The 230,686-nt window shown below is 56.1% G+C and carries 207 protein-coding genes, 3 tRNA genes, 3 pseudogenes, 1 riboswitch and 1 other annotated feature (2 of these 215 cut by a window edge); of the genes and pseudogenes, 98 read left to right on the top strand and 115 right to left on the bottom strand.

Features of this window, described 5'->3' with window-relative positions:
- On the bottom strand, positions 1 to 690 hold the beginning of the coding sequence (cueO, locus tag BFV63_RS03815) for a multicopper oxidase CueO (RefSeq protein WP_057059299.1). Its footprint begins 870 nt before the window's first position; the window shows 690 of its 1,560 coding nt (coding positions 1–690); the start codon lies at positions 688 to 690; its stop codon lies beyond the left edge, outside the window.
- 145 nt (positions 691 to 835) lie between these two features.
- On the opposite strand from cueO, the gene BFV63_RS03810 reads away from it, so the two are divergent.
- The 3 genes from BFV63_RS03810 (at position 836) to speD (ending at position 2,949) form a co-directional block, all read left to right on the top strand.
- Positions 836 to 1,183 (top strand): YacC family pilotin-like protein, encoded by a 348-nt coding sequence (locus tag BFV63_RS03810; RefSeq protein WP_003856306.1) that lies wholly within the window; start codon positions 836 to 838, stop codon positions 1,181 to 1,183.
- A 101-nt stretch (positions 1,184 to 1,284) separates the two neighbouring features.
- The gene (speE, locus tag BFV63_RS03805) at positions 1,285 to 2,154 is read left to right on the top strand and encodes a polyamine aminopropyltransferase (protein ID WP_048241390.1); all 870 of its coding nucleotides are present in this window, start codon (positions 1,285 to 1,287) and stop codon (positions 2,152 to 2,154) included.
- Positions 2,155 to 2,949 (top strand): adenosylmethionine decarboxylase, encoded by a 795-nt coding sequence (gene speD, locus BFV63_RS03800; RefSeq protein ID WP_032608515.1) that lies wholly within the window; start codon positions 2,155 to 2,157, stop codon positions 2,947 to 2,949.
- 31 nt (positions 2,950 to 2,980) lie between these two features.
- Here the strand turns inward: speD and yacL are convergent, their stop codons facing one another.
- The gene (yacL, locus tag BFV63_RS03795) at positions 2,981 to 3,343 is read right to left on the bottom strand and encodes a protein YacL (protein ID WP_032608514.1); all 363 of its coding nucleotides are present in this window, start codon (positions 3,341 to 3,343) and stop codon (positions 2,981 to 2,983) included.
- A gap of 189 nt (positions 3,344 to 3,532) precedes the next feature.
- Entirely contained in the window at positions 3,533 to 6,130 is a 2,598-nt protein-coding gene (acnB, locus tag BFV63_RS03790; RefSeq protein WP_023315407.1) for a bifunctional aconitate hydratase 2/2-methylisocitrate dehydratase, read from the bottom strand.
- 449 nt (positions 6,131 to 6,579) lie between these two features.
- Here acnB and BFV63_RS03785 point away from each other — a divergent pair, with 449 nt between their 5' ends.
- Together BFV63_RS03785 and BFV63_RS03780 are read left to right on the top strand one after the other, a co-directional pair.
- A complete protein-coding gene (locus BFV63_RS03785) occupies positions 6,580 to 8,076 on the top strand; it encodes a DUF3300 domain-containing protein (RefSeq protein ID WP_045346599.1) in 1,497 nt (498 codons plus the stop codon).
- 10 nt (positions 8,077 to 8,086) lie between these two features.
- On the top strand, positions 8,087 to 8,878 hold the full coding sequence (locus BFV63_RS03780) for a DUF2950 family protein (RefSeq protein WP_003856312.1): 792 nt from the start codon (positions 8,087 to 8,089) through the stop codon (positions 8,876 to 8,878).
- A 52-nt stretch (positions 8,879 to 8,930) separates the two neighbouring features.
- Here BFV63_RS03780 and lpdA read toward each other — a convergent pair whose 3' ends face one another.
- From lpdA to pdhR, 4 genes are all read right to left on the bottom strand, one after another.
- A complete protein-coding gene (gene lpdA, locus BFV63_RS03775) occupies positions 8,931 to 10,355 on the bottom strand; it encodes a dihydrolipoyl dehydrogenase (RefSeq protein WP_003856313.1) in 1,425 nt (474 codons plus the stop codon).
- Between the two features lie 175 nt (positions 10,356 to 10,530).
- A complete protein-coding gene (gene aceF / locus BFV63_RS03770) occupies positions 10,531 to 12,429 on the bottom strand; it encodes a pyruvate dehydrogenase complex dihydrolipoyllysine-residue acetyltransferase (protein WP_048241392.1) in 1,899 nt (632 codons plus the stop codon).
- A gap of 14 nt (positions 12,430 to 12,443) precedes the next feature.
- Positions 12,444 to 15,107: a pyruvate dehydrogenase (acetyl-transferring), homodimeric type gene (aceE, locus tag BFV63_RS03765; RefSeq protein ID WP_003856315.1), complete on the bottom strand. Its 2,664-nt coding sequence runs from the start codon at positions 15,105 to 15,107 to the stop codon at positions 12,444 to 12,446.
- A gap of 123 nt (positions 15,108 to 15,230) precedes the next feature.
- Positions 15,231 to 15,995: a pyruvate dehydrogenase complex transcriptional repressor PdhR gene (gene pdhR, locus BFV63_RS03760; protein WP_006173806.1), complete on the bottom strand. Its 765-nt coding sequence runs from the start codon at positions 15,993 to 15,995 to the stop codon at positions 15,231 to 15,233.
- A 537-nt stretch (positions 15,996 to 16,532) separates the two neighbouring features.
- On the opposite strand from pdhR, the gene aroP reads away from it, so the two are divergent.
- From aroP to BFV63_RS03740, 3 genes are all read left to right on the top strand, one after another.
- On the top strand, positions 16,533 to 17,903 hold the full coding sequence (aroP, locus tag BFV63_RS03750) for an aromatic amino acid transporter AroP (RefSeq protein ID WP_003856317.1): 1,371 nt from the start codon (positions 16,533 to 16,535) through the stop codon (positions 17,901 to 17,903).
- Between the two features lie 164 nt (positions 17,904 to 18,067).
- Entirely contained in the window at positions 18,068 to 19,465 is a 1,398-nt protein-coding gene (locus BFV63_RS03745) for a glycoside-pentoside-hexuronide (GPH):cation symporter (RefSeq protein ID WP_003856318.1), read from the top strand.
- A 10-nt stretch (positions 19,466 to 19,475) separates the two neighbouring features.
- Entirely contained in the window at positions 19,476 to 20,426 is a 951-nt protein-coding gene (locus tag BFV63_RS03740; RefSeq protein WP_045330958.1) for a glycoside hydrolase family 43 protein, read from the top strand.
- Positions 20,427 to 20,444: 18 nt separating this feature from the next.
- Here BFV63_RS03740 and ampE read toward each other — a convergent pair whose 3' ends face one another.
- Complete coding sequence (gene ampE, locus BFV63_RS03735; RefSeq protein WP_022650402.1) at positions 20,445 to 21,299, bottom strand: beta-lactamase regulator AmpE; 855 nt, start codon at positions 21,297 to 21,299, stop codon at positions 20,445 to 20,447.
- Entirely contained in the window at positions 21,296 to 21,859 is a 564-nt protein-coding gene (ampD, locus tag BFV63_RS03730) for a 1,6-anhydro-N-acetylmuramyl-L-alanine amidase AmpD (RefSeq protein ID WP_003856321.1), read from the bottom strand. The genes ampE and ampD overlap by 4 nt, the downstream gene beginning before the upstream one ends.
- Positions 21,860 to 21,946: 87 nt before the next feature.
- On the opposite strand from ampD, the gene nadC reads away from it, so the two are divergent.
- The 4 genes from nadC (at position 21,947) to hofC (ending at position 26,017) form a co-directional block, all read left to right on the top strand.
- A complete protein-coding gene (nadC, locus tag BFV63_RS03725) occupies positions 21,947 to 22,840 on the top strand; it encodes a carboxylating nicotinate-nucleotide diphosphorylase (RefSeq protein ID WP_032608506.1) in 894 nt (297 codons plus the stop codon).
- A 173-nt stretch (positions 22,841 to 23,013) separates the two neighbouring features.
- The gene (gene ppdD / locus BFV63_RS03720) at positions 23,014 to 23,451 is read left to right on the top strand and encodes a prepilin peptidase-dependent pilin (protein WP_023315399.1); all 438 of its coding nucleotides are present in this window, start codon (positions 23,014 to 23,016) and stop codon (positions 23,449 to 23,451) included.
- 12 nt (positions 23,452 to 23,463) lie between these two features.
- Positions 23,464 to 24,843 carry a type II secretion system protein GspE gene (gene gspE, locus BFV63_RS03715; protein WP_048241395.1) on the top strand — a complete coding sequence of 460 codons (1,380 nt, stop codon included), beginning with the start codon at positions 23,464 to 23,466 and terminating at the stop codon, positions 24,841 to 24,843.
- On the top strand, positions 24,833 to 26,017 hold the full coding sequence (hofC, locus tag BFV63_RS03710) for a protein transport protein HofC (protein WP_069597454.1): 1,185 nt from the start codon (positions 24,833 to 24,835) through the stop codon (positions 26,015 to 26,017). The genes gspE and hofC overlap by 11 nt, the downstream gene beginning before the upstream one ends.
- Before the next feature lie 33 nt (positions 26,018 to 26,050).
- Here hofC and BFV63_RS03705 read toward each other — a convergent pair whose 3' ends face one another.
- Positions 26,051 to 27,094 carry a GMP reductase gene (locus BFV63_RS03705; RefSeq protein WP_003856327.1) on the bottom strand — a complete coding sequence of 348 codons (1,044 nt, stop codon included), beginning with the start codon at positions 27,092 to 27,094 and terminating at the stop codon, positions 26,051 to 26,053.
- 228 nt (positions 27,095 to 27,322) lie between these two features.
- Between BFV63_RS03705 and coaE the strand changes: the two genes are divergently transcribed.
- From coaE to yacG, 3 genes are read left to right on the top strand one after another with little or no spacing between them, the layout of a single operon-like run.
- Positions 27,323 to 27,943 carry a dephospho-CoA kinase gene (gene coaE, locus BFV63_RS03700; RefSeq protein ID WP_045350414.1) on the top strand — a complete coding sequence of 207 codons (621 nt, stop codon included), beginning with the start codon at positions 27,323 to 27,325 and terminating at the stop codon, positions 27,941 to 27,943.
- Positions 27,943 to 28,686, top strand: coding sequence for a cell division protein ZapD (zapD, locus tag BFV63_RS03695; protein WP_003856329.1), 744 nt, complete (start codon positions 27,943 to 27,945; stop codon positions 28,684 to 28,686). Before coaE ends, zapD begins: the two co-directional genes overlap by 1 nt.
- Positions 28,687 to 28,695: 9 nt before the next feature.
- Positions 28,696 to 28,890, top strand: coding sequence for a DNA gyrase inhibitor YacG (yacG, locus tag BFV63_RS03690; RefSeq protein WP_003856332.1), 195 nt, complete (start codon positions 28,696 to 28,698; stop codon positions 28,888 to 28,890).
- 34 nt (positions 28,891 to 28,924) lie between these two features.
- Here yacG and mutT read toward each other — a convergent pair whose 3' ends face one another.
- The 23 genes from mutT to leuO all read right to left on the bottom strand — a co-directional run bounded on the left by mutT (position 28,925) and on the right by leuO (position 56,091).
- The gene (gene mutT, locus BFV63_RS03685) at positions 28,925 to 29,317 is read right to left on the bottom strand and encodes an 8-oxo-dGTP diphosphatase MutT (RefSeq protein ID WP_032610174.1); all 393 of its coding nucleotides are present in this window, start codon (positions 29,315 to 29,317) and stop codon (positions 28,925 to 28,927) included.
- Positions 29,318 to 29,374: 57 nt separating this feature from the next.
- Entirely contained in the window at positions 29,375 to 32,080 is a 2,706-nt protein-coding gene (secA, locus tag BFV63_RS03680) for a preprotein translocase subunit SecA (RefSeq protein WP_003856335.1), read from the bottom strand.
- Between the two features lie 58 nt (positions 32,081 to 32,138).
- Positions 32,139 to 32,642, bottom strand: a complete 504-nt coding sequence (secM, locus tag BFV63_RS03675; protein WP_032628081.1) for a secA translation cis-regulator SecM — start codon at positions 32,640 to 32,642, stop codon at positions 32,139 to 32,141.
- Between the two features lie 280 nt (positions 32,643 to 32,922).
- Positions 32,923 to 33,840, bottom strand: coding sequence for a UDP-3-O-acyl-N-acetylglucosamine deacetylase (gene lpxC / locus BFV63_RS03670; protein WP_003856337.1), 918 nt, complete (start codon positions 33,838 to 33,840; stop codon positions 32,923 to 32,925).
- A gap of 101 nt (positions 33,841 to 33,941) precedes the next feature.
- Positions 33,942 to 35,093: a cell division protein FtsZ gene (gene ftsZ, locus BFV63_RS03665; RefSeq protein ID WP_003856338.1), complete on the bottom strand. Its 1,152-nt coding sequence runs from the start codon at positions 35,091 to 35,093 to the stop codon at positions 33,942 to 33,944.
- Positions 35,094 to 35,156: 63 nt separating this feature from the next.
- Positions 35,157 to 36,413 carry a cell division protein FtsA gene (gene ftsA, locus BFV63_RS03660; protein WP_003856340.1) on the bottom strand — a complete coding sequence of 419 codons (1,257 nt, stop codon included), beginning with the start codon at positions 36,411 to 36,413 and terminating at the stop codon, positions 35,157 to 35,159.
- Positions 36,410 to 37,252 carry a cell division protein FtsQ gene (gene ftsQ / locus BFV63_RS03655; RefSeq protein ID WP_003856342.1) on the bottom strand — a complete coding sequence of 281 codons (843 nt, stop codon included), beginning with the start codon at positions 37,250 to 37,252 and terminating at the stop codon, positions 36,410 to 36,412. The genes ftsA and ftsQ overlap by 4 nt, the downstream gene beginning before the upstream one ends.
- Position 37,253: 1 nt before the next feature.
- A complete protein-coding gene (locus BFV63_RS03650; RefSeq protein ID WP_003856344.1) occupies positions 37,254 to 38,174 on the bottom strand; it encodes a D-alanine--D-alanine ligase in 921 nt (306 codons plus the stop codon).
- Entirely contained in the window at positions 38,167 to 39,642 is a 1,476-nt protein-coding gene (murC, locus tag BFV63_RS03645) for a UDP-N-acetylmuramate--L-alanine ligase (protein ID WP_003856345.1), read from the bottom strand. The genes BFV63_RS03650 and murC overlap by 8 nt, the downstream gene beginning before the upstream one ends.
- A gap of 59 nt (positions 39,643 to 39,701) precedes the next feature.
- A complete protein-coding gene (gene murG, locus BFV63_RS03640) occupies positions 39,702 to 40,766 on the bottom strand; it encodes an undecaprenyldiphospho-muramoylpentapeptide beta-N-acetylglucosaminyltransferase (RefSeq protein ID WP_022650395.1) in 1,065 nt (354 codons plus the stop codon).
- A complete protein-coding gene (gene ftsW, locus BFV63_RS03635) occupies positions 40,763 to 42,007 on the bottom strand; it encodes a cell division protein FtsW (protein WP_006810115.1) in 1,245 nt (414 codons plus the stop codon). Before ftsW ends, murG begins: the two co-directional genes overlap by 4 nt.
- Positions 42,007 to 43,323, bottom strand: coding sequence for a UDP-N-acetylmuramoyl-L-alanine--D-glutamate ligase (murD, locus tag BFV63_RS03630; protein WP_048209789.1), 1,317 nt, complete (start codon positions 43,321 to 43,323; stop codon positions 42,007 to 42,009). The genes ftsW and murD overlap by 1 nt, the downstream gene beginning before the upstream one ends.
- Before the next feature lie 2 nt (positions 43,324 to 43,325).
- Positions 43,326 to 44,408, bottom strand: coding sequence for a phospho-N-acetylmuramoyl-pentapeptide-transferase (gene mraY, locus BFV63_RS03625; protein WP_003856353.1), 1,083 nt, complete (start codon positions 44,406 to 44,408; stop codon positions 43,326 to 43,328).
- A complete protein-coding gene (murF, locus tag BFV63_RS03620; RefSeq protein WP_045330949.1) occupies positions 44,402 to 45,760 on the bottom strand; it encodes a UDP-N-acetylmuramoyl-tripeptide--D-alanyl-D-alanine ligase in 1,359 nt (452 codons plus the stop codon). The genes mraY and murF overlap by 7 nt, the downstream gene beginning before the upstream one ends.
- Positions 45,757 to 47,244 (bottom strand): UDP-N-acetylmuramoyl-L-alanyl-D-glutamate--2,6-diaminopimelate ligase, encoded by a 1,488-nt coding sequence (murE, locus tag BFV63_RS03615; protein WP_003856358.1) that lies wholly within the window; start codon positions 47,242 to 47,244, stop codon positions 45,757 to 45,759. Before murE ends, murF begins: the two co-directional genes overlap by 4 nt.
- Complete coding sequence (gene ftsI, locus BFV63_RS03610) at positions 47,231 to 48,997, bottom strand: peptidoglycan glycosyltransferase FtsI (protein ID WP_069597453.1); 1,767 nt, start codon at positions 48,995 to 48,997, stop codon at positions 47,231 to 47,233. The genes murE and ftsI overlap by 14 nt, the downstream gene beginning before the upstream one ends.
- 15 nt (positions 48,998 to 49,012) lie before the next feature.
- Positions 49,013 to 49,378, bottom strand: coding sequence for a cell division protein FtsL (gene ftsL / locus BFV63_RS03605; protein WP_003856363.1), 366 nt, complete (start codon positions 49,376 to 49,378; stop codon positions 49,013 to 49,015).
- Positions 49,375 to 50,316 carry a 16S rRNA (cytosine(1402)-N(4))-methyltransferase RsmH gene (gene rsmH, locus BFV63_RS03600; RefSeq protein ID WP_003856366.1) on the bottom strand — a complete coding sequence of 314 codons (942 nt, stop codon included), beginning with the start codon at positions 50,314 to 50,316 and terminating at the stop codon, positions 49,375 to 49,377. The genes ftsL and rsmH overlap by 4 nt, the downstream gene beginning before the upstream one ends.
- 2 nt (positions 50,317 to 50,318) lie before the next feature.
- Positions 50,319 to 50,777, bottom strand: coding sequence for a division/cell wall cluster transcriptional repressor MraZ (mraZ, locus tag BFV63_RS03595; protein ID WP_003856368.1), 459 nt, complete (start codon positions 50,775 to 50,777; stop codon positions 50,319 to 50,321).
- Between the two features lie 591 nt (positions 50,778 to 51,368).
- Positions 51,369 to 52,373: a catabolite repressor/activator gene (gene cra / locus BFV63_RS03590; RefSeq protein ID WP_003856369.1), complete on the bottom strand. Its 1,005-nt coding sequence runs from the start codon at positions 52,371 to 52,373 to the stop codon at positions 51,369 to 51,371.
- 179 nt (positions 52,374 to 52,552) lie between these two features.
- On the bottom strand, positions 52,553 to 53,044 hold the full coding sequence (gene ilvN, locus BFV63_RS03585) for an acetolactate synthase small subunit (protein ID WP_003856371.1): 492 nt from the start codon (positions 53,042 to 53,044) through the stop codon (positions 52,553 to 52,555).
- Position 53,045: 1 nt separating this feature from the next.
- Positions 53,046 to 54,770: an acetolactate synthase 3 large subunit gene (ilvI, locus tag BFV63_RS03580; protein WP_003856373.1), complete on the bottom strand. Its 1,725-nt coding sequence runs from the start codon at positions 54,768 to 54,770 to the stop codon at positions 53,046 to 53,048.
- Positions 54,771 to 55,146: 376 nt separating this feature from the next.
- Positions 55,147 to 56,091, bottom strand: coding sequence for a transcriptional regulator LeuO (leuO, locus tag BFV63_RS03575; protein ID WP_023324151.1), 945 nt, complete (start codon positions 56,089 to 56,091; stop codon positions 55,147 to 55,149).
- A gap of 628 nt (positions 56,092 to 56,719) precedes the next feature.
- On the opposite strand from leuO, the gene leuL reads away from it, so the two are divergent.
- The 5 genes from leuL to leuD all read left to right on the top strand — a co-directional run bounded on the left by leuL (position 56,720) and on the right by leuD (position 61,579).
- On the top strand, positions 56,720 to 56,806 hold the full coding sequence (gene leuL, locus BFV63_RS23530; protein WP_057979999.1) for a leu operon leader peptide: 87 nt from the start codon (positions 56,720 to 56,722) through the stop codon (positions 56,804 to 56,806).
- 91 nt (positions 56,807 to 56,897) lie between these two features.
- Positions 56,898 to 58,469, top strand: a complete 1,572-nt coding sequence (gene leuA, locus BFV63_RS03570; protein ID WP_023315385.1) for a 2-isopropylmalate synthase — start codon at positions 56,898 to 56,900, stop codon at positions 58,467 to 58,469.
- Entirely contained in the window at positions 58,469 to 59,560 is a 1,092-nt protein-coding gene (gene leuB / locus BFV63_RS03565) for a 3-isopropylmalate dehydrogenase (RefSeq protein WP_048241403.1), read from the top strand. The genes leuA and leuB overlap by 1 nt, the downstream gene beginning before the upstream one ends.
- A gap of 2 nt (positions 59,561 to 59,562) precedes the next feature.
- Complete coding sequence (gene leuC / locus BFV63_RS03560) at positions 59,563 to 60,963, top strand: 3-isopropylmalate dehydratase large subunit (protein ID WP_003856382.1); 1,401 nt, start codon at positions 59,563 to 59,565, stop codon at positions 60,961 to 60,963.
- 10 nt (positions 60,964 to 60,973) lie between these two features.
- Complete coding sequence (gene leuD / locus BFV63_RS03555) at positions 60,974 to 61,579, top strand: 3-isopropylmalate dehydratase small subunit (RefSeq protein ID WP_048241404.1); 606 nt, start codon at positions 60,974 to 60,976, stop codon at positions 61,577 to 61,579.
- A 58-nt stretch (positions 61,580 to 61,637) separates the two neighbouring features.
- Here the strand turns inward: leuD and BFV63_RS03550 are convergent, their stop codons facing one another.
- Positions 61,638 to 62,816, bottom strand: a complete 1,179-nt coding sequence (locus BFV63_RS03550; protein ID WP_003856386.1) for a sugar efflux transporter — start codon at positions 62,814 to 62,816, stop codon at positions 61,638 to 61,640.
- A 121-nt stretch (positions 62,817 to 62,937) separates the two neighbouring features.
- Positions 62,938 to 63,090 carry a glucose uptake inhibitor SgrT gene (gene sgrT, locus BFV63_RS03545; protein WP_003856388.1) on the bottom strand — a complete coding sequence of 51 codons (153 nt, stop codon included), beginning with the start codon at positions 63,088 to 63,090 and terminating at the stop codon, positions 62,938 to 62,940.
- Positions 63,091 to 63,178: 88 nt separating this feature from the next.
- Here sgrT and sgrR point away from each other — a divergent pair, with 88 nt between their 5' ends.
- From sgrR to thiQ, 4 genes are all read left to right on the top strand, one after another.
- Positions 63,179 to 64,834, top strand: a complete 1,656-nt coding sequence (gene sgrR / locus BFV63_RS03540; RefSeq protein ID WP_048241405.1) for an HTH-type transcriptional regulator SgrR — start codon at positions 63,179 to 63,181, stop codon at positions 64,832 to 64,834.
- Positions 64,835 to 64,870: 36 nt separating this feature from the next.
- Positions 64,871 to 64,971: riboswitch (TPP riboswitch) on the top strand.
- Between the two features lie 31 nt (positions 64,972 to 65,002).
- Positions 65,003 to 65,986, top strand: coding sequence for a thiamine ABC transporter substrate binding subunit (gene thiB, locus BFV63_RS03535; RefSeq protein WP_045335535.1), 984 nt, complete (start codon positions 65,003 to 65,005; stop codon positions 65,984 to 65,986).
- Positions 65,962 to 67,572, top strand: a complete 1,611-nt coding sequence (gene thiP / locus BFV63_RS03530) for a thiamine/thiamine pyrophosphate ABC transporter permease ThiP (protein ID WP_003856395.1) — start codon at positions 65,962 to 65,964, stop codon at positions 67,570 to 67,572. The genes thiB and thiP overlap by 25 nt, the downstream gene beginning before the upstream one ends.
- Positions 67,556 to 68,257: a thiamine ABC transporter ATP-binding protein ThiQ gene (thiQ, locus tag BFV63_RS03525; RefSeq protein WP_032608486.1), complete on the top strand. Its 702-nt coding sequence runs from the start codon at positions 67,556 to 67,558 to the stop codon at positions 68,255 to 68,257. The genes thiP and thiQ overlap by 17 nt, the downstream gene beginning before the upstream one ends.
- Before the next feature lie 43 nt (positions 68,258 to 68,300).
- On the opposite strand, the gene BFV63_RS03520 is transcribed toward thiQ, so the two are convergent.
- Positions 68,301 to 69,068, bottom strand: a complete 768-nt coding sequence (locus BFV63_RS03520) for a DedA family protein (protein WP_023324146.1) — start codon at positions 69,066 to 69,068, stop codon at positions 68,301 to 68,303.
- A gap of 118 nt (positions 69,069 to 69,186) precedes the next feature.
- Positions 69,187 to 70,032, bottom strand: a complete 846-nt coding sequence (gene araC / locus BFV63_RS03515) for an arabinose operon transcriptional regulator AraC (RefSeq protein ID WP_003856402.1) — start codon at positions 70,030 to 70,032, stop codon at positions 69,187 to 69,189.
- A 337-nt stretch (positions 70,033 to 70,369) separates the two neighbouring features.
- Here araC and araB point away from each other — a divergent pair, with 337 nt between their 5' ends.
- The 6 genes from araB (at position 70,370) to rluA (ending at position 80,594) form a co-directional block, all read left to right on the top strand.
- Positions 70,370 to 72,079 (top strand): ribulokinase, encoded by a 1,710-nt coding sequence (gene araB, locus BFV63_RS03510; RefSeq protein WP_022650387.1) that lies wholly within the window; start codon positions 70,370 to 70,372, stop codon positions 72,077 to 72,079.
- A gap of 10 nt (positions 72,080 to 72,089) precedes the next feature.
- The gene (gene araA, locus BFV63_RS03505) at positions 72,090 to 73,592 is read left to right on the top strand and encodes an L-arabinose isomerase (protein WP_003856405.1); all 1,503 of its coding nucleotides are present in this window, start codon (positions 72,090 to 72,092) and stop codon (positions 73,590 to 73,592) included.
- An 86-nt stretch (positions 73,593 to 73,678) separates the two neighbouring features.
- The gene (gene araD / locus BFV63_RS03500; RefSeq protein ID WP_003856407.1) at positions 73,679 to 74,374 is read left to right on the top strand and encodes an L-ribulose-5-phosphate 4-epimerase; all 696 of its coding nucleotides are present in this window, start codon (positions 73,679 to 73,681) and stop codon (positions 74,372 to 74,374) included.
- A gap of 156 nt (positions 74,375 to 74,530) precedes the next feature.
- Positions 74,531 to 76,888, top strand: a complete 2,358-nt coding sequence (gene polB / locus BFV63_RS03495) for a DNA polymerase II (RefSeq protein ID WP_003856409.1) — start codon at positions 74,531 to 74,533, stop codon at positions 76,886 to 76,888.
- Positions 76,889 to 77,015: 127 nt separating this feature from the next.
- Entirely contained in the window at positions 77,016 to 79,922 is a 2,907-nt protein-coding gene (rapA, locus tag BFV63_RS03490) for an RNA polymerase-associated protein RapA (RefSeq protein WP_003856411.1), read from the top strand.
- Positions 79,923 to 79,934: 12 nt separating this feature from the next.
- Positions 79,935 to 80,594 carry a bifunctional tRNA pseudouridine(32) synthase/23S rRNA pseudouridine(746) synthase RluA gene (rluA, locus tag BFV63_RS03485; protein ID WP_003856412.1) on the top strand — a complete coding sequence of 220 codons (660 nt, stop codon included), beginning with the start codon at positions 79,935 to 79,937 and terminating at the stop codon, positions 80,592 to 80,594.
- A 30-nt stretch (positions 80,595 to 80,624) separates the two neighbouring features.
- Here the strand turns inward: rluA and djlA are convergent, their stop codons facing one another.
- Positions 80,625 to 81,440, bottom strand: coding sequence for a co-chaperone DjlA (djlA, locus tag BFV63_RS03480; RefSeq protein WP_003856414.1), 816 nt, complete (start codon positions 81,438 to 81,440; stop codon positions 80,625 to 80,627).
- A gap of 239 nt (positions 81,441 to 81,679) precedes the next feature.
- Between djlA and lptD the strand changes: the two genes are divergently transcribed.
- The 6 genes from lptD to apaH are packed head-to-tail and all read left to right on the top strand — an operon-like array spanning position 81,680 to position 88,415.
- On the top strand, positions 81,680 to 84,037 hold the full coding sequence (lptD, locus tag BFV63_RS03475; protein WP_048241407.1) for an LPS assembly protein LptD: 2,358 nt from the start codon (positions 81,680 to 81,682) through the stop codon (positions 84,035 to 84,037).
- A gap of 53 nt (positions 84,038 to 84,090) precedes the next feature.
- Entirely contained in the window at positions 84,091 to 85,377 is a 1,287-nt protein-coding gene (gene surA / locus BFV63_RS03470; RefSeq protein WP_003856417.1) for a peptidylprolyl isomerase SurA, read from the top strand.
- Positions 85,377 to 86,363, top strand: coding sequence for a 4-hydroxythreonine-4-phosphate dehydrogenase PdxA (gene pdxA, locus BFV63_RS03465; protein WP_003856419.1), 987 nt, complete (start codon positions 85,377 to 85,379; stop codon positions 86,361 to 86,363). Before surA ends, pdxA begins: the two co-directional genes overlap by 1 nt.
- The gene (gene rsmA / locus BFV63_RS03460) at positions 86,360 to 87,181 is read left to right on the top strand and encodes a 16S rRNA (adenine(1518)-N(6)/adenine(1519)-N(6))-dimethyltransferase RsmA (RefSeq protein ID WP_003856423.1); all 822 of its coding nucleotides are present in this window, start codon (positions 86,360 to 86,362) and stop codon (positions 87,179 to 87,181) included. The genes pdxA and rsmA overlap by 4 nt, the downstream gene beginning before the upstream one ends.
- Positions 87,182 to 87,184: 3 nt before the next feature.
- Complete coding sequence (apaG, locus tag BFV63_RS03455; protein ID WP_003856425.1) at positions 87,185 to 87,562, top strand: Co2+/Mg2+ efflux facilitator ApaG/CorD; 378 nt, start codon at positions 87,185 to 87,187, stop codon at positions 87,560 to 87,562.
- A 4-nt stretch (positions 87,563 to 87,566) separates the two neighbouring features.
- On the top strand, positions 87,567 to 88,415 hold the full coding sequence (gene apaH, locus BFV63_RS03450) for a bis(5'-nucleosyl)-tetraphosphatase (symmetrical) ApaH (RefSeq protein WP_023324139.1): 849 nt from the start codon (positions 87,567 to 87,569) through the stop codon (positions 88,413 to 88,415).
- Positions 88,416 to 88,454: 39 nt separating this feature from the next.
- On the opposite strand, the gene folA is transcribed toward apaH, so the two are convergent.
- From folA to kefF, 3 genes are all read right to left on the bottom strand, one after another.
- The gene (folA, locus tag BFV63_RS03445; protein WP_003856431.1) at positions 88,455 to 88,934 is read right to left on the bottom strand and encodes a type 3 dihydrofolate reductase; all 480 of its coding nucleotides are present in this window, start codon (positions 88,932 to 88,934) and stop codon (positions 88,455 to 88,457) included.
- 114 nt (positions 88,935 to 89,048) lie between these two features.
- Complete coding sequence (gene kefC, locus BFV63_RS03440) at positions 89,049 to 90,914, bottom strand: glutathione-regulated potassium-efflux system protein KefC (protein ID WP_003856433.1); 1,866 nt, start codon at positions 90,912 to 90,914, stop codon at positions 89,049 to 89,051.
- Positions 90,907 to 91,437: a glutathione-regulated potassium-efflux system oxidoreductase KefF gene (kefF, locus tag BFV63_RS03435; protein WP_003856435.1), complete on the bottom strand. Its 531-nt coding sequence runs from the start codon at positions 91,435 to 91,437 to the stop codon at positions 90,907 to 90,909. Before kefF ends, kefC begins: the two co-directional genes overlap by 8 nt.
- A 374-nt stretch (positions 91,438 to 91,811) precedes the next feature.
- On the opposite strand from kefF, the gene BFV63_RS03430 reads away from it, so the two are divergent.
- Positions 91,812 to 94,805: an autotransporter family protein gene (locus BFV63_RS03430; RefSeq protein WP_080395887.1), complete on the top strand. Its 2,994-nt coding sequence runs from the start codon at positions 91,812 to 91,814 to the stop codon at positions 94,803 to 94,805.
- A gap of 50 nt (positions 94,806 to 94,855) precedes the next feature.
- On the opposite strand, the gene BFV63_RS03425 is transcribed toward BFV63_RS03430, so the two are convergent.
- The 10 genes and pseudogenes from BFV63_RS03425 to BFV63_RS23330 form a co-directional block, all read right to left on the bottom strand.
- Positions 94,856 to 95,089 (bottom strand): YgdI/YgdR family lipoprotein, encoded by a 234-nt coding sequence (locus BFV63_RS03425; RefSeq protein ID WP_003856439.1) that lies wholly within the window; start codon positions 95,087 to 95,089, stop codon positions 94,856 to 94,858.
- Positions 95,090 to 95,229: 140 nt separating this feature from the next.
- The gene (gene carB, locus BFV63_RS03420) at positions 95,230 to 98,454 is read right to left on the bottom strand and encodes a carbamoyl-phosphate synthase large subunit (RefSeq protein ID WP_048241409.1); all 3,225 of its coding nucleotides are present in this window, start codon (positions 98,452 to 98,454) and stop codon (positions 95,230 to 95,232) included.
- An 18-nt stretch (positions 98,455 to 98,472) separates the two neighbouring features.
- Positions 98,473 to 99,621, bottom strand: coding sequence for a glutamine-hydrolyzing carbamoyl-phosphate synthase small subunit (gene carA / locus BFV63_RS03415; protein WP_032608475.1), 1,149 nt, complete (start codon positions 99,619 to 99,621; stop codon positions 98,473 to 98,475).
- A gap of 454 nt (positions 99,622 to 100,075) precedes the next feature.
- Positions 100,076 to 100,897, bottom strand: coding sequence for a 4-hydroxy-tetrahydrodipicolinate reductase (gene dapB / locus BFV63_RS03410; protein WP_048241410.1), 822 nt, complete (start codon positions 100,895 to 100,897; stop codon positions 100,076 to 100,078).
- A 205-nt stretch (positions 100,898 to 101,102) separates the two neighbouring features.
- Entirely contained in the window at positions 101,103 to 102,053 is a 951-nt protein-coding gene (gene ispH / locus BFV63_RS03405; protein ID WP_003856448.1) for a 4-hydroxy-3-methylbut-2-enyl diphosphate reductase, read from the bottom strand.
- A gap of 1 nt (position 102,054) precedes the next feature.
- Positions 102,055 to 102,504, bottom strand: a complete 450-nt coding sequence (gene fkpB, locus BFV63_RS03400; RefSeq protein WP_003856450.1) for an FKBP-type peptidyl-prolyl cis-trans isomerase — start codon at positions 102,502 to 102,504, stop codon at positions 102,055 to 102,057.
- A gap of 116 nt (positions 102,505 to 102,620) precedes the next feature.
- The gene (gene lspA, locus BFV63_RS03395; protein ID WP_003856452.1) at positions 102,621 to 103,121 is read right to left on the bottom strand and encodes a signal peptidase II; all 501 of its coding nucleotides are present in this window, start codon (positions 103,119 to 103,121) and stop codon (positions 102,621 to 102,623) included.
- Complete coding sequence (gene ileS / locus BFV63_RS03390; protein ID WP_057059293.1) at positions 103,121 to 105,937, bottom strand: isoleucine--tRNA ligase; 2,817 nt, start codon at positions 105,935 to 105,937, stop codon at positions 103,121 to 103,123. Before ileS ends, lspA begins: the two co-directional genes overlap by 1 nt.
- Before the next feature lie 45 nt (positions 105,938 to 105,982).
- Positions 105,983 to 106,909: a bifunctional riboflavin kinase/FAD synthetase gene (ribF, locus tag BFV63_RS03385; protein ID WP_003856456.1), complete on the bottom strand. Its 927-nt coding sequence runs from the start codon at positions 106,907 to 106,909 to the stop codon at positions 105,983 to 105,985.
- A 7-nt stretch (positions 106,910 to 106,916) separates the two neighbouring features.
- Positions 106,917 to 107,122: pseudogene (locus tag BFV63_RS23330) on the bottom strand (DUF2575 domain-containing protein); the annotation flags it as partial.
- A gap of 115 nt (positions 107,123 to 107,237) precedes the next feature.
- Here BFV63_RS23330 and rpsT point away from each other — a divergent pair.
- Positions 107,238 to 107,501 (top strand): 30S ribosomal protein S20, encoded by a 264-nt coding sequence (gene rpsT, locus BFV63_RS03380; RefSeq protein ID WP_003856458.1) that lies wholly within the window; start codon positions 107,238 to 107,240, stop codon positions 107,499 to 107,501.
- Between the two features lie 58 nt (positions 107,502 to 107,559).
- Here rpsT and nhaR read toward each other — a convergent pair whose 3' ends face one another.
- The 4 genes from nhaR to dnaK all read right to left on the bottom strand — a co-directional run bounded on the left by nhaR (position 107,560) and on the right by dnaK (position 113,013).
- On the bottom strand, positions 107,560 to 108,459 hold the full coding sequence (nhaR, locus tag BFV63_RS03375) for a transcriptional activator NhaR (RefSeq protein ID WP_003856462.1): 900 nt from the start codon (positions 108,457 to 108,459) through the stop codon (positions 107,560 to 107,562).
- 58 nt (positions 108,460 to 108,517) lie between these two features.
- Positions 108,518 to 109,693 carry a Na+/H+ antiporter NhaA gene (gene nhaA, locus BFV63_RS03370; protein WP_057059292.1) on the bottom strand — a complete coding sequence of 392 codons (1,176 nt, stop codon included), beginning with the start codon at positions 109,691 to 109,693 and terminating at the stop codon, positions 108,518 to 108,520.
- A gap of 173 nt (positions 109,694 to 109,866) precedes the next feature.
- Positions 109,867 to 111,012: a molecular chaperone DnaJ gene (gene dnaJ, locus BFV63_RS03365; protein ID WP_008502040.1), complete on the bottom strand. Its 1,146-nt coding sequence runs from the start codon at positions 111,010 to 111,012 to the stop codon at positions 109,867 to 109,869.
- Positions 111,013 to 111,099: 87 nt separating this feature from the next.
- Positions 111,100 to 113,013, bottom strand: a complete 1,914-nt coding sequence (gene dnaK / locus BFV63_RS03360) for a molecular chaperone DnaK (protein ID WP_003856470.1) — start codon at positions 113,011 to 113,013, stop codon at positions 111,100 to 111,102.
- 295 nt (positions 113,014 to 113,308) lie between these two features.
- Here dnaK and satP point away from each other — a divergent pair, with 295 nt between their 5' ends.
- Positions 113,309 to 113,875 carry an acetate uptake transporter gene (satP, locus tag BFV63_RS03350; RefSeq protein WP_003856474.1) on the top strand — a complete coding sequence of 189 codons (567 nt, stop codon included), beginning with the start codon at positions 113,309 to 113,311 and terminating at the stop codon, positions 113,873 to 113,875.
- Here satP and BFV63_RS03345 read toward each other — a convergent pair.
- The 3 genes from BFV63_RS03345 to tal all read right to left on the bottom strand — a co-directional run bounded on the left by BFV63_RS03345 (position 113,852) and on the right by tal (position 116,948).
- Entirely contained in the window at positions 113,852 to 115,174 is a 1,323-nt protein-coding gene (locus BFV63_RS03345) for an MFS transporter (RefSeq protein WP_045342589.1), read from the bottom strand. The two genes, satP and BFV63_RS03345, sit on opposite strands and share 24 nt — an antisense overlap.
- A gap of 122 nt (positions 115,175 to 115,296) precedes the next feature.
- A complete protein-coding gene (mog, locus tag BFV63_RS03340; protein ID WP_003856479.1) occupies positions 115,297 to 115,884 on the bottom strand; it encodes a molybdopterin adenylyltransferase in 588 nt (195 codons plus the stop codon).
- A gap of 110 nt (positions 115,885 to 115,994) precedes the next feature.
- Complete coding sequence (gene tal / locus BFV63_RS03335; protein WP_003856481.1) at positions 115,995 to 116,948, bottom strand: transaldolase; 954 nt, start codon at positions 116,946 to 116,948, stop codon at positions 115,995 to 115,997.
- Positions 116,949 to 117,210: 262 nt separating this feature from the next.
- Between tal and BFV63_RS03330 the strand changes: the two genes are divergently transcribed.
- Positions 117,211 to 118,644 carry an alanine/glycine:cation symporter family protein gene (locus tag BFV63_RS03330; protein WP_023315364.1) on the top strand — a complete coding sequence of 478 codons (1,434 nt, stop codon included), beginning with the start codon at positions 117,211 to 117,213 and terminating at the stop codon, positions 118,642 to 118,644.
- A 66-nt stretch (positions 118,645 to 118,710) separates the two neighbouring features.
- Positions 118,711 to 119,484: a peroxide stress protein YaaA gene (gene yaaA, locus BFV63_RS03325; protein WP_022650381.1), complete on the top strand. Its 774-nt coding sequence runs from the start codon at positions 118,711 to 118,713 to the stop codon at positions 119,482 to 119,484.
- Between the two features lie 31 nt (positions 119,485 to 119,515).
- Here yaaA and BFV63_RS03320 read toward each other — a convergent pair whose 3' ends face one another.
- From BFV63_RS03320 to yjjY, 7 genes are all read right to left on the bottom strand, one after another.
- The gene (locus BFV63_RS03320; RefSeq protein ID WP_048241417.1) at positions 119,516 to 119,797 is read right to left on the bottom strand and encodes a DUF2502 domain-containing protein; all 282 of its coding nucleotides are present in this window, start codon (positions 119,795 to 119,797) and stop codon (positions 119,516 to 119,518) included.
- A gap of 246 nt (positions 119,798 to 120,043) precedes the next feature.
- Positions 120,044 to 121,330 (bottom strand): threonine synthase, encoded by a 1,287-nt coding sequence (gene thrC, locus BFV63_RS03315; RefSeq protein ID WP_003856490.1) that lies wholly within the window; start codon positions 121,328 to 121,330, stop codon positions 120,044 to 120,046.
- Between the two features lie 3 nt (positions 121,331 to 121,333).
- Positions 121,334 to 122,263, bottom strand: a complete 930-nt coding sequence (thrB, locus tag BFV63_RS03310) for a homoserine kinase (protein WP_022650380.1) — start codon at positions 122,261 to 122,263, stop codon at positions 121,334 to 121,336.
- 1 nt (position 122,264) lies between these two features.
- Entirely contained in the window at positions 122,265 to 124,727 is a 2,463-nt protein-coding gene (thrA, locus tag BFV63_RS03305) for a bifunctional aspartate kinase/homoserine dehydrogenase I (protein WP_003856494.1), read from the bottom strand.
- Between the two features lie 24 nt (positions 124,728 to 124,751).
- Positions 124,752 to 124,869, bottom strand: a sequence feature (Thr leader region).
- Positions 124,808 to 124,876 (bottom strand): thr operon leader peptide, encoded by a 69-nt coding sequence (gene thrL / locus BFV63_RS22345; RefSeq protein ID WP_015572623.1) that lies wholly within the window; start codon positions 124,874 to 124,876, stop codon positions 124,808 to 124,810. (Overlaps the previous feature by 62 nt.)
- A 211-nt stretch (positions 124,877 to 125,087) precedes the next feature.
- Complete coding sequence (locus BFV63_RS03300) at positions 125,088 to 125,774, bottom strand: tRNA/rRNA methyltransferase (RefSeq protein WP_003856496.1); 687 nt, start codon at positions 125,772 to 125,774, stop codon at positions 125,088 to 125,090.
- A 399-nt stretch (positions 125,775 to 126,173) separates the two neighbouring features.
- Positions 126,174 to 126,314: a YjjY family protein gene (gene yjjY, locus BFV63_RS22950; RefSeq protein WP_001541509.1), complete on the bottom strand. Its 141-nt coding sequence runs from the start codon at positions 126,312 to 126,314 to the stop codon at positions 126,174 to 126,176.
- A 95-nt stretch (positions 126,315 to 126,409) separates the two neighbouring features.
- Between yjjY and arcA the strand changes: the two genes are divergently transcribed.
- The gene (arcA, locus tag BFV63_RS03295) at positions 126,410 to 127,126 is read left to right on the top strand and encodes a two-component system response regulator ArcA (protein WP_003856501.1); all 717 of its coding nucleotides are present in this window, start codon (positions 126,410 to 126,412) and stop codon (positions 127,124 to 127,126) included.
- A 49-nt stretch (positions 127,127 to 127,175) separates the two neighbouring features.
- Here the strand turns inward: arcA and creA are convergent, their stop codons facing one another.
- Complete coding sequence (gene creA / locus BFV63_RS03290) at positions 127,176 to 127,646, bottom strand: protein CreA (protein WP_003856503.1); 471 nt, start codon at positions 127,644 to 127,646, stop codon at positions 127,176 to 127,178.
- A gap of 215 nt (positions 127,647 to 127,861) precedes the next feature.
- Between creA and robA the strand changes: the two genes are divergently transcribed.
- Positions 127,862 to 128,731, top strand: a complete 870-nt coding sequence (gene robA, locus BFV63_RS03285; protein WP_003856504.1) for an MDR efflux pump AcrAB transcriptional activator RobA — start codon at positions 127,862 to 127,864, stop codon at positions 128,729 to 128,731.
- On the opposite strand, the gene gpmB is transcribed toward robA, so the two are convergent.
- Positions 128,728 to 129,375, bottom strand: a complete 648-nt coding sequence (gpmB, locus tag BFV63_RS03280; protein WP_006810187.1) for a 2,3-diphosphoglycerate-dependent phosphoglycerate mutase GpmB — start codon at positions 129,373 to 129,375, stop codon at positions 128,728 to 128,730. The genes robA and gpmB overlap by 4 nt on opposite strands.
- Before the next feature lie 48 nt (positions 129,376 to 129,423).
- Here gpmB and yjjX point away from each other — a divergent pair, with 48 nt between their 5' ends.
- The gene (yjjX, locus tag BFV63_RS03275; protein ID WP_022646994.1) at positions 129,424 to 129,939 is read left to right on the top strand and encodes an inosine/xanthosine triphosphatase; all 516 of its coding nucleotides are present in this window, start codon (positions 129,424 to 129,426) and stop codon (positions 129,937 to 129,939) included.
- Positions 129,940 to 129,966: 27 nt separating this feature from the next.
- Here yjjX and trpR read toward each other — a convergent pair whose 3' ends face one another.
- On the bottom strand, positions 129,967 to 130,296 hold the full coding sequence (gene trpR / locus BFV63_RS03270) for a trp operon repressor (RefSeq protein ID WP_003856511.1): 330 nt from the start codon (positions 130,294 to 130,296) through the stop codon (positions 129,967 to 129,969).
- Positions 130,297 to 130,351: 55 nt separating this feature from the next.
- Positions 130,352 to 132,289: a murein transglycosylase gene (gene sltY, locus BFV63_RS03265; RefSeq protein ID WP_003856513.1), complete on the bottom strand. Its 1,938-nt coding sequence runs from the start codon at positions 132,287 to 132,289 to the stop codon at positions 130,352 to 130,354.
- Positions 132,290 to 132,515: 226 nt separating this feature from the next.
- Here sltY and ettA point away from each other — a divergent pair, with 226 nt between their 5' ends.
- Positions 132,516 to 134,183: an energy-dependent translational throttle protein EttA gene (ettA, locus tag BFV63_RS03260; RefSeq protein ID WP_003856515.1), complete on the top strand. Its 1,668-nt coding sequence runs from the start codon at positions 132,516 to 132,518 to the stop codon at positions 134,181 to 134,183.
- A gap of 91 nt (positions 134,184 to 134,274) precedes the next feature.
- On the opposite strand, the gene BFV63_RS03255 is transcribed toward ettA, so the two are convergent.
- Positions 134,275 to 135,174, bottom strand: coding sequence for a LysR family transcriptional regulator (locus BFV63_RS03255; protein WP_022650376.1), 900 nt, complete (start codon positions 135,172 to 135,174; stop codon positions 134,275 to 134,277).
- Positions 135,175 to 135,282: 108 nt separating this feature from the next.
- Here BFV63_RS03255 and BFV63_RS03250 point away from each other — a divergent pair, with 108 nt between their 5' ends.
- Positions 135,283 to 136,284 carry a zinc-binding alcohol dehydrogenase family protein gene (locus BFV63_RS03250; RefSeq protein ID WP_022650375.1) on the top strand — a complete coding sequence of 334 codons (1,002 nt, stop codon included), beginning with the start codon at positions 135,283 to 135,285 and terminating at the stop codon, positions 136,282 to 136,284.
- A gap of 97 nt (positions 136,285 to 136,381) precedes the next feature.
- On the opposite strand, the gene nadR is transcribed toward BFV63_RS03250, so the two are convergent.
- The 3 genes from nadR to serB are packed head-to-tail and all read right to left on the bottom strand — an operon-like array spanning position 136,382 to position 140,015.
- On the bottom strand, positions 136,382 to 137,614 hold the full coding sequence (gene nadR, locus BFV63_RS03245) for a multifunctional transcriptional regulator/nicotinamide-nucleotide adenylyltransferase/ribosylnicotinamide kinase NadR (protein ID WP_003856522.1): 1,233 nt from the start codon (positions 137,612 to 137,614) through the stop codon (positions 136,382 to 136,384).
- 35 nt (positions 137,615 to 137,649) lie between these two features.
- Complete coding sequence (radA, locus tag BFV63_RS03240; protein WP_003856523.1) at positions 137,650 to 139,035, bottom strand: DNA repair protein RadA; 1,386 nt, start codon at positions 139,033 to 139,035, stop codon at positions 137,650 to 137,652.
- A gap of 11 nt (positions 139,036 to 139,046) precedes the next feature.
- A complete protein-coding gene (gene serB / locus BFV63_RS03235) occupies positions 139,047 to 140,015 on the bottom strand; it encodes a phosphoserine phosphatase (protein WP_003856524.1) in 969 nt (322 codons plus the stop codon).
- Between the two features lie 117 nt (positions 140,016 to 140,132).
- Here serB and BFV63_RS03230 point away from each other — a divergent pair, with 117 nt between their 5' ends.
- The 7 genes and pseudogenes from BFV63_RS03230 to BFV63_RS23325 all read left to right on the top strand — a co-directional run.
- Positions 140,133 to 140,777, top strand: coding sequence for a YtjB family periplasmic protein (locus BFV63_RS03230; protein WP_015572615.1), 645 nt, complete (start codon positions 140,133 to 140,135; stop codon positions 140,775 to 140,777).
- A 39-nt stretch (positions 140,778 to 140,816) separates the two neighbouring features.
- A complete protein-coding gene (gene lplA / locus BFV63_RS03225) occupies positions 140,817 to 141,833 on the top strand; it encodes a lipoate--protein ligase (protein ID WP_023324128.1) in 1,017 nt (338 codons plus the stop codon).
- A 238-nt stretch (positions 141,834 to 142,071) separates the two neighbouring features.
- A complete protein-coding gene (locus tag BFV63_RS03220) occupies positions 142,072 to 142,758 on the top strand; it encodes a DUF1120 domain-containing protein (RefSeq protein WP_022650372.1) in 687 nt (228 codons plus the stop codon).
- Between the two features lie 57 nt (positions 142,759 to 142,815).
- Positions 142,816 to 143,505 (top strand): DUF1120 domain-containing protein, encoded by a 690-nt coding sequence (locus tag BFV63_RS03215; RefSeq protein ID WP_003856531.1) that lies wholly within the window; start codon positions 142,816 to 142,818, stop codon positions 143,503 to 143,505.
- Between the two features lie 77 nt (positions 143,506 to 143,582).
- Positions 143,583 to 143,816, top strand: a complete 234-nt coding sequence (locus BFV63_RS03210; RefSeq protein WP_022650371.1) for a hypothetical protein — start codon at positions 143,583 to 143,585, stop codon at positions 143,814 to 143,816.
- Positions 143,817 to 143,875: 59 nt separating this feature from the next.
- Positions 143,876 to 144,214 (top strand): annotated as a pseudogene (locus BFV63_RS23170) (FimD/PapC C-terminal domain-containing protein); the annotation flags it as partial.
- 86 nt (positions 144,215 to 144,300) lie between these two features.
- Positions 144,301 to 144,399: pseudogene (locus BFV63_RS23325) on the top strand (hypothetical protein); the annotation flags it as partial.
- A 41-nt stretch (positions 144,400 to 144,440) separates the two neighbouring features.
- Here BFV63_RS23325 and deoD read toward each other — a convergent pair.
- From deoD to deoC, 4 genes are all read right to left on the bottom strand, one after another.
- Positions 144,441 to 145,160, bottom strand: coding sequence for a purine-nucleoside phosphorylase (gene deoD, locus BFV63_RS03195; protein ID WP_022650368.1), 720 nt, complete (start codon positions 145,158 to 145,160; stop codon positions 144,441 to 144,443).
- 125 nt (positions 145,161 to 145,285) lie between these two features.
- On the bottom strand, positions 145,286 to 146,509 hold the full coding sequence (gene deoB, locus BFV63_RS03190) for a phosphopentomutase (protein WP_003856540.1): 1,224 nt from the start codon (positions 146,507 to 146,509) through the stop codon (positions 145,286 to 145,288).
- A gap of 53 nt (positions 146,510 to 146,562) precedes the next feature.
- Entirely contained in the window at positions 146,563 to 147,885 is a 1,323-nt protein-coding gene (gene deoA, locus BFV63_RS03185) for a thymidine phosphorylase (protein ID WP_003856542.1), read from the bottom strand.
- Between the two features lie 99 nt (positions 147,886 to 147,984).
- Positions 147,985 to 148,764, bottom strand: coding sequence for a deoxyribose-phosphate aldolase (deoC, locus tag BFV63_RS03180; RefSeq protein ID WP_003856543.1), 780 nt, complete (start codon positions 148,762 to 148,764; stop codon positions 147,985 to 147,987).
- A gap of 262 nt (positions 148,765 to 149,026) precedes the next feature.
- On the opposite strand from deoC, the gene BFV63_RS03175 reads away from it, so the two are divergent.
- Positions 149,027 to 150,562, top strand: coding sequence for a YjjI family glycine radical enzyme (locus BFV63_RS03175; protein ID WP_003856545.1), 1,536 nt, complete (start codon positions 149,027 to 149,029; stop codon positions 150,560 to 150,562).
- Complete coding sequence (locus BFV63_RS03170) at positions 150,537 to 151,397, top strand: YjjW family glycine radical enzyme activase (RefSeq protein WP_003856546.1); 861 nt, start codon at positions 150,537 to 150,539, stop codon at positions 151,395 to 151,397. Before BFV63_RS03175 ends, BFV63_RS03170 begins: the two co-directional genes overlap by 26 nt.
- Here the strand turns inward: BFV63_RS03170 and BFV63_RS03165 are convergent.
- The 8 genes from BFV63_RS03165 to BFV63_RS03130 form a co-directional block, all read right to left on the bottom strand.
- Positions 151,392 to 152,174, bottom strand: a complete 783-nt coding sequence (locus tag BFV63_RS03165; RefSeq protein WP_003856548.1) for a metal-dependent hydrolase — start codon at positions 152,172 to 152,174, stop codon at positions 151,392 to 151,394. The genes BFV63_RS03170 and BFV63_RS03165 overlap by 6 nt on opposite strands.
- Complete coding sequence (locus BFV63_RS03160) at positions 152,171 to 153,223, bottom strand: patatin-like phospholipase family protein (RefSeq protein ID WP_003856550.1); 1,053 nt, start codon at positions 153,221 to 153,223, stop codon at positions 152,171 to 152,173. The genes BFV63_RS03165 and BFV63_RS03160 overlap by 4 nt, the downstream gene beginning before the upstream one ends.
- Positions 153,224 to 153,345: 122 nt before the next feature.
- Positions 153,346 to 153,507, bottom strand: a complete 162-nt coding sequence (locus BFV63_RS03155) for a DUF1328 domain-containing protein (RefSeq protein WP_003856556.1) — start codon at positions 153,505 to 153,507, stop codon at positions 153,346 to 153,348.
- Positions 153,508 to 153,632: 125 nt separating this feature from the next.
- On the bottom strand, positions 153,633 to 154,250 hold the full coding sequence (gene osmY, locus BFV63_RS03150; RefSeq protein ID WP_048241419.1) for a molecular chaperone OsmY: 618 nt from the start codon (positions 154,248 to 154,250) through the stop codon (positions 153,633 to 153,635).
- Positions 154,251 to 154,554: 304 nt separating this feature from the next.
- A complete protein-coding gene (gene prfC, locus BFV63_RS03145; RefSeq protein WP_003856562.1) occupies positions 154,555 to 156,144 on the bottom strand; it encodes a peptide chain release factor 3 in 1,590 nt (529 codons plus the stop codon).
- A gap of 92 nt (positions 156,145 to 156,236) precedes the next feature.
- Positions 156,237 to 156,914: a pyrimidine 5'-nucleotidase gene (yjjG, locus tag BFV63_RS03140; protein ID WP_032608460.1), complete on the bottom strand. Its 678-nt coding sequence runs from the start codon at positions 156,912 to 156,914 to the stop codon at positions 156,237 to 156,239.
- 19 nt (positions 156,915 to 156,933) lie between these two features.
- Positions 156,934 to 157,377, bottom strand: coding sequence for a ribosomal protein S18-alanine N-acetyltransferase (gene rimI, locus BFV63_RS03135; protein ID WP_003856565.1), 444 nt, complete (start codon positions 157,375 to 157,377; stop codon positions 156,934 to 156,936).
- Positions 157,346 to 157,759, bottom strand: coding sequence for a DNA polymerase III subunit psi (locus tag BFV63_RS03130; RefSeq protein WP_047052526.1), 414 nt, complete (start codon positions 157,757 to 157,759; stop codon positions 157,346 to 157,348). Before BFV63_RS03130 ends, rimI begins: the two co-directional genes overlap by 32 nt.
- Positions 157,760 to 157,861: 102 nt before the next feature.
- Here BFV63_RS03130 and rsmC point away from each other — a divergent pair, with 102 nt between their 5' ends.
- The 4 genes from rsmC to BFV63_RS03110 all read left to right on the top strand — a co-directional run bounded on the left by rsmC (position 157,862) and on the right by BFV63_RS03110 (position 159,354).
- Entirely contained in the window at positions 157,862 to 158,890 is a 1,029-nt protein-coding gene (gene rsmC, locus BFV63_RS03125; protein ID WP_003856567.1) for a 16S rRNA (guanine(1207)-N(2))-methyltransferase RsmC, read from the top strand.
- A 144-nt stretch (positions 158,891 to 159,034) separates the two neighbouring features.
- Positions 159,035 to 159,121, top strand: a tRNA-Leu gene (locus BFV63_RS03120).
- A gap of 28 nt (positions 159,122 to 159,149) precedes the next feature.
- Positions 159,150 to 159,235 (top strand) — tRNA-Leu (locus BFV63_RS03115).
- Positions 159,236 to 159,267: 32 nt separating this feature from the next.
- A tRNA-Leu gene (locus tag BFV63_RS03110) sits at positions 159,268 to 159,354 on the top strand.
- A gap of 42 nt (positions 159,355 to 159,396) precedes the next feature.
- On the opposite strand, the gene BFV63_RS03105 is transcribed toward BFV63_RS03110, so the two are convergent.
- Positions 159,397 to 159,666 carry a DUF1435 domain-containing protein gene (locus BFV63_RS03105; RefSeq protein WP_069597452.1) on the bottom strand — a complete coding sequence of 90 codons (270 nt, stop codon included), beginning with the start codon at positions 159,664 to 159,666 and terminating at the stop codon, positions 159,397 to 159,399.
- A 216-nt stretch (positions 159,667 to 159,882) separates the two neighbouring features.
- Here BFV63_RS03105 and BFV63_RS03100 point away from each other — a divergent pair, with 216 nt between their 5' ends.
- Positions 159,883 to 160,947 (top strand): GGDEF domain-containing protein, encoded by a 1,065-nt coding sequence (locus tag BFV63_RS03100; protein ID WP_003856569.1) that lies wholly within the window; start codon positions 159,883 to 159,885, stop codon positions 160,945 to 160,947.
- A 95-nt stretch (positions 160,948 to 161,042) separates the two neighbouring features.
- On the top strand, positions 161,043 to 161,831 hold the full coding sequence (gene fhuF / locus BFV63_RS03095; RefSeq protein ID WP_069597451.1) for a siderophore-iron reductase FhuF: 789 nt from the start codon (positions 161,043 to 161,045) through the stop codon (positions 161,829 to 161,831).
- Positions 161,832 to 161,908: 77 nt separating this feature from the next.
- Here fhuF and BFV63_RS03090 read toward each other — a convergent pair whose 3' ends face one another.
- Positions 161,909 to 163,255, bottom strand: a complete 1,347-nt coding sequence (locus BFV63_RS03090) for a PTS sugar transporter subunit IIC (protein ID WP_023324119.1) — start codon at positions 163,253 to 163,255, stop codon at positions 161,909 to 161,911.
- 328 nt (positions 163,256 to 163,583) lie between these two features.
- Here BFV63_RS03090 and BFV63_RS03085 point away from each other — a divergent pair, with 328 nt between their 5' ends.
- Positions 163,584 to 164,042 (top strand): YbaK/EbsC family protein, encoded by a 459-nt coding sequence (locus tag BFV63_RS03085; RefSeq protein WP_003856572.1) that lies wholly within the window; start codon positions 163,584 to 163,586, stop codon positions 164,040 to 164,042.
- Between the two features lie 37 nt (positions 164,043 to 164,079).
- Here BFV63_RS03085 and bglJ read toward each other — a convergent pair whose 3' ends face one another.
- Both bglJ and BFV63_RS03075 read right to left on the bottom strand, forming a co-directional pair.
- Positions 164,080 to 164,712, bottom strand: a complete 633-nt coding sequence (gene bglJ / locus BFV63_RS03080) for a DNA-binding transcriptional activator BglJ (RefSeq protein WP_003856573.1) — start codon at positions 164,710 to 164,712, stop codon at positions 164,080 to 164,082.
- Positions 164,709 to 165,446, bottom strand: a complete 738-nt coding sequence (locus BFV63_RS03075) for a helix-turn-helix transcriptional regulator (protein WP_003856574.1) — start codon at positions 165,444 to 165,446, stop codon at positions 164,709 to 164,711. Before BFV63_RS03075 ends, bglJ begins: the two co-directional genes overlap by 4 nt.
- Positions 165,447 to 165,836: 390 nt before the next feature.
- Here BFV63_RS03075 and BFV63_RS03070 point away from each other — a divergent pair, with 390 nt between their 5' ends.
- From BFV63_RS03070 to BFV63_RS03030, 9 genes are all read left to right on the top strand, one after another.
- On the top strand, positions 165,837 to 166,613 hold the full coding sequence (locus BFV63_RS03070) for a threonine/serine exporter family protein (protein WP_003856575.1): 777 nt from the start codon (positions 165,837 to 165,839) through the stop codon (positions 166,611 to 166,613).
- Positions 166,604 to 167,077, top strand: coding sequence for a threonine/serine exporter (locus BFV63_RS03065; RefSeq protein ID WP_003856576.1), 474 nt, complete (start codon positions 166,604 to 166,606; stop codon positions 167,075 to 167,077). The genes BFV63_RS03070 and BFV63_RS03065 overlap by 10 nt, the downstream gene beginning before the upstream one ends.
- Positions 167,078 to 167,121: 44 nt before the next feature.
- Positions 167,122 to 167,574 carry a MarR family winged helix-turn-helix transcriptional regulator gene (locus tag BFV63_RS03060; protein ID WP_032608457.1) on the top strand — a complete coding sequence of 151 codons (453 nt, stop codon included), beginning with the start codon at positions 167,122 to 167,124 and terminating at the stop codon, positions 167,572 to 167,574.
- 84 nt (positions 167,575 to 167,658) lie between these two features.
- Positions 167,659 to 168,087 carry an organic hydroperoxide resistance protein gene (locus BFV63_RS03055; protein WP_048241421.1) on the top strand — a complete coding sequence of 143 codons (429 nt, stop codon included), beginning with the start codon at positions 167,659 to 167,661 and terminating at the stop codon, positions 168,085 to 168,087.
- Between the two features lie 124 nt (positions 168,088 to 168,211).
- Entirely contained in the window at positions 168,212 to 168,757 is a 546-nt protein-coding gene (dnaT, locus tag BFV63_RS03050) for a primosomal protein DnaT (protein WP_003856579.1), read from the top strand.
- On the top strand, positions 168,754 to 169,491 hold the full coding sequence (dnaC, locus tag BFV63_RS03045) for a replicative helicase loader DnaC (RefSeq protein WP_003856580.1): 738 nt from the start codon (positions 168,754 to 168,756) through the stop codon (positions 169,489 to 169,491). The genes dnaT and dnaC overlap by 4 nt, the downstream gene beginning before the upstream one ends.
- A gap of 84 nt (positions 169,492 to 169,575) precedes the next feature.
- A complete protein-coding gene (locus BFV63_RS03040) occupies positions 169,576 to 170,058 on the top strand; it encodes a YjjA family protein (RefSeq protein ID WP_003856582.1) in 483 nt (160 codons plus the stop codon).
- 271 nt (positions 170,059 to 170,329) lie between these two features.
- Positions 170,330 to 172,621, top strand: coding sequence for a phosphatidylglycerol--membrane-oligosaccharide glycerophosphotransferase (gene opgB, locus BFV63_RS03035; protein ID WP_003856585.1), 2,292 nt, complete (start codon positions 170,330 to 170,332; stop codon positions 172,619 to 172,621).
- Positions 172,621 to 173,130, top strand: a complete 510-nt coding sequence (locus BFV63_RS03030) for a GNAT family N-acetyltransferase (protein ID WP_048241423.1) — start codon at positions 172,621 to 172,623, stop codon at positions 173,128 to 173,130. The genes opgB and BFV63_RS03030 overlap by 1 nt, the downstream gene beginning before the upstream one ends.
- A gap of 92 nt (positions 173,131 to 173,222) precedes the next feature.
- Here BFV63_RS03030 and tsr read toward each other — a convergent pair whose 3' ends face one another.
- Positions 173,223 to 174,887, bottom strand: a complete 1,665-nt coding sequence (tsr, locus tag BFV63_RS03025; RefSeq protein WP_003856589.1) for a methyl-accepting chemotaxis protein — start codon at positions 174,885 to 174,887, stop codon at positions 173,223 to 173,225.
- An 83-nt stretch (positions 174,888 to 174,970) separates the two neighbouring features.
- A complete protein-coding gene (gene hpaR / locus BFV63_RS03020) occupies positions 174,971 to 175,411 on the bottom strand; it encodes a homoprotocatechuate degradation operon regulator HpaR (RefSeq protein ID WP_003856591.1) in 441 nt (146 codons plus the stop codon).
- A gap of 268 nt (positions 175,412 to 175,679) precedes the next feature.
- On the opposite strand from hpaR, the gene hpaG reads away from it, so the two are divergent.
- The 14 genes from hpaG to yjiA all read left to right on the top strand — a co-directional run bounded on the left by hpaG (position 175,680) and on the right by yjiA (position 189,896).
- Positions 175,680 to 176,957, top strand: coding sequence for a 4-hydroxyphenylacetate degradation bifunctional isomerase/decarboxylase (hpaG, locus tag BFV63_RS03015; protein WP_048241425.1), 1,278 nt, complete (start codon positions 175,680 to 175,682; stop codon positions 176,955 to 176,957).
- Positions 176,954 to 178,420, top strand: a complete 1,467-nt coding sequence (gene hpaE, locus BFV63_RS03010) for a 5-carboxymethyl-2-hydroxymuconate semialdehyde dehydrogenase (RefSeq protein ID WP_048241428.1) — start codon at positions 176,954 to 176,956, stop codon at positions 178,418 to 178,420. Before hpaG ends, hpaE begins: the two co-directional genes overlap by 4 nt.
- A 2-nt stretch (positions 178,421 to 178,422) precedes the next feature.
- Complete coding sequence (gene hpaD / locus BFV63_RS03005; protein WP_003856598.1) at positions 178,423 to 179,274, top strand: 3,4-dihydroxyphenylacetate 2,3-dioxygenase; 852 nt, start codon at positions 178,423 to 178,425, stop codon at positions 179,272 to 179,274.
- 9 nt (positions 179,275 to 179,283) lie between these two features.
- A complete protein-coding gene (locus tag BFV63_RS03000; RefSeq protein ID WP_003856599.1) occupies positions 179,284 to 179,664 on the top strand; it encodes a 5-carboxymethyl-2-hydroxymuconate Delta-isomerase in 381 nt (126 codons plus the stop codon).
- Positions 179,665 to 179,729: 65 nt separating this feature from the next.
- Positions 179,730 to 180,533: a 2-oxo-hept-4-ene-1,7-dioate hydratase gene (gene hpaH / locus BFV63_RS02995; protein ID WP_003856601.1), complete on the top strand. Its 804-nt coding sequence runs from the start codon at positions 179,730 to 179,732 to the stop codon at positions 180,531 to 180,533.
- Positions 180,534 to 180,543: 10 nt separating this feature from the next.
- Positions 180,544 to 181,338 (top strand): 4-hydroxy-2-oxoheptanedioate aldolase, encoded by a 795-nt coding sequence (gene hpaI / locus BFV63_RS02990; protein ID WP_048241430.1) that lies wholly within the window; start codon positions 180,544 to 180,546, stop codon positions 181,336 to 181,338.
- Between the two features lie 21 nt (positions 181,339 to 181,359).
- Positions 181,360 to 182,703 (top strand): 4-hydroxyphenylacetate permease, encoded by a 1,344-nt coding sequence (hpaX, locus tag BFV63_RS02985; RefSeq protein WP_048241432.1) that lies wholly within the window; start codon positions 181,360 to 181,362, stop codon positions 182,701 to 182,703.
- Positions 182,704 to 182,712: 9 nt separating this feature from the next.
- Positions 182,713 to 183,645, top strand: a complete 933-nt coding sequence (hpaA, locus tag BFV63_RS02980; protein WP_032661480.1) for a 4-hydroxyphenylacetate catabolism regulatory protein HpaA — start codon at positions 182,713 to 182,715, stop codon at positions 183,643 to 183,645.
- Positions 183,646 to 183,822: 177 nt separating this feature from the next.
- The gene (gene hpaB, locus BFV63_RS02975; RefSeq protein ID WP_023315337.1) at positions 183,823 to 185,385 is read left to right on the top strand and encodes a 4-hydroxyphenylacetate 3-monooxygenase, oxygenase component; all 1,563 of its coding nucleotides are present in this window, start codon (positions 183,823 to 183,825) and stop codon (positions 185,383 to 185,385) included.
- Between the two features lie 17 nt (positions 185,386 to 185,402).
- Positions 185,403 to 185,912, top strand: coding sequence for a 4-hydroxyphenylacetate 3-monooxygenase reductase subunit (locus BFV63_RS02970; RefSeq protein ID WP_003856606.1), 510 nt, complete (start codon positions 185,403 to 185,405; stop codon positions 185,910 to 185,912).
- A 120-nt stretch (positions 185,913 to 186,032) separates the two neighbouring features.
- Complete coding sequence (locus BFV63_RS02965; protein WP_023315336.1) at positions 186,033 to 186,290, top strand: HTH domain-containing protein; 258 nt, start codon at positions 186,033 to 186,035, stop codon at positions 186,288 to 186,290.
- 219 nt (positions 186,291 to 186,509) lie between these two features.
- A complete protein-coding gene (locus BFV63_RS02960) occupies positions 186,510 to 188,663 on the top strand; it encodes a carbon starvation CstA family protein (protein ID WP_048241435.1) in 2,154 nt (717 codons plus the stop codon).
- Positions 188,664 to 188,728: 65 nt separating this feature from the next.
- The gene (locus BFV63_RS02955; RefSeq protein ID WP_003856610.1) at positions 188,729 to 188,932 is read left to right on the top strand and encodes a YbdD/YjiX family protein; all 204 of its coding nucleotides are present in this window, start codon (positions 188,729 to 188,731) and stop codon (positions 188,930 to 188,932) included.
- Between the two features lie 10 nt (positions 188,933 to 188,942).
- Complete coding sequence (gene yjiA, locus BFV63_RS02950) at positions 188,943 to 189,896, top strand: GTPase (RefSeq protein ID WP_022650345.1); 954 nt, start codon at positions 188,943 to 188,945, stop codon at positions 189,894 to 189,896.
- A gap of 56 nt (positions 189,897 to 189,952) precedes the next feature.
- Here yjiA and BFV63_RS02945 read toward each other — a convergent pair whose 3' ends face one another.
- Positions 189,953 to 191,311, bottom strand: coding sequence for an esterase-like activity of phytase family protein (locus BFV63_RS02945; RefSeq protein WP_048241437.1), 1,359 nt, complete (start codon positions 191,309 to 191,311; stop codon positions 189,953 to 189,955).
- A gap of 411 nt (positions 191,312 to 191,722) precedes the next feature.
- On the opposite strand from BFV63_RS02945, the gene BFV63_RS02940 reads away from it, so the two are divergent.
- Positions 191,723 to 192,268: a YfaZ family outer membrane protein gene (locus tag BFV63_RS02940; protein ID WP_003856615.1), complete on the top strand. Its 546-nt coding sequence runs from the start codon at positions 191,723 to 191,725 to the stop codon at positions 192,266 to 192,268.
- Positions 192,269 to 192,320: 52 nt separating this feature from the next.
- Here BFV63_RS02940 and BFV63_RS02935 read toward each other — a convergent pair whose 3' ends face one another.
- Both BFV63_RS02935 and BFV63_RS22330 read right to left on the bottom strand, forming a co-directional pair.
- On the bottom strand, positions 192,321 to 193,691 hold the full coding sequence (locus BFV63_RS02935; protein WP_023324109.1) for an NAD-dependent succinate-semialdehyde dehydrogenase: 1,371 nt from the start codon (positions 193,689 to 193,691) through the stop codon (positions 192,321 to 192,323).
- Between the two features lie 139 nt (positions 193,692 to 193,830).
- Positions 193,831 to 194,790 (bottom strand): hypothetical protein, encoded by a 960-nt coding sequence (locus BFV63_RS22330; protein WP_053071062.1) that lies wholly within the window; start codon positions 194,788 to 194,790, stop codon positions 193,831 to 193,833.
- A gap of 167 nt (positions 194,791 to 194,957) precedes the next feature.
- Here BFV63_RS22330 and BFV63_RS02925 point away from each other — a divergent pair, with 167 nt between their 5' ends.
- The gene (locus BFV63_RS02925) at positions 194,958 to 196,229 is read left to right on the top strand and encodes a DUF445 domain-containing protein (protein ID WP_032608445.1); all 1,272 of its coding nucleotides are present in this window, start codon (positions 194,958 to 194,960) and stop codon (positions 196,227 to 196,229) included.
- Here BFV63_RS02925 and BFV63_RS02920 read toward each other — a convergent pair.
- From BFV63_RS02920 to BFV63_RS02890, 7 genes are all read right to left on the bottom strand, one after another.
- A complete protein-coding gene (locus tag BFV63_RS02920) occupies positions 196,226 to 197,302 on the bottom strand; it encodes a DUF2955 domain-containing protein (RefSeq protein ID WP_045331719.1) in 1,077 nt (358 codons plus the stop codon). The two genes, BFV63_RS02925 and BFV63_RS02920, sit on opposite strands and share 4 nt — an antisense overlap.
- Positions 197,292 to 198,359 carry an HlyD family secretion protein gene (locus tag BFV63_RS02915; RefSeq protein WP_086527941.1) on the bottom strand — a complete coding sequence of 356 codons (1,068 nt, stop codon included), beginning with the start codon at positions 198,357 to 198,359 and terminating at the stop codon, positions 197,292 to 197,294. The genes BFV63_RS02920 and BFV63_RS02915 overlap by 11 nt, the downstream gene beginning before the upstream one ends.
- Positions 198,356 to 198,826 carry a MarR family winged helix-turn-helix transcriptional regulator gene (locus BFV63_RS02910; RefSeq protein ID WP_003863089.1) on the bottom strand — a complete coding sequence of 157 codons (471 nt, stop codon included), beginning with the start codon at positions 198,824 to 198,826 and terminating at the stop codon, positions 198,356 to 198,358. The genes BFV63_RS02915 and BFV63_RS02910 overlap by 4 nt, the downstream gene beginning before the upstream one ends.
- A 149-nt stretch (positions 198,827 to 198,975) precedes the next feature.
- A complete protein-coding gene (locus BFV63_RS02905) occupies positions 198,976 to 199,671 on the bottom strand; it encodes an ArsR/SmtB family transcription factor (protein WP_032608444.1) in 696 nt (231 codons plus the stop codon).
- Positions 199,646 to 200,041 (bottom strand): amino acid-binding ACT protein, encoded by a 396-nt coding sequence (locus BFV63_RS02900; protein WP_022650340.1) that lies wholly within the window; start codon positions 200,039 to 200,041, stop codon positions 199,646 to 199,648. Before BFV63_RS02900 ends, BFV63_RS02905 begins: the two co-directional genes overlap by 26 nt.
- Positions 200,034 to 200,357, bottom strand: coding sequence for an antibiotic biosynthesis monooxygenase family protein (locus BFV63_RS02895; RefSeq protein ID WP_023315328.1), 324 nt, complete (start codon positions 200,355 to 200,357; stop codon positions 200,034 to 200,036). Before BFV63_RS02895 ends, BFV63_RS02900 begins: the two co-directional genes overlap by 8 nt.
- Positions 200,358 to 200,432: 75 nt before the next feature.
- Complete coding sequence (locus BFV63_RS02890) at positions 200,433 to 201,848, bottom strand: aldehyde dehydrogenase family protein (protein ID WP_048241439.1); 1,416 nt, start codon at positions 201,846 to 201,848, stop codon at positions 200,433 to 200,435.
- 100 nt (positions 201,849 to 201,948) lie between these two features.
- On the opposite strand from BFV63_RS02890, the gene BFV63_RS02885 reads away from it, so the two are divergent.
- Complete coding sequence (locus BFV63_RS02885; RefSeq protein WP_023324104.1) at positions 201,949 to 202,851, top strand: LysR family transcriptional regulator; 903 nt, start codon at positions 201,949 to 201,951, stop codon at positions 202,849 to 202,851.
- Here the strand turns inward: BFV63_RS02885 and BFV63_RS02880 are convergent.
- Positions 202,838 to 203,317 (bottom strand): carboxymuconolactone decarboxylase family protein, encoded by a 480-nt coding sequence (locus BFV63_RS02880; protein ID WP_003863077.1) that lies wholly within the window; start codon positions 203,315 to 203,317, stop codon positions 202,838 to 202,840. The two genes, BFV63_RS02885 and BFV63_RS02880, sit on opposite strands and share 14 nt — an antisense overlap.
- Before the next feature lie 102 nt (positions 203,318 to 203,419).
- On the opposite strand from BFV63_RS02880, the gene pdxR reads away from it, so the two are divergent.
- Positions 203,420 to 204,808 (top strand): MocR-like pyridoxine biosynthesis transcription factor PdxR, encoded by a 1,389-nt coding sequence (pdxR, locus tag BFV63_RS02875; RefSeq protein ID WP_003863075.1) that lies wholly within the window; start codon positions 203,420 to 203,422, stop codon positions 204,806 to 204,808.
- Between the two features lie 85 nt (positions 204,809 to 204,893).
- Here pdxR and BFV63_RS02870 read toward each other — a convergent pair whose 3' ends face one another.
- Entirely contained in the window at positions 204,894 to 205,055 is a 162-nt protein-coding gene (locus BFV63_RS02870) for a DUF1127 domain-containing protein (RefSeq protein ID WP_003863073.1), read from the bottom strand.
- Between the two features lie 176 nt (positions 205,056 to 205,231).
- Here BFV63_RS02870 and BFV63_RS02865 point away from each other — a divergent pair, with 176 nt between their 5' ends.
- Positions 205,232 to 206,647, top strand: coding sequence for an aminotransferase-like domain-containing protein (locus BFV63_RS02865; RefSeq protein ID WP_048241441.1), 1,416 nt, complete (start codon positions 205,232 to 205,234; stop codon positions 206,645 to 206,647).
- Positions 206,648 to 206,728: 81 nt separating this feature from the next.
- Here the strand turns inward: BFV63_RS02865 and foxA are convergent, their stop codons facing one another.
- The 3 genes from foxA to BFV63_RS02850 form a co-directional block, all read right to left on the bottom strand.
- On the bottom strand, positions 206,729 to 208,837 hold the full coding sequence (gene foxA, locus BFV63_RS02860) for a ferrioxamine B receptor FoxA (protein WP_114079440.1): 2,109 nt from the start codon (positions 208,835 to 208,837) through the stop codon (positions 206,729 to 206,731).
- 121 nt (positions 208,838 to 208,958) lie between these two features.
- A complete protein-coding gene (locus BFV63_RS02855; RefSeq protein WP_230031834.1) occupies positions 208,959 to 209,879 on the bottom strand; it encodes a helix-turn-helix domain-containing protein in 921 nt (306 codons plus the stop codon).
- Positions 209,880 to 210,049: 170 nt separating this feature from the next.
- On the bottom strand, positions 210,050 to 210,283 hold the full coding sequence (locus BFV63_RS02850; protein ID WP_003863067.1) for a DUF2171 domain-containing protein: 234 nt from the start codon (positions 210,281 to 210,283) through the stop codon (positions 210,050 to 210,052).
- Positions 210,284 to 210,502: 219 nt separating this feature from the next.
- On the opposite strand from BFV63_RS02850, the gene BFV63_RS02845 reads away from it, so the two are divergent.
- Complete coding sequence (locus BFV63_RS02845) at positions 210,503 to 210,688, top strand: hypothetical protein (RefSeq protein ID WP_010427252.1); 186 nt, start codon at positions 210,503 to 210,505, stop codon at positions 210,686 to 210,688.
- A gap of 38 nt (positions 210,689 to 210,726) precedes the next feature.
- On the opposite strand, the gene BFV63_RS02840 is transcribed toward BFV63_RS02845, so the two are convergent.
- Both BFV63_RS02840 and BFV63_RS02835 read right to left on the bottom strand, forming a co-directional pair.
- Positions 210,727 to 211,848 (bottom strand): ribosomal protein uL16 3-hydroxylase, encoded by a 1,122-nt coding sequence (locus tag BFV63_RS02840; RefSeq protein WP_045342555.1) that lies wholly within the window; start codon positions 211,846 to 211,848, stop codon positions 210,727 to 210,729.
- A 134-nt stretch (positions 211,849 to 211,982) separates the two neighbouring features.
- Positions 211,983 to 212,588 (bottom strand): ATP-dependent Clp protease proteolytic subunit, encoded by a 606-nt coding sequence (locus BFV63_RS02835; RefSeq protein ID WP_003863062.1) that lies wholly within the window; start codon positions 212,586 to 212,588, stop codon positions 211,983 to 211,985.
- A 300-nt stretch (positions 212,589 to 212,888) separates the two neighbouring features.
- Between BFV63_RS02835 and BFV63_RS02830 the strand changes: the two genes are divergently transcribed.
- Positions 212,889 to 213,506 (top strand): response regulator transcription factor, encoded by a 618-nt coding sequence (locus BFV63_RS02830; protein WP_003863061.1) that lies wholly within the window; start codon positions 212,889 to 212,891, stop codon positions 213,504 to 213,506.
- 3 nt (positions 213,507 to 213,509) lie between these two features.
- Here BFV63_RS02830 and BFV63_RS02825 read toward each other — a convergent pair whose 3' ends face one another.
- The 5 genes from BFV63_RS02825 to BFV63_RS02805 all read right to left on the bottom strand — a co-directional run bounded on the left by BFV63_RS02825 (position 213,510) and on the right by BFV63_RS02805 (position 220,735).
- Positions 213,510 to 219,095, bottom strand: a complete 5,586-nt coding sequence (locus tag BFV63_RS02825; RefSeq protein ID WP_048241445.1) for a trifunctional serine/threonine-protein kinase/ATP-binding protein/sensor histidine kinase — start codon at positions 219,093 to 219,095, stop codon at positions 213,510 to 213,512.
- 9 nt (positions 219,096 to 219,104) lie between these two features.
- Complete coding sequence (locus BFV63_RS02820) at positions 219,105 to 219,485, bottom strand: response regulator transcription factor (RefSeq protein ID WP_003863058.1); 381 nt, start codon at positions 219,483 to 219,485, stop codon at positions 219,105 to 219,107.
- Positions 219,486 to 219,508: 23 nt separating this feature from the next.
- Positions 219,509 to 219,769: a XapX domain-containing protein gene (locus tag BFV63_RS02815; protein ID WP_003863056.1), complete on the bottom strand. Its 261-nt coding sequence runs from the start codon at positions 219,767 to 219,769 to the stop codon at positions 219,509 to 219,511.
- A complete protein-coding gene (locus tag BFV63_RS02810) occupies positions 219,766 to 219,987 on the bottom strand; it encodes a DUF1427 family protein (RefSeq protein WP_003863054.1) in 222 nt (73 codons plus the stop codon). Before BFV63_RS02810 ends, BFV63_RS02815 begins: the two co-directional genes overlap by 4 nt.
- A 61-nt stretch (positions 219,988 to 220,048) precedes the next feature.
- The gene (locus BFV63_RS02805; protein ID WP_003863053.1) at positions 220,049 to 220,735 is read right to left on the bottom strand and encodes a hydrolase; all 687 of its coding nucleotides are present in this window, start codon (positions 220,733 to 220,735) and stop codon (positions 220,049 to 220,051) included.
- 220 nt (positions 220,736 to 220,955) lie between these two features.
- Here BFV63_RS02805 and BFV63_RS02800 point away from each other — a divergent pair, with 220 nt between their 5' ends.
- The 6 genes from BFV63_RS02800 (at position 220,956) to BFV63_RS02775 (ending at position 229,198) form a co-directional block, all read left to right on the top strand.
- A complete protein-coding gene (locus BFV63_RS02800; protein ID WP_048241446.1) occupies positions 220,956 to 222,827 on the top strand; it encodes an amidohydrolase in 1,872 nt (623 codons plus the stop codon).
- Positions 222,827 to 223,234, top strand: coding sequence for a DoxX family protein (locus BFV63_RS02795; protein WP_022646920.1), 408 nt, complete (start codon positions 222,827 to 222,829; stop codon positions 223,232 to 223,234). Before BFV63_RS02800 ends, BFV63_RS02795 begins: the two co-directional genes overlap by 1 nt.
- On the top strand, positions 223,231 to 224,850 hold the full coding sequence (locus BFV63_RS02790) for an MFS transporter (RefSeq protein WP_048241448.1): 1,620 nt from the start codon (positions 223,231 to 223,233) through the stop codon (positions 224,848 to 224,850). Before BFV63_RS02795 ends, BFV63_RS02790 begins: the two co-directional genes overlap by 4 nt.
- A 30-nt stretch (positions 224,851 to 224,880) precedes the next feature.
- On the top strand, positions 224,881 to 225,702 hold the full coding sequence (locus BFV63_RS02785) for an alpha/beta fold hydrolase (protein WP_048241451.1): 822 nt from the start codon (positions 224,881 to 224,883) through the stop codon (positions 225,700 to 225,702).
- A gap of 131 nt (positions 225,703 to 225,833) precedes the next feature.
- Positions 225,834 to 227,897, top strand: a complete 2,064-nt coding sequence (locus BFV63_RS02780; RefSeq protein ID WP_032608431.1) for an McrB family protein — start codon at positions 225,834 to 225,836, stop codon at positions 227,895 to 227,897.
- Positions 227,894 to 229,198 carry an McrC family protein gene (locus tag BFV63_RS02775; RefSeq protein WP_032608430.1) on the top strand — a complete coding sequence of 435 codons (1,305 nt, stop codon included), beginning with the start codon at positions 227,894 to 227,896 and terminating at the stop codon, positions 229,196 to 229,198. Before BFV63_RS02780 ends, BFV63_RS02775 begins: the two co-directional genes overlap by 4 nt.
- Positions 229,199 to 229,232: 34 nt before the next feature.
- Here BFV63_RS02775 and BFV63_RS02770 read toward each other — a convergent pair whose 3' ends face one another.
- Positions 229,233 to 230,627, bottom strand: a complete 1,395-nt coding sequence (locus tag BFV63_RS02770) for an MFS transporter (protein ID WP_048241453.1) — start codon at positions 230,625 to 230,627, stop codon at positions 229,233 to 229,235.
- Between the two features lie 50 nt (positions 230,628 to 230,677).
- Positions 230,678 to 230,686, bottom strand: the 3' portion of a protein-coding gene (locus tag BFV63_RS02765; protein ID WP_048241454.1) for a cellulase family glycosylhydrolase. The gene runs 1,080 nt beyond the window's last position; only the last 9 of its 1,089 coding nucleotides appear in the window; its start codon lies beyond the right edge, outside the window; the stop codon is at positions 230,678 to 230,680.

Genomic DNA, 230,686 nt, shown 5'->3' with positions numbered 1-230,686 from the left:
CCAGCCTTTTGGCGCGGCATGCTGCGGGTAGATCGCGCCGTTGGTCAGCAGCGTATCGCCAAACCAGCCTACCGCCGCGCTCATTACGTCCAGCTGATAGTCAATTTGCCCGTCAGCGCTGAATTTTTTATCCTGCACAATCACCGGGACATCGTCGATACCCCACTGTTTCGGCAGGCGCAGCAGGCGGCTTTCATCGTCTTCAATCAGCACCAGCCCGGCCAGCCCCATCGCCACCTGATGGCCCGTTTTGCCATGCTGATGCGGGTGGAACCAGCAGGTCGCCGCGCGTTGTTCCGGGGTAAAGGTTACGCTGCGTTTACCACCAGGCCTGATGACGCCCTGAGGCCCCCCATCCACTTCGCCCGGGACTTCCAGCCCGTGCCAGTGCAGCGTGGTCTCTTCCGCAAGCGTGTTATGAATGTCTACCGTCACCGCCTTCCCTTTGCGTAACTGCAACGCCGGGCCGAGCAGATTGCCGTTATAGCCCCACGTCGTGGCGGCGTGCTGACCGAACGTGGTTTTACCGGCCTGCACCACAAGCTGAATGCGGCTGCGGGCATCTGGGGCGAGTAATTCAGGAATGGGTAAAGCCGGTCTGTCGGCGGCAAAAACGGCGCGGCTCCAGAGAGGTATCGCGCTGGCAACCCCCAGCGCGGCAGAAAATTTTAAAAAATCACGACGTTGCATGTGCATTTCCTTATTTCCAGCAGGCGATCTTTTGAGCATAAACCCTCCCCTTACCGGAAGGTCAAGCACGGCGGCAATAATAAAGATCGTCGGCCTGGCATCAAGTATGCTAACGTTAATTTTCCGTGATGCAGTGGTAAAGGCAATGAAGACGTTTTTCAGAACAATTTTGTTCGCCAGCCTGATGGCGATGTGTGCGAACAGTTACGCGCTAAGTGAAAACGAAGCGGAAGATATGGCCGATCTGACGGCAGTTTTTGTTTTTCTGAAAAACGATTGTGGTTACCAGAATTTACCCAATGGGCAAATTCGTCGCGCACTGGTCTTTTTTGCCCAGCAGAATCAATGGGACCTCAGCAACTACGACAGCTTCGACATGAAGGCGCTCGGTGAAGACAGCTACCGTGATTTAAGCGGTATTGGCATTCCCACTGCTAAAAAATGCAAAGCGCTGGCTCGCGATTCACTCAGCCTGCTCGCCTACGTGAAGTAACCTTCCCGACGCCCCTTGTTGACCCGCTAACCGCCTCTCGGCGGTGTTGTGTTGCGCCCATCTGCCGGATGTAATGGATGTTAACGAAGGAGGTGCTCCCCATGACCGAAAAAACGGTATGGCAAGAAACGCTGCACGACCAGTTTGGTCAGTATTTTACCGTGGATAACGTGCTCTATCATGAGAAAACCGATCATCAGGATTTGATAATATTCGAAAACGCCGCTTTTGGCCGCGTGATGGCGCTGGACGGCGTGGTGCAAACCACCGAGCGCGACGAGTTTATCTATCACGAAATGATGACCCACGTCCCGCTGCTGGCCCACGGCCACGCGAAGGACGTGCTGATTATCGGCGGCGGCGACGGCGCGATGCTGCGTGAAGTCTCTCGCCATCAGAATGTCGAAACCATCACCATGGTGGAAATCGACGCCGGGGTCGTGTCGTTCTGCCGCCAGTATCTGCCCAACCATAATGCCGGCAGCTATGACGATCCGCGGTTTAATCTGGTTATCGACGATGGCGTCAATTTTGTTAACCAGACCACGCAAACGTTTGATGTCATTATCTCTGACTGTACCGACCCTATCGGTCCGGGCGCGTCGCTGTTTACCTCGTCGTTTTACGAAGGCTGCAAGCGCTGCCTGAAGCCTGCCGGAATTTTTGTGGCGCAAAACGGCGTTTGCTTCCTGCAACAGGATGAAGCGCTTGATAGCCACCGTAAGCTGAGCACCTATTTTGCTGACGTCAGCTTCTATCAGGCGGCCATTCCGACGTACTACGGCGGTATCATGACCTTTGCCTGGGCGACGGATAACGACGTATTACGTCATCTCTCCACCGAAATTATTCAGGCCCGCTTCCATCAGGCAGGTCTACAGTGCCGATACTACAATCCGGCTATTCATACCGCAGCCTTTGCGTTGCCTCAATATCTGCAAGACGCGCTGTCCTCAAAGGAGGTGAACTAATTGAAAAAGCTTAAACTGCATGGCTTTAACAATCTGACCAAAAGCCTGAGTTTTTGTATTTACGATATCTGCTACGCCAAAACAGCAGAAGAGCGCGATGGTTACATCGCCTATATCGATGAACTCTACAACGCCAACCGTCTGACCGAGATCCTGACAGAGACCTGCTCGATTATCGGCGCGAACATCCTCAATATCGCGCGCCAGGATTATGAGCCTCAGGGTGCGAGCGTCACCATTCTGGTGAGTGAAGAGCCGGTTGACCCGAAGCTTATCGACAAAACCGAACACCCCGGCCCGCTGCCGGAAGTGGTGGTTGCTCACCTGGATAAAAGCCACATCTGCGTGCACACCTACCCGGAAAGCCACCCGGAAGGCGGGCTGTGTACCTTCCGCGCGGATATTGAAGTGTCCACCTGCGGCGTGATTTCACCGCTAAATGCGTTGAATTATTTAATCCACCAGCTGGAATCGGACATCGTCACCATTGATTATCGCGTACGCGGTTTTACCCGTGATATCAACGGCATGAAGCACTTCATTGATCATGAGATCAACTCCATTCAGAACTTCATGTCCGAGGACATGAAGTCGCTGTACGACATGATGGATGTGAACGTCTATCAGGAGAATATCTTCCACACCAAAATGTTACTTAAGGAATTCGACCTTAAGCACTACATGTTCCACACGAAGCCGGAAGATTTAAGTGAGGAAGAGCGAAAGGTCATTACCGACCTGCTCTGGAAAGAGATGCGCGAAATTTACTACGGCCGTAACATTCCGACCGTGTAAACGTGACCCGGAGCAGGGACGCTTCGGGAAGTTACTTCTGTTTCATAAAGTCGCGGTAGGCATTCACCACACTCAGGAAGTCTTCCACGCCGCACAGCGACAGGCTCTCTTCGTCGTAGTAGCTCATCCCCTCTTCAATTTCATCACCCGAGAACTCAAGCTGGTTGGCGCGCACCATCACCTCTTCGCCATCCATCCACAGGGTGTATTCGTGCCCGGCGCGTTGCCAGGAGCGTTCACTGCCTTTCACCGTTTCCGCCGCCTGCTCAACTTCATCCAGCAGCGCGAGGTTCTCTTTCACCTCTTCGTTAAACCAGTGTCCAACGGCTTCGTGCCCCATCGACATTCGCACTTTCACCACGCCGGTGATGTCGCGCAGAAATTCGTAATCCATAGTGTTTTCCTCTGCAAAGCCATTAAGGTAATTATCGCAGCAGCGAGGAAGAAAAAAAGCGTGGGAGGTGGGAGGAATGAAAATAAAAAGGTGAGAGCAAGACCTGCGGCCTGATGCCCTCACCCCGTCCCTCTCCCACGGGAGAGGGTGCAAACACTAAAAACCGTCTCGTAGAGACGGTTTTGCTGTTTATACCGCCGTCTGGAAGATCACCCCGTCTGCCTTCTCGGTGTACTGAGAGAGCTGGTCGAAGTTCAGGTAGCGATAGGTATCCACCGCCGTCTTATCCACCTGAGCCACAAAGGTCTGGTACTCTTCCGGCGTTGGCAGTTTGCCAATCAGCGCCGCAACCGCCGCCAGTTCCGCAGAGGCCAGGAAGACGTTCGCACCGGTACCTAAACGGTTCGGGAAGTTACGGGTCGAGGTGGAGACCACCGTCGCGCCGTCGGCTACGCGCGCCTGGTTGCCCATACACAGGGAACAGCCAGGAATTTCGATACGCGCACCGCTCTTACCAAACACGCTGTAGTAGCCCTCTTCGGTCAGTTGAGCCGCGTCCATACGGGTTGGCGGCGCCACCCACAGACGGGTTGGCAGCTGGCCTTTGTGGGTATCCAGCAGCTTGCCGGCTGCACGGAAGTGGCCGATGTTGGTCATGCACGAACCGATGAACACTTCGTCGATCTTCTCGCCCTGAACTTCGGACAGCGGACGCGCGTCGTCCGGATCGTTCGGTGCACACAGGATTGGCTCTTTGATATCCGCCAGATCGATGTCGATCACCGCCGCGTACTCTGCGTCAGCATCGGCTTCCAGCAGCTGCGGATCGGCCAGCCATTTTTCCATGCCCTGGATACGACGCTCCAGCGTACGACGGTCGCCGTAGCCTTCTGCAATCATCCACTTCAGCAGCACGATGTTAGAGTTCAGATACTCAATAATCGGCTCTTTGTTCAGCTTGATGGTACAGCCCGCAGCCGAACGCTCAGCGGAGGCATCGGTCAGCTCGAAAGCCTGCTCAACTTTCAGATCCGGCAGACCTTCAATTTCCAGAATGCGGCCAGAGAAGATGTTTTTCTTCCCTTTTTTCTCAACGGTCAGCAAACCCTGTTTGATGGCATACAGCGGGATCGCGTGAACCAGGTCGCGCAGGGTAATACCCGGCTGCATTTTACCTTTGAAGCGCACCAGCACCGATTCCGGCATATCCAGCGGCATCACGCCGGTCGCGGCAGCAAACGCCACCAGACCGGAACCCGCCGGGAAGGAGATACCGATTGGGAAACGGGTATGGGAGTCACCGCCGGTACCGACGGTATCCGGCAGCAGCATGCGGTTCAGCCAGGAGTGGATAACGCCGTCGCCCGGACGCAGAGACACGCCACCGCGGTTCATGATGAAATCTGGCAGCGTGTGGTGCGTGGTCACGTCAACCGGCTTCGGATACGCCGCAGTGTGGCAGAAGGACTGCATCACCAGATCGGAAGAGAAGCCCAGGCACGCCAGGTCTTTCAGCTCATCACGGGTCATTGGACCGGTGGTGTCCTGAGAGCCGACGGAGGTCATCTTCGGCTCGCAGTACGCGCCAGGACGGATACCAGCGACGCCGCAGGCGCGACCGACCATTTTTTGTGCCAGCGAGAAGCCACGGTTGCTTTCCGCCACGTCTTTCGCCTGACGGAACACGTCGCTGTGCGGCAGACCCAGCGCTTCACGCGCTTTGGTGGTCAGGCCACGGCCGATGATCAGCGGAATGCGGCCACCAGCACGTACTTCGTCGATCAGCACGTCGGTTTTCAGCTCAAAGCTTGCCAGCAGCTCATTAGTTTCGTGATTACGCACTTCGCCTTTATACGGGTAAACGTCAATCACGTCGCCCATGTTCAGGTTAGAGACATCCACTTCGATCGGCAGCGCGCCAGCATCTTCCATGGTGTTGAAGAAGATTGGCGCAATTTTGCCGCCGAGGCACAGGCCGCCGCCGCGCTTGTTTGGCACGTGCGGAATGTCGTCGCCCATGAACCACAACACGGAGTTGGTGGCGGACTTACGGGAAGAGCCGGTACCCACAACGTCACCCACGTAAGCCAGCGGGAAACCTTTTTGTTGCAGGGCTTCGATCTGTTTGATCGGGCCAACGCTGCCCGGCTGGTCCGGCTCAATGCCTTCACGGGCGTTTTTCAGCATCGCCAGGGCGTGCAGAGGGATATCAGGACGAGACCACGCGTCCGGTGCCGGGGAGAGGTCATCGGTGTTGGTTTCACCGGTCACTTTGAAGACGGTAACGGTAATTTTTTCAGCAAGCTGAGGGCGGTTCAGGAACCATTCGGCATCGGCCCAGGACTGCATCACCTGCTTCGCATAGACGTTGCCTGCTTTGGCTTTTTCTTCCACATCGTAGAAGTTATCGAACATCAGCAGCGTTGAAGAGAGCGCTTTAGCGGCAATCGGTGCCAGCTTGTCGTTATCCAGCGCGTCAATCAGCGGATGAATGTTATAGCCACCCTGCATGGTGCCGAGCAGTTCAATCGCTTTTTCAGGAGTAACCAGTGGGGAGGTGGCTTCGCCTTTGGCAACGGCGGCAAGGAATCCGGCTTTTACGTAGGCAGCTTCATCTACGCCAGGCGGTACACGGTTGATCAGCAGATCTAACAGGAATTCTTCTTCGCCCTCAGGCGGGTTCTTCAGCAGCTCGACGAGCGCGGCCATTTGGGTTGCATCTAACGGTTTGGGTACAATTCCCTCGGCGGCACGTTCTGCTACGTGCTTACGGTATTCTTCTAGCACGACGGTTCTCCTCGCTCTCATTGTCATATGCGGCGGGCGTTCTCTTCACGCTCCTGTGAGACAGCAGTTTGTAGGGTAAATGCCCGATACCGCGTCGGGCAGCATAGCAGGATTTCTGCACAGTGTTAATCTGTTTACAAAAAAGCAACATTAAAAAATTTGCTGAATCGTTAAGCATGATGTAGCACCCCGTCACCGGGCCCGGAAGCAGTTCCGTAAGTCTGTCGTCCCCCCGGCAACGCGCTGCTGGTCGCTCGCAAGAGCGGCCTTCTGAATTTCCGTCGCCTGCTCAGCCATCCGATATAATTGTGTAATAAATACTCACACTCTTTATCCGGATGCTTCAGAGTTTTTCCCAACAAAAGTCAAAACTGTAAAACACGGGTGAATGATACTCGCGGCAACAGCAACGCCTCACGGCACTGCACTCGTCTCGTTGGAGTCAATCTATGAAGTTGCCTTTTAAACCACATCTTCTTGTTCTGCTTTGCAGTGCGGGGCTGTTTGCCGCCTCGGGCGTCATGTTCGTTAAAAGCCGCGCAACGGAACCCGCTCCCGCACCTGCGCCGGTAGCCCCGCAGCTCCCCGACCCGGCAGCACAGCCTGCCCCGGTGGCCACCCCTGCCTATACCGCCGCGCAGATCGATCAGTGGACCGCGCCCATTGCGCTCTACCCCGACGCGCTGCTGTCGCAAATTCTGATGGCCTCAACCTATCCGGCGAGCGTGATTCAGGCCGCCCAGTGGTCAAAGGACAACCCTAAAATGCAGGGCGATGCCGCCATTCAGGCGGTCAGCGGGCAGCCATGGGATGCCAGCGTGAAATCGCTGGTCGCCTTTCCGCAGTTAATGTCGCTGATGGGGGAAAACCCGTCGTGGGTACAAAGCCTCGGCGACGCCTTTCTGGCCCAGCCAAAGGATGTGATGGATTCCGTGCAGCGTCTGCGCCTGCTGGCGAAGCAGACAGGCACATTGCAATCCACCCCGCAGCAGACCGTCACCACCGTGAAAAAATCTGCGCCAGCCTCCGCCAGTACAGCCGCGACGTCAACGTCGGCTAGTCCGACGGTGATTAAAATTGAGCCAGCCGATCCACAGGTGGTTTATGTCCCTACCTACAACCCTTCCACCGTTTACGGCACGTGGCCAAATGCCAGCTATCCGCCGGTGTATCTGCCTCCGTCTCCCGGCCAGCAGTTTACCAATAGTTTTGTCAGAGGCTTTGGCTATAGCCTCGGCGTAGCCACCACCTATGCGCTGTTCAGTAACATCGACTGGGACGATGACGACGATCATCATCACGATCATGATGACGATCACCACGGCGGTTATTCGCATAACGGCGATAACATTAATATTAATGTTAATAACTTCAATAAGATCACCGGCGAGCACCGTACCGATAATCACCAGGTCTGGCAGCATAATCCGGCCTACCGCAACGGCGTGCCCTACGCCAATAGCCAGCTTGCCAGCCGCTATCATCAGACTTCAGTGCCGGGCGGGTTGAGCGCTACCCGGCAGCAGCCGGTCAACCGCGATAGCCAGCGGCAGGCCGCGATGGCGCAGGTACAGCAGTCGACGGGCAAAACTCTCACACAGCTACAGCATGGCGACGCGCATTTCCCGCAACATTCAGCGTCCGCGCAGCAACTGAAGCAGCTCTCTCAGCGCAGCAACTATCGCGGCTACGACAGCGCGCGGCCCCACGCACAACAGATGAATAATACTCTTGCGCAAACCAGACGCCCGACGCAGGTTCAGCATCAGCCGCTGCGGGCAAACGCCCTGAGCGGCAACGACAGCCGTTCGGCCAGCTGGCAGGCCCAGCACCAGCGCGGGCTGCAAAGCCGCCAGCACGCGTCGCTGAACAGTGAGCAGCGTGCCAGCTTCCGCCAGCAGCTGTCCGAACACCATACCGAACACCATGAATTCCACCGTCGTTAAGGGAGCCGCTATGAACATGAAACCGATCGGTGGAATGCTGTTGTTGATGGTATCCACCTTCGCCTTCGCCCAGCAATCTTTCTCCACACCTGAGCAGGCGGCCAATGCCCTGACGAAGGCCATCAGCGAGCAGAATGAGAGCGCGATGGCCGACCTGCTGGGGGATAACTGGCGCGACTATCTGCCACCTGAAGGGGTTGATCCGGAGGCGGTGGCTCGATTCCTGCGTGACTGGAAGATAAACCATCGTACCGAAATCAGCGGCGATATTGCCCATCTGTCAGTTGGCGATAACGGCTGGCAACTCCCCATACCGGTAGTGAAGAAAAAAGAGGGCTGGCAATTTGATATGCAGAAAGCGGCTGATGAGATCCTGACCCGCGAAATCGGCCGCAACGAACTCGCGGCTATCGAAGCGCTGCACGCCTACGTCGACGCACAGCGGAGCTACTACGCCATGAACCACCGCTATGCGCAGAAGATTGTCAGCACGCCAGGGCTAAAAGACGGCCTGTACTGGCCCATCTCGCCGGGCGAAGCGCCAAGCCCGCTGGGTCCCGCCTTTAGCCCGCCGGAGCCTGGTATGGGCTATCACGGCTATCGGTTCCGCATTCTGTCGGATAAAAATGGCTTTGCGATGGTTGCCTGGCCCGTAAGCTATGGTCAGACGGGGGTAATGAGCTTTGTCGTTAACCAGGAAGACAAGGTTTATCAGGCAAATCTCGGCAACGATTCGGCGCAGAAAGCGCAGGCGCTCGCTGCATACCACCCGGATAAAACCTGGCAGCCTGTCACCCCCTGAACGCAGTGCATAAAAAAAGCGGCCTGAGGCCGCTTTTTTCATCTGAAGAAACTTATTTCTTCTTCGCTTTCGCGTTTGGCAGGTCGGTGATGCTACCTTCAAACACTTCTGCCGCCAGGCCCACGGACTCGTGCAGAGTCGGGTGAGCGTGGATGGTCAGCGCGATGTCTTCCGCGTCACAGCCCATTTCGATAGCCAGACCGATTTCACCCAGCAGCTCGCCGCCGTTGGTACCGACAATCGCACCACCGATTACACGGTGAGTTTCTTTGTCGAAGATCAGTTTGGTCATACCGTCTGCGCAGTCGGACGCGATAGCACGGCCAGAAGCAGCCCACGGGAAGGTGGCGGTTTCGTAGCTGATGCCTTTCTCTTTCGCTTCTTTCTCAGTCAGACCAACCCATGCAACTTCTGGCTCGGTGTAGGCGATAGATGGGATCACTTTCGGATCGAAGTAGTGCTTCATGCCGGCGATAACTTCAGCGGCAACGTGACCTTCGTGAACACCTTTGTGCGCCAGCATTGGCTGACCGACGATATCGCCGATAGCAAAGATGTGCGGCACGTTGGTACGCAGCTGTTTGTCAACGCGGATGAAGCCACGGTCGTCCACTTCCACGCCAGCTTTGCCCGCGTCGAGGTTTTTACCGTTCGGCACACGGCCGATAGCCACCAGCACGGCGTCGTAACGCTGTGGTTCGGATGGGGCTTTTTTGCCTTCCATGGAAACGTAAATACCGTCTTCTTTCGCTTCAACGGCAGTCACTTTGGTTTCCAGCATCAGGTTGAATTTCTTGCTGATGCGTTTGGTGAAGACTTTAACGATGTCTTTGTCGGCAGCCGGGATAACCTGGTCGAACATTTCAACCACGTCAATCTCTGAACCCAGCGCATGGTACACGGTACCCATTTCCAGACCGATGATACCGCCGCCCATAACCAGCAGACGCTTAGGAACGGTTTTCAGCTCCAGCGCATCGGTGGAATCCCACACGCGTGGATCTTCATGTGGAATGAATGGCAGTTCGATTGGGCGAGAGCCTGCCGCGATGATCGCGTTATCGAAGTTAATCACGGTTTTACCGTTTTCACCTTCCACTTCCAGGGTGTTCGCACCGGTGAATTTACCCAGACCGTTTACCACTTTCACTTTACGGCCTTTGGCCATACCCGCCAGACCGCCGGTCAGCTGAGTGATAACTTTCTCTTTCCAGGTACGAATTTTGTCGATGTCGGTCTTCGGCTCGCCGAAGACGATACCGTGTTCAGCCAGCGCTTTGGCTTCTTCGATAACTTTCGCTACGTGCAGCAGCGCTTTAGAAGGGATACAGCCGACGTTCAGACAAACACCGCCGAGGGTGCTGTAACGTTCTACGATGACGGTTTCCAGACCTAAATCCGCGGCGCGAAATGCTGCGGAATAACCTGCCGGGCCTGCCCCAAGTACTACGACCTGAGTTTTGATTTCTGTGCTCATCATGACCTCTTAATGTATACCCGTCGTCCACCGGGTCGTTCTATCCGCCCGTATTTTACAAAATTGTTAACAATTTTGAAACAACAAACGGCTCACGAATTATCGCTTTCACCAATAACCTCAAAAACCCCATGAGATTATCAGAAAAAAGCCGGCCGATTGGCCGGCTTTTCGATTACATCACCAGGCGGCGAATGTCGCTCAGCATGTTGTTAATGATGGTGATGAAACGCGCACCATCAGCCCCGTCGATCACGCGGTGGTCGAAGGACAGAGAGATTGGCATCATCAGACGCGGTACGAACTCTTTGCCATTCCACACCGGCTCCATCGCGGACTTGGACACACCGAGGATAGCCACTTCCGGCGCGTTCACAATCGGCGCGAAGTGGGTGGTACCCAGGCCGCCGATGCTGGAGATGGTGAAGCAGCCGCCCTGCATTTCGCCGGCAGTCAGCTTACCATCACGCGCTTTCTTGGAGATGGTGGTCAGTTCACGGGACAGCTCTGTGACGCTCTTCTTGTTCACGTCTTTGAAGACCGGAACAACCAGACCATTTGGCGTATCAACCGCAACACCGATGTTGATGTATTTCTTCAGCGTCAGCTTCTGGCCGTCTTCGGACAGGGAGCTGTTGAAGCGTGGCATCTGTTCCAGCGCCGCCGCAACCGCTTTCATGATGAAGACCACTGGGGTGAACTTCACGTCCAGCTTACGCTTCTCAGCTTCGGCGTTCTGCTGTTTACGGAACGCTTCCAGATCGGTGATATCGGTCTTATCGAAGTGGGTAACGTGCGGGATCATCACCCAGTTACGGCTCAGGTTAGCACCGGAGATTTTCTGGATACGGCCCAGTTCCACTTCTTCGATTTCGCCGAACTTGCTGAAGTCCACTTTCGGCCATGGCAGCATACCCGGGATACCGCCGCCAGCGGCTGCCGCAGGTGCAGCTTCGGCGCGTTTCACCGCGTCTTTCACGTAAGCCTGAACGTCTTCGCGCAGGATACGACCTTTACGGCCGGTGCCCTTCACTTTCGCCAGGTTCACGCCGAATTCGCGCGCCAGGCGACGGATCAGCGGAGTCGCGTGGACATAAGCGTCGTTTTCAGCGAACTCAGATTTTTCTGCTTTAGCAGCAGGGGCAGCAGCCGGTTTAGCAGCCTGAGCCGGTGCAGCAGCCGGTGCCGGAGCAGCCGCAGCAGCAGGAGCGGCGGCAGGTGCAGCGCCTTCCACTTCGAAGACCATGATCAGAGAGCCGGTAGAGACTTTGTCGCCGGTGCTGATTTTGATCTCTTTAACGGTACCCGCGAACGGCGCAGGCACTTCCATGGAAGCTTTGTCGCCTTCAACGGTGATCAGTGACTGTTCAGCGGCAACTTTGTCGCCCACTTTCACCATCACTTCGGTCACTTCAACTTCGTCACCGCCGATGTCTGGTACGTTAACGTCTTTCACGCCGCCAGCAGCCGCTGGTGCAGCAGCCGGAGCCGGAGCAGCTTCCGCTTTCGCTGGAGCCGCAGCGCCTTCAGAGCCCGCCACTTCGAAAATCATGATCAGGGAACCCGTAGACACTTTGTCACCGGTGTTGATCTTGATCTCTTTAACGGTACCGGCGAATGGCGCTGGTACTTCCATAGAGGCTTTATCGCCTTCTACGGTGATCAGTGACTGCTCAGCCGCAACGGTATCGCCCACTTTCACCAGGATTTCAGTGACTTCAACTTCGTCACCGCCGATGTCAGGCACGTTCACTTCTTTCGCTGCCGCGGCCGCCGCTGGAGCAGCAGCAGGAGCGGCTTCTTTCTTCTCTTCCTGCGCAGGTGCAGCAGATGCTGCACCGTCGGCGGAATCGAAAATCATGATCAGTTTTCCAGTCTCGGTTTTATCGCCAACAGAGACTTTGATCTCTTTAACGATGCCAGCCTGAGGAGACGGGACTTCCATAGAAGCTTTGTCGCCTTCTACGGTGATCAGCGACTGTTCAGCTTCAACTTTGTCGCCCACTTTGACCAGGATCTCGGTGATTTCAACTTCATCAGCCCCGATGTCCGGTACATTGATTTCGATAGCCATTATTCTTTTACCTCTTACGCCAGACGCGGGTTAACTTTATCTGCATCGATGTTGAATTTAGTAATTGCGTCTGCAACCACTTTCTTATCGATTTCGCCACGTTTAGCCAGTTCGCCCAGTGCTGCTACAACCACGTAGGAAGCATCAACTTCGAAGTGGTGACGCAGGTTTTCGCGGCTGTCAGAACGACCGAAGCCGTCAGTACCCAGTACGCGATAATCATCAGCTGGAACGTAAGTACGAACCTGCTCAGCGAACAGTTTCATATAGTCAGTAGACGCCACCGCTGGCGCGTCGTTCATCACCTGAGCGATGTACGGAACGCGTGGGGTTTCCATTGGGTGCAGCATGTTCCAGCGCTCACAATCCTGGCCATCACGCGCCAGTTCAGTGAAGGAGGTAACAGAGTACACATCGGAACCCACACCGTAGTCTTTCGCCAGGATCTGCGCTGCTTCACGAACGTGACGCAGGATAGAACCGGAGCCCAGCAGCTGAACTTTACCTTTGCTACCTTCGATGGTTTCGAGTTTGTAGATACCTTTACGGATACCTTCCTCGGCGCCTGCTGGCATTGCCGGCATGTGGTAGTTTTCGTTCAGGGTGGTGATGTAGTAGTAAATATTCTCTTGCGCTTCACCGTACATGCGCTGCAAGCCGTCATGCATGATGACTGCCACTTCGTACGCGTAAGACGGATCGTAAGAGATACAGTTAGGGATAGTCAGTGACTGAATGTGGCTGTGACCATCTTCGTGCTGTAGACCTTCACCGTTCAGGGTCGTACGACCAGAAGTACCCCCGATCAGGAAGCCACGAGCCTGCTGATCGCCTGCCTGCCAGCACAGGTCACCGATACGCTGGAACCCGAACATGGAGTAGTAGATGTAGAACGGGATCATCGGCAGGTTGTTGGTGCTGTAAGAGGTCGCAGCAGCCAGCCAGGATGCGCCTGCACCCAGTTCGTTGATACCTTCCTGAAGGATCTGGCCTTTCTCGTCTTCTTTGTAGTATGCAACCTGCTCACGGTCCTGCGGGGTGTACTGCTGGCCGTTCGGACTGTAGATACCGATCTGACGGAACAGACCTTCCATACCGAAAGTACGCGCTTCGTCGGCGATGATTGGAACCAGACGATCTTTGATCGACTTGTTCTTCAGCATCACGTTCAGGGCACGAACGAAAGCGATAGTGGTAGAGATCTCTTTGTTCTGCTCTTCCAGCAGCTGAGAGAAATCTTCCAGCGCTGGCAGTTCCAGCTTCTCGGTGAAGTTAGGCTGACGAGCAGGCAGGTAGCCTTTCAGCGCCTGACGACGTTCGTGCAGGTACTTGTGTTCTTCAGACCCTTCCGGGAAGGTGATGTAAGACAGTTTTTCTACCTGCTCATCGGTCACTGGAACGTTGAAACGGTCGCGGATATAACGCACGCCGTCCATGTTCATTTTCTTAACCTGGTGAGCGATGTTCTTACCTTCTGCGGTATCACCCATGCCGTAACCTTTGATGGTGTGGGCCAGGATCACAGTCGCTTTACCTTTGGTTTCACGCGCTTTTTTCAGTGCAGCGTAAACTTTCTTCGGATCGTGACCACCGCGGTTCAGCGCCCAGATCTGCTCGTCAGTCCAGTCTGCAACCAGGGCTGCGGTTTCAGGATATTTGCCGAAGAAGTGCTCACGAACGTAGGCACCGTCTTTAGATTTGAAGGTCTGGTAGTCGCCGTCAACGGTTTCGTTCATCAGCTGGATCAGTTTACCGCTGGTGTCTTTACGCAGCAGTTCATCCCAACGACCGCCCCACATCACTTTGATCACGTTCCAGCCAGCACCTGCGAAGATGCCTTCCAGTTCGTTGATGATCTTGCCGTTACCGGTTACCGGACCATCCAGACGTTGCAGGTTACAGTTGATGATGAAGCACAGGTTGTCCAGCTTCTCACGGGTCGCGATGGTGATCGCGCCTTTAGATTCTGGCTCATCCATTTCACCGTCGCCCAGGAAGGCGTAAACGGTCTGCTCAGAGGTGTCTTTCAGACCACGGTGTTCCAGGTACTTCAGGAATTTAGCCTGATAGATCGCACCGATTGGACCCAGACCCATAGATACGGTCGGGAACTGCCAGAACTCAGGCATCAGTTTAGGGTGCGGGTAAGAAGACAGACCCTTACCGTGAACTTCCTGACGGAAGTTGTTCATCTGCTCTTCAGTCAGACGACCTTCCAGGAAGGCACGTGCATAGATGCCCGGAGAGATGTGGCCCTGGAAGTACACCAGATCGCCACCGTCTTTCTCGTTAGCTGCACGGAAGAAGTGGTTGAAGCACACTTCGTAAATGGTCGCAGAAGACTGGAAGGACGCCATGTGGCCACCCAGTTCCAGGTCTTTCTTGGATGCGCGCAGAACGGTCATGATGGCGTTCCAGCGGATAGCAGAACGGATACGGCGTTCCAGATCCAGATTGCCCGGGTATTCCGGTTCGTCTTCGACGGCAATCGTGTTTACGTAGTTGCTAGCCCCTGCACCTGAAGCCACTTTCACGCCGCCTTTGCGTGCTTCAGAAAGCAGCTGATCAATCAGATACTGAGCGCGCTCAACACCTTCTTCACGGATGACCGATTCGATCGCCTGTAGCCAGTCGCGAGTTTCGATCGGATCCACGTCATTTTGGAGACGTTCTGACATGGGGGTATTCCTTATCTATCTAATACGTTGATTTGTCTGGAACCTGTCCCATTGTATTTTCGCCAGAAAACACAATAAGACAGGTTCTGCGTTTAGTTGCCGCGCTCTAAAAGTTCCTGGCGCTTAATCCTTTCGTTGCTGTATGCGGCGTAATGAACGTTCGCGACGCGATTGTTCACGGCTGCGGTCCAGCAAGATTTCCTCAATGAAAGCCAGATGGCGGTGCGACGCTTCGCGCGCCTGCTCCGGTTCCCCGGCCATTATCGCCTCGAATACTCGGGTGCGATGGTTGCTTACCAGCGGGAGCATCTCCCGACGGGCATACAACAATTCAAAATTCTGACGAACGTTCTGGGCCAGCATCGGCTCCATGCAGCGTAGCAGATGGAGGAGCACCACGTTGTGCGCCGCTTCGGTGACGGCAATTTGATACTGGACGACGGCGCTGGACTCGGCGTCTAAATCGCCGGACTGCTGTGCCCGTTCAATGGCCTGATGCAGCTCGCGAATACGTACGCGGTCTTCATCAGTGCTGCGAAGGGCGGCGTAATAGGCCGCGATACCTTCCAGCGCGTGACGGGTCTCAAGCAGATCAAACTGGGATTCTGGGTGGTCAGAGAGAAGTTCTACCAGCGGGTCGCTGAAGCTCTGCCACAGGCTGTTTTGCACAAAGGTTCCGCCACCCTGGCGACGGAGCAACAGGCCCTTTGCTTCGAGACGTTGAATCGCCTCACGCAGAGAGGGACGTGAAACGTCGAACTGTTTTGCCAGCTCGCGTTCTGGCGGGAGCTTCTCGCCCGGGCGCAGTGTCCCTTCGAGAATTAAAAACTCCAGCTGCTGCTCAATCACATCGGAAAGTTTTGGTTGGCGAATTTTGCTGTAGGCCATATTCCCTGTCTTACGCCTTTTTGCCCGGAGTCAATTGGTCTTACCAATTTCATGTTCGTATCGCTAAAGTAACAAAGTATTCACCTTCTGTCCATATTGGTTTTGATTGAAATCAGTAAACCCGGCACATTTTAACAACCTTACAGAACTAACGTTTCAGGAATGTAACTTTGCACAAATGAAATGGTTACTACCAAAGAGGCAGTTTTAACCATAATGAAACGAGGGTTTTTGCAATCTGAAGCGATTCAACAAGGCAAAAAATGAAAATTCGCCCTCTTCTGACGCATTTCTATTCTATAGGTTGGGGTATGAGGGGTTAACGTACCGATTTACAATTGGTTTCTTTTTATTCAAGTCGTCATCGCCCCTTCATAAAGCAGGTGCATTCGCTGGCGCTTACCACTATTCTGGCGCTAACGGAAGCCATCTCCGCTTTTTTCGGTATCGTTAACCGTAAAGAAATAAATACAGAATATGGACTTTCATAATTACACACGCACAGCGTGAACATAACAACCACACACGAGGTTTCAAATGGAAGCTCAACAGCATGGCGATCAGCTAAAGCGCGGCCTTAAAAACCGCCATATACAGCTCATCGCCCTGGGCGGTGCTATTGGTACTGGCCTGTTTCTGGGCAGTGCATCGGTTATCCAGTCGGCCGGTCCGGGCATTATTTTGGGGTACGCGATAGCGGGTTTCATTGCATTTCTGATTATGCGTCAGTTAGGGGAAATGGTTGTTGAGGAGCCGGTCGCAGGCTCATTCAGCCACTTCGCCTATAAATACTGGGGCAGCTTCGCAGGTTTCGCCTCGGGCTGGAACTATTGGGTTCTGTACGTTCTGGTTGCCATGGCCGAGCTGACCGCCGTCGGGAAATATATTCAGTTCTGGTACCCGGAGATCCCTACCTGGGCGTCTGCGGCGGCCTTCTTCGTCCTGATTAACGCCATTAACCTCACCAACGTAAAAGTGTTCGGTGAGATGGAGTTCTGGTTTGCCATCATCAAAGTGATTGCCGTTGTAGCGATGATCATCTTCGGCGGCTGGCTGCTGTTCAGCGGCAACGGCGGCCCGCAGGCCACCGTGCGCAACCTTTGGGAGCAAGGCGGGTTCTTGCCTCACGGCATGACCGGCCTGGTGATGATGATGGCGATCATTATGTTCTCCTTCGGCGGTCTGGAGCTGGTGGGCATCACCGCCGCGGAAGCCGACAACCCGGAACAGAGCATCCCGAAAGCCACAAATCAGGTTATCTACCGCATCCTGATCTTCTATGTGGGCTCCCTGGCGGTGCTGCTCTCGCTGCTGCCATGGACGCGCGTCACGGCGGATACCAGCCCGTTTGTGCTCATCTTCCACGAGCTGGGCGATACCTTCGTGGCGAACGCGCTCAACGTCGTGGTGCTGACCGCTGCGCTCTCCGTTTATAACAGCTGCGTTTACTGCAACAGCCGTATGCTGTTCGGCCTGGCGCAACAGGGTAACGCACCGAAAGCGCTGCTCACCGTTGATAAGCGTGGCGTACCGGTTAATACCATCATCGTGTCGGCGGTCGTGACGGCGCTGTGCGTGCTGATTAACTACCTGGCCCCGGAATCAGCCTTCGGTCTGCTGATGGCGCTGGTGGTTTCCGCCCTGGTGATTAACTGGGCAATGATTAGCCTCGCGCACATCAAGTTCCGCCGCGCCAAGCAGCAGCAGGGCGTAACCACGCGCTTCCCTGCCCTGCTCTATCCGCTGGGGAACTGGGTTTGCCTGCTGTTCATGGCAGCTGTACTGGTCATCATGCTCATCACCCCAGGCATGGCGATTTCCGTCTACCTGATCCCGGTCTGGATTGCGATCCTCGGCGTGGGTTATATGGTGAAACAGAAAAATGCCAAAACGGTGAAAGCGCACTAAATGTTTTCTCGCTGTACTCGCGGTTGCGGGTACAGCGTCTTGTTACCTTCCTCACAAATTCGCGCCAACAGCAAAATCCTCCATATCACCGCCTTTATATTGCAACGCATATATTCGTTTGCCAGCGAATAATTCTCTCCATACCGAAACCCGGAGAGCTGTCGATGAATAACAACAAACTGTCAGTAAAAGAAAAGATCGGCTATGGCATGGGTGACGCCGGATGCAACATTATCTTTGGCGCCATCATGTTATTTGTTAACTATTTTTATACTGATATTTTTGGTCTGGCTCCTGCACTGGTTGGCGTTTTACTCCTGTCCGTGCGCGTCATTGATGCCGTAACGGACCCGATCATGGGCGCGATTGCTGACCGTACCCGCAGCAAATATGGCCGGTTTCGTCCATGGCTGCTGTGGATTGCCTTCCCCTATGCGCTGTTCAGCATTCTGATGTTCACCACGCCAGAGTGGAGCTATAACAGCAAAGTTATCTATGCCTTTGTCACCTACTTCCTGCTGTCGCTGACCTATACCGCCATCAATATTCCGTACTGCTCGCTCGGCGGCGTGATCACCAACGACCCGAAAGAGCGCGTTGCCTGCCAGTCCTACCGTTTTGTTATGGTTGGTATCGCCACGCTGCTGCTGTCGCTAACGCTCCTGCCAATGGCCGACTGGTTCGGTGGGGATAACAAAGCCAAAGGCTACCAGATGGCGATGACCGTGCTGGCGCTGATTGGTACCTGCATGTTCCTGTTCTGCTTCGCCACGGTGCGCGAGCGTGTGCGTCCGGCGGTGCAAACCCATGACGAACTGAAAAACGACCTGAAAGACGTGTGGAAGAACGACCAGTGGGTGCGGATCCTGCTGTTAACCCTGTGCAACGTCTGCCCTGGCTTTATCCGCATGGCGGCCACCATGTATTACGTCACCTGGGTCATGGGGCAAAGCACCCATTTCGCCACGCTGTTTATCAGCCTGGGCGTTGTCGGCATGATGTTCGGCAGTATGCTGGCGAAAGTGCTGACCGACCGCTGGTGCAAGCTGAAGGTCTTCTTCTGGACCAACATCGCGCTGGCGATTTTCTCCTGCGCCTTCTACTTCTTCGACCCGAAAGCGACGACAACCATTGTTGTGCTTTACGTCCTGCTGAACATCCTGCACCAGATCCCATCCCCGCTGCACTGGTCCCTGATGGCCGACGTGGACGACTACGGTGAATGGAAAACCGGGAAACGTATCACCGGGATCAGCTTCTCCGGCAACATCTTCTTCCTGAAACTGGGTCTGGCGATTGCCGGGGCAATGGTCGGTTTCCTGCTCTCCTGGTACGGCTACGATGCGGGCGCAAAAGCGCAGAGCGCGGATGCCATCAACGGGATCGTGCTGCTCTTTACCGTCATTCCTGGCATTGGATACTTAATTACCGCGGGCGTAGTACGTCTGCTGAAAGTGGACCGTGAGACCATGAAGCAGATCCAGTCCGATCTGGAAAAGCGTCGCACCAACTATCGCGAGCTGAACGATTATCAGGAACTCAAAGCCGCTGAGACTAAATAAGGAAAGCCGAATGCAAACCTGGCCAAACCCGTTTATTGAACAACGCGCCGACCCGTATATCCTGCGTCACGATGGGCAATATTACTTTATCGCCTCCGTACCGGAGTACGATCGGCTGGCGATCCGCCGCGCGGACTCGCTGGAAGGTTTACGCGATGCCGAAGAGGTGGTTGTCTGGCGCAAGCCCGACACCGGCCCGATGAGCCAGCTGATCTGGGCACCGGAACTGCATCATATCGACGGCAGTTGGTACATCTATTTTGCCGCCACGCATACCCAGGCGCTCGATCAGCTCGGGATGTTCCAGCATCGCATGTTTGCCATTGAATGCGCAGATCGCGATCCGCTCACCGGTACGTGGGTGGAAAAAGGGCAAATCAAAACCCCGTTTGACACCTTCGCGCTGGATGCCACCACCTTTGTTCATCAGGGTAAACGCTGGTATTTGTGGGCGCAAAAAGCCCCGGATATTTCCGGTAACTCGAATCTTTACCTGTGTGAAATGGAAAATCCGTGGACGCTGAAAGGCGAGCCGGTGATGCTCAGTAAACCGGAATATGACTGGGAGTGCCGCGGGTTCTGGGTCAATGAAGGCCCGGCGGTGCTGTTCCATGGCGATAAGCTGTTTATCAGCTATTCCGCCAGCGCCACCGACGAGAACTACTGCATGGGATTACTGTGGGCAGACCTGAATGCCGATCCGCAAAACCCGGCTAACTGGCATAAATCCCCGCGCCCGGTGTTCGTCACCAGCTACGAAAACCGTCAGTATGGGCCAGGCCATAACAGCTTTACGCAGACGCCGGAAGGCGAAGATGTGCTGGTCTACCACGCGCGAAACTACACTGAAATTGAAGGCGATCCGCTTTACGATCCCAATCGCCATACTCGCCTGAAACTCATCCGCTGGAACGAAAACGGGATGCCTGAATTCGGCATCCCGCCCGCAGATACACCGTAACGGCTTCGGCGCGCTGGCTTAAACCAGCGTGCCGTAAATCGTCAGCAGCGCCACAATCACCACCACCACAAACGACGTTTTCTTCGCCATCGAGACGGCAGCCTTTGGCGTTGCGACTTTGTCCGTGTGCGGCTCACGCGCCAGCGAGAACTGTGCCAGTCGGGTTAAAACCTGATACTGCGAGGTATGACGGTCAGCAAGGGAGACAAACCACGCGGGCAGCGCCTTTTCACCGTGACCGATGAGGGCATAGACCACGCCTACCAGACGTACCGGAAGCCAGTCGAGCACGTGCAGGATGGCATCAATGCCGGACTGTAGACGTTCATGCGGCGTAAGATAGCGGGCAAGCCAGGTCTGCCAGGCGCGCAGGAACGCGTAACCCATCAGCAGTACCGGCCCCCAGGGTCCGCCCACCACGAACCAGAACAGCGGCGCCAGGTAGTAACGGAAGTTAATCCACAGCAGCGCGTTTTGCAGCTCCCGCAGAAACTCGCGTTCATCGCAGTCCGGCGGTACGCCGTGGATCATCGTCAGCTCGCTCGCCATCGCGCCGCGCGCGTGGGCATCATCCCGGGAAGCGGCTTTCAGATACGCGTGATAGTGCAAACGCACCTTGCCCGCGCCAATACACAACACGCCGAGCAGGATCCACATCACCAGCAGCGGCACGTTGAAAAAGAGGCCGTAAAGCGAGCGCAGCAACAGGAACGTAATCACCATCACGCCTGCCGCCATCAGCAGCGTGCGCAGCATGGAAAAATGCCTGATGCGGCGGAATAACACCTCCAGCCGATGATCCAGATGCCAGTGCTCGCCGAGCTTAAACAGGCGTTCAGCGATCATAACCAGCAGCATGGTAAACAACGTCATGTTATCTCCTTATCTGACGACGTGGTAAGCATGGCGTGAAACCGGGACCAGTCAAACGCCGGGCCGGGGTCGGTTTTTCTTTCGGGGGCGATGTCGCTGTGCCCTGTAATATTGTCTGCAATGGCGGGATAGCGCCCGATTAACGTTTGCGTTACAGCAACCAGTTTCTCATATTGCGCATCGGTGTAAGGCGTGGTGTCCGTTCCTTCCAGTTCAATTCCAATGGAGAAATCATTGCACCGCTCGCGCCCCTGATACTTCGACACGCCGGCATGCCAGGCACGCTTATCAAAAGGAACATACTGAACCACTTCGCCATCACGTCGGATCAGACAGTGCGCCGATACGCGCAGATGCGCAATCTCAGCAAAGAAGGGGTGGGCATCGGGATCTATCGTTCCAGTGAATAACGCATCGATCCACGGACCGCCAAACTCACCCGGCGGGAGACTAATATTGTGAACCACCAGCAGTGTGGGCTTTTCATCCTCCGGGCGGCAGTCGTGGTGCGGCGACGGTACATGCCGCGCGTCCACCAGCCATCCGTTTTCTAACAACATGCTGGAACTCCTTATCTATGGTGCTGTTACTCGGTTCAGAGTAGCATGTTTCAATATTATGATTCGTTACCAATTTGGAGTTTTATCATGCCGCCTCGCCGCTATAACCCCGACCACCGACGTGACGCGCTTCTGGAACGTATTAATAGTGATATCCCGGCAAGCGTTGCCCATGCCCTGAGAGAAGACCTCGGCGGTGACGTCAGCGCCGATAACGATATTACCGCCCAATTGTTGCCAAAAGAGACACGCTCGCATGCGGTGGTTATCACCCGTGAAGCAGGGGTTTTCTGCGGCAAACGCTGGGTTGAGGAGGTCTTTACCCAGCTGGCGGGCGACGAGGTGCAGGTAACATGGCACGTTGAGGACGGCGATGCGGTCACGGCGAATCAGCCACTGTTCGAACTGGACGGCCCGTCCCGCGTCTTGCTGACTGGTGAACGCACCGCGCTCAATTTTGTGCAAACGCTCTCTGGCGTTGCCAGTGAAGTACGCCGCTACGTTGACCTGCTGGCAGGCACCCGCACGCAGCTGCTGGATACCCGTAAAACCCTGCCGGGCCTGCGCACCGCGCTGAAATACGCGGTACTCTGCGGTGGCGGCGCCAACCATCGTCTGGGGCTATCCGATGCCTTCCTGATCAAAGAGAACCACATTATTGCCTCTGGCTCGGTGCGTCAGGCCGTGGAAAAAGCCTTCTGGCTGCATCCGGATGTGCCCGTCGAAGTGGAAGTGGAAACGCTGGAGGAGCTGGACGAGGCCATTAAAGCGGGGGCTGACATCATCATGCTCGATAACTTCGACACGGAGCAGATGCGTGAAGCGGTCAAACGCACAAACGGCCAGGCGCAGCTTGAGGTGTCCGGCAACGTGACGTTCGACACCATCCGCGAATTTGCTGAAACCGGCGTCGATTACATCTCCGTAGGCGCCCTGACCAAGCACGTCCGCGCCCTCGACCTCTCGATGCGCTTCAAATAAATTATCCCCCCTCTCCGCCCGGAGAGGGGAAATACGAAACCGCTCGCAATTACGCTGTCCTTCTCTGCAATACTGAATCATTTCCCTGAAAGCCCCTTCACGTTCACGCTTTTGCCCCTCGTTTCTGCGCGCAGTCACTGCCACAGTAGCGCCACTTAACATAAGGAGCAGACATGAACAGACAACAAGGATTTACCCTGATTGAGCTAATGGTAGTCATTGGCATTATTGCCATCCTGAGCGCGATTGGCGTCCCGGCCTATCAGAACTACCTGCGAAAAGCGGCGCTCACCGATATGCTGCAAACGTTCATCCCCTACCGCACCGCCATTGAGCTTTGCGCCCTGGATCGTGGTGGTGTGGATCGCTGCGACGCAGGCACCAATGGCATCCCCTCCCCGACAACCACACGTTACGTTTCAGCGATGAGCGTGGCGAAGGGGATCGTATCGTTAACAGGGCAGGAAAGCCTTAACGGACTTGAAGTGCTCATGACACCGATCTGGAGCGACGGTAACGGTATGACGGGCTGGACGCGTGACTGCAAAATTGCGTCCGACACGGCGCTCAGACAAGCCTGTGAAGATGTTTTCCGCTTCGACAACAACTGACAGGAGTGGACAATGAATACCGAACAGCTTATGACGCTCTGTCAGCGCCATCACGCACTGCTACTCGCAAGCGACACCGAGATGATCAGCATTGCGGTGGTGGGTAATCCTGCCTCTGAGCTGATGGAAGCGTTACGCTTCGCCACGCAGAAACGTATTGATATTGAGTGCTGGACGGCTGAACGGATGGAAAAACGGCTTCAGTCCCTCTCATCATCACACCTGCCGGGCATCGTGCCAAACTCAGCCGCTGACGTGCTCAGTACAACCTTGCAGCAGGCAGTAAACCAGCGGGCTTCTGACATCCATATTGAACCGACGGAGCACGGTTACCAGATCCGTTTGCGAATCGACGGTGTTCTCTACCCGCAACCGCCGATCTCTGCCGCCCTCGGGACGACGCTTGCCGCACGCCTGAAGGTGCTGGGTCAACTGGATATTGCGGAGCGCCGCCTGCCGCAGGACGGTCAGATTACGGTGGAGCTGGCAAGCGTCCCCGTCTCTTTTCGTATCGCAACCCTTCCCTGTAGCGGTGGAGAAAAAATCGTGCTTCGTCTGCTTCACCAGGTACAGCAGGCTCTGGAGCTTGAACAGCTGGGGATGAGCGCAGACCAGCAGGCCCGTTTTGCCGAGGCGCTTAACAGCCCTCAGGGGTTGATTCTGGTCACCGGCCCGACCGGTAGCGGGAAAACGGTGACGCTGTATAGCGCGTTACAGGCGCGAAATACACCTGACGTTAATATTTGCAGCGTGGAAGATCCCGTTGAAATCCCGCTTGCAGGCTTAAACCAGACGCAGATTAATCCGCGTGCGGGGCTGACCTTCCAGAGCGTGCTGCGCGCCCTGCTCAGGCAGGATCCTGACATCATTATGGTAGGTGAAATTCGTGACGGCGAAACGGCAGAAATTGCCATTAAGGCGGCACAAACCGGGCATCTGGTGCTGTCCACCCTCCATACTAATTCGACGACTGAAACGCTGGTACGGCTGCAACAGATGGGTGTCGCGCGCTGGATGATCTCTTCGGCGCTCTCGATGGTGATTGCCCAACGGCTGGTGCGCCGTTTATGCCCGTACTGCCGACAGGAAGCCAGCCGCCACACCGAATTACCCCGCACGCTGTGGCCCCGGCCGCTTCCTCGCTGGCAACCCACCGGCTGCGATCGCTGCTACCACGGTTTTTATGGTCGCGTAGCCATTTTTGAAGTGCTCGTCATCGACGACACGCTGCGGCAGGCCATCGCCAGCGGAGCAAGCACGGAGGTGATTGGGTCCAGCGCTCGTCAGGCGGGAATGACCTCATTGTTTGAGCATGGCTGCATGGCCGTAGAGCAAGGGCTGACTACGCTCGAAGAGTTGTTGCGCGTCCTGGGAATGCCAGATGGCTGCTAATTCGCTCTGGCGCTGGCGTGCCCTGACCACCGAGGGGGAGGTGCAAACCGGCACCCTCTGGGCCATCGACCGTAACGCAGCTTACACGGCTCTGGTGCTTAAACAGCTGCACCCGCTGGCGCTAAAACGCTGCCAGCAGCACCACCGATGGCAAGTGCAGCACTGCTACGATATTTTTCGCCAGCTCGCCACGCTGCTACAGGCCGGACTCATGCTGTCCCAAAGCCTGCACATGCTGGCGGAACAGCATCCTTTGCAGCACTGGCAGGCGCTGCTGCACAGTCTTGCTGATGACCTGAGCGAAGGTTTCGCTCTGTCAGAGGCCATGAAGAAATGGCCAGAGGTGTTTAGCCCCCTTTATGTCTCGATGGTGAAGACGGGTGAACTGACGGGTAAGCTCGAAGCCTGCTGCCGTCAGCTTGCGCAGCAACAAAAATCCCAGCAGCAGCTCAGTGCAAAGGTGAAGAAAGCGCTGCGCTATCCGCTGATCATCCTGACGCTGGCCGTTTTCGTGGTGCTGGCGATGGTCACGCTGGTTTTGCCTGAGTTTGCTGCAATCTACAAAACGTTCAACACCCCGCTCCCTTTGCTCACGCAGGCAGTCATGGGGCTGGCGGCCTTGGTTCAGGCGCATATCCTCACCCTTTTGGCCCTGCTCGTGGCAATGGTTGTCATCGCCTGTAAGCTGCGGCGGCATCCGCGCTGGCAGTATGTCTTGTTACATGTACCGGTGATGGGCACGCTGACGCGCGGGCAAAAACTGGGGCAAATTTTTACCGTGCTGTCATTAACCCAGCAGGCCGGAATTGCCTTTTTACAAGGACTGGAGAGTGTGGAGGAGACCGTTGAGTGTGGCTACTGGCAGGAGAAACTCCGTGAGATACGCAGCGATATCGAACAGGGGATGCCCGTGTGGTCCTCCTTCCAGAAGGCCTCTGTTTTTACGCCACTGTGTATTCAGCTCATTCGCACCGGAGAAGTGTCGGGTTCACTGGATGTCATGCTGATAAATCTGGCCCGCCATCATACGGAACAGACATTTCAGCAGGCAGACAATCTGGCGGCGCTTCTTGAGCCTTTGCTACTGGTCGTGACAGGTCTGATTATTGGCACGCTGGTGGTGGCAATGTATCTGCTGATTTTCCATCTGGGGGATGCAATGAGCGCGGGGTAACGCTGGCGCACGGACGCGCGCCAGCCGTAGCCGTCAGAGGCTATTGAAAACGCGGTTTTCCTGCTCCTGAACGCGGATAAACGTCGTGCGTTTAGTCAGCTCTTTCAGGCGGGAAGCCCCAACGTAGGTGCAGGCAGAACGCAGTCCGCCGAGGATATCGCGCGCCGTGTTTTCGACCGGACCACGCAGTGGTAGCTTAACGGTTTTGCCTTCCGCCGCACGGTATTTCGCGACACCACCCACGTGACGGGTCATCGCGGATTCAGAGCTCATTCCGTAGAACAGCATGAATTTCTCGCCGTTCTCTTCCACCACGGTACCGCCGCTCTCTTCGTGGCCTGCCAGCATGCCGCCGAGCATCACGAAATCCGCGCCGCCGCCGAAGGCTTTCGCGACATCGCCTGGCATGGTGCAGCCACCGTCGCTGATGATCTGGCCGCCCAGACCGTGCGCAGCGTCAGCGCATTCAATTACCGCAGACAGCTGCGGATAACCCACACCGGTTTTCACGCGCGTGGTGCAAACGGAGCCCGGGCCAATGCCCACTTTCACAATGTCGGCTCCGGAGAGGATCAGCTCTTCACACATTTCACCGGTCACCACGTTGCCCGCGATGATGGTTTTGGTTGGCCAGGCTTCACGCGCCTTGCTGACGAACTGGACGAAATGTTCGGAATAACCATTTGCCACGTCAATGCAGACAAAATTCAGCGCCGGATTGGCGTTCAGGATCTGTTTGGTTTTCTCGAAATCTGCATCAGACGTACCGGTCGAGACCATCACATGCTTCACCACTTCAGCCGAGGCGGAGGCGACAAACGCATCCCACTCTTCAGCGCTGTAGTGTTTGTGTACCGCAGTAAGGATGTCGAATTGCGCCAGTGCGGTCGCCATCTCGAAGGTCCCGACGGTGTCCATGTTGGCCGCGATAATCGGCACGCCAGACCACGTCTGACCGGAATGCTTAAAGGTGAATTGACGTTCGAGTTCAACGTCTGAGCGACTTTTCAGTGTAGAGCGTTTAGGGCGGATAAGAACGTCTTTGAAACCTAACTTCAGATCTTCTTCGATACGCATGTGCGGATTCCTGGGGTTAGAGGCAAATATATTAAAAGCACAACTCCAGTGACGCTATCATACGCACTAATACCTGCTCCGCAAGACTGCGAAATTCTCTTTTTTTACGCTACAATCCTATAAATTTACCTGGTAAAAAGCGGGTAAAGAGAGCTAAACATTGGCTGTTGTAAGTTTGAATTTTAAGCAACTGATTTTAAAACTGAATAATTCCCAGGATCTGATTTAATGGGGTATATCGTCGCATTAACCGGCGGCATCGGTAGTGGTAAAAGCACCGTTGCGCACGCGTTTGCTCGTCTCGGCATCACGATTATCGACGCCGATATCATTGCCCGTCATGTGGTAGAACCCAATACACCCGCCTTAAACGCCATCGAAGCGCATTTTGGTCGCCGTGTGATACAGGCTGACGGCACCCTGAATCGTCGGCAGCTGCGTGAGTACATATTTTCCGATCCAGCGGAAAAAGCCTGGCTTAATGCCCTGCTCCACCCCATTATCCACCAGGAAACTCAGCGTCAAATTGCCGCAGCCCGTTCGCCCTATGTGTTGTGGGTCGTCCCGTTACTGGTGGAAAATCAGCTTCAGAATAAAGCAGACAGAACGCTGGTGATTGACGTTTCCCGCGAAACGCAAATCCAGAGAACCATGGCGCGTGACCATGTTTCACGCGAACATGCTGAACAAATTCTTGCCGCACAGGCCACGCGCGAAGCGCGCCTCGCCGTTGCGGATGATGTTATTGATAATAACGGCGCACCAGATGCCATTGCATCGGATGTTGCTCGTCTGCACGCGCAGTATCTGACCTTCGCCGCGCAGGCCGTTGCACAGGAAAAACCATAATGTCGACTCATATCCTTTTTGAGCACCCGCTTAACGAAAAAATGCGTACCTGGCTACGCATAGAATTTCTTATTCAACAGCTTTCACAACATCTGCCTGTCAACGATCACGCCACCGCGCTGCATTTTTTCCGCAACGTGGGCGATCTGCTGGATGTGATTGAACGCGGTGACGTCCGCACTGAGCTGTTGAAAGAGCTGGAGCGCCAGCAGCGTAAATTACAGGCCTGGGCCGAAGTACCGGGCGTGGATCAAAGTCGAATTGACGCTTTACGCCAGCAGCTGAAAAACAGCAGCACGACGCTGATGGCCGCGCCGCGCGTTGGCCAGTTTTTACGAGAGGATCGTCTGATTGCGCTGGTGCGCCAGCGCCTGAGCATACCGGGCGGTTGCTGTAGCTTTGACCTGCCAACGCTGCATATGTGGTTGCACATGCCGCAGGAACAGCGCGATCGCCAGGTGAACAGCTGGCTGGGCAGCCTGGAGCCGATGAATCAGACGTTATCCTTGATCCTCGATCTTGTGCGTAACTCTGCCCCGTTCCGCAAACAAACCAGTCTCAACGGTTTCTATCAGGATAACGGCGACGACGCCGATCTTCTGCGCCTGAATCTGTCTCTTAGCGAGCAGCTTTACCCGCAAATTTCCGGACATAAAAGCCGTTTCGCGATCCGCTTTATGCCGCTGGACAGTGAACATGGCACCGTGCCGGAACGCCTCGATTTTGAACTGGCCTGTTGTTAAGGAGTGCCGATGTCTGACGTAACCACCGTAAACTGCCCAACCTGTGGGAAAACTGTCGTCTGGGGAGAAGTGAGTCCATTTCGCCCATTCTGCTGCAAGCGCTGTCAGCTTATAGACCTGGGCGAATGGGCGGCGGAAGAGAAACGCATTCCGAGCGAAGGCGATCTCTCGGATAGCGATGACTGGAGCGAAAACCAGCAGTAACGTTCAAAGCCTGCTGGCGCTTCGCGTAGCAGGCCTACGGTTGTGCAACCAGCCGAAGGATCACAGGCTCATTGGCGGGCGGAAATTTTTCCGCATCGCTGGCCTGAAGCTCAATCCAGTTACCCGGCTGCCCCTCTTTACCCCACGGTTCACCTTCCCAGCTTTCCACCAGCCAGAACCACAGCGTGATGTGACGATCCGGAAACTGGTACTCCAGCTTATCGAACAGCGTTGCGCCATGCGGGGTGATCCCCACCTCTTCCTGAAGCTCACGCACCAGCGCCTGCTCCGGCGTTTCACCTGATTCGATTTTCCCGCCGGGGAATTCCCATTTGTTGGCCATGTGCGCATCGGCGGCACGTTGGGTAATGAAGATCTGGTTTTGCGGGTTGCGAATGATCCCGACAGCAATTTGCAGTGTTTTCATCATGTCACTTCCATAAAAAAGGCGCAGATATCTGCGCCTTTTCAGTTTGTTATGTTCTTAGCTCAGACGGCCGTGGCACGCCTTGTATTTTTTGCCGGAACCGCATGGGCACGGATCGTTACGACCAACTTTACGATCGCCCGTCTGCGCTGCGATTGCTGCTGCGGCTTCGCTCTCATCGGTCTGATGGCTCAACTGCTGCATCTGTGCCAGACGCTCAGCTTCTTCACGACGCTGCTGCTCCATCGCTTCCACTTCTTCCGGCATACGCACCTGAACTTTGCTCAGAGTGCTGATAACTTCATACTTCAGCGACTCCAGCATGGCAGCAAACATGGAGAAGGATTCACGCTTGTACTCCTGCTTCGGATCTTTCTGCGCATAACCTCGCAGGTGGATACCCTGACGCAGGTAGTCCATTGCCGCCAGGTGCTCTTTCCACAGGGAGTCCAGGGTCTGCAACATTACGCCTTTCTCGAAATGACGCATCATCTCTGCGCCAACCACTTCTTCCTTACGCTTGTAGACGTCCAGCGCGGTTTCGTAGATACGCTCGCGCAGGGTCTCTTCGTGCAGCTCAGGCTCTTTGTCCAGCCACTCTTTGATTGGCAGTTCGAGATCGAAGTCGTTTTTCAGACGTTCCTGCAAGCCTTCGATATCCCACATTTCTTCCAGAGACTGCGGTGGAATATGGGCGTCGATAGTGGCTTTAAACACATCTTCGCGAATGCTGTTGATGGTTTCGCTCACGTCGGACACGTCCAGCAGTTCGTTACGCTGGGTGTAGATCGCACGACGCTGGTCGTTGGCAACGTCATCATATTCCAGCAGCTGCTTACGAATATCGAAGTTGCGGCTTTCCACTTTACGCTGGGCGTTGGCAATCGCTTTGGTAACCCACGGGTGCTCGATCGCTTCGCCAGGTTTCATGCCCAGTTTACGCATCATGCCGGACACACGGTCAGAGGCGAAAATACGCATCAGCGCATCTTCCATAGACAGATAGAAGCGGGAAGAACCGGCATCACCCTGACGACCCGCACGACCGCGCAGCTGGTTATCGATACGACGAGATTCGTGACGCTCGGTACCAATGATGTGCAGACCACCGGATGCCAGCACCGCGTCGTGACGCACTTGCCAGTCGGCTTTGATCTGCGCGATTTGCTCTGGGGTTGGGTTTTCCAGCTCCGCCACTTCGGCCTGCCAGCTACCGCCGAGCATAATATCGGTACCACGACCCGCCATGTTGGTGGCGATGGTTACGGCTGCCGGGTAACCCGCCTGCGCAACGATATCTGCTTCTTTAGCGTGGAACTTGGCGTTCAGAACGTTGTGTTTGATGCCTGCTTTAGTCAGCTCGTTAGACACCACTTCGGACTTCTCGATGGAGATGGTCCCCACCAGTACCGGCTGGCCCTTCGCGGTACGTTCGCGAATATCTTCGATGATCGCCTGAATTTTTTCCGCTTCAGTCATGTATACCAGGTCCGGCATATCCTTACGGATCATCGGACGGTTGGTAGGTACTACCACGGTATCCAGCTTATAGATGGAGCTAAACTCAAACGCTTCGGTATCTGCGGTACCGGTCATCCCCGCCAGCTTCTCGTACAGACGGAAGTAGTTCTGGAAGGTGATGGATGCCAGCGTCTGGTTTTCGTTCTGAATATCCACGCCTTCTTTGGCTTCCACGGCCTGGTGCAGGCCATCGGACCAGCGACGTCCCTGCATAGTACGGCCGGTGTGTTCATCGACGATGATGACTTCCCCGTCTTTAACGATGTAGTCAACGTCGCGGGTGAACAGCGCGTGCGCGCGCAGTGCAGCCGTTACGTGGTGCATCAGCATGATGTTGCTCGGGGAGTACAGAGACTCGCCCTCTTCCATAATGCCTTCAGCAACCAGCAGCTCTTCGATTTTCACCAGGCCGCGTTCGGTCAGGTTGACCTGACGCGCTTTTTCATCAACGGAGAAGTGACCTTCACCCTGGAAGGTATCGGAGTCTTCTTTCTCCTGACGCAGCAGGTGAGGAATGATTTTGTCGACTTTACGGTACATCTCGGAGCTGTCTTCGGCAGGGCCGGAGATGATCAGCGGGGTACGCGCTTCATCGATCAGAATGGAGTCAACCTCATCCACCAGCGCATAGTGCAGTTTACGCTGGACGCGCTCTTCCGGGCTGAACGCCATGTTGTCACGCAGGTAGTCGAAGCCGTATTCGTTGTTGGTGCCGTAAGTGATGTCCGCGTTGTAGGCTTCACGCTTGGCAGGTGCCGGCAGGCCGGACATGTTAATGCCCACGGTCATGCCGAGGAATTCGAACAGTGGACGGTTGTTTTCGGCGTCGCGCTGCGCCAGATAGTCGTTGACGGTAACAACGTGAACACCCTTACCCGTCAGCGCATTCAGGTAAGCCGGCAGCGTTGCAGTCAGGGTTTTACCTTCACCGGTACGCATTTCCGCGATGCAGCGCTCGTTGAGCACCATCCCGCCCAGCAGCTGCACGTCGAAGTGACGCATGCCGAACACGCGTTTACTGGCCTCACGTACTACGGCAAAGGCTTCCGGGATCAGGCTTTCTAAGGTTTCGCCTTTCTCCAGACGCGCACGGAACTCCGCGGTTTTTGCTTTCAGTTCATCATCAGAGAGCTTCTCCATCGCCGGTTCCATACCGTTGATGACGTTCACAGCTTTGCGCATGCGGCGCAGGGTACGATCGTTACGACTACCAAAAACTTTGGTTAACAATTTGATTAGCATAATAAATTCTCAAACGCCCCAGTCGGGCAGATAAATTAAGGTATTGAAAAAGGTTAATTTAGCTGAGGCGTTGAGGCCCGGCACGGATGCCGTGAACCTGGCTAATCCATGTCGAAACAGAGAAGGATGCAGGGGAAACAAAATCCGTTTTCGCCGTCTGATTCACGGTCACTGGCGGCTGGTTGTCCTGCGTCAGAAGCGCATTAAGCGTATCGAGCAGGGCAAGATGCTGAGCCTGGACCGGCAGCGTTTCTTCCGCAACAGGCATCGTCTGCGGCGCCATCGCGAACGACAGATGGCGGATAACCGTGCGAATCGCGTGCTGCTGCCAGTAATCAACGGAGAAATTGGGACGACGGCTGGCTTCAAGCCATGCGAGATTAGTGAAGTTAACCCGTGTGGTGAGATCGTGTTTAGTCGTCGTGGAACGTGCTGGCGTCGCCGCGTCTGCGCTGTTGCTGAGCACAGGCAAGCCGAGACTCGCCGCGACCATCCCCAATAAGAGATGCGGCCAGAAGTAACGTCTGCCAAATTGTCGCCAGCGCGTCAGTATTCCGCTCACTTGCTCCACCACGTTCGCCCGCCAGTGCAGGCTGAGTTTAGTTATTCTTTTTTAGCGCCCAGATATTACCACTAAAGCCAATACACGGCAGCAGGAATGACACCTTGCAGCAGGTAAAAACGGTCAATAATGCAGCGAACACACCGTTATTCGGCACCCGACACAGGCCAGGGGTGAAAGGGACAAATTAAAGAAGGGCAGAAATAAAAACGACTGGCTTCCCTGGTCGGAGAGAGTACCAGGTGAACCAGTCGCTTTTCTTACGAAACGGGTTTAACCGTTACGCCAGGACCATAGTCGGTGCTTTGAACGCCAGCGGCAGTTCAGCTTCGTCTTCGAAGGTCACATATTCCCAGGCTTCCTGTTTTGCCAGGACTGCCTGCAACAGTTTGTTGTTCAGTGCATGACCGGATTTAAACGCGGTAAATGCACCAATGATATTGTGACCACACATGAAGAGGTCGCCGATCGCGTCCAGCATTTTGTGACGAACAAATTCATCTTCAAAACGCAGGCCGTCTTCGTTCAGTACGCGATAATCGTCAACAACGATGGCACAATCGAAGCTGCCGCCCAGGCACAGGCCGCGGGATTGCAGATATTCGATATCACGCATAAAGCCGAAGGTACGTGCTCGGCTGATCTGGCGCATGAACGCATCCGCAGAGAAGTTCATCGCATAGCGCTGGGTGCTGGAGTCAATCGCCGGATGGTTAAAATCGATGGTGAAGTCCAACGAAAAACCATTGTACGGTTTGAATTCAGCCCATTTGTCGCCATCTTCGACGCGAACGGTCTCTTTAATGCGAACAAATTTCTTCGCGCAGTTCAGTTCTTCGATGCCGGCATCCAGCAACAAATAAACGAACGGAGCAGCACTCCCGTCCATGATCGGGATTTCTGGCGCATCGACTTCAACCATAATGTTGTCGATACCCAGACCCGCCAGGGCGGCGTTCAGGTGCTCTACGGTAGAAATCCGCACGTCATGCTCGTTCACCAGACAAGTACAGAGCATAGTATCACGCACAGATTTGGCATCGGCCGGAAAATCTACCGGTGGATTCAAGTCGGTGCGACGATAGATGACCCCGGTATTGGCCGGCGCAGGGCGTAACGTCAGTGTGACTTTCTTGCCGGTATGTAAACCGACACCCGTCGCCTGAACGATACGTTTAAGTGTCCTTTGTTTGATCATCGTATAATCTCGCCAAATTAACTATCCAACCGAGAGTGTATATCACTAACGGTGGGCCAGTTTAGCACAAAGAGCGCAAATCCCCAAATTCCAGCCAATTCTTAGTCAGCTTGCTTACGCAGGAACGCCGGGATATCCAGATAATCTGGCTCTTTTGCCGTTTGTGGAGTCGGGTCGTTCACCACTTTCGCAGCGGGTTTTTGCTCCTGAGTCAGAGGCGCCATACCGTGCTGCTGGTAACGATCCATAACCGGCTGCTGAGTCTGTTTGTTAGTCACCAGGGTGATCTCAGGACGCTTGTCCATACCGATACCGGTGGCCACAACGGTCACACGCAGTTCGTCGTTCATTTCCGGATCAAGGGAGGTACCGATAACGACGGTCGCGTTGTCAGAGGCGAATGCACGGATGGTGTTACCCACAGTTTCGAACTCATCCAGACGCAGGTCAAAGCCAGCGGTAATGTTGACCAGCACGCCGCGCGCGCCAGACAGATCGATATCTTCCAGCAGTGGAGAGGAGATCGCCATTTCAGCAGCTTCTTCCGCACGGTCTTCGCCGCTCGCCACGCCAGAGCCCATCATCGCGTAGCCCATCTCGGACATCACGGTACGAACGTCTGCAAAGTCGACGTTCATCAGGCCAGGACGGGTAATCAGTTCAGCAATACCCTGAACCGCGCCTTTCAGCACGTCGTTTGCCGCGCCAAAGGCGTCCAGCAGAGAGATACCGCGACCCAGCACTTTCAGCAGCTTGTCGTTCGGAATGGTAATCAGAGAGTCCACGTGCTTGGACAGCTCGGTGATACCCTGCTCCGCGAAAGCCATACGCTTCTTACCTTCAAAGTTGAAAGGCTTGGTCACGACAGCAACGGTCAGAATACCTAAATCTTTAGCGACTTCCGCCACAACGGGTGCTGCACCGGTACCTGTACCGCCGCCCATACCCGCTGCGATGAAGACCATGTCTGCACCGTCCAGTGCAGCGCGCAGCGCTTCACGATCTTCTTCAGCCGCGTTGCGGCCCACTTCCGGGTTAGCCCCTGCTCCCAGACCTTTGGTGATGCCACCACCGATCTGAATCGTCTGGCCAACAGCCGTTTTACGCAGCGCCTGCGCATCGGTGTTCACCGCGAAGAATTCAACACCTTCGATGCGCTCGCGCACCATGTGCTCTACGGCGTTACCGCCGCCGCCACCGACGCCGATGACTTTAATCACCGCGTCGTTGGTTAATTCCATAGGTTCAAACATAATCTCTCTCTCCGTTGTGCCTGTCGCCCGAGACCGCTAATTCTCTCCGGTCTCTTAAAAAAATTAAAATTCTTTTCGCAGCCAGGTGTTAAGTCGTTTGACCCACGACCCCACCGAGACGCGTTTTTCCACCTCTGCCTCACCACTTAAATGGGACTCTTTCCCGTAGTGCAGCAGGCCCACCGCCGTTGAATAGTACGGCTCCTGGGCATAATCCGTTAAACCGGTGATATTCAGCGGCGCACCAATACGCACCTGCGTATGGAACACGCGCTGAGCGCAGGCCGCAAGACCTTCAATTTGCGCTGCCCCGCCGGTTAATACAATCCCCGCCGCGAGATGATGTTTCACACCCTGCTGGCGAAGCTGTTCCTGTAACTGCAAAATCTCTTCGTTGACCAGGTTGAGCAGCTCGGTATAACGCGGCTCAATTACCTCTGCCAGCGTCTGGCGTTGCAGGCTGCGCGGCGGTCGACCGCCTACGCTCGGCACTTCAACGCTCTCGTCTTTGCCGACGATAGAGCCCAGCGCGCAACCATGGCGCACTTTAATCGCCTCTGCATCGCTCGGTGGCGTACCAAAGGCGTAAGCGATATCGCTGGTAACCACATTCCCGGCGTACGGGATCACTTTAGTGTGGCGTAACGCACCGCCGGTATAGACAGCCATGTCCATTGTACCACCACCAATATCGACCACACAGACGCCCAGTTCACGTTCGTCTTCGGTCAGCACGGAATAGCTCGCGGCAAGTCCGGCGAAAATGAGTTGGTCAACTTTCAGGCCACAACGTTCAACGGCTTTTACAATGTTCTTCGCCATATCGTTGTGACATGTGATCAGGTGCACTTTTGCCTGCATACGCACGCCCGACAGACCGACCGGATTCTTGATGCCTTCCTGGTAGTCGATCGCGTATTCCTGCGGGATCACATGCAGCACACGGTGCTCGTCGCGAACACGCACGGATTTCGCCGTGTGGACAACGTTCTCAACGTCTTCCTGCGTCACTTCTTCTTCGGAAATCGGCACCATACCGATTTCATTCTGGCAGCTGATATGCTTACCAGAAAGGGCCAGATAGACAGAGGAAATTTGGCAATCTGCCATCAATTCAGCCTGGTCGATGGCGCGCTGAACGCATTTCACCACCGACTCAAGGTCGTTTACCCCACCTTTATCCATACCACGGGAGGGGCAGCTGCCCACGCCAATGATATTGACCATACCGTCGGGCAGAACTTCCCCTACCAAAGCGGCAACCTTCGCGGTGCCAATCTCCAGTCCTACTACCAATTTTCTGTCCGTCGACTTGATCATTGTTGTTCTGCCTGTACCTGTGCCTGATTTTGTTGCTGATTAGGTTCCTCGACCGGAGCCGGCTCCCAACCGACTGCTGCGCCTGAGTCATAGCGCAAATCAACGTAGCTTATCCGTTTGCCATCCGTCTGCGCCTGCTGCTGTAAAACCGGGTAAAGTTCTACAAAACGCGCCAGACGTTTCATTGTATCGCCGCGGCCAAGGTTGAGCTTGATGCCATTCGTTAAGGTCAACTGCCAGGAACGGCGCGCCGTCATCGCAGCATCTTTTAACGTAAAGCGATCCTTAGCCAGCACCTGCCCCATCTCACGAAAACCCTGCAATACTTCGTTTTCGCTGCCTTCCGGCCCATACAACATCGGTAAATTCTGCTTGTTGACACGATCGCTCGGGACGCTGAACGAATTTCCGTCTACATCAACCATATGCTGATCATTCCAACGCGCAATCGGCACATATTCAACCAGATGAATCTTCAATTCATCAGGCCATTGCTTTCTGACACTTGCCTGTTTTATCCACGGCAGACGTTCAATCTGACTCTGAATAATGTTGACGTCCTGCGTCATAAAGGTGCCAGGCGACCCAAGCGCCAGAATCGACTGGCGAATATCATCGTTACGCGTGTAGTGTCGCTCCCCGGTCACCACCAGCTTTGAAAGCGGCAACCGCTGCGCATCTTCCATCCAGCCCAGCACCATCCAGCCGCTGATAAACACGGTGCACAGCACCCCGAGCAGGAAGATGATCCCTGCAAGACGCGTTCCATTACTCCGGCGCGAAGAGGAATATTCTTCTTCGTCATCGCGGTTGCGCGTGTTCAATGCAGCCTGAGACATATCAGCCCGCCTGGTCCAAAATACGTACAACTAATTGCGAGAAGCTCATTCCCGCCTGACGCGCCGCCATCGGCACAAGGCTATGGCTGGTCATACCCGGAGACGTGTTTGCTTCCAGCAGATAAAATTGCCCGTCACCGTCAAGCATTACGTCAATGCGTCCCCAGCCACGACATCCCAGAACATTCCACGCTTTAAGCACCAGAGACTGTAATTCGGCTTCACGCTCTGCTTCAAGACCCGCTGGGCAGAAATATTGCGTCTCATCAGAGAGATACTTCGCCTCATAATCATAGAAGACTCCGGCGGGTTGGATGCGAATTGACGGTAAAATTTCTTCGCCAAGCATCGCGACGGTAAATTCCGGCCCGCTAAGCCATTTTTCAATCAGAACTTCTTCATCATGTTGAAATGCCAGTGCTAAAGCGTCAGCCAAATCTACAGCTTTATCAACTTTGGACATTCCCACGCTCGACCCTTCACGGCTCGGCTTAACAATAACCGGTAAGCCCAGTGCCGCAATGCGTGTATTAACGCTGTCCGACAGACCCAATTCATATTCACGACGCGTCAGTGCAACCCATGGCGCAACGGGCAGGCCCGCGCCCTGCCACAGCAGTTTGCTGCGCAGTTTATCCATGGAGATGGCGGATGCCATCACGCCGCTGCCGGTGTACGGTATACCGATCAGCTCCAGCAGCCCCTGCAACGTGCCGTCTTCACCGCCGCGACCGTGCAACGCGATGAAGGCTTTATCGAAGCCCATCGCTTTCAGCTGCGTAACGTCCACCTCTTTCGGATCAACCGGATGCGCGTCCACGCCACCTTCACGCAGGCCCGCCAGCACGGCAGCGCCCGAATTCAGAGAAACCTCGCGTTCGGCGGAAGTGCCGCCAAACAGGACAGCAATCTTATCAGCCATGACGCTCGTCCTCCTGAGTTTGCGGCTTCAGTTTGATTTCAGCTAAGGTACGGGCGATTTTGCCGATATTTCCCGCGCCCTGAATCAGGATCAGATCGTTACCCGTCAGGACCGGGGCAAGCATTTCAGCCACCTGCGCCGGGTCGGGAACCAGAATAGGATCCACTTTACCGCGTCCACGGATGGTACGACATAAAGAACGACTGTCCGCGCCCGGAATCGGCGTTTCACCCGCAGCATAAACATCCAGCATCAGCAGGGTATCAACCTGCGAAAGGACGTTGGCAAAATCGTCATACAGATCGCGGGTACGCGTGTAACGGTGCGGCTGGAAGATCATGACCAGATTCTTTTCCGGCCAACCCGCGCGTGCCGCTTTGATGGTTGCGTCCACTTCCGTCGGATGGTGACCGTAGTCGTCTACCAGCATCGCAGAACCTGGCTTACCGTTTACCGGCTCCAGCGGGAATTCACCGAGGAAGTCGAAACGACGGCCCGTCCCCTGGAAGCTCTCCAGTGCGCGCAGGATCGCCTCATCGTCAATGCCTTCTTCTGTCGCAACAGCCACCGCCGCTGCCGCATTCAGGGCGTTGTGACGTCCCGGAGCGTTCAGGGTGACATGCAGCAGGTCTTTATCCTGACGCGCGAGGGTGAAATGCCCCTGCGCACCGATCTGCTTGTAATCTTCTACGCGTACATCCGCGTCTTCGCTGAAGCCGTAGGTCGTAATTTGACGCCCGACGCGCGGCAGCAGTTCGCGAATAACCGGATCGTCCACGCACATCACCGCACGGCCATAGAACGGCAGGTTGTGCAGGAAGTTAATAAAGGTCTGCTTTAAGTTCTCGAAGTCACCCTGGTAAGTGTCCATATGGTCAGCTTCGATGTTGGTGACGATCGCCACCATCGGCTGTAGATGCAGGAACGACGCGTCGCTCTCATCCGCTTCCGCAATCAGATAACGGCTATGGCCCAGACGCGCATGCACGCCAGCGGCTTTCACCAGACCACCGTTAACGAACGTCGGGTCGAGACCCGCTTCCGCATAAATGCTGGAGACCATCGCTGTTGTGGTGGTTTTACCGTGCGTGCCGGCCACCGCAATGCCGTGACGGAAACGCATCAGTTCCGCCAGCATTTCCGCGCGACGGATCACCGGAATGCGCGCCTCATGCGCCGCAACGATTTCCGGGTTATCCGCGGAGATAGCGCTGGACACCACAACCACGCTCGCATCGCTCACGTTTTCCGGGCGATGATTGAAATAGATAGTCGCCCCCAGCGACGCCAGCTGCTGCGTAACAGGGTTTGGCGCCAGGTCAGACCCGCTGATCTGATAGCCTTCGTTAGCTAACACTTCGGCAATACCGCCCATGCCAGCACCACCGATGCCGACAAAGTGAATGTGCCGGACGCGACGCATCTCGGGCACGATAGAACGCAGTTTTGCCAGTTGTTGTGTATTCATTCTCTAAACGCCATCGACTACTTCAAAAAAATCGTGCAGCGCAACACGCGCTGCGAGAATTATGCCTGGGCTGCCAGGCTCACTTCTTTTGCCACCCGTTCCGTTGCATCCGGGATAGCGGTCGCGCGTGCGCGTTGCGCCATCTCCAGTAATACATCCCGGTTCCAGCCCGCCAGGGTAGTGGCGACCGCATCAGCGGTAAATTGTGGCTGCTCAAAAATCTTCGCGGCACCCGCTTTTTCAAGCGGCAGTGCATTCCAGTACTGCTGTCGGTCTTTGTGCTGGAACGGCACAAACAGCGCCGGTAAACCGGCGGCGGCGATTTCGCTCACCGTCAGCGCGCCCGAGCGACAGACCACGACATCGGCCCATGCATAGGCTGCGGCCATATCATCAATAAATTCAGTTACTTTATGCTGCGGCTGACCTTCCTGCGCGTAGGCCTGCTCAACGGTCTGCTGAGCGCCCTTCCCGCTCTGGTGCCAGATGGTCACTGCATCACCCAGTTTTGCCGCAACCTGCGGCATCGTCTGGTTTAAAATACGCGCGCCCTGGGAACCGCCGACGACCAGCACCCGCACCGGCCCTTCACGACCCGCCAGACGCGTATCTGGCAGCGGCAGCGCCAGCACGTCCACACGTACCGGATTCCCTACGACATCCGCTTTCGGGAATGCCCCGGGGAAGGCCTGCATAACTTTGGTGGCGATTTTTGCCAGCCATTTGTTGGTCAAACCGGCAATACCGTTCTGCTCATGCAGAACAACGGGGATCCCTAATGACCACGCCGCCAGTCCGCCAGGGCCGGAAACGTAACCGCCCATGCCCAGAACGACGTCAGGCTTAAAGCGCTTCATGATGGCGCGCGCCTGACGCCAGGCATTGAAAATGCGCACCGGCGCCAGCAGCAGCGCCTTGATCCCTTTGCCACGAAGGCCGGAAATACGAATAAAGTCGATCTCGATACCGTGCTTAGGTACCAGGTCGGCTTCCATGCGGTCTGCGGTTCCCAGCCAGCGTACCTGCCAGCCCTGTTCCATTAAATGGTGCGCAACCGCCAGCCCCGGGAACACGTGTCCACCGGTACCGCCTGCCATCACCATTAACCGCTTAGGTTGATTCATCGTGAACCTCGTGTAAACGCCTGAGCTTTCTCCAGACGCGTTTCATAATCTATGCGTAACAAAAACATGATGGCCGTCGACATGATCAACAGACTCGAACCACCATAACTGATCAACGGTAACGTCAGACCTTTAGTCGGCAACATACCCGCTGCCGCCCCAACGTTTACCAGTGCCTGGAAGCTAAACCAGATACCAATTGAGCAGGCCAGGAAACCGGAGAAGCGGTGATCGATCTCCAGCGCTTTCCGGCCAATCGACATGGCGCGGAAAGCGACGAAGAATACCATTAATAGCGCCAATACCACACCGATATAACCCAGTTCTTCCCCAATAATGGAGAAGATGAAGTCGGTGTGCGCCTCCGGTAAATACTCCAGTTTTTGCACCGAGTTGCCCAGGCCTTGGCCCCAGACTTCGCCGCGGCCAAACGCCATCAGCGACTGCGTCAGCTGGTAACCGCTGCCGAACGGATCTTCCCATGGGTTCCAGAACGAGGTCACACGGCGGATACGGTAGGGTTCGGCGAGGATCAGCAGCACCACCGCCGAAATCCCCATCCCGATGATGGCAATGAACTGCCACAGTTTTGCGCCCGCCAGGAACAGCATCGCCAGCGTAGTGACAAACAGTACGACTACCGTACCGAGGTCGGGCTGCGCCAGCAGCAGGATCGCGAGGACCAGAATCACGCCCATCGGTTTTAAGAAGCCGCGAAGGTTGTTACGAACTTCGTCAACTTTACGCACCAGGTAGTTAGCCAGGTAGCAGAACAACGACAGTTTGGTGAACTCCGCCGGCTGAATACGCAGTGGGCCAAAGGCAATCCAGCGTGATGCCCCGTTAACGGAGCTCCCGACAACCAGCACGATCAACAGCATAATGATTGAGGCGATGAGCATGGCCGTACTGTGCCGCTGCCAGAACGACATCGGCAGGCGTAAGGTGATCATTGCCAGGCAGAACGCGAGAATGATGTACAGCCCGTCACGCTTGGCAAACAGGAAGGGGTCGTTTGCCAGACGCTGTCCGACAGGCATTGACGCCGAGGTGACCATAATAAAGCCGATCGCCGCCAGCCCCAGCGTGAGCCAGAACAGCGTGCGGTCGTACATGATCAGGCTGTCGGAATCTTTATCCCGTGAAGCCATCACCCAGCCTTTCAGCGCCGTAAACAGCCATACCAGGATACCAAATCCTGGCAGGCGCGGCATTTTCAGGCGAGGGAGAGATAAACGCATCAGCCTAACTCCTTCGCCAGGCGGGTAAAGACATCACCCCGCTGTTCGAAATTCTTGAATTGATCGAGGCTGGCACAGGCTGGTGAGAGCAGCACCATATCGCCGGGCTTCACGCGTGGGGCGATAAGACGCATCGCCTGCTCCATGGTCTCGGTTTGCTCGGCGACCTCAGGACGCAACGCCGCCAGCTCGCTACCATCGCGGCCAAAGCAATACAGGCGCACGTTATCACCGTTGAGGTACTGCTTCAGCGAGGAGAAGTCAGCCGATTTACCGTCGCCGCCCAGCAGCAGGTGCAGCGTGCCATCAACGTGCAGACCGTTCAGTGCCGCCTCGGTGCTACCCACGTTGGTCGCTTTGGAATCGTTAATCCAGCGTACGCCGTTGTGCTCCAGCGCAAGCTGGAACCGGTGCGCCAGGCCGGTAAAGGTGGTCAGCGCCTTCAGGCTTGAAGATCGCGGCAGGCCAACGGCATCCGCCAGCGCCAGCGCCGCCAGGGCATTGGTGTAGTTATGCTGGCCGGAGAGCATCATCTCTTTCACGTTCAGCACTTTCTCACCTTTCACCCGCAGCCAGGTTTCGCCCTGCTGACGGTTAAGGTGATAGTCACCCATATTAATACCAAAGCTAATGCAGCGATCGTCTGCGCCGCGCACCGGCATGGTGAGTGCATCATCGGCATTCACCACGCAAACTTTGGCATTTTCATAAACGCGCAGTTTGGCCGCACGGTATTGCTGCAAGCCGAACGGGTATCTGTCCATATGATCTTCGGTGACGTTTAAGATCGTCGCCGCCGCCGCATGCAGGCTTGAAGTAGTTTCCAGCTGGAAGCTGGAAAGCTCAAGGACGAACAGCTCGCACCCTTTATCAAGCAGCATCAGAGCGGGCAGACCAATGTTACCGCCCACGCCGACATTTTTGCCCGCCGCCTTCGCCATTTCCCCCACCAGCGTGGTGACGGTGCTTTTACCGTTTGAACCGGTAATGGCGACGATCGGCGTCTGCGCCTCCCGGCAGAACAGTTCGATATCGCCGACAATCTCAACGCCTGCATCCGCGGCGGCGCTCAGGGAAGGATGCGCCAGCGCCATACCGGGGCTGGCAACAATCAGATCGGCGGCCAGCAGCCACTCATCATTCAGACCACCCAGGTGGCGTTCAACCTGCTCCGGCAGCTTGTCCAGACCCGGCGGAGAGACGCGCGTATCCATCACGCGCGGCGTCACGCCACGCGCAAGGAAAAAGTCCACGCAGGAGAGGCCGGTGAGGCCCAACCCGATGATAACGACTTTTTTGCCCTGGTAATCTGCCATGATTAACGTACCTTCAGCGTTGCCAGGCCAATCAGCACCAGCATCAGCGAAATAATCCAGAAGCGCACAATGACGCGCGGCTCCGGCCAGCCTTTCAGTTCATAGTGGTGGTGAATCGGTGCCATACGGAAGATGCGCTGACCGCGCAGCTTGAAGGAACCGACCTGCAAAATCACCGACAGCGTCTCAACCACAAACACACCGCCCATGATTACCAGCAGGAACTCCTGACGCAGCAGCACGGCGATAATACCCAGTGCGCCGCCCAGCGCCAGTGAACCGACGTCGCCCATAAAGACCTGCGCCGGATAGGTGTTGAACCACAGGAAGCCCAGCCCCGCCCCGACAATCGCCGTACAGACGATAACCAGTTCCCCCGCGTGTCGCAGGTACGGAATGTGCAGGTAATTTGCAAAGTTCATGTTACCGGTCGCCCAGGCTACCAGCGCGAAACCGCCCGCGACAAACACGGTTGGCATGATGGCCAGGCCATCCAGACCATCGGTCAGGTTGACGGCGTTGCCGGTACCGACGATCACAAAGTAAGCCAGCAAAATGTAGAACAGCCCCAGCTGCGGCATCACGTCTTTGAAGAACGGCACCACCAGCTCGGTAGCCGGGGTGTCTTTTCCTGCCAGGTAAAGGGCAAAGGCCACGCCCAGCGCAATCACCGACATCCAGAAATACTTCCAGCGGGCGATCAAACCTTTGGTGTCTTTGCGTACGACTTTGCGGTAGTCATCAACAAAACCGATGATCCCGTAGCCAACCAGAACGGTCAGCACGCACCAGACGTAGGGGTTAGACGGATACGCCCACAGCAGCACGGACACCACAATCGCGGTCAGGATCATGATCCCGCCCATGGTCGGCGTACCCCGCTTGCTGAAGTGCGATTCCGGACCGTCGTTGCGCACAACCTGGCCGAAAGAGAGTTTTTGCAGACGGGCAATCATGCGCGGGCCCATCCACAGCGAGATGAACAGCGCAGTCAGCAGGCTGACGATGGCACGAAACGTCAGATAGGAAAAGACGTTAAAGCCTGAGTAATATTTGACCAAATGTTCGGCCAGCCAAACTAACATGTCCCGTTCTCCTGTAATGCGTGCACAACCTCTTCCATGGCGGCACTACGTGAACCTTTAACTAAAACAGTCACAATCTGTTTTTCTGTAATCAATGCCTTCAGGCGTTCGATCAGTGCAGATTTATCGGCAAAATGTTCGCCAACTTCACTGGCATCGGAAATGGCCTTGCTCAGCGGGCCTGCGCTCAATACGCGGTCAAGCCCGGCGGCTTTCGCCGCTTCACCCACCTGAATATGGCAGGCTTCGCTTTCATCACCCAGCTCGGCCATATCGCCCACAACCATCACGCGATAGCCCGGCATTTCAGACAAGACCTGCACGGCCGCCGTCATTGAGCCAACGTTAGCGTTGTAGGAGTCATCCAGCAGGAGCTTGTTTTCAGCCAGCTGGATCGGGAACAGACGCCCCGGCACGGCTTTTAAATTTGCCAGACCTGCTTTAATCGCCGCGTGTGAGGCACCTACCGCCATTGAGAGCGCTGCCGCAGCAAGCGCATTGGCGATGTTATGACGACCCGGCAGGGGCAGCAGCACGTCGATGTCGCCCGTTGGGGTTGTGAGGGTGAACTCGGTACCGTGTGACGTCACATGAATGTTGGTCGCCGAAAAATCACTGTTTGCCGCATTCGGTGAGAAGCGCCAGGTTTTACGTGAACCAATGATGCTCTGCCAGTTCAGCCAGTCGTTGTTATCGGCATTCATAATGGCGATGCCGTCATCCGGCAGGCCGGTATAAATTTCACCTTTCGCTTTCGCCACACCGGCCAGAGAACCAAAACCTTCAAGATGTGCCGCCGCCAGGTTATTCACCAGCGCCGCTTCCGGACGGGTCAGGCTCACGGTCCAGGCGATTTCGCCCTGATGGTTAGCCCCTAACTCAATCACCGCATATTCATGCTCGTGGGTCAGGCGCAGCAGCGTCATCGGCACACCGATGTCATTATTAAGGTTGCCCGCCGTATAAAGCGTGTTACCGCACTGGCTAAGGATCGCCGCCGTCATCTCTTTAACGGAGGTTTTGCCCGACGAGCCCGTCAGTGCCACGACGCGTGTTGGCACCTGCTGGCGAACCCATGCCGCCAGCTCGCCAAACGCCAGGCGCGTATCTTTCACCACAATCTGCGGCAAATCGATATCGAGCTTACGACTGACCAGCAGCGCGCCCGCGCCGTTATCTTTAGCCTGTTGCGCAAAATCGTGGGCGTCAAAACGTTCACCCTTCAGCGCCACAAACAGGCAGCCCGCCGTCACCTTACGGGTGTCGGTGGTTACAGCCTCGATGGTCAGATCCTGACCATGCAGCATCCCCTGCAATACCGCAGCGGCCTGGCTTAACGTAATGCTAATCATGCCACCACTCCCAGCAGACGCGCTGCCGTCACGCGGTCGGAGTAATCCAGACGACGATTGCCGACAATCTGATAATCTTCATGACCTTTACCGGCCAGCAGAACCACATCGTTCTCCTGCGCCTGCATAATGGCGTTAGTCACGGCCTCCGCACGGCCTTCGACCACGCGCGCACGTCCCGCATCCAGCATGCCCGCCAGAATGTCGTTGATAATGGCCCGCGGCTCTTCGGTACGCGGGTTGTCATCGGTTACCACGGGAATATCCGCGAACTGCTCAGCGATGGCGCCCATCAGCGGACGTTTGCCCTTGTCGCGATCGCCACCGCAGCCAAACACGCACCAGAGCTTGCCAGCGCAGTGCAGACGCGCCGCTTCCAGCGCTTTTTCCAGCGCATCCGGCGTGTGGGCGTAATCCACAACCACCGTCGGCTTGCCCGGCGCGCTAAACACTTCCATGCGGCCACAGACCGGTTGCAAACGCTCAGCCGTTTTCAGCAGATCCGCCATCGGGTAACCCAGCGCCAGCAGCGTCGCCAGCGCCAGCAGCAGGTTACTGACGTTAAAAGCCCCCATCAGGCGGCTTTCAATTTCACCTTCGCCCCAGATGGAAGCGAAGCGGATCGTCGCCCCACTATCGTGGTAGTTCACCTCGACCGCCTTCAGCCAGCGGCCGCGGCAGTTCGGATTAATGCGATCTTCCATCGACACCGCCACCGCATCTGGCAGTTTTTCCAGCCAGCGGCGACCGACTTCGTCGTCGGCGTTAATGATCGCCTGCCCGTGGTGGTGAGTGGAATAAAGCAGCCATTTCGCCGCTTCGTAGTGCTCCATATCACCATGATAATCAAGGTGATCGCGGCTCAGGTTAGTAAAGACAGAGGCAGCAAATTTCAGGGCCGCCACGCGATGTTGTACCAGACCATGGGAAGAGACTTCCATCGCAGCGAAGGTCGCCCCCTGCTCAGCGAGGCCCGCCAGCACACGCTGCACGTCAACCGCCGAGCCTGTAGTGTTTTCCGTCGGGCTTACTTTGCCCAGAAGACCGTTCCCCACCGTGCCCATGACGGCACCGGTTTCGCCCAGCAGCTGCGCCCACTGCGCCATCAGCTGAGTGGTGGTGGTTTTTCCGTTGGTTCCTGTCACGCCAACCAGCTGTAACTGGTCGGAAGGTTCGTTGTAAAAACGTCCTGCCAGCGCGGAGAGACGCTCATTCAGCTGGCTGAGATAGATGACCGGCACGCCGTGCATTTCACGGATCTCACCGTCTGTTGCCTCATCTTTGGCCTCAGCAATAATGGCAGCAACACCTTGCGCAATCGCCTGCGGGATATAACGACGCCCGTCCGCCTGATGACCCACCACTGCCACAAAAAGATCGCCAGAAGCCGCTACGCGGCTGTCCAGTACCATCTCTCGCAGTGCTCGCGCAGGTAGCATAGGCACCCACGGAGCAAGAAGGTCGCGCAAATTACGATCTGCCACCTGTTCCCTCGCCTTGATTAATTACAAATTCACTTTTTTCGCCCGTCGCCAGCGCATCCGGTTCAATGTTCATGGTGCGCAACACGCCGCCCATAATAGCCCCGAACACAGGCGCGGAGACGGCGCCGCCGTAGTATTTACCCGCCTGCGGATCGTTGATGACGACCACCAGTGCAAAACGCGGATTGCTTGCAGGCGCTACGCCTGCGGTATAGGCAATGTATTTGTTGATATAGCGGCCGTCCGGCCCCACTTTTTTCGCTGTACCGGTTTTAATGGCGATACGATAGCCCTTAATTGCGGCCTTCACGCCGCCACCGCCAGGTAACGCGACGCTTTCCATCATATGCACGACGGTACGAACGATAGATTCCGGGAAAACACGTTCCCCCGGAACCGGTGGATCAACTTTGGTGATCGACAGCGGACGATAAATGCCATAGCTGCCAATCGTTGCGTAGACTCGCGCTAACTGTAAGGGAGTTACCATTAGCCCGTAGCCGAAAGAGAAGGTGGCCCTCTCTATGTCAGACCACCGTTGTTTTTGAGGATATAAGCCACTGCGTTCTCCGACCAACCCCAAATTGGTCGCCTTTCCCAGCCCAAAACGTGAGTAAGTATCTACTAACGCTGAGGACGGCATCGCTAACGCCAGTTTTGACACACCGACGTTACTCGACTTCTGTAAGACCCCGGTCAGGGTCAGTTCGCTGTAACGTGCCACGTCTTTGATTTCGTGACCGTTAATTCGATAAGGGATCGTATTCAGAACGGTATTTTCGTTGACGATGCCTCGCTGTAGAGCCGTCATCACCACCATGGGTTTTACGGTCGAACCGGGTTCAAACACATCGGTGATGGAGCGGTTACGCATTGCATCTTTTGCTGTACCGGAAAAACTATTCGGGTTGTATGAGGGGCTACTGGCCATCGCCAGCACTTCACCTGTCGCCACATCCACCAGCACGGCGCTGCCCGATTCCGCCTTGTTAAACGCGACGGCGTTGTTCAGCTCACGATAGACCAGCGCCTGCAAGCGTTCATCAATACTCAGGGCCAGGTTGTGCGCGGCCTGGCTGTCTGTCGAGGAAATGTCTTCAATGACGCGACCATAGCGGTCTTTACGCACGATTCGCTCGCCAGGCTGGCCGGTAAGCCACTTGTCGAAGCTTTTTTCAACGCCCTCAATCCCCTGGCTATCCACGTTGGTAAAGCCAATCAGGTGCGCGGTGACTTCGCCGGAAGGATAGTAACGGCGGGATTCTTCCCGCAGATGAATGCCCGGCAGCTTCAGTTTCTTAATGTAGTCAGCCATGTCAGGGTTCACCTGACGAGCAAGATAGATGAAGCGCCCTTTCGGGTTGGCGTTAACGCGTGACGCCAGCTGATCCAGCGGCATTTTCAACGCGTCTGAGAGCGCCTTCCAGCGGTTATCAAGGGTGATCCCGCCTGCGTCGTGCAGCTCTTTCGGATCGGCCCAGATCGCCTTCACCGGCACGCTCACCGCCAGCGGGCGGCCGGAGCGGTCGGTGATCATCCCACGAGAGGTAGAAACTTCCTGCACGCGCAGAGAACGCATATCACCCTGGCGCACCAGCATGTCAGGCGCGATGATTTGTAGCCACGCCACGCGTCCCAGCAGGAAACCCAGCGCCAGTAAAATGCAGCCGCAAAGCAACGCAAAACGCCAACTGACAAAGTTGGCCTGTTCTTCCTGGCGTTTTGGTTTTAGCGTTTTTGCCGCTGCTTTCATGCGTCGCGTTTTCCCTTATTTTTGTACTACGATATTTTCCTGCGAAGGATCAACATGCTGTAATTGCAGTTTTTCCGTTGCGATCCGTTCAACCCGGCTGTGATCGCCGAGCGCGTTTTCTTCAAGGATCAGATTTCGCCATTCAATATCCAGCGCATCGCGTTCCAGTACCATCTGTTCGCGCTGCGCAGTTAATAAACGGGTATGGTGAGCGGTGGTGACCACCATGACTGCCGTCACAATGATGCAAATGAACAAGCAGAGTGGCAGCTTCCCAAACCGCAAAAGATCGTCGCCGATCACGCCAGGCAAGGCATGGCGCTCGTTGCTTCCTAACGATCCCTTAACTTTGCTTAGGGTCTCTGTCACTCTGCTGATCATGCGTTCGTCCTCTCTGCAATACGCAGCACTGAACTACGGGCACGTGGATTCTCTGCCACCTCTTCTTCGCCCGGCATCAACTTGCCTAATGCTCGCAACTGACGGCCGCCCAGCTTTCTGAGTTGTTCTTCCGTCATCGGCAGCCCCGCCGGAACCTGAGGACCGCGGCTCTGTTCACGCATGAAGCGTTTTACGATGCGATCTTCCAGCGAATGGAAACTGATGATGGATAACCGCCCACCCGGGGCCAGCACGTCGAGCGAGCTTTTTAGCGCCAGCTCTATTTCCTCCAGTTCACTGTTTACCCAGATACGAACCGCCTGGAAGGTACGGGTCGCAGGATGTTTGTGCTTGTCCTTCACCGGCGTTGCCGCCGCGATGACTTCTGCCAGTTCTTTGGTACGGGTCATTGGCTCAACGCGGTTGCGCTCCACGATGGCGCGGGCAATACGTTTGCCAAAGCGTTCTTCGCCGAAGGTTTTGATTACCCAGGCAATATCCGCTTCGTCAGCAGTTTGTAACCATTCAGCGGCAGATTGGCCGCGAGTAGGGTCCATACGCATATCCAGCGGTCCATCACGCATAAAGGAAAAACCGCGTTCTGCATCATCAAGCTGTGGTGAAGAGACGCCAAGATCGAGGAGAATCCCGTCGATCTTGCCGGTCAGGCCGCGCTCAGCGACATAATCCGCAAGCGCAGAGAAAGGTCCATGCACGATGGAAAAGCGAGGATCATCGATGGTTTGCGCAACGGCAATCGCCTGCGGATCGCGGTCAATTGCCAGCAGGCGTCCTTCCGCTCCAAGCTGAGAGAGGATCAAACGCGAGTGACCACCGCGACCAAAAGTGCCATCAATATAGATGCCGTCTGGACGAATATTCAGGCCGTTAACGGCCTCATCCAGCAGCACCGTTGTATGTTTATAATTTTCCATCATATTTATAGAGACAAGTCCCGCAGCCGTTCCGATAATGTTTCGGAATCAGACTGCTCAGCGTCGATATCTTCCTTGACCTGTTGATACCAGGTCGTTTCGTCCCACAGTTCAAACTTGTTGAACTGTCCGACCAGCATCACTTCTTTAGTCAGACCGGCATGTTGCCGCAACACAGGCGCAATCAATAATCGCCCGGCGCTATCCATCTGACATTCACTGGCATGTCCCAATAACAGCCGCTGTACGCGGCGTTCCTGCGGGTTCATGCTCGACAGTCGCGACAGCTTTTGCTCAATGATTTCCCATTCAGGCAAAGGGTAAAGCAGCAGGCATGGGGAGTTGATGTCAATGGTGCAAACCAGTTGACCCGAAGCGTTCTCAATCAGCTGGTCGCGGTATCGGGTTGGTACCGATAAACGCCCTTTGCTGTCGAGATTGACTAACGTTGCTCCACGGAACATGCCAGTCTCACCCCTCCTCACCACTTTAACCCACAAATTCCCACCTGAAGGAGTTTACGGAGCGAGGGAAAAGCTTGTCAAGCCAGGACTCTCTCTATACCGGCGCGAAAGCACCGTATTTACAGAGCAAGCGTGACCTGGCTAATTACTACACAACTGGCGAGGCAAAATTAACGTTATGAATATTTGTAAGAAAAAAACAGAATATGCACACGAGCGTTAAGACTCACTCAATATCATCGCAGGGAAATATAAAGTGTCAGTTTGCGACGCGGGCAGCATTTTAAGGCATATCGCCGGGGGATAACAGCGCCAGATTAACCTCAAAGCCAGATGGATTCGTTCGTGTGCGTTGAGGTCTGAAGGGGGGAGTAAAAAATGGCTGAATATTCATCGGCTGGCACCTGTTTGTAACAAAACAATACAAAGAAATGCCCGTTAGAAATTATAATTGCACTTTTTAACGTCAAAATGGATTCAGAATAATAGCAGGCTATGAATCTTAGAGATAAATCCTAATTTTTATCCGGGAATTATTTCCCGCAATAAATGCGCTTCAAAAGGGGCAGTTTTACCGCCCCTGTGGAAATATTAATGGCGGCTCAAAATTCCGCGCCGATAGAGATTACGTTTGATACGCGTAAGCCCGGGTTTCGGTTTGCGGGGTTCATCCAGGCTTGCCAGAACAATCTCAAGCACGCGCTCGGCGACGTCGCGGTGACGCTGGGCCACGGCCAGCACCGGACATTGCAGGAAGTCGAGCAGTTCGTTATCGCCGAAGGTCGCAATCGCCAGATCGGATGGCAGTTTGCCATCGCGACGTAACGTCACATCCATCACCCCCTGCAACAGGGCAAACGAGGTGGTAAACAACGCCTGCGGCATCGGGTGCGTTTCCAGCCATTTCTCGAACAGCTGGGCAGCCGCTTCACGCTCATAGCTGTTGGCATACAGATAATGAACGTCACGCGGATCGTCTTTCCATGCCGTACGGAACCCTTGTTCACGCAGGAAGCTTACGGAAAGTTCAGGCAAAGCGCCAAGATACAGCACCGTTTCAGCCGGGAAGGTACGCAGTTCGGCAGCCAGCATTTCTGCATCGTCCTGATCGGCACCTACGACACTGGTGAAATGTTCACGATCCAGCGCACGATCCAGCGCCACAATCGGGAACGGATCGTTTGCCCAGCGCTGATAGAAAGGATGCTCTGGTGGTAAAGAGGTCGACACGATGATGGCGTCAACCTGACGTTGCAGCAGATGCTCAATGCAGCGCATCTCGTTGTCAGGCTGATCCTCGGAGCAGGCAATCAACAGCTGATAGCCCCGCTGACGAGCCTGACGTTCCAGATAGTTGGCGATGCGGGTATAGCTGGTATTTTCCAGGTCCGGGATAACCAGGCCAATCGAGCGGGTGCGCCCGGCACGTAAACCTGCGGCGACAGCATTCGGATGGTAATTATGCTCACGAACGACTGCCATCACTTTCTCAACGGTCTTATCGCTGACACGATACTGCTTTGCTTTACCGTTAATCACATAGCTGGCCGTGGTTCTCGACACGCCGGCGAGCCGGGCGATTTCATCCAGTTTCACAATTGCCCCTCAAAAAAAGAAAAAAGTCCATGGCCCTGTCAAGGTTATGGTTAAATATTTTAACATCTAAACGCAGAATAGCTTTCACGGCAACCGCTTTTGTCCGCGTTGTCGGTGGATTACGCAAAAAAAAGCCCGGCTTTGGCTACCGGGCTGAAAGAGGCGAACCTTTTGCGCAACTAACGCATGATTTTATCGCCGCGCGAGAGGCCAACAACGCCAGAGCGCGCAACTTCAACAATTTTTGCTACATCCCTGACGGAGGCCAGGAACGCATCCAGCTTATCGCTCGTTCCGGCAAGCTGCACAGTATATATAGAAGGCGTGACGTCGATGATCTGCCCACGGAAGATATCCGTGTTGCGCTTGACCTCTTCACGACCGTAACCGCTGGCCTGAATTTTCACCAGCATCACTTCACGTTCGACGTAAGCCCCCTGCCCCAGCTCGCTGACGCGCAACACGTCCACCAGTTTGTGCAACTGTTTTTCGATCTGCTCAAGCACTTTCGCATCGCCGACAGTCTGGATCGTCATGCGGGAGAGCGTCGGGTCATCGGTCGGCGCAACGGTCAGGCTTTCAATGTTATAGCCGCGCTGCGCAAAAAGCCCAATGACGCGTGACAGTGCGCCCGACTCATTTTCCAGTAATACAGATAATATCCGGCGCATATCAGGTTCTCTCCGTTTTGCTTAACCACATTTCATCCATACCGCCGCCACGGATATGCATCGGATAAACATGCTCTGTGCCGTCGACGATGACGTCCATGAAGACGAGGCGATTGTTTTTAACGTGCTCAAGCGCTTCGCCGAGCTTCGCTTCCAGCTCTGACGGATCGGTTACCCGCATGCCAATATGACCATAGGCTTCAGCCAGGCGGACAAAGTCCGGAAGTGACTTCATATAAGACTGAGAGTGACGGCCAGAATAAATCATATCCTGCCACTGCTTTACCATACCGAGGTAACCGTTATTCAGGTTCAGCACCAGCACTGGCAACTCATATTGCAGCGCAGTAGAAAGCTCCTGAATATTCATCTGTATGCTGCCATCACCCGTCACGCAGATCACCGTTTCGTTTGGCAACGCCAGCTTCACCCCCAGCGCGGCGGGCAGACCAAAGCCCATCGTGCCGAGCCCGCCAGAGTTGATCCAGCGACGCGGTTTATCAAACGGGTAATACAGCGCAGCGAACATCTGATGTTGGCCCACGTCAGATGTGACATACGCATCGCCATTGGTCAGACGCCAGATCGTCTCGATCACCGCCTGCGGCTTGATGTTCTCACTTTGTGTGTCGTACTTAAGGCACTGACGGCCACGCCACTGTTCGATTTGCTGCCACCAGTCGCGGATCTCGTCCAGCGGTTGAGACGCGGTCTCCTGCGCCAGCAGATCCAACATTTGATCCAGCACCTGTCGTGCGTCCCCCACGATCGGCACATCCGCCGGCACCGTTTTAGAGATTGAAGTCGGATCGATATCAATGTGCAGCACCGTCGCATGCGGACAGTATTTCGCCAGATTATTGGTGGTGCGATCGTCAAAACGCACGCCGACGGCAAAAATCACATCAGAATGGTGCATCGTCATATTGGCTTCATAGGTGCCGTGCATACCCAGCATGCCCAGCGCCTGACGGTGGGTAGCCGGGAATGCCCCCAGCCCCATCAGCGATGACGCGACAGGAAGATTCAGCTTCTCAATCAGTTCGCGTAGTTGCGTTTCACAGGCTGCATTGACGGCGCCGCCCCCCACATAGACTACGGGCTTTTTCGCAGCCAGCAGCGTTTGCAGCGCACGCTTAATCTGGCCTTTGTGCCCCTGCGTCGTCGGATTATATGAACGCATGCTCACCGACTCAGGCCACAGGTAAGGCAGTTTATTCGCGGGATTGAGAATATCTTTTGGCAGATCGACAACCACTGGCCCAGGACGACCGCTGGCGGCCAGCCAGAAGGCTTTTTTCAGTACGCCCGGGATGTCTTCCGTTTGCTTAACCAGAAAGCTGTGCTTCACCACGGGGCGTGAGATCCCCACCATGTCGCATTCCTGAAACGCATCATAGCCAATCAGTGACGTCGCCACCTGTCCGGAGAGAATGACCAGGGGAATGGAGTCCATATACGCAGTCGCAATGCCGGTAATGGCATTGGTCGCCCCCGGTCCGGAAGTGACGAGCACAACACCCACCTCGCCCGTGGCGCGGGCCAGGCCGTCTGCCATATGCACAGCAGCCTGTTCATGACGAACCAGAACATGATCAATACCGCCTACCGTGTGCAGCGCGTCATAAATATCAAGAACCGCACCTCCAGGATAGCCGAACACTTGCTTCACGCCCTGATCGATAAGCGATCGGACGACCATTTCCGCGCCAGACAACATCTCCATGCTTTGCCTCCAGGCTTTTGTTATAGACGGTCAACAGAATTCATTTCCGCGCCGTCTTCTGACAGGGTAAACCCATCTTATAATGTGCAGAGTGATGGATACCTTAACCGCTCGTTATGAGCCAGGCAATTAGCAAACGGAATGCGGGAATGGGCAATAAAAGCAGAAAAAACAGCTGTCAGACACGAATATGGTGAATTCATCTGCTATGAGGGGAGACGCTAATAATTCATCTCTTAAAAAGAGGATGGATCAGGAAATCATCTATTTTTAAGCCTCCCTGAGTGTCTGAAAAAATGCGCACAGAACAAAATATTGCTTGCATAAAAAACCACAGAATAAACCGCATGGCACCATGCGGTTTATTCATCCTGTCTTATCGACGACAAATATTGACCAGCAGCTCTTCCATCCATTGATGCCCTTTATCCCGCCCCGCCGCTTCATGCCAGGAAAGATAACAGGTACGGCTATTCAGCTTGAGCGGCAGAGGTAAAATTTGCAGGCTCAGCGAATCGGAGAACTCTTCAGCAAGCCAGCGCGGTGCAATAGCGACTAGCTGCGTCTGAGAAACGACATTCAATACGCTGACCATCGCCATTCCCTGATAGGCCACGCTGGCTTGTTTATCGGCAGTGTCATACCACGGCAGACTAAATGAGGCATATCTGTCCAGAGCAACCACGGCATGCTGCTCGCTGTAAACATCGCTTTCACGCAGCGGAGAATTCATACGGGGATGTTTTTTGCTGGCGACTAACACCATTTCATCTTTAAACAACGGAACACAGGCAAACTCTGGACGGCGAAACTCTTCATAGCCCAGAACGAACTCCGTTTCCTGATAACGAAGCTGGTGCTCAGTATTTTGATTTAATGATGATTTAAAAACGAGATGAATATTAGGAGCAATCTGTTCAACTTTATTATATATAACAGACGTCAAATAATTGTCTAACGGACTGCAAACACAGAGATGGAAAACCCGTTCACTGCTTAAGGGTTCAAAACCCGAGCCGGGAAGCTCATTTTGTACCAGCTGTAGCGCCTGACGAATCGAACCGAATAGCTGGAATGCACGCGCCGTGGGCTGGATACCTCTTCCATAGCGGACGAATAACTCGTCGTTAAACATCACCTTAAGTCTGGCTACGGCATTACTCACGGCAGGTTGAGACATTCCCAGAGATTGCGCTGCTCGCGTAATATTCTGCTCCTGCATAACTGCATCAAATACAGTTAACAGATTGAGATCCACTGTGCGCAACTGAGGCTTAACCCCATCATAAGTCTGTGGTTGGTTAATATTATTTTCTGGCATTTCTGACTCCACCGTCACGCTAAATTCCCTTTGCCAAGGTACAGTAATAACTTCGAAAAATATGATTTACCATGCATATACAACAAGCGAAAGGAAATTATTTAAAATTCGGAATATATAAAGAGACCCCATTCCACGAGCGACTTTACGCATCCCATAAATGAAGAGCTAAAGATCGTTCAAAAGATATCTCAAACTTTAATGTGGGCATGAAACCATAAATCAGACAAATGCACAATCAACGCACTCATTAATAATGACTTAAGTGTTATTAAACTATTAATGGCATACATCGCATTTTCATTAACAAAATGATATCAATTTTGATAACTTACTCACCCGCAAATCATTCATGTAATTTATAAATCAATGATATGAAACAGATTCCATTTCACAGCACATTGGTAAAAATAGTATGTTCAATTGCTACCAATTATATTCAAATTATTCCAGAGATGAATCGCCAGTCCAATAATAGACAATAAAATCGGTTAGACATGCAAAAACCAGCACAATTAGCTAATGTGTTTATCCTGTACTGAGTGGCCGTTTTGCCTGAGAGGGGTTGACATGAGTTGGCGTATCCAGTACCACTAAAAGCATATCGCATTCACCTGGAGCACGATTCATGATTCGCACCCTTCGTTTCACCGGTCTACTACTACTAAACGCATCCACTGTGCGCGGTAGACTGGCGGGCGAAATTCAGCGTTGAATCGTCTTCAGTAAAACTAAAAACCCGCGCCACTGCGCGGGTTTTTTTATGCTCGTAGCAAGGCGCCCTAAGACTGACAAGGACCTAACCCATGAGCCAGCAAGTCGTTATTTTCGATACTACTTTACGTGACGGTGAACAGGCATTACAGGCGAGCCTGAGTGTTAAAGAAAAACTGCAAATTGCTCTGGCCCTCGAACGCATGGGTGTAGACGTAATGGAAGTCGGCTTTCCCGTCTCCTCGCCAGGTGATTTCGAGTCAGTGCAGACCATCGCCCGCACCATCAAAAACAGCCGCGTGTGCGGTCTGGCTCGCTGCGTAGAGAAAGATATTGATGTGGCCGCGGAATCCCTGAAAGTTGCAGAAGCCTTCCGTATCCATACATTCATTGCCACCTCCCCCATGCACATTGCGACCAAGCTGCGCAGTACGCTGGATGAAGTGATTGAACGTGCGGTGTATATGGTCAAACGCGCGCGTAACTACACTGATGACGTCGAATTCTCCTGTGAAGATGCAGGCCGCACGCCGATTGACGATTTGGCCCGGGTAGTGGAAGCCGCGATTAATGCCGGAGCCAGAACTATCAACATCCCGGATACCGTCGGCTACACCATGCCGTTTGAGTTCTCCAACATCATCACCGGCCTGTACGATCGCGTGCCAAATATTGATAAAGCCATCATCTCCGTGCATACCCATGACGATTTGGGCCTGGCTGTGGGCAATGCCATCGCCGCCGTTCACGCCGGCGCGCGTCAGGTAGAAGGGGCAATGAACGGCATTGGTGAACGTGCCGGCAACTGCTCGCTGGAAGAAGTGATCATGGCGATCAAGGTGCGCAAAGACATTATGAACGTGCACACTCGCATCAATCACAACGAAATCTGGCGCACCAGCCAGACCGTGAGCCAGATTTGCAACATGCCGATCCCGGCGAACAAGGCGATTGTTGGGGCTGGCGCGTTCGCCCACTCCTCCGGTATTCACCAGGATGGCGTGCTAAAGAACCGTGAAAACTACGAAATCATGACTCCGGAATCCATCGGTCTGAACCAGGTTCAGTTGAACCTGACCTCGCGCTCTGGCCGCGCGGCGGTAAAACACCGTATGGAAGAGATGGGTTATAAGGACAGCGATTACAACATGGATCAGCTGTACGACGCATTCCTGAAGCTGGCTGACAAGAAAGGCCAGGTCTTCGATTACGACCTGGAAGCACTGGCATTCATCAATAAACAGCAGGAAGAGCCAGAACACTTCCGTCTGGACTACTTCACCGTTCAGTCAGGCTCAAGCGATATCGCTACCGCCTCCGTCAAGCTGGCCTGCGGCGATGAAATTAAAGCGGAAGCCGCCAACGGTAACGGCCCTGTGGATGCCATTTACCAGGCGATTAACCGCGTCACTGAGTACGACGTAGAGCTGGTGAAATACGACCTGACGGCAAAAGGGCACGGTAAAGACGCCCTGGGCCAGGTTGATATCGTCGTCAACTACAACGGTCGCCGCTTCCACGGTGTGGGTCTGGCGACAGATATCGTCGAATCCTCCGCGAAAGCGATGGTGCATGTCCTGAACAACATCTGGCGCGCCGCCGAAGTCGAAAAAGAGTTGCAACGCAAAGCTCAGAATAAAGAGAACAACAAGGAAACCGTGTGATGTCGAAGAATTACCATATTGCTGTGTTGCCGGGTGACGGTATTGGCCCGGAAGTGATGGCACAGGCGCTGAAAGTACTGGAAGCTGTTCGTTCGCGTTTTGCGATGAAAATTACCACCAGCCACTACGACGTGGGCGGTATTGCGATTGATAATCACGGTACTCCCCTGCCGAAAGGGACTGTAGAAGGCTGCGAAAATGCCGATGCCGTTCTTTTTGGCTCCGTGGGCGGCCCAAAATGGGAACACCTGCCGCCAGCAGAGCAGCCAGAGCGCGGTGCGCTGCTGCCGTTGCGTAAGCACTTCAAACTGTTCAGCAACCTGCGTCCGGCGAAACTGTACCCGGGGCTGGAAGAGTTTTGCCCGCTGCGCGCGGATATCGCGGCCAACGGTTTCGACATCCTGTGCGTGCGTGAGTTGACCGGCGGCATCTACTTCGGTCAGCCAAAAGGTCGCGAAGGCAGCGGTCAGCATGAGAAAGCGTTTGATACCGAGGTCTATCACCGTTTTGAAATCGAACGTATCGCCCATATCGCGTTTGAGTCAGCGCGCAAACGCCGCCGTAAAGTGACCTCTATTGATAAAGCAAACGTGCTCCAGTCGTCTATTTTGTGGCGCGAAATCGTCACTGAAGTCGCTAAGCAGTACCCGGACGTTGCGCTGTCGCATATGTATATCGACAACGCAACGATGCAGCTGATCAAAGATCCGTCTCAGTTTGACGTGCTGCTGTGCTCCAACCTGTTCGGCGATATTCTCTCGGATGAATGCGCCATGATCACCGGCTCCATGGGTATGCTGCCCTCGGCCAGCCTGAACGAAGAAGGCTTTGGCCTGTACGAACCGGCGGGCGGCTCCGCGCCGGATATCGCAGGCAAAAACATCGCCAACCCGATTGCGCAGATCCTCTCCCTGGCTCTGCTGCTGCGCTATAGCCTGGATGCAGGCGATGCAGCAACCGCAATTGAAAACGCCATTAACCGGGCGTTAGAAGAAGGCGTCCGTACCGGCGATTTAGCACGCGGCACGGCGGCAGTCAGTACCGATGAAATGGGCGACATCATTGCCCACTATGTCGCTGAAGGGGTGTAATCATGGCTAAGACGTTATATGAGAAGTTGTTTGATGCGCACGTGGTCTACGAAGCACCAAACGAAACCCCACTGTTGTACATCGACCGTCATCTGGTACATGAAGTGACCTCTCCTCAGGCATTTGACGGCCTGCGCGCGCACAAGCGCCCGGTGCGTCAGCCGGGTAAAACCTTTGCCACGATGGATCACAACGTTTCCACCCAGACCAAAGACATCAATGCATCTGGCGAGATGGCGCGTATTCAGATGCAGGAGCTGATCAAGAACTGTAACGAGTTTGGCGTGGAGCTGTACGATCTGAACCACCCCTATCAGGGTATCGTCCACGTAATGGGGCCTGAGCAGGGGATTACCCTGCCAGGCATGACCATCGTCTGCGGCGACTCCCATACCGCAACCCACGGCGCATTTGGCGCGCTGGCGTTCGGGATTGGGACCTCTGAAGTTGAACACGTTCTGGCGACGCAGACCCTGAAGCAGGGCCGCGCCAAAACCATGAAGATTGAAGTGAAGGGGAAAGCCGCGCCGGGTATCACCGCGAAAGATATCGTGCTGGCGATTATCGGCAAAACCGGCAGTGCAGGCGGCACCGGTCACGTCGTTGAGTTCTGCGGAGATGCTATCCAGGCGCTGAGCATGGAAGGTCGTATGACCCTCTGCAACATGGCCATTGAGATGGGCGCCAAAGCAGGACTGGTGGCCCCAGACGAAACCACCTTCAACTATGTGAAGGGGCGTCTGCATGCGCCGAAAGGTCAGAATTTTGACGACGCGGTAGCGTACTGGAAAACCCTGAAAACGGACGAGGGGGCAATTTTTGATACCGTTGTGACGTTACAGGCGGAAGAGATCGCCCCGCAGGTCACCTGGGGCACCAACCCGGGCCAGGTGATTTCTGTCAACGACAGCATTCCTGACCCGGCTTCCTTCGCCGATCCGGTCGAGCGCGCCAGTGCGGAAAAGGCGCTGGCCTATATGGGGCTGAAACCCGGCGTACCGCTGACCGACGTGAGCATTGATAAAGTGTTCATCGGCTCCTGTACCAACTCCCGTATTGAAGATTTACGCGCTGCGGCAGAAATTGCTAAAGGCCGCAAAGTGGCGCCGGGCGTGCAGGCGCTGGTTGTGCCGGGCTCCGGTCCGGTGAAAGCCCAGGCGGAAGCGGAGGGTCTGGATAAGATCTTTATCGAAGCAGGCTTCGAATGGCGCCTGCCCGGCTGCTCCATGTGTCTGGCGATGAACAACGACCGCCTGAATCCGGGCGAGCGATGTGCCTCCACCAGCAACCGTAACTTTGAAGGCCGTCAGGGCCGCGGTGGGCGCACCCACCTGGTCAGCCCGGCAATGGCCGCCGCTGCGGCAGTCACCGGTCATTTCGCCGATATTCGCAGCCTGAAATAAGGAGACAATCATGGCAGAGAAATTTACCCAACATACGGGCCGTGTTGTCCCGCTGGATGCCGCTAACGTCGATACTGACGCTATCATTCCTAAGCAGTTTTTGCAGAAAGTGACGCGCACGGGTTTTGGTGCGCATCTGTTCAACGACTGGCGCTTCCTCGACGATAAAGGCGAAGTGCCAAACCCGGAATTCGTCCTGAACTTTCCGGAATACAAAGGCGCCTCCATTTTGCTGGCGCGGGAAAACTTTGGCTGTGGATCGTCGCGTGAACATGCGCCATGGGCATTGACCGACTACGGCTTTAAGGTGGTTATCGCCCCAAGCTTCGCGGATATCTTCTACGGCAACAGCTTTAACAACCAGCTGCTGCCGGTGACGCTGAGTGACGAACAGGTCGATGAACTGTTTGCGCTGGTGCAGGCAAACCCGGGGATTTCGTTTGAAGTGGATCTGGAAGGGGAAGTGGTGAAAGCCGGGGATAAAACCTACAGCTTCAGCATTGATGCGTTCCGTCGCCACTGCATGCTGAACGGTCTGGACAGCATTGGTTTAACTCTCCAGCACGAAGACGCCATCTCCGCGTACGAGAAAAAACAGCCTGCGTTTATGGGCTAAAGACAATGGCCCGCAAAAAGCGGGCCATTGATTTGTTTCGTAAAGCCGCCTTCCAAAATCAGACATCCTTAACCCGGCAAGTCAGCCCAAGCGTAACCACCGAAATCGCGGCAATCACCCAGTAAACTGAGCCATGCCCGTAACTTTGCGCCAGCGCCCCCTGAATCACCCCCGCCAGGATCACTCCGGTCGAAATGCTGTTGGTAAAAAGCGTGGTCGCAGAGCCTGCGCGTCCGGGCATAAGATCCTGGAACCAGAGCATGCCGATCCCGGCAACGATGCCGATAAATACCGCGTTAAACAGCTGTAACGTCAGCAAAGCTTCACGCGAATGGAACAGGATCAGCCCCGCGTAGAACACCACCCCAGCCGCCACGGCGACGACCATCATCCGACGCTTTCCGAAACGTTTGACGTAGTAACCCGCCAGAATCATCGCCGGGATCTCCAGCCCGGCAGCGGTGCCCATCAGGATCCCCGCGAGCTTGTCGGGCAGTCCCAGATCGCTGCTGATCCACAGCGGCATATCGATAATGTACATGGTGTTGCAGGTCCACATCAGCGTGGAGGCGATAAACAACATGCGGACGTTTTTATCCTGCCAGCCGCTCACCTGCGTGATGGGCTTGTCCGTCACCTGCTCTACGCGCGCCACCGATGGCAGCGCAAAGGCTATCAGCGCCAGGCTGATGACAAAAATCCCCGCCGCGATGGAAAACATGGTGGTGAAGCCGTAGTTCAGCGCCAGCATGAACGCCAGCGGGGGACCAATGACCCACGCCAGCGAGAGCTGCGCACGCATCACCGAGCTGAACATCACCACTTCCCTCGCCGAGTTGTCGGCGTACTCCCGTGCCAGGGCGAAGAGCTGCGGCATGGCGGTGTTCGCCAGAGAGGCCAGCAGCACGCCGCAGGTAATGAGCGTCAGGTAATGGCGGTTGAAGGCAAACAGCAGCGCGTTGCCCACGGCCATTGCGCAACAAAAGAGGATCAGCTTGCGGCGATCGCCCTGGCTGTCGGATCGTTTCGCCAGCCACAGGCTGACGAGGATCCCGGCAATGGCGTTGACGGTGTAGAACAGGCCCACCCAAAACGGCTGCGCCCCCACCTCGCGGCTGAGAAACAGGCTCAGCGTCGGCGCCTGTAGCGCGCCGGCTACGCCCATCATGAAGGCCACCAGCATAAAAGCGGCGTACACGCCATTCAGGCGTCGCCCCATCGTCATCAACCAGAGCATGCGCAAGTCCTTATGAAAGCGAATCGAAATTGGGTGAAATAGTAAACGAAAAAAGCCAGCAAAAAACATTTTGCTGGCGGGTGATTAGCACCAATACTCAGTCACACATGATCGAGGCGAGTTAGCGAGAAGAGGTCGGTTTCGTAACGTCCCACTGCATCAGATCTTCCAGTATTCTCAGCCGCTGCTCTGCGCACTGGCGGGCCAGCCAGGACACTCCCTTTGTCGCTGAAAAATAGTGCTGATAAAACTGACGTGCGGTAGACCTCTTCATAATTTACCTCCTCGCTTCATCGATAAGGATTATTGGCTTAATATAGGGATTAATAAATTGCTGATTTTTTGTCAGGAGTTCCCCTTTTATGCCTTCTGGTCGTCTGCAACAACAATTTATCCGCCTCTGGCAGTGCTGTGAGGGGCAATCGCAGGAAACCACGCTCAACGAGTTGGCTGACCTGCTTAGCTGTTCCCGCCGCCATATGCGCACGCTGCTCAATACCATGCAGCAGCAGGGGTGGTTAAGCTGGGAAGCGGAGGCGGGACGCGGGAAACGCTCGCGGCTGACCTTTCTCTACACCGGGCTGGCATTGCAGCAGCAGCGTGCAGAAGACCTGCTCGAGCAGGACCGTATCGATCAGCTGGTCCAGCTGGTGGGCGACAAGGCCGCCGTGCGCCAAATGCTGGTCTCCCATCTCGGACGCAGTTTTCGTCAGGGCCGACACATTCTGCGGGTGCTCTACTACCGTCCGATGAAAAATCTGTTGCCCGGCACGGCGTTACGGCGTTCTGAAACCCACATGGCCCGACAAATCTTCAGCGGCCTGACGCGAATAAATGAGGAAAACGGGGAACTGGAGGCGGATATCGCGCACCACTGGCAACAGCTTTCCCCGCGCCACTGGCGCTTTTTCTTACGCCCCGGCATTCATTTCCACCATGGACGCGAGCTGGAGATGCGCGACGTTATCGATTCCTTAGAGCGAGCCCGCACGCTGCCGCTCTATTCGCATATCTCGCGGATCCACTCCCCAACGGCCTGGACGCTGGATATTGAGCTATCGCAGCCGGACAAATGGCTTCCGTGGCTTCTGGGCTACGTCCCCTCAATGATCCTGCCTGCCGAGTGGCGCTCCCTGAACAATTTTTCCAGCCAGCCGATTGGTACGGGCCCCTACTCCGTTACACGAAACAACAGTAATCAGCTGAAGATCCGCGCCTTTGATGATTACTTTGGCTACAGGGCGTTGATCGACGAAGTGAACGTCTGGGTGTTACCGGATCTCAACGAAGAGCTGAGCGCAGGCCTGACCCTGGAAGGGCCAACAGCCGGTGAAAAGGCGTTCGAAAGCCGCCTGGAGGAGGGCTGCTACTACCTGCTCTTTGATAGCCGCAGCCATCGCGGGGCAAACCACGACGTACGCAGGTGGATAAGCCATATTCTTGCCCCTGCTAACCTGATTTATCACGCAGAGGAGCAATACCAGACCTGGTGGTTCCCGGCCTATGGCCTGCTTCCGCGCTGGCACCATGCGCAGCCAGTGCGCAGTGAAAAACCTGCCGGACTGGAGACCATCACCCTCAGCTACTATCGCGATCACATTGAGCACAGGTTTATCGCAAGGATCATGAGCACGCTGCTGGCAGCCGAAGGCGTGACGCTGGCGATACAGGAAGTCGATTATGATGAATGGCATCGCGGAGACGTCATCAGCGATATCTGGCTCAACAGCGCAAACTTTACGCTGCCGCTTGATTTCTCGCTCTTTTCTCACCTGTACGAAGTGCCCCTGATTCAGCACTGTATCAACCGGGACTGGCAGCAGGACGCCGCACGGTGGCGGGCAGGAGAAATGGATCTGGCCGCCTGGTGTCAGGAATTACTGGCCGGGCAGACGATCGTACCGTTGATTCACCACTGGCTGCTGATCCAGGGCCAGCGCAGCATGCGCGGCCTGCGGATGAACACCCTGGGCTGGTTTGATTTTAAATCCGCCTGGTTTGCGCCGCCGGAGCCATAACGCTTTCGTAATATTCACCAAATCATTACAATAGCGCCGTTCTCAACGGGGTGCTGCATCACAGATGTGCGCTGAGATAATACCCGTCGAACCTGATCCGGATAACGCCGGCGAAGGGATTTGAGGCTGTCTCTCAAAATCCTTTGCCACTCAACCCTGAGGTGCAAAGTGTTAAAAAACGTTCTTCCTCTGCTGGCGCTGTTTGCGCTGCCTGTTTTTGCTAAGCCTGTTCTGACGGTCTACACCTACGACTCCTTCTCCGCCGACTGGGGCCCTGGCCCGGTGGTAAAAAAAGCCTTTGAAGCGGACTGCAACTGCGAGCTGAAATTCGTGGCGCTGGAAGATGGCGTCTCGCTGCTTAACCGGCTGCGCATGGAAGGCAAAAACAGCAAAGCCGACGTGGTGCTCGGGCTGGATAACAACCTGCTGGAAGCCGCCACCCAAACCAGACTGTTCGCCAAAAGCGGCGTGGCGGCAGATGCCGTTAACGTACCGGGCGGCTGGAAAAACGACACCTTCGTTCCCTTTGATTACGGTTACTTTGCGTTTGTCTACGATAAAAACAAGCTGAAGAATCCGCCCAAAAGCCTGAAAGAGCTGGTCGAAAGTGACCAGAAATGGCGCGTGATTTACGAAGATCCGCGTACCAGCACGCCGGGTCTGGGGCTGCTGCTGTGGATGCAAAAAGTTTACGGGGATAAAACGCCGGAAGCGTGGCAGAAGCTGGCCGCGAAAACCGTTACCGTCACCAAAGGCTGGAGCGAAGCCTATGGCCTGTTCCTGAAAGGCGAAAGCGACCTGGTGCTGAGCTACACTACCTCTCCGGCCTACCACATTATCGCCGAGAAGAAAGACAACTACGCCGCCGCGAACTTTGCTGAAGGGCATTATTTGCAGGTGGAAGTGGCCGCCCGCACCGCCGCGAGCAAACAGCCGGAGCTTGCCGAAAAATTCCTGGAATTTATGATCTCCCCGGCATTTCAGAACGCTATTCCGACCGGCAACTGGATGTACCCGGTCACTGACGTTGCGCTGCCGGCAGGCTTTGAGCAGCTAAACAAGCCGCAAACCTCACTGGAATTTACGCCGCAGCAGGTTGCCGCCCAGCGCGCCGCATGGATTAGTGAATGGCAACGCGCCGTCAGCCGCTGATCCCCGGCTGGTTAGTTCCCGGGCTGCTCGCCGCCGTACTGATGGTCGTCGTCAGCCTGGGTGCATTCCTTGCGCTGTGGTTTAACGCGCCAGAGAGCGATCTGCTCGCCCTCTGGCACGACAGCTATCTCTGGCACGTCATCCGCTTCTCCTTCTGGCAGGCGTTTCTCTCCGCGCTGCTGTCGGCGATCCCGGCCATTTTCCTTGCACGCGCCCTCTATCGCAGACGTTTCCCCGGCAGGCTTGCCCTGCTGCGGCTGTGCGCGATGACGCTGATCCTGCCCGTGCTGGTGGCGGTGTTCGGCATTCTGAGCGTCTACGGTCGGCAGGGCTGGCTGGCATCCCTCTTCAACCTGCTTGGTCTGGAATGGACCTTCTCCCCTTACGGCCTGAAAGGCATTCTGCTGGCGCATATTTTTTTCAATATGCCGATGGCGACGCGCCTCTTTTTACAGGCGCTGGAAAACATTCCCGGTGAGCAGCGTCAGATTGCCGCCCAGCTTGGCATGCGCGGCTGGTCGTTCTTCCGCTTTGTCGAATGGCCGTGGCTGCGACGCCAGATTGCTCCGGTTGCCGCGCTAATCTTTATGCTCTGCTTCGCCAGCTTCGCGACCGTACTTTCTCTCGGCGGCGGGCCGCAGGCCACCACCATTGAGCTGGCGATCTATCAGGCCTTAAGTTACGACTACGATCCGGGCCGCGCCGCGCTGCTGGCGATCGTGCAGATGGTCTGCTGCCTGGCGCTGGTGTTACTCAGCCAGCGGCTAAGTAAAGCGATCCCCACAGGTAGCAATAACCTGACAGGCTGGCGCGATCCGCAGGACAGCCTGCACAGCCGCGTCGCGGATTTTATGCTAATCGCATTGGCACTCCTGCTTCTGCTGCCCCCGCTGCTGGCCGTTATTGTTGATGGCCTGAATCGCAATGTGTTGTCGGTACTGCAACAGCCTGTCCTGTGGCAAGCAACGTGGACCTCATTGCGCATCGCGCTGGCTGCCGGGCTACTGTGCGTGATCCTGACCATGATGCTGCTCTGGAGCAGCCGCGAACTGCACGCGCGTCATGCCCGTAAAGCCGGACACGCGCTGGAACTGACGGGTATGCTGATCCTGGCGATGCCGGGCATTGTGCTGGCGACCGGATTCTTTTTACTGTTCAACAGCACCATCGGCCTGCCGGAAAGCGCCGACGGCATCGTCATTTTTACCAACGCACTGATGGCCATCCCTTACGCGCTCAAGGTGCTGGAAAACCCGATGCGCGACGTCAATAGCCGCTACAGTTTGCTGTGTCAGTCGCTGGGCATGCAGGGCTGGCAGCGTCTGAAGGTGGTCGAACTGCGCGCGCTAAAGCGTCCGCTGGCCCAGGCGCTGGCGTTTGCCTGCGTGCTGTCGATTGGCGATTTTGGCGTTGTGGCCCTCTTCGGCAACGAGGATTTCCGCACGCTGCCGTTCTGGCTTTATCAGCAAATTGGCTCCTATCGTAGCCAGGACGGCGCCGTCACGGCGCTACTCCTGTTGCTGCTGTGCTTTGCGTTATTTACCGTTATCGAAAAACTTCCGGGGCGTGATGTTAAAACTGACTGATGTAACCTGGCTTTATGAGCACCTGCCAATGCGTTTTACCCTCTCCGTTCGTCAGGGAGAGCGAATCGCAGTGCTTGGCCCCAGCGGGGCCGGAAAAAGTACCCTGCTCAATCTGATTGCCGGTTTTTTACAGCCTGCCAGCGGGTCGATCGTCATTGATAATGGCGAGTATACCTACGCTCCGCCGGCTAAGCGCCCGGTGTCGATGCTGTTCCAGGAAAACAATCTGTTCAATCATCTTACGGTGTGGCAGAACATCGCGCTGGGTATGGATCCGGGGTTGAAGCTCAATGTTGCGCAGCGTCAGACGCTGGAGGCGATCGCCGAACAAATGGGCCTGGCTGCGTTTATCAACAGACTACCGGGTGAGCTTTCCGGCGGCCAGCGCCAGCGCGTGGCGCTGGCGCGCTGCCTGGTGCGCAAGCAGCCGCTACTGCTGCTCGATGAACCCTTTTCGGCGCTCGACCCCGCTCTGCGTCAGGAAATGCTCTCGCTGGTTGAGGAGGTTTGCGAGCGCGAACAACTGACGATGCTGATGGTTTCGCATAGCATCGAAGATGCCGCACGCATCGCGCCGCGATCGGTGGTGATCGCGGAGGGACGTATTTTGTGGGATGGGGAAACAGAAGAACTTCTGAGTGGTAAGGCGGGGGCATCTTCACTTTTAGGTATTCGTGAGGTCTGATGCCCTCACCCTTGCCCTCTCCCACAGGGAGAGGGAAAACACCTTAACGGCTCACCACCTTCAACAGGATCTCGCCGTACACCGGCATCAGCGGGTGGCGGATCAGCGCGATCAGCGCCACCACGGCCACCCCCAACGTCAGCGGGGCCAGCCAGAGCAGGCGAGTGCGCGGAAGATAGCGCGTCAGACGATCAACACTGGCTTTCGCGCTGCGCCACAGGCGCCAGCAGAGCCAGACCGCCAGCCACAGCAGCACCGCCGTGCCCAGCAGCAGCCATTTAAACTCACCGCTTTGCATACCGTCAGGAATATCAATCGCCGCGCCCGCCAGGATACCCGGCAGGAAGTAGAACGGCGGCCAGAAGACGCAGCCGATGATATTCGGCACCACAAACTTCGCGACGGGCAGATCCAGCATCCCGGCCACCATCGGCACCAGCGGACGCGTTGGGCCAACGAAGCGCCCCACGAGGATGGTGAACATGCTGTGCTGGTGCAGCGCATGCTCGGTTTTATCCAGCAGCGCTTTGTTTTTTTTCATGAACGACCAGCGGTGCAGCGGCTTCTTAAAGCGCCAGCCCAGCCAGAAGGAGATCCAGTCCCCCAGCAAACAGCCGATAATACCGGCCATCCACGCCTGCCAGAAATTGACCTCGCCGCTGCCGATAAGCGCCCCAAGCCCCGCCATCATCACGGTGCCGGGCAGGATCAGCCCGACCAGCGCCAGCGACTCCAGAAACGCCACCAGCGCCACGGCGATGAGCGAATACATAACGGACTGGGTAATAAAATGTTCCAGCAATGCCTGCATAACTATTCCGGTCAGAAAACGAATCAGCGATTCTGCTTAGCGCCCTGCACCGCGTCAAGGCATCAATTGTCTGAATAGTTTACAAGATGCGCCTGAAGTTCACCTGAATGTTTACCGATTATTCACATCCCGCACGGAATTCGCTCGGGCTGGCACCGGTGCACTTCTTAAACACGCGAGAGAAATAGAGCTGATCTTCAAAGCCGACGTTACGCCCGACGGTGGCGATAGGCATTCGGGTGGTGCTGAGCAGCAGTTTCGCCTGGCTGATGCGCTGATCCTCGCGCCAGCTGAGTACGCTCACGCCAAGCTGCTGGCGGAACAGATGCGACAGCCGTGACGGCGACAGGCACACATGCTGGGCGACGCTGGCAATATCAAACTGGCTGTCGGCAAGGTGGTCGCTGATGTACTGGCAGGCGTCGCGGACGCGGTTGTCCAGCGGCGGATTAAGCGACTCGTTGATGGCCTCCATGCGGCGCAGCAGCACCTGTTCAAGCAGGTTGATGGCCAGCAGTTCGGCGTAGCGCCCGCCCGCCTGCCCTGCCTCAATAATCTGTGCGAACAGCTCACGGAACTGCGCCAGATGCGCCTCATCCGGGCGATATAAACCGGTATGGGCGAAAATGGCCGGCCACGAGAGCCACTCCTGCCAGTAGGCGCGCGGACGGAAATAGACCCACTGGTGATACCACTCTTTGGCATCCGGGTGGCGCCCGTAGTGATGGATCTCCCCCGGCGGGAACAGCAGCATATCACCGGGGCGGCAGATAAACTGTTGATCCCCATTTTTGACGACCCCTTCTCCGCGTACGGTCAGGTTCAGGATATATCCCTTCATGCCAAGAGGGCGATCGACGTAAAAATCGAGATATCCCTCGGCCTCAATTGGCGTCAGTCCCGCCACCAGATGGGCGTTAAATGAGTAGCCCGGCAGTAAGGGATCGTTTTGCGGTTCGGCCATAGATTCAGTTCTCCCAAGGGTCCTGAAGGAAACCAATTGTCCATATCGATAAAAGCAGTATAAAAATGGCCCGCGAAAAGATCCAAAAAGCATCACGCCTCTTTTACGTCCGCCATGTTTCAGCCTTTCCCCCTGATTTCTCCGCCAGCACGGGCGGATAAGCAGTAACAAAAGTGTCTATAAGTGCGGCAGAAATGTCCACATAGAATATTTGCACGGCGTCACACTTTGCGTGGCTACAGCAATTTAGTCCATAAGATTAGCGGATCCTGCCTGACGATTTTTGTCCCTAGTCTCTAATGTTCTTCCATACCTGTTTTTTGGATGGAGCAACACCATGGCAATTGCAATTGGCCTCGATTTTGGCAGCGACTCAGTTCGCGCGCTGGCAGTGGACTGTACGACTGGCCAGGAGATAGCAACCAGCGTTGAGTGGTATCCGCGCTGGCAAGAGGGGCGCTACTGCGATGCGCCAAACAACCAGTTCCGTCACCACCCGCGGGACTACATCGAGTCGATGGAAGCGGCGATCAAAACCGTTCTGGCGGAGTTGACCGACGCCCAGCGGGCCGATGTCGTGGGGATTGGCGTCGACAGCACCGGCTCAACGCCTGCCCCTGTCGATGCCGAAGGCCGCGTACTGGCGCTGCGACCGGAGTTTGCCGACAATCCGAACGCCATGTTTGTGCTGTGGAAAGACCATACCGCCGTGGAAGAGGCGGAAGCCATCACCCGCTTATGCCATCAGCCGGGCAAAACTGACTACTCCCGCTACATCGGCGGGATTTACTCCAGCGAGTGGTTCTGGGCCAAGATCCTGCACGTTACCCGCGCGGACGCGTCGGTCGCACAGGCAGCGGCGTCATGGATTGAGCTGTGCGACTGGGTTCCCGCCCTGCTCTCCGGCACCACGCGTCCGCAGGATATTCGCCGCGGCCGTTGCAGCGCCGGGCATAAATCGCTGTGGCATGAAAGCTGGGGTGGTCTGCCTCCGGCAGCGTTCTTCGATGAACTCGACCCGATCATCAACAAAAACCTGACATACCCGCTGTTCACCGACACCTTCACCGCCGATATCCCGGTCGGCACGCTCTGCGAAGAGTGGGCGAAACGCCTCGGTCTGCCGCAAAACGTGACCATTTCCGGCGGCGCGTTCGACTGCCATATGGGGGCCGTGGGCGCGGGTGCGCAGCCCAACACGCTGGTGAAAGTTATCGGCACCTCCACCTGTGACATTCTGACGGCAGATAAAGCCAGCGTCGGCGACCGCGCGGTGAAAGGCATCTGCGGCCAGGTTGACGGCAGCGTGGTGCCTGATTTTATCGGCCTTGAAGCGGGCCAGTCCGCCTTCGGTGATATCTATGCCTGGTTTGGCCGCGTGCTCGGCTGGCCGCTGGATCAGCTGGCTGCCGCGCATCCTGAACTGAAAACGCAGATTACGGCGAGCAAAAAACAGCTCCTGCCGCAGCTCACGGACGCCTGGGCAAAAAATCCGTCTCTCGACCACCTGCCGGTGGTGCTGGACTGGTTCAACGGCCGTCGTACGCCGTTTGCCAACCAGCGTCTGAAAGGAGTGATTACCGATCTCAACCTCGCGACCGACGCGCCCGCGCTGTTTGGCGGCCTGATCGCCGCCACCGCGTTCGGCGCGCGCGCCATCATGGAGTGCTTCATCGACCAGGGCATTGACGTGAACAACGTGATGGCGCTGGGCGGGATCGCCCGTAAAAATCCGGTGATTATGCAGGCCTGCTGCGACGTGCTGAACCGGCCGCTGCAAATTGTGGCCTCCGATCAGTGCTGTGCGCTGGGTGCCGCGATTTTCGCTGCCGTGGCCGCAGGCGTCCATGCGGATATCCCGACCGCGCAACAGCATATGGCGAGCGCCGTCGAAAATACGCTCCATCCGCAGACTCAGCAGGCACAACGCTTTGAACAGCTTTATCAGCGCTACCAGCAATGGGCAAAAAGCGCCGAACTTCACTATCTCCCTGTCGCCGCCCCGGCCAAAAGCACCGCGGACACTACGGCAACCCTGACACATTAAGGACACGATAATGACCATTTTTAATAATTATGAAGTGTGGTTTGTGATTGGCAGCCAGCATTTGTACGGACCGGAAGCGTTGCAGCAGGTGACGAAACACGCGGAGCACGTTGTGAATGCGCTGAACGCGGAAGCCAAACTGCCGTGCAAACTGGTGCTGAAGCCGCTGGGGACTACCCCGGACGAAATCACCAACATTTGCCGCGATGCCAATTACGATGACAAATGCGCTGGCCTGGTGGTGTGGCTGCACACCTTCTCACCAGCCAAAATGTGGATCAACGGCCTGGCTATCCTCAACAAACCGCTGTTGCAATTCCACACGCAGTTCAACGCCTCCCTGCCGTGGGACAGCATCGACATGGACTTCATGAACCTGAACCAGACCGCGCACGGCGGCCGCGAGTTCGGCTTCATCGGCGCGCGCATGCGTCAACAGCATGCCGTGGTGACCGGCCACTGGCAGGATGGCCAGGCACAAAAACGCATTGGCTCCTGGATGCGTCAGGCGGTATCTAAGCAGGATACCCGTCACCTGAAAGTGGTGCGTTTCGGCGACAACATGCGCGAAGTGGCGGTCACCGACGGTGATAAAGTGGCCGCGCAGATTAAATTTGGCTTTTCCGTCAACACCTGGGCGGTGGGCGACCTGGTGCAGGTGGTGAATGACATCAGCGATGGCGACGTTAACGCGCTGGTGGACGAGTACGAAAGCAGCTACCGTCTGACGCCTGCGGCACAAATCAACGGCGACAAGCGCCAGAATGTGCTGGACGCGGCGCGCATTGAGCTGGGCATGAAGCGCTTCCTGGAACAGGGCGGCTTCCACGCTTTTACCACCACCTTTGAAGATCTCCACGGCCTGAAACAGCTCCCGGGTCTGGCGGTACAACGTCTGATGCAGCAGGGCTACGGCTTTGCGGGCGAAGGCGACTGGAAAACTGCCGCTCTGCTTCGCATCATGAAGGTGATGTCAACCGGTCTACAGGGCGGCACCTCTTTTATGGAGGACTACACCTACCACTTCGAGAACGGCAACGATCTGGTGCTCGGCTCGCACATGCTGGAAGTGTGTCCATCCATCGCGGTTGAAGAGAAACCGATCCTCGACGTGCAGTACCTCGGCATTGGCGGCAAAGCGGATCCGGCCCGTCTGATCTTCAACACCCGTACCGGCCCGGCCATTAACGCCAGCCTGATCGACCTCGGCGACCGTTTCCGCCTGCTGGTGAACTGCGTCGATGCGGTGGAAACTCCGCATTCTCTGCCGAAACTGCCGGTCGCCAACGCCTTGTGGAAAGCGCAGCCTGACCTGCCAACCGCGTCGGAAGCCTGGATCCTGGCCGGCGGCGCGCACCACACCGTATTCAGCCACGCGCTTGACCTGAACGATATGCGTCAGTTTGCCGAGCTGCACGACATCGAACTGACCGTGATTGATAACGATACCCGTCTGCCAGCCTTTAAAGACGCGCTGCGCTGGAACGAAGTCTATTACGGTTCAAAACGCTAAGCCCTGAATGCCCGGTGGCACTTCGTTTACCGGGCCTACGGTTCTGTAGGCCGGATAAGCGAAGCGCCATCTGGCAGGAGACGACAATGTTAGAAGATCTCAAACGTCAGGTACTCGAAGCCAACCTGGCGCTGCCAAAACATAACCTGGTGACCCTGACCTGGGGCAACGTCAGCGCCGTTGACCGGGAAAAAGGGGTGTTCGTGATCAAGCCTTCCGGCGTGGATTACACGGTAATGACCGCAGAAGACATGGTGGTGGTCAGCATCGAAACGGGTGAAGTGGTTGAAGGCAATAAAAAGCCCTCCTCCGATACGCCCACTCACCGCCTGCTGTATCAGGCCTTCCCGACCATCGGTGGGATTGTGCATACCCATTCGCGTCACGCGACCATCTGGGCGCAGGCGGGCCAGCCTATTCCGGCGACCGGCACCACCCACGCGGACTACTTTTACGGCACCATTCCCTGCACGCGTCTGATGACCGATGCGGAGATCAACGGTGAGTACGAATGGGAAACCGGGAACGTGATCGTCGAAACCTTCGAAAAACAGGGAATCGACGCGGCGCAAATGCCCGGCGTGCTGGTGCACTCCCACGGCCCGTTTGCCTGGGGTAAAAACGCGGAGGACGCTGTGCACAACGCGATCGTGATGGAGGAAGTCGCCTATATGGGGATCTTCTGCCGCCAGATGGCACCGCAGCTGCCGGACATGCAGCAAACCCTGCTGGATAAGCATTACCTGCGTAAGCACGGTGCGAAAGCCTACTACGGGCAGTAAACCTTTGCCCGGTGGCGCTGCGCTTACCGTGACTGCGGAACCTCTAGGCCGGATAAGCGCAGCGCCATCCGACTGAACAGGCACTGTATAAAACCCCAGCAAACACCCCTCAACCAGGCTATAATCAGGCCTGGTTTTGTTTTATGGGATAACGCCGTGACGCAGGCGCAAGAAGGCTTTTTACTGACCAGACACTGGCGGGATACCCCTCAGGGTACTGAGGTTGAATTCTGGCTGGCAACGGACAACGGCCCGCTAAACGTTACGCTCCCGCCGCAGGAGTCCGTGGCCTTTATTCCTGAAGCTCACGTCGAGAAAGTGAAACAAATGCTGCGCGGCGAAAACGGCTGGCGCATAACCCCGCTTGAACTGAAAGATTTCCACCGCCAGCCGGTTTACGGCCTCTATTGCCGCGCCCATCGCCAGTTAATGCGCTATGAAAAACTGCTCCGTGAAGCGGGCGTGACGCTTTACGAGGCCGACATTCGCCCGCCTGAACGCTTTCTGATGGAGCGGTTTATCACCGCCCCCGTCTGGGTAGATGGCACCGCGCAAAATGGCAGGATCGTTAACGCGCGCCTCAAGCCTAGCCCGAATTATCGCCCCCCGCTCAAGTGGGTCTCGCTGGATATCGAAACCACCCGCCACGGCGAACTGTACTGCATTGGTCTGGAAGGCTGTGGGCAGCGGGTTGTCTATATGCTCGGGCCGCCAAACGGCGATGCGTCCGCGCTGGATTTTAATCTGGAGTACGTCAACAGCCGCCCGCAACTGCTGGAGAAGCTTAACCAGTGGTTTGCCGAGCACGATCCGGATGTTCTGATCGGCTGGAACGTAGTGCAGTTTGACCTGCGCGTGCTGCAAAAACATGCCGAGCGTTACCGTATCCCGCTGATGCTGGGGCGCGGAAACAGCGAGCTGGAGTGGCGTGAGCATGGTTTTAAGAACGGTGTTTTCTTCGCGCAGGCTAACGGTCGCCTGATTATCGACGGCATCGAGGCGCTGAAATCCGCCTTCTGGAACTTCTCTTCCTTCTCGCTGGAAGCGGTCGCCCAGGAACTGCTCGGCGAAGGTAAATCCATCGACAATCCCTGGGACCGAATGGACGAGATCGACCGGCGCTTTAATGAAGACAAACCCGCGCTCGCCACCTATAACCTGAAAGATTGCGAGCTGGTGACGCAGATCTTCCACAAAACCGAGATCATGCCCTTCCTGCTGGAGCGGGCGACGGTGAACGGCCTTGCGGTCGACAGGCACGGCGGCTCGGTAGCGGCCTTCAGCCACCTCTATTTCCCGCGGATGCACCGGGCGGGCTATGTCGCCCCTAACCTCGGCGACGTGCCGCCGCAGGCCAGCCCCGGCGGTTACGTGATGGATTCACGGCCCGGGCTGTATGACTCGGTGCTGGTGCTGGATTATAAAAGCCTGTATCCGTCCATTATCCGCACGTTTCTGATTGATCCGGTGGGGCTGGTGGAGGGGATGGCGCAGCCAGACGATGCGCACAGCACCGAAGGTTTTCTTGGAGCACGCTTCTCGCGGGAAAAACACTGCCTGCCCGAAATTGTGGGAAACATCTGGCACGGCCGCGATGAGGCCAAGCGCCACGGCAACAAGCCGCTCTCACAGGCGCTGAAAATCATTATGAACGCCTTTTACGGCGTGCTGGGTACCAGTGCCTGCCGCTTCTTTGATCCCCGTCTGGCGTCGTCCATCACCATGCGCGGGCACGAGATTATGCGCCAGACCAAAGCGCTGATTGAATCCCGGGGCTATGATGTGATTTATGGCGATACAGACTCCACCTTTGTCTGGCTGAAAGCCGCCCATTCGGAAGACGACGCCGCACAAATCGGCAAAGATCTGGTCGCCTTTGTGAACGACTGGTGGCGCGAAAGTTTGCAAAAAGAGCGGTTAACCAGCGCGTTAGAGCTGGAGTTTGAAACCCATTTTGCCCGCTTTTTAATGCCGACCATTCGCGGAACCGACCAGGGCAGCAAGAAGCGCTACGCCGGGCTGATTCAGGAAGGTGACACGCAGCGGATGGTGTTTAAAGGGCTGGAGACAGTGCGCACCGACTGGACGCCGCTGGCACAGCAGTTCCAGCAGACGCTCTACCTGCGGGTGTTCCGCAATGAGCCTTATCAGGATTATGTGCGCGACACCATCGCCAGCCTGATGGCGGGTGAACTGGATGACCAACTGGTGTATCGCAAGCGCCTGCGCCGCCCCCTGGCCGAATATCAACGTAACGTTCCTCCCCACGTACGCGCCGCGCGGCTGGCGGATGAAGAGAACGTTCGCCGGGGCCGTGCGCCGCAGTATCAGAACCGGGGAACGATCAAATACGTCTGGACCACTAACGGCCCGGAACCCGTTGATTACCAGCAGTCTCCGCTTGATTACGATCACTACCTGACCCGCCAGCTTCAGCCGGTTGCGGAGGGAATTTTACCGTTCATCAATGACGACTTTGCTACACTAGTGACAGGACAACTTGGGCTATTTTGACGCGTGACGAAACCGTTGCCATCCAGTACCATAGCGCCCTTTCCATTCCCGGACCCATTTTTCGATGACCGTCTTTTTTGACGGGGTCGAACTATTGCCTGCAATTAAAGATTAGAGCCGAACAACTATGCCTTTTACACTTGGTCAACGCTGGATCAGCGATACAGAAAGCGAACTTGGATTAGGAACCGTCGTTGCCGTCGATGCGCGCATGGTTACCCTCCTTTTCCCTGCTACCGGTGAAAACCGCCTGTACGCTCGCAATGACTCCCCTGTTACCCGCGTAATGTTCAATCCGGGCGACACCGTGACCAGCCACGAAGGCTGGCAGCTGAAGGTTGAAGACGTAAAAGAAGAGAATGGACTGCTCGCCTACATCGGTACGCGTCTTGATACCGACGAGACGAATGTTATCCTGCGTGAAGTGCTGCTCGACAGCAAACTGGTTTTCAGCAAGCCGCAGGACCGTCTGTTTGCCGGGCAAATCGACCGAATGGATCGCTTCTCTCTGCGCTACCGCGCGCGTAAGTTCCAGAGTGAACAGTACCGCATGCCGTGGAGCGGCCTGCGCGGTCAGCGTACCAGCCTTATTCCCCATCAGCTGAATATCGCCCATGACGTGGGCCGTCGCCATGCGCCTCGCGTGCTGCTGGCTGACGAAGTGGGCCTGGGTAAAACCATCGAAGCAGGCATGATCCTGCACCAGCAGCTGCTCTCTGGCGCTGCCGAGCGCGTGCTGATTGTGGTGCCGGAAACGCTGCAACACCAGTGGCTGGTCGAGATGCTGCGCCGCTTTAACCTGCGCTTCTCTCTGTTCGATGACGAACGCTACGCCGAAGCCCAGCACGACGCGGACAACCCGTTTGAAACCGAACAGCTGGTGATCTGCTCCCTGGACTTCGTGCGCCGCAGCAAGCAACGCCTGGAGCATCTGTGCGACGCTGAATGGGATCTGATGGTCGTCGACGAAGCACACCACCTCGTCTGGAGCGAGGACGCGCCAAGCCGCGAATACATGGCGATTGAGCAGCTTGCCGAGCGCGTACCGGGTGTTCTGCTTCTGACCGCCACCCCGGAGCAGCTGGGTCTTGAGAGCCACTTCGCCCGTCTGCGCCTGCTCGATCCGAACCGTTTCCACGATTTTGAGCAGTTTGTGGAAGAGCAGAAAAACTATCGTCCGGTGGCGGACGCCGTCGCGCTGCTGCTGGCCGGTAATCGTCTCTCTAATGATGAACTTAACACCCTCAGCGATCTTATCGGCGAGCAGGATATTGAGCCGCTGCTTCAGGCCGCGAACAGCGACAGCGATAATGCGGGATCTGCGCGTAAAGAGCTGATCGACATGCTGATGGACCGCCACGGCACCAGCCGCGTGCTGTTCCGTAACACCCGTAACGGTGTAAAAGGCTTCCCGAAACGCGAACTGCACACCATCAAACTGCCGCTGCCGACCCAGTACCAGACGGCGATCAAAGTCTCCGGCATTATGGGCACCCGTAAATCTGCGGAAGATCGCGCGCGCGACATGCTCTATCCGGAGCAGATTTATCAGGAATTTGAAGGCGACACTGGCACCTGGTGGAACTTCGATCCGCGCGTGGAGTGGTTGATGGGTTATCTGACCGCGCACCGTTCCCGGAAGGTGCTGGTGATCTGCGCCAAGGCAGCCACCGCCCTGCAACTTGAACAAGTGCTGCGCGAGCGCGAAGGTATTCGCGCCGCCGTGTTCCATGAAGGCATGTCTATTATCGAGCGCGACCGCGCTGCGGCGTGGTTTAGTGAAGAGGACAGCGGCGCGCAGGTTCTGCTGTGCTCCGAAATCGGTTCTGAAGGCCGTAACTTCCAGTTCGCCAGCAATCTGGTGATGTTCGATCTGCCGTTTAATCCGGATCTGCTTGAGCAGCGTATCGGCCGTCTGGATCGTATCGGTCAGGCGCACGATATTCAGATCCACGTTCCGTATCTGGAGAAAACCGCCCAGTCCGTTCTGGTTCGCTGGTACCACGAAGGCCTGGATGCGTTTGAACATACCTGCCCGACCGGCCGCACCATTTACGATCAGGTGCATGCAGACCTGATCGGTTACCTTGCGGCGCCGGAAAACACCGAGGGCTTTGATGAGCTGATCAAATCCTGTCGAGAGAAGCACGACGCGCTGAAAGCCCAGCTGGAGCAGGGGCGCGATCGCCTGCTGGAGATCCACTCCAACGGCGGTGAAAAAGCGCAGCAGCTGGCCGAAAGTATTGAAGAACAGGACGATGACACCAGCCTGATTAGCTTCTCCATGAACCTGTTCGACATCGTCGGCATTAACCAGGACGATCGCGGCGAGAACATGATCGTGCTGACCCCGTCCGATCATATGCTGGTGCCGGATTTCCCGGGCCTGCCGGAAGACGGCTGCACCATCACCTTTGAGCGTGATGTGGCGCTGTCCCGCGAAGACGCACAGTTCATCACCTGGGAGCACCCGCTGATCCGCAATGGCCTGGATCTGATCCTCTCAGGCGATACCGGCAGCAGCACCATCTCCCTGTTGAAGAACAAAGCCTTACCTGTGGGCACGCTGCTGGTGGAGCTGATCTACGTTGTGGAAGCGCAGGCGCCGAAACAGCTTCAGCTTAACCGCTTCCTGCCGCCAACCCCGGTGCGTCTGCTGCTGGATAAAAACGGTACGAATCTGGCCGGTCAGGTAGAGTTTGAAAGCTTCAACCGTCAGCTGAGCGCGGTGAACCGCCATACCGGCAGCAAGCTGGTGAATGCGGTGCAGCAGGACGTGCATGCCATTCTGCAACTGGGTGAAGCCCAGGCCGAAAAAGCGGCCAGAGAACTGATCGATGCGGCGCGTAGCGAAGCCGATGAGAAGCTTTCTGCCGAGCTGTCGCGCCTGGAAGCGTTGAAAGCGGTGAACCCGAACATTCGTGACGATGAGCTGGCCGCCATTGAGAGCAACCGCCAGCAGGTGCTGGAAAGCCTGAATCAGGCGGGGTGGCGTCTCGACGCCCTGCGTCTTATCGTTGTGACGCATCAGTAAGCGGAGCGCAAGATGGTAATGGAGCCCTACAATCCCCCGATGGATCCGTGGCTGGTCATTCTGTATCAGGATGAGCACATTATGGTGGTTAACAAGCCGAGCGGCTTGTTATCCGTGCCGGGGCGTCTGGAAGAGCATAAAGACAGCGTGATGACGCGTATCCAGCGTGATTATCCCCAGGCCGAGTCTGTCCATCGTCTGGATATGGCGACCAGCGGCGTGATTGTGGTGGCTCTGAATAAAGCGGCAGAACGCGAGCTGAAGCGTCAGTTCCGCGAGCGCGAGCCGAAGAAGCAGTATGTCGCGCGCGTCTGGGGTCATCCGGCGCAGGCGGAAGGGCTGGTGGATTTACCGCTGATTTGCGACTGGCCGAACCGGCCAAAGCAGAAGGTGTGTTATGAAACCGGCAAGGCCGCGCAAACCGAGTATGAAGTGCTGGAGTACGCGCCGGATAACACCGCGCGCGTCCTGCTAAAGCCGATTACCGGGCGCTCCCACCAGCTGCGTGTGCATATGCTTGCGATGGGTCACCCGATTCTGGGGGACAGATTCTATGCGCCGCCGGAAGCGCTGGCCTTAGCGCCGCGCCTGCAACTGCATGCGCAGACGCTCACCATTACCCACCCTGCTTTCGGCAACGCCATGACGTTCAAAGCCCCGGTGGACTTCTGAAAAAATGGCCCGACACTGTCGGGCCATTTTTTATTTAAAACCTTTCTGCTCTTTAATCAGCTCGTAGGCTTTCTGAATTTCCTGCGCTTTTTGCTTCGCCATCTCCATCATCTCTGGCGGCAGGCCTTTCGCCACCAGCTTATCCGGATGGTGCTCGCTCATCAGCTTACGATAGGCGCGTTTGATGGTCGTGACATCGTCAGACGACTTCACGCCGAGGACGTTGCAGGCATCTTCAAGCGTAGGGCCACGCTGCGCCTGCTGCCAGCCGCCGGAGGAGTGCTGTTGCTGATAACCACCGCCAAACTGCGCGCCGCCCTGCATCATACGCAGGAACTGGTCGAACTGCATGCGGGAAATGCCCAGCTCTTCGGCAATCACATATAAAACGTCCCGTTCATTCGGATGCAGAGAACCATCCGCGAAGGCGGCCTGGATTTGAATTTCCAGAAACATCCGAATTAAATCAAAACGCCCGAAACAGATGCTACGGAACTGCCGCATTTTTTCACGCAGCGGGTAGTTATCTGATTTACCAATCCGGAACGCATTCTGCGCCGCGATGCGGGATTCGCCGTGCAGATTCATGCGATCCATAAAGACGCTGGCCACCTGAATATCGGCTTCCGTTACGCGCCCTTTTGATTTGGTTAAGTGCCCCATCACCTCGAAGGTGGTGGAGAAAAAGAGTGACTGGCGCTCGCGCTGGTTGGCAAACCAGGCCATTTTGCGGCTGCGTGCTTTATCAAACATATGGCCGATAATGAGGCCAAGAACGACACCCCAGAATCCGGCACCCATAATAATTGCGAACGCAACGCCGATTATTTTACCCCAATACTGCATATACTCCCCGAATGGTCATGTTCCTGGCCGACGCAACGCCATCATTACAGTGGTCGCGCCACGGTCAATTGAGGGACATCGCCTATAATTTGCATTATCATACTCGTCATTCGATAGCGAGCCTAACACTCTGGCGCGCAAACGGGCAGGATTAACGCTGGTACTGCGCTGATGAGTAAGATAGTCTCTGAGCGTTTGTAAGCCGTAGCCACTGATGACGGAACAATAAAATACAACGTATGAAAAAACGTATCCCCACCCTTCTGGCCACAATGATTGGCACCGCCCTGTATAGCCAACAGGGGCTCGCAGCCGATCTCGCCTCGCAGTGTATGCTTGGCGTCCCAAGTTACAATCGCCCACTGGTGAAAGGCGATACGAATGACTTACCCGTCACCATTAATGCCGACAGCGCAAAAGGTAATTATCCTGACAATGCAACCTTTACGGGCAATGTCGATATTAACCAGGGCAATAGTCGCCTGCTTGCTGACGAAGTGCAATTGCACCAGAAGCAACCGGAAGGTGCTCAGGCGCCTGTCCGTACGGTGGATGCGCTGGGTAATGTGCACTATGACGACAATCAGGTCATCCTGAAAGGTCCGAAAGCCTGGTCGAATCTGAATACCAAAGACACCAACGTCTGGGAAGGTGATTACCAGATGGTCGGTCGTCAGGGGCGCGGTACCGCGGACCTGATGAAGCAGCGCGGCGAAAACCGCTACACCATTCTCGAAAACGGCACGTTTACCTCCTGTTTGCCAGGGTCAAATACCTGGAGCGTTGTGGGCAGTGAAGTGATCCACGACCGTGAAGAACAGGTTGCAGAGATCTGGAACGCTCGTTTTAAACTCGGCCCGGTGCCCATTTTCTATAGTCCTTACCTGCAACTGCCCGTGGGTGACAAACGTCGTTCAGGTTTCCTGATCCCGAACGCCAAGTACAGCACATCGAACTACTTTGAGTTCTACCTGCCGTACTACTGGAACATTGCGCCCAACATGGACGCCACGATCACGCCGCACTATATCCATAAGCGCGGCAACATCATGTGGGAGAACGAATTCCGCTATCTGACCAAGGCGGGCGCGGGTCTGATGGAATTTGATTATCTGCCATCAGATAAGGTCTTCCAGGACGAACATCCAAGCGAAGGTGATAAGCACCGCTGGATGTACTACTGGAAGCACGCCGGGGTATTGGATCAGGTGTGGCGCTTCAACATCGACTACACCAAAGTCAGCGATCCGTATTACTTCAACGACTTTGATTCTAAATACGGCTCCAGTACCGACGGTTACGCCACGCAGAAATTCAGCGTGGGCTACGCCATTGAGAACTTTGACGCGACGGTGTCGACCAAACAGTTCCAGGTATTTGATACGCAAACAAACAGCACCTACGGTGCAGAGCCGCAGCTGGACGTGAACTGGTACCAGAACGATGTGGGTCCTTTCGACACGCGCGTTTACGCTCAGGCGGTCCATTTCGTCAACACCAACTCAGATATGCCGGAAGCTACGCGTCTGCATATCGAGCCGACGATCAACCTGCCGTGGTCAAACGACTGGGCTAGCCTGAATACCGAAGCCAAAGTGATGGCTACCCACTACCAGCAGAAAAATATTGATAAATACAATGCGAATCCGAACAACGCGAACGATCTTGCAGATTCAGTAAACCGTGTCCTCCCTCAGTTTAAAATGGACGGCAAGCTCATTTTCGAACGCGATATGGGCATGCTCGCGGATGGATATACCCAGACGCTTGAGCCACGTATGCAGTATCTGTACGTGCCTTATCGCGATCAGAGCAAGATTCAAAACTACGACTCGTCTTTACTGCAATCTGACTATAGCGGCCTGTTCCGCGACCGTACCTACGGCGGCCTTGACCGTATTGCGTCTGCTAACCAGTTAACGACCGGCGTCACAACGCGCATATATGATGATGCTGCCGTTGAACGTTTTAACGTTTCTGTTGGTCAAATCTACTATTTCACAGAATCACGCACTGGCGATGATAAAATTCAGTGGGAGAAAGACAACAAAACGGGCTCACTGGTATGGGCGGGCGACACTTACTGGCGCATGACGAATCGTTGGGGTCTGCGCGGTGGTGTTCAGTACGATACTCGACTGGACAATATCGCGACGGGCAGCGCTGCCATCGAGTATCGTCGTGATGAAGACCGTATGTTGCAGTTGACATACCGATACGCCAGCCCGGAATACATTCAGGCGACACTGCCTAATTATTCCACTTCCGACCCATACAAAGACGGTATTTCACAGGTGGGTACCGCCGCGAGCTGGCCGATTGCCGATCGTTGGTCAGTCGTCGGGGCCTACTACTATGACACGAATGCCCAAAAACCTGCTGACCAGATGCTGGGTCTGCAATATAACTCCTGCTGTTACGCAATACGTGTCGGTTACGAACGCAAACTTAACGGTTGGGATACGCAAAACAGTCAGGGTAAATACGATAACGTGATTGGCTTTAATATCGAGTTGCGCGGCCTGAGTTCTAACTACGGTCTGGGCACGCAGCAGATGCTGCGCTCGAACATTCTGCCGTATCGTAGTTCATTGTAATATGCTTGATTTACAACGTAATCCGCTTTGCGGTTAATTGAAATGGAAAAAGTATGAAGAACTGGAAAACGCTGCTACTCGGTGTCGCTATGGTTGCGAATACCAGCTTCGCGGCCCCACAGGTTGTCGATAAAGTCGCGGCTGTGGTTAACAACGGCGTCGTGCTTGAAAGTGACGTTGACGGTTTGATGAAATCTGTAAAGCTCAACTCGGGCCAGGCAGGTCAACAACTTCCGGATGACGCTACGCTGCGCCACCAGATCCTGGAACGTCTGATCATGGATCAGATTGTCCTGCAAATGGGCCAGAAAATGGGTGTGAAGATCTCTGACGAGCAGCTCGATCAGGCGATCGCCAACATTGCAAAGCAGAACAACATTACCCCGGACCAGATGCGTAGCCGCCTCGCCTATGACGGCATCAGCTACGCCACCTACCGCAATCAGATCCGTAAAGAGATGCTGATTTCAGAAGTGCGTAATAATGAAGTCCGTCGCCGCGTCACCATCCTGCCGCAGGAAGTGGATGCCCTGGCAAAACAGGTGGGGAATCAGAATGATGCCAGCACAGAGCTTAACCTGAGCCACATCCTGATCCCACTGCCGGAAAACCCAACCTCCGATCAGGCGGCAGAGGCGGAAAGCCAGGCGCGCGCTATCGTTGAGCAGGCGCGTAATGGCGATGACTTCGGCAAGCTGGCGATCACGTATTCCGCTGACCAGCAGGCGCTGAAAGGCGGCCAGATGGGCTGGGGGCGTATTCAGGAGCTGCCATCCCTGTTTGCCCAGGCGCTGAGCACCGCGAAGAAAGGCGATATCGTCGGTCCAATCCGTTCCGGTGTGGGCTTCCACATTCTGAAAGTGAACGACCTGCGCGGCCAGAGCCAGAACATTTCGGTTACTGAAGTGCATGCGCGTCATATCCTGCTTAAGCCGTCTCCGATCATGACTGACGATCAGGCCCGTGCGAAGCTGGAACAGATCGCCGCAGACATCAAGAGCGGTAAAACCACCTTCGATAAAGCAGCAAAAGAGTTCTCTCAGGATCCTGGCTCTGCAAACCAGGGCGGTGACCTGGGTTGGGCGGCCGCTGATATTTACGATCCGGCTTTCCGCGATGCGTTAATGAAGCTGAATAAAGGCCAGATGAGCGCGCCGGTACACTCCTCCTTCGGCTGGCATCTGATCCAGCTGATGGACACGCGCAACGTGGATAAAACCGACGCGGCGCAGAAAGACCGCGCGTATCGCATGCTGTTTAACCGTAAGTTCTCTGAAGAAGCCGCAACCTGGATGCAGGAACAACGCGCCAGCGCTTACGTGAAAGTGTTGAGCAACTGATGAAACCGCATCGTGTTGTGATCACCCCCGGCGAACCCGCCGGGATTGGGCCTGACCTGGTGGTTCAGCTCGCCCAGCGCAGCTGGCCGGTAGAGTTGGTTGTCTGTGCAGATGCAACACTGTTACAAGACCGGGCAGCTTTGCTCGGTCTGCCTTTAACGCTCCTCCCTTACGTTGAAGGCCAACAGCCCGCACCGCAGCAGTCTGGTACTCTCACCCTGCTTTCTGTTCCGCTCCGTGCGCCTGTTGTCCCCGGCGAGTTACACACCGAAAACGGCCACTACGTTGTCGAGACGCTGGCGCGCGCCTGTGACGGTTGCCTTCAGGGCGAATTTGCCGCCCTGATCACCGGTCCGGTGCATAAAGGCGTGATCAATGACGCGGGCATTCCGTTTACCGGGCATACCGAATTTTTCGAAGAGCGTTCGCACAGCCCGAAAGTGGTGATGATGCTGGCAACCGAAGCAATGCGCGTTGCGCTGGTAACAACGCACCTGCCGATCAAAGCCATTCCGGATGCCATTACGCCTGAACTCCTGCGTGAGATCATTGGCATTTTGCATCACGATCTGCAAACCAAATTCGGCATTCCGCAGCCGCATGTGCTGGTTTGCGGCCTGAATCCGCACGCGGGTGAGGGCGGACATATGGGCACCGAAGAGATCGACACCATCATTCCGGTGCTTGAGGAGATGCGGGCGAAGGGGATGAACCTCAGCGGGCCTCTGCCTGCCGACACCCTTTTCCAGCCCAAATACCTGGATAATGCCGACGCCGTACTCGCGATGTACCACGATCAGGGTCTGCCCGTGCTAAAATACCAGGGCTTTGGCCGCGGGGTGAATATCACCCTCGGTTTACCCTTTATTCGAACGTCCGTTGACCACGGTACTGCGCTGGATCTGGCAGGCCAGGGAAAAGCGGATGTCGGCAGTTTTATTACGGCGCTTAATCTCGCCATCAAAATGATTGTTAATACTCAATGACTAATCGAGTCCATCAGGGCCACTTAGCCCGTAAACGCTTCGGGCAAAACTTCCTCAACGATCAGTTTGTGATCGACAGTATCGTTTCTGCCATTAATCCGCAGAAAGGTCAGGCCATGGTCGAAATCGGCCCGGGACTTGCCGCGCTGACCGAGCCGGTAGGCGAACGCCTCGACGAACTGACCGTTATCGAACTCGACCGCGATCTGGCCGCGCGTCTGCAAACGCACCCGTTCCTCGGGCCGAAGCTGACGATTTATCAGCAGGATGCGATGACCATGAACTTTGGCGAACTGTCAGAAAAAATGGGACAGCCGCTGCGCGTGTTCGGTAACCTGCCGTACAACATCTCCACCCCGCTGATGTTCCATCTGTTTAGCTATACTGATGCCATTGCCGACATGCACTTCATGTTGCAAAAAGAGGTCGTTAACCGTCTGGTTGCAGGGCCGAACAGTAAAGCGTATGGTCGTTTAAGCGTGATGGCGCAATATTACTGCAACGTGATCCCGGTATTAGAAGTACCGCCTTCCGCGTTCACGCCACCGCCAAAAGTAGATTCTGCGGTTGTGCGCCTGGTGCCGCACAAAACGATGCCGTACCCGGTCAAAGACCTGCGCGTGCTGAGCCGTATCACGACAGAAGCCTTTAACCAGCGCCGTAAAACGATTCGTAACAGCCTTGGCAATCTGTTTACCGTTGACGTATTAGCTGAGTTGGGCATCGACCCGGCAATGCGTGCGGAAAATATTTCCGTAGAGCAGTACTGCAAGCTGGCTAATTACATCAGCGACAATGCGCCGCCGAAGGAGAGCTAAGCCATGATTGATTCGCCCCGCGTCTGTGTTCAGGTTCAAAGCGTCTACATTGAGTCCCAATCCACACCGGATGAAGAACGTTTTGTCTTTGCTTATACCGTAACCATTCGCAATCTGGGGCGGATGCCTGTGCAACTGCTCGGGCGCTACTGGCTTATCACCAACGGCAATGGCCGTGAAATTGAAGTCCAGGGCGAAGGTGTGGTCGGTGAACAACCCCATATCGCCCCTGGCGAAGAGTATCAGTACACCAGCGGCGCGGTCATTGAAACGCCGCTGGGTACCATGCAGGGCCATTACGAAATGGTCGATGCCGACGGTAATGCTTTCCGCATTGCTATTCCCGTATTCCGTCTCGCCGTACCTACACTTATTCATTAATCTAATGTCTACATATCTGATTGGCGACGTTCACGGTTGCTACGATGAACTGATCGCATTATTAAAACAGGTCGACTTCACCCCCGGGCAGGATACGCTCTGGCTGACGGGCGACTTAGTGGCGCGCGGTCCCGGTTCCCTGGACGTCCTCCGCTATGTCAAATCGCTGGGCGACAGCGTGCGCATGGTGCTGGGCAACCACGATCTGCATCTGCTGGCCGTATACGCCGGGATCAGCCGTAATAAGCCGAAAGATCGCATTACCCCCCTGCTGGAAGCGCCGGATGCCGATGAGTTGCTCAACTGGCTGCGTCGCCAGCCGCTGCTACAGATTGACGAAGAGAAAAAACTGGTGATGGCGCATGCCGGCATCACGCCTCAGTGGGATCTTGAGACGGCAAAAACCTGCGCGCGCGACACCGAAGCGGTGCTGGCGAGCGACTCCTACCCGTTCTTCCTCGATGCGATGTACGGCGACATGCCAAATAACTGGAGTGATGATCTCAGCGGCCTGGCGCGACTGCGTTTTATCACCAATGCCTTTACGCGCATGCGCTACTGCTTCCCGAACGGACAGCTGGATATGTATTGCAAAGATACGCCGGAAAATGCGCCTGCGCCGCTTAAGCCGTGGTTTGCCATTCCGGGCCCCGTGACAAACGAATATAGCGTGGTATTTGGGCACTGGGCATCGCTGGAAGGAAAAGGCACCCCGGAAAATATCTACGCGCTGGATACCGGATGCTGCTGGGGCGGGGATTTAACCTGCTTACGCTGGGAAGATAAGACCTACTTTGTGCAGCCATCCAACCGACAGCTGGACTTAGGCGAAGGTGAGGCGGTCGCCTCCTGAAGATGTTTATCCTCTCCCTTCGAGGAGAGGATAAAACCGTTAACGACGTTCCAGAATTTCGAAGCAGTAGCTGTGCGAGTTTTGCGCATCCGCATCGTGAAACTCACTGAATACAGACTCCCACTCGTCCGGATCGTAATCCGGGAAATGGGTATCCCCTTCCACTTCCGCATCAATGTGCGTCAGATACAGTTTCTGCGCTTTTGGCAGGAACTGCTCATACACACGCCCGCCGCCGATCACCATGATCTCTTCGGCATCGCCGCAGGCGGCAATGGCTTCATCAACGGACTTAACCCACTGCACGCGATCGTCAGTGCCCGGCTGGCTACTGATCACAATATTCTTACGACCCGGCAATGGACGACCAATCGACTCCCAGGTCAGGCGGCCCATCACTACCGGCTTGTTTAACGTAGTACGTTTAAACCATGCGAGATCGGCAGGCAGGTTCCACGGCATGGCGTTTTCCATGCCGATAACGCGGTCTACCGCCAGCGCTGCAATCAGACTGATCATTGAAAATTTCCCGGATGCAAAAAATTGCCGCCACTATACGGAAAGCTTAATCTTTCGTCGACTGGCGGCAGGGTAAAGAATTAGAAATTTTTTAATATTGCTGGCAACTCCACTTCACGCAGAGGGTTTACTCTCCGGTTCATCCTCAGGATCACCGGTATGCTTGCCCTCTTCCGTTCCTTGCCAGCCGTGGCGCTGAACCAGCGACAGGTGATTACGATCCTCGTTGATGATCTCCGTCAGCATGGTGCTGGTGCGTTTAAACACCGCAGCGCGTTCGGTTGCCGTACTGCTCGCCATCGCCACCATCTCTTCCACCATCTCATGGTTAAAACGGCGGAATAAATCGGCACGCTCACGCGCTTCATACGCGCCAAGTCCCAGGCTTTCAAGCGCCATGCGGCCAGATTTGAGCGCCCCTTCGAAGGTTTCACGTTCAGGGGCTGCCACACCCGCCTGACGGAGCTGGATGTAATGATCCACATCGCGCGCACGAGAGATAATGGTCAGATGCGGAAAATGCTCTTTGACCAGCTCAACCATCTGCATACTGGTCTCTGGATCGTCGATGGCGTTAATCAGCACCTCGGCCTTCGCCGCGCCGGCGGATTCCAGCAGATCAACCCGGGTCGCATCACCGTAAAATACTTTCATATCGAATTTACGCAGCGTATCCACATGGTCAGGATCGTGATCGAGGATAACCATTTTGACTCCGCTGGAGAGCAGTAAACGGCCGGTAATCTGCCCGAAGCGGCCAAATCCGGCGATGATCACCCGCGGCTGCTCCTCGTCGATCTCATCGGCTTCTCGCTCCTGTTCGCTTCCCGTTTTTTCCAGACGCGTCAGCAACACCAGCAGGATCGGCGTTGCGGCCATCGACAGCGCAACCGCCAGCGTCAGCGCTTTTGCCCATTCCGGATCGAGTACATTTGCCATCTGCGCTGCGCCAAAGACCACGAAAGCAAACTCACTCCCCTGCCCCAGCAGCACGGCAAACCAGCGGCGCTGCGGTTTTGGCACGTTTAACGGGCGGGCGATCAGCCACAGCATCGCCATTTTAATGACCAGGAAACCTACCAGCAGAATGATGATGCGCAGCGGATGGGTCACCAGCGTCCCGAAGTCGATAGACATCCCGACGCCGATGAAAAACAGCCCCAGCAGCAATCCTTTAAACGGCTCGATATCGCTTTCCAGCGCGTGACGGTATTCGGAGCTAGCCAGTAAGACCCCCGCGAGGAAGGCGCCCATTGCCATCGACAGCCCGGCCTCTTCAAGCAGCAATCCAAAACCAAACACCAGGAATAACGCAACGGCGCTGAATACTTCGCGCAGGCCAGAGCGAGCAACAAAGCGCAGCAGCGGACGCGTTACGTAGCGACCAAGCAGAACAACCAGCGCCAGCGCACCAACAACCTTCAGCGCTGATAAGGCAAATGCCCCCAGCGTCGTTGATGCGCCGCTGGTTGCCAGCAGCGGGATCATCGCCACCAGCGGGATGGCAGCAATATCCTGGAACAACAGTACGGAGAAGGTACTGCGCCCCATTTGCGACACCGTCAGGTTACGCTCGTTCATAGCCTGCATGGCAATAGCCGTCGAGGAGAGCGCCAGCGTCATGCCGATCAACTCCGCGACTTTCCACTCCATCCCGAGCAGAATGCAGAACCCGCCCAACAGCAGACCGCAGGCCAGCATTTGCAGAGCGCCTCCGCCAAACACCGAGGCGCGCAGTTTCCACAGCCGCTGCGGATCCAGCTCCAGGCCAATCACGAACAGCATAAGCACCACGCCGATCTCCGCAAAATGCAGGATCGACTCGGCATCCGTCACCAGCCGAAAACCCCAGGGGCCAATTACACACCCGGCAATCAGATAGCCGAGCACCGAGCCCAGCCCCAGACGAACCGCCACGGGCACAATTAATGCCGCCGCGCCAAGATAAATCAGCGCCTGTATCAGCGTATGGCTATCCATTGTGCGTCTCCTGCCACTCAAGTAAGCGTTGTTTGTAGTGACGAGCCTGCGCCTGCAAGGTTTCATCGTCGCAGACAAAGGTACAGTGCATCGCAAAAGGCGGAAGCCAGTTCAGACCGCAGTAAAGGGCAGTAGCCTGGAGCGGCTGCGCCAGCACGTCAAATCCGGGGAAGGCGCCAATCTCAAAATGGCTTTCCCCCCCGCCGGTGGTAACAGCCCACATCAGGCTTTTGCCATGAAGCGCGTTGCCGTTGTGTCCGTATGCCCAACCGTGGGAGAAAACTTTGTCGATCCACAATTTCAGCAGCGGAGGGGTGCTGTACCACTGCATCGGATGCTGCCAGACGATCAAATCGGCACGAGAGAGCGCCTCCTGTTCGGCGGCGACATCGATATTAAAATCAGGATAGAGTTGATAGAGGGAACGTATCTCTACGTTTTCGAGCGTCCTTGCCTGCTCAAGCATCCGCTTATTCGCATGCGAATGCTGCGGATAGGGGTGCGCATAAATTATCAGAACCATGAATATGCCTGTCTTCTGCTTTTCTTGTAGCAATGAGTGTAGACAGTTCCCCCCCCAACTGAAAGAGGCTAACGACCGCTTCAAAGCAAATCGCAAGGATTGGCAACCTTTGTCGCCATACAAACGCGACTGACGCGAAAGAAGGAGCACCACGCTAGCGACGAATTAACCCTGCAAAATGATTATGCAGACTCATATTTTTAACGAATATTTTTAGATTATCTTAAGTCATATTTTAATAAATCAACCTGTACATAACTCATTGAAAAAATAATAATTTTATGCTTTTTTGTTTTGAGCTCAACCTTAAAGATAGTCAATATACGTTTTACACACGTTATCTGATGTTCCTTCTCACTCAAATGGATGTGTACATGAGCAAAAAATTCTTCAAATTAAATAATACAACCAAAACTCTAGGGAAGATATTTCCTGCTTTGTTGATATGCACCCCCGCGGTTGCATTTTCTGCAATCATTGATCAATCAACCTCAGTCCCTCAAGATTTTTCAGCCGATGCTGAATATGTTATTAATAAAGACGTGACGATATCCTCCGCGGGTAGTGAAGCGGCGGTGTCTGTCACTGGGTTTACTACCACTACTACCACTAATTATGGCAATATTTCTGGCACGGGAAATGGCCTGGATATTAATACTGGTGAACAGCGCATTTTAATTAATAACGACATCGGTGCAACCATTTCCTCCACCACCGCGAATGCTGTTAATATTCAGTCAATGCTCGGTGATTTTAATAACAGTGGAAATATTATCGGTGCGGAAAATGGCATGTTTGTCGGCGAAAACTCTTCCGCAGTAAACATTATCAATACCAGCACCGGAATGATAAAAGGAAAAACGGGTCTAAGTACTCGGTATGGTATTGGCATTAATAACAGTGGCGCAATTATCGGTACAAATGGTGATGCTATTACGGCAACTAATGGCAACACCAAGCTTACTAACAGTGCCCTTGTGCAGGGAACCGAGAACGGTATCAATGTAAAAGATACTGCAAAATTGGATATCAAGAATAGCGGAACGATTAGTGGTAATACAGCCGCTATTATTTTTGCCAGCAATAAAAATAACACGCTGGTGCTTGATACGGGTTCCGTCCTTGTCGGTGACGTTATTTCCACCAATTCCACGGGAAACACCCTCACTCTGATCGGCACCGGTACAGAAGACAGCAATTTTGTGGGTCTGAATGAAGGGGACGGTTTTGCCAGCGTCACAATGAACGGCGAAAACTGGGCGCTGTCGGGCGATATTGACATTATTGGCTCTGGCGACTCCTTGATGATAGACAAGGGCGCGTTAACCCTGGCGGGCGAAGTATCCAACACCGGTAATACGCGGGTGGCCAAACACGCCTCGCTGCAACTGGGCGATGGCGAAAAAACTGCGACGCTCAGCGGTGGGATCACCAACAACGGTACCGTCATTTTCAATCAGGGTAGCGATTTCACTTTCGCCACCGACATGACCGGTAGCGGTAACGTCGAAAAAGTAGACTCCAACACCCTGACCCTGACGGGCAAAAATAGCTACACAGGGGATACGGTTCTGCACGGCGGCACCACGCTGGTCTCCACCGGCGCAACGCTCGGCGTCAAGGGCAGTAACGCCACTGTTACCGTTGAAAATGGCGCGACCTTTGCCACCGCAGGCGAAGTGAACAACAACATCGCGGTTCTTAGCAGCGGTACGCTGGCGGCATGGAATGCCGTCCAGGGTAACTCCACGCTCAGCGCTTCCGGCGTCGATACCATCAACGGCAACGTGACTAATGGTGGTACGCTGTTACTCAGTGCGGCTGATAATAGCGTTGGCAATAATTTTACGATTAATGGCGACTACACCGGCTCTGACGGTAGCCAGATTGTGATGAACAGCACCCTGGGTGAAGATAATTCACCAACTGACCACCTCACTATTACGGGCAGCAGCTTCGGTCAGTCCGGCGTCAGCATTACCAACATTGGCGGCGCAGGCGCGCAAACCATTAACGGTATGGAAATTGTCAGCATCGGCGGCAGTTCCGAAGCCCAACTGACGCTGGCAAAACCGGTCGTCGCAGGCGCCTGGGAATATAACCTCTACCAGCACAGTGACGGCAACTGGTATCTGGAATCAAAGGCGACGCCTTCTGATGATCCTTCTGACGACACCGATGACGATGGAAATACCGATGATGGCGGCAACACCGATAACGGCGGCAACACCGATAACGGCGGTAACACCGATAACGGCGGTAACACCGACAACGGCGGTAACACTGACAACGGCGGCAACACCGATAACGGCGGTAACACTGACAACGGCGGCAACACCGACAACGGCGGTAACACCGACAACGGCGGTAACACTGACAACGGCGGCAACACCGACAACGGCGGTAGCACTGACAACGGCGGTAACAATGCGCCGGAAGTCATGGCGCCTGAAGTGGGTGCTTACTTAGGCAACTACCTTGCCGCACAGGGCATGTTCCTGCATAAACGTGACGATCGCGACCAGATCACCTTCCGCAATGAAGACGACCTGAACACCTGGATGTACGTTAAGGGTCGCTATCACGAGAACGATGCGGGTGGCGATAAAGTCAGCTATGACACCACCACGACCGTACTGCAAGTCGGCAGCGATTTCATGAGCAAGCCAATGGATAACGGTATCCTGCGTGCTGGCGGGATGTTCGGTGCAGGCCAGGCGAAGACCCACTCTGATGCGAAGCACAACGTGCGTGACGCTCAGGGTAAGGTTGATGGTTTCAATGTTGGGCTTTACGCCACCTGGCAGGAAGATCAGAAATTACGTCTGGGCAGCTACGTTGATACCTGGGCCGCATACAGCTGGTATAACAACAAAGTCACCAGCAACCGCAACGACGAAGACTACGATAGCGAAGGTTTCGCCGCGTCTGTTGAAGTCGGCCACGCGTGGGTTATCCAGTCTGAAAATGAACGTACCTGGAAGATCGAGCCGCAGGCGCAGGTGATCTACAGCTATCTCGATCAGGAAAATCATACCGATCGCGACGGCGTACGCGTCACTACCCTGGACAACGACAGCGTCTTTGGTCGTCTCGGCGTTAAAGCAAGCTACTTCCAGCAGAAGGACGTCAAGGCCTGGCAGCCGTACGTCGCGGTTAACTGGTTGAAAGGTGCTGGTCAAAACGATCTGGCATTCAACGACGAGACCGTCAGCAACGATACGCCGGAAGATCGTGGTCAGTTAGAGCTGGGCGTAACCGGCAACCTGAACGAAACCACGACAATCTCCCTGCGAGCCAGCGGCGAATGGGGTGAAAACAGCTATGCCGCATACGGCGGTCATATTTTGTTAAACCATCGGTGGTAATCGATCATTCTGAAGCAAAAAAGCAGTGGCATGTGCCACTGCTTTTTTTTTTAGTTATCCAGCTCACCCATTGATTTAACCTGGTCACGGTTAATCTGTTCAGTTTGACCGGTTTCGGCGTTTTTGTACGATACCAGACCGGTATCGTCATCCACCTGCGGTTTCCCGTCAGTAACAATCGTTTTGCCATCGGTGGTTTTTACGGCCTGATTGGACGAACAGCCCGCCACGGTGAACATTGCGGTGGCAGCCAGAACGGAAGCGATCAGTAGTTTATTTTGCATGGTGTTTTCCCCTGCTCTCAGTTGAATTTTCGTTATCGACCTAACTATTTTAGGCTAACTGACTGAAAGCGGATGAAAAACCAGAAGGTTCTTAAGATGGGAAAATTGCCCGGTAACCGAACGGTACCGGGCAATGGGGGTTAATTGCTAATCTGCGCGTGCATTTCCTGCACCGAAATCACCTTCTCGGTGGCATCCGCATTCAGCGCCATCGCTGTTGCGAAACCGCCGTTCAGGGTAGTGTCGTAGTGCACTTTGTATTGCAGCGCGCTGCGGCGAATCAGCTTGGAGTCTTCAATCGCCTGGCGTCCTGCGGTGGTGTTGATGATGTAGGTATATTCGCCATTCTTGATACGATCCTGAATGTGCGGACGACCTTCATGCACTTTGTTCACCAGACGCGGGTTGATACCCGCTTCACCCAACACAATCGCCGTACCGTGAGTGGCGTCCAGCTCGAAGCCCTGTTTCAGCAGCTTGGCGGCCAGGTCAACCACGCGCTCTTTATCGCCTTCGCGAACGGAGAGCAGCGCACGGCCAGATTTTCTCATGGTGGAGCTACTGCCCAGCTGCGCTTTCGCAAACGCTTCTGCGAAGGTGCGGCCCACGCCCATTACTTCCCCGGTAGAGCGCATCTCTGGCCCTAACAGCGGGTCAACGCCCGGGAATTTGTTGAACGGCAGCACCACCTCTTTCACCGAGTAGTACGGCGGGATGATTTCTTTCGTGACGCCCTGCTGAGCCAGCGTCTGGCCTGCCATCACGCGCGCCGCCACTTTCGCCAGCGGAATACCGGTCGCTTTAGAGACAAACGGTACGGTACGCGCCGCACGCGGGTTGACTTCAATCAGATAGACTTCGTTGTCTTTTACCGCGAACTGAACGTTCATCAGGCCGCGAACCTGAAGCTCGAAGGCCAGCTTCTGCACCTGCTGGCGCATCACGTCCTGAATCTCCTGGCTCAGGGTGTACGCTGGCAGAGAACAGGCGGAGTCACCCGAGTGCACGCCCGCCTGCTCGATGTGCTCCATGATGCCGCCAATCAGCACCATTTCGCCGTCGCAGATGGCATCCACGTCGACTTCAACCGCGTCGTCGAGGAAGCGGTCGAGCAGCACTGGCGCATCGTTGGAAACGCTCACCGCCGTCTGGAAGTAGCGACGCAGGTCCGCTTCGTCGTAGACGATTTCCATCGCGCGGCCGCCCAGTACGTAGGATGGACGCACCACCAGCGGGTAGCCGATCTCTTTCGCTTTCTCAACGGCCATTTCAATCGCGGTCACGGTGGCGTTCGCCGGCTGTTTCAGCTTGAGACGGTCAACCGCCTGCTGGAAACGCTCGCGGTCTTCCGCACGGTCAATCGCATCCGGGCTGGTGCCGATAACCGGTACACCTGCTGCTTCCAGCGCGCGCGCCAGCTTCAGCGGAGTCTGGCCGCCGTACTGCACGATCACGCCTTTTGGCTTCTCGATGCGCACGATTTCCAGCACGTCTTCCAGGGTAACCGGCTCGAAGTAGAGGCGGTCGGAGGTATCGTAGTCGGTCGAGACGGTTTCCGGGTTACAGTTGACCATGATGGTCTCGTAACCGTCTTCGCGCAGCGCCAGAGAGGCGTGTACGCAGCAGTAGTCAAACTCGATGCCCTGGCCGATACGGTTTGGGCCGCCGCCCAGCACCATAATCTTGTCGCGGTCGACGGACGGGTTCGCTTCGCACTCGTCTTCATAGGTGGAGTACATGTACGCGGTATCGGTCGAGAACTCTGCCGCACAGGTGTCCACGCGCTTGTAAACCGGATGCAGGTCATACTGGTCGCGCAGCTTGCGGATCTCCGCTTCGCGCACGCCCGCCAGTTTAGCCAGACGCGCATCGGCGAAGCCTTTACGCTTCAGCATACGCAGGAAGTCAGCGTCCAGGCCGTTGATGCCCAGCTCCGCCACTTTCTCTTCCAGACGCACCAGCTCTTCAATCTGCACCAGGAACCAGCGGTCAATGTTAGTCAGGTTAAATACACCGTCGACGGACAGGCCCGCGCGGAAGGCATCGGCGATGTACCAGATACGCTCTGCGCCCGCGTCTTTCAGCTCACGGCGGATTTTGGTCAGCGCTTCCGGGTCGTCCAGGCTGACTTTCGGGTCAAAGCCGGTCGCGCCCACTTCCAGGCCACGCAGCGCTTTTTGCAGGGATTCCTGCTGCGTGCGGCCAATCGCCATGACTTCACCAACAGATTTCATCTGGGTGGTCAGACGGTCGTTGGCGCCGGCGAATTTCTCGAAGTTAAAGCGAGGAATTTTAGTCACAACGTAGTCGATGGACGGTTCGAAGGACGCAGGGGTGCGGCCACCGGTGATGTCGTTCATCAGCTCGTCAAGGGTGTAACCCACCGCCAGTTTCGCCGCCACCTTCGCAATCGGGAAGCCGGTGGCTTTGGAGGCCAGCGCGGAGGAACGGGACACGCGCGGGTTCATTTCGATAACAATCAGACGGCCGGTTTTCGGGTTCACCGAGAACTGCACGTTAGAGCCGCCGGTTTCCACGCCGATTTCACGCAGTACCGCCATCGAGGCGTTACGCATGATTTGGTACTCTTTGTCGGTCAGCGTCTGAGCTGGCGCAACGGTGATAGAGTCGCCGGTGTGGATCCCCATCGCGTCAAAGTTTTCGATGGAGCAGACGATGATGCAGTTGTCGTTTTTATCACGCACCACTTCCATCTCGTACTCTTTCCAGCCAATCAGCGATTCATCAATCAGCAGCTCTTTGGTTGGGGAGAGATCCAGGCCGCGCTCACAAATCTCTTCAAACTCTTCGCGGTTGTAGGCAATGCCGCCGCCGGTGCCGCCCATGGTGAACGATGGACGGATGATGCACGGATAGCCCACTTCAGCCGCAACGGCCAGCGCTTCTTCCATATTGTGCGCGATACCGGAACGCGCGGTATCAAGGCCAATTTTTTTCATTGCCACGTCGAAGCGGCGACGGTCTTCTGCTTTATCAATCGCGTCGGCGGTCGCACCGATCATGGTCACGCCGAACTCTTCCAGCACGCCCTGACGCTCCAGCTCCAGCGCACAGTTCAGCGCCGTCTGGCCGCCCATGGTCGGCAGCACCGCGTCCGGACGCTCTTTCTCGATAATTTTGCGTACCACTTCCCAGTGAATTGGCTCGATGTAGGTCGCATCCGCCATTTCCGGGTCGGTCATGATGGTGGCCGGGTTAGAGTTCACCAGAATGACGCGGTAACCCTCTTCACGCAGGGCTTTACACGCCTGCGCGCCAGAGTAGTCAAATTCACAGGCCTGGCCGATGACAATCGGGCCAGCGCCAAGGATCAGGATGCTTTTTATGTCTGTACGTTTTGGCATGGTCTTCTCAGCTCCTGATTATTTAGCGATCTTACGGTATTGCTCAATAAGTTCGATGAAGTGATCGAACAGCGGTGCGGCATCGTGTGGGCCCGGGCTGGCTTCAGGGTGGCCCTGGAAGCTGAACGCAGGCTTATCGGTACGATGGATACCCTGCAAGGTACCATCGAACAGTGATTTGTGCGTCACGCGCAGGTTAGCCGGCATCGTCGCTTCATCCACAGCGAAGCCGTGGTTCTGCGCGGTGATCATCACCGTGTTGTTGTCGATATCTTTCACCGGGTGGTTACCACCGTGGTGGCCGAACTTCATCTTGACGGTGTTCGCTCCGCTCGCCAGCGCCAGCAGCTGATGGCCGAGACAGATGCCGAATACCGGGATATCGGTTTCAAGGAAGGACTTGATGGCGTCGATAGCGTAGTCGCACGGCGCCGGGTCGCCAGGACCGTTAGAGAGGAAGATGCCGTCCGGGTTCATCTTCAGAACATCTTCCGCAGACGTTTGTGCCGGGACGACCGTCAGGCGGCAGCCACGGTCAACCAGCATACGCAGGATGTTGCGCTTGGCGCCAAAATCGTAGGCCACCACGTGGAACGGCAGCTCGCTTTCCGGTTTCGCTTCCGGCAGGTCGCCTTCCAGCGTCCAGCTACCCTGCGTCCAGCTGTAGGCTTCCGCCGTGGTCACTTCTTTCGCCAGGTCCATACCGTTCAGACCCGGGAAGGCTTTCGCTTTTTCCAGCGCCAGCGTCGCATCGAGGTTATCCCCTGCGATGATACAACCGTTTTGTGCGCCCTTCTCGCGCAGCAGACGCGTCAGCTTACGGGTATCGATATCGGCAATCGCCACAATGTTATGGCGCTTCAGGTAAGAAGAGAGGTCTTCGGTGTTGCGGAAGTTGCTGGCAATCAGCGGCAGGTCGCGAATGACCAGGCCTTGCGCATGTACCTGAGAGGATTCTTCGTCAGCCGCATTGGTGCCGACATTGCCGATATGAGGATAAGTAAGAGTAACGATTTGGCGAGAATAGGAAGGATCAGTGAGGATTTCTTGATAACCGGTCATTGAAGTATTGAAAACGACTTCCCCAACCGCCGAACCCGTTGCCCCTATGGCCCGACCGATAAACTGGGTTCCGTCTTCCAGAACCAATAGCGCTGACTTAATCAAAACACCCTCCAGAGAATATTCACTCACTTTATTTGCATATTAATTCATAAACATGTCATGGATCAATGCAAATGTGTTGCCAGCGGATTTTTGGCAAACGGCGGCATTCTGGGGATTTGCCATGTAAAAGTCAACTTAAAACGGGAGTTTTGTTTATTCTTTTGCAAGCCTGGCATCTGGAATGGGATTTAATGGGCAAAAAGATCAGGTAAATCATCCCGGAAAACGCTTGCGCGGCAGGTTTGTTAGAATTTTAGGGAGGCGGGTGACAAAAAGTGGACCAGATGGTCAAAATTTACATATATTTCACAGAAAAATGGCACATCAATAAGCTTTATACCGCCTAAGCATTATTTTTTATCTAAAACTGATAAAATAAGAGGGCAATAAATTATTGCCCCATGCAATCAAGTAATTACGACTGCAATAACCACATCACGATGGGTAATATCGCTTACAAATTATTGAGATCAAGCACATCTCGCATATCAAAAAGACCCTTTTCCTTCGCGTTAAGCCACAAAGCGGCGCGAACTGCACCATTCGCAAACGTCATGCGGCTTGACGCTTTGTGGGTAATCTCAACACGTTCGCCAATATCGGCGAACATCGCCGTATGTTCACCGACGATATCGCCTGCACGAACGGTTGCGAAACCAATTGTCCCGGGCACGCGTTCGCCGGTATGTCCTTCACGGGTATAGACCGCGCACTCTTTTAAATCCCTATCAAGTGCATGAGCAATCGCTTCGCCCATCGCCAGCGCCGTGCCTGATGGAGCATCAACTTTATAGCGGTGGTGTGCTTCAACAATCTCAATGTCGGTATAATTGCCCATCACCTTCGCTGCCTTTTCCAGCAGTTTCAGCATGACGTTAACGCCGACGCTAAAGTTCGCAGCGAAGACAATCGCAATGTCGGTGGCTGCGTCCTGAATGGCCTGTTTACCGGCATCATCGAAACCAGTGGTACCAATCACCATCCCTTTACCGTGCTGACGGCAAAACGCCAGATGAGCCAGCGTGCCTTCCGGACGGGTAAAGTCGATGAACACATCAAAGTCTTCTTTCACTGCCTCAAGGCTGCTCTGTACGGTTACGCCTGTCTTGCCCGCGCCCGCCAGTTCGCCTGCATCGGCTCCCAGCAGGGATGAACCCTCACGCTCCAGCGCCGCGCCGAGTGCCACGCCATCCATCTGTAGTGCCGCCTGAATCAGCTGGCGACCCATACGTCCACCCGCGCCCGCAATAGCAACGCGGATCTGTGCATTATGCATAGTTATTCTCTTACGTTAAAATGATGTAAACCGTTTTCAGATTAACCAGCCTTGGCAAAGCCTGCCAACTGAAAACACCGATAATTAGAATTTAACGTGAAACCGACTTAAATATCAGTAAAAGACATGATTTTGTCGTCACGATAAAGTTTGGGGCAAAAAAAAAGCCAGCACAGGAGGTGCTGGCCTTTCATCAGATAAAGAACTATTCCACTTCTCGCGCGTCAATACGCAACTCTTTCGGCACTTCAAAGACAATGTTCTCTTCGCGGCCTTCCAGCGGCACCGCTTCGCCACCGCCCAGCTCTTGCAAGCGGGCAATGACGTTCTGCACCAGAATATCCGGCGCTGAAGCGCCTGCGGTAACACCGACGCAGACCGCGTTTTTCACCCACGCTTCCTGAATGTCCGTTGCGTCGTCGATTAAAAACGCCGCTTTCCCCATACGCTGCGCCAGTTCGGCCAGACGGTTAGAGTTAGAGGAGTTTTTCGAGCCGACCACCAGCACCACGTCCGCCTGTTCAGCCAGCGCGCGCACGGCTTCCTGACGGTTGGTGGTTGCGTAGCAGATATCATCTTTGCGCGGCCCGACGATTTTCGGGAAGCGCTGGCGCAGGGCGTCAATCACGTCTGAGGTGTCGTCCACGGAAAGCGTCGTCTGGGTCATAAACGACAGTCGGGCTTCGTTTTTCACATTCAGCGTAAAGACGTCTTCCGGTGACTCAACCAGATACATGCCCCCTTCCGGGTTGCTGTACTGGCCCATGGTGCCTTCCACTTCCGGGTGACCGGCGTGACCAATCAGAATTGACTCTTCACCGCGACGGCTGGCGCGCGCCACTTCCATATGCACTTTGGTCACCAGCGGACAGGTGGCATCGAAAACGGTCAGATCGCGGTTTTTCGCCTCGTTGCGTACCGCCTGCGAGACGCCGTGCGCGGAGAAGATGAGAATTGCGCCGTCCGGCACTTCGCTAATCTGCTCGATAAAAATCGCACCGCGCTCGCGCAGGCTGTCGACCACGTAGCGGTTGTGCACCACTTCGTGACGCACGTAAATCGGCGCGCCGTAAATCTCCAGCGCGTTTTCAACAATGCTGATAGCGCGGTCTACACCGGCGCAAAAACCGCGCGGGTTAGCCAACAGGATCTGCATTTCAGGCCTCCAGTGCCGGATCGATCTCCAGCACTTCTACATCAAAATGGACAGTGCGCCCGGCAAGCGGATGGTTAAAGTCAACGGTAATCGAGTCGCCGTTGATTTCGCGGATCACGCCAGGCATTTCGCTGCCGTCCATAGCGGTAAAGAGCATAATTGCCCCGATCTCCGGTTCACCCGCGTCCATAAACTCACGACGGGAGAAGTACTGGATCAGATCCGGGCTTGGCACGCCAAACGCGGCATCCGGCTCCAGCGAAAAGGCTTTTTTCTCACCCTCTTTCAGACCGAGAAGCTGCTGCTCAAGACCTTCAGACAGGGAGGTATCGCCAAGACGAAACAGGGCTGGTTTGCCGTTGTTGCGGGTGGATTCGGCCGTAGAGCCGTCATCCAGCTTCAGCGTAAAGTGAACGAGAACCGCGCTGTTGCTCTGTACGGATTTAGACATGCAAATTGCTCGCTTGTTTTGGGTCACCTGTTGCCCGGTGGCGCTACGCTTACCGGGCCTACGGGGGCCACAAATTCTGTAGGCCGGGATCGCTACGCGTCACCCGGCTGGTTTTGTTACGCCTGCTCTTTCGCAGCCGGTTTAGGCAAGAAGCCTTCCAGCACGATTAACGCCGCACCAACGCATATTGCGCTATCGGCGAGGTTAAAGGTCGCGAAGTGCCAGTCGCCGACGTAGAAGTCGATCATATCGACCACAAAGCCGTGCCACAGGCGGTCAAACAGGTTACCCAGCGCGCCGCCAATGATCAGCGCGTAGGCGATGTTATTCAGCTTTTGCGTGGCCTTCGAGCGGTACATCAGCACCGCCAGCACGACGCAGATACCGATAGCGATACCCGCGAAGAACCAGCGCTGCCAGCCACCGCTGTCGGCAAGGAAACTAAACGCCGCACCGTAGTTGCGGGCGTAGTGCAGGTTAAGCGACGGGAACAGCGGGACCGTATCCCCCAGAGCGAAATTCTGGAGGATCAGGAACTTGCTGCCCAAATCAATAATCAGCACCACCACCACCAGCCACAGCCAGCGCAGTCCTGTTGAACAGAGAGTTTTACTCATCAGGCAAACTTACGTTTTTCGCCGTCACCGGCGACGTTGCTTACACAGCGTCCGCAGATGTCTGCGTGTTCCGCCACCTGACCGACATCAGTGGTGTAATGCCAGCAACGCGGGCATTTTTCACCGTCGGCTTTGCTCAGCGCGACCTTCAGTCCTTTGAGCAGTTCGCTCTGCTGAGCATCAGCAGACGCCTCGGCATAATCCGCAACTTTCGCACCAGAGGTCAACAGGACAAATCGTAATTCATCGCCCAGCGCGGTCAGCTTCGCGGCCAGCTCAGGCTCTGCGTACAGGGTCACCGTCGCTTCCAGAGAGCCACCGACTTTCTTGTCAGCGCGCGCCTGCTCGATAACCTTGTTCACTTCGCCACGCACTTTCAGCAGCTCGTCCCAATAGGCATCGTTCATCGCTTCGGTGCTGGAGAGATCGAACAGACCTTCATACCACTCGCCGGTGAAGACATACTTCTCACGGTCGCCCGGCAGGTAACCCCAGATTTCATCCGCGGTGAAGGACATGATCGGCGCCATCCAGCGCACCAGCGCTTCTGCGATGTGGTACAGCGCAGACTGACAGCTGCGGCGCGCCACGCTGTCCGCTTTCGCGGTGTACTGACGGTCTTTAATGATGTCGAGGTAGAACGAGCCCATCTCGATGGAGCAGAAGCGCATCAGGCGCTGCACCACTTCGTGGAAATCGTAAGACTCATACGCTTTCAGGATATCTTCCTGCGCCGCTTTCGCGCAGCCTACCGCCCAGCGATCGAGCACGACCATCTCTTCCGGCTTCACCATATCTTTTACCGGATCGAACCCGTTCAGGTTCGCCAGCAGGAAGCGCGCGGTGTTACGGATACGACGATAGCTGTCGGCAGCACGCTTCAGGATCTCGTCAGACACCGCCATTTCGCCGGTGTAGTCGGTAGAGGCTACCCACAGACGCAGGATGTCCGCGCCCAGCTTGTTCATTACGTCCTGCGGCGAAACGGTGTTACCGATGGACTTGGACATCTTACGGCCCTGACCATCCACGGTGAAGCCGTGAGTCAGTACCTGACGGTAAGGTGCTTTGCCCTTCATGGCGGTGGAGATCATCAGGGATGACATGAACCAGCCGCGGTGTTGGTCGGAGCCTTCGAGATACATGTCGGCAGCGTGACCGGCGAACTCAGGGCGCACGTCAACCACAGAGGCATGGGTTGAACCGGAGTCGAACCACACGTCCAGGGTATCCGGCACTTTCTCGTAGTTGTCCGCGTCCGCGCCCAGGATGTCGCGGGCGTCGAGATCCCACCACGCCTGAATGCCGTCAACTTCAACGCGTTTCGCCACTTCTTCCATCAGTTCCAGGGTGTTCGGATGCAGTTCCTGCGTCTCTTTGTGCACGAACAGCGACATCGGCACGCCCCAGGTGCGCTGACGGGAGATACACCAGTCAGGACGGTTAGCCACCATGGATTCGATACGCGCCTGGCCCCAGTCCGGGATCCACTGCACGCCTTTGATCTCTTTCAGAGACTGCTCGCGCAGGCCCTTCTGATCCATGCTGACGAACCACTGCGGGGTCGCACGGAAGATGATTGGCGACTTGTGGCGCCAGCAGCACGGATAGCTGTGCTGCATTTTTTCAACGTGCAGCAGCGCGCCGCTGGTGCGCAGCATGTCGACAATAATGTCGTTCGCTTTGAAGACGTTGACGCCGTCCAGCACCGGGTAGGTGCCAGGCAGGTAGGAGCCGTCCGGCCCAACCGGGTTGGCGATTTCCAGACCGTACTTCAGGCTGATGTTGTAGTCGTCAGGGCCGTGACCACCGGCGGTATGTACCGCACCGGTACCCGCGTCCAGCGTTACGTGGTCGCCCAGAATCGCCGGAACGTCGAAGTCCAGGAATGGGTGTTTGAAGCGCATCAGTTCCAGCGCGTCGCCTTTTACGGTGCCCAGCACGGTGTAATCGGTGATGTTCGCGCGTTTCAGTACGCTTTCGACCAGGTCTTTCGCCAGGATAACCGCACGGCCATCAATCTGCACCAGCGCATACTCAAACTCGCCAGAGAGGGAGATCGCGCGGTTAGCAGGCAGCGTCCACGGGGTGGTTGTCCAGATAACCAGCGAGACTGGACCGCTTACCCCAGGCAGACCAAATTTAGCTTTGATCGCATCCTGATCGACCGCTTCGAACGCCACGTCGATAGAAGGCGAGGTTTTGTCGTAATACTCTACTTCCGCTTCTGCCAGCGCAGAACGGCAGTCCACACACCAGTGCACCGGCTTCGCGCCTTTGTGCAGGTGACCGTTGCCGATGATTTTACCCAGCGCACGGATGATGTTGGCTTCGGTTTTGAAATCCATGGTCAGGTACGGATGCGACCAGTCGCCCAGCACGCCCAGACGGATAAAGTCAGCGCGCTGACCGTCAACCTGGGTGGCAGCGTATTCGCGGCATTTCGCGCGGAATTCTGCGGCGGTGAACTTCTCACCCGGCTTACCGTACTCTTGCTCCACTTTCAGCTCAATTGGCAGACCATGGCAGTCCCAGCCCGGAACGTAAGGCGAGTCATATCCCGCGAGTCCTTTGGACTTCACGATAATGTCTTTCAGAATCTTGTTTACAGAGTGACCAATATGAATGCTGCCATTCGCATATGGAGGGCCATCATGCAGAATGAAGGTTTTTTTGCCTTTTTTGGCTGCACGAATGATGCCGTACAGGTCATCATCGGTCCAACGCGCCAGCATTCCCGGTTCACGCTTGGCGAGATCGCCGCGCATCGGGAACCCTGTTTCCGGCAAATTCAGGGTTGATTTATAGTCACTCATCAGATTCTCGGTTCCGTATTTATCACGTAGGCAGTTAAGCCGGTTCTAAAGCCCAAAAAACTCGCGGGCCGTTAATTCATCTCGCGCGATTTGCGCCTTAAGTTCATCCAGCGAAGCGAATCGCTGTTCATTGCGTATTTTTTTACGCAGTATCACATCTATATGGCGACCATACAGGTCCATTACAACGTCCAGCAGGTGTACTTCTAACTGTTGACGCACACCGGCAACCGTTGGACGTGTGCCAATGTTGGCGACGCCGTAGAAAGGCTTCTCGCCCAGTCCTGCCACTTCCACCGCATAGACCCCTTTAACCGGGGAGACCTGACGACGCAGCGGTATATTCGCCGTCGGGAAACCTATCGTGCGGCCCAGCGCATCGCCATGGACCACGCGACCTGAAATCGTGAACGGGTGACCCAGCAGCGTTTCTGCCGTGTCCAGTTCATCGTTCGCCAGCGCCTGACGTACCGCCGTGCTGCTGACGCGCACGCCGCCCTCGCAGAAGGTCATTGTACTGGTGACGTCAAACCCGTACTCCAGGCCAGCCTTCTGTAATAACAAGAAATCGCCCTGACGACCAGCGCCAAAGCGGAAATCATCGCCCACGGCGAGAAACTGCACGCCAAGCTGCCTGACCAACAGGTCGCTGACAAAATTTTGTGCGGTCAGCGCGGCAAAACGACGGTCGAACCGTACACACAGGACGTAGTCCACCCCTGACTCCGCCAGGTAGCGTAACTTCTCACGCAGACGCGTCAGCCGCGCGGGGGATTTCTCGCCTGCAAACAGCTCCAGCGGCTGAGGCTCGAAAATCATCACCACGACGGGCAGGCCTCGCGCCTCGCCTTCTTTACGCAATCCCTGCAACAGCGCCTGATGCCCACGATGCACGCCGTCGAAATTACCAATGGTCAGCACGCACCCGTGCGGGGCTTGACTGAGATTATGTATGCCGCGTATCAGCTTCATGACTGGCTCAAAACAGTGAAAATCGCCAAAGTATACCTTGTACAGCGGTTAAGGTTAACCGGCGATTGTTCACGCTAAACAGAAAGCCGTATGATTTCATCACGCTGACCTTTCACAGCAAAAAAATCTGCCCGCGAACTGCGATTTTTACGCCGAAAAGCTGTATTCACGAACGACAAGCTGGTAGAATCCTGCGCCATCACTACGTAACGTAGCGTCGCCACATTAACGGCGCTTATTTGCACAAATCCATTGACAAAAGAAGGTATAGAGGGCATATTCCTCGGCCTTTGAATTGTCCACATAGATCATATTTGGGAGTTGGACCTTGGCTAATATCAAATCAGCTAAGAAACGTGCCGTTCAGTCTGAAAAGGCTCGTAAGCACAATGCAAGCCGTCGCTCTATGATGCGTACTTTCATCAAGAAAGTATACGCAGCAATCGAAGCTGGCGACAAAGCTGCAGCGCAGAACGCATTTAACGAAATGCAACCAATCGTGGATCGTCAGGCTGCTAAAGGTCTGATCCACAAAAACAAAGCAGCGCGTCATAAAGCAAACCTGACCGCGCAGATCAACAAACTGGCTTAATCGCCACTTGTTGTTGCTTGTTTGAAAGAACCCGCTTAACGCGGGTTTTTTTATGCCTTCAGATTGCCGGCGGCGTAAACAGCGCCGAGTAGTCCCGGTTGCAGATTCGCTGCACCGCCGGATGCTGAATCATCCTTTCGGCGAATATGGCGTGATACTCTTCCATCACGTTATCCACCCTGCCAATCTCGGTAATCTTGTCGTCTGAATAGAGATCGTGCGCATACAGCGTCGGGGCAACGAAGATAGCGTTGTGCGCCTCGCCAAAGGCTTTCATCAGCGCCGCATCGTCGAACTCACCGAGAATTTCTACGTTTAGCCCCTGCGAGTTAAACCAGTTCAGCAGCTTACGTCCGAGCATGGACCGCCTCCCCGGAACCAGCAAGCGGCGCTCTTCCAGGCAAGCCGGAAACGGTTTTTCCGGCGGTGGATTGATGCACCAGAAACTGACACCGCATTCGCCAATTTTCACCGAGAACAAGCCTTCCTGCTGCGTGGAATCGATAGGACAATCCGAAATAATCATATCCAGCTTATGCTGGCTCAGCTGTTCCAGCAGCATCTCGTGAGTGGACTCAAAGCAGCGTAAATGTATCTGTTCATCTTCCACCACCGCCGCATCCAGCACACCGCTTACCAGCCGTTTGGACAACGCATCCGCCACGCCCACGTCAAAGAGCAGGTTCGACTCTTTGCGATAGTTAACGATATCCAGCATCTCCTGGCTCAGGGTGAACATCTTGTCCGCATAGCGGAATACCAGTTCACCCAGCTCGCTCGGCTCAATGCCACGCCCTTTCCGCTTAAAAAGCTTTCCCTGCAAGCGCTCTTCCAGGGCTTTGATTTGCCCGGTGATAGTCTGTGGCGTCAGGTAGAGCGCCTCTGCGGCACCCACGACCGAGCCCTGCTTGTAGACATGCCAGAAGTAATAGAGATGGTTATAGTTCAAATGAGACATCACGTTTTCACTCCCTGATAGTTTATCGGGAGAAGGCTTCCCTTCTCCCGGTTTCCTGTTATGCCTGGACAGCCTGTCCGGACAACTTCACCTTCAACAAGGTGTAACCCATAACCGCGGCCAGGAACGACCCGATAAGAATGCCGAGTTTCGCCCAGACGATAAGCTCAGGCGCGCTTGCGCCAAACGCCAGCGTCGAGATAAAGATCGACATGGTGAATCCAATACCGCACAGCACGCCAACGGCCATAATCTGGCTAAAGGTGGTTCCGTTTGGCAATGACGCCAGCTTCAGCTTCAGCGCCAGCCAGCAGAACAGGCTGATGCCCAGCGGCTTACCAATAAACAGACCGGCGATGATACCCAGCGGCAGCACAGAGGTGAGTCCGTCCAGGGTAACCCCGGCCAGGGAAACACCCGCGTTGGCAAACGCAAACAGCGGCAGGATCATAAAACCCACCCACGGATGAAGCACATGCTCCAGCTGTCTGGCAGGCGATTTGCCGTCCTGTTCCTTCAGCGGAATAAAGAAGCCAACGATGACGCCCGCCAGCGTGGCATGCACGCCAGACTTCAGCACCGCCGTCCACAGCACCATCCCCACCAGAATATAAATCCCCGTGCGTCGGACGTTGAAGACGTTCAGCAACGCCAGCACCGCAATAGCCACGGCCGCCACGCTCAGCGACAGAACGGACAGATCGCTGGTGTAGAACAGCGCGATAATCACGATAGCGCCCAGATCATCGATAATCGCCAGCGCCATCAGGAAAATTTTCAGTGCTACCGGGACGCGGCTACCGAGCAAGGCTAAGACCCCGAGCGCAAACGCGATATCCGTTGCGGCCGGGATCGCCCAGCCGTCACGAACAACCGGATCCTGCCACGCAAATGCGAGAAAGAGCAACGCCGGAACGATCATCCCGCCAATCGCCGCGATCACCGGAAACGCCGCACGCTGACGGCTGGCAAGCGAACCGCTCACCAGCTCACGTTTAACCTCCAGGCCCACCAGCAGGAAGAACACCGCCATCAGCGCATCGTTGATCCACAGCAGCATGTTCTTGTTAATTTCCAGCGCCCCGACCTTCAGCTCGACGGGCGTTTCCAGAAATGCGTGATAGAGATCGCGTGTCATGCCCATATTGGCGAGCAGCATGGCGGCCGCAGCAGCAATAATCAGGATGACGCCGCCGGATGCCTCACTGCTAAAGAAACGGTGTAGTAATTTCACGTTTAAACTCTCTTTTACAACAATACCTCGGTAAAACCATAATATCAGCGCAAACAGATCGGTAAAAACAGATTAATATTGGTTATAGATTCAGTTTAACCGAGGTATAACGCTATAAAGCAAAAAGCCCGGAATCGCTTCCGGGCTTTAAATGATAGTAACCAGCTGGCGGGTTAGCGGGTTAAATCGTCGAAGAATTTTTTGACGCCATCGAAGAAGCTTTTGGAGCGCGGGCTGTTTTTCTCACCTGTCGGGCCACCAAAGCTTTCCTGAAGCTCTTTCAGCAGCTGTTTCTGCTTATCGTTCAGGCCGACCGGCGTTTCCACGACCACGCGGCATAACAGGTCACCCTGCGCGCCACCGCGAACGGATTTAACGCCTTTGCCGCGCATGCGGAACAGTTTCCCGGTCTGGGTTTCGCCAGGGATTTTCAGGTTAACGCGACCGTCCAGCGTCGGCACTTCGATTTCGCCGCCCAGCGCCGCCATCGCAAAGTTGATCGGCACTTCACAGTACAGGTTGTTACCTTCACGCTCGAAGATGGCGTGCTGCTTCACCTGAACCTGAACGTACAGATCGCCTGCCGGTGCGCCGTGCTCGCCGGCTTCACCCTCACCTGCCAGACGGATGCGGTCGCCCGTATCGACGCCTGCCGGGATCTTAACGGACAGCGTTTTGGTTTTCTCCACGCGACCGTGACCATGACATTTGGTGCACGGATCTTTAATCAGCGTACCGCGACCATGACAGTGCGGACAGGCCTGCTGCACCGCGAAGAAGCCCTGGCGCATCTGCACCTGACCGGAACCGTGACAGGTTGGGCAGGTCTGTGGCTGAGTCCCCGCTTTCGCACCGCTGCCGTGGCAAACGTCACACTCTTCCAGCGTCGGAATACGGATCTCTTTGGTGACGCCGCGAACCGCTTCTTCCAGCGTCAGGTCCATGTTGTAGCGCAGGTCTGCGCCGCGCGCCGCGCGCTGACGGCCACGCCCGCCACCGAAGATATCGCCAAATACATCACCAAAGATATCGCTGAAATCAGCGCCGCCGCCGAAGCCGCCGCCACCAAATCCACCGCCGCCCATGCCGCCCTGTTCAAAGGCCGCGTGACCATATTGATCATAGGCCGCACGTTTTTGTGCATCGGTCAGGACTTCGTAGGCTTCTTTAATCTCTTTAAATTTGGCTTCAGCCTCTTTGTCACCCTGATTACGGTCAGGGTGGAATTTCATGGCCAGGCGCTTATACGCCTTTTTGATTTCACGCTCTTCCGCAGTTTTCGGAACGCCTAAAATCTCGTAATAGTCTTGCTTTGCCATTGGTTTTTTTAAGCCCCTTAACATGCGAGCACGGGCGTGGAGAATTCTCCTACGCCCGTGCCGATTACTTACCCTGCATCAGGGCGATTATTTTTTGTCTTTCACTTCTTCGAACTCAGCGTCGACAACATCGTCGTCTTTCGCGTTGTTCGCCGAAGCATCAGCGCCCGCCTGCTGCTGTGCGTGCTGCTGCTGAGCGATTTCCATCAGCTTCTGAGAAACCTGTGCCAGCTCCTGCATCTTCGCTTCGATGTCCGCTTTGTCTTCGCCTTTCAGAGACGTTTCCAGCGCGCTCAGTGCAGTTTCGATTGCAGTTTTGTCTTCCGCTGGCAGTTTATCGCCCGCTTCTTCAACCTGCTTACGGGTGCTGTGCAGCAGATGGTCACCCTGGTTACGGGTCTGAACCAGCTCTTCAAACTTACGGTCGGATTCCGCGTTAGCTTCGGCATCACGAACCATTTTTTCGATTTCCGCTTCGTTCAGGCCAGAAGATGCCTTGATGGTAATCTTCTGCTCTTTACCGCTGTTTTTGTCTTTCGCAGACACGTGCAGGATACCGTCAGCATCGATGTCGAAGGTGACTTCGATCTGTGGCATGCCGCGTGGTGCCGGGTTAATACCGTCCAGGTTGAACTGACCCAGAGATTTGTTATCCGCCGCGCGCTTACGCTCACCCTGAATCACATGGATGGTTACCGCAGACTGGTTGTCTTCAGCGGTAGAGAACACCTGGCTGTGTTTCGTCGGGATAGTGGTGTTTTTGTTGATGAGCGGGGTCATCACGCCACCCATGGTTTCGATACCCAGAGACAGCGGGGTAACGTCCAGCAGCAGTACATCTTTCACTTCACCGGTCAGTACACCACCCTGAACCGCAGCACCGATAGCAACCGCTTCGTCCGGGTTCACGTCTTTACGTGGCTCTTTACCAAAGAATTCAGCAACTTTCTTCTGAACCATTGGCATACGAGTCTGACCACCTACCAGGATAACGTCCTGAATGTCAGACACGGACAGGCCAGCGTCCTGCAATGCAACTTTCAGTGGCTCGATAGAACGGTTCACCAGGTCTTCTACCAGGCTTTCCAGTTTCGCACGGGTCACTTTGATGTTCATGTGTTTTGGACCGGTCGCGTCTGCGGTGATGTACGGCAGGTTCACGTCGGTCTGCTGAGCGGAAGACAGCTCGATCTTCGCTTTCTCAGCGGCTTCTTTCAGGCGCTGCATAGCCAGCGGGTCGTTACGCAGGTCAATGCCCTGATCTTTCTTGAACTCGTCAACGAGGTAGTTGATCAGACGGGTATCGAAGTCTTCACCACCCAGGTGGGTATCACCGTTGGTTGCCAGAACTTCGAAGGTTTTTTCGCCGTCAACATCGTCGATTTCGATAATAGAAATATCGAAGGTACCACCACCCAGGTCGTAAACCGCGATAGTACGGTTGCCAACTTCTTTATCCAGACCGTAAGCCAGTGCTGCTGCGGTTGGTTCGTTGATGATACGTTTTACTTCCAGGCCTGCGATACGGCCAGCATCTTTGGTTGCCTGACGCTGAGCATCGTTGAAGTAAGCAGGTACGGTGATAACAGCTTCAGTTACCGGTTCACCCAGGTAATCTTCCGCAGTTTTCTTCATTTTCTTCAGCACTTCAGCAGAGATCTGCGGAGGTGCAGTTTTGGTGCCTTTCACATCAAGCCATGCATCGCCGTTATCGGCTGCGATGATTTTGTAAGGCATGATGGAAACGTCACGCTGAACTTCTTCGTCCTGGAAGCGGCGGCCAATCAGGCGTTTGATCGCAAACAGGGTGTTTTGCGGGTTTGTCACTGCCTGACGTTTAGCCGGCTGACCAACCAGAGTTTCACCATCCTGGGTATAAGCAATGATAGAAGGCGTGGTGCGATCGCCCTCGGCGTTCTCCAGCACACGTGCAGTAGTGCCATCCATAATCGCTACACAAGAGTTGGTAGTACCCAGGTCGATACCAATAATTTTACCCATCTAAACGTCTCCACTAAAAATTCAGTCAACATGTGGTTGTGTACCTGTAATAAGGGCAGAACGTGCTTTTTCAACTGCCCAGATTTGATTTTTTTCAGGTCCACACACTGCGGTTGCTTACAAGATGGGGTCACAACGGCATCCATCAAGGGGGAAGGATAAAAAATTTTTTAATTTCACCCCGATGAGATCATAGACGGCGTCGATGCCGCCCATTATGATGCCGCGCCCCGTCAGGGAGAACTGGCGCGGGTTTAACCATTTCACCATATTAATGATGATTTTTTGAGGACTTATGGGCAACACTAAGTTGGCTAATCCGGCTCCGCTGGGCCTGATGGGTTTTGGCATGACCACCATTCTGCTGAACCTGCACAATATCGGGATGTTCCCGATGGACGGCATTATCCTGGCGATGGGCATTTTTTACGGCGGTATCGCACAAATCTTTGCGGGCCTGCTGGAATATAAGAAAGGCAACACCTTCGGCTTAACCGCCTTTACCTCTTACGGTTCTTTCTGGCTGACTCTGGTCGCGATTCTGCTGATGCCTAAAATGGGCCTGGCGGAGGCGGCAAACGCCCATTTCCTGGGCGTGTACCTGGGACTGTGGGGCGTGTTCACCCTGTTCATGTTCTTTGGCACCCTCAAGGCGAACCGCGCGCTGCAATTCGTCTTCCTGAGCCTGACCGTCCTGTTCGCCCTGCTGGCCATCGGTCACCTGGCGGATAACGAAGGCATCGTTCACGTTGCCGGCTGGGTCGGTCTGGTTTGCGGCGCAAGCGCAATCTACCTGGCCATGGGTGAAGTGCTGAACGAGCAGTTCGACCGCACCATTCTACCGATTGGTGAAAAACACTGATCCCTCTGTCGTGCCCGCGTCGCGGGCACGACGTCCCTCTGACTGGCGAAGCCACATCCCCAATACCAGCCCCATCAGCGATAACGCCAGCACGTACCACGCAGGTGCAAGGGGCGACAGCCCCATCAACACCGTCACCACAATCGGGGTCAGCCCGCCGAAAATGGCATACGAGACGTTATAAGAGAAAGAGATTCCGGTGAAGCGAACCTCCGGCGGAAAGGCGCGGACCATCACGTACGGTACGGCGCCAACGACGCCCACACACAGCCCGACGACACCGTACAGCAGGAACAGCTGTTCAGGATGGGTGCCCGCAAGATGATAGAATGCCCAGCTCGACGCGGCCAGCAGCAGGCTGCCGACAATAAAGGTCACGCTGGCGCCGAAACGATCCGCCGCCAGCCCGGCGGCCAGACAGCCAAAGCAGAGCATAATTGTCGCGATACTGTTCGCCTGTAACGTCACGGCAGGCGCAAAACCGTACTGTTTTTGCAGCCAGACCGGCGACATCAAAATGACCACCACGATACCCGCAGACAGCAGCCAGGTCAGAAGCATCGACACGACTACCGCTTTTTTATGCCGCACTACTACGGTTTTCACCGGCAGTTCTTGCGCCAGCGCCTTCCGCTGCTGCATTTCCAGAAATATTGGCGTCTCCTGCAACCAGCGTCGCAGGCACATTGCCACCAGCCCAAACGCCCCGCCCAGCAGGAACGGTATACGCCAGCCCCAGTCGTGAACGGCCTGTTGCGTCATGCTGGTATTGATGATGGTTGCAACTACGGAGCCAAGCAGGATCCCGATCGTCAGCCCTGCGGTCAACGTTCCGCACGCAATGCCGATGCGGCGCACCGGGACGTGCTCAGCGACAAACACCCACGCGCCAGGCACTTCCCCGCCGATGGCCGCGCCCTGGAGAATACGCATCAGCAGCAGCAATAACGGGGCGATAATGCCCATCGACTCATAGGTAGGCAAAAGGCCAATCGCCAGCGTCGGCACGGCCATAAGCAGGATGCTGAGGGTAAACATCTTCTTGCGCCCAACCAGATCGCCAAAGTGCGCCATGACAATGCCGCCCAGCGGACGCGCCAGATAGCCGGCAGCGAAAATGCCGAAAGTTTGTACCTGACGCAGCCATTCAGGAATATCCGCCGGGAAAAACAGCGCCCCCACAACGGCGGCGAAGAAGACAAAGATGATGAAATCGTAAAACTCCAGCGCGCCGCCCAGGGCAGCGAGCGTGAGGGTTTTGTAGTCCTGTCGATTCAGAGGTCGGGTATTATGTGACATAGCGAACCATTGTGCATGTGTTGTGGATTATTTTTTACAGCAATCGTAAAGAAAAAATTACTATATCGTAAATCCATTTACACGCTACTGCGGCTGGCGCTTATGTCACATTTTAATCATTTTCAGGAGATTGTTTCGCGGCGAGCGCTTTTAGGGCGAAATGCTGCTACCACGTTGCCGTCAGTTTCCACGTACGGACCGTCAAGCAGTTGTATACAATACGGTACACTTGCAAAGATACCGTGAACGATAACGCTTCCGTCCTCGGCTTTTACCCCTTCCAGCGTCTCTTTTATCGACTTCGGCTGCCCCGGCAGGTTCAGGATCAGCGCCTGTTTGCGGATCACCCCGACCTGACGGGAAAGAATGGCCGTCGGGACAAAGTGTAGACTGATCTGGCGCATCTGTTCACCGAAGCCCGGCATTTCACGATCGGCGATAGCCAGCGTCGCGTCCGGCGTTACATCGCGGCGCGCGGGGCCGGTGCCGCCCGTCGTCAGCACAAGGTGGCAGCTCATTTCATCCACCAGCTCACACAGGGTTTGCTCGATGATCGGCTGCTCGTCCGGGATCAGGCGAGTCTGGATCTCAAACGGGGTAGTGAGCGCGCTGCCCAGCCACGCTTCCAGAGCAGGGATGCCTTTATCCTGATAAACACCGCTGGAGGCGCGGTCAGAAATCGACACTAAGCCGATGCGTAAGGTATTCATATCCATTCCATTCAAAAAGTACTGATTAAAGGGAATGATACACGCAGAGAGAAAATTCAGACAGAGGCGGGGGAAAGACGCGTGACCGGGAACCCGGTCACGCAGAATGATTACAGCAGGTCGCCGATCATTTTTTCCAGTTTTTCCTGGTCGATAGCAAACTTACGGATACCGTCCGCCAGTTTATCTACGGCCATTGGATCCTGGTTGTGCTGCCACAGGAACTCGGACTCGGTGATGCGCTCAGGACGCGCTTTCACTTCGCCAGTGTAAGACAGTTTACGCTCGATAGCACCTTCGCTTTCTGCCAGCTCTTTCAGCAGCGCAGGGGCGATGGTCAGGCGGTCACAGCCAGCCAGCTCGATGATTTCGCCGACGTTACGGAAGCTTGCGCCCATAACAACGGTCTCATAGCCGTGCTGTTTGTAGTATTCGTAGATTTCAGTCACAGAAATCACGCCTGGATCTTCAGACGCCGCGTACTCTTTCTTGTCGGTGTTGGCTTTGTACCAGTCCAGAATACGGCCCACGAACGGAGAAATCAGGTATACGCCAGCTTCGGCACATGCACGCGCCTGCGCGAAGGAGAACAGCAGAGTCAGGTTACAGTTGATCCCTTCTTTTTCCAGCTGCTCAGCAGCGCGGATGCCCTGCCAGGTAGAGGCCAGTTTGATCAGGATACGGTCGTTGCTGATGCCCGCATCGTTGTACAGTTTGATCAGGCGTTTTGCTTTGGCGATAGAGGCTTCGGTGTCGTAGGACAGGCGAGCATCAACTTCGGTAGAGATACGGCCAGGAACGAGCTTCAGGATTTCCAGACCGATGTTCACTGCCAGTTTGTCAGTGGCATCCACAACCTGCTGCGCGCGGTCATTGCTCTGTGCTTTTGCCCAGGTCACCGCCTCGTCGATCAGTTTGCGATACTCAGGGATCTGCGCGGCGTTAAGGATCAGAGAAGGGTTGGTTGTGGCATCCTGCGGCTGGTACAGCTTCATTGCCGCAATATCTCCGGTGTCAGCGACGACAGTGGTGAACTGACGAAGGGAGGTCAATTTATCCGTCATGATAGTGTTTCTCTTTTAACGTGCCCTGGATAATTCACACTACCGACAGCTTGCCAGCAGCGGAAAAATGACAGGTTTACTTGTTAGGGGGATGTAACCGGTCTGCCCTGATGATAACACGAGTGAGAGGCAGCGCAACCGCAGACAGTGCGCTTAGGCAGAGTATGATAAACTCAGAATATTAACAGGCTGCTAAGTAACAGCATGCACACTCAGTGGTAGCGCTTACATATTCACTTTGGCATCAACAAGAGGGACGTTAGTGCCTGATTTCTTTTTCTTTATTAACGAAGTCCTCTGGGGTTCGATCATGATATACCTGCTTTCTGGAGCAGGTATCTGGTTTACGTGGCGCAGCGGGCTGATTCAGTTTCGCTATATCCGCAAATTTGGCAGAAGTCTGAAAAACAGCGTCACCCCACAGCCGGGCGGCCTGACATCGTTTCAGGCGCTCTGTACTAGCCTTGCCGCGCGCGTCGGCAGCGGTAACCTGGCCGGTGTCGCGCTGGCGATCGGCGCGGGCGGTCCGGGCGCGGTATTCTGGATGTGGGTGACGGCGATTATCGGTATGGCCACCTCCTTTGCTGAATGCTCGCTTGCGCAACTCTACAAAGAAAAAGACGGCAAAGGTCAGTTTCGCGGCGGTCCCGCCTGGTATATGGCTCGCGGGTTGGGAATGCGCTGGATGGGCGTTCTGTTCTCGATCTTTTTGCTGATTGCCTATGGCCTTATTTTCAATACCGTTCAGGCAAATTCCGTCGCCCACGCGCTGCGCTTTGCCTTTAATTGTCCGGAGTGGCTGACGGGCGGCGCGCTTGCCCTTCTCACCCTGCTGACCATTGTGACCGGGCTAAAAGGGGTTGCCCGCCTGATGCAGTGGCTGGTTCCGCTGATGGCGCTGCTGTGGGTGTCAACCAGCCTGATGGTATGCGCGATACATATTGACGAGGTGCCGAACGTCATCGTCACCATTTTCCAAAGCGCGTTCGGCTGGCGCGAAGCGGCTTCAGGCGCGTTGGGTTACACCCTTAGCCAGGCTCTCACTGCGGGTTTTCAGCGGGGTATGTTCTCCAACGAAGCGGGAATGGGCTCCACGCCGAATGCCGCCGCAGCGGCCGCATCCTGGCCCCCGCATCCCGCCGCGCAGGGCATTGTACAGATGATTGGCGTCTTCACAGACACCATTGTTATCTGCTCCGCCAGCGCGATGATCATGCTGCTGGCCGGTGCCGCTGAGCAACCGTCCGGTAGTACGGCAGGCATTCATTGGGTACAACAGGCGCTGGTCTCCCTCGTCGGCGGCTGGGGCGCGGGCCTTGTCGCACTTGTCGTGGGACTTTTTGCCTTTAGTTCCATTGCGGTGAACTATATCTATGCCGAAAACAACCTTATCTTCCTGAAAGTCAATTCGCGTCTGACCCGCAACGTCCTTCGCGCGGGTGTGCTGGGAATGGTTTTCGTCGGCTCCCTGCTCAGTATGCCGTTGGTCTGGCAAATAGCGGACGTCATCATGGCGCTGATGGCCATCACGAACCTGACGGCCATTTTGCTGCTTTCACCGGTTGTGGCGCTGATCGCGCGCGATTATCTGCGTCAGCGCAAGCTCGGCGTACAGCCCGTCTTTGACGCCTCACGCTATCCCGAAATCGAGTCACAAATTGCCCCTGGCACCTGGGATGATTTGCCGCGGCAATAACAGCTATCGATCAATTCAGGGCGATTTTTTGTTAAAGTCGCTCTAAATTTCCTGCAAGGACTGGATATGCTGATTCTGATTTCACCTGCCAAAACGCTCGACTACCAGAGCCCGCTCGCCACTGAGCGTTATACCCAGCCGGAATTGCTGGACTACTCGCAACAGTTGATCCACGAAGCGCGTAAGCTTTCGGCTCCGCAAATCGCTTCGCTGATGAGCATCAGCGATAAACTTGCCGACCTGAACGCCACCCGTTTTCATGAGTGGCAGCCTGACTTCACGCCCGCCAACGCCCGCCAGGCGCTGTTGGCCTTCAAAGGTGACGTCTACACTGGCCTGCAAGCAGAAACGTTTAGCGAAGCCGATTTCGATTTTGCCCAGCAGCATCTGCGCATGTTATCCGGCCTGTACGGGGTGCTGCGCCCGCTGGATCTGATGCAGCCGTATCGTCTGGAGATGGGTATCCGCCTGGAAAACGCTAAAGGTAAAGATCTGTACCAGTTCTGGGGCGATGTCATTACCGACAAGCTTAACGCGGCGCTGCAAGCCCAGGGGGACAACGTGGTGATCAACCTGGCCTCCGATGAGTACTTCAAATCGGTGAAACCGAAAAAGCTGGATGCGGACATTATCAAGCCGGTATTCCTCGACGAGAAAAACGGCAAATTTAAAGTAATCAGCTTCTACGCCAAAAAAGCGCGCGGTCTGATGAGCCGCTTCATCATTCAAAACCGCCTGACGAAGCCAGAGCAGCTCACCGGCTTTAACAGTGAAGGGTATTTCTTCGACGAGGCATCGTCAGGAAAAAACGAGCTGGTGTTTAAGCGTCACGAGCAATAAAAGACAACCCCGCCAGCTGGCGGGGTTTATGTTAATGGTGCTTCCGGTCCGGGCGACGATCGTCATGACGGTGTTGATCGTCACGATCGCGATGTTCATCGTGCGGACGCCAGTGGTTATCGCGCCAGTCATAGTGCGCTTTCCACCAGTCATGGTCGCGCCAGCGGCCGCCATCCCAGTAGTGCCCGTTATTATCCCGATCGCCAATTTGCAGTTTTACCGCGGGCACGAGGGTGATTTCAGCTGCCTGCACCGCCATCGGAGCGACCAGCATCAGTGAAAGCGCGATAAGTGCAGGTTTCAGTGTAGACATAGGTGACTCCTTATTCTTCTTGCCCAACGTGGGCCGATGTAAGGAGAGTACATGATGGGAACGGGGGATGTTATTCTCTGCAATCCTAAACGCTAAGTGACCGCATTTATTGGGAAATTCTGCTTTTTTCCTGCTGTTTTTCTCCTTAATTTCTCCATAAAAAAGCCGGGTGGCGGCTTCGCCTTACCCGGCCTACGTTCTGAGCCGTTGTAGGTCGGGTAAGGCGTAGCCGCCACCCGACAAAAATCACGCTCGGGTCATCATCAGCTTACGCAGCGCGGCAAAGTCTGCGGGCAGCTCATGAGACAGCAGCGGCAGGTCGGCACGCTCGGCCAGCTCTTTTGGCAGCGGCAGCGTTTCCCCCAGGATCGCTTCCACACTCTCTTTGAACTTGGCCGGATGGGCGGTGCCGAGGAACAGGCCATACTCACCCGGTTGAAGCTGATCGCGCAGGGCACGATAGGCAATCGCCGCATGCGGCTCAGAGGTATAGCCCACCGCTTTCAGCTCGCGCATGGTGGCTTTCGTGGTTTCGTCCGTCACCGCTGCGTAACCCAGATCGCCCAGACGCCAGACCTTACGGCGGAACAGCTCTTCCACACGCGGCCAGTTGTTAGGCTGTGACACATCCATCGCATTGGAGAGCGTGGCCTGAGTCGCGTTCGGCGCCCATTTTCCGTCCTTCAGGAAACGCGGCACGGTGTCGTTGGCGTTGGTGGCGGCGATAAAGCGCTTCACCGGCAGGCCGAGTGATTTCGCCAGCAGGCCTGCCGTCAGGTCGCCGAAGTTCCCGCTTGGCACGGAAACCACCAGCTGATTGCGCGCGTCCTGCGGCAACTGCGCCACCGCTTCGAAGTAGTAGCAGATCTGCGCCAGCAGACGGCTGATGTTGATGGAGTTGGCAGAGTTCAGCCCCAGCGCCGCCTTCAGCTCTTCGTCATCGAAGGCTTGCTTCACCAGCGCCTGACAGGCATCGAAATCGCCGTCGATCGCCACGGTTTCAATGTTGCCCCCAAGGGTGCAGAACAGTTTTTCCTGAAGCGGGCTGATTTTGCCTTTCGGATAGAGGATCACCACGCGGACGTTTTTCAGGCCGTAGAACGCATGGGCCACCGCCGCACCGGTATCGCCTGAAGTCGCGGTCAGAATGGTCACCGGTTTGTCGCCGCTGATGTGGGTCAGCATCTGCGCCATAAAACGACCGCCGAAATCTTTGAACGCCAGCGTCGGGCCGTGGAACAGCTCCAGACAGCCAACGTCAGGCTCCACCTGCTTCACCGGCGCCGGGAAAGCAAACGCCGCACGCACGCGCTCTTCCAGCAGCTCCTGTGGGATTTCGTCGCCGATAAACGCAGACAGAATTTTGGTGCTGCGGGTGACAAAGTCCTGCTTCAGCAGTTCATCGATTTCGGTCAGCTGAAATTCCGGCAGGTCGTGGGGGAAGAACAGCCCCTGATTTTTGCCCAGCCCCTGCGTTACCGCCTGCGCAAAGCTGACCTGCTCGTTATGATCTTTAAGGTTGTAGAGTTTCATTCGTTATCCCAGTACTCGTGCGCCAGCCGTGTCCAGACGGCAAATATGAACAAAGCCTTCCTGATTTTGCAGGTAGTGTTTAGAGAGCCAGTCCGCCACGCGCTGCGCGGTGTCTGGCTTGTCGCATAAGGCGAACAGCGTCGGGCCGGAGCCGGAGATGCCGCACGCCTGTGCGCCGATATCCATGGATGCCTGTCGCGCTTCGTTAAAGCCCGGCAGCAGCTTCGTGCGATACGGCTCGGCAATAACGTCTTTCATCAGTTTCGCCGCCAGCTGCGGCTGTCGGGTGTAGCAGGCATGAATAAAGCCCGCCAGATGACGCCCGTGGGCGATACAGTCCTGACGACGATACTGCGCCGGCAGGATCGCACGCGCTTCGGCGGTAGACACTTTAATGCCCGGATAGGCCAGCACCCACAGCCACTCATCAAACCCTGGCACCTGCTGGCTGATGATGCCATTTTCTTCAATCATCAGCTGCATGCCGCCAAGGAAGCACGGCGCCACGTTATCATAATGAATGCTGCCGGAGATGCGCCCTTCCAGCTCGCCCATCAGCGCCAGCAGACGGCTGTTGTTCAGCGGCTTGCCGCAGTGCTCATTCATCGCCACCAGCGCGGCGACCACCGAGCAGGCGCTCGAGCCCAGCCCCGAACCAATCGGCATGCTCTTTTCCAGCGTCATGGCGACCGGCACGTTTTTGCCAATCTCCTGACAGAAGCGTTCCCAGCACTGATAAACAATATTCTCGCGCGGTTCAGACGGCAGCTTACTGGCGAAACGGCCGATGTTATTCAGGCTGAAGCGCTCTGCCGCCTCAACCGTAACCGTATCGCCCAGCAGCGAACCGTCCACCGGCGTTACCGCCGCGCCCAGCACGTCAAATCCGACACTCATATTAGCGCTGGAAGCCGGGGCATATACTTTAACCATCTTAAACTCCTAACTTCCATGACAGGGTACGCAGCAGATCGGCAAACACGCCTGCCGCCGTCACATCATTCCCTGCGCCATAGCCGCGAAGCACCAGCGGCAGTGGCTGATAATAATGGCTGTAGAACGCCAGAGCGTTCTCGCCGTTTTTCACCTTGTACAGCGGATCGTTGCCATCCACTTCGGCAATCTTCACCCGGCAGACGCCGTCTTCTTCAATGTTGCCAACATAGCGCAATACCTTACCTTCATCACGGGCTTTCGCAACGCGTGCGGCAAAGGCATCGTCAAGCTGAGGTAAATTCGCCATAAAGGCGCTGACGTCACCGCTGTCATCAAATTCTGCTGGCAGCACTGGCTCAATCACGATATCAGAAAGCTCCAGCTCGCGGCCGGTCTCGCGCACCAGGATCAGCAGCTTACGCGCCACGTCCATACCGGAGAGGTCGTCCCGCGGATCCGGCTCGGTGTAACCCAGCTCGCGCGCGGCGCGGGTGGCTTCCGACAGGCTCATCCCTTCGTCCAGCTTGCCGAAGATAAACGACAGGGAGCCGGAGAGGATGCCGGAGAAACGCTGTAGTTCGTCGCCCGCGTTCAGCAGGTTTTGCAGGTTCTCGATGACCGGCAGGCCCGCGCCCACGTTGGTGTCATACAGAAACTTGCGGCGCGACTTACTCGCCGCCAGACGCAGCTGGTGATAGTAATCCATTGACGAGGTGTTGGCCTTTTTGTTCGGCGTCACCACGTGGAAACCTTCGCGCAGGAAATCCGCGTACTGATCGGCCACCGCCTGGCTGGAGGTACAGTCAACGATCACCGGGTTAAGCAGGTGATATTCTTTCACCAGGCGGATCAGGCGGCCCAGGTTAAACGGCTCTTTCGCCTCTTCCAGCTCCGCCTGCCAGTTTTCCAGGTTCAGACCGTGGACGTTAGTCAGCAACGCTTTCGAGTTCGCAATGCCGCAGACGCGCAGATCGATATGTTTCTTCTTAAGCCACTCCTGCTGACGCTTTACCTGCTCCAGCAGCGCGCCGCCGACGCCGCCGACGCCCACCAGGAACAGCTCAATCACCTGGTCGGTGTTGAACAGCATCTGATGCACCACGCGCACGCCGGTAGTGGCGTCATCGTTATCCACGACAACGGAAATGGAACGCTCGGATGAGCCCTGGGCAATCGCCACGATATTGATATTGGCCCGCGCCAGCGCGGCAAAGAATTTGGCGGAGATACCGCGCAGGGTGCGCATACCGTCGCCGACCACCGAGATAATCGCCAGACGCTCCTGAATCGAGAGCGGCTCCAGCAGCTCTTCTTTCAGCTCCAGATAGAACTCTTCTTCCAGCGCGCGACGGGCGCGCAGGCAATCGCCCTGCGGAACGCAGAAGCTGATGCTGTATTCGGAAGAAGACTGTGTGATCAGCACCACGGAGATCCCGTTGCGGGACATAGCGGCAAAGACGCGTGCCGCCATGCCGACCATGCCCTTCATCCCCGGGCCGGAGACGCTGAACATCGCCATGTTATTGAGGTTAGAAATGCCTTTCACCGGCAGGTCATCTTCATCCGCGCTGGCGCCAATCAGCGTACCCGGCGCCTGCGGATTACCGGTATTCTTAATCAGGCAAGGGATCTGGAACTGGGCAATCGGGGAGATGGTACGCGGGTGAAGAACTTTAGCGCCGAAGTAGGAAAGCTCCATCGCTTCCTGGTACGACATCGACTTCAGCAGCCTGGCGTCCGGCACCTGGCGCGGATCGCAGGTATAAACGCCGTCGACATCAGTCCAGATCTCACAGCAGTCTGCGCGTAAACAGGCGGCCAGCACGGCGGCAGAGTAATCGGATCCGTTACGCCCCAGCACCACCAGTTCGCCCTTCTCGTTACCGGCGGTAAAGCCTGCCATCAGGATCATATGGTCAGACGGGATTTTGCTCGCCGCAATACGGCGTGTCGACTCGGCAATGTCGACGGTGGATTCGAGGTAGTGGCCCACAGCCAGCAGTTTTTCAACCGGATCGATGACCGTCACGTGGTGACCGCGCGCTTCCAGCACGCCTGCCATGATGGCGATGGAGAGTTTTTCACCCCGGCAAATCAGCGCCGCGTTGATGCTGTCCGGGCACTGGCCAAGCAGGCTGATACCGTGAAGAACGTGTTTAATCTGGGCAAATTCAAGTTCAACGGTGCTTTTCAGCTGCGCCAGCGGGAAACCAGGCTGGGCGTCGGCCAGCCCCTGAAGCAGATCGGCGAAGATACGCTCGGCGTCGCTGATGTTCGGTAGTGCATCCTGACCACCGATGGTTTTTTCAATCATCGCCACCAGGTGGTTCGTGATTTTGGCCGGGGCAGAGAGCACGGTGGCAACCTGCCCCTGCCTGGCGTTGCTTTCCAGGATATCGGCAACACGCAGAAAACGTTCTGCATTTGCCACTGACGTACCGCCGAACTTCAACACTCGCATGGTTCTACCTCATTTCCTTTAGCCGAAAAAAAAGCCCGCACTGTTCAGGTGCGGGCTTTTTTCTGTTTTTCCTGTACGCGTCAGCCCGCATCGTTACCTGTGGTAATGATGATGGTTGTAGTAATGGTGGTGATGCTGATGCGTTTCATGGATGTTGTGTACTCTGTCATTATTATCTGTCTGTGCTCTATTCTTTTAGGGTTAAAGGATCGAGCCCCTTAAGTCAATGAATTTTTAATTCGATCACAATTCGGGACATTCTCACGTCCCGCTGCGCGCAGATTTATTTTCATCGGAATACCCCAGTTGCAACCCCAGACATCAGCAGGATCGGCCATAATAAAAACCTATGGCACTATTTTACTCCGCTAATTTTTTTTCAATATCATGAAGCAATCGGTGCAGCATTGCCGTGTCGCGCTGTTCAAGACGCCCCAGGCGCTGCTGTAACCAGTCCACCATTTTTTGGTCGTCAGCGACGCCCAACTGCGCAAGAAGCTTATCTGCACGAACACGCAGTGCCGCCAGCTGGTTTTCATCCGAAACTGTCACCGGTGGCTGAGAAATTTGTATTAAGGATGCTAATTGATAGCAATAGACCATCACCGCCTGCCCCAGATTGAGTGACGGATAATCCGCCACCATCGGCGCGCCCGTCAGCACGTCAGCCAGCGCCAGCTCTTCGTTAGTCAGCCCGGAATCTTCTCGCCCAAACACCAGCGCGGCTTTCTCCAGCCACTGGCTTTTCTCTTCCAGCATCGGCACCAGTTCAGCAGGCGTGGCGTAATAGTGAAACTTCGCCCGGCTGCGCGCGGTCGTCGCGACGGTAAATGAAATATCGTGGAGTGCGTCGGCGAGCGTAGCGTAAGTGGTTATATTATCGAGAATATCACCCGAACCGTGCGCCACCCAGCGCGCAGCAGGCTCCAGATGCGCCGTGCTGTCCACAATACGCAAATCGGTAAAACCCATAGTCTTCATGGCACGCGCCGCAGCGCCAATATTTTCAGCTCTTGCTGGTGCCACCAGCACAATCGACAGATGCATTTACGCTCTCTTTTTAATCAGTTAGCAGGTAAAAATGTGATTCAGTTCAACATATTACGCAGCACGAATTTACATTTTTGCAACACAAATCACCGAAATAGCGTTTCATAACAATTAAAAAAAGCTAAACTATTTTGTGGCTGAACAATCAGTTAGAATGTTAACAGAAGACCATTATCCTTATGTTTTGTAATGATAATGACCATATGAATACTCTTTTCTGATTGGATTCGTACCGTTTATCAATCAATGTCCGCAACTAGTTGGTTTATTGAAAAATTGTGACAAAGGCTAGCATTCAGCTACGATGATTTCATCAAACTGTTAACGTGCTACAATTGAACTTGATATATGTCAACGAAGCGTAGTTTTATTGGGTGTCCGGTGTCACTTAGCCTGTTATGTTGCTGTTAAAATGGTTAGGATGACAGCCGTTTTTGACACTGTCGGGTCCAAAGGGAAAGTACCCACGACCAAGCTAATGATGTTGTTGACGTTGATGGAAAGTGCATCAAGAACGCAATTACGTACTTTAGTCACGTTAAGCCGATCATGTTAATTTGCGACATGCATCAGGCAGGTCAGGGACTTTTGTACTTCCTGTTTCGATTTAGTTGGCAATTTAGGTAGCAAACATGCAGACCCCGCACATTCTTATCGTTGAAGACGAGTTGGTAACACGCAACACGTTAAAGAGCATTTTCGAAGCAGAAGGCTACGATGTCTTTGAAGCGACCGATGGCGCAGAGATGCATCAGATCCTTTCTGAAAATGATATCAACCTGGTGATTATGGATATCAACCTGCCGGGCAAAAACGGGCTTCTTCTGGCGCGCGAACTGCGTGAACAGGCGAACGTCGCGTTGATGTTCCTGACAGGCCGTGACAACGAGGTTGATAAAATTCTTGGTCTGGAAATCGGCGCGGATGACTACATCACCAAGCCGTTCAACCCTCGCGAGTTAACCATTCGTGCACGCAACCTGCTGTCCCGCACCATGAATCTGGGTACGGTCAGTGAAGAGCGTCGTAGCGTCGACAGCTACAAATTCAACGGCTGGGAACTTGATATCAACAGCCGTTCGCTGATTAGCCCGAACGGTGAGCAGTACAAACTGCCGCGCAGTGAATTCCGCGCGATGCTGCACTTCTGCGAGAACCCGGGCAAGATTCAGTCTCGTGCAGAACTGCTGAAGAAAATGACCGGTCGTGAGTTGAAGCCACACGATCGTACCGTTGACGTAACCATCCGTCGTATTCGTAAACATTTCGAATCTACGCCTGATACGCCGGAAATCATCGCCACGATCCATGGTGAAGGCTATCGTTTCTGCGGTGACCTCCAGGAGTAATCCTCACATCACGCAGTAAAGAACGGCGCATTTGCGCCGTTTTTTTTTATTAATGCCACGGCATAATCGGCACCGCGCTAATCGCGTTTTTCGGTGAGCCTTCCACGACTTTGTCCGAGTAGGCCAGATAAGCCAGGGTGTTACGCTTCGCATCATAAAAACGGACCACCTGTAGCTTTTTGAACACCAGCGAGGTCCGTTTCTGGAATACAACGTCGCCCTGCGCTTTGCCGTTTTTAATTTTGTCACTCAATTCCACCGGTCCAACCTGCTGGCAGGAGATGGCCGCGTCAGACGTGTCTTCAGCCAGCCCCAGGCCGCCTTTAATCCCGCCGGTCTTCGCCCGGCTGACATAGCAGGTGACGTTTTTAACGTCCGGATCGTCAAACGCCTCCACCACAATTTTGTGGTCCGGCCCAAACATTTTAAACACGGTATCCACGGAGCCAATTTGCTCCGCCTGCGCCACGCGCCCTGCCATCAGCGCCAGTGCTGCAAAGACTAAAACCTTGTATTTCATATTGTTACCATTCATAAAAAATTACGCTGAGCGATTATTCAACAGGTTAGATAAAAATGTAGCAAGATCACAGGATTAGAATATATCCGCACATAAATCACCATAAAAAGCATTTATGCGCAAAAAAAACACTGAATGCTAAAACGTCAAAAAATGCTATTATCCGCTAACCTGTAAACAGGCACCTGCGGCAGTTTTAAGGATGAGGATAGTATATGGATCAGGCTGGAATTATTCGCGACCTGCTCACCTGGCTGGAAGGTCATCTCGACCAGCCATTGTCACTGGATAATGTGGCGGCAAAAGCAGGCTATTCCAAGTGGCATCTGCAAAGGATGTTCAAGGATGTCACCGGTCATGCTATCGGTGCCTATATTCGCGCACGTCGTTTATCAAAGTCTGCTGTTGCGTTGCGCCTGACCGCGCGACCAATCCTTGATATTGCCCTGCAATATCGTTTCGATTCACAGCAAACTTTCACCCGCGCCTTTAAAAAGCAGTTCTCGTTAACGCCAGCGCTTTATCGCCGCTCGCCGGACTGGAGCTCCTTTGGTATGCGTCCGCCGCTGCGTCTGGGCGAGTTTGCGATGCCAAAATATGAAATCATCACCCTGCCAGAAACGCACCTGGTCGGCACCACGCAGAGCTACTCCTGTTCCCTTGAGCAGATCTCCGAGTTCCGCCATCAGATGCGCGTTCAGTTCTGGCGCGAATTTTTAAGCCATGCTCCGGCGATCCCGCCGATTCTGTATGGTTTGAACGAAACGCATCCAAGCCAGGAAAAAGATGACGAGCAGGAGGTGTTCTATACCACGGCGCTGACGCCTGATATGGCGAACGGTTACATTCATGGCTCGAAGCCTGTCGTGCTGGAAGGCGGCGAGTATGTGATGTTCTCATACGAAGGTTTAGGAACGGGCGTTCAGGAGTTCATCCTGACCGTTTACGGGACCTGCATGCCGATGCTGAATCTGAATCGCCGTAAAGGTCAGGACATTGAGCGCTACTATCCGGCGCAAGATGCTAAACCGGAAGAAGGCCCTATCAATCTGCGTATGGAATTCCTGATTCCGGTACGTCGTTAACGCTGCAATTCGTCCAGTGCAGGGGCATCAAGATGCGAAATGTCCCCTGCCATCTCAACCACCCACCCCGATGCCAGCCAGGCACTTTCCTGATAGTCGATACGGGAAATGGAACAGTTGCGCAGACGCAAACGGCGTTCGGCGTAAGCCGGCAGTCCCAGAATGGTGCTCACCAGACAACCCAGCGCGATACCGTGGCTCACCAGCAGCGGTCGGCTACCTGCCGGGAGTTTCAGGCACTCGGCCAGCGCGGCATGCATGCGCACGCTCAGCTCCTGCATGGATTCACCCTCAGGGATGCGACCATCTTCAGTGCCGTTCACCAGCGTGCGGCGCCAGCCTTCTTCGGTTTCCGTCAGCGTATCGATAGGACGTTTTTCCAGCACGCCCATATCCAGCTCGCGCAGACGCGGTTCGAGGGTCACGTCGCAGCCACAGGCATCGGCGATGATGCGTGCTGTCTGCTGTGTGCGGCCTAAATCACTGGAGATGACGTGAGTGATGCCCAGCGTTCTGGCGCGCTCCGCCACCTGCCACGCTTGCTGCACACCTTTGTCGGTGAGAGGACTGTCTGACTGGCCTTGAATACGTCGCTCGGCGTTCCACTGCGTTTCACCGTGGCGAACAAGGTATACCTGTAACATGCTTTTTTTCCGTTATACTGCGATGAATTTTTTAAATCGAGCTTAATTATGCACCATGTTGTCTCTGCTACCACCAATCCTGCCAAAATTCAGGCAATTCTAAGGGCATTTGAAGAGATCTTTGGCGAAGGATCCTGCCATATTGACGCCGTCGGCGTCGAGAGCGGTGTGCCGGAACAGCCGTTTGGCAGCGAGGAAACACGCGCTGGCGCACGAAATCGCGTGGCGAATGCAAAAGCCGCCGCGCCAGACGCTGACTTCTGGGTCGCGATTGAAGCTGGTATCGACGAAGGAGCGACCTTCAGCTGGGTTGTCATCGAAAGCCGCGAGCAGCGCGGCGAAGCGCGTTCTGCCACGCTGCCGCTGCCGGAGGTCATACTGGAGAAAGTCCGCGCGGGTGAGGCGCTGGGGCCGGTAATGTCGCACTATACCGGCATTGATGAGATTGGTCGTAAAGAGGGGGCGATTGGCGTCTTTACCGCGGGCAAGCTCACCCGTTCGAGCGTTTACCACCAGGCCGTTATTCTGGCGTTAAGTCCGTTCCATAACGCGATTTATCGTTAAGTCTGTAGGCCGGATAAGGCGAAGCCGTCATCCGGCGTTTTTCAGCAATACCGCTTCCAGCCACTGACGCAGTTCAACCGGCGCCGACTTCAGGCTGTTTGAACCACGGGTAATGGTCGCGATGCCCGCGCCCAGCTCGTTTTTCAGCTCGCGCTGGCTCATTTCGCCGCGCAGCAGTTCCTCAATAATGCGTACCCGCGTGCCCAGCGCTTCACGTTCATCGGGCGTCAGCATCAGCTGTAGCAACGGTAAATGCAGATCTTTGTCGTAAGACTGGCGGAGCAACTCCACAAAACGAAGCCACTCCTGATGACGCTGTTCGGCCATGGCCGAGGAATACGGGGAATGCTGGGTCATGTTATGCTGCCTCTTGTACTCATTAGCGAGTACAGCATAACACAACCCGCGCCGATCAGTAACGTCTCTGCCACTCGGCATCGCTCATCAGGGTATCTTTCTGCCCCATGAAGTAGCGATAGTAGGCGTCATAGGCCAGCACGTTCTTCACATAGCCGCGCGTTTCCGAGAACGGAATGCTCTCGACAAACGCCACGGCGTCGATACGCCCTGCGCTGTTACCAAGCCATGTCCGCACGCGGCCTGGCCCGGCGTTGTACGCCGCTGACGCGAAGATACGGTTATTACCGAACTGCTGATAGACGTACTGCAAGTAGCTGGTACCGATGTTGATGTTGGTCTCCGGATCCAGCAGCTGGGACGGGCTGCTGTAGCCTGGAATATTAAACATCTTCACCGTGTGCGTCGCGGTGCCCGGCATAATCTGCATCAGGCCGCTGGCACCCACTGGTGAACGCACTTTCGGGTTCCAGGCGCTCTCCTGACGGGCAATGGCCATCGCGTAGCTTTGCGGAATATCTTTGCCGCTGGTGTAGCGATCGAACAGATCCTTATAAGCCAGCGGGAAACGCTCTTCGAGATGATCCCACAGTTTGCCGGCGATCGTCGCCTGCACGCTCAGATCCCACCAGCGATTATCAAACGCATAGCGGGCAAGCTGCGCTTTCTCTTCAGTGGTACGGCTGGTGACCAGATTCGCCCATTCGCTGCGCGCGGTATTATCCAGATTCCAGTACATCAGCTCGCGCACGCGCGCCATTTCCGGCCCCTGCGTCAGCGCCGGGTTCGCGTTGGCTGGCGCTTTGTCGATCTTCAGGGTGTACTCCTCGCCCAGACGCTGCGCCGCCGCCATCGGGTAGAATCCGCGCTGCTGCATCAGGGAGTGGAGGATCTCTTTGGCTTCATCGTCACGACCACGTTCCAGCAGCAGGTCTGCCTGCCAGTAACGCCATTCATCTTTCTCTTTGGCATCCATCGGCAGACGCGCCAGCCAGGTATTGAGGCCACGACGATCGCCCGTTCCCAGCGCCATGCGCACGCGACGCTCCACCAGCGAGACAGAGTTTGAACGCATCACCGCATCATCACGCCAGCGCGCCTGTTCGTCGGTGACATCTGTTCCCATCAGTCGCCATGCCACGATATCGCGCAGCTCCTGAGTTTGATCGTCATTAAGCTGCTGGGCCTGCACCAGCTGCGGGATCATCAGCCTGGCGTTTTCCACATCATCACGCGCCACGCTGGCAAAGGCCACCGCCGCCATCTGGCGGGTAAAATCGGTCGCGCCGGTGGTACGCGCAAACGTCAGGACGGTGTTCGGATCGTTTGCCAGGCCGATAACGGCAGAAGCAATTGTCTGATAATCCGCCGGCATTTGCCCCGCCAGCACGGTGACCAGCCGCGTGTTCCCGGCCTTCATAGCCAGGCGGATGCGTTCGAGGTAGGAGAGCGGATCCTGCTGCCCCGACGCGCGCCAGGCGCTGAAAAGCGGATCGCAGGCGTTGGGCTGACTTTTGCCCGTCAGCCACAGCTCTTTTGCGCCGGCCCACGCTTCTTCCTGCTGGCCGGTAGCCCATTTCGCGTAATAGTAATTACACTGCGCTTCCGTCGCGCCCGGCTTGTCCGGGCTGAAGGCCAGCAGGCCGCGCCAGTCTTCGCGACGGGCAAGCTCGTTCACGAACCGGGACTTCAGGGTGCGCGCAGGCGGCAGGGTCGGGTTCGCCTGAATGAAGTTGTTCACGGTGACGGTTGGTTGATTCATCAGATCGTCAGTAATCTGGCGATACTCCAGATACGGATACAGCGGATAATCCTTCAGCGTCGGCATCAGCGCCTGCACGGTATCCATCTGCCTGTTGTCCCATGCCTGCTTAATCTGGGCATAGCGGCTACGTTGTTCGTCCAGTGAATCGGCATGCACCGCCTGGCTTACCGCCATTACGCATACGCTGGCAGCCAGCAGACGCCAGACCACCCGTTTGGCTTTTTCCACAAGCTCTTCCTCATTGTTTTTCGTCAGTTGCAGCGTCTTGCCACGTCAAAGTTACATCAACTTATGCTAACCAGGCATCCCACAACGCGCCACGTCATGGACACTTTTTTACCTTTCTTGCGCGTTTTAACACTCCCGACGTTCCTGGCTGGGATTAGGGCGTGAAAAAGGCTACACTTCGAGGCTGAAATTCATTCTCATCACGATAAAAGAGGCGAAGTCCAACGTGGCTCAATTCGTTTATACCATGCATCGTGTCGGCAAAGTTGTCCCGCCGAAACGTCATATTCTTAAAAATATCTCGCTGAGCTTCTTCCCGGGCGCAAAAATCGGTGTTCTGGGTCTCAACGGTGCCGGTAAGTCCACCCTGCTGCGCATCATGGCCGGCATCGATACAGACATCGAAGGTGAAGCCCGTCCGCAGCCTGGCATTAAGATCGGCTACCTGCCGCAGGAACCTCAGCTGAACCCGGAGCACACCGTGCGTGAATCCGTTGAAGAAGCGGTATCCGAGGTGGTTAACGCCCTGAAAGGTCTGGATGAAGTGTATGCCAAATACGCCGAGCCGGATGCGGACTTCGACAAACTGGCCGCTCAGCAGGGCAAATATGAGGAAATTATCCAGGCGCACGATGGTCACAACCTGAACGTGCAGCTGGAGCGCGCGGCTGATGCCCTGCGTCTGCCAGACTGGGATGCGAAAATCGCAAACCTGTCCGGTGGTGAACGCCGCCGCGTGGCGCTGTGCCGCCTGCTGCTGGAAAAACCAGACATGCTGCTGCTCGACGAACCGACCAACCACCTGGATGCCGAATCCGTGGCGTGGCTGGAGCGCTTCCTGCATGACTTCGAAGGCACCGTGGTAGCGATTACCCACGACCGTTACTTCCTCGACAACGTTGCGGGCTGGATCCTGGAGCTGGACCGCGGCGAAGGTATTCCGTGGGAAGGCAACTACTCCTCCTGGCTGGAGCAGAAAGACCAGCGTCTGGCGCAGGAAGCGTCTCAGGAAGCCGCCCGCCGTAAGTCTATTGAGAAAGAGCTGGAGTGGGTGCGTCAGGGCGCGAAAGGCCGTCAGTCTAAGGGCAAAGCCCGTCTGGCACGCTTCGAAGAGCTGAACAACACCGAATACCAGAAACGTAACGAAACCAACGAACTGTTTATTCCACCTGGAGCTCGTCTGGGGGATAAAGTGGTTGAAGTGACTAACCTGCGTAAGTCCTACGGCGACCGCGTGCTGATCGACGATCTGACCTTCTCCGTTCCGAAAGGCGCTATCGTTGGCATCATCGGTCCGAACGGCGCGGGTAAATCCACCCTGTTCCGCATGATGTCTGGTCAGGAACAGCCTGACAGCGGCTCTATCACCCTGGGTGAGACCGTGAAGCTGGCCTCCGTTGACCAGTTCCGCGACGCGATGGACAACAGCAAAACCGTGTGGGAAGAAGTCTCCGGCGGTCTGGATATCATGCGTATCGGCAATACCGAGATGCCAAGCCGCGCCTATGTTGGCCGCTTTAACTTCAAGGGCACCGACCAGGGCAAACGCGTGGGCGAGCTGTCCGGCGGTGAGCGCGGTCGTCTGCACCTGGCAAAACTGCTCCAGGTTGGCGGCAACGTTCTGCTGCTCGATGAACCCACCAACGACCTGGACATCGAAACCCTGCGCGCGCTGGAAAACGCCCTGCTGGAGTTCCCGGGCTGCGCGATGGTTATCTCGCACGACCGCTGGTTCCTGGACCGTATCGCGACCCACATCCTGGACTACCAGGACGAAGGTAAGGTGGAGTTCTTCGAAGGTAACTTCACCGAATACGAAGAGTACAAGAAACGCACGCTGGGCGCAGACGCGCTGGAGCCGAAGCGTATTAAGTACAAGCGTATTGCGAAATAAAAGCAAAACGGCAACTTCGGTTGCCGTTTTTTATGTTTGTTCCCTCTCCCCGTGGGAGAGGGCCAGGGTGAGGGCATCAGGCCGCACAAAATCACCCGCCCACGTAATACCGCTTCACCTCATCAAACTGCATCGCAAAGTCGATATAGCTCATCAGCGCAGGCGAATTGAGCTTACGACTCGGGTAGGCCAGCCAGAGATCGTTTCCCTCAACGCTCCACGCCGACAACACCTTCACCAGCGCGCCCTTTTCGATCTTATCTTCCAGCAGGAATGCGGGTAACAGCGTGATCCCCGCCCCGGCAATGGCGCATTCCCTGGCGTACACCAGATTATCCGTCATATGAGCGTTATCCGGCAGGTAGCGGTAATCCTCATTCTCGCTTCGCAGAAGCCACTCCGACCATGCCCGGTGCGTAATGCAGCGATGCTCCACCAGCTGTCGGGGATGAATTAACGGCTCCCGGCGTGCCAGGTAGTCGGGCGAGGCCAGCATGTAGCGCGGACAGTGCCCAATCATGCGGCCAATCAGGGAAGAATCCTGCGGTTTGCCGGTGCGCAGCGCCACGTCAAAGCCAGACTCGACCAGATCCACCACGTCGTCTGAGATCGACACATCCAGTGACACGTCCGGATAGCGAAGCTGGAACTCGGCATTCATATGCGCCAGCAGCGTCGCGCCAATTCCTGCCGGACAGGTGATCCGCAGCCGCCCGCTGGGGTTTTCTCGCAGCCGCTGAATGGCATACTCCGCGCGCTCGCTGGCCGCCAGCATCTCGCGACAGTGCACCAGATAGTGCTCGCCCGCAAACGTCAGGCTTATTCTGCGCGTCGTGCGATTCAACAGACGGATCCCCACCTGCTGCTCCAGCTGGCTAATACGCTGGCTGACGCTGGATTTTGGCAGTTCCGCCTTCTGCGCCGCCGCGGTAAAGCTGCCCATCTCGGCCACCAGCGCAAACAGTGCCATATCCTGAAGCTGTTTAAACATGATTGTTCACTCTGTACGAACGCTGAGTTCTGGATTGTCCATCTTATCATGCGGCTGACCACTTAATAGACTAGCCTCAACAAAACGAATGCCATTGAGGAGCACACCATGTCAGTGAAAGCCATTGCCGTTAACCCAGAAAATCCCTCCACCTTCGTTGAAATCACCCCGCCGATGCCGCAGCCCGGCGAACACGATCTGCTGGTGGAGGTGAAAGCCGTCTCCGTAAACCCGGTGGACACCAAGGTACATGCAGGCATTGCTAAAAGCGGGCTGAAGGAGCCGCGCATTCTCGGGTGGGATGCCAGCGGGATCGTAAAAGCCGTTGGGGCTGGCGTCACCGGATTCAAACCGGGTGACGAAGTGTGGTACGCGGGGGATATCACCCGACCGGGCAGCAATACCACACATCAGCTGATCGATGCGCGCATTGTCGGGCACAAGCCTGCAAGCCTTGACTGGGCCGCCGCGGCTGCACTGCCGCTGACGGCGCTCACCGCGTGGGAAGGCCTGTTTGAACGGCTGAAGATTCAGGATGCCGACGCAGATAAAACGCTGCTGATTATTGGCGGCGCGGGCGGGGTGGGATCGCTGGCGATCCCGTTTGCGAAGCACAACAGCAAGGTAAAGGTGATCGCAACGGCGTCCCGTGAAGATTCCGCCCGGTGGTGCCGCGATCGCGGTGCAGATGTGGTGGTGAACTACCGCGATCTGAAAGGCGAACTGGCGAAGCACGGGCTGACCTTTGTGGATTACATTTTCATCCTCAACGACACCGACGGGCACTGGGATGCGGTCAGCGACCTGATTGCACCGCAGGGGCATATCTGTTCCATCGTTGAGAATGAACATCCGCTGAACCAGGACAAGCTGAAGTCCAAATCCGCCGCGCTGCACTGGGAATTCATGTACACCCGCAGCATGTATCAGACGGCGGATATGGCGCGTCAGGGAGAGATCCTGGACGAAGTCGCGAAGCTGGTGGATAACGGCGTAGTGGAAAGTTCGCTCAGCGAAACGCTGCACGGGCTAAGCGTGGAAAGCATTACCGAAGCGCACCGCAAGGTGCTGGAGGGGCATATGCGTGGGAAGGTGGTGGTTGAGTATTGATTGGACTGATTCCCTTACCCTGGCCCTCTCCTAAAGGGAGAGGGTGATTAAAGTCCCCTCTCCCTTTGGGAGAGGGTTAGGGTGAGGGGTAAATCTTTTACCCCTGCTCCCCCATCATCTCCTTCACCAGCTCGACGCAGCGCAGGAAACGGGTGTCGTAGTCCGACTCTTCCACATGGACAAACTCAACGTTGTTCTCGTTAAGCATCTCTACCAGCATGGTCTGGAACTCACGCCTGTCCACGGAGCTGCCCAGGCTGCGCATGCCGTCGGCCACCCATGGGGTGTTGTTTTCCAGCAGGATCACCAGGTCAAAGCGGTATTCGTCAATCAGCGCCTGCACAAACGGGTGCTCGCGCCCCTCGTACTTTTTGCAGAACGCCTGCGTGGTGACGAAATCGGTATCAATAAAGGCGACTTTATTGGCGTATTTCACCGCGAAATCAATGTACTGGGCATGACCGAGCGCGATTTTATCGTAGTCGGAATACTGCAACGCCATCTCGTCGCCGCCAAGGTGTGAAAAGACATAATCGCGGCCATACTCCCACGCGCTGGTGGTGTTGAAGATGTTCGCCAGCTTATTGACCAGCGTCGATTTCCCGCTCGACTCGCCGCCGAGGATCGCCACCGTACGCACGAAGAACGGCTTCACCTCGGTCGGGATGTAGTCCCAGTAACGGAACGGGTTCTCGCGAATCTGCGCCCCGCTGATGTTCATGAAGGTGCGTTTAGGATCGATCAGCACCGTCTCGATACCCAGATGCTCGCGGAACTGCGGCGCGTCGGACTCTTCAGAGGTGTAGATCCAGTTAGGCGCAATGCCCTTCTCTTCCATAAACGCTTTGATGCCGTTGCTCCACACGTCCCAGCCGTGCGGATACGGCTCCATGCCCTCTTCGTTAAAGGCATGAATACGAATATTTTTCTGATATTTAAAGGTCTGAAGCAGCCAGCGCAGGCGGTCCGGCACGGTGGGCTGCTGCGACATGGCGCTGTCTTCAAACAGCTGGCGATCGCGGGTTTCATCATAACCCATGATGATATGCAGCTCGTCGACCTGGCTACAGGCGCGCTGGATCAGATAGATATGCCCGGTATGCAGCGGGTAGAACTTACCGAACACCACGCCAATGTTCTTTTGCATCCGCGGAAATTCAAGCCCCAGAAAACGGTGCAGCGCTTCCAGCTTCTGCGCGCTGGGGCTTTTGATTTTGGCGTTCAGCAGTTGGCTCAGGTAGCCCTTGGTCATGCCGCTGGCGTCCGCCACCTGCTGCAACGTGCAGCCCTTCTGGCGGATAGCGGTCTTGATGTAGTCAAATGATGACATAAATTACGGTGCCTCCTGCAAAATCGAATACGTAATTATAAGTCGTCAAAGACATTTAACGCATCTGCGAGTTTTTTAACGCCGAAAACCTGCATCCCTTCCGGAATTTTTTTCGGCACGTTGGCGGCCGGAACAATCGCGCGGCGGAAGCCATGTTTTGCCGCTTCGGAGATACGCTCCTGACCGCTCGGCACCGGGCGGATCTCGCCGGCCAGCCCTACCTCACCAAATACCACCAGATCCTGCGGCAACGGTCTGTCGCGCAGGCTGGAGACCATTGCCAGCAGCAGCGCCAGGTCCGCGCTGGTTTCCGTAACCTTCACCCCACCAACCACGTTGACGAACACATCCTGATCCGCCATTTGCAGACCGCCGTGACGGTGCAGCACCGCCAGCAGGATCGCCAGGCGGTTCTGTTCCAGACCGACCGCCACGCGCCGCGGATTGCCCATCATCGAGTGATCCACCAGCGCCTGAATTTCAACCAGCAGCGGACGCGTTCCTTCCCACAGCACCATCACCGAACTCCCGGACGTGATCTCGTCGCCACGGCTCAGGAAGATGGCCGACGGGTTGCTGACTTCGCGAAGCCCCTGCTCGGTCATGGCAAACACGCCCAGCTCATTCACCGCGCCAAAGCGGTTTTTATGGCTGCGCAGGGTACGAAAACGGGAATCCGCATCGCCATCGAGCATCACCGAGCAGTCGATACAGTGTTCAAGCACTTTCGGTCCCGCCAGCGAGCCGTCTTTGGTCACATGACCAACCATCACAATCGCCACGCCGCGCGTTTTGGCAAAGCGCGTCAGGTAGGCCGCGGTTTCACGCACCTGCGCCACGCTTCCCGGTGACGACTGAATGTCAGCCATATGCATCACCTGAATGGAGTCGATCACCATCAGCTTCGGCTGCTCTTCTTCGGCGATCATGCAGATTTGCTCGATGCTGGTTTCCGACAGCATATTCAGATTGCCGGTCGGCAGGCCGAGGCGGTGCGCGCGCATCGCCACCTGCTGGAGTGATTCTTCCCCCGTGACGTACAGGGTTTTCATCTGTTCGGCGAGCTTGCAGAGCGTTTGCAGCAGCAGGGTCGATTTACCCGCGCCCGGGTTACCGCCGATGAGTATAGCGCTGCCCGGCACTACGCCACCGCCGAGCACGCGGTCAAATTCTTTGAATCCGGTTGAGAAGCGCGGCAGCGCCTCAAGGCTGATATCCGAAAGTTTTTGTACCTTCGACACGCCTGCATTGCCCGCATAGCCGCTCAGTCGTTCATTGCGGGCCACGCTCGGCGAAGCCGCCACACCACGCACTTCGGTGATGGTGTTCCAGGCATGACAGGCGCTGCATTGCCCCTGCCAGCGCGGATAATCCGCACCACATTCATTACAGACAAATGCGCGTTTTGGAGCTTTCGCCACGGTTTACCTCGTTATTTTTGATTAATGCTGCCGGAGAGAATACAGAACACCCCCATCAGATCAGCATGACGGATAGTGACTTCCGTCTTTTCATTCACTTTCGGTTTGGCATGGTAGGCAATACCCAGCCCGGCAACTTTAATCATCGGCAGATCGTTCGCGCCATCGCCGATGGCGACGGTCTGCTCGACCGGGATGGCATATTTCTCTGCCAGACGCGTCAGCGTATTGGCTTTGTACTGCGCATCCACGATGTCGCCGATGACCTGTCCGGTGAGTTTGCCGTCCATGATCTCCAGCTCGTTTGCCACCACGGTGGTCAGACGCAGCTTGTCACGCAGGTAGTCGGCAAAGAAGGTGAACCCGCCGGAGGCAATCGCCACTTTCCAGCCGAGCGTCTCCAGCTTGAGTACCAGCTGCGTAAGCCCAGGCATCAGGGGCAGTTCATCGCGCACCTGACGCAAAATGTTAGCATCGGCCCCCTTCAGGGTCGCCACGCGCTGTCTCAGGCTGGCGGTGAAATCCAGCTCGCCGCGCATCGCGCGCTCGGTGACTTCCGCCACCAGCTCTCCGCTGCCCGCCAGTTTAGCAATCTCGTCAATACACTCGATCTGAATGGCGGTGGAGTCCATGTCCATTACCAGCAGGCCGGGCGTTTTCAGGTGCGGAATTTTGCCGAGGGGAGCAACGTCCAGCCCGGCGTCGTGCGCCAGACGCGTGGCGCGCTGCGTCAGGGAACCCGCCAGGCGAATGACCTGATAATCTTCCACACACCAGGCCGCAACGATGACCATCGCTGCGCCCAGTTTGGTTTGATACTGGGTGAGGCGTTGCTTATCCAGGCCGCGTCCGTACAGCAGCCAGCCGCTACGGCCAGCGTGGTAATCGAGAGGCATCACCTCATCGCCACTTAAAGAGAGCGGCAATCCTGGCCATAAAGAGACATCCGTTGGCAGGTCGCACCAGGTAATGTTCGGCATTGAAGCTCCTGTAATTTCGTTCGCGCCGGAAGGTTCCAGAGGGAAAATAACGCATGAGGCTACCCTGTAACCATCACTTCTGGCAACATTAAGCCGTAAATTTTAAGCAGGTGGAATATGGCTCGCGCAAAACTAAAATTCCGGCTTCATCGCGCCGTGATTGTCCTGATCTGTCTCGCACTATTAGTGGCGCTGATGCAGGGGGCATCCTGGTTTAGCCAGAATCACCAACGACAGCGTAACCCGCAGTTTGAGGAGCTGGCCCGGACGCTGGCGCGCCAGGTGACGCTCAACGTTGCGCCGTCTATGCGCACCGAAACGCCGGATGATAAGCGAATAGCCCAGGTATTGCGCCAGCTTACGGAAAACAGCCGCATTCTGGATGCGGGCGTGTACGATGAACAGGGCGACCTGATTGCCCGCGCGGGTGAGCATGTCGACGTGCGCGACAGGCTGGCGCTGGACGGCAAAAAAGCCGGTGGTTATTTCAACCAACAAATCGTCGAACCCATTCAGGGCAAAAATGGTCCGCTCGGCTATTTACGTCTGACACTCGACACCCACACCCTGCCAACCGAAGCCAAACAGGTAGATAACACCACCAATATTTTGCGCCTGATGCTGCTGCTCTCGCTGGCGATTGGCGTGGTACTGGCACGTACGTTGCTCCAGGGCAAGCGCACCCGCTGGCAGCAGTCACCGTTCCTGTTAACCGCCAGCAAGTCGGTTCCCGAAGAGGAAGAGAGCGAGAAGAAAGAATAGTGATAAAGTAGGCGGATGATTCGGAAAAGGAACTCTGCCATGTCGACGTTACGCCTGCTAATCTCTGACTCTTACGATCCCTGGTTTAACCTGGCGGTAGAAGAGTGCATCTTCCGCCAGATGCCTGCCACCCAGCGCGTCCTGTTTCTCTGGCGCAACGCTGATACGGTCGTTATTGGCCGCGCGCAAAATCCGTGGAAAGAGTGTAACACCCGCCGTATGGAAGAGGACAACGTCCGCCTGGCGCGCCGCAGCAGCGGCGGCGGTGCGGTATTCCACGATCTGGGCAATACCTGCTTTACCTTTATGGCGGGCAAGCCGGAATACGACAAAACCATCTCGACCTCCATTGTGCTTAATGCGCTCAATTCGCTCGGCGTGACGGCTGAAGCCTCGGGACGTAACGATCTGGTGGTCAAAACGCCCGATGGCGACCGCAAGGTATCCGGCTCTGCCTATCGCGAAACGATGGATCGGGGATTCCACCACGGCACATTATTGCTGAATGCCGATCTGAGCCGTCTGGCTAACTACCTTAATCCAGATAAGAAAAAGCTACAGGCTAAGGGTATTACCTCCGTGCGCGGGCGCGTGGCGAATCTGGTGGAACTGCTGCCCGGGATTACTCATGAGCAGATTTGCGATGCGATCCGTGAAGCCTTCTTCGAACATTACGGTGAGCGGGTAGAAGCTGAAGTGATCTCCCCTGACAAAACACCGGACCTGCCCAACTTCGCGGAAACCTTTGCGCGCCAGAGCAGCTGGGAGTGGAACTTCGGCCAGGCACCGGCCTTTTCACACCTGCTGGACGAACGGTTTACCTGGGGCGGCGTGGAACTGCACTTTGACGTGGAGAAGGGCCATATTACCCGCACGCAGGTCTTTACGGATAGTCTCAATCCTGCACCGCTGGAGGCGCTGGCCGCACGTTTACAGGGCTGTCTGTACCATGCAGACAGTCTGCAACAGGCGTGCGAAGCGCTTTGGGTGGATTTCCCGGACCACGAGCGGGAGCTACGGGATCTCTCCCAATGGATCGCTGGCGCGGTGCGTTAATAAAAACACATAAGGGAAGTGAATACGCTTCCCTTATTCCTGAAAATTAACACACGTATATAAATAAACAGGGAACATACACAAAATATATATTTATAGCTTATATATTAAGGGGAATTACATTCAAAAATTAACACTCCTTAATGTAAAGTTAGCTTTTCCTCTAGAATAATAGACAGCAAGAAATAGTTTTTCTATTTCTTCTCCACACGTCTGTTTCGAACGTTAAGGATTAACGATGAAAAAAATCATTATTGCAACCGCTGTTGCAATGACCCTCTCTGCGACTGCACATGCCGACTCTACTGCGGTATTAAAATTAAAAGGCGTATTAACCAACAACGCCTGTACCCCAACGCTGAGCGATGGCGCTGTCGTTGATTTCGGCACTAAATATATCAGCTCGCTCTCCGCAACGGCAGATAACCAGCTGGGTTATAAAGATATTTCTCTGACTATCAACTGCTCTGCCGCAACGAAAGTAGCGTGGTCCATTACCGATGATCACGCAGATTCAATGAAGAAAATGACCATCGATAACGCCACTTTCGCGGGCGATCAGGCATGGAGTTCAACTAACCAGTACGGCGTAGGTAAAACGGCTGGCGGCGTCAATATCGGCGCTTACTCCGTGGGTATGAATTCGAATGTAACCGTAGATGGAAACGTCAAAGCATTAGGTTATTCTGCGATAGCAGATGATCCAATGTGGTTACTTGCGAATACGGGTTCGCAGCTCGTCACTCATAGTGACGGTTCTATCCAGTATAGCGCACTAAATAGCAGTGATCGGACGTTGGTTCCCTTTATGAATGCCGTATTCCCGCTGCGCGTTGCGCTGGCGGTGCAGAAAACTGACACCCTGGCAATTACCGACGATACCCCGATCGACGGCCAGGCCACCATCACTTTGCATTATCTGTAACTGGCTCATTTCGCTTGTGAACTGAGCGTGATGGCCTGCATTTGTTAAGGAACAACAATGAAAAAGATTTTAGTTGCCACTGCCGTTGCGCTGGCCCTCTCCGCGACTGCCGCTAACGCCGCCTCTACCGCCGTACTGAAAGTGACCGGTTTACTCTCCGTTGCCGCCTGCACCCCGCAGTTAAGCGGCGGCGGCGAGGTGGATTATGGTCTTATCCACCTGGCGGATCTCTCCGCGACCAGCGTTAACCAGTTGGGTCAGAAAGATATCTCCCTGACCATCACCTGCCCGGTAGCCACTAAAGCTGGCTGGACCATCAGCGATGACCGCGCAGACACCCATCCGGGTGCTTCTGTGATCACCATTAACACCGCAGACGCGGCGGGCGGCAACGTTTCCGACACCACCCAGTCCTACGGCGTGGGCAAAACCGCGGGCGGCGTGAAAATTGGCGCTTACTCCATCTTTGCTGATGTGGCGAACGTCACCGCCGACGGCGTGAAATCAGACGTTATCTCCGGTACCGTGGACAGCCCGTCCTGGCAGAAAACCGCTACCGGTATCATCAAAAACGCCAACATGGAAATGATGACCGTGGCCGCTTCCGGCACCACTGCGCCGCTGCCTTTCACGACCGCAGTATTTCCGCTGAAAACCTCCCTGGCGATTCAGAATACCGCGGCCCTCGCGATTACCGATGATACCAACCTGGATGGTCAGGCCACGATTACCGTTAAATATCTCTGATTATCAACCCGATAAAGTGTGAACTATGCCTCCTCTTAACAGAGGAGGTATTTTGTCAGGTTAAAGGATTAATCTTGATGTCAGTTGAATCCACGATCGCTCAGTGCGCCATTGCCGCACCGTTATTATTCTCTGCTCTCTTTGCTCAGGCGTATGCCGCCGGAATGGTGCCAGAAACCACGCTGCTGGTTATTGAAGAGTCGACTCACAGCGGCACCATGAACGTAAAAAATACCGACACCTTCCCGGCCCTGATCTATACCATCATTGTCGATCTTCCTGACGATACAGGCGTGACGTTAAACGCGTGACCCTTGAGGCTATCCCGCCGAAAAACACCGATAAACATATGTGGATCGGCTTTAACCTGAGTCAGGATCTGCCCAACGGCATCAAGAACATTTCTGTCGCCCATACAGCCTTCAGGGAGCTGGATTTCAAAGTACTGAATACCCGTCGCGTAATGCTCGAAGTGAAACGTGCAGACGGCTCGTGACTGTCAAAAGGGACCAGTATCGTGGATGAGAAAAACAACTACCTGGTCAGCGCGGTGGACAGCGGGCGCGTTTTTGTCACTGATATGTCCAATAGCCCGGCACTTTATGCCGTTGACGATAATATGCAGCGCATCTGCCGCATCGATTAATCCCTGAGTGAGACTCAGGACAAAGAATCGTTTTATGAAACTGCTAAAGGAGTCTGTAAATGAAACACCTGGGTAAACATTTACTGATGACTTTTTCGCTAATGGCTACGCTTTTTACGCCTGCCTCGTGGTCCGCCGATGAGTGCCAGCTCACCCTCACCCCGGTGCTGAATGACCGCCAGTTTAATCACGTAGGTGATACGGTGACGCTGGAAAGCAATTTGATGTGGGAAGTGTTGACGAAGTAAGCACCATAGGGGGCAAACCTGCCCCCCTGAAGAAAACGAAATTACTCTTGATCGCCCAGCAGAACGGATTCCAGCGCGATTTTGATCATGTCGTTGAAGGTGGTCTGACGCTCGGCAGCGGTGGTCTGCTCGTGAGTACGGATATGGTCAGACACGGTGCAAATGGTCAGCGCTTTCGCACCGAATTCAGCCGCCACGCCGTAGATACCGGCCGCTTCCATTTCCACACCCAGAATGCCGTATTTTTCCATCACGTCGAACATGTCGCCTTCTGGCGAGTAGAACAGATCGGCAGAGAACAGGTTGCCCACGCGCGCGTCAACGCCCAGCGCTTTTGCCGCGTCAACCGCGTTACGCACCATGTCAAAGTCAGCAATGGCCGCAAAGTCATGATCTTTAAAGCGAATGCGGTTGACTTTAGAGTCGGTGCACGCGCCCATGCCGATCACCACGTCACGCAGCTTAACGTCCATGCGAACCGCGCCGCAGGAGCCGACACGGATGATTTTCTTCACGCCGAAATCGGTGATCAGCTCTTTGGTGTAGATGGAGCAGGATGGGATACCCATGCCGTGACCCATCACGGAGATTTTGCGGCCTTTATAGGTACCGGTGAAGCCCAGCATGCCGCGCACGTTGTTCACTTCACGCACGTCTTCGAGGAAGGTTTCTGCAATGTGCTTCGCGCGCAGCGGGTCGCCCGGCATCAATACGACGTCAGCGAAATCACCCATTTCTGCATTAATGTGAGGAGTTGCCATCTTCAGTTCCTTTTACATTGTTGTTTTTTCCGGGTGGCGGCTGCGCCTTACCCGGCCTACATTCTGTTTTCCCTCTCCCTGTGGGAGAGGGTCGGGGTGAGGGCATCAGGCCTCACCCAATCCGTTTAGAACATAGCCTTGCCATATTCCATGTCAGACGTACCAAAGTATTTCGCAATCGTCTGGCCGATGTCCGCGAAGGTTTCACGGTGACCCAGCGAGCCCGGTTTGACTTTCGGGCCGTACACCAGCACCGGAATGTGCTCACGGGTGTGGTCGGTACCGGTCCAGGTCGGGTCACAGCCATGGTCAGCGGTCAGGATCAGAATGTCATCTTCTCCCACCAGCTCCATCAGCTCTGGCAGACGGCGGTCAAACAGCTCCAGACCCGCAGCATAACCGGCGACGTCGCGACGGTGGCCCCAGGAGGAGTCGAAGTCCACGAAGTTGGTGAAGACAATGGTCTTATCGCCCGCTTCTTTCATCTCTTTGATGGTGGCGTCGAACAGCGCATCCAGACCGGTCGCTTTGACCTTTTTGGTAATGCCGCAGTTGGCGTAAATGTCCGCGATTTTACCCACGGAAACCACGTGACCGTCTTTCTCGTCGACGAGTTTTTGCAGCACGGTCGGCGCCGGTGGCTCCACAGCCAGATCGTGACGGTTGCCGGTACGCTGGAAGTTACCCGCTTTGTCGCCGATAAACGGACGCGCGATAACGCGGCCAATGTTGTAGCCGCCTTCGGTCAGCTCTTCACGGGCGATTTCGCACAACTCGTACAGTTTATCCAGGCCAAACGTCTCTTCATGGCAGGCGATCTGGAACACGGAGTCAGCAGAGGTATAGAAAATCGGCTTGCCGGTTTTCATGTGCTCTTCGCCGAGCTGGTCCAGAATCACGGTACCGGAAGAGTGGCAGTTACCGAGGTAGCCCGGCAGGTTGGCGCGCTTCACCAGCTTATCAAGCAGCTCTTGCGGAAAGCTGTTCTCGTGATCGGAGAAGTAACCCCAGTCGAACAGCACCGGCACGCCGGCGATTTCCCAGTGGCCGGACGGAGTATCTTTACCGGAAGAGAGCTCGTGCGCCCACGCGTAGGCGCCCACCACTTCCGCGTTACCGTCCATACCGGCTGCGATCTTACCGGTAGAGCCTTCATGCGCTTTTACCAGCCCCAGACGGGTCAGGTTTGGCAGGTTCAGAGGGCCTTTACGACCGTTGTCCGCTTCGCCTTTTGCACAGGCTTCCGCGATGTGACCCAGGGTATCGGAACCCACGTCACCAAATCGTTCTGCATCTTCGGTTGCGCCGATGCCGAATGAGTCCAGCACCATAATAAATGCACGTTTCATAATTGTTCTCCGTACTTAGTGCTTCATAAAAATGCGATCAGATCAGTATACCGCTATTCAGTGATACGACGATAGACCGTCGGTGTGGTTTCCGGTGCTTTATCGTCAAGAGATATTGCCGCCTTCACCGCTTTCGCCGCGTCCTGCCAGCTGGCTTCATCTTTCGCGTGGATCACCGCCAGCGGACGTTGGCCGTCAACGCTGTCGCCCAGACGGGCCATATCGGTAAAGCCGACGCTGTAATCAATGGTGTCCGATGCCTGACGACGACCGCCGCCCATAGACACGACAGCCATGCCGAGCGCGCGGGTATCCATAGCCGAGACAAAGCCTTCGCTATCCGCATAGACCGCTTTGCTGAGCATCGCGGTGGGCAGGTATTTCGCGTAGTTTTCCACGAAGTCGGTCGGGCCTTTCTGCGCCGCCACCATCCGACCAAAGATCTCCGCCGCTTTGCCGTTGTCCAGCACCGCCTGAAGCTTCGCGCGCGCGTCAGCGTCGTCTTTGGCCAGCTTGCCGGAGATTAACATCTCAACGCACAGCGCCATGGTGACATCGAACAGGCGCGGGTTACGGTATTCGCCTGTGAGGAACTGCACAGCCTCGCGGACTTCAACCGCGTTACCGGCGCTGGAGGCCAGCACCTGGTTCATGTCCGTCAGCAGTGCGGTGGTGCGCACGCCCGCGCCGTTGGAAACGCCAACGATCGCTTCGGCCAGCGCCTCAGAGAGTTCATAGGTTGGCATAAACGCGCCGCTGCCCACTTTCACATCCATCACCAGCGCATCCAGACCTTCCGCCAGTTTTTTGGCAAGGATAGAGGCGGTGATCAGCGGGATGGAGTCTACGGTCGCGGTAATGTCACGCGTCGCGTAGAAACGCTTGTCAGCCGGAGCAAGAGAGCTGGTCTGGCCGATAATCGCCACGCCAACGTCTTTAATAATGTCGCGGAAGCGGTTGTCATCCGGGAAGATATCGAAGCCCGGAATGGCTTCCAGTTTGTCGAGCGTACCGCCGGTGTGGCCCAGGCCGCGCCCGGAAATCATCGGGATGTAACCCCCGCAGGCTGCCACCATCGGGCCAAGCATCAGGGAGGTCACGTCGCCCACGCCGCCGGTGGAGTGTTTGTCCACAATCGGGCCGTTGAGGTTGAGGCTTTTCCAGTCCAGAACGGTTCCTGAATCTCGCATCGCCATGGTCAGCGACACGCGCTCAGGCATCGACATATCGTGGAAGAAAATGGTCATCGCCAGAGCCGCAATCTGCCCTTCAGAGATGGTGTTATCACGAATGCCATTGATAAAGAAGCGGATTTCTTCGTCGCTTAATGCATGACCATCACGTTTTTTACGAATAATTTCTTGTGCGAGAAACACGGTAACCTCCATGCGGAATCGGGTGAATGGCGGCGGGTATGTTGACCCGCCCCACGATCCTTTAGGCCGGGTTAGCGTAGCGCCATCCGGCAATTCAACTTAGTAGCTGCTTGCGCTCTTACCGTCGCCGTGACCCAGCGCTTTCAGCAGGCTGGCCAGCAGGCTGGACGCGCCGAAGCGGTAGTGGCGGGAGTCCGCCCAGTCGGCGCCGAACAGCTCGTCGGCAATCGCCAGGAACTGCTGCGCGTCTTCTGCGGTACGCACGCCGCCTGCCGGTTTGAAGCCAACGGTTTTGGACACGCCCATATCACGGATGACTTCCATCATGATGCGTGCGCTTTCCGGGGTAGCGTTGACCGGCACTTTACCGGTAGAGGTTTTAATGAAATCCGCGCCCGCTTTGATGGAGATTTCAGACGCCTTACGAATCAGCGCCTCTTCTTTCAGCTCGCCGGTTTCAATGATCACTTTAAGCAGCACGTTTGCCGCCGCACACGCGTCTTTACAGGCTTTCACCAGGTCAAAACCGACCTGCTCGTTGCCGGCGATCAGCGCGCGGTACGGGAATACCACATCAACTTCGTCTGCGCCGTACGCAATCGCTGCGCGGGTTTCTGCCAGCGCGATCTCGATATCGTCATTGCCGTGCGGGAAGTTAGTTACGGTGGCAATGCGCACGTCCGGCGTGCCCTGCTCTTTCAGCGTTTTGCGGGCAATCGGGATGAAGCGCGGATAGATACAAACGGCGGCGGTGTTACCCACTGGCGTTTTCGCCTGATGGCACAGGGCGATGACTTTTTCATTGGTGTCGTCATCGTTCAGGGTGGTCAGGTCCATCAGTTTCAACGCGCGCAGGCTGCTTGCAGTTAAATCGGTCATAACATTCTCCAACGGCAGTGCCGTATAAATTTTACCTTGCGGGTCTGTGAGTATTCTAACATTCACCCGCATCCACACTTCGACATTCATCACAGTTAATGAAAACTGTGTGCAAATTTGCATTACTGTAATGAGATCTGCTTCAAATTTTAGTGCGTTAATTGCTGACTAAATCGGCGATATCCCCTTTCTGATCAAAAGCGCCACCAGGCTGGCTTCCTACAATTCGTTCACTATCCGCAGAACAACCAAGGAAGTGAACATGCCCGACGCCCTGCAACAACGTTGCCAGCACATTGTGACCAGCCCGGTGTTAACCCCAGAACAAAAACGTCATTTTCTGGCGCTGGAAGCGGAGAACAATCTGCCCTATCCCGCTCTGCCAGAGGCGGCCCGCGCCGCGCTGGACGAGGGATTCATCTGCGACATGTTCGAAGGCCATGCGCCTTACAAACCGCGCTACGTGCTGCCGGACTACGCTAAATTTCTGGCTAACGGCTCAGAATGGCTGGAGCTGGAAGGGGCGAAAGATCTGGATGATGCCCTCTCGCTGCTCACTATCCTTTATCACCATGTTCCGTCCGTCACATCGATGCCGGTCTATCTGGGCCAGCTCGATGAAATACTCAGCCCCTATGTTAAAATTCTAACACAGGATGAAATCGATAGCCGAATAAAACGTTTCTGGCGTTACCTGGACAGAACCCTGCCCGATGCGTTTATGCATGCCAATATCGGCCCGGCGGATACGCCTGTCACCCGAGCCATCCTTCGCGCGGATGCAGAACTAAAGCAGGTTGCGCCGAACCTGACCTTTATCTACGATCCGGATGTAACCCCCAGCGATCTGCTGCTGAGCGTGGCGAAAAACATTTGTGAATGTAGTAAGCCGCATATTTCTAATGGCCCGGTGAATGATAAAATTTTCACAAAAGGTCGCTATGGCGTGGTGAGCTGTTACAACTCCCTGCCGCTGGCGGGCGGCGGCAGCACGCTGGTGCGCCTAAACCTGAAAGCGATTGCGGAACACAGCCGCTCACCGGAAGACTTTTTCACCCGTACCCTTCCTCACTACTGCCAGCAACAAATCGCGATCATTAATGCGCGCTGCGATTTTTTATATGAACAATCCGGCTTCTTTGAGAATAGCTTCCTGGTGAAAGAGGGGCTGATTGATGCCGATCGTTTTGTGCCGATGTTTGGCATGTACGGTCTGGCCGAAGCGGTGAACGTGCTGTGCGAGAAAGCAGGCATTACGGGACGTTACGGTAAGAACGAACAGGCCAATGCGCTGGGCTACCGCATCAGTGAACAGCTTGCGGCGTTTGTCGAAAACACGCCGGTGAAATACGGCTGGAAGCAGCGCGCGATGCTTCATGCGCAGTCGGGGATCAGCTCTGACTCGGGCACCACGCCGGGCGCGCGCCTGCCCTACGGCGACGAACCGGACCCAGTCAGCCACCTGCTGACCGTGGCACCGCACCATAAACACTACGCTTCCGGGATCAGCGATATTCTCACCCTGGAGGAAACGGTTAAACGCAATCCTCAGGCTGTGGTGCAGCTGTGCCTGGGGGCGTTCAACGCCGGTATGCGCGAGTTTACCGCCAACGTTGCGGGTAACGATCTCGTGCGCGTTACCGGCTATATGGTGCGGCTCTCCGATCTGGAGAAGTACCGGGAAGCCGGATCGCGCACCAACACCACCTGGCTCGGCGAGGAGGCCGCGCGCAATACCCGTATTCTGGAACGTCAGCCGCGCGTGATAAGCCATGAACAGCAGATGCGCTTTAGTTAGTCAGGTCATACCCTTCTCCTGCGTGGACGGGCCGGGCAGCCGCCTGGCGTTGTTCCTCCAGGGCTGTAACCTGCGCTGCAAAACCTGCCACAACCCGTGGACGATAGGGCGCTGCAACGACTGCGGCGACTGTGTTCCCCACTGTCCGCATGATGCGCTGACGATTCAGGCCGGGCGCGTCTGGTGGCAGGAGAGTCACTGTCAGCAGTGCGACACCTGTCTGCACCTGTGTCAGCAGCAGGCGACGCCGATGGCGCAGCGCTATAGCGTCGAGGAGATCCTCTCCCGGGTGCTCACGTGCGCGCCGTTTATTGAGGGCGTGACCGTCAGCGGGGGTGAGGCCACCACGCAGCTGCCGTTTTTGGTTGCGCTTTTCACCGCGATCAAAGCCGATCCGTCCCTGCGCCATCTGACGTGCCTGGTGGACAGCAACGGCCTGTTAAGCGAAACCGGCTGGCAAAAGCTGTTACCGGCGTTTGACGGCGCGATGGTGGATCTGAAAGCCTGGGGCAATGAACATCACCGTTTTCTGACCGGGCGCGAAAACACGCTGATCAAGCAGAGCATCCGCTGGCTGGCCGATCGTCATCGCCTGACGGAGCTGCGCCTGCTGGTGATCCCCGATCGGTGTGATTATCTGCAACATCTGCCATCGCTGACCGCTTTTATCCACACGTTGGAGAACGTTCCGGTGCGGATCAACGCGTTTCATGCCCATGGGGTTTACGGGGAGGCGGCGCGATGGCGGAGCGCCACGCCGGAGGACATCGAGCCGCTGGCGCAGGCCCTGGAACGGCAGCAGATCACGGTGATCCGCCCGGCCCTTTATCTATAGCGTGATGCCGAAGACCGCTCGGGTATTTTCCAGCAGCGCGCTGGCAATCACATCTTCAGGCTCCTGACGCAACTCACACAGCACATCAAAAACGCGCGCCGCCTGCTCCGGGCGGTTAGGCTGGCCCTGAAAACCATTCAGCGGCATGTCAGGCGCATCCGTTTCCAGCAGGAGCGAGGTCAGCGGGAGCTGTGCCATCACATCACGGGTTTTGCTGGCACGCGGATAGGTAATGGTGCCACCGACGCCAATTTTATAGCCCAGCTCGATAAAACGCTGCGCCTGCTGAAGGCTTCCAGCGAAACCATGGACCACGCCCCTGCGCGGCACGTCGATGCGCTTCAGGTGCATCGCCAGTTTGTCATGGGTACGTCTGGAGTGGAGGATCACCGGCAGATCGTGGCGCTTTGCCAACCGGAGCTGCGCGTCCAGAATCGTCTGCTGGCGTTCAAACTGCGGATCTTCACGATAGAGATCGAGGCCGATCTCACCGATGGCAACCAGCTTCGTATCCGCGTTTTGCAGCGTGGCATCCAGCCTGTCGAGATGGTCATCAAGATGGTGCTCAATAACGATCGGATGCAGACCCAACGCGGCATACAGCGCATCGTGCCCCCGGGCAAGCGCCAGAACTTTGTCGAATCTCGCCGCTTCAATAGCGGGCACAATAATGGCTCTCACACCGGCCTCAGCCGCACGCGCAAGACTGGATGTTTCCTCCCCGCTAAACGGCGGGAAATCAAAGTGGCAATGGGTATCGATAAAGCAGTGCGTCATGCCAGATCCTCGTTATCGAGTAAGCCATCGTTGGCCTGCGGCGCGTCCACCAGCGGCATCGCCACCGCGTCATTGGCCACAACGGCAGGCGGCAAAATGATGCTTTTATGCCGATGAAGAGGCGGTTGCTCGGCCAGCATTTTCCCGACGGTCGCCAGGAAGTAACGCCCGCACAGCCGCCCCGTTTTGTAATCCATACGCAACGCAGGCAGCCGACTGCCCAGCGCCATGCTCAACAGCGGCTTCGGCGGATAAATTTCAAAGATGCGCAGCTTGCCCGGTGGTTTTTCAATAAAACGCTGCATCGCGCCGTAGGTGGTTTCATGCTGCTTCGCGATATTCACCAGCGGTTGCAGGCTGCTGTCGCCCAGCCAGCGTTCCATCCGCTTAAACCACTGTGGGGTGTAATACATCTGCGAAGGCACCGTGCGGATCACCACAATGGTTTTTGCCCCGCGCCGCGCCGCCTCCTGTACCGGCACCGCGTCGCTGATACCACCGTCAAGATAGCTTATCCCCTCCAGCAACGCGCCGGTGCGGTAGAATCCCGGGATCGCGCTGGATGCGCGGATGATATCCAGCCAGTTCTCTTTCTGCGGCGAAAAGTAACCCGGCGAATAGTCATCGCCACGGCTGGCGCACATCCAGAACTCTTTGCCGGTATCGAACAGTCGTGACGCGGTATCCATGGCCAGCGGCATCTGGCTGGAGGTGGCATCCAGTAACCAGTCGAGATCGATCAGGTTCCCGCCGCGCACGAAGCGTACCGGATTGAAGAATTCTTTCGAGGTGGTATAGCGCATAATCACTTTGCGCGCATAGCCGGGCTGGTTGCAGACATAGGCGGAGAGGTTCTGCGCCCCGGCAGAGGTGCCGAAATAGAGATCGAACGGGTTGAATTGCGCGCGCATAAATTCGTCGAGCACGCCGGCAGTGAAAATACCGCGCTGCCCGCCCCCTTCACAGACCAGCGCAAGCTGGCCTGCATGAAACGGTTTTAACGTCAGCGGCGCAATATTGCCGAGCGTAACGGGAATTCGTTGCCCCACCTCTGCCTTCCTGTTTTCATTATTGTGATGAGACACAGTAACGCACTTCCCCGGTGGTTCTCAAACGAGAAAAAGCCAGTCACGAGGACTGGCTTGAGTTTGTTTAGTAAATATTGCGTTTGCTACGGGCGACGTCGACCCGTAAACAGGCTGACCAGGAACAGAATAATACCGACGACGAAGACAATTTTCGCTGCCCATGCCGCGGTACCCGCCAGTCCACCAAAGCCCAATGCGGCGGCAATTAACGCGATAACCAGAAATATAATGCCCCAACGAAACATAAGCCTCTCCTTTACCATAGTTAATGTCGGCCGCTAAACGTGAGCGCTCAGGTCACTCACCGGCTTTTCCAGAATCGTTTTTATTTCGCCCGCGGTTTTAAGCCTTACGGGCGAATGGTACTGCTTTACTTCGTTTTCAGATCGTTTTTGACGCTTTTCACACCATCAATAGCTTTCGCAATTGACTCGGCACGATCGCTTTGTGCCTGATTCTCAACCGTACCGGACAGCTGGACCACACCATCGGTGGTTTCAACTTTCACCATACGGGATGGCACGATGTCGTCGGCTAACAGTTTAGCTTTGATTTCGCTGGTAGTTGCTGCATCTCCGGCATAGCCCTTCACGGACGATTCTTTGCTGTCACGTACATGCAGTTTGTCGCTGACGGAGCTTACGCCCTCAACACCTTTCGCCACTTTAACGGCTTCTTCAGCCTGGGTCTGGCTTTCAACGAAACCGCTCAGGGTGACAACCTTGTTGTCGGTTTTAACAGAAATATCGGTGCTCTTAATGGAGGCGTGATCCACCAGTGCGGCTTTCACTTTTGCTGTGATTGAGCTGTCATCCATGAAATTACCGACTTTATTCATAGAGCTATCGATTTTTTCCCCTGCGGTATTGGCGGAACTTTGCGCTTTATCCATGGTGCTGGATTCCGCCAGAGCAGAACCGCTTACCAGGACACTACCCAACGTTACAGCCAGCAGAGTTTTAGAAATCTTCAGTCTTGTCATATTCATCGATTTATTCCTGTGTTTTGCCCATTATTTGGGCGACATACTTCCCTAAATCTTGGTTTTATATATTGCGAATTAACACCGGGGCAAAATGGAGAACCAATGGACATGCATTGAACAGTTAATTCATCCACGCCCGGTGCTAAACACTGAGTTAAATATAGATCACAATCAGAGGGGTGCATTCAGAATTGGGGAAAAAACGAACGAATAGCGAAAAATTGCGGTGAATTAAGAACATTCCGCAAGGGTTTAATAACACAGGAATTAAAGAAGAGCACGGCGGCTGCCGTGCTCTGAGAGGGAATTAATGCTCGCGCGTTTTGCGGAACTGAACATCAGGATAACGTTCCTGCGTCAGGTTCAGGTTAACCATGGTCGGGGCGATATAGGTCAGGTTATCGCCACCGTCCAGCGCCAGCTGAACTTCGTTCTTACGTTTAAATTCTTCGAATTTCTTCACGTCTGAACATTCAACCCAGCGGGCGGTCGCCACGTTCACCGATTCGTAAATCGCTTCCACGTTGTACTCGCTCTTAAGACGGGCAACCACCACGTCAAACTGGAGCACACCCACCGCGCCCACGATCAGATCGTTGTTAGCAATAGGGCGGAACACCTGTACAGCCCCCTCTTCGGAAAGCTGGACCAGGCCTTTCAGCAGTTGCTTCTGCTTCAGCGGATCGCGCAGGCGAATGCGGCGGAACAGTTCCGGCGCGAAGTTCGGGATACCGGTGAACTTCATCATCTCGCCCTGCGTGAAGGTATCGCCAATCTGAATGGTACCGTGGTTGTGTAAACCAATGATGTCACCCGGATAGGCTTCTTCTACATGCGAACGGTCGCCTGCCATGAAGGTCAGCGCGTCGGAGATCACCACGTCTTTACCGATACGGACCTGACGCAGCTTCATGCCCTTCTCGTACTTACCGGAGACCACGCGCATAAAGGCAACGCGGTCGCGGTGTTTCGGGTCCATGTTGGCCTGAATTTTAAAGACGAAGCCGGAGAACTTCTCTTCCTTTGCTTCTACTTCGCGGGTGTCGGTTTTACGCGGCATTGGCTGCGGGGCCCACTCCACCAGACCGTCAAGCATATGGTCAACGCCGAAGTTGCCGAGGGCGGTACCGAAGAAGACCGGGGTAATTTCACCGCTCAGGAACAGCTCTCGATCGAACTCGTGCGACGCGCCTTTAACCAGCTCCAGCTCATCGCGCAGCTGCGCGGCCAGCTCTTCACCGACCGCTGCGTCCAGATCCGGGTTGTCCAGACCTTTCACGATGCGCACTTCCTGAATGGTGTGACCCTTACCGGTCTGGTACAGGTAGGTTTCGTCTTTATAGAGGTGGTAAACCCCTTTGAACAGCTTGCCGCAGCCAATCGGCCAGGTGATTGGCGCGCAGGCAATCTTCAGCTCGTTTTCCACTTCATCCATCAGCTCCATCGGATCACGGATGTCACGGTCGAGTTTGTTCATAAAGGTGAGGATCGGCGTATCGCGCAGACGGGTGACTTCCATCAGCTTGCGGGTACGATCTTCAACACCTTTCGCGGCGTCGATCACCATCAGGCAGCAGTCCACCGCCGTCAGGGTACGGTAGGTATCTTCGGAGAAGTCTTCGTGCCCCGGGGTGTCCAGCAGGTTCACCAGGCAGTCGTGATACGGGAACTGCATCACGGAGGTGGTAATCGAAATACCACGCTGCTTTTCCATCTCCATCCAGTCGGATTTAGCATGCTGGCTGGAGCCACGGCCTTTAACGGTACCCGCGGTCTGGATCGCCTGTCCGAACAGCAACACCTTCTCGGTGATGGTCGTTTTACCGGCATCCGGGTGCGAGATAATGGCAAAAGTGCGGCGTTTGGCCACCTCTTGCAGATAAGGAGACAACGTCATAATCAATTCTTCTTAGGTAAGCGCGGCAGCAGGCCGCGCATCATGGAATACGAAAAATGCGGCTATTTTACCCATCAACAGGGGGCAGGCAATCATTGTTTACACAGGAGCTGCTCCAGTTCGTTCAATGACGTAACGGTCCAGGTCGGCTCGATGCCTTCCGGCAGCATGCGGTCATGCGCATTCAGCCAGACGGTCGACAGGCCCGATCTCATACCTCCCAGAATATCAGATTCTGCCGTATCCCCCACCATCAGCACGCGATTGCGGTCAGGATTGCCCGCTTGCGCCAGCGCATAATCGAAAATACGCGGATCCGGCTTCGGTACGCCCACCTCTTCGGAGATCACCAGCGCGTCGAAATGATCGCGCAGGCCGGTGCGTTCAAGGCGAATCTGCTGAAGCGCGGTAAAGCCGTTGGTAATGATCCCAAGCTTCACCTTCCCTTTCAGCGAATCCAGCAAAGAAACGGCGCCGGGCAGCGGCGCGCAGATATCCGCCATCGCATTCAGGAAGGCCTCGTTCAGCACCCCAGGACTCACGTTTAACCGTTCAGCCCACACGTCAAAACGCTGATGCTGAAGCTGTAACGCGGTGATGGCTCCGTTCTGGTAATCCACCCACAGCGGTTTGTTCACCGCCTGATAGTCCTGAAAATCTTCCGCGGTGAACGTCACGCTATAGTCGAGAAACATCCGCTGTAGGCCGCCGAACGAGTCAAACGTAAACAGCGTTTCGTCGGCATCAAAGAAAATCCAGTCCCATTTCATCGTTACAACCTTATTTTCGTTATCCAATCGGCAGAGCCATGATAATGGCGTCTTCACGTCCCTCTGCGGTGGGGTAGTAGTTACGGCGGATAGTCGCCTCGTTGAAGCCTAAGCTTTCATAGAGCGCGATGGCGGCGACATTGGACGCGCGCACCTCCAGCCACAGGGTGAAAACGTCACGGGTTTCCAGCTCACGAATGAGGTGCTCAAGCAGTTCCCTGCCCAGCCCGCGGCGCTGGTATGCGGGATCGACCGCGATATTAAACAGCGTCGCCTCGTCCAGAACGACCTGCGTGATGGCGAACGCAGCCATCGCACCGTCAACGTCCAGGCGGAGATTTAAATAGCGTTCGCCCTGATTGCTGGCAAACGTCTTTTCGCTCCACGGAAAGGCATGGGCGCGGGTTTCAATCGCGAACGCGGTGGTCAGGTCAGCCGTCGTGAGGGAAGAAATCGTGTTCATATTCGCAAATTTGTTGCCATAGCGCGCTACGCGCTTTTGGGTTGGCTTTCAGTTCGTCCAGCGCTGGAGAACTGATCTGGCTTCCTTCAAGGGGTAGCTCATCCACCGCCCCGATTCGCCAGCTGTTACAGCGGCTGTCAGGGGGAAGCATCGCGACGCTTTCGGGCGCCAGCTGTAATACCTGATCGTGGGTCACCTTCAGGCTGCGAAGGACATCCTCAATCAGGGGCTCGTTCAGGGCAGGCGGCGCTTCTGCCACCATCACCAGGCGGACATGCGCAGGGATGGAGATGGCTATTTCGCCCCGCAACGCCGTCGGGCGACGCAAAGCCCACTGGGTGATGCCCAGTTGCTGCAACTGCCAGTCTCGTCGGGATGTCATAGCGAAAACTCCTGTCTCTCAGGCGCGCAAATATAGCAAATGTGTCGAAACTGCGCCATCTACCTACTATAATCCCCGCCTGAGTTTATTGAGGAACAATTCATGTCTGCATTTACCCCGGCAAGTGAAGTCTTGCTGCGTCACAGTGATGATTTCGAAGAGAGCCGTATTCTGTTTGCCGGAGATATGCAGGATGACCTGCCCGCACGTTTCGACTGTGCTGAAAGCCGTGCCCACACCCAGTACTATCACCACTGGCAGGTGCTGAGCCGTCAGATGGGCGAGCGCGCGCGCTTTAGCCTGGCGGCGGAGCAGAGCGATATTGCTGACTGCGATACGCTCATTTACTACTGGCCAAAAAACAAGCCGGAAGCCCAGTTCCAGCTGATGAACCTGCTTTCTCTGCTACCGGTCGGCTGCGATATTTTTGTTGTCGGTGAAAACCGCAGCGGGGTGCGTAGCGCAGAACAGATGCTCGAAGCCTGGGCGCCGCTGACGAAAATCGACAGCGCCCGTCGCTGCGGCCTGTACCATGGTCGTCTGGAAAAACAGACCACCTTCGATGCCGACGCCTTCTGGGACGAGTACCAGCTTGAAGGCCTGACCATTAAAACCCTGCCGGGCGTGTTCAGCCGTGATGCGCTCGATACGGGCAGTAAGCTGCTGCTGTCCACCCTGACGCCTCATACCAAGGGCAAAGTGCTGGACGTCGGCTGTGGCGCGGGCGTGCTGTCATCGGTTCTCGCCAGTCACTCACCAAAAGTGCGTTTAACCCTGTGTGACGTGAGCGCTCCGGCGGTAGAAGCCAGCCGCGCCACGCTTGCTGCGAATGGCATTGAAGGTGACGTGATTGCCAGCAACGTCTTCTCCGATGTGACCGGTCGCTTTGACATGATCATCTCTAACCCGCCGTTCCACGACGGAATGGAGACCAGCCTTGAAGCGGCGCAAACGCTGATCCGTGGCGCAACCCGTCACCTCAACAGCGGCGGTGAGCTGCGTATTGTGGCGAACGCCTTCCTCGCATACCCGAAAGTGCTGGATGAAACCTTTGGCTTCCACGAAGTGATCGCCCAGACGGGCCGCTTTAAGGTCTATCGCACCGTGATGACGCGCCAGGCGAAAAAGTAACCCCCCGGTCCGGCGATGGCTGACGCTGCCATCGCCCAATTTTGCAGCAATCAAAACAACGTGCGCAATTTTCTGTTGACGTAAAGCTGAAAACATCTAGAATGCGCCTCCGTGGTTACGATACTTTTACAGTGTCGATGGTATGCGAAGGTGGCGGAATTGGTAGACGCGCTAGCTTCAGGTGTTAGTGTCCTTACGGACGTGGGGGTTCAAGTCCCCCCCCTCGCACCATAAATCACGTTGATATTGCTCGCACTGGGCGAAGGTGGCGGAATTGGTAGACGCGCTAGCTTCAGGTGTTAGTGTCCTTAGGATGTGGGGGTTCGAGTCCCCCCCCTCGCACCAACGAGGCGATATCAAACCAGTAAGATGACTGTGCGAAGGTGGCGGAATTGGTAGACGCGCTAGCTTCAGGTGTTAGTGTCCTTACGGACGTGGGGGTTCAAGTCCCCCCCCTCGCACCAATTATCTTACATCTTCTCAGAAGTCCCTCTTATTTTTCTCTTTTATTTCAAACGCATCAGAATCACAAGCAGTCCACTGATTAGCGCCACGCATGAAGGCAGCAGGACATAATGCCGTAACTGTTTGTGCCAGATCATCGCGGATGTCACCAGCAAGCCTGAAACAATCATTGCTTTCCAGACATCAATGGGGAGATCGGTAAACATCAGCCCACCGATAATGGAACCAGGCAGTAATATTCCCCACCCACTTCCCAGCGCTTTGCTCAACATGGTTTCACCTCTCGCACTGATAATGATAACCAGTATCATATGATAGTAATTATCACTTGTCAGCAGGCGACGTAAGAAATTGCGCCAGCAATTGCTTTCCCATAATGACAGAGAATGTGTAAGGTGATAAATTGCCCACCTGTTAACTTCCGATAAAGTTTTTCTGATAATAAAAATTCAATTTTGTAGCGACCAATATTACACAACAACACCTTGCTCATTGTTTTAATTGAGTTTTAATAAAAACGCACGCATATGACATCACAATCCTGGCTGTCTTTAGTCAACAAGAAATATCAGCTATCTTTACGTTTGTTTTTATTTCTGAACGCCGCATCAGCATTGTTCTCGGTAACAAATCCTCTCTATTCCGTGCGTGTGTTATCAGTCCCGCTCTTTGCCGTACTGACTATCAGCACAGGCTTACTTATCTGGCACTGGAAAAACAGCACGCGAAAAATAAATATCCCTGTTGTTTCAGCTATTTTTGGTCTTTTATGGGCCTGGCAGATCGTCTCTAAATTTCTGTTAATCACGCACGATCACGCGACCTATTTAATGATGGCGCTATTAACAGTGCTTTTTATAGGGTCTCTGGCGTTCGCGAGTAATATTAAAGCCTTTACGTTACATTCATTTCCCGCCTTTATATCCTGCCTGTGGCTTAGCCCGTCCGAAAACTGGCTGAGAATGGCCTATTTTTTCGCGCTGCCGGTGGTCGCCATTGGTATCCATCATGTTCTTCAGCGGCGCAATGACCGTTTCGCCCAGGAGCTGCTTTCCGAACTGCTGGAGGAGCGCGAAACCCTGACCGATCTTAGCATGATGGACCCGCTCACCGGCCTGTATAACCGTCGCGGGCTGCAAAGCCGGCTGGAGAACCTTCCCAGGCCTGACGCTGGCGAGCACTTCGTGCTGCTGATGGATATCGACCACTTCAAAGCCTACAACGACCATTACGGCCATATGATGGGCGATCAGGCCTTGATCAGGGTCTCGGCTGCGATACGCGACGCCGTGCGCTCACGCGATGTTGTCGCCCGGTTTGGCGGGGAAGAATTTATGGTGCTGTTGAGTAACATCCCGCTGGAGCAAGCGCGCCAGACGGCTGAACGCATACGTCAGAAGGTTTACGATCTTAAAATCCCCCATATGTTTAACGAAAGCGTCGCCACTAACGTGACCATCAGCATCGGCATCGCCATGTTCGAAGGTGAAGACGTTGAGGGCGCGCTGGCGAAAGCGGATAAAGCCCTCTATGAAGCCAAGCATATGGGACGTAACAGCATTCTGCTGAGCGAAGAGCTTCATACTGCCTGAAACCGCCTTCACAGCGCCAGGATAAAACGCTTGCGCTTGGTTTTATCTATAGTTAGGATTGGCAATCATTATCATTTAGATTTGTAATCCACACTATGGCGACTCGTACCGCACACATCGTTGAGCCCCTGCTCTGGCGAGCTCCACTCTCCGCCGGGGAAACGACGCTTGCGGATGCCATTCGGGAAAAAATTGCCGTAACGCGCGCCCATCTGCTGGATTTCATCAAACTGGATGAAGCACCGCCGCATCATGCGCTGACGCTGACTGAGTGGCAACGTCCTGCCGAGCTGCGGTCGCTGCTGGCAACCTATTCCGACCATATTTATCGTAACCAACCTACCCTGACGCGGGAAAATAAACCGCTGTTATCCCTCTGGGCACAGTGGTATATCGGGCTGATGGTGCCGCCCGTCATGCTAGCCCTGCTTACCCAGGAAACGATGCTCGATCTCTCGTCGGAACATTTCCATGTTGAATTTCATGAAACCGGGCGCGCTGCCTGTTTCTGGATTGATGTACATGAAGATCCGAGCGCGAGACACCTGTCAGCGCAGGCGCGTATGGAACGGCTGATTACAAGAGCGCTGGTTCCGGTCATTGATGCGCTGGAAGCGACGGGAGAGATTAACGGCAAACTGATCTGGAGTAATACCGGGTATCTTATCCACTGGTATTTAACGGAAATGAAGCCGCTGCTCTGCGACGAGAAAGTGGATGCACTGCGTCAGAGCTGTTTCTTTGCCAGACAGCTATCGGATGGACGGGATAACCCTCTTTACCGCACCGTGGTTCCGCGTGAGGGACTTCTGGTACGTCGTACCTGCTGTCAGCGCTACCGTCTGCCGGACGTCCAGCAGTGCGGCGATTGCACGCTTAAGTAGTCTGGCCCGGCCTGATACCCGCAGTGAGAGAGAACAAACACTAAAAACGGCAACCTGCGTTGCCGTTTTGCTTTTACCTAAGCGACCTGCTCATTTTCCTCTTCTCCATTACGCTGTGCTTCTTCCGCTTCCTGCTGAAGCAACTGTTTCTCGTACACCTTGAAGAACGGGAAATAGATAATCGCGGAAACGCAGGCCAAAACCAGCACCAGAATGGCTGCACGGAAATCCCAGCCCAGCGCCCAGGCGGCACCAACCGGAGCCGGTGCCGTCCACGGCACGACGGAAATCACGCGGCCAATCAGATCAAACTTCATCGCTGCCCATGCCAGCACGGCATTAACCATCGGCGCCAGCAGGAAAGGAATAAAGAACACCGGGTTCATCACAATCGGCGTACCGAAAATCACCGGCTCATTGATATTGAAAATGCTTGGCACCACGCTCAGACGTCCAATAGAGCGCAGGTGCGCGGAGCGGCTACGCAGATAGCAGAACACCAGACCCATCGTCGCCCCCGATCCGCCGATAACGATAAAGAACGTCCAGAAGGCTTCCATAAAGATGTGTGGCAAAGGCTGGCTTGCCGCCAGCGCGGTCTGGTTCGCCCCCAGGTTCGTCAGCCAGAACATTTGCAGCATCCCGGAGACAATCGCCGCGCCGTGGATCCCGGCAAACCACAGCAGGTGGCCAATCAGCACCGCCAGCAGGATCGCAGGCAGCGAGTCAGCCGCAGAGACCAGCGGTTTGAATATCGACATGATGGCCTGTGGGATCAGCATACCGAACTGCGACTGGATCAGCAGACTCAGCGGATAGAGCGTCAGCACCACCACCAGCACCGGGATCAGCAGATCAAACGAGTTTTTGATCATCGGCGGAACCTGGTCTGGCAGGCGGATCCCGATATTGTGTGCTTTCAGGAAACGCATCATCTCAACGCAATAGATCGCCACCAGAATCGCGGTGAAAATACCGGTCCCTCCCAGGCTATCGACCGGCAAAGCGCCTTTGGTTTTAGGGGCGGCGACCAGCAGGAACGCCATCAGCGACAGCATCGCGCACATGAACGGATCCAGCTGATGGGTTTTAACGTAATGTTTGCCCAGGTTGTAGGCAATAGCCGCACAGATATAAAGGGACATCACCCCCATTGTCATATCAAACGGCGTCAGAATTTGGCCTTCAAACTGCTTCGCCATATCCAGCCAGGCGCGAGCAAAACCCCAGGTGGTATCAGGCGAAAAAGGTGGGTAAGCGAACACTAACAGAAACGAGCCCACAATCATAAACGGCATCGCTGAGATAAACCCGTCACGAATAGCCATAACGTGACGCTGGGAAGAGATGCGCCCGGCAATAGGGCTAACATAATTTTCAACGAAGCGGAAAATCAGATTAAATGCAGCATGGTTGGCAGACATAGCAGATCTCCTGTCATACGTTCGTTTCGGACGTTCTCACGTCACACGTTGTTCCATACATCAGCGTCACAACCTTGCCGGATCGTGTACCTGCGGTACTGCTCAAACGGAATGGTTTCATAATTAGCTCTTATTATTAGATACAGGGGAAGTTACACACTCAGTATTAATCTCTGCATCACGCTCTGCAACCGGTTACTGTAACCGGTTTCTGTGAATGTGAAGGCGATCCAGAAATCGCCCCAGACGGATATTTGTTACTTAAGGGATATTTACAGCGACTAAATTCTTATGACAGATTACGCAGGATATTTGTCAGGAGGAATCAATGAGTTTGCAGTCTGTACAACAGTTTTTTGCCGAACACGCTCCGGATATAGAGATCATTGAGCTTAACCAAAGCACAGCGACTGTTGCCCTTGCTGCTGCCGCGCACAACGTTGAACCCGGCCAAATTGCCAAAACGCTGTCACTAAAAATTAAAAATGACGTGATTCTGGTGGTTGCAAAAGGCGATGCGCGTCTGGATAACAAAAAGCTTAAAGAGACATTCGGCGCAAAAGCCCGCATGCTCAGCAGCGATGAGGTAGTCACCCTGACAGGTCATCCTGTTGGCGGCGTCTGCCCTTTCGGACTGGAAAACCCGCTTTCTGTTTACTGTGACATCACATTAAAACAATACGCGGAAGTGTTACCCGCAGCGGGCGCCATCCACAGTGCGGTGCGTATATCGCCCGACAGAATGGCGGAACTGACCGCAGCAAAATGGGTAGATGTGTGCATTTGAACGATGCGCCAGAAGCACTCTGGCGCATCATTTAACGCTAAGAGAATGAAGGAACGGTGAGAGCGGAACGACGAACTTCCCGGGCAGGGAGATGCGCCAGGATATCCGCCGCATCCAGTAATCCCACGTCAGAATTGACGCCCAGCTTTACCATGGCGTTAAACTTATGCGCCCGGATAGTTTTAATATTGCGTTCAAGCTGTGCTGCAATTTCAGGGATCGAAAAACCCGATGACATATAACGCAGAATCGCCCTCTCGGTTGGGCTTAACATACGATTGCTAACACACCAGTGATTGTACATGTTGTCGTTCACCTGATGCGTTTCGCTGAGTAATGTCTTCAGGCCCTCCATTAGCTGCTTTAGCGGAACCGATTTACTGATGATTCCATGCAAGCGAGAAGGCGAAAGATGGCTGACCAGCCTCGCCTCCATTTCGTCAGAGGCCAGCACAATACGCTGGACGTCGCTGTGGGTGAAGGTGAGATCCCGTAAACAGGCAAGACAGTTTCTCCGCTCCTCACGCTCATCAGACAGTGAATAGATAACCGCATAGAATGAGATATCCGAGAGCGCCGCTTTAAAGCTGGCGAATCTGCTAAACAGGTGCACCTGGTAATGGCTCAGGCTGGGCATCGCAAAGAGATGCTTCAACCCCACAGCGCTCATTGAGCAGCTTTCGATGACGGCGATATGTCTTGTTGCAGTGGTCTTTTCCATTCCTCAAACTCTCCATAAGCCGACATTAAACTGAGTTCTCGCATTCCCTGGGTACTGCTTATCCACGCGTACATATCGGCATTACTGCGAAGTGATAAGCGACGCATTGCACTGTTTTTCTGTGCGCTGATCGTTTTATTACTTTTATTCAGTAGTGTGGCAATTTGGTTGATTCCCCAACCTTTACCGAGTAAACGCAACACCTTGCGTTCAGAGTGAGTGAGTGCAATCATTTGCTCACTCTCCTCTTCAATATCGGGCGTTTCCGGTATTAATAACGTCTGGCTTATTCGCTCGGCACGTTCACTGCCCGCGCGAATAGCGTTAATGACGCCTTCAATAGGCTCCATATCTGAAAGCAGCGTGCTTTCCGGACGCATAAGAAGCTCTACTGCAAGCGGATAAAGAGGACGCGAGACAAGGAATATCCAGTGAATATCCCGATACTGATTCATTAATCCATAATACTGCTCAAGCGTGCCGCGAGGATTACGATACTCACCCGAAATATCGGCAATAACGACCCCGGCGCGACGCAACTGAAGTAGCGTCAACTCCTGCATCGAACGGCAGTACGTTATCTCAAAATCGGGAAAATGACGCGACATGACGCCACCTAACCCATTTTGCATAACCGGCACTCTGCTAATCACAACTCCGTGTTTACCATTCAATGGCAACATAGACCCTCCATGTCATGAATTCATTATTTAAGAACGAACTAACCCTACGAGGTTAAACACGTTTGTATTCCTTAGTACAAAACGGCTTAATATTCGTAAACCAGAAGAAATGTCACATGGGTTATGAAACGCCCAATACAGTCTTAATATCGCATAAAGACTACAAGAATTTGATTCTGGTTGTGTGAAAAGATCGAAAATATGAAATTAGAAATACTTAATATATTTTTTTTATTAATTCTCGTCACATATTCATTAAATAAATAAAGATACGACCTCTTCGCCATGCTGGACACGCAACTGATCGCACAAATGTTGATCTGGCCCAGCGCAAAGGGCCCTGCCCTTTGTGTTAAAAGTAAGCAATCTCTCTTCTCTTCAGGGCGTTTCATGCAGGCAGATCGGTCTACGCAACGTGCTACCACGCGGCTATGTATTCAGTGCGGACTTTTTCTCTTACAACACGGGGCAGAAAGCGCCCTCGTCGAAGAACTTTCCACACGCCTTGGTCTGGCGCTGGGGATGGACAGCGTTGAGAGCTCCATCTCATCAAATGCCATTGTACTGACCACCATTAAAGACGGACAGTGCCTCACCTCCACTCGTAAAAATCATGACCGCGGCATTAACATGCACGTCGTGACGGAAGTGCAGCACATTGTGATCCTTGCTGAACACAGGCTGCTCGATCTGCGGGAAATAGAGAAACGCTTCAACCAGATCAAACCTCTCCGGTATCCACGCTGGCTGGTTGTGCTGATGGTGGGACTCTCCTGCGCCTGCTTCTGCAAGCTCAACGCGGGCGGCTGGGACGGCGCTGTCGTGACCTTCTTTGCCAGCAGCATCGCGATGTATGTCCGCCAGTTGTTGACGCACAGGCAACTGCATCCGCAAATTAACTTCTGCATCACGGCATTTGTGGCGACAACCGTATCCGGCCTGCTTTTGCGCCAGCCTTACTTCGCCAGCACGCCTACTGTTGCGATGGCCGCCAGCGTATTGCTGCTGGTGCCGGGTTTTCCCTTAATCAATGCCGTCGCTGATATGTTCAAAGGCCACATCAACACCGGTCTGGCGCGCTGGGCGATAGCCAGCCTGCTGACGCTAGCGACCTGTATCGGGGTGGTAATGGCCATGACACTCTGGGGGTTACGCGGATGGGCGTGATCGATTTTCTGCTCGCACTGGCGCAGGACATGCTCCTGGCAGCCCTTCCCGCCGTTGGCTTTGCGATGGTGTTTAACGTCCCGCAGCGTGCATTACCCTGGTGTGCGCTGCTGGGTGCCATTGGCCACGGCTCACGTATGATCATGATGACCGCGGGCTTTAATATCGAATGGTCGACGTTTATCGCCTCCATGCTGGTCGGCAGCATCGGTATTCAGTGGTCCCGCTGGTATCTGGCGCATCCGAAGGTGTTCACCGTGGCGGCAGTCATTCCTATGTTCCCGGGTATTTCAGCCTATACGGCGATGATTTCCGCCGTCAAAATCAGCCACTTTGGCTACAGCGAACCGCAGATGATCCTGCTTCTGAGCAACTTCCTTAAAGCCTCGTCGATTGTGGGCGCGCTCTCCATCGGCCTGTCGATCCCCGGCTTATGGCTTTACCGCAAACGTCCACGCGTATAATAAAATAGCTTGCAATTGTATCGCGCACTATTTATATTCATTTCATGGATGCAAAAATGAACGACACCACTAACGCGCTTCTGCTGGATAACCAGCTCTGTTTTGCCCTCTATTCGGCAAATCTGGCGCTTAACAAGCTCTACCGGCAACTGCTGGCGCCGCTTAACCTGACCTACCCGCAATACCTGGTGATGCTGGTGCTGTGGGAGCAGGATGATATTACGGTATCAGACATTGGCGAGCGGCTGTTCCTGGATTCCGCCACGCTGACGCCCCTGCTGAAACGCCTGGAAAGTGCAGGATTAATCTTCCGCCAGCGTTCCCGTCAGGATGAGCGTCAGGTCGCCGTCACCCTGAGCGACGCGGGTCGGGCGCTGCAACAGCAGGCCGTGACGATACCCCACGCCGTGGGCTGTGCAGCGCAGTGTGATACCGACACCATGCTGGCGCTCAAGCACCAGCTCGAACTTTTGCGCCAACAGCTTCATCGCGCGTAAGGCTATACTTTACGAGCCTGATTTTAACTTAATACATCGTGCGCTATTTAATAGTGCATATAAACGTAAGATGAGGAACCTGCCATGTCTTTAGAAAAAGTTGTTTACACTGCCAAAGCCAAAGCAACCGGAGGCCGTGATGGCCGCGCAACGTCTTCCGATGGCGTTCTGGATGTCAAACTGGGTGTCCCCAAAGAGATGGGTGGCATGGGGGGTGAAGTAACCAACCCTGAACAGCTGTTCGCTGCGGGCTACTCCGCCTGCTTCCTGGGCGCAATGAAGTTCGTTGCGGCACGCGACAAATTCGCTCTGCCAAAAGATGCCTTTATTGAAGGCGAAGTGGGGATTGGCCCGCTGCCAACCGGTTTTGGTATCGAAGCGAAGCTGAACATCCACATTGAAGGGATGGACGCAGCGGAAGCCAAAAAACTGGTGGATGCGGCGCATATCGTCTGTCCGTACTCTAACGCGACGCGCGGCAATATCGACGTGACGCTGAACATCATCGCGTAATTAGCTCCTGTGATTTTAGCCCCGGTAAGCGTAACGCCGCCGGGGAAATCCTCTCCTTTCCTCTCCTCTCTCTGTGCTACCATAACCCTCAATCACGCCCGTAGTAATCAGTTGAGAAAGTGTTATGTCCTCCAGAATCCTGACCACCAGCATTGCTGGCATTGATGCCTTTATGCGCGATCCTCGCGGTGTGTTGACGCACGCCGAAGGCGGCACGCTCGCGGTATTTGCCGACAACGCCCCGGCGTTTTATGCGGTCACGCCGGAACGTCTGGCGCAGCTTCTGGAAATTGAAGCGAAGCTGTCGCGCCCGGCGAGCGATGTCATGCTGGATAATCAGTTTTTTGACGAACCCGCCAGCGCTCCGGTGGCCGTTCCAATGGGGAAATTTCCCATGTACGCCGGTTGGCAGCCGGACGCCGATTTTCAGCGGCAGGCGGCCTTATGGGGAATAGCCCTCGCGCAGCCCGCGACGCCAGAAGAGCTGGCGGCCTTTACCGCTTACTGGCAGGCTGAAGGAAAAGTCTTCCACCATGTTCAGTGGCAGCAAAAGTTCGCGCGCAGTCTGCAAATCAACCGCGCCAGCAACAATGGCCAGCCAAAACGTGATATCAATGCCTTTTCAGAACCGGACAAAAAAATCCCTGATGGATTCCGAGGTGCGAAATGAAAAACGTCGGCGACCTGATGAAACGTTTGCAGAAGATGATGCCCGCCAACGTGAAGCCCGCCTTCACCACCGGTGAAGAGCTGCTGGCGTGGCAAAAAGAGCAGGGTAAAATTCGCGCGGCTGCCCTCGCCCGCGAAAACCGCGCGATGAAAATGCAGCGCACCTTTAACCGCTCTGGCATTCGCCCTCTGCACCAGAACTGCTCCTTCGAGAATTATAAGGTCGAGTCGCAGGGGCAGATGAACGCCCTCAACCAGGCGCGCCAGTATGTGGATGAATTTGACGGCAACATTGCCAGCTTCATCTTTAGCGGAAAACCCGGCACGGGGAAAAATCACCTTGCGGCCGCTATCTGCAACGAGCTGCTGCTGCGCGGGAAGTCAGTGCTGATTATCACCGTGGCCGATATTATGTCCGCCATGAAGGACACCTTCAGCAACCGCGAAACCAGCGAAGAACAGCTGCTGAATGATTTAAGTAACGTGGATTTGCTGGTCATCGACGAGATCGGCGTCCAGACGGAGTCCCGCTACGAAAAAGTGATCATCAACCAGATTGTCGATCGCCGTTCGTCGTCAAAACGCCCAACAGGTATGCTGACGAACCACAATATCGACGAGATGACCCGACTTCTTGGCGAGCGGGTAATGGATCGCATGAAGCTGGGTAACAGCCTGTACGTCATCTTCGACTGGGACAGCTACCGCAGCCGCGTCACCGGCAAAGAGTATTAAGATATTTCCAGGGAGCGCCGGAAGAGCAGAGGTATATACTGAACCCACTTCTGGCCCAAAACGGACCTTGTTGAGTAAATCATTATGAAAAAACAGTTTCTTATCAGCATCCTTACTGGCACCCTGCTGGTGACTGGCGCAGCGCAGGCCGCATCATGGCAGGAGTCGCTCTCCAGCGCAGCAAGTGAGTTAACCAAAGAGAGCGGCACTTCCCAGGGCGGGCTGTCAGCCTCGTCCCTCACCGGCCTGCTGAGTAACAGCTCCCAAAGCCTGAGCGCCGGCACGATGAACAATGCGGCGGGCATTCTGGAATACTGCGCGAAGCAGAAACTGGCTTCCGTCACCGATACCGAAAACATTAAAAACCAGGTGCTGGGTAAACTGGGTCTGGACACCCAGGAGCAGAAAGCGGACACCAACTATATGGACGGTATTCAGGGCCTGCTGAACGCGCAAAATGGCCAGCAGCTGAACCTCAGCACCCTTGGAAATTCATCTCTGGCGAAACAGGTGAAAACGAAAGCCTGCGATCTGGTGCTGAAACAAGGCGTTAATTTCCTCTCCTGATCGTCTCCCATTTTCTGCCACAACACGCCGGGTTTATTACGTTAGTCTTACACCGCGGCGTGAAGTGCGTTTTTTTATCCCCTGCCACCACCTCAGCCTCCGTATACCACGATGCGACTGTATTCAAAAATCCGATTTTATAAACCAAATCCTAACAACAGCACACTTTCGTGACACTAAAATTGCAGCTAAGCGACATCGCAATTACATTGTATTACCCAAAAAATAAGCAATTAGCCGGCTAAGCGTCCGGCATGATGAGGATCTGCTGTTGTCAGAGTTAATGTCCCTTGTCCTTTTCCTGGCTTCCATCGGCGTTTATGCCTGGAAAGCCGGTCGTCACACCTGGTGGTTTGTGGCCACCCTGGTGGTGCTCGGCATTTTTATTGTTTTAAACATTACGTTATATGCCAGCGATTATTTTACCGGCGACGGTATTAACGACGCGGTGCTCTACACGTTGACCAACAGCCTGACCGGCGCTGGTGTAGGTAAGTATATCCTTCCGGGTCTGGGGCTGGTGGTCGCCCTGGTGGGCATCTTCGCCGCGCTGGCCTGGGTTCTGCGCCGTCGCCGTCACCGTCCGCATCATCATGGCTACAGCCTGCTGGCGCTGTGCCTGGCGCTGGCCTCCGTGGATGCCAGCCCCGCATTCCATCAAATTACCGAGCTGGTAAAATCCCAGTCGCGCGATGGCGACCCGGACTTTCCGGCCTATTACAAAGAACCCTCGAAGAAGATCGACAATCCCAGACTCAACCTGGTCTATATCTACGGCGAAAGTCTGGAGCGCACCTATTTTGATAACGATGCTTTCCCGAACCTGACGCCAGAGCTTGGCGCGCTGAAAAACCAGGGCCTCGACTTCAGCCACACCATGCAGCTCCCTGGCACGGATTACACCATCGCCGGGATGGTGGCCTCCCAGTGCGGCATTCCGCTGTTCGCTCCGTTTGAAGGCAACGCCTCCGCCTCGATGTCGAGCTTCTTCCCGCAGAACATTTGCCTCGGCGATATCCTGAAAAACTCGGGCTATGAAAACTACTTTATGCAGGGCGCTAACCTGCGCTTTGCCGGGAAAGATGTGTTCCTGAAATCCCACGGTTTCGATCACTTGTATGGTTCCGAAGAGCTGAAAACCACGGTGGCCGATCCGGCCTACCGCAACGACTGGGGCTTTTACGACGATACCGTTCTGGATGAAACCTGGAAGAAATTCGAGGAGCTTTCCCGCGCCGGTAAACGCTTCTCGCTGTTTGCGTTGACCGTCGACACGCATCATCCGGATGGTTTTGTCTCACGCACCTGTAAACGTCAGGGCTACGACATTGACGGTAAAAACAACAAGTCGTTCAGCGCCGTGACCTGTAGCCAGGAGCATATCGCGGCGTTAATCGAAAAAATCAAAGCGTCGCCGTATTTCAAAAATACGGTCATCGTCGTCTCATCTGACCATCTGGCGATGAAAAACAGCGCCTGGGATGAGCTGAATAAGCTGGATCGCAGCAACCTGTTCTTTGTGCTGCGCGGCGATAAACCGCAGCAGGAGATCATTGCCGCTAAACGTAACTCGATGGATAACGGCGCTACCGTGCTGGATATTCTGGGTGGCGATAACTTCATTGGACTGGGCCGCAGTACGCTGTCGGGCCAGTCCCTGTCGGAAATCTTCCTCAACATGAAGGAAAAAATCCTCGCCTGGAAGCCGGATATCATTCGTCTGTGGAACTTCCCGAAAGAGATAAAAGACTTCACCATCGATCAAGATAAAAAAATGATCGCGTTCTCCGGCAGCCATTTCCGCCTGCCACTGCTGCTGCGCGTGTCGGATAACCGCGTCGAGCCGCTGCCGGAAAGCGAATACTCCGCGCCACTGCGCTTCCAGCTGGCGGAATTCGCCCCGCGCGATAATTTCGTCTGGGTCGACAAATGCTACAAAATGGGCCAGCTCTGGTCGCAACAGCTGTCGCTGTCCACCGACTGGTGCGTCTCTCAGGGGCAACTCGGCGGCGAGCAGACCGTGCAACACGTTGACAAACCGCAGTGGCAGGGAAAAACCGCGTTTAAAGATACGGTTATTGATACCGCACGCTATCAGCGCAACGTTGACCTGCTGAAAATCGTCGACAACGACATTCGTTATAAAGCAGACAGCTTCATCTTTAATGTTGCCGGCGCGCCGGAAGAGGTGAAGCAGTTCAGCGGTATTTCGCGGCCGGAATCATGGGGGCGCTGGTCTAACGCCCAGTTAGGCGATGAGGTGAAAATTGAATATACCCATCCGCTGCCGGAGAAATTCGATCTGGTGATCACCGCCAGGGCATTTGGTCCCAACGCGAATCGCCCTATACCGGTGCGCGTCGGCGATAAAGAACAGACGCTGACGCTGAGCAATGATGTCACCACCAGCACGCTGCACTTCGATAACCCAACGCGCAGCAATACGCTGGTCATTGTGCCGCCCGATCCGCAGTCCACTAACGAAGGGAATATTCTCGGTCACGCTCCGCGCAAGCTGGGGATCGGCATGGTGGAGATTAAAATTGTGAGCAGCGCTGGCTGATGACGGCGTTCACCCTTCGCCCGACGCGCATCGACGACGTCGCTGCCCTGCCCGCCATCGAACGTGCGGCGGGGCAGCGGTTTCGCGACGTTCCTGCGCTGGCCTGGCTGGCAGACAATGAGGTTATTTGTGTTGAAGATCACCTCGGTTACGCCGGACGCGGATTGAGCTGGCTGGCGCTGGCTGACGACAGGCCTGTGGGCTTTATTCTCGCCGAAGCTCATCCATCGTCACTGTTTATTGTGGAACTGTCGGTTCACCTGGACCGGCAGGGACGAGGTCTCGGACGCCAGTTAATCGCCCGTGCCGCCGCGCATGCCCGCAGTCTGGGGCTGAACTCGCTGACGTTAACGACGTTTCGTGATGTCCCGTGGAATGCGCCCTTCTACAGGCGATTAGGGTTTGAAATGCTGACGACGCTGACGCCGGAACTGCGCCAGAAACGCGAGGAAGAGACGGCGCACGGTTTAGCGTATGGTTCCCGCTGCGCCATGCGCCTGCCTCTGTAAGATCGCCCGGTGGCGTTGCGCTTACCGGGCCTACAAAACCCATTTCCGCAGGCCGGGTAAGGCGCAGCCGCCACCCGGCAAAACGCACAGCGTCAGAACGTTTCCCAGTTATCGCCCGCATCTGCGGTCGCCGGTTTACGCGCCACTACCGGAGCGGCAACGCTTTTCGCGGAGGCGAACTCGCGCGCCTTCATCTGTTCCTGCTGAATACGGAACACCGCAACAGCCTGCGTCAGACGGCTCGCCTGCTCTTCCAGTGCCGCGGCCGCCGCCGCAGACTCTTCCACCAGCGAGGCGTTCTGCTGGGTCACGCGATCCATCTCAGCCACCGCCAGCCCAACCTGGTCGATACCGCGGCTCTGCTCGTCAGACGCAGACGCGATTTCGCCCATGATGTCCGTCACGCGCGTTACCGCATTCACGATCTCACCCATGGTTTCACCCGCGCTTTCCACCAGCGTTGAACCAATTTCCACGCGCCCCACGGAGTCTTCAATCAGACTCTTGATCTCACGGGCCGCCTGGGCGCTGCGCTGCGCCAGGTTTCGGACTTCACCTGCAACCACCGCAAAGCCGCGGCCCTGCTCGCCCGCACGCGCCGCTTCTACCGCCGCGTTCAGCGCCAGAATATTGGTCTGGAAGGCAATCCCGTCGATCACGCTGATGATATCGGCGATTTTCTGCGAACTGCCGGCGATATCGCGCATGGTCTGCACCACGTTATCCACCACCTTGCCGCCTTTCTGCGCGGTTTCAGACGCGCTCAGGGCCAGGTTGCTCGCCTGACGGGCGTTCTCGGCGTTCTGCTTCACGGTGGCAGTCAGCTGTTCCATGCTGGCGGCGGTCTCTTCCAGAGAGGCAGCCTGCTGTTCGGTACGGGATGAGAGATCGTTATTGCCCATCGAGATTTCGCTCGCACCGCTGTAAATGGCGTTTGCGCCGTTACGCACGTCACCCACGGTACGCACCAGCTCGCCCTGCATGTGGCGCAGGGAGTCAGCCAGTTCCCCCATCTCGTTGGAGCCTTCCACATCGATGCGCTTCACCAGGTCGCCGCTGGCGATATGACGAATGCTGTCAATCAGACGGTTCAGCGGCGAAATCAGCGCCTGACGAATACCCAGCCAGACGGCAACAATCACCACCAGCACCGCAGCCAGCACGCTAATCAGCACCCAGATAGCCTGGCGGTAAGAACTGTTGCTGTCTTCAACCGCGGTCTGATACAGCGCGTCGTTCTGTTGCAGATAGGTGACGTACTGCTTCTCAAAGCCATCCTGATAGCTCTGGGTCGGCTGGTCGAAGAACTCATTGATCTTGCCCGCCCCCAGCAGCTGGATCAGCTCGGCCAGCGCGCCGTGGTAGATATCGTAATTACGTTTGATTTCCAGTGCCGCAGCGTCGCTCTGACGCGGGTCGCGCGGCAGCGCTTCGTAATCCGCCCAGTTTTTTTCCGCCTGTTTCAGAGACGCAGAGGCAATTTGCATCAGCTCGGCGACGGTTGAGCCGCTACCGATATTGTTCTGATCCATCATATAGCGGATACCCGCGCGGTTCAGAGTGTTACGGGTTTGCAGCAGCGCCACCCAGCTACCGTTCAGGGTGGATTGTTGCTGGCGAATGGTTTGCAGGATGGTGAAATTCTCTTTGTCATGCTTCAGGGCATTGAAGAAAAGACCACCGGATGTGAGTTGTAAAAGGCCAAATATCGCTAAAACCAGCAGTAAGCTGGTGACAATCTTGATACGATTTAACATGTTTTCTCTTTCCTCAGACAGATACAGAATTTTCGGCCTGGAAAGGGAAAACTTTACGAAAATCATCCTGGAATTTAGGGTTTTTACTCTTCGTCCCGCGCGGCAATATGTCGGTTTCCAAGTTCAATAAATTCTTCCAGCAGCGCCGTGAGCTGCGTCATCTTCTCCGGGGTATATTCCGCCTCAATCTGCTGGTACGCCTCTTCCACCTGAGCCTGAGCACGCTGGTACAGCGCGTTGCCTTCTTTCGTCAGCGATACGTACAGCTTGCGCTGGTCATTCACCGGCTTTAAGCGCAGCACCAGACCGTCGCGCTCCATCCGCGTCAGAATGCCGGTCAGGCTTGGGCGCAAAATGCAGGTGCGGAACGCCAGATCGTGAAAATCCATGGAGGGATGCTCGGCCAGCACGCGGACGATACGCCACTGCTGCTCGGTCAGATTATGCCGCTTCACTATCGGGCGGAAGTAGCCCATCGCCGCTTCACGCGCCTGCAACAGCGCGATGGTTAATGAGTCATGCATCACCTTCCCCTTACATCATTAACAAGTAAACAATTTAAAACAGATGCTTTTATAGACAACACGTTGTAACCCAAAAAGTCTAACAGAAACAACGAAATTTTTTTAATCCATTGAATTAAAAGATAATTAACTCATTTATGTAAATTTATTGTTATTCATATCACAAATTATTCACTTCTGATTGCGAAACGAACAGCAAAAGCATAAAACCAGATCATTAACATATTAATGAAATCAAAACCGGACAGCCGGTTTGAGGAGTATGGGAATGAAAGGTACTGTTTTTGCCGTAGCGCTAAACCACCAAAGCCAGCGTGCAGCCTGGGCTGAGGCGTTTGAAAAAGCCCCCTATAACGCGCCGCCAAAAACGGCGGTGTGGTTTATCAAGCCACATAACACCGTTATTCGCGCAGGCGAGCCGATTCCCTTCCCACAGGGAGAAACCGTGTTAAGCGGCGCAACGGTGGCGCTGGTGGTGGGCAAAACCGCCAGCAAAGTCCGCGTTGAAGAGGCGGCGGCGTACATCGCTAGCTACGCGCTGGCCAACGAAATCAGCCTGCCGGAAGAGAGCTTCTACCGTCCGGCGATCAAGGCCAAATGTCGGGATGGATTTTGCCCGCTCGGCGAACCTGTCGCCGTTGATAACGTGGACAACCTGACCATCATCACCGAGATCAACGGTCGCGAAGCGGACCACTGGAACACGGCCGATCTGCACCGCAACGCCGCCGAACTGCTGAGCGCGCTGAGCGAATTTGCCACCCTGAACCCCGGCGATGCGATATTGCTCGGTACCCCACAAAGCCGTGTCGAAATTCGCCCGGGCGATCGGGTACGCATTCTGGCAGAGGGATTTCCGCCGCTGGAAAACCCGGTGGTAGTGGAACGCGACGTTACCATTGCTTCGCGCACGCCGCCGCACGCCACGCTGTTCGCACTCGGCCTGAACTACGCCGATCACGCCAGCGAGCTGGACTTCAAACCGCCTACCGAGCCGCTGGTGTTTATCAAAGCGCCGAACACCTTTAATGGCGACAACCAGACCTCGGTGCGCCCAAACAACATTGAATACATGCATTACGAAGCCGAGCTGGTGGTGGTCATCGGTAAAACCGCGCGTAAGGTCAGCGAAGCCGAGGCGATGGACTATGTTGCGGGCTACACGGTGTGCAACGACTACGCCATCCGCGATTATCTCGAAAACTACTATCGCCCAAACCTGCGGGTGAAAAGCCGCGACGGGCTGACCCCCATCAGCCCGAACGTGGTGCCAAAAGAAGCCATCCCTGACCCGCACAACCTTCGTCTTCGCACCTACGTTAACGGTGAACTGCGTCAGGAAGGCACCACCGCCGATCTCATTTTCAGCATCCCATTCCTGATTGCGTATCTGAGCGATTTCATGACCCTGCAACCGGGCGACATGATTGCCACCGGCACGCCGAAGGGGCTGTCCGACGTGGTACCGGGCGATGAAGTGGTGGTGGAAGTGGAGGGCGTAGGCCGTCTGGTAAACCGAATTGTCAGTGAGGAGACTGCAAAATGAAAAAGATTAACCACTGGATCAACGGGAAAAACGTCGCCGGAAGTGAGTACTTCCAAACCACTAACCCGGCCTCCGGCGAGGTGCTGGCTGAAGTAGCCTCCGGGGGCGAAGCCGAAATCCATCAGGCCGTTGCCGCCGCCAAAGAGGCGTTCCCGAAATGGGCCAACCTGCCGATGAAGGAGCGTGCGCGCCTGATGCGTCGCCTGGGGGATCTGATTGACCAGAACGTGCCGGACATTGCCGCGATGGAGACCGCCGACACCGGCCTGCCGATCCACCAGACCAAAAACGTGCTCATTCCGCGCGCCTCGCACAACTTCGAGTTCTTCGCCGAGGTGTGCCAGCAGATGAACGGCAAAACCTACCCGGTCGACGACAAGATGCTCAACTACACCCTGGTGCAGCCGGTGGGTGTCTGCGCGCTGGTGTCGCCGTGGAACGTGCCGTTTATGACCGCCACCTGGAAGGTCGCGCCCTGTCTCGCGCTGGGTAACACCGCGGTGCTGAAGATGTCTGAACTCTCCCCGCTGACCGCCGACCGTCTGGGCGAGCTGGCCCTCGAAGCGGGCATTCCGGCGGGCGTGCTCAACGTGGTGCAGGGCTATGGCGCCACGGCTGGCGACGCGCTGGTGCGTCATCATGACGTGCGCGCCGTCTCCTTCACCGGCGGCACCGCCACCGGGCGTAACATCATGAAAAACGCCGGGCTGAAGAAGTATTCTATGGAACTGGGCGGCAAATCTCCGGTGCTGATTTTTGAAGACGCGGACATCGAGCGCGCGCTGGACGCCGCCCTGTTCACCATCTTCTCCATCAACGGCGAACGCTGCACCGCCGGCTCGCGCATCTTCATACAGCAGAGCATCTACCCGGAGTTCGTCAAACGCTTTGCCGAGCGCGCCAACCGCCTGCGCGTGGGCGACCCGACCAATCCGAACACCCAGATTGGCGCGCTCATCAGCCAGCAGCACTGGGAAAAAGTCTCCGGCTATATCCGCCTCGGCATTGAAGAGGGGGCAACCCTGCTGGCGGGCGGCCCGGACAAACCGACCGATCTGCCTGCGCACCTGAAAGGCGGCAACTTCCTGCGCCCGACCGTGCTGGCGGATGTCGATAACCGCATGCGCGTGGCGCAGGAAGAGATCTTCGGGCCGGTGGCCTGCCTGCTGCCGTTTAAGGACGAAGCGGAAGGCCTGCGCCTGGCGAACGACGTGGAGTATGGCCTGGCGTCGTACATCTGGACCCAGGACGTCAGCAAGGTGCTGCGTCTGGCGCGCAACATCGAAGCGGGCATGGTGTTCGTCAACACCCAGAACGTGCGCGACCTGCGCCAGCCGTTTGGCGGCGTGAAGGCCTCCGGCACCGGGCGCGAAGGCGGCGAGTACAGCTTCGAGGTCTTCGCGGAGATGAAGAACGTGTGCATCTCCATGGGCGACCATCCGATTCCAAAGTGGGGGATCTGATCATGGGAAAATTAGCGTTAGCGGCAAAAATCACCCACGTGCCGTCAATGTATCTCTCTGAACTGCCGGGCAAAAACCACGGCTGCCGCCAGGGCGCCATCGATGGGCATAAAGAGATCAGCAAGCGCTGCCGCGAGCTGGGCGTGGATACCATTATCGTCTTCGACACCCACTGGCTGGTGAACAGCGCGTATCACATCAACTGCGCGGACCATTTCTCAGGCGTCTACACCAGCAACGAGCTGCCGCATTTTATTCGCGACATGACCTACGACTACGACGGCAACCCGGAACTCGGCCAGCTGATTGCCGACGAAGCGGTGAAGCTTGGCGTTCGCGCCAAGGCGCACAACATCCCGAGCCTCAAGCTGGAGTACGGCACGCTGGTGCCGATGCGCTACATGAACGCGGATAAGCACTTCAAAGTGGTCTCCATCTCGGCGTTCTGCACGGTTCACGACTTCGCCGACAGCCGCAGGCTGGGCGAGGCCATCATCAGCGCCATCGAAAAATACGACGGCACCGTGGCGGTGCTCGCCAGCGGCTCGCTGTCGCACCGCTTTATCGACGACCAGCGCGCGGAGGAAGGGATGAACAGCTACACCCGCGAGTTTGATCGCCAGATGGACGAGCGCGTGGTGAAGCTGTGGCGCGAGGGGCAGTTCAAGGAGTTTTGCAGCATGCTGCCGGAGTACGCCGACTACTGCTACGGCGAGGGCAACATGCACGACACGGTGATGCTGCTGGGGATGCTCGGCTGGGACAAATACGACGGTAAGGTGGAGTTTCTCACCGAGCTGTTCGCCAGCTCCGGCACCGGCCAGGTCAACGCCGTTTTCCCGCTGCCCGCCTAAGGAGTCGTTATGCCGCACTTTATTGCTGAATGTACCAACAACATCCGCGAGCAAGCCGACCTGCCGGGTCTGTTCGCCAAAGTGAACGAGGCGCTCGCCGCCACGGGGATCTTCCCGCTCGGCGGTATCCGCAGCCGCGCCCACTGGCTGGATACCTGGCAGATGGCCGACGGTAAGCACGATTACGCCTTTGTGCATATGACGCTGAAGATCGGCGCGGGGCGCAGCCTGGAAAGCCGGGAAGAGGTCGGTGAAATGCTGTTTGCGCTGATCAAAACGCACTTCGCAGAGCTAATGGCGGGCCGATATCTGGCGCTCTCGTTCGAGCTGGACGAGCTGCACCCGACGCTTAATTACAAGCAAAACAACGTGCACGCGTTGTTTAAATAACACCGCACGGTCTGTCCCCTCTCCCACAGGGAGAGGGAGAAAACAAATAAAAACAGGATATCGCCATGCTCGACAAACACACCCATACCCTGATCGCCCACCGTCTGCATCAGGCGGAACAATCCCGGGAGCAGATCCGCGCGATCTCGCTGGAGTATCCGGAGATCACCATTGAAGACGCCTACGCCGTCCAGCGCGAATGGGTGAGCCTGAAAATTGCCGAAGGCCGCGTGCTGAAAGGCCACAAGATCGGCCTTACCTCCAAAGCGATGCAGGCCAGCTCGCAGATCAGCGAGCCGGACTACGGCGCGCTGCTGGACGATATGTTCTTCCACGACGGCAGCGACATCCCCGTGGATCGCTTTATCGTCCCGCGCATCGAAGTGGAGCTGGCCTTCGTGCTGGCAAAACCGCTGCGCGGCCCGAACTGCACGATCTTCGACGTCTACAACGCCACGGATTACATCATCCCCGCCCTGGAGCTGATCGACGCCCGCTGCCATAACGTTGACCCGGAAACCCAGCGCCCGCGCAAGGTGTTCGACACCATCTCCGATAACGCCGCCAACGCGGGCGTGATCCTCGGCGGCCGCCCGATTAAACCCGACGAGCTGGATCTGCGCTGGATCTCCGCCCTGCTTTACCGCAACGGCGTGATCGAAGAGACCGGGGTCGCCGCAGGCGTGCTTAACCACCCGGCGAACGGCGTGGCGTGGCTGGCGAACAAACTCGCGCCATACGACGTGCAGCTTGAGCCAGGGCAAATCATCCTCGGCGGCTCGTTTACCCGCCCGGTTGCCGCCAGCAGAGGCGACACCTTCCACGTCGACTACGGCAACATGGGCTCGATTAGCTGCCGCTTTGTGTAAGGAGATGACCATGCAAAACGCATTCAAAGCGGCGCTGAAGGCGGGCCGTCCGCAAATCGGGTTATGGCTGGGGCTGACCAGCAGCTACAGCGCTGAGCTACTGGCCGGGGCCGGTTTTGACTGGCTGCTGATCGACGGAGAGCACGCGCCGAACAGCGTGCAAACCATCCTGACTCAGCTACAGGCCATCGCCCCTTATCCCAGCCAGCCGGTGGTGCGCCCGTCGTGGAACGATCCGGTGCAGATCAAGCAGCTGCTGGACGTGGGGGCGCAAACCCTGCTGGTGCCGATGGTGCAAAACGCCGACGAAGCCCGTCTGGCGGTCAGCGGCACCCGCTATCCGCCTGCCGGCATTCGCGGCGTCGGCAGCGCGCTGGCGCGGGCGTCGCGCTGGAACCGCATCCCGGAGTATCTGCATCAGGCTAACGACGCCATGTGCGTGCTGGTGCAAATCGAAACTCGCGAGGCGCTGAAAAACCTGCCGCAGATCCTGGACGTGGAAGGGGTGGACGGCGTGTTTATCGGCCCTGCGGATCTGAGCGCCGACATGGGCTTCGCCGGTAATCCGCAGCACCCGGAGGTGCAGGCCGCCATAGAGCAGGCGATCGCCCAAATCCTCAGCGCGGGTAAAGCCCCCGGCATCCTGATGGCGAACGAGCAACTGGCAAAACGTTATCTTGAACTCGGCGCGCTGTTTGTCGCGGTCGGCGTGGATACCACCCTGCTCGCCCGCAGCGCCGAAGCGCTGGCGGCCCGCTTTACCGATGTCACCACAGCAGTTGATAACAATAAATCCGTCTACTAAACGTACGATGTGGAGCGCAACATGACGACCTCAACCCTGCACAATAAAGCTGTTGAACATCGCGTTATTAATAAGCTGTTCCGTCGTTTGATCGTGTTTCTTTTTATCCTGTTTGTCTTCTCGTTTCTCGATCGCATCAACATCGGCTTTGCCGGGCTGACGATGGGCAAAGATCTGGGCCTCACGTCGACCATGTTTGGCCTGGCCGCGACGCTGTTTTACGTGACCTACGTGCTGTGCGGGATCCCCAGCAACATCATGCTGGCGAAGATCGGCGCCCGCCGCTGGATCGCCGGGATCATGGTGGTGTGGGGCATCGCCTCTACCTGCACCATGTTCGCCACCAGCCCCGAAACGCTCTACGTCCTGCGCATGCTGGTGGGCATTGCCGAAGCCGGTTTCCTGCCGGGCATTCTGGTCTATCTCACCTGGTGGTTCCCGGCGTATCACCGCGCCCGCGCCAACGCGCTGTTTATGATCGCCATGCCGGTGACCATGATGCTCGGTTCGATCCTCTCCGGGTACATTCTGGCGATGGACGGACTGTGGAACCTTAAGGGCTGGCAGTGGCTGTTCCTGCTGGAGGGGCTGCCGTCGGTGGTGCTCGGCGTGGTGACCTGGTTCTACCTTAACGACACCCCGGATCAGGCCACCTGGCTGGATGATGACGAAAAGCAGGCACTCAAAACGATGATCGCCCGCGAGCAGGAGCTGGCCATTGCGCATGCCGCCACGCCGCGATCGACGCTGCGCGAGGTGCTGACGCCCGCCGTGCTGCTCTACACGCTGGCCTACTTCTGCCTGACGAATACGCTGAGCGCGATCAACATCTGGACGCCGCAGATCCTGCAAAGCTTCAACACCGGCAGCAGCAATATCGTGATTGGCCTGCTGGCGGCGATCCCGCAGTTTTGCACCATCCTCGGGATGATCTGGTGGAGCCGCCGCTCCGACAGGCTGAAAGAGCGAAAAAAGCACACCATCCTGCCGTATCTGTTTGCAGCGGCGGGATGGATGCTGGCCTCGGCGACCGATCACAGCCTGATCCAGCTGCTTGGCATCATCATGGCCTCAACCGGATCGTTTACCGCCATGGCGATATTCTGGACCACGCCGGATCAGGTTATTAGCCTGCAATCCCGCGCGGTGGCGCTGGCGGTGATCAACGCCATCGGCAACGTCGGGTCTGCCGTCAGCCCATTGCTGATAGGTCTTTTGCGCGACGCGACCGGCAGCTTCAGCTCGGGACTGTGGTTCGTGGCAGGTCTGCTGGTGGTGGGCGCGCTGGTGCTGACGCGCATTCCGATGACGCGCCGGGAAAGCCTTGAGCGTGAGCCGGACATCGCGGCGCAAAAGATCCACTGAGGAGCCGCTATGTGTCAGAGCCCCATCACAAACATCGATATCAGCAAGGAGTACGACGAAAGTCTGGGCACCGACGATGTGCACTACCAGTCGTTCGCCCGCATGGCGGCCTTTTTTGGCCGCGACATGCAGGCGCACCGCCACGACCAGTATTTTCAGATGCATTTTCTCGACACCGGGCAGATTGAGCTCCAGCTCGACGACCACCGTTACTCGGTGCAGGCACCGCTGTTCGTGCTGACGCCGCCGTCGGTGCCGCATGCGTTTATCACCGAATCCGACAGCGACGGCCACGTGCTGACGGTGCGCGAGGATCTCATCTGGCCGCTGTTAGAAGTGCTCTACCCGGGCACGCGGGAAGCGTTCGGCCTGCCGGGGATCTGCCTGTCGCTTGCCGACAAGCCTGATGAGCTGACGGCGCTGAAGCACTACTGGCAGCTGATTGCCCGGGAATCCACGGAACAGCTGCCCGGTCGCGAGCATACGCTGGTCCTGCTGGCGCAGGCCGTTTTTACCCTGCTGCTGCGCAACGCGAAGCTCGACGACCACGCGTCAGGCGGCATGCGCGGTGAGCTGAAGCTGTTTCAGCGCTTTAACCAGCTGACAGATGCTCATTACCACGAGCACTGGACGGTGCCGGAATACGCCAGCGAACTGCATCTCACCGAATCCCGCCTGACCGATATCTGTCGCCGCTTCGCCAACCGCTCGCCGAAACGGCTGATCTTCGACCGCCAGCTGCGGGAAGCCAGACGCCTGCTGCTGTTTTCCGACAGCACAGTGAGCGAAATTGCCTGGCAGCTGGGTTTTAAAGATCCGGCCTATTTCGCCCGTTTTTTTAACCGACTGACGGGGTGCTCACCCAGCGCGTACCGGGCGCAGAAAGTACCGGTGTCGCCTGTTCCCCTCACCCCTGCCCTCTCCCAGATGGAGAGAGAGTAACCGTCCCCTCTCCCTCTGGGAGAGGGTTAGGGTGAGGGAAATCACACTCTGTGATCTCTCGCGAAAAGTACCTGCCGTTGTCCCAATCGTCCCTTCACGTTCCGCCCCTCTCACGCTTCAATTAAACAACAAAAACAAAACATAAATTTAACAACCATCTTCCGATACGAGGTCCCTATGAAGCCTGAAGATTTCCGCGCTGATGCCAAACGTCCGTTAACCGGTGAAGAGTATTTAAAAAGCCTGCAAGATGGCCGTGAGATTTATATCTACGGCGAGCGCGTTAAGGACGTCACTACCCACCCGGCATTTCGCAATGCGGCGGCGTCCATCGCCCAGATGTACGATGCCCTGCACAAGCCAGACATGCAGGATACCCTCTGCTGGGGCACGGACACCGGCAGCGGCGGCTACACCCATAAATTCTTCCGCGTGGCAAAAAGCGCCGACGATCTGCGCCAGCAGCGTGACGCCATCGCCGAGTGGTCGCGCCTGAGCTACGGCTGGATGGGGCGTACGCCGGACTACAAAGCCGCGTTCGGCTGCGCGCTGGGGGCGAACCCTGCCTTCTACGGTCAGTTCGAGCAGAACGCCCGCAACTGGTACACACGTATTCAGGAAACCGGCCTGTACTTTAACCACGCCATCGTCAACCCGCCGATCGACCGCCATAAACCGGCAGACGAGGTGAAAGACGTTTACATCAAGCTGGAGAAAGAGACCGACGCCGGGATCATCGTCAGCGGCGCGAAAGTGGTGGCCACCAACTCCGCCCTGACCCATTACAACATGATCGGCTTCGGCTCTGCGCAGGTGATGGGCGAAAACCCGGACTTCGCGCTGATGTTCGTCGCGCCGATGGATGCCGAAGGGGTGAAGCTGATCTCCCGCGCCTCTTACGAGATGGTGGCAGGGGTGACCGGTTCCCCGTACGACTACCCGCTCTCCAGCCGTTTTGACGAGAACGACGCCATTCTGGTGATGGATCATGTGTTGATCCCGTGGGAAAACGTGCTGATCTACCGCGATTTCGACCGCTGCCGTCGCTGGACGATGGAAGGTGGCTTCGCCCGCATGTACCCGCTTCAGGCCTGCGTGCGTCTGGCAGTGAAGCTCGACTTCATCACCGCTCTGCTGAAGAAGTCGCTGGAGTGTACCGGCACCCTCGAGTTCCGCGGCGTGCAGGCGGATCTCGGCGAAGTGGTGGCGTGGCGCAACATGTTCTGGGCGCTGAGCGACTCCATGTGCTCCGAAGCCACGCCGTGGGTAAACGGCGCGTATCTGCCTGACCACGCGGCGTTACAGACCTACCGCGTGATGGCGCCAATGGCCTATGCGAAGATCAAGAACATCATCGAACGTAACGTGACCTCCGGGCTGATCTACCTGCCGTCCAGCGCGCGGGACCTGAACAACCCGCAGATCGACCAGTATCTGGCGAAGTACGTGCGCGGCTCCAACGGGATGGATCATGTCGAACGCATCAAGATTCTGAAACTGATGTGGGATGCCATCGGCAGCGAGTTTGGCGGACGTCACGAGCTGTACGAAATCAACTACTCCGGTAGCCAGGATGAGATCCGCCTGCAATGCCTGCGTCAGGCGCAAAGCTCCGGCAACATGGACAAGATGATGGCGATGGTTGACCGCTGCATGTCCGAGTACGACCAGCACGGCTGGACCGTACCGCACCTGCACAACAACACTGATATCAACATGCTGGATAAGCTGCTGAAATAACGCAGCGGGAGGTTTCAATGCAATCTGAAGAACGCCTGCGTTTTCGCGACGCGATGGCCAGCCTGTCGGCGGCGGTGAATGTGGTCACCACCGAGGGCGATGCGGGTCGCTGCGGCATTACCGCCACCGCCGTCTGTTCGGTCACGGACACCCCGCCTTCGGTCATGGTCTGCATCAATGCCAACAGCGCCATGAACCCGGTCTTCCAGGGCAACGGCAAACTGTGTGTCAACGTGCTGAACCACGAGCAGGAGATCATGGCCCGCCACTTTGCCGGGATGACCGGCATGGCAATGGAGGAGCGCTTTGCTCTCTCCTGCTGGCAGAAAGGACCGCTGGCGCAGCCGGTGCTGAAAGGCGCTCTGGCAAGCCTGGAAGGCGAGATAACCCAGGTGCAAACCATCGGTACCCATCTGGTCTACCTTGTGGAGATTAAGAACATCATCCTCAGCAGCGAGGGGCACGGCCTGATCTACTTCAAACGCCGTTTCCACCCGGTGATGATGGAGATGGAAGCCGCGGTTTGATCCCGTTGCACAAAAAAACGCTAAGGTTTCCGCAAAGGTGCGCCGTTAACTATCCATAAGATAAATTTTCCGGGGCGGCTGGCGACGTCGTCAGGCGCCCCCTTAACGCTGGAAAGTCTTATGGCCCCTTCACCCCGAAGCCGCTCGGCTGAACGTCTGGTTGACATCATTATTGCCCTGCACCGCAACGGAAGCGTTAATCGCCGCGATCTGATGCAAAAATTTGGCATTACCGAACGCACGGTGTACCGCGATTTGCAGGCGCTTTCCCCGATTATTGAACACGACGGCAAAGGGCGCTATCAGCTGCTGCCTGCGTATCAGACCTGCCGCTGCGTGCACTGCCCTGAAGCGAACGACGAAACCCCGCAGAGGTAGATTATTCTCAGTGATCTCAATCACATATTTTCTTCCACCGTGGGTGAGCCTTAACCACTCACCCTCGCTTTTGACCGCTCACGCATCGCTTTCAACCACTCACCTATTTACCGTGCTTTATACGCGCGAGGATCTGGCACGATCGCTCCAGCATTAATCAATACCTCCTCACAACAAACCCTGACCCTTTTTTCTTTACATAAAAAACCAGGTCTTACTATGGATACTAAAAAACTACTGAAGCACGTGCCCTGGGCCTTACTCGGGATCCTCGGTGCTTTCTATCTGGCGGTTGTCGCATTACGCCGGGGCGAACACGTCAGCGCCCTGTGGATCGTGGTCGCGTCGGTTTCCGTCTACCTTGTGGCTTATCGCTACTACAGCTTATACATCGCGCAGAAGGTCATGAAGCTCGACCCGACGCGTGCCACCCCGGCGGTCATTAACAATGACGGCCTGAACTACGTGCCAACCAACCGTTACGTGCTGTTTGGTCACCACTTCGCCGCCATTGCAGGCGCGGGTCCGCTGGTCGGCCCGGTACTGGCCGCGCAGATGGGCTACCTGCCGGGTACGCTCTGGCTGCTGGCGGGCGTGGTGCTGGCGGGAGCGGTGCAGGACTTTATGGTGCTGTTTATCTCCTCGCGCCGTAACGGTTCGTCGCTGGGTGAGATGATCAAAGAAGAGATGGGCCGCGTGCCGGGCACCATCGCCCTCTTTGGCTGCTTCCTGATCATGATCATCATCCTCGCGGTGCTGGCGCTGATCGTGGTGAAAGCGCTGGCCGAAAGTCCGTGGGGCGTCTTCACCGTCTGCTCTACCGTACCGATTGCGCTGTTCATGGGCATCTACATGCGCTTCCTGCGCCCTGGCCGCGTTGGCGAGGTGTCGGTCATCGGTATCGTGCTGCTGGTCGCCTCCATCTACTTCGGCGGCGTGATTGCGCACGACCCGTACTGGGGCCCGGCGCTGACCTTTAAAGACACCACCATCACCTTCGCGCTGATCGGTTACGCGTTCATCTCAGCGCTGTTGCCGGTGTGGCTGATTCTGGCTCCGCGCGACTACCTGGCGACCTTCCTGAAAATCGGCGTGATCGTCGGGCTGGCAATCGGGATTGTGATCATCAATCCTGAGCTGAAAATGCCAGCGGTAACCCAGTACATTGACGGTACCGGTCCGCTGTGGAAAGGCGCCCTGTTCCCGTTCCTGTTTATCACTATCGCCTGCGGTGCCGTGTCTGGCTTCCACGCGCTGATCTCCTCCGGCACCACGCCGAAGCTGATGGCCAATGAAACCGACGCGCGCTTCATCGGTTACGGCGCAATGCTCATGGAGTCCTTCGTGGCGATCATGGCGCTGGTTGCGGCGTCGATTATCGAGCCTGGCCTGTACTTCGCGATGAACACGCCACCAGCGGGTCTGGGCATCACCATGCCTAACCTGCATGAGATGGGCGGCGAAAATACCGCGCTGATCATGGCGCAGCTGAAAGACGCCAGCGCACACGCGGCGGCGACCGTCAGCTCCTGGGGCTTTGTAATTTCGCCTGAGCAGATCATGCAGACCGCGAAAGACATCGGCGAACCGTCCGTGCTGAACCGCGCAGGTGGTGCACCGACGCTGGCGGTAGGTATCGCACACGTGTTCCACAAAGTGCTGCCGTGGGCGGACATGGGCTTCTGGTACCACTTCGGTATTCTGTTCGAAGCGCTGTTCATCCTCACCGCGCTGGATGCCGGTACGCGTGCAGGCCGCTTCATGTTGCAGGATCTGCTGGGTAACTTCGTGCCATTCCTGAAGAAAACCGACTCTCTGGTGGCCGGTGTTCTGGGTACCGCGGGCTGCGTAGGCCTGTGGGGTTATCTGCTGTATCAGGGCGTTGTTGACCCGCTGGGCGGCGTTAAGAGCCTGTGGCCGCTGTTCGGCATATCTAACCAGATGCTGGCGGCTGTGGCCCTGGTGCTGGGTACCGTTGTCCTGGTGAAGATGAAACGCACCAAATACATCTGGGTCACCGTGGTGCCTGCGCTGTGGCTGCTGCTCTGCACTACCTGGGCGCTGGGTCTGAAACTGTTCAGCACCAACCCGCAGCTGGAAGGCTTCTTCTTCATGGCTAACCAGTACAAAGAGAAGATTGCCGCAGGCGGCGCGGATCTGACCGCGCAGCAGATTGCCAACATGAACCATATCGTGGTGAACAACTACACCAACGCGGGTCTGAGCATTCTGTTCCTGGTGGTGGTGTACAGCATTATCTTCTATGGCATCAAAACCTGGATGAAAGTGCGTAACGTTGAGGGCCGTACGGACAAAGAAACCCCGTACGTGCCGGTGCCGGAAGGCGGCGTGAAGACCTCATCACACCATTAATTAAGCATGTTACTGTAGGCCCGGATCGCTGCGCGCCTCCGGGCTTCTTCTATCTGGAACCCTCAATGTTTGGTAACTTAGGCGAAGCAAAAAAATACCTCGGTCAGGCGGCGAAAATGCTGATTGGCATTCCGGACTATGACAACTACGTTGAGCATATGAAGACCAACCATCCGGATAAGCCGTACATGACCTACACTGAATTCTTCCGCGAGCGTCAGGAAGCGCGCTACGGCGGAAGTGGAGAAGGCGGCGTCCGCTGCTGCTAAAGGAGAAACCATGACCCCGATTGCCGTTACCCTGCTGACCGGTTTTCTCGGCGCCGGTAAAACCACCCTGCTGCGCCACATTCTGAACGAGCAGCACGGCTTCAAAATCGCCGTCATCGAAAACGAATTTGGCGAAGTCTCCGTTGACGATCAGCTGATTGGCGACCGCGCCACCCAGATCAAAACCCTGACCAACGGCTGCATCTGCTGCACCCGCTCTAACGAATTAGAAGACGCCCTGCTGGACCTGCTCGACAGCCGCGATCGCGGTGACATCGTCTTCGACCGTCTGGTGATCGAGTGCACCGGCATGGCCGACCCCGGCCCGATTATTCAGACCTTTTTCTCCCACGAGATCCTCTGCCAGCGCTACCTGCTGGACGGTGTTATCGCTCTGGTGGATGCGGTACACGCCGACGAGCAGATGAACCAGTTCACCATCGCCCAGTCTCAGGTGGGCTACGCCGACCGCATCCTGCTGACCAAAACCGACGTGGCAGGTGAAAGCGAAAAACTGCGCGAGCGCCTGACGCGCATCAACTCGCGTGCGCCCATTTACACGGTGACGCACGGCGATATCGATCTCGCTCAGCTGTTCAACACCAACGGCTTTATGCTGGAAGAGAACGTTACCGCGAAACCGCGCTTTCACTTTATGTCCGACAAGCAAAACGACGTGGCGTCGATTGTGGTGGAGCTGGACTACCCGGTAGACATCAGCGAGGTCTCCCGCGTGATGGAAAACCTGCTGCTGTCGTTTGCCGACAAGTTGCTGCGCTATAAAGGGATGCTGTGGATCGACGGCGAGCCGAACCGCCTGCTGTTCCAGGGGGTGCAGCGCCTGTACAGCGCCGACTGGGATCGCCCGTGGGGCGATGAAACGCCGCACAGCGTGATGGTGTTTATTGGAATACAGCTGCCGGAAGAAGAAATTCGGGCAGCGTTTGCGGGGCTGAAAAAGTAAATCGCACCGATCATCCCCTCTCCCCCGCGGGGAGAGGGTTAGGGTGAGGGGGAAACTTATTTCAACGCCTCCGGCAGCGTCACAATCCACAGCTCGCTGTCGGACTCCGGCTTCTTCAGCGGCTTCACGCTGAGCGTGGTTTCCACCGGTTTATCATCCAGCGTCAGCTTGCCTTCCGCGTTCACCCGATAATCCTTGAGCTTCTTGCCCTCGACCGGGTTTTGCATCGCTACCTTCACGCCAAAATCGTTATCGTTCGCTACCGCCAGCGTTTTGCTGTCAATCAGCGCCAGCCCTTCGGCCTTTTCCTGCTGCCAGCCCAGCGCACGCAGATCGACCACCTGCGTTTTTTCCGCAAGGGTGATGCCGCGCTGCGCCAGCGTTTTCTCATCATCAAACTCCGGGTATTCGCCCGGCTTGTCGAAGGCGGCCAGATCGCTCGCCTTGCTCAGATCCACCCTGTAGATGAGGTTACGCATTGCGTCATTTTTATCCTCACCCTGTTCAATCAGCAGGATGGTGTGGTTATCCAGCCCCACTATGTCGCCGATTTTGGCGTCGCTGTTTTTGCTGTAGGCCGCGCTGTCGACAGGGTAGCCGTATATCGCGGTTTTCCCGGTCGCCGGGTCGAAGCTCACCAGACGGGTAAACAGCGCCTGTTTTTTGCTCTTCCCGTCGATATCCAGCGTGCTTTGCACGGCGGCAATAATACGTCCGTCCGGCATGCGGGTCAGCCCTTCGAAGCCCCGGTTTGCCTGACGCCATTTGATAACGTTTGGCAGACCGCCCGCGATGGACTTCTCCCCTTGCGTCGCCTGCGGACCGTGGATCGCGAGGATTTTCCCTTTACTGTCGACGTTAATCAGGAACGGGCCATACTCATCGCACAGCCAGTAGCCGCCCTTCCCGTCCGACGTGATGCCTTCCGTATCTAGCCCGCGGTTATCGCCTTTCAGTACTTTTAAGGTGTCGCTTAGCGCGACTTCATTGGTGGAACCAATCACACCGCTTTGCAGTGGCAGGCCGTTGATCTCGCCTTTATCGTCATGCAGCGGTCGCGCGTCCACGGCCTCCGCTTTACCGTTTTGCACGCGGATCGTCATCAGCAGCGGGGCGAAATCCGGGGTAACAAAGATTTTGGCATCGTTTTTCCCCATTTTTGGCGAATCCGCGTTAGGACCGCGATCGGTCACGGTCGCAAACGTCAGCGCATCGCCCTGCTTGCCCGTAAACAGCAGACCAGAACCCATCCCCACCGGGAGCCCGTTCGGGAACGCATCGGCAAACGCGCCGCTGTATTTCACATGGGAGCCGTCAGGGAAGCTGACGATATAGCGCTCAGCGGTAGGCTGCGCAGCCAGGCCAGAGAAAGAGAGCGCACAACCGATAAGCACAGGAATAATTTTTCTTTTCATATTGTTAGCATCCAGTAAGTGAAGCCAACAACGTAATGAAGAAACGTGTCAGAAAAATGACATGAAAAGACAGCGGATCGGCAAAGAAATACGTATAGCAATCACCAGAAATGTAAACCTCTGTCTTGATCTGTGACAGCCGAAATACTTTTGGAAATTATTAGAAACTTAATTAATTCACCTCAAACGGCTTTCTTCGCCTCGTTCATTAAACGTTTAGCCAAAAATATAAACTTTCCCTAAACACGAATGGATTGAGGATTGACGATCTGCCATAAAAACATCTCATCAACATTTAAGATTAAAAAAACCAACAAAAACAGCATAAAACTGCGATACCCATCACATTTGCAGTCATAAACATCCCTTGTTAAGGTGCCCTCAGATTAATTTGATGACGAGGAAACACGCATGAAAAAGCTTAACGTTCTCATCCTTTCTGCTCTCACCGCCGTATCGGGCTCCGCACTGGCAATGGGCGGCAGCATTGAGCAGGGTAAAAACTTTACCAATCTGAATGTGGAAATGGGCAAATCAACCTCCGGTCTTTACACCGAAGGTAATTGGCTGAAAAACACCGACGACGGCACCACGACCGGTGGCGTGGGCGCAGGCTACAATTTCGAAGTCGGCCCGGTAATGCTGAACGCAGGCGCTAAGGCCCTCTACGTTGGCCCGAAGAAAGGCGATAACGGCGTGGCGTTCCCGGTCGGCGGCGGTGTGAACGTTGCCCTGACCGACAGCATCAGGGTATTCGGTGAAGGCTACGTTGCGCCAGACGGACTGAACAACAGCGTGAAGAACTACGTTGAAGCTAACGGCGGCGTAAGCTGGACCCCGGTCAAACCGGTTACGCTGAAAGTGGGCTACCGCCACGTGAGCGTTGATGGCAAAGACGGTCGTCCAAACCACACGCTGGTAGACGGCGCTTACTTCGGCGGCGGCGTGAGCTTCTAAGCCACCTGATAGATAAAAAAACCTGCCCTTCGGCAGGTTTTTTATTACTACGTCACTTACGCACCACCACCAGCTTCTGGTTCACAAACTCTTTGATCCCCAGATCCGACAGCTCGCGTCCGTAACCCGAACGTTTTACGCCGCCGAACGGCAGTTCTGCCGCCGTATCGGTGAGCCAGTTGATGTACACCATCCCGGTCTCAATGCGCGACGCCATTTTCTTCGCGCGCTCGATGTTCTGGCTGAACACCGCTCCGCCCAGACCGTAGTGGGAGTCGTTCGCCAGGGCAACCGCCTCGTCGTCGTTTTTCACCACATAAATCTGCGCTACCGGACCAAAGAACTCTTCGAAATACGCCGGGTTATCGCGCGAGATATTGGTCAGGATGGTCGGCTCAAAGAAGCTCCCGTCACGCTGCACCGGCTTGCCGCCATGGTGCAGCTTCGCGCCGTTTTTCACCGCCTCGTTAACCTGCTTAGTTAGCGTCTCCAGCGCGTCTTTGGATGACAAAGGCCCCAGCGTGGTACTTTCGTCCAGCGGATCGCCAATCTTCACCTGCTTAAACGCCTCGGTGAATTTGTTCAGGAAGGCGTCTGCAATCTTTTCATGCAGGATAAAGCGCTTCGCCGCGGTACAGACCTGCCCGGCGTTATTAAGCCGCGCGTTAACGCCGATCTTCACGGCTTTCTCCAGATCCGCATCGTCCAGCACCACGAAGACGTCGTTCCCGCCCAGTTCAAGGGTCGATTTTTTGATGTGTTTCGCAGCCTGTGCCGCAACCACGCTACCCGCTTTTTCTGAACCGGTCAGCGCCGCCCCCTGTACGCGATCGTCGGCGATGATGTTCGCCACCTGTTCGGACGAGATAAACAGGTTGGTCCACGCCCCTTCCGGCGCGCCCGCTTCACGTACCAGCTGTGCAAAGGTTTCTGCACAGTGCGGCACGATACTGGCATGCTTGGCGATCACCGGGTTGCCCGCTGCCAGGTTTGGCGCCAGAACGCGCATCAGCTGATAGTATGGGAAGTTCCATGGTTCGACGGCCATCAGCACGCCGATGGGGTGATGTTCAACCCATGCTTCCCCGAGTTCAGAGTCATACTTCACCGGGGCCAGGAACTGCTTCGCGTTGTCAGCATAGTAGCGGGCGATTTGCGCGCATAGCTTCACTTCACCGCGGCTTTGTTCGATGAGCTTACCCATCTCCTGACTGGCGATTTTCGCCAGATCCTCCACGCGTTCGTCGATCAGGTCCGCCAGCTTATGCAGCACCGGCAGGCGCTGGCTTATGTCACCTTTCGCCCAGTCGGAGTGATAGAGCGCATCGGCTGCCTTCAGCGCCGCTTCAACGTCTGCGTCAGTGTGAGAGGGATATTCTTTGATGAGCTGGTTCGTGGCAGGATTTACTGTCTGGTAAGCCATATCGAATCTCCTTGTTTTACCGCTTAGGGTATTAAGGGTAGTCAATCTGTCTGACTATGAAGGTAAAGTTGGGTATATACGGAGGGTTCTTATACGTTTTCCCCCTTTCGTTTACCGACAGGGGGAACTGTGATTTTAATTATTTCACCCAATGAGGGATATTTTCTGTCGATACATTTTTTACAGTATATCCTTTCCCCTCTTGCGAGTTTTTAACACAAGTTATCTCATCGAACCCCCACTTTCCGTTACGATTGAAAAAGTAAGCTGTGTACTTATCGGTATTATAACCGAAATATCTCTCGTTAGGGCGTGATATTTTTTCATTCTCACATGTAAAATCACTCCGCCATTCACTGCCAGTAGAATATTTTAAAACATAATATGCTACTACATCCGGCCTGCTTGAGACAAATAATACGATTAAACTCGTTAGAATCAAAGCACCAAAAATAGTAAAAAGTCTATATCCTTTTGCATGATCAGCAGTCACGATGAATATTACGTAAGTAGTCAACTGCAATATAAAAAATATCAATACAAAAAATGAACTGAGCTTCCATGTAAACTCCAGCCATGGACTGGATGATAAATCTATATTACTCAACTGAAGAAATAAACTTGCCGAGAACGCACTAGATAAAACATAACAGATTGATATAAATGAAAACAACATAACCCGTATATTTTTTACTTTCTCATGGCCATCTTTCTCGAGAACAAAGATTGTTAAAACGCTGCTAATAACAATAAAAATGGAGAACATCACCAATAGTACTTTTGCAAGAAAACCAAACTGTATATTTATTGCAAAAGGAAAAAGAAGAAACGCACCCCAGGCAAGGAGCGACGCCCATCCAGCCAACTTATTTACAACATCGCCACTTTCGAACCGAATAAAATGAATAATAATTTCCCGGGCACGCTGCCTTTTTAAATACAGCATGACTAAAAGGCCAATAAATAATGCATATGACAAATAAACCCGAACTGGATCTTTTATTTTCAACAAAACAAAACAACCTGCAAAGAAAAGGAACAAATATAAATCCAAGGATTTATTTTTTATTCCATTTATAAAACGATACAGTAAATTCATTTTATATACCCCAGAAAATAGATTATTATTAGCTATGAGAAACGAATACTCCGAACCAGAAAGAGAATGCAACAAATCTTCTGATCTGTCAGTTAAAAGAGGAATTTTAATTCTTCACCAGATAGCACATTTTGCATTTTACCTCCATCACCCTCTATCCTTAACCCATGGAAAAGCATACCGAACTCAAACGCGCCAAGCTTCTCGCGCTGTCGCTGCTGCTGATTGCCGTCGCAGCGTTTATCACCACCCTGTTCATGCCGCAAACCTTCTGGGTGCGCGGCGTAAAGGCCATTGCCGAGGCGGCGATGGTTGGCGCGCTGGCGGACTGGTTTGCCGTTGTCGCGCTGTTCCGCCGGGTGCCCATTCCCTTTATCTCGCGCCATACGGCGATTATCCCGCGCAATAAAGACCGCATCGGCGACAATCTCGGCCAGTTCGTGCAGGAAAAGTTTCTCGATACGCAATCCCTTGTCGATCTTATCCGTCGCTACGAGCCCGCACAGATGATTGGGACCTGGTTCAGCCAGCCCGATAACGCCCGGCGCGTGGGGCAGCATCTGGTGCAGGTGATGGGCGGTTTTCTGGAACTTACCGACGATGGGCGCATCCAGCGCCTGCTCAAACGCGCGGTGCATAAGGCTATCGACAAGGTCGATTTAACCGAGACCAGCGCCGTCATGCTGGAAAGCATGACCAAAAACAACCGTCACCAGGTGCTGCTGGACGCCATCATAAACCGCCTGATTACCCTGATTCAGCGGGAAAGCACGCGGGAATTTATTGCTGACCAGATCGTTCACTGGCTTAAGACCGAGCATCCGCGCAAGGCCATGGTGCTGCCCACCGAGTGGCTGGGCGATCAAAGCGCGGAGATGGTGTCGAACGCGGTGAACACGCTGCTGGACGATATCAGCCACGACCGTACGCACCAGATCCGTCAGGCGTTTGACCGCGCCACGATCAAGTTCATCGACAATCTGAAAAACGATCCGGAGATGACGGCGAAAGCCGAGAATATCAAACACTACCTCAAGAATGATGAGGCCTTTAACCGCTATCTGGGGGAAATGTGGGCTGACCTGCGCCAGTGGCTGAAAAATGACATGCAGAGCGATGATTCCCGCGTGAAGCAGCGTATCGCCAACGCCGGGCTGTGGTTTGGCGAAACGCTGACCAACGACGCCAGCCTGCGGGCGTCGCTGAATGAGCATCTGGAGCAGGCCGCACACCGCGTGGCGCCGGATTTCGCCGCGTTCCTGACGCGCCATATCAGCGACACGGTGAAAAGCTGGGATGCCAAAGACATGTCACGTCAGATAGAACTCAATATCGGTAAAGATCTTCAGTTCATTCGCGTTAACGGTACCCTGGTGGGCGGTACGATTGGCCTGATCCTGTTTCTGCTCTCGCAGCTACCCGCCGTGCTGGGGCATTAATCCGCTTCTGGCGGCGCGATAACGTAGCGCGTCGCCTCGAAGCGATTCAGGATCAGGTGCACCAGAAAGACCATCGTCAGCGTGACCACCAGCGCGAAGGTAACGGAGGTGATGCGGTATAGATCGCTGAACACCAGGTCGCTGTCCGGGTGCATGTTCTGCCCGAACATAATGCCGATGGTGGTGATACTGGCGAAGCCTACCCCGGCGCCGACCTTCTCCATTACGTGCAGACGCGCGCCAAACGCCAGACCAAGGCCAATCAGCGGCATCATCAGCAGCATATGGCTGCTGTGATCGTAGAGGATAAGCTGGACGACAAGGATATAGAGGCACCCCAGCACCACGCCAACCACGCGCCAGATGGAGCTGATAACCGAGCCGCGATAGTGCATCGGGAACAGGATCAAAATCCCCGCCATCAGCGCCGAAAGCGAATCGCTTAAGTCGCTAATCTGGAACACGACGAAAATCAGCGTCGCCACGGTGCCGGATAGCAGCGACTCGTGGCGCACGCGGGCGTCGTCTTTCTCAATCAGCGGCGGCGGCTTACGCGGCTCCACGTCCGGCAGCAGGTAGTTCATCAGCGCGCTCAGGCACACCGCCATCACGCTCGCTTCGATGTTAGAGAATAAAAGCGTGTGCCAGTTGGTGGTGGGGTAGCTCATAAAGTTGAGCATCACGCTCTGGCAAACCACGCCCATCGAGCCGAACAGGAACAGCGGCCCCTTACTCATAAAGCGAAAACGCATCACATACAGGGCAAACACCACCAGCGTCATGATGACCGGCCACTGCGACAGATAGCCGATAATCAACACCATTTCGACGCAGTTCAGCGAGGCGCTGAAGATAAACTGCTTCGCCACGTGGCGATTAAACACCGGTACCAGCGAGAGAAGCATGATCGGGTAGACCACAAAAAACACGCCGTAGCTGGTGTTGTAGAAACTCGAAATACTGAGCGCAATCATCCCGGCAAAGACGATACGCAGGGTCTGGCGAAAGTCGTTTGCCGTATAGACGATGTTGCCGTGCGGGGTAAATACCCGTGCCAGGGTGCTAATAGACATAGTGAAGCAGGCTCACCAGATGGATTTGCATCCCGGAGAAGAATCGCGCAAACGGCCCTTCGCTGTTGTAGAGCTGCACGGTGGCGCGCGCGCCGGTCGGCAGCGGCTTCGGTAAGGCTTCGTCCAGCGCTACGTGAATGCGCATACGCTGGGCATCACGCACCCAGCGGTTGGAGGTTTCCGGTTCAGAAAGTTGACCGTTTACGGCCTCCTGTCCGGCGAGGATCCCCGCGTCGCTGCTGGTAACGTGGGCACGGAAAACGTGCCCCGGGAAGGCGTCAAACACCACGGCAGCGTCGGTCCCCTGATGGGTATGACGCAGGCTCTTCTCGCGGAAATCCGCCACGATATCGATCCGGGTGTTCACCAGCGCCAGCGCAGCCGAACCGGATGAGGCGTAAAAACCGGGGCTTAATTGCAGGTTACTGACCGTGCCGTCCGCCTCGGCGTAGACCTTCGTCCAGCCAAGATTCAGCTCCGCTTCATCCAGCGCGTTACGGTATTTTTGCAGCGTCACGTTACGGTGCTCATCCCGCTCGCCGCGCTGAATGCGCAGGTTATGAATATTCGCCTGGATCGAGCTGACGGACTGCTCGCTGCTCTGCCAGGTGGTACGGACCTTATCCAGATCCGCCTGCGATACGTTCTGCAAGGTGCTCAGTTTCTGGTAGCGGTCGAATGTCACTTTGTCGTTACGCGCGGTCAGCACGGCGGTTTTCAGGCTGGCCTGCGCTGCGGCAATCTGCGCATCCAGCTGATCGTTAGACAGACGCGCCTGTTCCAGCGCGATCTGCGCCGCCTCGACCTTATTGCGAAACGGCGTGGCGTCGAGCTCAAACAGCAGATCGCCTTTCTTAACCTGGCTATTGTTATGGACATGTACCGCCGCCACATACCCGGAGACGCGGGCAGACACCGGGGTCACCACGCGCATCACGGTGGAGTCCGGCGTCAGCGGGATCCAGATATCCGCGACGATAAAGTAAACAAACATCAGCAGGAAAGAGGCAATACTCACCCTTACCCAGCGGGCAAACTTTTGTTCAGGAGTCATTATTTTTCGGTCTTATTATCTTCTTCGCGGATTGTCCGCAAATTGCAGGCGATTTGATTGAGAGTGGCGCTGAAAATATCGATATGTTCCGGCGCGATGTTTTGCGATACGCGCGCCTGGAACGTCTCAATCACCTGAGAGAGCCTTTCAAGAATGGCTTTTCCCTCAGGCGTCAGCGTCAGCAGCCGGATACGCTTGTCATACGGCGAGACGGTGCGCAGCAGGTAGCCCTGCTTTTCCAGCTGTGTCAGCGTGCGCATTAGGGGAGGCAGTTCAATGCCCTGCACTTCCGCCAGCTCGCTGACCGAGACGTTATCCCCGAGTTGATGAAGCTGCATCATCACCGTCCAGCTCGACTGGGTTAACCCGGTGTCGAGAATGGCGTCGTCGATGACTGCGCGCCACTGACGCACGATCATCGCCATCCGCATGCCCATCGGCCTGCGGCTAAACAGATCTTCTTCACTCATGGGGAGCCCTCTCGTAGTACGCCATCACAATAATAGTTATCAGGATAAGTATCAAGAAACGAGAAGTTAAAGCGCAGGAATTGCGAAACGATGTTCTCCCTCTCCCTGTGGGAGAGGGTCGGGGTGAGGGCATCAGCCCGCAGCGGCGTTTAGCGGCTAAAATGCTTCCTGACGGCACTTTTCCCCGAAGCCGTCACCACCACCTCCCGATAACCCGCCACCCGCTGGATCCAGCCTTTGCTTTCCATGTGGATAAGCAGCGCAGCGCCCGCCTCACCGCCAAGATGAAACCGCCGCTCGCTCCAGTCCAGGCAGGCGCAGCAGGCCTTCCGACGCGGATGAGCGCTTAACGGAATACCGAGCGCCAGGAACTGCTCCCGACCATACAGGGTCAATGCGGAACCGTCAGCCTCCAGCCATCCTTCCGCCTGCATGAAATCATAGATCTGCACCGCCACCGCGCCTGCGAGATGGTCGTAGCAGGTCCGGGCTTCACGCATGGCTTTCGGCGCGCTGGTTTCCGGCGGGGTAATGCGGCTCCACGAAAGCCCCATCATCTGTTCCACCAGCGCCGCCACGTCGTGCCCGGCAAGACGATAATAACGATGCCGCCCTTGCGACAGGCAGGTAATTAGCTGCCCTTCAACCAGCCGGGCAAGATGCCCGCTGGCGGTCGACGGCGCAACGTCTGCCGCCGCACTCAGTTCAGTGGCCGTCCACGCACGCCCGTCCATTAGCGCACAAAGCATCTTCACGCGCGACGGATCGGCCATTGCAGCCGCCACCGCGGCAATCGCCTTTTCCAGCATCGCGCTGTTATCAGAGGGTAAGCTCGTCTTTAACATTCGTCGCCCAGGGTGTGGTGATCTCAGCGGCCAGCTTATCATCATCCGTCAGCAGAATAAGGTGATTCGCATGGTCACTGTACTGAGTCAGGATAGACACGCCGCGTGCCGCCAGCGCCGCCGCTATCTCGCCCAGCTCGCCAGGACGCTCCTGCTTAAGCTTTCTGATCACCGGCTTTCGCAGCGCCTGCACGGTAAACCCGGCGTCGAGCAGCACACGGCGGGCTTTTTCCCCGTCCTCCACCAGGAAATGGGCATCGGTACCGAATACGCCGCCACCCTCAAGCCCCACGCCGTTGCGCCCCAACAGCTGTCCAAAGCGCGCCAGCTCGCCGGGCCCGTCGCGGAAAATCACGTGAACGTCATACATCCGCGTGCCCTCCGGTTTCGGAACTGTATTCCCGCACCAGCTGCGCCACGCGAATACGGTAGAAAGAGAAAATCAACGCCCGTCCTTCGGCCTGCGCCGCCTGATGAAAGACGTTCTGCTTCCAGCGGCGGACGGCCTCTTCATCCCGCCACCAGGAAAGGGAGAGGATTTTGCCGTCGGTCGTCAGGCTCTGGAACCGTTCGATATCGATAAAGCCGTCGATGTCGGCCAGCAAAGGCTTAAGCTCTGCGGCAAGTTGGAGGTAGCGCGCCTGATGGGCAGGCGCGGCTTTGGCTTCGAAAAGGACTGCGATCATGATGGTCTCTCCGCTGTGATGTTGAGGAGAGAATGCAGGATGGAAAAGCACAATGCTTCGGTAAAGAGCGAAGCTTTAGCCCAGAACCGACCTCGGCTCCATAAACGCGCGGATCCCCCACTCGCCCATCTCGCGCCCCACGCCGGAGTGCTTAAACCCGCCAAACGGCGCTTTCGGTTCATGAGCCAGGGTGTTCACCAGCACGCGACCGGAAACAATCTGCTGTGCCACGCGTCGCGCGCGGTCCACATCGCCGCCCAGCACCATCGCGCTCAGGCCGTACTCGGTATCGTTGGCAATGGCAATCGCCTCCGCCTCGTCCTGATAAGGGATTACGCACAGCACCGGGCCGAAAATCTCGTCGCGGGCAATGGTCATCCGATTGTTCACGCCGGCAAACAGCGTCGGACGCACAAACCAGCCGTCCCGCGTGCCTTCCGGTCGCCCTTCGCCGCCCGCCAGCAGGCGCGCCCCTTCTTCGATTCCTTTGCGGATATAGCCCTGCACCCGCAGCCACTGCTTTTCGCTGACCATCGGGCCGACGTCTGTCGTGCTGTTGCGCGGGTCGCCGGATTTCACCGCCGCCACGGCCTGCGCCAGCGCGGTTTCGATCTCCGCCTTGCGCAAGTAAGGCACCAGAATGCGCGTCCCGGCCACGCACGCCTGCCCGCTGTTCATAAACCCGGCCTGGATCACCAGCGGGATCGCCTGCTCGAGATCCACATCATCCAGCAGGATCGTCGGCGATTTACCGCCCAACTCCAGCGTTACGCGCTTAAAGCTTTCCGCCGCGTTGCGCAGGATCGCCTTGCCGGTATTCGTGGAACCGGTGAACGAGATTTTCGCGACGTCCGGATGGCGGCTGAGGGTTTCGCCCACCGTCTCGCCGCGTCCGGTGACGATGTTAAACACGCCCGGCGGCAGCGCGGCGTCGCGCAGCGCTTCGGTGACAATCTGCGTTTGCAGGGCGCTCATTTCGCTCGGCTTGATGACCGCCGTGCAGCCCGCCGCCAGCGCGGCCGCCAGTTTGCCGCAGATAAACCCCGCATCGCTGTTCCACGGCGTAATCAGCCCGGCCACGCCGAGCGGCGTCATCTGCACCGTTGCGGCACCTGCGGAGGTGACAAACTCAAATGCCTCCAGCGCCTCGATGGCCTGAGCAATCACCTCTGCCGGATAGCTTGCCATCCACGCCGAGCGCGAGGCGGGCGCGCCGTACTCTTCAATGACCGCTTCCAGCAGAGCGTCGTGACGAGCGGCCACGGCGGCGTGCATGCGCTTCAGCGCGGCGATGCGTTCCTGCTTTGTGGTCTGCGACCACGCCGGAAACGCCGCTTTCGCCGCCGCGATAGCGCGTTCAGCGTCAACCTCATCCGCCAGGCGAACCTGGCCGATGACCTGCGCCGTCGCCGGATTGTACAAATCAAACCGTTCGGTACCGTGCGGGGTAACAAACTCGCCGTTAATAAAGATCTGTTCGATGGTGTGCATATAAACCTCCTCAGGCTGTGTGAGCCCAGTCTGTCACGGCTTCTCCGTTGCGATAATCCACGCTATGCTGCAAGGGTTGTTTCGATTTTCAGGATAATCTATGCATCGTTCAGGTCTGACAGAGCTGGAAGTGGTGATGGCGGTGGTGCGGCGCGGCAGCTTTCGCGGCGCGGCGCAGGAACTGGGGATGTCCGCCACGGCGGTCAGCAACGCCATCGCCGGGCTGGAGAGCCGCCTTGAGACGCGGCTTTTCAACCGCACCACCCGCAGCGTGGCGCTCACCGACGCCGGACAGCGCTACGTGGCGCGTATCGGCCCGGCGCTACAGGAGATCCGCCTCGCCGGGGAGGAGATCCACAGCGACACCGGGGAACCCGCCGGAACGCTGCGCCTCAACGTGCCGAACCATATCGGCACCCTGTTTCTGGACCAGCTGCTGATCGACTTCATGATCCGCTACCCGAAAATGCGCGTGGAAACGGTGAGCGAAGCGAGGATGATCGACATCGTCGCCGAAGGCTATGACGCGGGGATCCGCCTCGAAGAGTCCGTTCCGCAGGACATGATCGCCGTGCCGCTGACCGGTGAGATCCGCCAGCTGGTGACCGCCACGCCGGACTATTTCGCCCGTCACGGCATACCCGAGACGCCGGACGATCTGCTTTCACATCAGGGGATCGGCATGCGCATGGCCCACGGCGGGATCTACCGCTGGGAGCTGGCGCGTCGGGGGGAAACGTACGCCCTTGCCGTACCACCGCGCTTTGCGACGTCCGATCTTTTTGCCTCGATCCGCGCCGTAAAGGCGGGATTAGGGGTAGGATTTTTGCCGGAACTGTATATTCAGGACGAGCTGAAAAGCGGGGAGCTGGTGAGCGTCTTAAACGACTGGGCGCAGCCGTTTGCCGGGCTGCGCCTGTACTACCCCGGCCATCGCCACGTCCCGCCGGGGTTGCGGGCGCTGGTGGCGATGATCCGCGAGCGCGGGATTATTCCAGGTTAGCCTTGTTCAGCCCGTACGCCGCATCCAGCGAGCCCGGCTCCATGCGGGAGGTAATGCCCAGGCGGTTCCAGGCGTTGATCGCCACGATGGCGAAGTTCAGCTCTGAAATCTCCACGTCCGAGAAGTGCTCCGCCACGCTGCGGTACAGCGCATCGCTCACGCCGTGAACGCCGATTTGGGTCAGCGCTTCGGTGAAGGCCAGCGCCGCTTTTTCACGGGCGCTGAACAGCGGGGACTCGCGCCAGGCCGCCAGATGGTACAGGCGCAGCTCGCGCTCGCCGGCGATTTTTGCCTCTTTTGAGTGCATATCGAGACAGAACGTACAGCCGTTCAGCTGCGACACGCGAATGTCGATCAGGTGCTTCAGCGCCGGATCAATAGAGGTTTTCGCCACTTCCATGCTCAGGGCGGAAAGCGCGTTGGTGAGTGCAGGTGTGGCTTTGTGGTGGTTTACGCGAGTGCTCATTGTCTTTCCTCTTTTTTGTGCGGCATTTGTCATGCGATGAAGCAAATCTACGCCGTTCATGACATAGTAAAAAGATACAAAAATCGTGAAATGAGGTAGGACATGAAGCCGGGCTATCACGAGATTTATTCCCGCTACCGCGACAACATCATGCGCGGCGTGCTGAAGCCGGGCGACAGGGTACCTGCCATCCGCGTGCTGGCGGAAGAGCTGAAGGTGGCGCGCAAAACCGTCGAGACGGCGTATGCCATTCTGACGGGCGAAGGGTATCTGGTGAGCCAGGGCGCGCGCGGGACGCGGGTGAATCCGGATCTTCTGCTGCCCGCGCAAAACGCCCCCACAGAACAAGCGACCGGCACGCTGCCGGCGTCGTTGATTAGCCAGCGCGAACGGGCCGGTTTTCTGCGCCCCGGCATTCCCGCGCTCGACAGCTTCCCCTATAAAAAATGGCTGCTGCTGGCGGGCCAGGCGACGCGCGCCATGCGTCAGGATGAAATGCTCAACCCGCCCGTTCTGGGCTGGTATCCGCTGCGCGAGGCGATAGCCCGCTATCTCAATATCTCGCGCGGGTTATCCTGCACTGCGGAACAGGTAATGATCACCAGCGGCTACAGCGGCAGCCTGCGCCTGATCCTCGACACGCTCGCCAGCCGCAGCGATAAGGTGGTATTTGAGGATCCAGGCTACTTTATGGGCCAGCAGTTGCTCAAGCGCATTGTGCCCCGCCTGCACACCGTGCCGGTCGATCGCGCAGGGATGGATACGGACTACCTGCTGCGTAATCACCACGATGCCCGCTTCGCCATCGTTACTCCGTCGCACCAGAGCCCGCTGGCGGTGACGCTCTCCCTGCCGCGCAAGCAGCAGTTGCTCGACTGGGCGTCACAAAACGAGGCGTGGATTATCGAAGATGATTATGACGGCGAATTTCACTACACCCGCAAAGTGCTGCCGTCGCTGAAAAGCCTCGACCAGCACGACAGGGTGATCTTTATGGGCACCTTCAGCAAAACCATCATGCCATCGCTGCGCATGGGCTACGTGGTGATGCCCGCCAGCACCGTCGGGGCCTTTACCGACAGCGCGGACATCCTCACCAGCGGCCAGCCGGTGCTGACGCAAAAGATCCTCACCGCGTTTCTCAACGAAGGGCATTTTTTCCGTCATCTGAAAAAGATGCGCGCGCTCTATCAGACCCGCCGCGACTGGATGATTGCCGCCCTGCAGGAGGTATATGGCGATCTGTTTTTCACCGAGCAAAACGACGGCGGGATGCATATTGTCGCGTTCCTCGCAAAGGGAAGCGCTGACCGGGAGATCGCCCGCTGCTGGCAGGAACAGCAATTGCAGGTCAATGCGCTTTCGGCGTGGTATCACGGATCAGGAAAACGCTACGGGCTGGTGATGGGCTATAACAACGTGCGGTCGTATCAGGAGGCGCTGGATTTGCTGGAAAGGCCGAAACGGCAGACGCTGGAACTGTTGAGCTGAAAACCGCCGGGTGGCGGCTGCGCCTTACCCGGCCTACGGTCTCCTGTAGGCCCGGTAAGCGTAGCGCCACCGGGCAACCCTATGCTCACACATCATATCGCGATAACCCGACGTCCTTGAGCTGCTCGTCGCTCATCTGGCTCAGGATACGGCGGGTACGGTTGATGCGATACCAGTTACGCAGCGTTTTCGCTACCCAGACAAACGCGATAAACGGACGTTTTGAACGATTCTCGTAGAATTCCATGATGCTCTCCTCGCTGTGCCAGTGGGGTTATCATCCTGGAAATCGACCTGCGCAATACAGATGCAAAAACAACTTTTGTTTAACATACAGATCCGCTAAAACGGTATCTGCATGCCGTTTTTTGCGGCAATCTGTACTGGTTTAATAATCTGTATGGTGAAAATAAAGGATACAGCATGACGCGCTATCAACATCTGGCCAACCTCCTGGCGGAACGCATTGAACAAGGGCTGTATCGCAGCGGCGAACGTCTGCCGTCGGTACGCACGCTGAGCCAGGAGCACGGCGTGAGCATCAGCACCATACAGCAGGCCTACCAGATCCTCGAAAACCTCCAGCTGATCACGCCTCAGCCGCGCTCCGGCTATTTCGTCTCGAAACGCAAAGCCCAGCCGCCCGTCCCGGCGATGACCCGTCCGGTACAGCGCCCGGTGGACGTTACCCAGTGGGATGAGGTGATGATGCTGCTGGACGCCCGCGCCGACAAAGAGATGATCTCCTTTGGCGGCGGCTCGCCGGACATTAACCAGCCGAGCCTGAAGCCCCTGTGGCGCGAGATGAGCCGCATCGCGCAGCATAACCCCGGCGAGATGCTGAGCTATGACGTGCTCGACGGGCGCCTGGAGCTGCGCGAGCAAATCGCCCGCCTGATGCTGGACGGCGGCTCCACCGTCGCGGCAAACGAAATTGTCATTACCAACGGCTGCCACGGCGCGCTGTCGATCGCCCTGCTCTCGGTGTGCAAACCGGGGGATATCGTGGCGGTGGAATCGCCGTCGTTTCACGGCACCATGCAGATGCTGCGCGGCTTTGACATCAAGGCCATTGAAATTCCCACCGATCCTGAAACCGGGATCAGCATCGAAGCGTTGGAGCTGGCGCTGGAGCAGTGGCCGATCAAGGCGGTGATCCTGGTGCCAAACTGCAATAACCCGCTCGGGTTTATCATGCCGGAGGCGCGGAAGAAGCAGGTCTTAGCCCTGGCACAGCGGCACGATATCGTGATTGTTGAGGATGATATCTACGGCGAGCTGGCGGCGGAGTATCCGCGTCCGCGCACCATTCATTCTATGGACATTGATGGTCGCGTGCTGTTATGCAGTTCGTTTACCAAGACCGTGGCGCCGGGCCTGCGCGTCGGCTGGATTGTGCCGGGGCGCTATTACGATCGGGTGATGCACATGAAGTACGCCGCGGGCGGGTTTAACGTGCCGGGCACGCAGATGGCGGTGGCGGCGTTTATCCGCGACGGCCATTACCATCGCCACGTGCGGCGTATGCGCCAGATTTATCAGCAGAATATGGAGACCTACACCTGCTGGGTGCGGCAGTATTTTCCGGCAGAGATATGCGTCACCCGCCCGCAGGGCAGCTTCCTGCTGTGGGTTGAGCTGCCGGAGACGGTCGATATGGTGTGCGTCAGCAAGCAGCTGTGCCGGCTGAAGATCCAGGCCGCGGCCGGGTCGCTGTTTTCCGCCTCCGGGAAGTACCGCAACTGCCTGCGGATCAACGTAGCGCTGCCGCCGACAGACAAAAATCGCGAGGCAGTGAAAAAGATGGGTGAAGCGATTGTGATTGCGATGGAGGAGTAGTGCGGCATTTTGCCCTCACCCCGCCCCTCTCCCACAGGGAGAGGGAGAAAACCGCTCCCGCCACCCGGCAAAATCAACAACTCAGAACTTCCACGAAACGCTGCCCACAATGCTGCGTTCTGCACCGAAGTAGCAGTAAGAGAGCGAGTTACACGCCGCGACGTAGCTTCTGTCCGTCAGGTTATTGACGTTCAACTGCGCGCTCACGCCCGTGAGCCCCACTTTTGACAGGTCATACCCCACGGTCATATCCACCAGCGTGTACGACGGAAGCGTATGGGTGTTCTGGCGATCGCTGGCGATCCCGTTGACATAGCGCACGCCGGAGCCGACGGTCAGGCCGTCCAGCGGGCCGGTTTTGACGTCGTAGCTCAGCCAGGCGCTGGCCATGTTACGCGGGGCATAAACGGCGCGCTTGCCCTCCTCTTCCGGGCTGCTCTTCTTGTAGCGAATATCCGTGTAGGTGTACGCCGCCTGCATACGCAGGCTGTCGGTCAGCTGACCAATCGCCTCCAGCTCAACGCCTTCGGATTCGATTTCACCAATGGAACGGTACGGATCGGTCGGCTCCTCTTTGGTGGCAATGTTCTTCTGGTTGATGCGGAACACCGAGGCGCTGAACTGGCTGTTCATCCCCTCTGGCTCATACTTCACGCCCGCTTCCCACTGCTTGCCCTTCATCGGATCCAGGATATTGCCCTGCTCGTCGGCAAAGCTGGTCGGCGTAAAGGCGGTGGAGTAGCTGACGTACGGCGCAACGCCGTTATCAAACAGATACAGCAGCGCCGCGCGGCTGCTGAAGTTGTTTTTATCCAGATCGCTGCGGGTGTGGTTAAAGTTGTCGACGTTCGACACGCTCACCTGGTCGTAACGCCCGCCGAGCGTCAGGCGCCAGCGGTCAACGGACATCTGATCCTGTAGGTAGTAACCGGTCTGGCGAAGCTTATGCTTTTCCCTGCTGTACTGGGTGATGTAGTCCGGCTTCGCACCGTAAACAGGATGGAAAGCGTCAATCGGCGGGAAGCCGCCGTAGTAGCCGGTGACGTTGTTGGTGCGGTCCTGATAGTCCATGCCGATCAGCACGCGGTGGTTCACCTCCCCGGTGTCGAAGCTGCCGTCGACCTGGTTATCCAGGGTGATGGCGTTCATCTTCTCGTCAGAGCCGGAATAGCCGCGATTCAGCTCGGTGTCATTCAGCCAGCCTGCGGCATACACCTGGTTCAGCTCGACTTTGGTGTGCAGGTAGCGCAGCTTCTGGCGCACAGACCAGCCGCTGTCAAACAGGTGCTCGATGTTATAGCCGACCATGTTTTCCCGACGATCGTACTTGTCGTAATCGTCCTCGCCCTCGAAGAAGGTGTTGGAGATTTTCTTACCGCTGTGCGGTACAACGGTGCCCTCATATGGCAGGCCGGAGTGGCTACCGCCTTCCGGATCGCGGTGCAGGTAGGCCATCAGATCCAGACGGGTGTTGTCGGTGATACGCCAGGTCAGGCTCGGCATCAGGGCGTAACGCTCTTCTTTGAGCGGATCGAACTGGGAATCAGCATAGCGGGTCATCCCGCTGAGGCGCACCGCCACGCGGTCGTTATCATCAACCGGGCCGGTCACGTCGAACATCGCCCCACGCTGGTTATTGTTACCGGCGAAGAGCTTAATCTCCCCGCCAGGATCGAACGATGGCTTACGGGAGGTGAGCGCCACAATCCCGCCCGGCGATGAGCGGCCATAGAGCACGGAGGCCGGACCGCGCACGACTTCGATACTGTCCAGGAACCACGGGTCAACCACCAGCGAGCTGTGGGAATTGGTGTCGCCCATCATCTTCAGGCCGTCGAGGTAGACGTTGTCCAGACTGCCGTCCGAGAAGCCGCGCAGCACCATGTAGTCAAAGCGGTTTGACGCCCCGATCTGGTTGCTGTAGACCCCCGGCGTGTAGCTCACGGCCTGACGCACGCTGGTTGCGCCCTGCTCTTCGAACTGCTCGCGCGTGACGATAGAGACCGACTGCGGGGTTTCAATATCCGGTGTTTCAAGCTTGGTGGCCGCAGACTGCATCTGCGAGGTCACCACCACGGTGTCAGTTTTTTGGGCATCCTGCGCCAGTAAAGGAAAAGCGACGCTACCGGTAACCCATCCCACCAGCAGTGCCAGACGCGATTTAGCAAACATAACCCTCTCCAGAGATATTTCTTATTGTTAATAAGAATTATTACCTTTTTGAGAGTGCAAACGGCTATGCGTACAGCCAGGTTACGTATGCGCGATGCTAAACCGCACGGGATGCATTCGCGCGACAGGAGAAATTACGTTAGCGGAGTTTGCGCACGTCACCCGGTGAAATCCCGTAATGACGACGAAACGCGGTGGCGAAGTTGGTGGCATGCTGATACCCGCACATCCACGCCGCCTGCTGCACGCTGTGGCCTTCCAGCAGATAGCGGCGCGCCAGCGCAAGGCGACAGTTGCGGAGATAGTCGAAGAGGGTGCAGCCATAGCGCTGACGGAACTTGCTACGCAGGCTGCTTGGGCTCATTGCAGCCAGGGCTGCCAGCTGCGCGAGAGTATGATCCCGTTCAGGAGACTGTTCCAGCAGGCTCCGCACGCGTTCAAGACGCGCATGCTCAGGGCGGCTTGGGCAAGGCTGCTGGCGCTGGTTGAGGCCATGGCCGAGCAGCTGATACATCAGCCCCTCAAGCAAAAGCTTGCGTGAAAGCACGCTTACCCCCTGCCGCTGCGCATGCAGAATACCTGACATCACAAACTCGGGAACCTGCCAGACAAACGCGGGTGCATTCAGGCTTTGCCATTCCAGAAGCAATGACTCAAGCAAGGCTTCACGTCCGGCATCGTGCGGGTACACGCCAAACGAGAGCGTTTTCAGCGTGCTATCGGCATCGTGACGCGCGCTCATTACCTGATCTTCACTCAGACGTGAGCTGAACGCCATGCCCGGGCGGACGGGATAATTGATACCATTGAGCGTGAGCGTCACGCATCCTTCCAGCACCACCAGCATATAGAGCGGGCTGCTGTGGCGAGAGGTGGTTTCATAGGGCTGTAATACACGTACGTCGGAATGGGTCAGCGAAATGCCGGACGAGAGCATCATCTCTTCAACATTCCCCTGCAACACGGGGCTACCGCTGACCTGCGCCTCTTTTAACTGGGGGAAACGGTAGTCGATGCCATAGCGCTCGCCGAATACCTGAAAATCTTCAACAAAAAATATGCGTTTCGCTGATCTATTTTCACTCTAGAGCATCATTCGGGGCCTGCATCGGGAAAGGACAGGCAAAACAGTACCATCCATTTGCAATGGCAGCAATCACCGGGCGCAGACACTATTACGCTCCGGACGAAGCCGGAGCGAAGGCATATATTTCCTTGCGAGAGATATATTTATGCTTCCTGCCACTCAGCAAAAACCTCTTTATGGTTTTTGGTCAGGACAACTTTATTATCTTCGACTTTATCAACCCAGCCGAGAGGAATAAAATGGTGCTTGCCGCCCGATTCCGGATCGCTCTTCGCAAGCTTGATACGCTCACCATCAAGATGGTCCACAACCCCGACGTGCGTTCCGCAGCTGGCGACAACCTGAGTGTGATCCTTAATTGCGCTTTTATCTACCATAATTATTCTCCTGTTTCGGTTATTTGCCTGTTGCACGAAATTAACTGTAGCGCATAAATTAAGGCTTAAACGCCCTATTAGCATTTTGAAACATCATTGACAGAACCGAATATTCATTCTACTTAACGCCGAAATGAAAAAATAAGAATGAGATGAATTATTACCGACTGATTATTTCCCGTTCATAATTAACTTATCGCAACCAACGAGGAGGTATTTATGACGATTCGCAACAATCGGACAGAAATTTCGCTGGCTCTTGGTGAAGCGGTTTTAGACATCGTGCAAAAAGGCCATGAAGTATCGCGAGAAAATCTCGCCCAGGCGATGAAAATCAAAGCGGAGAAAGAGCGCGACGATGAGCGGCTTCTTAACTACTGGAAGGCGTGTAATATGCTGGTTTGAACGTAGCGGCGTTTAGGCTGACTAAACGCCGCCTCATGTTACTCGTCGAAGTACCAGTACCCCTGGTTAATCAGCCCGGTGAGTTCGTCCACAAACGCCGGATTATTCAGTGCGTCACCCAGCTCGGCCTGGCCGAGCTCGGTGTAGCGGCACAGCGCGTCTGCCCCGTTCACATCCGCCGTTTCCAGCTGTTCACTGTTGATAAAGAAGCTGCCGTTAACGTTCAGCACGCGCAGGCCGCTCAGGCGCGACAGCGTTTCGCCGCCCTGAAGCGCGTCCAGCACCTCTTCTGCGGAATACGGCGGCTCGGCGGCGGCAATATCCAGCTCGTGACGTGGCGTGGAGACGAAGCTGCCAAACCATTTCGTGAAATCATCCGGCTTGCTAATCATGTCGATCATCATCTCGCGAATGCGATCAAGCTCGTACTGCTCCACGCGGCCCGGGTGTTCGCGGCAGGTCAGATCCGGATCGCTGTAGTGTTCGCCGCCCAGATCGTTCTCCAGCGCATAGTCGGCAAAGCTGCTGATCAGATCGCGACCGTTCGGCCCGCGAAAACCGACAGAGTAGTTGAGCGCGGTTTCATGGGTGAAGCCGTCATGCGGGAATCCAGGCGGAATGTAGAGGATATCGCCCGGCGCCAGATCTTCGTCGATGATCGGCTCAAACGGATCGACATGTAGCAGAGCCGGATGCGGGCAGAACTGACGCATCGGCAGCTTGTCACCCACGCGCCAGCGGCGGCTGCCCATCCCCTGGATGATAAACACATCGTACTGATCGATATGCGGCCCAACGCCGCCGCCCGGGACAGAAAAGGAGATCATCAGGTCATCGAGACGCCAGTCCGGCAGGACGCGGAACGGACGCACCAGCTCTGCGGCGGGCATATGCCAGTGGTTCACCGCCTGCGCCAGCAGGGACCAGCCGGTTTCACCGAGGTTATCGAAATGCTCAAACGGGCCATTGCTCGCCTGCCACTTGCCGTTAGCGTGGCTTACCAGGCGGCTATCGACTTCCGGCTCCATCGCCAGACCCGCCAGTTCATCAGGGGTAATGGGGTCGACAAAATTCGGGAAGGCATTTTTCAGTACAACGGGTTGTTTTTGCCAGTATTTTTCAAGAAATTCCGGCCAGTTCAGGTTCAGTTGATACGCCATGGTTAGCACCAGTGAGAGGGTAAACAGGCGCGATTATAGGTAAGAAAGCAGAGGGGGAACTTGTCATGGGTCAATCGAGCGCGTGTAGGTCGGGTAAGGCGAAGCCGTCACCCGACGCACACGCGGGCTAAAACTTAATCCAGGTTCAGCTCGTCATAATGGGTGATCAGTTTGCCCACGATGCCGTAGTCCAGCGCTTCCGCCGGTGACATCCAGAAGTTACGGTCGGTGTCTTTCTTCACTTTCTCCAGCGGCTGGCCGGTGGCGTCGGCAATCAGCTTGTTCACGCGTTCCAGCATGCGGATGATCTCCCGCGCTTCGATCTCAATATCCGTTGCCTGACCGCGCACGCCGCCCAGCGGCTGGTGGATCATAAAGCGGGTATTTGGCAGCGAGTAGCGGTGCTCTTTTTTCGCCGCCAGGAAGATGGTGATCCCGGCGCTTGCCACCCAGCCGGTGCCAATAACGTGTACTTCCGGACGGATAAACTTAATGAAGTCGTGGATGGTATCGCCCGCTTCTACATGGCCGCCCTGGCTGTTGATGTACAGCTTGATCGGATCGTTACTGACGCTTTGCAGCAGGATCATCTGAGTGATGACTTTCTGGGCCAGCTCCTGGTTGATTTCACCGGAGATGACAATCGAACGGGATTCCAGCAGTTTTTGCTGTAGAGCGCCCGCGCCGTTTGTTCCTTCCGCTTTTTCTTTATCGTCACTGCTTTTCAGTGTGTAGTGCATCGTTATGTCCTCAGCTTGTCGCGCTCAAAATCAGAGTGTAGCCTGTTTTACCCGTCGGCGTCCTCACACAAAACATCGCGTGTCGTGCGCTGGCTCCGCCCCCGGAAAGGTCTCTAAAAACAGCGCTCCACTCCTAACTAATTCGCCACATTTTTATTACAATTTCATATCATCTTCATATTGGTAAATGATAATAATAATTAATGTGTTAGTATGAATGAGGATAGCAAACAGTCGCTTACGTTCAAAAAGGCGCTATTTTATTGTCGATGATTTACTGATCACACACCGGGGCGGTGAATGGAACACATTGTTTATGTGGTTGATGACGATGACACAGTCAGACAGTCCGTTGTCAGGCTGCTGGAATCCGCGGATATGCACGCCCTTGGCTTTTCCTCAGCAGAAGCCTTTCTCAGCCATCCCTTTGAGGATCTGCCCTCCTGCGTGATCCTCGATATGCAGATGCCCACGATAACCGGATTTGATGTCGCAGATGCGCTGAAAGCCAGCGGGCGGGAAATACCGATCATCTTTCTCACCGGTCACGGCACCATCCCTATGTCCGTCCGGGCGATCAAAGGCGGAGCCTATGAATTTCTCACTAAGCCCGTTGAATCCAGCGCGCTCATCGGCTCCATCGAATCCGCGCTCAGACTGGCACAGCACAACGCCGCCCGCGTCAAAGAGCACTACGCCCTGAAGCAGCGCCACATGTCCCTCACGCCGCGCGAGCATGAGGTGCTTGAGCTGGCCATCAGCGGCAAGCTCAACAAGCAGATTGCCGCCGAGCTGGGCGTCAGTGAGATCACGGTGAAAGTGCACCGCCGCCGGGTAATGGAGAAAATGCAGGTCCGCTCCGTGGCCGAACTGGTCAGGGCCGTCGAGCGCCTGACCAAACATCAACCAGTGGAATAACCGTTACTCCTCCTGTCCGGCAAGCGGCAACGCGAAGGTAAATACCGTGCCGTACGGCTCTCTGCGGCGCGCGCTCAGTTTCCCCCGGTGCCGTTCAATGATGCTGGCGCTGATGGTCAGCCCCATCCCCATTCCCTGCGCTTTGGTCGAATAGAACGAGTCAAAGATCCGCTCGGTGAGCTCCGGCTCAATGCCGCTGCCGGTATCGGCGATCTCAAAGATCACCTTCCCCTCGCCGCAGTTCGCGGTGGAGATCGTGATGCTGCACGGGCGATCCGTCACTTCCGCCATCGCTTCCATCGCATTCATCACCAGGTTAAGCAGCACCTGCTGGATCTGCACGCTGTCGCCGATGATAAAGCTGTCGTCAGCGTTCAGAAGATAATCAACGCTTATGTGTCGCAGCTCAAGTTCGCTGCGTGAAAGCATAATGATGTGGTGGATCAGGAAGTGCAGATCAATACGCGTAAACGTGGGGTCCTGTTTGCGCGTCAGAGACTGAATGCTGCGAATGATCTCCCCTGCCCGCTCGCCTTCGGCGGCGATCTCCTCCAGCCCCTCGCGCACTTTGTCCAGCCGCGCCGGATCGCGGTTGAGCCAGCGCAGGCTCGCGCCGGCGTTCGAGACAATCGACATCAGCGGCTGGTTGATCTCGTGCGCGATCGAGGAGGTCAGTTGCCCGACGGTGGTGGCCCGTGAGACTCGCGCCAGATCCGCCTGCGCCACCCGCATCGCATCTTCCGCCGCCCGCTGGCTGGTGATGTCGGTAATGATGCCGTAATACTCATTCACTTCGCTGCCGACGCCGACCGGATCGCCAATCCCGAGGATGTAGCGAACGGAGCCGTCGGTGCGGATAATGCGAAACTCCGCGCGCATCGACAGCCCGTCGCGCACGCTCTGGTTAACGAGGGTGCTGATCCGGCCATAATCGTCCTCATGCACGAAGGTTAAAAACTCCGCCATTGAGATCATCTTTTGCTGCTCCGGCAGGCCAAGGATACGGGCGTACTCTTCAGACATAAACATCAGATCCTGCACCAGCTCCCAGCGCCAGCTGCCGGTATGGCTGATCTGCTCGCCCAGCATCAGTGAGGTCTGGCTGGCGCGCAGCTCTTTCTCCACCCGTCGGCGCTGGATGTTTTCCGCCAGCAGCTCGGCGTAAAGCCGCGCCGTCTCCAGCGAAACCGCCGCCTGCGCGCCCAGCAGGCTGACCACGCGCGAATGTTCGGCGGTAAACACTTCCGGCATCAGGCGGTTTTCCAGATACAGCACCCCCACCAGCCGCGCCTGTTTGAACATCGGGACACACATCACGGCGGCGCCGGACGTCACCAGATACGGATCCTGGCTGAACGGGTGGAACTCCTCCGGTTTGCCGGTGCGGATCTCCTGCCCGGTGCGGATCACTGCGGCCAGCACCGACAGCGGCATGTCCGTCGCCATCGGTGACGCCTTCAGGATGCGCACCCGCACCCCGTCGGTACTGGTCCAGGCACTGGCCTCGATCTCCGGGATGTGATTATCGCTAACGCGCAGCAGCAGGCCACGCTGCGCCCCGGCCCGTTCAAGCAGCAGCGTCATCAGGTTTTCAATTAAACGCTCGAGGTTAATTTCTTCGGACAAGGCGCGTGAGGCTTTGATGACGCTCTGTAAATCGCGGATCACCTCGTTCTGGGCGAAGGCCGCCGTGTCATACGCGCGGCTCTGCCCGGAGGCCAGCAGATGCGGGAAATCCTGCTCCAGCTGGCGCACCTTGGCCTGCGCCCCGGCGCGCCCCCAGGCGGCAATCGCGCCGCGGAAATGGGCGTCGGAGGCGGTCGGGTAGCCGCAGGCCAGCGAGAAACGCCCTGCCAGCTCGTGCGCCAGGGCATTGATCGGGTTAAAGCCGCCCTCCCGCGAGAGCCGCACCGCTTTTTCATACTGCTCCAGCGCGATGCTGTTCATGCCGTCCAGACGGACGATTTCGGCGTAAATCAGCGCTTCTTTATCGGCAAACGTGCCCGAATTGATCCGCGCCCAGAGGGCAATTTTGTCGTAATGGTGATGAATACTGCGGCGATAATCCGCCGAGAAGGTCTCCGGCGTGAGCTGACGGGAGAGCGCCAGCGCGCTGTAAAAATGGTAATCCAGCAGATGAATATGCCCCGGCGCGGACCACGCATACCAGCCCGCCCTCTCTAAATCCGCCTGTGCGTCGGCGTATTCGCCGCAGGAAAAGTGCGCCATCCCGCGATAGAGCCAGCACCAGAACAGCATAGTCGAGGTCTGCTCGGGCGCCTGCTCCGGCGGCGCGGGCAGCAGATCGTCAGGCAGCGCCTGGGCGGCGCTCCATGGGCCCGTCACCGGCGTGCGTAAAAACTCCACGTAGCGGCGCTGAATGTGCAGAACGGTTTCAATGTCCTGATAATCCGTTTTGCGTACAAAGGCCAGACCGCGATCGATGCTGGTCAGCACGCCATCCAGATGATCGCCCCGGGAGAGGAAGTTAATGATCTGATGACAGGCCGCGAAACAGGCCATCGTCATGTCGCCGTGGGTCACCGCCGAGGTAAAGCAGGCCTTTGCGCACTCGATAGTGTACGACAGCGGCTGGGTCCAGACGCTGAGCTGGTCGAGCGGCAGCAGAGTTTTGGCTTCATAGGCATCATAGCCGTGGCGGTTCACCAGCTCACGAGCCAGCGTGCCGTACTCAAATCCGAGAAGGTATTCGGCGTAGCGGTGACCAATCAGCACGCCAAACCAGGCCATCGCCGTGGTGGAGGCGCCGGTGATGCCGTGATCGAGCGTGAGGTGCATCATCCGGCACAGGAGTAAAAAGTGCAGGCGCGGGCAGGTAAAGCTGGCGAAAATACTGGCGCTGTAAAGCAGGTTCATCACCGCTTCGGTCTCTGCGTTCTCCATCAGCTTAAGCTGAGAAAACGGGTTCAGCGGCGCGTCGGCGGTGCGTTGACAGAACTGCTGCCAGGCCTCGTCACATTCGGCATTTTCCGGGTAGCGGCTGATCTGGATCCCGAACACGCCCAGCCAGCATAACGACGCCTCCAGCGCCAGTCGGATCTCCGACTGGCGCATATACACTTCCGCCAGCAGGTTGGCGGCCAGCGCTTTCTCCGTCAGCCCGCCCGGTGAACCGAGGATCGCATCGCACAGCGCACGCGTACGCTCCAGGTGCCCGAGCGCAAACTCACAGCCCGCCTCTTCGATATCCAGCATAAAGTCCGAGACCGGGCCCGCATTCCCCAGCGCTCTGGCGGTCTGGATATAGCTTAAGGCGGAAAGGTAATCGCCGGTACGCTTCGCACGCCGCGCGGCCTGAAGGCTCAGCTCCCGGAATCGCTGCCGCTGGGGTGCAGGCTGGATGCAGTCCAGCGCGGCGCTGACGTGGTGAACCGCGCGGAACAGCAGTTCGTTGCCCGCCGTCTGCCGTGCGGCATCCGCCAGCAGGCTGGCGGTGGTCAGATGCAGATGGCTTTTCTCGCCCTCATCCAGCAGGGCAAAGGCGGCTTCCTGCACCCGATCGTGGGTAAAAGCGTACTCTTTCTCCGTCAGCACAATCAGCTGAGCGGTAACCGCCGGATGAAGCGCGTAGCGGATTTCCGCCGCCGACCGCCCCACCACGCGGCACAGCATCTCCAGCTCGCCGGTGCAGCCGAGGCAGGCGATGCTGCCCAGCAGGCGGCGCGTCTCGTCGGGCATCTCCTTGAGCTGTTCAAGTACCAGCGTCACCACGTTTTCGGTGTAGTGCCGGGCGCGGATGGCCTGGAGATCGTAATGCCATTTCCCCTGATATTTGTTGTGCACCACCAGTCCGTCATCGACGATGCGGCGGAAAAACTCCTGCACGAACAGCGGGTTGCCGCCGGTTTTTTCATGGATCAGCGTGGCAAGATCGGCGGTGCCCGTACTGCGGGCATGAAAAATCCCCCCGAGCCAGCGCGCCACGGCCTTCACCGACAGCGGCTGCGGCACAATCGTCGTGGCGTATTGCGCCGCCTCCGGCAGGCTCGCCAGCGCGGTCTGCAAGGTGGGATCAGAAAGCGAACTGAGGTCGCGGTGCGCCACCACCACCAGCAGCGGGATGGCGCCGCAGGCGCGCAGCAGGTGATCGAGCGTTTGCAGGCTGGCGGCGTCGATCCACTGCACATCATCCAGCAGCAGCACCAGCGGCGCGCCCTGGGTGGCGAAGGTTTTCACCAGCGCCAGCACCATATGGCTGAAGCGCGCCCGCGCGTCGATGGAAAAGGTATCCGCGGAGAAACGCGGTTTGTTCTCAAGGAGTAAATTCAGCTCCGGCACCAGGCTGACGGCCAGCTCTTCATAGCCTTCCAGCGCGCGCGACAGACGGATTTTCCACGTCGCCACCTCCCCGGCTGGCAGCCCGAGCAGGTGCAGCGTGAGCGTCCGAAACGCCGAACTCAGCACGCCGTAGGGCAGCGTGGGAGAATATTGATCGACCTTGCCCACCGCCAGCAGCACCTTGCGCTGTTGCAGCGATTTCAGCGTGGTGGCGATCACGGAAGATTTGCCGATCCCCGAAGGTCCCCCAATCGTCACCAGTTCCGGCGCACCGCTCTGGCTGACCCGCTCAAACGCGGCGATGACGTCGCTGGCCTGCGGATGCGCAGAGAAAAGCGAATCGGCCAGATGGATCGCCGGAGAGCGATCCTGCTGGCCGGGAATAAAGTCGACAATTTCGCCTTCAACGGTCAGCGTCGCCTGGCAGCGCCTGAGGTCGGCAATCAGCCCGTCGACGGTCTGATAGCGATTCTCCGGATTCTTCTCCAGCAGCTTAAGGATAATGGTCGACAACATGCCGGGTACGTCCGGGCGCACCCGACCCGGCGCAAGCGGTTCAGAGGCAATGTGATAATGCGCCCAGTTGGTCTGGTCATCAGCGCTCAGTTCAAACGGCAATCGCCCGGTCAGAAGTTCATAAAGCACGATCCCCAGACTGTAGAGATCGCTCCGGCTGTCAACGGCGCGCCGGGTACGCGTGGTGTGTTCCGGTGACATGTAGGCGGGCGTGCCGCCAGACGCGGCAAGCCGGGACTGGGAGAAGGCGTCGGAGGTGCCGCAGGAAAGACCGAAGCTGCACAGACGGCAGGTGGCGTCGTGATGAACGAAGATCGCCCCGGGTTTGATATCGCCGTGGATCAGGTTGTGCTGATGCATCTGGCGCAGGGGACCGCAGATGCGGATCGCCATCTCGATAAAGCGGGCGATCCCGGAAATCGCCTTACCTGCCCGGCACGCCAGCAGTTCAAAGCAGAACGGCGCGTAGACCAGCGCAAAACGTCCGCGGTACTGGGTTGTAGCGACGGGCCGGATAGCCCAGCCGTCATGAAGGCGATCGCGCAGGGCAAACTCGTTTTTCAGCAGCCGCGTTGCCCGCTCCTCTTCTTCATCGCTGACCGCGGTGGCAATAATAAACGAACCGCCGGACTGGGGATGCCGCCCGTTCATCCAGGAGATGCCGCCCTCCTGCGCCAGCACGGTAAAAATGACATCCTCTTTCAGAACAAAAGCCCGCCCTTCATGGAGACTTCCCCGGGCGGGCCAAAATGCAGGCGACGTATGTTCGTTCATCCGCGATCCTTATTGTCGGCGGGTCAGCTCCCGCTGAATATGATCCAGCAGAATATCGATGTTAATCGGCTTACGCAAAAATGCAGCGGCGCCCAGACTGAGTGCATACCGCTGCATATTTTCATCAGCATGGCCGGAGATAAAGAGTATTGGCGGTGGCGGCATGGCCAGCAACCGCAGCTTCTCAAACAGCTCGATGCCGTTCATGCCGCGCAGCTTGATGTCGGCGATCACCAGCGACGCGCCGGACAGGGCGAGAGGGTGGCTCAAGAACACCTCTGCCGAATCGAAGGTATCGGTAGCATACCCTTCCGATTGCAGCAGGTTACTGAGCCCGCTGCGAACAGAGCGTTCGTCATCAATGATGGCAATGCGCCACGGCAGCGTCATGCTGTCTTTCCTCAAACAAATCGTTACGCGTCGCGGCTTTCCTTCGCGGGCGCTGGGGGCGCGGTACCACTGATCTTCGGTACGCATTCATGACGAAACCAGGCCAGGGTCAGCGGTTCGCGGCTCACCAGACGCCGTCCGATGGGGATCAGCTGTTCACCCACCAGCATGCCGAACAGGCCAAGCAGCGCGACGACCGGCGGCGCCGGGGAATGTACGTCGAGCAGGGCGTAAAGTACCCCAGCCGCGACCCCGCACACCAGCGAAATAATCCAGGCCTTCATGATGACGCTCCGGTCGGGTGTTGAACGTGGGGAACCGTCACCTGCACGGCAGCCGGATTATCGCGGGATAAAAGATGACGCATCGCCTGTTCACCCGCCAGCATCCCCAGCAGGCCAATCAGCGCCAGCGCGGGCGGCGCGGGGGAGCGCACCTTCAGCACGGCATACATCAGGCCAATCAACACGCCTGCCGCAAGGGATATCAGCCCAGTACTCATTGTGAACTCCAGAGAAAGAGGCAGCGGCGAGCCGGATGAGGGACCAGCCCGCCGACGGGACTTAGCGAGCCGGAACCGGCGCTAAGGTGCGGTGCTCGCTCTTCTGGCGAGACGGCGCTTTGTGCACCATGGTGTAGGCGTAATCCACGCCCATGCCGTAGGCGCCGGAGTGCTCGCGCACGATATCCATCACCGCGGTGTAGGTCTCTTTGCGCGCCCAGTCACGCTGCCACTCCAGCATCACCTGCTGCCAGGTCACCGGGATCACGCCCGCCTGGATCATGCGCTGCATCGCGAAGTCGTGGGCTTCTTTGGAGGTGCCGCCGGAGGCGTCCGCCACCATATAAATTTCGTAGTCGCCTTCCAGCATCGCGCACAGGGCAAAGCTGTTGTTGCACACTTCGGTCCACAGACCGGCGACAACCACTTTCTTCTTGCCGTTGGCCTTCAGCGCGTCACGCACTTTCTGGTCGTCCCAGGAGTTCATGGAGGTACGCTCCAGAATGTCCTGGCCCGGGAACACGTCCAGCAGTTCCGGATAGGTATTGCCGGAGAAGCTTTCAGTCTCAACGGTGGTGATGATGGTTGGGATGTTGAACACCTTAGCCGCTTTCGCCAGCGCCACGGTGTTGTTTTTCAGCACCTGGCGGTCAATAGACTGCACGCCGAACGCCATCTGCGGCTGGTGGTCGATGAAAATGATCTGACAGTTGGCAGGGGTTAAGACTTCGAGCTTAGAAGTGGTCATAAGATTATCCAGTGAGGTTAAAGGTTAAAATCGCCGCGAACAGCACGCCGATAAAATCGCGTTCATCCTATGACCCACAGCGCTGTGGTGTAATTATCTCTTCGTATAGTTAACCTTAGGTATAGTTATACTTTGGTATACCTATCCTATTGTATAACTGGATCTTTGCCGAAACCGGTTCCCATAATCCTGACCATTCCCCTCTTAGTCTGGAGCTCTTATGGTTACCCTCGGTAAAGCCGATCTCATTCTGGTTAACGGCCAGTTTCACACCGTCGATCGCGAGAATCCTCTCGCAGAAGCCGTTGCCGTGCGCGACGGAAAATTTCTGGAAGTGGGTACCGTCGCCGAGGTGATGCAGCACCACGGCGACGGCACCAAAGTGATCGATCTGAAAGGCCATACCGCCATCCCCGGCCTGAACGACTCGCACCTGCACCTGATCCGCGGCGGGCTGAACTACAACCTTGAGCTGCGCTGGGAAGGCGTGCCGTCGCTCGCCGACGCCCTGCGGATGCTGAAAGAGCAGGCGCTGCGCACGCCGTCGCCCCAGTGGGTGCGCGTGGTGGGCGGCTGGAGCGAGTTCCAGTTTGCCGAGCGCCGCATGCCAACCCTGGACGAAATTAACGACGCCGCGCCGGACACCCCGGTCTTCATCCTGCACCTGTACGACCGCGCCCTGCTCAACCGCGCCGCGCTGAAGGTGGTCGGCTACACCAAAGAGACGCCAAACCCGCCGGGCGGCGAGATCCAGCGCGACGCCAACGGTAACCCGACCGGGATGCTGATTGCCCGTCCGAACGCCATGATCCTCTACGCCACGCTGGCCAAAGGGCCGAAGCTGCCGCTGGAGCAGCAGGTGAACTCCACCCGCCAGTTCATGCGCGAGCTGAACCGTCTGGGGCTGACCAGCGCCATCGACGCGGGCGGCGGCTTCCAGAACTACCCGGAAGATTACGAGGTGATCGCCGAGCTGCACGAGAAAAAGCAGATGACCATCCGCATCGCCTACAACCTGTTTACCCAGCGTCCGGGCCACGAGCTGGAAGACTTTGAAAAATGGACCGACATGCTCACGCCGGGCCAGGGCAGCGACTTCTTACGCCACAACGGCGCGGGCGAGATGCTGGTCTTCTCCGCCGCCGATTTTGAAGACTTCCTCGAGCCGCGCCCGGACCTTGCGCCGGGCATGGAGGACGAGCTGGAGCGCGTGGTGCGCCATCTGGTGGAGCACCGCTGGCCGTTCCGCCTGCACGCCACCTATAACGAATCCATCAGCCGCATGCTGGACGTCTTCGAGAAGGTGAACCGCGACATTCCGTTCAACGGCCTGCACTGGTTCTTCGACCATGCGGAAACCGTCACCCAGGCCAACATCGACCGCATCAAAGCGCTGGGCGGCGGCATTGCCGTCCAGCACCGCATGGCCTTCCAGGGCGAGTATTTTGCCGAGCGCTACGGCATCGAAGCCACCCGCCACACGCCGCCGGTGGCAAAAATGCTCGAGACCGGCGTGCCGGTGGGCTTAGGGACGGACGCCACCCGCGTGGCGAGCTACAACCCGTGGACCGCGCTCTACTGGCTGGTCTCCGGTCGTACCGTCGGCGGGATGCAGATGTACGATCACAGCGCCCGTCTGGATCGCGATACCGCCCTGATGCTCTGGACCCAAGGCAGCGCGTGGTTCTCCAGCGAACAAAACCAGAAGGGGCAGATCAAGGTCGGCCAGCTCGCCGACCTGGCGGTGCTGAGCAAAGACTACTTCCGCGTGCCGGAAGAGGAGATCAAGGGCATCGAATCCGTCCTGACGGTGGTCAACGGCGATATCGTCTACGCCGCGGGCAGCTTTGGCCCGCTCGCGCCGCCGGCCATTCCGGTCCTGCCCGAGTGGTCCCCGGTGGTGAAGGTGCCGGGTCACTACCGCAGCGCGCCGCCGCAGGCCGCCCGCGTGGGCATGAGTGTGGCTCACCACTGTAGCGGCCCGTGCGGGGTTCACAGCCACCAGCATGACTTCGCCCGCACGTCAGCGATGCCGGTATCCGACGATAACGCTTTCTGGGGGGCGCTGGGTTGCAGCTGCTTTGCATTCTGATGAAACAAAATGACGCTTCGCCCCGGATCGATCCGGGGCTGTTCTTTCTGCGCCTGACCGGCAGCCTGCTGCTGCTTTACGTGCACGGCCTGCCGAAGGTGCTGCACTTCAGCGAAGAGCTGACGCGCATTGAAGATCCGTTCGGCTTCGGACCTTACGCCAGCCTGATCCCGGCGATTGTCGCCGAGGTGATCTGCCCGCTGTTTATCATTGCGGGCGTGTACACCCGCCTGGCGTGCCTGCCGATTATCGCCGTGCTGCTGGTGGCGATGCTGGCGGTCCACCCGAACTGGTCGATTGCCGAAGGGCAGTTTGGCTGGCTGCTGCTGATTATCTTCACCACCCTTGCCCTCACCGGGCCGGGCCAGTGGCGGCTGCAGCGTAAGGCAGCGGAGAGGTTCGCATGACCCAGGTTAACGACGTTCGCGACGCACACGTCGAGACGACGCCCGCACCGACGGTTTCGCCGTGGCAGCCGCTGAGCCAGCCGGTGTTCCGCATGCTGTGGATCGCCACGGTGGTCTCTAACGTCGGCTCATGGATGAGCGACGTCGGCATCAACTGGAGCATGCTGACCCTGAGCGCCGACCCGCTGGATATCGCGCTGGTACAGGCGGCGAGCAGCCTGCCGATGTTCCTCTTCGCCCTGCCGTCCGGGGTGATGGCGGACATCGTTGACCGACGTAAATACCTGCTCTTCTCCCAGCTATGGGTGTTCATCGCCGCCGCCGGGCTGACGGTGCTCTCCTTCACCGGACACGTCACCCCTACCGTTCTGCTGTTGGCGACGTTCCTGCTGAGCGTGGGCGCGGCGATGAGCTCGCCGCCGTTCCAGGCGATTGTGCCCGATCTGGTGAGCAAGCCCGAGCTGGGTTCCGCCGTGGCGCTTAACTCGCTCGGGGTCAATATCAGCCGGGCGATTGGCCCCGCGCTGGGCGGTTTTCTGCTGTCGCTTGCCGGACCGTGGATGGTGTTTGCCCTGAACGCGCTCTCCGTGGTCGGCGTGGCGTGGGTGCTGTGGCGCTGGCGTCCGGCGCCGTCCGTGCAGCGTTTGCCACCAGAGCACTTCTTCTCCGCGGTGCGCTCCGGCATTCGCTACGTGCACGCCGCCCCGGTGCTGCGCAACGTGCTGGTGCGCACCGTGGCGTTCTTCGTTTTCGGCAGCGCGGGCTGGGCACTGCTGCCGCTGGTGGCGCGCCGCGAGCTGGGCCTGGGCCCGGCGGGCTACGGCGTGATGCTGGCGTGCATTGGCCTGGGGGCCATTGCCGGGGCCATCCTGCTGCCGCGCCTGCGCCAGCGGCTGAACGCCGATCGCCTGATGGTGGCCGCGAGCCTGACCTTTGCCCTCACCATGCTGGCGCTGGCGTTCGTGCGCCACGTCTGGCTGCTCAACCTGTTTGAGTTCTTCACCGGCTTCGCGTGGATTGCGGTGCTCTCGACGCTGAACCTCGGCGCGCAGCGCAGCGCCGCCCGCTGGGTTAAGGCCCGCGCACTGGCGGTGTACCTGACGGTGTTCTTCGGCTCGATGACCGCAGGCAGCGCCATCTGGGGGCAGATTGCCTCTCAGTTCGGCACCCCGACCTCGCTGGTGGTCGCCACGCTGGGGATGGTGCTTGCAAGCGCGACGGCGTTCCGCTGGAAGCTGGAGAAAGATCCTGATTTAAACCTCGACCTGAGCGGCCAGCCGCTGGACGGCGTGGAGATCGAACTGCCGAACGAGCGCGGCCCGGTGCTGGTGTCGCACGAGTACATCATCGACCCGCAGAACGCGAAAGCGTTTTTGCAGGCGGTGCACGAGCTGCGCCGGGTGCGACGCCGCGCCGGGGCGATGAGCTGGGCGGTATACGAAGATATTGAGCGCCCCGGCCTGTTTATCGAGACCTTCCTGATGGGCTCCTGGATTGAGCATCTGCGCCAGCAGGAGCGCCACACCATGAATGACCTCCTGCTGCAGAGCCGCGTTCTGGCTTTTCATCAGGGCACAACATCACCGGCTATTCGCTACCTGGTCGCGCCGGTATAACCCTAACCATCACCTGTACAGGAACACACTATGGCAACGTTTAAGGCACAAGACGGCACGCAGATTTACTACAAAGATTGCGGCGCGGGCAAACCGGTTCTCTTCAGCCACGGCTGGCCGCTGGACGGCGACATGTGGGACAGCCAGCTGAACTACCTGGCCGAGCGCGGCTTCCGCGCCATCGCCTTTGACCGTCGCGGCTTTGGCCGCTCGGATCAGCCGTGGAACGGCTACGACTACGACACCTTTGCGTCCGACATTAACGACCTGATCACCACCCTGGACCTCCAGGACGTGACGCTGGTGGGCTTCTCCATGGGGGGCGGCGACGTGACCCGCTACATCAACAACTACGGCAGCGCGCGCGTGGCCGGTCTGGCGCTGCTGGGCGCGGTCACTCCGATCTTTGGTAAATCTGAGACCTTCCCGCAGGGTGTGGATCAGAGCGTGTTCGACGGCATTCGCGACGGGCTGCGTAAAGATCGCGCCCAGTTCATCAGCGACTTCGCCACCCCGTTCTACGGTATCAATGCCGGGCAGACCGTCTCTGCCGGCGCGCTGACCCAGACGCTGAACATCGCCCTGCTGGCGTCCCTGAAGGGCACCATCGACTGCGTGACCGCCTTCGCCGAAACCGACTTCCGCCCGGATATGGCGAAAATCGACGTGCCGACGCTGGTGATCCACGGCAGCAACGACCAGATCGTGCCGTTTGAAACGACCGGCAAGCTGGCGGCGGAGATGATCAAAAACGCCACGCTGAAGGTGTACGACAACGCGCCGCACGGCTTCGCGCTGACCCACCAGGATCAGCTCAACGAAGATCTGCTGGCGTTTGTGAAGTCGCTGTAAGTCTGAGGGCTGATGCCAACGGCGACAGCCCCCTTTTCACCTCAACCCACCTGAACAAGCAGTGACACTATTCAGATTAATCCTATAAAATACTGACCTTTACCGCCTTTACCCGACTTCCGGAGTTTATGATGGTTCAGGATCGCACCGCGTTAGCCCCCTTCTTTAATGAGCATATCAATAACAACAGCCGATACAGCCCTAAATGGGGGCCAGCCTATCACCAGATGGTCAAACGCGTAGCGACAGAGCGACCCGAGTTTCGTGATCAAAGCCTTATCAAGGCACTTTGGTATGAACGCTCCAACGGCGTCGCCAGCATTAAACAGGGTGGAATGTCGCAGAACGAATACAATGCGGCCCAGATTCACCTGCGGGAAATCACAACCCTGATGGCACAGGGCTGCACCCCGGCCGTATATGAAAAGGTGGTCAACAAGCTACAGGCGCTTAAGGCCAAATCCATTCTCAAGAAACAGTACTGGGCGTTGTGTCACCGGGCTTTTGCCACGCTGTACCCTGAGCGGGTTTCGAACGTGGTAAATACCAAAATGTTTTCCCGCATTTATAACTACTGTAATAACCGCTTCGGGCTTGGGCTCGCCGGGAAAGGGACGTGGTTTGAAAAAAACCTGGAGCTGAAGGCGGCTCTGAACCGCGAGCTGGGCGGCCATGTAGACCCTGTCGAACTCAATATGTCGCTGTGGCATCTCTACACGCATTTCATCAAAGATAAGAGCGATATCGGCCTGGTAGGTAGCGAGTCCTGGGCCGAAGACGACGATCAGGATACGGATGAGAGCGTGGCGGATGTTCCACTGAACGTCATTCTCTATGGCCCTCCGGGGACGGGTAAAACCTATTCCACCGTTGAGCATGCCGTCCGTGCCTGTGAACCCGCTGAGTATTCCCGCCTGCTGGATGGCCTTCAGGGCAGTGATTACCGAAACGCACTTAAAGCGCTTTATGACCGGCTGGTCTCCGAACAGCGCATCCGCTTTGTCACTTTCCACCAAAGCTTTGGTTATGAAGAGTTTATTGAAGGGCTACGCGCCGATACCACCCGTGACGGTAACGTTCGCTATGACATTAAATCCGGCGTCTTTAAGCAAATCTGTGAGGATGCGGCGTTTGGTTACGCAGGTGAACAGCTGGCGCTGAACGAGGCGCTATCAAAGTTTCAAAAAGAACTGCTGAATGGCGAAGCCGCCACGCTCAAAACGACATCAGGTAAACCGTTCGGCGTCACCTATAAAAGTGAAACGAACTTCGGCATCTTCCCTTTAAACAGCAAAAAAGGGGATCTGGGGAATGGATACAACGCCTACGTGAAGGACATCAAAGCTTGGTATCAGAACAACGGGATTGATATCCACAACGAGTCGTATGTCCGGGGTATCCTCAACTATCTTCATGATAATTATAATCTTCCCGTCACACCGAAAAAAAATGCACCGGCAAAACGCCAGAACTACGTGCTGATTGTTGACGAGATTAACCGTGGCAATATCTCCAAAATTTTCGGAGAGCTCATCACCTTAATTGAGAAATCCAAGCGCATGGGTGAACCCGAGGCCCTGAGCGTGACGCTACCCTATTCGGGCGAAAAATTCAGCGTGCCAAACAACCTGTTCCTGGTCGGCACCATGAATACCGCGGACCGTTCCCTGACCGCTCTGGACACCGCCCTGCGCCGCCGCTTCGAGTTTAAGGCCATGCTGCCGAAAGCCTCCATTCTGGAAGGCCACGTCATCAAAGGTATCGATCTCAAACGGCTACTGCAGATGCTCAATGAACGCATTGAGGCACTGTACGATAGCGAGCACACGCTCGGGCACGCTTTTTTCATACCGGTAATTGAGACGGAGGACGATGACGTTGCTTTCGCCCGTCTGCAGCGGGTGATTAAAAATAAAGTGCTGCCGCTGCTGGAGGAGTACTTTTACAACGACTGGCAGAAAATTCGTCTGGTCCTTGGAGATAACCAGAAGCAGGATCCCGCCCTGTGCTTCATCCGTTCGATCAAAAACGAGGGAAATATTCAGCGGCTGTTTGGAACGGATGCATCGGACGATCTGCAGGAAGAGGGAGAGCGCTATCACCTTGCAGGCGAAGACGATCCTGTCTGGAATAATGCCATCGCCTGGCGTCAGATTTACGATGCAGGTGCGCGAGGCGCGGAGAACGACGAATGACCGGGCGGCGGCAATGGTCCACCTTTGAATACGGTTATCTGGTCAGTAAAGAGGACAGCGGCCGGGTTAAGGACGCAGTGGAGCTTCCTCCGGCCTGTTTTGCGTGGCTGGAGCAATGCTGCCTGAACGACGATGCGGAATACGACGCGCGCCTGCTGACGCTGAAAACGGTCGGGCGCGTGAAGGTGCTGCAGGTGAAAAACTATGTCGGCGTCATTGCGCTGCCGGGAGGAGCGTTCATCGAGGTGTTGCCAAAGACCGGCCATGATAACGCCCGCGAACAGCTGATGATGATGCTGCGCACGCTGAAAACCTTCCGGCACATCGCCACAACCTCCGCCAGTATCAAAACCTCGCGCATGCCGCTGATGGATATCTTTATTCATCAATTTATCCAGAGCGTCCAGGCGGTCCTGCAGCAGGGTCTTAAGCGTGACTACCTTCGCCAGCAGGAGAATCTACCGTGGATGAAGGGAAAACTGCGGGTTTCAGCACAACTGTCGACAAATAGCGTTCGCCGGGATCGCTTTCAGGTGGAGTATGACGAGTACAGTGTTGACCGACCGGAGAACCGCATTCTCAAAACGGCCATCGATACGGTTTCGCGCCTGACCCGCAACCCTCAGCTCATCCAGCAGCTTCGCCCCTTGCAGTCGGCCTTCGAAGGTATTCCTCCCGTTGTTGATACCGCACACGCGTTCGATCTGGTTCGCCTCGACAGGCATATGCATCACTATGAACAGGCGCTGGAGTGGGCCAAATTGATCCTACACGGGGAGTCACCACTTTGTATGCAGGGTCATGCTGATGCCATATCGCTGCTCTTTCCAATGGAAGCGGTATTTGAATCCTTTGTTGCGGCGTGGATGAGGCATCATCATCATCAACGTTACCAAATTGATACCCAAGCAAAAACACACACTCTGGCTCGATATCACACCAGGTATATGTTTAGACTCAAGCCGGATATCTGGCTTCGCCCGTATGACACGTCGAAACATTCTTCAATTATTTGCGATACGAAATGGAAAAAGATTAAGCCTCATAAACCTGGCTTTAACATTTCGCAAAGCGATCTTTACCAGATGCTGGCCTACGGAACGAAATATCTCGATAGCCGCGGCGATATGATCCTGATCTACCCGCAGCATGACGGTTTTAGCGATGCGCTTCCCCATCCCTTCGAACTTCATAAGCCGGACAGCCATGCGCTACGTTTGTGGATCGTCCCTTTTACCATCGGAACCAGTATTCAGAGCTCAATACTCCACCTCCCCGAGTCCCTGAAGCTGCGGAATTAGAAGCAGACGCCTGCAAAGCAGGCGTCTGAAGCGATTAATTGACCGATACCGGGCGGGTCAACGCCTCATCCACGATGCCATTCTGCTCGCTCCCCCGCCTGCGCTCCGCCAGCAGCCGACACACTTCCGCATGCTTCTCCTCGGTAAAGGTAAAGCGCGACATAAAGCCCATGCGGATCAGCGAGCCTATCGCCGGTAACAAACAAATGCCGAAGAACAGCCCCGCCAGCACGCTATCGCTCTGGGCCTGCGCCTGCGGCACATAGTCGATCATCGTCAGAAACACGCCGATTAACCCGCCGCCTACCGCCACCGACATCTTGCCGGTGAAGGTCTGCCCGGAGAAAGTGATCGCCGCGCAGCGCTTGTTAGTGTGGTACTCCGCGTACTCGATGGTGTCGGCAATCATCGACGAGGTGAGGATGTTGGTCATCATCACGAACAGCGTGCTCAGGCCGAGCAGAATAAACAGCATCGTCACTTGCTGATACCCGACAAACCACATCACCACGCGCACCGCCACGTCCAGCCCGCAGAGGATCATAAACAGCTTCCGCTTCTGGATTCGGCGCGTCAGCATCGGCGCGACCAGGCACAGCACCGCCGCCACGATCCCCATCACGCCAATCGCCATCTGCAGGCTGCCGTCGCCCAGATTGTTGATAAAGAAGTAGATGTACAGACCGCCCGCCACGTTGTGGAACACGCAGAAGAAGAACGACAGCAGGACGATAAACAGCGGCTTGTTCTGGCGCAGGTTGTGGAAGGTGTCGCGAATGGTCACCTTTTCCGGGCTCGGCGGCACGCGCTCTTTGATCTGCATAAAGCCGTTGAGCATCAGCGGCAGGCCCACCAGCATCATCACCAGCGCCGCCATAAAGTAGCCTTTATCGCTGCTGTACTGGGCGAAGAACGCCGCCAGCTTCGGGAAGAAGATGTTGGCGCAGGCAATCCCCGCGTTCACCCCGAGCATCGCCGCCGTCACCGCGCGGGTGCGCTGGGCGGAGTCGTTGGTCATCACAGACGACATCGACCAGAACGGGATATCGGAGATGGCGTACAGCGTTCCCCACAGGATATACGTCACACCGGCGTAGAGGATTTTGGTGGTCATATCCGCTTCGATTTTATAGAACGACAGCAGCGTGACGCCGGTAATCAGCAGCGGGGCGATCAGCAAAAAGTGGCGAAACTTGCCGAACCGGCTGTTAATGGTATCCATAATGCTGGCAAACAGCGGATCGTGAACCGCGTCCCACGCGCGGGCAATCAGGAAGATGGTACTGGCCGCCAGCGCCGAGATCCCCAGCACGTCGGTGTAAAAATAGTTAATAAACGAACCCACTAAACCAAAGCTAAAACACTGACCTAAACCATAGCCAAAATAAGACCACAGCTCGCGAGACGGTATTTTCATTGTCATTGCCATTGTTATATGCCTGCCTGGTTGCCCGGCGGTCGGCCGCCGGGTCGATATTATTAGTCCTG

It is taken from the genome of Enterobacter hormaechei subsp. xiangfangensis (assembly GCF_001729785.1).
GTDB classification, from domain to species: domain Bacteria; phylum Pseudomonadota; class Gammaproteobacteria; order Enterobacterales; family Enterobacteriaceae; genus Enterobacter; species Enterobacter hormaechei_C.
This window is presented reverse-complemented; position numbering and strand designations above follow the sequence as displayed.

Bases quoted from the DNA above. Each gene is read 5' to 3' on its own strand.
- BFV63_RS03810 (WP_003856306.1), top strand. From the start codon at position 836: ATGAAGACGTTTTTCAGAACAATTTTGTTCGCCAGCCTGATGGCGATG.
- speE (WP_048241390.1), top strand. From the start codon at position 1,285: ATGACCGAAAAAACGGTATGGCAAGAAACGCTGCACGACCAGTTTGGT.
- yacL (WP_032608514.1), bottom strand. From the start codon at position 3,343: ATGGATTACGAATTTCTGCGCGACATCACCGGCGTGGTGAAAGTGCGA.
- BFV63_RS03785 (WP_045346599.1), top strand. From the start codon at position 6,580: ATGAAGTTGCCTTTTAAACCACATCTTCTTGTTCTGCTTTGCAGTGCG.
- BFV63_RS03780 (WP_003856312.1), top strand. From the start codon at position 8,087: ATGAACATGAAACCGATCGGTGGAATGCTGTTGTTGATGGTATCCACC.
- lpdA (WP_003856313.1), bottom strand. From the start codon at position 10,355: ATGAGCACAGAAATCAAAACTCAGGTCGTAGTACTTGGGGCAGGCCCG.
- aceF (WP_048241392.1), bottom strand. From the start codon at position 12,429: ATGGCTATCGAAATCAATGTACCGGACATCGGGGCTGATGAAGTTGAA.
- aceE (WP_003856315.1), bottom strand. From the start codon at position 15,107: ATGTCAGAACGTCTCCAAAATGACGTGGATCCGATCGAAACTCGCGAC.
- pdhR (WP_006173806.1), bottom strand. From the start codon at position 15,995: ATGGCCTACAGCAAAATTCGCCAACCAAAACTTTCCGATGTGATTGAG.
- aroP (WP_003856317.1), top strand. From the start codon at position 16,533: ATGGAAGCTCAACAGCATGGCGATCAGCTAAAGCGCGGCCTTAAAAAC.
- BFV63_RS03745 (WP_003856318.1), top strand. From the start codon at position 18,068: ATGAATAACAACAAACTGTCAGTAAAAGAAAAGATCGGCTATGGCATG.
- BFV63_RS03740 (WP_045330958.1), top strand. From the start codon at position 19,476: ATGCAAACCTGGCCAAACCCGTTTATTGAACAACGCGCCGACCCGTAT.
- ampE (WP_022650402.1), bottom strand. From the start codon at position 21,299: ATGACGTTGTTTACCATGCTGCTGGTTATGATCGCTGAACGCCTGTTT.
- ampD (WP_003856321.1), bottom strand. From the start codon at position 21,859: ATGTTGTTAGAAAACGGATGGCTGGTGGACGCGCGGCATGTACCGTCG.
- nadC (WP_032608506.1), top strand. From the start codon at position 21,947: ATGCCGCCTCGCCGCTATAACCCCGACCACCGACGTGACGCGCTTCTG.
- ppdD (WP_023315399.1), top strand. From the start codon at position 23,014: ATGAACAGACAACAAGGATTTACCCTGATTGAGCTAATGGTAGTCATT.
- gspE (WP_048241395.1), top strand. From the start codon at position 23,464: ATGAATACCGAACAGCTTATGACGCTCTGTCAGCGCCATCACGCACTG.
- hofC (WP_069597454.1), top strand. From the start codon at position 24,833: ATGGCTGCTAATTCGCTCTGGCGCTGGCGTGCCCTGACCACCGAGGGG.
- BFV63_RS03705 (WP_003856327.1), bottom strand. From the start codon at position 27,094: ATGCGTATCGAAGAAGATCTGAAGTTAGGTTTCAAAGACGTTCTTATC.
- coaE (WP_045350414.1), top strand. From the start codon at position 27,323: ATGGGGTATATCGTCGCATTAACCGGCGGCATCGGTAGTGGTAAAAGC.
- zapD (WP_003856329.1), top strand. From the start codon at position 27,943: ATGTCGACTCATATCCTTTTTGAGCACCCGCTTAACGAAAAAATGCGT.
- yacG (WP_003856332.1), top strand. From the start codon at position 28,696: ATGTCTGACGTAACCACCGTAAACTGCCCAACCTGTGGGAAAACTGTC.
- mutT (WP_032610174.1), bottom strand. From the start codon at position 29,317: ATGAAAACACTGCAAATTGCTGTCGGGATCATTCGCAACCCGCAAAAC.
- secA (WP_003856335.1), bottom strand. From the start codon at position 32,080: ATGCTAATCAAATTGTTAACCAAAGTTTTTGGTAGTCGTAACGATCGT.
- lpxC (WP_003856337.1), bottom strand. From the start codon at position 33,840: ATGATCAAACAAAGGACACTTAAACGTATCGTTCAGGCGACGGGTGTC.
- ftsZ (WP_003856338.1), bottom strand. From the start codon at position 35,093: ATGTTTGAACCTATGGAATTAACCAACGACGCGGTGATTAAAGTCATC.
- ftsA (WP_003856340.1), bottom strand. From the start codon at position 36,413: ATGATCAAGTCGACGGACAGAAAATTGGTAGTAGGACTGGAGATTGGC.
- ftsQ (WP_003856342.1), bottom strand. From the start codon at position 37,252: ATGTCTCAGGCTGCATTGAACACGCGCAACCGCGATGACGAAGAAGAA.
- BFV63_RS03650 (WP_003856344.1), bottom strand. From the start codon at position 38,174: ATGGCTGATAAGATTGCTGTCCTGTTTGGCGGCACTTCCGCCGAACGC.
- murC (WP_003856345.1), bottom strand. From the start codon at position 39,642: ATGAATACACAACAACTGGCAAAACTGCGTTCTATCGTGCCCGAGATG.
- murG (WP_022650395.1), bottom strand. From the start codon at position 40,766: ATGAATCAACCTAAGCGGTTAATGGTGATGGCAGGCGGTACCGGTGGA.
- ftsW (WP_006810115.1), bottom strand. From the start codon at position 42,007: ATGCGTTTATCTCTCCCTCGCCTGAAAATGCCGCGCCTGCCAGGATTT.
- murD (WP_048209789.1), bottom strand. From the start codon at position 43,323: ATGGCAGATTACCAGGGCAAAAAAGTCGTTATCATCGGGTTGGGCCTC.
- mraY (WP_003856353.1), bottom strand. From the start codon at position 44,408: ATGTTAGTTTGGCTGGCCGAACATTTGGTCAAATATTACTCAGGCTTT.
- murF (WP_045330949.1), bottom strand. From the start codon at position 45,760: ATGATTAGCATTACGTTAAGCCAGGCCGCTGCGGTATTGCAGGGGATG.
- ftsI (WP_069597453.1), bottom strand. From the start codon at position 48,997: ATGAAAGCAGCGGCAAAAACGCTAAAACCAAAACGCCAGGAAGAACAG.
- ftsL (WP_003856363.1), bottom strand. From the start codon at position 49,378: ATGATCAGCAGAGTGACAGAGACCCTAAGCAAAGTTAAGGGATCGTTA.
- rsmH (WP_003856366.1), bottom strand. From the start codon at position 50,316: ATGATGGAAAATTATAAACATACAACGGTGCTGCTGGATGAGGCCGTT.
- mraZ (WP_003856368.1), bottom strand. From the start codon at position 50,777: ATGTTCCGTGGAGCAACGTTAGTCAATCTCGACAGCAAAGGGCGTTTA.
- ilvN (WP_003856371.1), bottom strand. From the start codon at position 53,044: ATGCGCCGGATATTATCTGTATTACTGGAAAATGAGTCGGGCGCACTG.
- ilvI (WP_003856373.1), bottom strand. From the start codon at position 54,770: ATGGAGATGTTGTCTGGCGCGGAAATGGTCGTCCGATCGCTTATCGAT.
- leuO (WP_023324151.1), bottom strand. From the start codon at position 56,091: ATGCCAGAAAATAATATTAACCAACCACAGACTTATGATGGGGTTAAG.
- leuL (WP_057979999.1), top strand. From the start codon at position 56,720: ATGATTCGCACCCTTCGTTTCACCGGTCTACTACTACTAAACGCATCC.
- leuA (WP_023315385.1), top strand. From the start codon at position 56,898: ATGAGCCAGCAAGTCGTTATTTTCGATACTACTTTACGTGACGGTGAA.
- leuB (WP_048241403.1), top strand. From the start codon at position 58,469: ATGTCGAAGAATTACCATATTGCTGTGTTGCCGGGTGACGGTATTGGC.
- leuC (WP_003856382.1), top strand. From the start codon at position 59,563: ATGGCTAAGACGTTATATGAGAAGTTGTTTGATGCGCACGTGGTCTAC.
- leuD (WP_048241404.1), top strand. From the start codon at position 60,974: ATGGCAGAGAAATTTACCCAACATACGGGCCGTGTTGTCCCGCTGGAT.
- BFV63_RS03550 (WP_003856386.1), bottom strand. From the start codon at position 62,816: ATGCTCTGGTTGATGACGATGGGGCGACGCCTGAATGGCGTGTACGCC.
- sgrT (WP_003856388.1), bottom strand. From the start codon at position 63,090: ATGAAGAGGTCTACCGCACGTCAGTTTTATCAGCACTATTTTTCAGCG.
- sgrR (WP_048241405.1), top strand. From the start codon at position 63,179: ATGCCTTCTGGTCGTCTGCAACAACAATTTATCCGCCTCTGGCAGTGC.
- thiP (WP_003856395.1), top strand. From the start codon at position 65,962: ATGGCAACGCGCCGTCAGCCGCTGATCCCCGGCTGGTTAGTTCCCGGG.
- thiQ (WP_032608486.1), top strand. From the start codon at position 67,556: ATGTTAAAACTGACTGATGTAACCTGGCTTTATGAGCACCTGCCAATG.
- BFV63_RS03520 (WP_023324146.1), bottom strand. From the start codon at position 69,068: ATGCAGGCATTGCTGGAACATTTTATTACCCAGTCCGTTATGTATTCG.
- araC (WP_003856402.1), bottom strand. From the start codon at position 70,032: ATGGCCGAACCGCAAAACGATCCCTTACTGCCGGGCTACTCATTTAAC.
- araB (WP_022650387.1), top strand. From the start codon at position 70,370: ATGGCAATTGCAATTGGCCTCGATTTTGGCAGCGACTCAGTTCGCGCG.
- araA (WP_003856405.1), top strand. From the start codon at position 72,090: ATGACCATTTTTAATAATTATGAAGTGTGGTTTGTGATTGGCAGCCAG.
- araD (WP_003856407.1), top strand. From the start codon at position 73,679: ATGTTAGAAGATCTCAAACGTCAGGTACTCGAAGCCAACCTGGCGCTG.
- rapA (WP_003856411.1), top strand. From the start codon at position 77,016: ATGCCTTTTACACTTGGTCAACGCTGGATCAGCGATACAGAAAGCGAA.
- rluA (WP_003856412.1), top strand. From the start codon at position 79,935: ATGGTAATGGAGCCCTACAATCCCCCGATGGATCCGTGGCTGGTCATT.
- djlA (WP_003856414.1), bottom strand. From the start codon at position 81,440: ATGCAGTATTGGGGTAAAATAATCGGCGTTGCGTTCGCAATTATTATG.
- lptD (WP_048241407.1), top strand. From the start codon at position 81,680: ATGAAAAAACGTATCCCCACCCTTCTGGCCACAATGATTGGCACCGCC.
- surA (WP_003856417.1), top strand. From the start codon at position 84,091: ATGAAGAACTGGAAAACGCTGCTACTCGGTGTCGCTATGGTTGCGAAT.
- pdxA (WP_003856419.1), top strand. From the start codon at position 85,377: ATGAAACCGCATCGTGTTGTGATCACCCCCGGCGAACCCGCCGGGATT.
- rsmA (WP_003856423.1), top strand. From the start codon at position 86,360: ATGACTAATCGAGTCCATCAGGGCCACTTAGCCCGTAAACGCTTCGGG.
- apaG (WP_003856425.1), top strand. From the start codon at position 87,185: ATGATTGATTCGCCCCGCGTCTGTGTTCAGGTTCAAAGCGTCTACATT.
- apaH (WP_023324139.1), top strand. From the start codon at position 87,567: ATGTCTACATATCTGATTGGCGACGTTCACGGTTGCTACGATGAACTG.
- folA (WP_003856431.1), bottom strand. From the start codon at position 88,934: ATGATCAGTCTGATTGCAGCGCTGGCGGTAGACCGCGTTATCGGCATG.
- kefC (WP_003856433.1), bottom strand. From the start codon at position 90,914: ATGGATAGCCATACGCTGATACAGGCGCTGATTTATCTTGGCGCGGCG.
- kefF (WP_003856435.1), bottom strand. From the start codon at position 91,437: ATGGTTCTGATAATTTATGCGCACCCCTATCCGCAGCATTCGCATGCG.
- BFV63_RS03430 (WP_080395887.1), top strand. From the start codon at position 91,812: ATGAGCAAAAAATTCTTCAAATTAAATAATACAACCAAAACTCTAGGG.
- BFV63_RS03425 (WP_003856439.1), bottom strand. From the start codon at position 95,089: ATGCAAAATAAACTACTGATCGCTTCCGTTCTGGCTGCCACCGCAATG.
- carB (WP_048241409.1), bottom strand. From the start codon at position 98,454: ATGCCAAAACGTACAGACATAAAAAGCATCCTGATCCTTGGCGCTGGC.
- dapB (WP_048241410.1), bottom strand. From the start codon at position 100,897: ATGCATAATGCACAGATCCGCGTTGCTATTGCGGGCGCGGGTGGACGT.
- ispH (WP_003856448.1), bottom strand. From the start codon at position 102,053: ATGCAGATCCTGTTGGCTAACCCGCGCGGTTTTTGCGCCGGTGTAGAC.
- fkpB (WP_003856450.1), bottom strand. From the start codon at position 102,504: ATGTCTAAATCCGTACAGAGCAACAGCGCGGTTCTCGTTCACTTTACG.
- lspA (WP_003856452.1), bottom strand. From the start codon at position 103,121: ATGAGTAAAACTCTCTGTTCAACAGGACTGCGCTGGCTGTGGCTGGTG.
- ileS (WP_057059293.1), bottom strand. From the start codon at position 105,937: ATGAGTGACTATAAATCAACCCTGAATTTGCCGGAAACAGGGTTCCCG.
- ribF (WP_003856456.1), bottom strand. From the start codon at position 106,909: ATGAAGCTGATACGCGGCATACATAATCTCAGTCAAGCCCCGCACGGG.
- nhaR (WP_003856462.1), bottom strand. From the start codon at position 108,459: ATGTCTCATTTGAACTATAACCATCTCTATTACTTCTGGCATGTCTAC.
- dnaJ (WP_008502040.1), bottom strand. From the start codon at position 111,012: ATGGCAAAGCAAGACTATTACGAGATTTTAGGCGTTCCGAAAACTGCG.
- dnaK (WP_003856470.1), bottom strand. From the start codon at position 113,013: ATGGGTAAAATTATTGGTATCGACCTGGGTACTACCAACTCTTGTGTA.
- satP (WP_003856474.1), top strand. From the start codon at position 113,309: ATGGGCAACACTAAGTTGGCTAATCCGGCTCCGCTGGGCCTGATGGGT.
- BFV63_RS03345 (WP_045342589.1), bottom strand. From the start codon at position 115,174: ATGTCACATAATACCCGACCTCTGAATCGACAGGACTACAAAACCCTC.
- mog (WP_003856479.1), bottom strand. From the start codon at position 115,884: ATGAATACCTTACGCATCGGCTTAGTGTCGATTTCTGACCGCGCCTCC.
- tal (WP_003856481.1), bottom strand. From the start codon at position 116,948: ATGACGGATAAATTGACCTCCCTTCGTCAGTTCACCACTGTCGTCGCT.
- yaaA (WP_022650381.1), top strand. From the start codon at position 118,711: ATGCTGATTCTGATTTCACCTGCCAAAACGCTCGACTACCAGAGCCCG.
- BFV63_RS03320 (WP_048241417.1), bottom strand. From the start codon at position 119,797: ATGTCTACACTGAAACCTGCACTTATCGCGCTTTCACTGATGCTGGTC.
- thrC (WP_003856490.1), bottom strand. From the start codon at position 121,330: ATGAAACTCTACAACCTTAAAGATCATAACGAGCAGGTCAGCTTTGCG.
- thrB (WP_022650380.1), bottom strand. From the start codon at position 122,263: ATGGTTAAAGTATATGCCCCGGCTTCCAGCGCTAATATGAGTGTCGGA.
- thrA (WP_003856494.1), bottom strand. From the start codon at position 124,727: ATGCGAGTGTTGAAGTTCGGCGGTACGTCAGTGGCAAATGCAGAACGT.
- BFV63_RS03300 (WP_003856496.1), bottom strand. From the start codon at position 125,774: ATGCATCTGTCGATTGTGCTGGTGGCACCAGCAAGAGCTGAAAATATT.
- arcA (WP_003856501.1), top strand. From the start codon at position 126,410: ATGCAGACCCCGCACATTCTTATCGTTGAAGACGAGTTGGTAACACGC.
- creA (WP_003856503.1), bottom strand. From the start codon at position 127,646: ATGAAATACAAGGTTTTAGTCTTTGCAGCACTGGCGCTGATGGCAGGG.
- robA (WP_003856504.1), top strand. From the start codon at position 127,862: ATGGATCAGGCTGGAATTATTCGCGACCTGCTCACCTGGCTGGAAGGT.
- gpmB (WP_006810187.1), bottom strand. From the start codon at position 129,375: ATGTTACAGGTATACCTTGTTCGCCACGGTGAAACGCAGTGGAACGCC.
- yjjX (WP_022646994.1), top strand. From the start codon at position 129,424: ATGCACCATGTTGTCTCTGCTACCACCAATCCTGCCAAAATTCAGGCA.
- trpR (WP_003856511.1), bottom strand. From the start codon at position 130,296: ATGACCCAGCATTCCCCGTATTCCTCGGCCATGGCCGAACAGCGTCAT.
- BFV63_RS03255 (WP_022650376.1), bottom strand. From the start codon at position 135,174: ATGTTTAAACAGCTTCAGGATATGGCACTGTTTGCGCTGGTGGCCGAG.
- BFV63_RS03250 (WP_022650375.1), top strand. From the start codon at position 135,283: ATGTCAGTGAAAGCCATTGCCGTTAACCCAGAAAATCCCTCCACCTTC.
- nadR (WP_003856522.1), bottom strand. From the start codon at position 137,614: ATGTCATCATTTGACTACATCAAGACCGCTATCCGCCAGAAGGGCTGC.
- serB (WP_003856524.1), bottom strand. From the start codon at position 140,015: ATGCCGAACATTACCTGGTGCGACCTGCCAACGGATGTCTCTTTATGG.
- BFV63_RS03230 (WP_015572615.1), top strand. From the start codon at position 140,133: ATGGCTCGCGCAAAACTAAAATTCCGGCTTCATCGCGCCGTGATTGTC.
- lplA (WP_023324128.1), top strand. From the start codon at position 140,817: ATGTCGACGTTACGCCTGCTAATCTCTGACTCTTACGATCCCTGGTTT.
- BFV63_RS03220 (WP_022650372.1), top strand. From the start codon at position 142,072: ATGAAAAAAATCATTATTGCAACCGCTGTTGCAATGACCCTCTCTGCG.
- BFV63_RS03215 (WP_003856531.1), top strand. From the start codon at position 142,816: ATGAAAAAGATTTTAGTTGCCACTGCCGTTGCGCTGGCCCTCTCCGCG.
- BFV63_RS03210 (WP_022650371.1), top strand. From the start codon at position 143,583: ATGTCAGTTGAATCCACGATCGCTCAGTGCGCCATTGCCGCACCGTTA.
- deoD (WP_022650368.1), bottom strand. From the start codon at position 145,160: ATGGCAACTCCTCACATTAATGCAGAAATGGGTGATTTCGCTGACGTC.
- deoB (WP_003856540.1), bottom strand. From the start codon at position 146,509: ATGAAACGTGCATTTATTATGGTGCTGGACTCATTCGGCATCGGCGCA.
- deoC (WP_003856543.1), bottom strand. From the start codon at position 148,764: ATGACCGATTTAACTGCAAGCAGCCTGCGCGCGTTGAAACTGATGGAC.
- BFV63_RS03175 (WP_003856545.1), top strand. From the start codon at position 149,027: ATGCCCGACGCCCTGCAACAACGTTGCCAGCACATTGTGACCAGCCCG.
- BFV63_RS03170 (WP_003856546.1), top strand. From the start codon at position 150,537: ATGAACAGCAGATGCGCTTTAGTTAGTCAGGTCATACCCTTCTCCTGC.
- BFV63_RS03165 (WP_003856548.1), bottom strand. From the start codon at position 152,174: ATGACGCACTGCTTTATCGATACCCATTGCCACTTTGATTTCCCGCCG.
- BFV63_RS03155 (WP_003856556.1), bottom strand. From the start codon at position 153,507: ATGTTTCGTTGGGGCATTATATTTCTGGTTATCGCGTTAATTGCCGCC.
- osmY (WP_048241419.1), bottom strand. From the start codon at position 154,250: ATGAATATGACAAGACTGAAGATTTCTAAAACTCTGCTGGCTGTAACG.
- prfC (WP_003856562.1), bottom strand. From the start codon at position 156,144: ATGACGTTGTCTCCTTATCTGCAAGAGGTGGCCAAACGCCGCACTTTT.
- yjjG (WP_032608460.1), bottom strand. From the start codon at position 156,914: ATGAAATGGGACTGGATTTTCTTTGATGCCGACGAAACGCTGTTTACG.
- rimI (WP_003856565.1), bottom strand. From the start codon at position 157,377: ATGAACACGATTTCTTCCCTCACGACGGCTGACCTGACCACCGCGTTC.
- BFV63_RS03130 (WP_047052526.1), bottom strand. From the start codon at position 157,759: ATGACATCCCGACGAGACTGGCAGTTGCAGCAACTGGGCATCACCCAG.
- rsmC (WP_003856567.1), top strand. From the start codon at position 157,862: ATGTCTGCATTTACCCCGGCAAGTGAAGTCTTGCTGCGTCACAGTGAT.
- BFV63_RS03105 (WP_069597452.1), bottom strand. From the start codon at position 159,666: ATGATACTGGTTATCATTATCAGTGCGAGAGGTGAAACCATGTTGAGC.
- BFV63_RS03100 (WP_003856569.1), top strand. From the start codon at position 159,883: ATGACATCACAATCCTGGCTGTCTTTAGTCAACAAGAAATATCAGCTA.
- fhuF (WP_069597451.1), top strand. From the start codon at position 161,043: ATGGCGACTCGTACCGCACACATCGTTGAGCCCCTGCTCTGGCGAGCT.
- BFV63_RS03090 (WP_023324119.1), bottom strand. From the start codon at position 163,255: ATGTCTGCCAACCATGCTGCATTTAATCTGATTTTCCGCTTCGTTGAA.
- BFV63_RS03085 (WP_003856572.1), top strand. From the start codon at position 163,584: ATGAGTTTGCAGTCTGTACAACAGTTTTTTGCCGAACACGCTCCGGAT.
- bglJ (WP_003856573.1), bottom strand. From the start codon at position 164,712: ATGAGCGCTGTGGGGTTGAAGCATCTCTTTGCGATGCCCAGCCTGAGC.
- BFV63_RS03075 (WP_003856574.1), bottom strand. From the start codon at position 165,446: ATGTTGCCATTGAATGGTAAACACGGAGTTGTGATTAGCAGAGTGCCG.
- BFV63_RS03070 (WP_003856575.1), top strand. From the start codon at position 165,837: ATGCAGGCAGATCGGTCTACGCAACGTGCTACCACGCGGCTATGTATT.
- BFV63_RS03065 (WP_003856576.1), top strand. From the start codon at position 166,604: ATGGGCGTGATCGATTTTCTGCTCGCACTGGCGCAGGACATGCTCCTG.
- BFV63_RS03060 (WP_032608457.1), top strand. From the start codon at position 167,122: ATGGATGCAAAAATGAACGACACCACTAACGCGCTTCTGCTGGATAAC.
- BFV63_RS03055 (WP_048241421.1), top strand. From the start codon at position 167,659: ATGTCTTTAGAAAAAGTTGTTTACACTGCCAAAGCCAAAGCAACCGGA.
- dnaT (WP_003856579.1), top strand. From the start codon at position 168,212: ATGTCCTCCAGAATCCTGACCACCAGCATTGCTGGCATTGATGCCTTT.
- dnaC (WP_003856580.1), top strand. From the start codon at position 168,754: ATGAAAAACGTCGGCGACCTGATGAAACGTTTGCAGAAGATGATGCCC.
- BFV63_RS03040 (WP_003856582.1), top strand. From the start codon at position 169,576: ATGAAAAAACAGTTTCTTATCAGCATCCTTACTGGCACCCTGCTGGTG.
- BFV63_RS03030 (WP_048241423.1), top strand. From the start codon at position 172,621: ATGACGGCGTTCACCCTTCGCCCGACGCGCATCGACGACGTCGCTGCC.
- tsr (WP_003856589.1), bottom strand. From the start codon at position 174,887: ATGTTAAATCGTATCAAGATTGTCACCAGCTTACTGCTGGTTTTAGCG.
- hpaR (WP_003856591.1), bottom strand. From the start codon at position 175,411: ATGCATGACTCATTAACCATCGCGCTGTTGCAGGCGCGTGAAGCGGCG.
- hpaG (WP_048241425.1), top strand. From the start codon at position 175,680: ATGAAAGGTACTGTTTTTGCCGTAGCGCTAAACCACCAAAGCCAGCGT.
- hpaE (WP_048241428.1), top strand. From the start codon at position 176,954: ATGAAAAAGATTAACCACTGGATCAACGGGAAAAACGTCGCCGGAAGT.
- hpaD (WP_003856598.1), top strand. From the start codon at position 178,423: ATGGGAAAATTAGCGTTAGCGGCAAAAATCACCCACGTGCCGTCAATG.
- BFV63_RS03000 (WP_003856599.1), top strand. From the start codon at position 179,284: ATGCCGCACTTTATTGCTGAATGTACCAACAACATCCGCGAGCAAGCC.
- hpaH (WP_003856601.1), top strand. From the start codon at position 179,730: ATGCTCGACAAACACACCCATACCCTGATCGCCCACCGTCTGCATCAG.
- hpaI (WP_048241430.1), top strand. From the start codon at position 180,544: ATGCAAAACGCATTCAAAGCGGCGCTGAAGGCGGGCCGTCCGCAAATC.
- hpaX (WP_048241432.1), top strand. From the start codon at position 181,360: ATGACGACCTCAACCCTGCACAATAAAGCTGTTGAACATCGCGTTATT.
- hpaA (WP_032661480.1), top strand. From the start codon at position 182,713: ATGTGTCAGAGCCCCATCACAAACATCGATATCAGCAAGGAGTACGAC.
- hpaB (WP_023315337.1), top strand. From the start codon at position 183,823: ATGAAGCCTGAAGATTTCCGCGCTGATGCCAAACGTCCGTTAACCGGT.
- BFV63_RS02970 (WP_003856606.1), top strand. From the start codon at position 185,403: ATGCAATCTGAAGAACGCCTGCGTTTTCGCGACGCGATGGCCAGCCTG.
- BFV63_RS02965 (WP_023315336.1), top strand. From the start codon at position 186,033: ATGGCCCCTTCACCCCGAAGCCGCTCGGCTGAACGTCTGGTTGACATC.
- BFV63_RS02960 (WP_048241435.1), top strand. From the start codon at position 186,510: ATGGATACTAAAAAACTACTGAAGCACGTGCCCTGGGCCTTACTCGGG.
- BFV63_RS02955 (WP_003856610.1), top strand. From the start codon at position 188,729: ATGTTTGGTAACTTAGGCGAAGCAAAAAAATACCTCGGTCAGGCGGCG.
- yjiA (WP_022650345.1), top strand. From the start codon at position 188,943: ATGACCCCGATTGCCGTTACCCTGCTGACCGGTTTTCTCGGCGCCGGT.
- BFV63_RS02945 (WP_048241437.1), bottom strand. From the start codon at position 191,311: ATGAAAAGAAAAATTATTCCTGTGCTTATCGGTTGTGCGCTCTCTTTC.
- BFV63_RS02940 (WP_003856615.1), top strand. From the start codon at position 191,723: ATGAAAAAGCTTAACGTTCTCATCCTTTCTGCTCTCACCGCCGTATCG.
- BFV63_RS02935 (WP_023324109.1), bottom strand. From the start codon at position 193,691: ATGGCTTACCAGACAGTAAATCCTGCCACGAACCAGCTCATCAAAGAA.
- BFV63_RS22330 (WP_053071062.1), bottom strand. From the start codon at position 194,790: ATGAATTTACTGTATCGTTTTATAAATGGAATAAAAAATAAATCCTTG.
- BFV63_RS02925 (WP_032608445.1), top strand. From the start codon at position 194,958: ATGGAAAAGCATACCGAACTCAAACGCGCCAAGCTTCTCGCGCTGTCG.
- BFV63_RS02920 (WP_045331719.1), bottom strand. From the start codon at position 197,302: ATGTCTATTAGCACCCTGGCACGGGTATTTACCCCGCACGGCAACATC.
- BFV63_RS02910 (WP_003863089.1), bottom strand. From the start codon at position 198,826: ATGAGTGAAGAAGATCTGTTTAGCCGCAGGCCGATGGGCATGCGGATG.
- BFV63_RS02905 (WP_032608444.1), bottom strand. From the start codon at position 199,671: ATGTTAAAGACGAGCTTACCCTCTGATAACAGCGCGATGCTGGAAAAG.
- BFV63_RS02900 (WP_022650340.1), bottom strand. From the start codon at position 200,041: ATGTATGACGTTCACGTGATTTTCCGCGACGGGCCCGGCGAGCTGGCG.
- BFV63_RS02895 (WP_023315328.1), bottom strand. From the start codon at position 200,357: ATGATCGCAGTCCTTTTCGAAGCCAAAGCCGCGCCTGCCCATCAGGCG.
- BFV63_RS02890 (WP_048241439.1), bottom strand. From the start codon at position 201,848: ATGCACACCATCGAACAGATCTTTATTAACGGCGAGTTTGTTACCCCG.
- BFV63_RS02885 (WP_023324104.1), top strand. From the start codon at position 201,949: ATGCATCGTTCAGGTCTGACAGAGCTGGAAGTGGTGATGGCGGTGGTG.
- BFV63_RS02880 (WP_003863077.1), bottom strand. From the start codon at position 203,317: ATGAGCACTCGCGTAAACCACCACAAAGCCACACCTGCACTCACCAAC.
- pdxR (WP_003863075.1), top strand. From the start codon at position 203,420: ATGAAGCCGGGCTATCACGAGATTTATTCCCGCTACCGCGACAACATC.
- BFV63_RS02870 (WP_003863073.1), bottom strand. From the start codon at position 205,055: ATGGAATTCTACGAGAATCGTTCAAAACGTCCGTTTATCGCGTTTGTC.
- BFV63_RS02865 (WP_048241441.1), top strand. From the start codon at position 205,232: ATGACGCGCTATCAACATCTGGCCAACCTCCTGGCGGAACGCATTGAA.
- BFV63_RS02850 (WP_003863067.1), bottom strand. From the start codon at position 210,283: ATGGTAGATAAAAGCGCAATTAAGGATCACACTCAGGTTGTCGCCAGC.
- BFV63_RS02845 (WP_010427252.1), top strand. From the start codon at position 210,503: ATGACGATTCGCAACAATCGGACAGAAATTTCGCTGGCTCTTGGTGAA.
- BFV63_RS02840 (WP_045342555.1), bottom strand. From the start codon at position 211,848: ATGGCGTATCAACTGAACCTGAACTGGCCGGAATTTCTTGAAAAATAC.
- BFV63_RS02835 (WP_003863062.1), bottom strand. From the start codon at position 212,588: ATGCACTACACACTGAAAAGCAGTGACGATAAAGAAAAAGCGGAAGGA.
- BFV63_RS02830 (WP_003863061.1), top strand. From the start codon at position 212,889: ATGGAACACATTGTTTATGTGGTTGATGACGATGACACAGTCAGACAG.
- BFV63_RS02825 (WP_048241445.1), bottom strand. From the start codon at position 219,095: ATGAACGAACATACGTCGCCTGCATTTTGGCCCGCCCGGGGAAGTCTC.
- BFV63_RS02820 (WP_003863058.1), bottom strand. From the start codon at position 219,485: ATGACGCTGCCGTGGCGCATTGCCATCATTGATGACGAACGCTCTGTT.
- BFV63_RS02815 (WP_003863056.1), bottom strand. From the start codon at position 219,769: ATGAAGGCCTGGATTATTTCGCTGGTGTGCGGGGTCGCGGCTGGGGTA.
- BFV63_RS02810 (WP_003863054.1), bottom strand. From the start codon at position 219,987: ATGAGTACTGGGCTGATATCCCTTGCGGCAGGCGTGTTGATTGGCCTG.
- BFV63_RS02805 (WP_003863053.1), bottom strand. From the start codon at position 220,735: ATGACCACTTCTAAGCTCGAAGTCTTAACCCCTGCCAACTGTCAGATC.
- BFV63_RS02800 (WP_048241446.1), top strand. From the start codon at position 220,956: ATGGTTACCCTCGGTAAAGCCGATCTCATTCTGGTTAACGGCCAGTTT.
- BFV63_RS02795 (WP_022646920.1), top strand. From the start codon at position 222,827: ATGAAACAAAATGACGCTTCGCCCCGGATCGATCCGGGGCTGTTCTTT.
- BFV63_RS02790 (WP_048241448.1), top strand. From the start codon at position 223,231: ATGACCCAGGTTAACGACGTTCGCGACGCACACGTCGAGACGACGCCC.
- BFV63_RS02785 (WP_048241451.1), top strand. From the start codon at position 224,881: ATGGCAACGTTTAAGGCACAAGACGGCACGCAGATTTACTACAAAGAT.
- BFV63_RS02780 (WP_032608431.1), top strand. From the start codon at position 225,834: ATGGTTCAGGATCGCACCGCGTTAGCCCCCTTCTTTAATGAGCATATC.
- BFV63_RS02775 (WP_032608430.1), top strand. From the start codon at position 227,894: ATGACCGGGCGGCGGCAATGGTCCACCTTTGAATACGGTTATCTGGTC.
- BFV63_RS02770 (WP_048241453.1), bottom strand. From the start codon at position 230,627: ATGGCAATGACAATGAAAATACCGTCTCGCGAGCTGTGGTCTTATTTT.